142 protein-coding genes, 1 tRNA gene and 1 pseudogene (2 of these 144 only partly in view) are annotated in these 230,686 nt (G+C 68.5%); 82 read left to right on the forward strand and 62 right to left on the reverse strand.

Annotation, left to right across the window (positions count from 1 at the left end; all coding sequences use genetic code 11):
• Window positions 1-1,069, forward strand: the 3' portion of a protein-coding gene (locus JRI60_RS23735) for a Rieske 2Fe-2S domain-containing protein (RefSeq protein WP_204228168.1). The gene continues 542 nt to the left of window position 1, outside the view; only the last 1,069 of its 1,611 coding nucleotides appear in the window; its start codon lies beyond the left edge, outside the window; it ends in the stop codon at window positions 1,067-1,069.
• A 195-nt stretch (window positions 1,070-1,264) separates the two neighbouring features.
• On the opposite strand, the gene JRI60_RS23740 is transcribed toward JRI60_RS23735, so the two are convergent.
• The 4 genes from JRI60_RS23740 to JRI60_RS23755 are packed head-to-tail and all read right to left on the reverse strand — an operon-like array spanning window position 1,265 to window position 5,441.
• The gene (locus JRI60_RS23740) at window positions 1,265-1,966 is read right to left on the reverse strand and encodes a hypothetical protein (protein ID WP_204228169.1); all 702 of its coding nucleotides are present in this window, start codon (window positions 1,964-1,966) and stop codon (window positions 1,265-1,267) included.
• Window positions 1,963-3,063, reverse strand: coding sequence for a hypothetical protein (locus tag JRI60_RS23745; protein ID WP_204228170.1), 1,101 nt, complete (start codon window positions 3,061-3,063; stop codon window positions 1,963-1,965). The genes JRI60_RS23740 and JRI60_RS23745 overlap by 4 nt, the downstream gene beginning before the upstream one ends.
• Before the next feature lie 24 nt (window positions 3,064-3,087).
• Window positions 3,088-4,173, reverse strand: coding sequence for a hypothetical protein (locus JRI60_RS23750; RefSeq protein ID WP_204228171.1), 1,086 nt, complete (start codon window positions 4,171-4,173; stop codon window positions 3,088-3,090).
• Window positions 4,170-5,441 (reverse strand): glycosyltransferase, encoded by a 1,272-nt coding sequence (locus JRI60_RS23755; protein WP_204228172.1) that lies wholly within the window; start codon window positions 5,439-5,441, stop codon window positions 4,170-4,172. Before JRI60_RS23755 ends, JRI60_RS23750 begins: the two co-directional genes overlap by 4 nt.
• A gap of 362 nt (window positions 5,442-5,803) precedes the next feature.
• Here JRI60_RS23755 and JRI60_RS23760 point away from each other — a divergent pair, with 362 nt between their 5' ends.
• Window positions 5,804-8,515 (forward strand): galactose oxidase-like domain-containing protein, encoded by a 2,712-nt coding sequence (locus JRI60_RS23760; RefSeq protein ID WP_204228173.1) that lies wholly within the window; start codon window positions 5,804-5,806, stop codon window positions 8,513-8,515.
• Window positions 8,516-8,593: 78 nt separating this feature from the next.
• On the forward strand, window positions 8,594-9,382 hold the full coding sequence (locus tag JRI60_RS23765) for a 4'-phosphopantetheinyl transferase family protein (protein WP_204228174.1): 789 nt from the start codon (window positions 8,594-8,596) through the stop codon (window positions 9,380-9,382).
• Here JRI60_RS23765 and JRI60_RS23770 read toward each other — a convergent pair.
• A complete protein-coding gene (locus tag JRI60_RS23770; RefSeq protein WP_239470691.1) occupies window positions 9,379-10,122 on the reverse strand; it encodes a thioesterase II family protein in 744 nt (247 codons plus the stop codon). The genes JRI60_RS23765 and JRI60_RS23770 overlap by 4 nt on opposite strands.
• Window positions 10,123-10,417: 295 nt before the next feature.
• Here JRI60_RS23770 and JRI60_RS23775 point away from each other — a divergent pair, with 295 nt between their 5' ends.
• Window positions 10,418-11,953 carry a PAS domain-containing sensor histidine kinase gene (locus JRI60_RS23775; protein ID WP_239470692.1) on the forward strand — a complete coding sequence of 512 codons (1,536 nt, stop codon included), beginning with the start codon at window positions 10,418-10,420 and terminating at the stop codon, window positions 11,951-11,953.
• Here JRI60_RS23775 and JRI60_RS23780 read toward each other — a convergent pair.
• Complete coding sequence (locus JRI60_RS23780) at window positions 11,950-12,156, reverse strand: MbtH family protein (RefSeq protein ID WP_204228176.1); 207 nt, start codon at window positions 12,154-12,156, stop codon at window positions 11,950-11,952. The two genes, JRI60_RS23775 and JRI60_RS23780, sit on opposite strands and share 4 nt — an antisense overlap.
• Before the next feature lie 310 nt (window positions 12,157-12,466).
• Between JRI60_RS23780 and JRI60_RS23785 the strand changes: the two genes are divergently transcribed.
• The 5 genes from JRI60_RS23785 (at window position 12,467) to JRI60_RS23805 (ending at window position 37,398) form a co-directional block, all read left to right on the forward strand.
• The gene (locus JRI60_RS23785) at window positions 12,467-13,423 is read left to right on the forward strand and encodes a fatty acid desaturase family protein (RefSeq protein WP_204228177.1); all 957 of its coding nucleotides are present in this window, start codon (window positions 12,467-12,469) and stop codon (window positions 13,421-13,423) included.
• Between the two features lie 105 nt (window positions 13,424-13,528).
• Window positions 13,529-23,089, forward strand: a complete 9,561-nt coding sequence (locus JRI60_RS23790) for a non-ribosomal peptide synthetase (RefSeq protein ID WP_204228178.1) — start codon at window positions 13,529-13,531, stop codon at window positions 23,087-23,089.
• Between the two features lie 20 nt (window positions 23,090-23,109).
• Window positions 23,110-33,396, forward strand: a complete 10,287-nt coding sequence (locus JRI60_RS23795; protein ID WP_204228179.1) for a non-ribosomal peptide synthetase — start codon at window positions 23,110-23,112, stop codon at window positions 33,394-33,396.
• Window positions 33,397-33,405: 9 nt separating this feature from the next.
• A complete protein-coding gene (locus JRI60_RS23800; protein WP_204228180.1) occupies window positions 33,406-34,818 on the forward strand; it encodes an aspartyl/asparaginyl beta-hydroxylase domain-containing protein in 1,413 nt (470 codons plus the stop codon).
• 21 nt (window positions 34,819-34,839) lie between these two features.
• The gene (locus JRI60_RS23805; protein ID WP_204228181.1) at window positions 34,840-37,398 is read left to right on the forward strand and encodes a DUF5916 domain-containing protein; all 2,559 of its coding nucleotides are present in this window, start codon (window positions 34,840-34,842) and stop codon (window positions 37,396-37,398) included.
• 12 nt (window positions 37,399-37,410) lie between these two features.
• On the opposite strand, the gene JRI60_RS23810 is transcribed toward JRI60_RS23805, so the two are convergent.
• Window positions 37,411-38,769, reverse strand: a complete 1,359-nt coding sequence (locus JRI60_RS23810; protein WP_204228182.1) for an MFS transporter — start codon at window positions 38,767-38,769, stop codon at window positions 37,411-37,413.
• A gap of 131 nt (window positions 38,770-38,900) precedes the next feature.
• Between JRI60_RS23810 and JRI60_RS23815 the strand changes: the two genes are divergently transcribed.
• Window positions 38,901-40,949 carry a fused MFS/spermidine synthase gene (locus JRI60_RS23815; protein ID WP_204228183.1) on the forward strand — a complete coding sequence of 683 codons (2,049 nt, stop codon included), beginning with the start codon at window positions 38,901-38,903 and terminating at the stop codon, window positions 40,947-40,949.
• Between the two features lie 57 nt (window positions 40,950-41,006).
• Complete coding sequence (gene hppD, locus JRI60_RS23820) at window positions 41,007-42,077, forward strand: 4-hydroxyphenylpyruvate dioxygenase (RefSeq protein WP_204228184.1); 1,071 nt, start codon at window positions 41,007-41,009, stop codon at window positions 42,075-42,077.
• A 133-nt stretch (window positions 42,078-42,210) separates the two neighbouring features.
• On the opposite strand, the gene JRI60_RS23825 is transcribed toward hppD, so the two are convergent.
• Window positions 42,211-42,822: a hypothetical protein gene (locus tag JRI60_RS23825; protein WP_204228185.1), complete on the reverse strand. Its 612-nt coding sequence runs from the start codon at window positions 42,820-42,822 to the stop codon at window positions 42,211-42,213.
• An 11-nt stretch (window positions 42,823-42,833) separates the two neighbouring features.
• The gene (locus JRI60_RS23830; protein ID WP_204228186.1) at window positions 42,834-45,512 is read right to left on the reverse strand and encodes an SH3 domain-containing protein; all 2,679 of its coding nucleotides are present in this window, start codon (window positions 45,510-45,512) and stop codon (window positions 42,834-42,836) included.
• A 473-nt stretch (window positions 45,513-45,985) separates the two neighbouring features.
• Here JRI60_RS23830 and JRI60_RS23835 point away from each other — a divergent pair.
• The 8 genes from JRI60_RS23835 (at window position 45,986) to JRI60_RS23870 (ending at window position 88,952) form a co-directional block, all read left to right on the forward strand.
• Window positions 45,986-46,059: transfer RNA gene (locus JRI60_RS23835), tRNA-Arg, on the forward strand.
• 822 nt (window positions 46,060-46,881) lie between these two features.
• Window positions 46,882-58,848, forward strand: a complete 11,967-nt coding sequence (locus tag JRI60_RS23840; RefSeq protein WP_204228187.1) for a type I polyketide synthase — start codon at window positions 46,882-46,884, stop codon at window positions 58,846-58,848.
• Entirely contained in the window at window positions 58,845-62,906 is a 4,062-nt protein-coding gene (locus JRI60_RS23845) for a non-ribosomal peptide synthetase (RefSeq protein WP_204228188.1), read from the forward strand. Before JRI60_RS23840 ends, JRI60_RS23845 begins: the two co-directional genes overlap by 4 nt.
• Window positions 62,903-72,691, forward strand: a complete 9,789-nt coding sequence (locus JRI60_RS23850; RefSeq protein ID WP_204228189.1) for a non-ribosomal peptide synthetase/type I polyketide synthase — start codon at window positions 62,903-62,905, stop codon at window positions 72,689-72,691. Before JRI60_RS23845 ends, JRI60_RS23850 begins: the two co-directional genes overlap by 4 nt.
• A 58-nt stretch (window positions 72,692-72,749) precedes the next feature.
• Window positions 72,750-78,578, forward strand: coding sequence for a type I polyketide synthase (locus JRI60_RS23855; protein WP_204228190.1), 5,829 nt, complete (start codon window positions 72,750-72,752; stop codon window positions 78,576-78,578).
• Between the two features lie 4 nt (window positions 78,579-78,582).
• Window positions 78,583-82,674, forward strand: coding sequence for a type I polyketide synthase (locus JRI60_RS23860; protein ID WP_239470694.1), 4,092 nt, complete (start codon window positions 78,583-78,585; stop codon window positions 82,672-82,674).
• Window positions 82,671-87,923 (forward strand): MupA/Atu3671 family FMN-dependent luciferase-like monooxygenase, encoded by a 5,253-nt coding sequence (locus tag JRI60_RS23865; RefSeq protein WP_204228192.1) that lies wholly within the window; start codon window positions 82,671-82,673, stop codon window positions 87,921-87,923. Before JRI60_RS23860 ends, JRI60_RS23865 begins: the two co-directional genes overlap by 4 nt.
• A gap of 48 nt (window positions 87,924-87,971) precedes the next feature.
• Window positions 87,972-88,952, forward strand: a complete 981-nt coding sequence (locus JRI60_RS23870) for a fumarylacetoacetate hydrolase family protein (protein ID WP_204228193.1) — start codon at window positions 87,972-87,974, stop codon at window positions 88,950-88,952.
• Window positions 88,953-89,081: 129 nt separating this feature from the next.
• Here the strand turns inward: JRI60_RS23870 and JRI60_RS23875 are convergent, their stop codons facing one another.
• Both JRI60_RS23875 and JRI60_RS23880 read right to left on the reverse strand, forming a co-directional pair.
• Window positions 89,082-89,234, reverse strand: coding sequence for a hypothetical protein (locus tag JRI60_RS23875; protein WP_204228194.1), 153 nt, complete (start codon window positions 89,232-89,234; stop codon window positions 89,082-89,084).
• Between the two features lie 203 nt (window positions 89,235-89,437).
• Window positions 89,438-90,031, reverse strand: a complete 594-nt coding sequence (locus JRI60_RS23880; protein WP_204228195.1) for a TetR/AcrR family transcriptional regulator — start codon at window positions 90,029-90,031, stop codon at window positions 89,438-89,440.
• 89 nt (window positions 90,032-90,120) lie between these two features.
• On the opposite strand from JRI60_RS23880, the gene JRI60_RS23885 reads away from it, so the two are divergent.
• The 3 genes from JRI60_RS23885 to JRI60_RS23895 all read left to right on the forward strand — a co-directional run bounded on the left by JRI60_RS23885 (window position 90,121) and on the right by JRI60_RS23895 (window position 95,262).
• Window positions 90,121-91,131, forward strand: a complete 1,011-nt coding sequence (locus JRI60_RS23885; RefSeq protein ID WP_204228196.1) for an NADP-dependent oxidoreductase — start codon at window positions 90,121-90,123, stop codon at window positions 91,129-91,131.
• A gap of 322 nt (window positions 91,132-91,453) precedes the next feature.
• The gene (locus tag JRI60_RS54965; protein ID WP_430384411.1) at window positions 91,454-91,990 is read left to right on the forward strand and encodes a transposase; all 537 of its coding nucleotides are present in this window, start codon (window positions 91,454-91,456) and stop codon (window positions 91,988-91,990) included.
• Window positions 91,991-92,640: 650 nt separating this feature from the next.
• Complete coding sequence (locus JRI60_RS23895) at window positions 92,641-95,262, forward strand: hypothetical protein (RefSeq protein WP_204228198.1); 2,622 nt, start codon at window positions 92,641-92,643, stop codon at window positions 95,260-95,262.
• A 532-nt stretch (window positions 95,263-95,794) separates the two neighbouring features.
• Here the strand turns inward: JRI60_RS23895 and JRI60_RS23900 are convergent.
• On the reverse strand, window positions 95,795-96,997 hold the full coding sequence (locus tag JRI60_RS23900) for a hypothetical protein (protein WP_204228199.1): 1,203 nt from the start codon (window positions 96,995-96,997) through the stop codon (window positions 95,795-95,797).
• Window positions 96,998-97,144: 147 nt separating this feature from the next.
• Here JRI60_RS23900 and JRI60_RS23905 point away from each other — a divergent pair, with 147 nt between their 5' ends.
• Window positions 97,145-97,783, forward strand: coding sequence for a TetR/AcrR family transcriptional regulator (locus JRI60_RS23905; RefSeq protein WP_204228200.1), 639 nt, complete (start codon window positions 97,145-97,147; stop codon window positions 97,781-97,783).
• 79 nt (window positions 97,784-97,862) lie between these two features.
• On the opposite strand, the gene JRI60_RS23910 is transcribed toward JRI60_RS23905, so the two are convergent.
• The 5 genes from JRI60_RS23910 to JRI60_RS23930 form a co-directional block, all read right to left on the reverse strand.
• On the reverse strand, window positions 97,863-99,212 hold the full coding sequence (locus tag JRI60_RS23910; RefSeq protein ID WP_204228201.1) for a carbohydrate binding domain-containing protein: 1,350 nt from the start codon (window positions 99,210-99,212) through the stop codon (window positions 97,863-97,865).
• Window positions 99,188-99,520 (reverse strand): nuclear transport factor 2 family protein, encoded by a 333-nt coding sequence (locus JRI60_RS23915; RefSeq protein ID WP_204228202.1) that lies wholly within the window; start codon window positions 99,518-99,520, stop codon window positions 99,188-99,190. The genes JRI60_RS23910 and JRI60_RS23915 overlap by 25 nt, the downstream gene beginning before the upstream one ends.
• A 113-nt stretch (window positions 99,521-99,633) precedes the next feature.
• The gene (locus tag JRI60_RS23920) at window positions 99,634-101,715 is read right to left on the reverse strand and encodes a PAS domain-containing sensor histidine kinase (RefSeq protein WP_204228203.1); all 2,082 of its coding nucleotides are present in this window, start codon (window positions 101,713-101,715) and stop codon (window positions 99,634-99,636) included.
• Window positions 101,708-102,061, reverse strand: a complete 354-nt coding sequence (locus tag JRI60_RS53525) for a hypothetical protein (protein ID WP_343213421.1) — start codon at window positions 102,059-102,061, stop codon at window positions 101,708-101,710. Before JRI60_RS53525 ends, JRI60_RS23920 begins: the two co-directional genes overlap by 8 nt.
• Before the next feature lie 26 nt (window positions 102,062-102,087).
• Window positions 102,088-103,659, reverse strand: coding sequence for a flavin-containing monooxygenase (locus tag JRI60_RS23930; RefSeq protein ID WP_204228204.1), 1,572 nt, complete (start codon window positions 103,657-103,659; stop codon window positions 102,088-102,090).
• Between the two features lie 82 nt (window positions 103,660-103,741).
• Between JRI60_RS23930 and JRI60_RS23935 the strand changes: the two genes are divergently transcribed.
• The 7 genes from JRI60_RS23935 (at window position 103,742) to manA (ending at window position 113,246) form a co-directional block, all read left to right on the forward strand.
• Window positions 103,742-104,359: a TetR/AcrR family transcriptional regulator gene (locus JRI60_RS23935; RefSeq protein WP_239470695.1), complete on the forward strand. Its 618-nt coding sequence runs from the start codon at window positions 103,742-103,744 to the stop codon at window positions 104,357-104,359.
• Between the two features lie 42 nt (window positions 104,360-104,401).
• The gene (locus JRI60_RS23940; RefSeq protein ID WP_204228205.1) at window positions 104,402-106,834 is read left to right on the forward strand and encodes a ribonuclease H-like domain-containing protein; all 2,433 of its coding nucleotides are present in this window, start codon (window positions 104,402-104,404) and stop codon (window positions 106,832-106,834) included.
• Between the two features lie 83 nt (window positions 106,835-106,917).
• A complete protein-coding gene (locus tag JRI60_RS23945; protein ID WP_204228206.1) occupies window positions 106,918-108,192 on the forward strand; it encodes a CCA tRNA nucleotidyltransferase in 1,275 nt (424 codons plus the stop codon).
• A gap of 164 nt (window positions 108,193-108,356) precedes the next feature.
• On the forward strand, window positions 108,357-109,655 hold the full coding sequence (locus JRI60_RS23950; RefSeq protein ID WP_204228207.1) for a hypothetical protein: 1,299 nt from the start codon (window positions 108,357-108,359) through the stop codon (window positions 109,653-109,655).
• Between the two features lie 237 nt (window positions 109,656-109,892).
• A complete protein-coding gene (mnmA, locus tag JRI60_RS23955) occupies window positions 109,893-110,939 on the forward strand; it encodes a tRNA 2-thiouridine(34) synthase MnmA (protein ID WP_204228208.1) in 1,047 nt (348 codons plus the stop codon).
• A gap of 154 nt (window positions 110,940-111,093) precedes the next feature.
• Window positions 111,094-111,996: an SPOR domain-containing protein gene (locus JRI60_RS23960; protein WP_204228209.1), complete on the forward strand. Its 903-nt coding sequence runs from the start codon at window positions 111,094-111,096 to the stop codon at window positions 111,994-111,996.
• Between the two features lie 50 nt (window positions 111,997-112,046).
• Window positions 112,047-113,246, forward strand: a complete 1,200-nt coding sequence (gene manA, locus JRI60_RS23965; RefSeq protein WP_204228210.1) for a mannose-6-phosphate isomerase, class I — start codon at window positions 112,047-112,049, stop codon at window positions 113,244-113,246.
• Between the two features lie 3 nt (window positions 113,247-113,249).
• Here manA and JRI60_RS23970 read toward each other — a convergent pair whose 3' ends face one another.
• Window positions 113,250-113,864 carry a hypothetical protein gene (locus tag JRI60_RS23970; protein WP_204228211.1) on the reverse strand — a complete coding sequence of 205 codons (615 nt, stop codon included), beginning with the start codon at window positions 113,862-113,864 and terminating at the stop codon, window positions 113,250-113,252.
• Between the two features lie 93 nt (window positions 113,865-113,957).
• Between JRI60_RS23970 and JRI60_RS23975 the strand changes: the two genes are divergently transcribed.
• From JRI60_RS23975 to JRI60_RS24040, 14 genes and pseudogenes are all read left to right on the forward strand, one after another.
• Window positions 113,958-114,143: a ribbon-helix-helix domain-containing protein gene (locus JRI60_RS23975; RefSeq protein WP_204228212.1), complete on the forward strand. Its 186-nt coding sequence runs from the start codon at window positions 113,958-113,960 to the stop codon at window positions 114,141-114,143.
• Window positions 114,144-114,157: 14 nt separating this feature from the next.
• Window positions 114,158-115,117 carry a UDP-glucuronic acid decarboxylase family protein gene (locus JRI60_RS23980; RefSeq protein WP_204229072.1) on the forward strand — a complete coding sequence of 320 codons (960 nt, stop codon included), beginning with the start codon at window positions 114,158-114,160 and terminating at the stop codon, window positions 115,115-115,117.
• 52 nt (window positions 115,118-115,169) lie between these two features.
• Window positions 115,170-116,096, forward strand: coding sequence for an NAD-dependent epimerase/dehydratase family protein (locus tag JRI60_RS23985; RefSeq protein WP_204228213.1), 927 nt, complete (start codon window positions 115,170-115,172; stop codon window positions 116,094-116,096).
• 136 nt (window positions 116,097-116,232) lie between these two features.
• A complete protein-coding gene (lepA, locus tag JRI60_RS23990) occupies window positions 116,233-118,044 on the forward strand; it encodes a translation elongation factor 4 (RefSeq protein WP_204228214.1) in 1,812 nt (603 codons plus the stop codon).
• Between the two features lie 5 nt (window positions 118,045-118,049).
• A complete protein-coding gene (lepB, locus tag JRI60_RS23995) occupies window positions 118,050-119,297 on the forward strand; it encodes a signal peptidase I (RefSeq protein WP_204228215.1) in 1,248 nt (415 codons plus the stop codon).
• 53 nt (window positions 119,298-119,350) lie between these two features.
• Window positions 119,351-119,767, forward strand: a complete 417-nt coding sequence (locus tag JRI60_RS24000) for a hypothetical protein (protein WP_204228216.1) — start codon at window positions 119,351-119,353, stop codon at window positions 119,765-119,767.
• A 10-nt stretch (window positions 119,768-119,777) separates the two neighbouring features.
• The gene (locus JRI60_RS24005) at window positions 119,778-120,671 is read left to right on the forward strand and encodes an aspartate carbamoyltransferase catalytic subunit (protein WP_204228217.1); all 894 of its coding nucleotides are present in this window, start codon (window positions 119,778-119,780) and stop codon (window positions 120,669-120,671) included.
• The gene (locus JRI60_RS24010) at window positions 120,668-121,975 is read left to right on the forward strand and encodes a dihydroorotase (RefSeq protein WP_204228218.1); all 1,308 of its coding nucleotides are present in this window, start codon (window positions 120,668-120,670) and stop codon (window positions 121,973-121,975) included. The genes JRI60_RS24005 and JRI60_RS24010 overlap by 4 nt, the downstream gene beginning before the upstream one ends.
• On the forward strand, window positions 121,975-123,093 hold the full coding sequence (gene carA / locus JRI60_RS24015) for a glutamine-hydrolyzing carbamoyl-phosphate synthase small subunit (RefSeq protein ID WP_204228219.1): 1,119 nt from the start codon (window positions 121,975-121,977) through the stop codon (window positions 123,091-123,093). Before JRI60_RS24010 ends, carA begins: the two co-directional genes overlap by 1 nt.
• Window positions 123,094-123,107: 14 nt before the next feature.
• The gene (locus tag JRI60_RS24020) at window positions 123,108-123,791 is read left to right on the forward strand and encodes a hypothetical protein (protein WP_204228220.1); all 684 of its coding nucleotides are present in this window, start codon (window positions 123,108-123,110) and stop codon (window positions 123,789-123,791) included.
• A gap of 233 nt (window positions 123,792-124,024) precedes the next feature.
• Window positions 124,025-125,311, forward strand: a complete 1,287-nt coding sequence (gene sitA5, locus JRI60_RS24025) for a SitA5 family polymorphic toxin (protein WP_204228221.1) — start codon at window positions 124,025-124,027, stop codon at window positions 125,309-125,311.
• Entirely contained in the window at window positions 125,308-125,670 is a 363-nt protein-coding gene (locus tag JRI60_RS24030; RefSeq protein ID WP_204228222.1) for a hypothetical protein, read from the forward strand. Before sitA5 ends, JRI60_RS24030 begins: the two co-directional genes overlap by 4 nt.
• A 76-nt stretch (window positions 125,671-125,746) precedes the next feature.
• Window positions 125,747-126,108, forward strand: a pseudogene (locus tag JRI60_RS24035) (DDE-type integrase/transposase/recombinase); the annotation flags it as partial.
• An 86-nt stretch (window positions 126,109-126,194) separates the two neighbouring features.
• The gene (locus tag JRI60_RS24040) at window positions 126,195-127,214 is read left to right on the forward strand and encodes a cytochrome P450 family protein (protein ID WP_204228223.1); all 1,020 of its coding nucleotides are present in this window, start codon (window positions 126,195-126,197) and stop codon (window positions 127,212-127,214) included.
• Window positions 127,215-127,642: 428 nt separating this feature from the next.
• Here JRI60_RS24040 and JRI60_RS24045 read toward each other — a convergent pair whose 3' ends face one another.
• From JRI60_RS24045 to JRI60_RS24060, 4 genes are all read right to left on the reverse strand, one after another.
• Window positions 127,643-129,943, reverse strand: coding sequence for a hypothetical protein (locus JRI60_RS24045; RefSeq protein WP_204228224.1), 2,301 nt, complete (start codon window positions 129,941-129,943; stop codon window positions 127,643-127,645).
• A 37-nt stretch (window positions 129,944-129,980) separates the two neighbouring features.
• On the reverse strand, window positions 129,981-131,798 hold the full coding sequence (locus JRI60_RS24050) for an ATP-binding protein (protein ID WP_204228225.1): 1,818 nt from the start codon (window positions 131,796-131,798) through the stop codon (window positions 129,981-129,983).
• 151 nt (window positions 131,799-131,949) lie between these two features.
• The gene (locus JRI60_RS24055) at window positions 131,950-134,322 is read right to left on the reverse strand and encodes a GH92 family glycosyl hydrolase (protein ID WP_204228226.1); all 2,373 of its coding nucleotides are present in this window, start codon (window positions 134,320-134,322) and stop codon (window positions 131,950-131,952) included.
• Window positions 134,323-134,371: 49 nt separating this feature from the next.
• The gene (locus JRI60_RS24060) at window positions 134,372-135,505 is read right to left on the reverse strand and encodes a serine hydrolase domain-containing protein (RefSeq protein ID WP_204228227.1); all 1,134 of its coding nucleotides are present in this window, start codon (window positions 135,503-135,505) and stop codon (window positions 134,372-134,374) included.
• A 109-nt stretch (window positions 135,506-135,614) separates the two neighbouring features.
• Here JRI60_RS24060 and JRI60_RS24065 point away from each other — a divergent pair, with 109 nt between their 5' ends.
• Window positions 135,615-137,447 carry a CocE/NonD family hydrolase gene (locus tag JRI60_RS24065; RefSeq protein WP_204228228.1) on the forward strand — a complete coding sequence of 611 codons (1,833 nt, stop codon included), beginning with the start codon at window positions 135,615-135,617 and terminating at the stop codon, window positions 137,445-137,447.
• Window positions 137,448-137,457: 10 nt separating this feature from the next.
• Here JRI60_RS24065 and JRI60_RS24070 read toward each other — a convergent pair whose 3' ends face one another.
• A complete protein-coding gene (locus JRI60_RS24070; RefSeq protein WP_204228229.1) occupies window positions 137,458-137,838 on the reverse strand; it encodes a hypothetical protein in 381 nt (126 codons plus the stop codon).
• Window positions 137,835-138,722, reverse strand: coding sequence for a TIGR02587 family membrane protein (locus JRI60_RS24075; RefSeq protein ID WP_204228230.1), 888 nt, complete (start codon window positions 138,720-138,722; stop codon window positions 137,835-137,837). The genes JRI60_RS24070 and JRI60_RS24075 overlap by 4 nt, the downstream gene beginning before the upstream one ends.
• 109 nt (window positions 138,723-138,831) lie before the next feature.
• Here JRI60_RS24075 and JRI60_RS24080 point away from each other — a divergent pair, with 109 nt between their 5' ends.
• Entirely contained in the window at window positions 138,832-139,671 is an 840-nt protein-coding gene (locus tag JRI60_RS24080) for a nucleotidyltransferase domain-containing protein (RefSeq protein ID WP_204228231.1), read from the forward strand.
• Between the two features lie 47 nt (window positions 139,672-139,718).
• On the opposite strand, the gene bfr is transcribed toward JRI60_RS24080, so the two are convergent.
• The gene (bfr, locus tag JRI60_RS24085; RefSeq protein WP_204228232.1) at window positions 139,719-140,195 is read right to left on the reverse strand and encodes a bacterioferritin; all 477 of its coding nucleotides are present in this window, start codon (window positions 140,193-140,195) and stop codon (window positions 139,719-139,721) included.
• Window positions 140,192-140,428, reverse strand: a complete 237-nt coding sequence (locus JRI60_RS55155; protein WP_204228233.1) for a (2Fe-2S)-binding protein — start codon at window positions 140,426-140,428, stop codon at window positions 140,192-140,194. Before JRI60_RS55155 ends, bfr begins: the two co-directional genes overlap by 4 nt.
• Before the next feature lie 577 nt (window positions 140,429-141,005).
• Here JRI60_RS55155 and JRI60_RS24095 point away from each other — a divergent pair.
• The 3 genes from JRI60_RS24095 to JRI60_RS24105 all read left to right on the forward strand — a co-directional run bounded on the left by JRI60_RS24095 (window position 141,006) and on the right by JRI60_RS24105 (window position 147,524).
• Entirely contained in the window at window positions 141,006-143,009 is a 2,004-nt protein-coding gene (locus JRI60_RS24095) for a neutral/alkaline ceramidase (RefSeq protein WP_239470696.1), read from the forward strand.
• A gap of 106 nt (window positions 143,010-143,115) precedes the next feature.
• A complete protein-coding gene (locus tag JRI60_RS24100; RefSeq protein ID WP_239470697.1) occupies window positions 143,116-146,628 on the forward strand; it encodes an RICIN domain-containing protein in 3,513 nt (1,170 codons plus the stop codon).
• 26 nt (window positions 146,629-146,654) lie between these two features.
• Window positions 146,655-147,524 carry an alpha/beta fold hydrolase gene (locus JRI60_RS24105; RefSeq protein ID WP_204228234.1) on the forward strand — a complete coding sequence of 290 codons (870 nt, stop codon included), beginning with the start codon at window positions 146,655-146,657 and terminating at the stop codon, window positions 147,522-147,524.
• 24 nt (window positions 147,525-147,548) lie between these two features.
• On the opposite strand, the gene JRI60_RS24110 is transcribed toward JRI60_RS24105, so the two are convergent.
• Both JRI60_RS24110 and JRI60_RS55160 read right to left on the reverse strand, forming a co-directional pair.
• Window positions 147,549-148,547: a hypothetical protein gene (locus JRI60_RS24110; protein ID WP_204228235.1), complete on the reverse strand. Its 999-nt coding sequence runs from the start codon at window positions 148,545-148,547 to the stop codon at window positions 147,549-147,551.
• The gene (locus JRI60_RS55160) at window positions 148,544-148,753 is read right to left on the reverse strand and encodes a P1 family peptidase (RefSeq protein ID WP_204228236.1); all 210 of its coding nucleotides are present in this window, start codon (window positions 148,751-148,753) and stop codon (window positions 148,544-148,546) included. The genes JRI60_RS24110 and JRI60_RS55160 overlap by 4 nt, the downstream gene beginning before the upstream one ends.
• Before the next feature lie 897 nt (window positions 148,754-149,650).
• On the opposite strand from JRI60_RS55160, the gene JRI60_RS24120 reads away from it, so the two are divergent.
• Window positions 149,651-153,358 (forward strand): serine/threonine-protein kinase, encoded by a 3,708-nt coding sequence (locus JRI60_RS24120; RefSeq protein ID WP_204228237.1) that lies wholly within the window; start codon window positions 149,651-149,653, stop codon window positions 153,356-153,358.
• A 70-nt stretch (window positions 153,359-153,428) separates the two neighbouring features.
• Here the strand turns inward: JRI60_RS24120 and JRI60_RS24125 are convergent, their stop codons facing one another.
• The 3 genes from JRI60_RS24125 to JRI60_RS24135 form a co-directional block, all read right to left on the reverse strand.
• Complete coding sequence (locus JRI60_RS24125; RefSeq protein ID WP_204228238.1) at window positions 153,429-153,956, reverse strand: hypothetical protein; 528 nt, start codon at window positions 153,954-153,956, stop codon at window positions 153,429-153,431.
• An 82-nt stretch (window positions 153,957-154,038) separates the two neighbouring features.
• The gene (locus tag JRI60_RS24130) at window positions 154,039-154,626 is read right to left on the reverse strand and encodes a hypothetical protein (RefSeq protein WP_204228239.1); all 588 of its coding nucleotides are present in this window, start codon (window positions 154,624-154,626) and stop codon (window positions 154,039-154,041) included.
• A gap of 11 nt (window positions 154,627-154,637) precedes the next feature.
• A complete protein-coding gene (locus JRI60_RS24135) occupies window positions 154,638-156,029 on the reverse strand; it encodes a papain-like cysteine protease family protein (RefSeq protein WP_204228240.1) in 1,392 nt (463 codons plus the stop codon).
• Window positions 156,030-157,296: 1,267 nt separating this feature from the next.
• On the opposite strand from JRI60_RS24135, the gene JRI60_RS24140 reads away from it, so the two are divergent.
• The gene (locus JRI60_RS24140) at window positions 157,297-158,712 is read left to right on the forward strand and encodes a hypothetical protein (protein ID WP_204228241.1); all 1,416 of its coding nucleotides are present in this window, start codon (window positions 157,297-157,299) and stop codon (window positions 158,710-158,712) included.
• 26 nt (window positions 158,713-158,738) lie between these two features.
• Complete coding sequence (locus JRI60_RS24145; protein WP_204228242.1) at window positions 158,739-159,608, forward strand: alpha/beta fold hydrolase; 870 nt, start codon at window positions 158,739-158,741, stop codon at window positions 159,606-159,608.
• A gap of 31 nt (window positions 159,609-159,639) precedes the next feature.
• On the opposite strand, the gene JRI60_RS24150 is transcribed toward JRI60_RS24145, so the two are convergent.
• Window positions 159,640-161,355 (reverse strand): RICIN domain-containing protein, encoded by a 1,716-nt coding sequence (locus JRI60_RS24150; protein ID WP_204228243.1) that lies wholly within the window; start codon window positions 161,353-161,355, stop codon window positions 159,640-159,642.
• 201 nt (window positions 161,356-161,556) lie between these two features.
• On the opposite strand from JRI60_RS24150, the gene JRI60_RS24155 reads away from it, so the two are divergent.
• Window positions 161,557-163,392: a rhamnogalacturonan lyase gene (locus tag JRI60_RS24155; protein ID WP_204228244.1), complete on the forward strand. Its 1,836-nt coding sequence runs from the start codon at window positions 161,557-161,559 to the stop codon at window positions 163,390-163,392.
• Between the two features lie 69 nt (window positions 163,393-163,461).
• Here JRI60_RS24155 and JRI60_RS24160 read toward each other — a convergent pair whose 3' ends face one another.
• Genes JRI60_RS24160 through JRI60_RS24180 form a run of 5 tightly spaced genes read right to left on the reverse strand, consistent with a single transcriptional unit; the run spans window position 163,462 to window position 169,016 of the window.
• Window positions 163,462-164,178, reverse strand: a complete 717-nt coding sequence (locus JRI60_RS24160; protein ID WP_204228245.1) for an ABC transporter ATP-binding protein — start codon at window positions 164,176-164,178, stop codon at window positions 163,462-163,464.
• A 26-nt stretch (window positions 164,179-164,204) separates the two neighbouring features.
• Entirely contained in the window at window positions 164,205-165,710 is a 1,506-nt protein-coding gene (locus tag JRI60_RS24165) for a hypothetical protein (protein WP_204228246.1), read from the reverse strand.
• Between the two features lie 32 nt (window positions 165,711-165,742).
• Entirely contained in the window at window positions 165,743-166,471 is a 729-nt protein-coding gene (locus tag JRI60_RS24170; protein WP_204228247.1) for an outer membrane lipoprotein-sorting protein, read from the reverse strand.
• A gap of 35 nt (window positions 166,472-166,506) precedes the next feature.
• Entirely contained in the window at window positions 166,507-167,724 is a 1,218-nt protein-coding gene (locus JRI60_RS24175) for an ABC transporter permease (protein ID WP_204228248.1), read from the reverse strand.
• 23 nt (window positions 167,725-167,747) lie between these two features.
• The gene (locus tag JRI60_RS24180; protein ID WP_204228249.1) at window positions 167,748-169,016 is read right to left on the reverse strand and encodes an ABC transporter permease; all 1,269 of its coding nucleotides are present in this window, start codon (window positions 169,014-169,016) and stop codon (window positions 167,748-167,750) included.
• 261 nt (window positions 169,017-169,277) lie between these two features.
• On the opposite strand from JRI60_RS24180, the gene JRI60_RS24185 reads away from it, so the two are divergent.
• Complete coding sequence (locus tag JRI60_RS24185; protein ID WP_204228250.1) at window positions 169,278-170,828, forward strand: dienelactone hydrolase family protein; 1,551 nt, start codon at window positions 169,278-169,280, stop codon at window positions 170,826-170,828.
• A gap of 159 nt (window positions 170,829-170,987) precedes the next feature.
• Here JRI60_RS24185 and JRI60_RS24190 read toward each other — a convergent pair whose 3' ends face one another.
• Entirely contained in the window at window positions 170,988-172,463 is a 1,476-nt protein-coding gene (locus JRI60_RS24190) for an erythromycin esterase family protein (protein ID WP_204228251.1), read from the reverse strand.
• 277 nt (window positions 172,464-172,740) lie between these two features.
• Between JRI60_RS24190 and JRI60_RS24195 the strand changes: the two genes are divergently transcribed.
• Together JRI60_RS24195 and JRI60_RS24200 are read left to right on the forward strand one after the other, a co-directional pair.
• Window positions 172,741-174,093, forward strand: coding sequence for a sensor histidine kinase (locus JRI60_RS24195; protein WP_204228252.1), 1,353 nt, complete (start codon window positions 172,741-172,743; stop codon window positions 174,091-174,093).
• Window positions 174,090-175,448, forward strand: a complete 1,359-nt coding sequence (locus JRI60_RS24200; RefSeq protein ID WP_204228253.1) for a sigma-54-dependent transcriptional regulator — start codon at window positions 174,090-174,092, stop codon at window positions 175,446-175,448. The genes JRI60_RS24195 and JRI60_RS24200 overlap by 4 nt, the downstream gene beginning before the upstream one ends.
• A gap of 29 nt (window positions 175,449-175,477) precedes the next feature.
• On the opposite strand, the gene JRI60_RS24205 is transcribed toward JRI60_RS24200, so the two are convergent.
• A complete protein-coding gene (locus tag JRI60_RS24205) occupies window positions 175,478-176,398 on the reverse strand; it encodes an NADP-dependent oxidoreductase (RefSeq protein ID WP_204228254.1) in 921 nt (306 codons plus the stop codon).
• A gap of 150 nt (window positions 176,399-176,548) precedes the next feature.
• On the opposite strand from JRI60_RS24205, the gene JRI60_RS24210 reads away from it, so the two are divergent.
• Entirely contained in the window at window positions 176,549-177,178 is a 630-nt protein-coding gene (locus tag JRI60_RS24210) for a TetR/AcrR family transcriptional regulator (RefSeq protein ID WP_204228255.1), read from the forward strand.
• A 42-nt stretch (window positions 177,179-177,220) separates the two neighbouring features.
• Here JRI60_RS24210 and JRI60_RS24215 read toward each other — a convergent pair whose 3' ends face one another.
• On the reverse strand, window positions 177,221-178,606 hold the full coding sequence (locus JRI60_RS24215) for a hypothetical protein (protein ID WP_204228256.1): 1,386 nt from the start codon (window positions 178,604-178,606) through the stop codon (window positions 177,221-177,223).
• Between the two features lie 180 nt (window positions 178,607-178,786).
• A complete protein-coding gene (locus JRI60_RS24220; RefSeq protein WP_204228257.1) occupies window positions 178,787-181,669 on the reverse strand; it encodes a YncE family protein in 2,883 nt (960 codons plus the stop codon).
• Between the two features lie 278 nt (window positions 181,670-181,947).
• Here JRI60_RS24220 and JRI60_RS24225 point away from each other — a divergent pair, with 278 nt between their 5' ends.
• Complete coding sequence (locus JRI60_RS24225) at window positions 181,948-184,740, forward strand: LuxR C-terminal-related transcriptional regulator (protein WP_239470698.1); 2,793 nt, start codon at window positions 181,948-181,950, stop codon at window positions 184,738-184,740.
• Between the two features lie 36 nt (window positions 184,741-184,776).
• On the opposite strand, the gene JRI60_RS24230 is transcribed toward JRI60_RS24225, so the two are convergent.
• Window positions 184,777-185,979: a M57 family metalloprotease gene (locus tag JRI60_RS24230; protein ID WP_204228258.1), complete on the reverse strand. Its 1,203-nt coding sequence runs from the start codon at window positions 185,977-185,979 to the stop codon at window positions 184,777-184,779.
• A gap of 108 nt (window positions 185,980-186,087) precedes the next feature.
• Here JRI60_RS24230 and JRI60_RS24235 point away from each other — a divergent pair, with 108 nt between their 5' ends.
• The 3 genes from JRI60_RS24235 to JRI60_RS24245 all read left to right on the forward strand — a co-directional run bounded on the left by JRI60_RS24235 (window position 186,088) and on the right by JRI60_RS24245 (window position 187,290).
• A complete protein-coding gene (locus JRI60_RS24235) occupies window positions 186,088-186,585 on the forward strand; it encodes a DUF1427 family protein (protein ID WP_239470699.1) in 498 nt (165 codons plus the stop codon).
• A complete protein-coding gene (locus JRI60_RS24240; RefSeq protein WP_239470700.1) occupies window positions 186,582-186,740 on the forward strand; it encodes a DUF1427 family protein in 159 nt (52 codons plus the stop codon). The genes JRI60_RS24235 and JRI60_RS24240 overlap by 4 nt, the downstream gene beginning before the upstream one ends.
• 160 nt (window positions 186,741-186,900) lie before the next feature.
• Window positions 186,901-187,290, forward strand: coding sequence for an SPW repeat domain-containing protein (locus tag JRI60_RS24245; RefSeq protein WP_204228259.1), 390 nt, complete (start codon window positions 186,901-186,903; stop codon window positions 187,288-187,290).
• Here JRI60_RS24245 and JRI60_RS24250 read toward each other — a convergent pair.
• Entirely contained in the window at window positions 187,277-187,999 is a 723-nt protein-coding gene (locus JRI60_RS24250) for a phosphoribosyltransferase (protein WP_239470701.1), read from the reverse strand. The two genes, JRI60_RS24245 and JRI60_RS24250, sit on opposite strands and share 14 nt — an antisense overlap.
• 208 nt (window positions 188,000-188,207) lie before the next feature.
• Between JRI60_RS24250 and JRI60_RS24255 the strand changes: the two genes are divergently transcribed.
• Complete coding sequence (locus JRI60_RS24255) at window positions 188,208-189,332, forward strand: hypothetical protein (protein ID WP_204228261.1); 1,125 nt, start codon at window positions 188,208-188,210, stop codon at window positions 189,330-189,332.
• A gap of 65 nt (window positions 189,333-189,397) precedes the next feature.
• On the opposite strand, the gene JRI60_RS24260 is transcribed toward JRI60_RS24255, so the two are convergent.
• On the reverse strand, window positions 189,398-190,204 hold the full coding sequence (locus tag JRI60_RS24260) for a class I SAM-dependent methyltransferase (RefSeq protein WP_204228262.1): 807 nt from the start codon (window positions 190,202-190,204) through the stop codon (window positions 189,398-189,400).
• A gap of 653 nt (window positions 190,205-190,857) precedes the next feature.
• Between JRI60_RS24260 and JRI60_RS24265 the strand changes: the two genes are divergently transcribed.
• The 4 genes from JRI60_RS24265 (at window position 190,858) to JRI60_RS24280 (ending at window position 193,605) form a co-directional block, all read left to right on the forward strand.
• The gene (locus JRI60_RS24265; protein WP_204228263.1) at window positions 190,858-191,367 is read left to right on the forward strand and encodes a TolB family protein; all 510 of its coding nucleotides are present in this window, start codon (window positions 190,858-190,860) and stop codon (window positions 191,365-191,367) included.
• Entirely contained in the window at window positions 191,367-191,651 is a 285-nt protein-coding gene (locus JRI60_RS24270; RefSeq protein ID WP_204228264.1) for a TolB family protein, read from the forward strand. The genes JRI60_RS24265 and JRI60_RS24270 overlap by 1 nt, the downstream gene beginning before the upstream one ends.
• A gap of 76 nt (window positions 191,652-191,727) precedes the next feature.
• A complete protein-coding gene (locus JRI60_RS24275) occupies window positions 191,728-192,351 on the forward strand; it encodes a glutathione S-transferase family protein (protein ID WP_204228265.1) in 624 nt (207 codons plus the stop codon).
• Window positions 192,352-192,624: 273 nt separating this feature from the next.
• Window positions 192,625-193,605 (forward strand): hypothetical protein, encoded by a 981-nt coding sequence (locus tag JRI60_RS24280; RefSeq protein WP_204228266.1) that lies wholly within the window; start codon window positions 192,625-192,627, stop codon window positions 193,603-193,605.
• A 17-nt stretch (window positions 193,606-193,622) separates the two neighbouring features.
• Here JRI60_RS24280 and JRI60_RS24285 read toward each other — a convergent pair whose 3' ends face one another.
• A complete protein-coding gene (locus JRI60_RS24285; RefSeq protein WP_204228267.1) occupies window positions 193,623-195,257 on the reverse strand; it encodes an FAD-dependent oxidoreductase in 1,635 nt (544 codons plus the stop codon).
• Window positions 195,258-195,361: 104 nt separating this feature from the next.
• Here JRI60_RS24285 and JRI60_RS24290 point away from each other — a divergent pair, with 104 nt between their 5' ends.
• Complete coding sequence (locus JRI60_RS24290; RefSeq protein WP_204228268.1) at window positions 195,362-196,006, forward strand: TetR/AcrR family transcriptional regulator C-terminal domain-containing protein; 645 nt, start codon at window positions 195,362-195,364, stop codon at window positions 196,004-196,006.
• Between the two features lie 28 nt (window positions 196,007-196,034).
• On the opposite strand, the gene JRI60_RS24295 is transcribed toward JRI60_RS24290, so the two are convergent.
• The 7 genes from JRI60_RS24295 to JRI60_RS24325 all read right to left on the reverse strand — a co-directional run bounded on the left by JRI60_RS24295 (window position 196,035) and on the right by JRI60_RS24325 (window position 204,506).
• On the reverse strand, window positions 196,035-197,162 hold the full coding sequence (locus JRI60_RS24295; RefSeq protein WP_204228269.1) for a hypothetical protein: 1,128 nt from the start codon (window positions 197,160-197,162) through the stop codon (window positions 196,035-196,037).
• Window positions 197,159-197,968: a hypothetical protein gene (locus tag JRI60_RS24300; protein ID WP_204228270.1), complete on the reverse strand. Its 810-nt coding sequence runs from the start codon at window positions 197,966-197,968 to the stop codon at window positions 197,159-197,161. Before JRI60_RS24300 ends, JRI60_RS24295 begins: the two co-directional genes overlap by 4 nt.
• Before the next feature lie 113 nt (window positions 197,969-198,081).
• The gene (gene pyk / locus JRI60_RS24305; protein ID WP_204228271.1) at window positions 198,082-199,488 is read right to left on the reverse strand and encodes a pyruvate kinase; all 1,407 of its coding nucleotides are present in this window, start codon (window positions 199,486-199,488) and stop codon (window positions 198,082-198,084) included.
• A 202-nt stretch (window positions 199,489-199,690) separates the two neighbouring features.
• Window positions 199,691-200,899: a PD-(D/E)XK nuclease family protein gene (locus JRI60_RS24310; protein ID WP_204228272.1), complete on the reverse strand. Its 1,209-nt coding sequence runs from the start codon at window positions 200,897-200,899 to the stop codon at window positions 199,691-199,693.
• On the reverse strand, window positions 200,896-203,241 hold the full coding sequence (locus JRI60_RS24315) for a UvrD-helicase domain-containing protein (RefSeq protein ID WP_239470838.1): 2,346 nt from the start codon (window positions 203,239-203,241) through the stop codon (window positions 200,896-200,898). The genes JRI60_RS24310 and JRI60_RS24315 overlap by 4 nt, the downstream gene beginning before the upstream one ends.
• Before the next feature lie 59 nt (window positions 203,242-203,300).
• Window positions 203,301-204,035: a bifunctional nuclease family protein gene (locus JRI60_RS24320; RefSeq protein ID WP_204228274.1), complete on the reverse strand. Its 735-nt coding sequence runs from the start codon at window positions 204,033-204,035 to the stop codon at window positions 203,301-203,303.
• A 120-nt stretch (window positions 204,036-204,155) separates the two neighbouring features.
• Window positions 204,156-204,506, reverse strand: coding sequence for a hypothetical protein (locus JRI60_RS24325; protein WP_204228275.1), 351 nt, complete (start codon window positions 204,504-204,506; stop codon window positions 204,156-204,158).
• Between the two features lie 86 nt (window positions 204,507-204,592).
• Here JRI60_RS24325 and JRI60_RS24330 point away from each other — a divergent pair, with 86 nt between their 5' ends.
• A complete protein-coding gene (locus JRI60_RS24330; RefSeq protein WP_204228276.1) occupies window positions 204,593-206,416 on the forward strand; it encodes an AMP-dependent synthetase/ligase in 1,824 nt (607 codons plus the stop codon).
• A 132-nt stretch (window positions 206,417-206,548) separates the two neighbouring features.
• Here JRI60_RS24330 and JRI60_RS24335 read toward each other — a convergent pair whose 3' ends face one another.
• The 8 genes from JRI60_RS24335 to aroF form a co-directional block, all read right to left on the reverse strand.
• A complete protein-coding gene (locus JRI60_RS24335; protein WP_204228277.1) occupies window positions 206,549-207,844 on the reverse strand; it encodes a citrate synthase in 1,296 nt (431 codons plus the stop codon).
• Window positions 207,845-207,933: 89 nt separating this feature from the next.
• Complete coding sequence (locus tag JRI60_RS24340) at window positions 207,934-209,202, reverse strand: 3-phosphoshikimate 1-carboxyvinyltransferase (protein ID WP_204228278.1); 1,269 nt, start codon at window positions 209,200-209,202, stop codon at window positions 207,934-207,936.
• Window positions 209,199-210,269: a 3-dehydroquinate synthase gene (locus tag JRI60_RS24345; RefSeq protein ID WP_204228279.1), complete on the reverse strand. Its 1,071-nt coding sequence runs from the start codon at window positions 210,267-210,269 to the stop codon at window positions 209,199-209,201. The genes JRI60_RS24340 and JRI60_RS24345 overlap by 4 nt, the downstream gene beginning before the upstream one ends.
• Window positions 210,266-211,285 (reverse strand): chorismate synthase, encoded by a 1,020-nt coding sequence (gene aroC / locus JRI60_RS24350; protein WP_204228280.1) that lies wholly within the window; start codon window positions 211,283-211,285, stop codon window positions 210,266-210,268. The genes JRI60_RS24345 and aroC overlap by 4 nt, the downstream gene beginning before the upstream one ends.
• Window positions 211,282-212,601: a shikimate dehydrogenase gene (locus JRI60_RS24355; protein ID WP_204228281.1), complete on the reverse strand. Its 1,320-nt coding sequence runs from the start codon at window positions 212,599-212,601 to the stop codon at window positions 211,282-211,284. Before JRI60_RS24355 ends, aroC begins: the two co-directional genes overlap by 4 nt.
• Window positions 212,598-213,200 (reverse strand): shikimate kinase, encoded by a 603-nt coding sequence (locus JRI60_RS24360; protein WP_204228282.1) that lies wholly within the window; start codon window positions 213,198-213,200, stop codon window positions 212,598-212,600. The genes JRI60_RS24355 and JRI60_RS24360 overlap by 4 nt, the downstream gene beginning before the upstream one ends.
• A complete protein-coding gene (ubiE, locus tag JRI60_RS24365) occupies window positions 213,181-213,870 on the reverse strand; it encodes a bifunctional demethylmenaquinone methyltransferase/2-methoxy-6-polyprenyl-1,4-benzoquinol methylase UbiE (protein WP_204228283.1) in 690 nt (229 codons plus the stop codon). The genes JRI60_RS24360 and ubiE overlap by 20 nt, the downstream gene beginning before the upstream one ends.
• On the reverse strand, window positions 213,867-214,763 hold the full coding sequence (gene aroF / locus JRI60_RS24370) for a 3-deoxy-7-phosphoheptulonate synthase (RefSeq protein ID WP_204228284.1): 897 nt from the start codon (window positions 214,761-214,763) through the stop codon (window positions 213,867-213,869). Before aroF ends, ubiE begins: the two co-directional genes overlap by 4 nt.
• A gap of 130 nt (window positions 214,764-214,893) precedes the next feature.
• Between aroF and JRI60_RS24375 the strand changes: the two genes are divergently transcribed.
• From JRI60_RS24375 to menE, 6 genes are read left to right on the forward strand one after another with little or no spacing between them, the layout of a single operon-like run.
• Window positions 214,894-216,195, forward strand: coding sequence for an isochorismate synthase (locus tag JRI60_RS24375; RefSeq protein WP_204228285.1), 1,302 nt, complete (start codon window positions 214,894-214,896; stop codon window positions 216,193-216,195).
• The gene (gene menD / locus JRI60_RS24380) at window positions 216,188-217,957 is read left to right on the forward strand and encodes a 2-succinyl-5-enolpyruvyl-6-hydroxy-3-cyclohexene-1-carboxylic-acid synthase (RefSeq protein ID WP_204228286.1); all 1,770 of its coding nucleotides are present in this window, start codon (window positions 216,188-216,190) and stop codon (window positions 217,955-217,957) included. Before JRI60_RS24375 ends, menD begins: the two co-directional genes overlap by 8 nt.
• Window positions 217,948-218,808, forward strand: a complete 861-nt coding sequence (menH, locus tag JRI60_RS24385; RefSeq protein WP_204228287.1) for a 2-succinyl-6-hydroxy-2,4-cyclohexadiene-1-carboxylate synthase — start codon at window positions 217,948-217,950, stop codon at window positions 218,806-218,808. The genes menD and menH overlap by 10 nt, the downstream gene beginning before the upstream one ends.
• A gap of 21 nt (window positions 218,809-218,829) precedes the next feature.
• Window positions 218,830-219,741: a 1,4-dihydroxy-2-naphthoate polyprenyltransferase gene (locus JRI60_RS24390; protein ID WP_204228288.1), complete on the forward strand. Its 912-nt coding sequence runs from the start codon at window positions 218,830-218,832 to the stop codon at window positions 219,739-219,741.
• Window positions 219,742-219,745: 4 nt separating this feature from the next.
• Window positions 219,746-220,876: an o-succinylbenzoate synthase gene (gene menC / locus JRI60_RS24395; protein WP_204228289.1), complete on the forward strand. Its 1,131-nt coding sequence runs from the start codon at window positions 219,746-219,748 to the stop codon at window positions 220,874-220,876.
• The gene (menE, locus tag JRI60_RS24400; protein ID WP_204228290.1) at window positions 220,876-222,315 is read left to right on the forward strand and encodes an o-succinylbenzoate--CoA ligase; all 1,440 of its coding nucleotides are present in this window, start codon (window positions 220,876-220,878) and stop codon (window positions 222,313-222,315) included. The genes menC and menE overlap by 1 nt, the downstream gene beginning before the upstream one ends.
• A gap of 3 nt (window positions 222,316-222,318) precedes the next feature.
• Here menE and JRI60_RS24405 read toward each other — a convergent pair whose 3' ends face one another.
• Window positions 222,319-222,675, reverse strand: a complete 357-nt coding sequence (locus JRI60_RS24405; protein ID WP_239470702.1) for an STAS/SEC14 domain-containing protein — start codon at window positions 222,673-222,675, stop codon at window positions 222,319-222,321.
• 281 nt (window positions 222,676-222,956) lie between these two features.
• On the opposite strand from JRI60_RS24405, the gene JRI60_RS24410 reads away from it, so the two are divergent.
• The 3 genes from JRI60_RS24410 to JRI60_RS24420 all read left to right on the forward strand — a co-directional run bounded on the left by JRI60_RS24410 (window position 222,957) and on the right by JRI60_RS24420 (window position 225,115).
• On the forward strand, window positions 222,957-223,991 hold the full coding sequence (locus tag JRI60_RS24410; protein ID WP_239470703.1) for a type IV pilus twitching motility protein PilT: 1,035 nt from the start codon (window positions 222,957-222,959) through the stop codon (window positions 223,989-223,991).
• A 77-nt stretch (window positions 223,992-224,068) separates the two neighbouring features.
• Window positions 224,069-224,416 (forward strand): PilZ domain-containing protein, encoded by a 348-nt coding sequence (locus JRI60_RS24415; protein WP_204228291.1) that lies wholly within the window; start codon window positions 224,069-224,071, stop codon window positions 224,414-224,416.
• 102 nt (window positions 224,417-224,518) lie between these two features.
• On the forward strand, window positions 224,519-225,115 hold the full coding sequence (locus tag JRI60_RS24420; protein ID WP_204228292.1) for a hypothetical protein: 597 nt from the start codon (window positions 224,519-224,521) through the stop codon (window positions 225,113-225,115).
• Window positions 225,116-225,126: 11 nt separating this feature from the next.
• On the opposite strand, the gene JRI60_RS24425 is transcribed toward JRI60_RS24420, so the two are convergent.
• Entirely contained in the window at window positions 225,127-225,882 is a 756-nt protein-coding gene (locus tag JRI60_RS24425; protein ID WP_204228293.1) for a hypothetical protein, read from the reverse strand.
• A 431-nt stretch (window positions 225,883-226,313) separates the two neighbouring features.
• Between JRI60_RS24425 and JRI60_RS24430 the strand changes: the two genes are divergently transcribed.
• The 5 genes from JRI60_RS24430 to sdhA form a co-directional block, all read left to right on the forward strand.
• A complete protein-coding gene (locus tag JRI60_RS24430; protein WP_204228294.1) occupies window positions 226,314-227,033 on the forward strand; it encodes a polysaccharide deacetylase family protein in 720 nt (239 codons plus the stop codon).
• 13 nt (window positions 227,034-227,046) lie between these two features.
• Window positions 227,047-227,706, forward strand: a complete 660-nt coding sequence (locus tag JRI60_RS24435) for a class I SAM-dependent methyltransferase (protein ID WP_204228295.1) — start codon at window positions 227,047-227,049, stop codon at window positions 227,704-227,706.
• A gap of 137 nt (window positions 227,707-227,843) precedes the next feature.
• Window positions 227,844-229,139, forward strand: coding sequence for an NADP-dependent isocitrate dehydrogenase (icd, locus tag JRI60_RS24440; protein WP_204228296.1), 1,296 nt, complete (start codon window positions 227,844-227,846; stop codon window positions 229,137-229,139).
• A gap of 22 nt (window positions 229,140-229,161) precedes the next feature.
• Window positions 229,162-230,103 carry a malate dehydrogenase gene (gene mdh / locus JRI60_RS24445; protein WP_204228297.1) on the forward strand — a complete coding sequence of 314 codons (942 nt, stop codon included), beginning with the start codon at window positions 229,162-229,164 and terminating at the stop codon, window positions 230,101-230,103.
• Between the two features lie 251 nt (window positions 230,104-230,354).
• On the forward strand, window positions 230,355-230,686 hold the 5' portion of the coding sequence (gene sdhA, locus JRI60_RS24450; RefSeq protein ID WP_204228298.1) for a succinate dehydrogenase flavoprotein subunit. Its footprint extends 1,546 nt past the window's final position; 332 of the gene's 1,878 nt are visible here — the first part of the coding sequence; it begins with the start codon at window positions 230,355-230,357; its stop codon lies off the right edge, out of view.

Consider the following 230,686-nt stretch of genomic DNA (forward strand, 5'->3'; position numbering starts at 1 on the left):
CATCTGGCACCCCACCTGCTACGACTACTCGCGCGAGGAGTACATCGAGCACTCGCGGCAGAAGCGCGCCAGCAAGTTCGAGGCGGTGGCTCGCGCCATCGAGATCGTCCAGCCTCGCGCCTACCTGGCCTCGGCCGGTCCCGCCTGCTTCCTGGATCCGTCCCTCTTCCACATCAACCTGGAGCCGGTGAACATCTTCCCGCGCGCCTCGGAGCTCTTCTCCTTCCTCCATCACCGCCTCGCCGGGAAGACTCCTCGTCTCTTCGAGCCCATGCCCGGTGACATGCTCGATGTGGACCTCGCGGATATGGTGTCCCTCGCTTCCGAGCGCGTCACCGACGAGAACGTCTCTCAGTACCTGCGCTCGTATGCCTCCCTCCAGACCCGCGTCTTCCGCGAGCGGCGCCGCAACATGATGTTGGAGGAGGTGGATCGCATCCACCTGCGGCTGCGCGAGGAGTTGCAACACAAGCTGGATGCCTTCTCCCTGGCCGATCGCGTGATGATGCCCCTCTACCTCGGCCTCGTCGAGCTCCCCGGGCAGCTGCTCCGCGTGGATTTTCGCTCCCGCCGCGTCGACGTCGTCAGCGAGGTGCGCGACCTGAGCCGGTACACCCTCATCGCGAGCGCCGCCGACATCGTCCGCGTCCTGGATCGCAAGTTGAATTGGGAGGACTTCCTGCTGTCCTTCCGCTTCCGCGCCTCCCGCCAGCCCGACATCTACGACGCCACCCTGCACAACTTCCTCGCCGCCGAGATCGAGGATCTGCGCGCCTTGTGCGACGGCACGCTGGACACCGAGTCCCTCAAGGAGCGCACCGTCGTCTCCGCCGGCGGGCTCCGCTACTCCGTCAACCGCTACTGCCCCCACCAGGGCGCCGATCTCGAGGAAGGCTGGATCGAAGAGGGGCGCTACCTCGTGTGCCCCCGTCATCGCTGGCGCTTCGATCTGCCCGACGGCGGCGTCTGCTCCGCCAATGGTTGCTCCATCCAGGCCCAACCCGCCTCGTCCTCGGGCAAGGACGACGACACGTCTGGCCCGGTCGTGGAACAGCGGCCCTTCGTGTGAGCTCTCTTCCTTTCCCTTCCTCCCTCTCCCTCCGGGAGAGGGTCGGGGTGAGGGTATCCGTCACCGTGTCCGGAGCCGGGAGTGCACAGACCCGTGTCTGGCTCCGAGTCCCGGTGAGGCCCGCGAACAGGGGGGAACCCTTGTGCTCGAGATACCCTCACCCTTTCCCTCTCCCGGAGGGAGAGGGGAGGGGGGTCACGGATGGGTTCTTAGTTCCACCTGGAAACGCCCGTTGTCGCTTCTCAGGCCCACCGGCCCGTCGAACGTGAGCACTTCCTCGGGCAGTGTCCCTTCCCAGACCGACCTGCCGTCGACTCGCACCGTCAGCGCTCTTCCCTCGAGCTCTGCTCTCAAGGTGTGGTCGTCTCCCGGCTCCAGCTCCGGCACCGGTTCCTTGCTCCGCGGTTTCACCGTCCGGTAGCCACCGTTGCCGCAGTCGTCCGAGCGCTCCTTCCCCGGGTTGTGCTTCACGGACACCACCAGCCCTGCTTTCGGCTCGATGCGCCACATCACGTAGACGACGTTGCAGCCGTCCTTCGCCCGCAGCTTCAACCCCACCTGCCGCCTCAGCTCCCCCGATTGCAATGGCACTTGCTCTCGGGTCGCCCCCAGGTAGGTGAAGCGCAGTTCCGCCACCCGCGCTTCCTCCGGCGCCTTCATCGCCGCCACCAGCGCTCGTGTCTTCGGCTCTCCCTGCGAGGGCGCCACCGCGCGCACCTTCGGTGAATCGATCACCAGGCGCCCGTCCGGCAGTGGCTCCAGCTTCCCCTGGGTCACCTTCATCCGCTGCGGCTCCACCACGGGCAGCGTGTCATCCTTCTTCATGCTCTTCCCCGAAGGCGCGGGGTGCGCGAGCAGTCCCAGCAGCGAGGCCACCAGGACCGGCCGGAGGATCACGGCCGTTCCTCCCCCAGGAACCGGCCCAGCTCCGTCACGTGCGCCTTCAGCCAGGCCTGCTCCGCCCTCAGCCGCGCCAGCTCCAACACCAGGTAGTCACGGTAGCGGCGCACCTTCGCCGTCTCCATCGTCTGGAGCTCCTTCAGCTGCCCCTCCAGGTCCGAGACCAGCACCGAGACCTCTCGCAGCCGCGTCTCCTCCGTCCCGTGGGCCGCCCTCAGCTCGCGCAGCAGCCGGGCCACCTCCTGGCTCACTCCCTCCACGTCCTCCTCGAGCCACCTCCGGCGTCCCTCGCGCGCCCTCGCGTTCGCCGACGGCTGCCACAGGCTCCCCAGGTTGTACGAGACCGTCAACATCCCGAAGAGCGGCACGTCCTGCCTCACGTTGATCAGCTCGTCGTACCCGCCTCGCAGCCGCACCGTCCACGCCGACGCGCGCCGCAGCCCCGCCGACTCCTCCTCCACCCGATCATCCGCCGCCCTCATCTCCCCCAGGTACGTGGACAGGGGACGCTCGGCCGGGCGGGGCAGGGTGGCCAGCCGCTCTCGCTCCCTCGCCGTCTCGTGCGCCAGCGCCCTCAGGCCGTCCATTCGCAACCGCAGCGCGTTGAGCTCCTCCACCGTCGCCCGGCCCTCCTTCACGTCCTCCGCCAGCGACTTCAGGAGCTGCTCGGCCTCGGGGAGCATGGCCTCCAACACCTGGGCTCGCGCGGCCAGCGCCGCCTCCGCTCCCACGTCCGGTCCCCTCTTCACCGCCGCTCGCAGCGCCGAGAGCGCCCGGTAGCGCTCGCACTCCGCCTCCGCCCGGCGGCGGATCCCCAGGCCCCGGTACAGCCCCACGAGGTCATACTCCAGGCCCGCCGTGAGTCTCGGCGTCGGACCGCCCAGCGGCACGCCTCCTCCGCTCGCCTCGCCGGCGTTCACCACGCCCACGTTCGCGAACACGTCCGGTGCCAGCAACACCGCCGACTCCGCGTCGCCCACCCCGCGCACGAAGGCGCAGTAGCCCGGCTCGCGCTCCTCTCCCGCCGGCTCCTGGGCCTCCGCGGCCCCAGCCCCCAGGCCCGCCAGCACGCCCCATGCAACCGCCCACCGCATAGCGTCTCCTTCCTGGCTCCCGCGCTACAGCAGCAGCGGCGGCCGCCCCAGGTGCAGCAATTCCTCGCGCGCCCAGCGCTCGTCCCGCAGCTCCAGCTCCACCATCACGCCTCGCAGCATCGTCTGGCGCACCGGGTGCTTCACCGTCACCTCGCCCTGCAACGGTTGGCCCACCATCCCCACCTCCCGGCACCACAGCAGCTTCAGCGCGCACCGGTAGAGCGGCGTTCCCGCTCCCGCGTTCCCCAGGTTCTCGTAGGGCACGAAGCCCACCGTCAGCCCTCGCTCGATGGCCTCCAGCCACGGCGAGCTCCGGATGGACGCCAGCAGCGCGTCGTAGCGCCCCACCGCCTCGTCCAGCGACTTCAAGCTCTCCTTCAGGTGGTGCCGCTCGCTCTCCGCCCTCGCCACCTCCAGCACCGAGCGCGTGTACTCCCGCTCCAGCAGCAACACCTCCGTGGTCAGGCCCGCGGACCTGCCCGCCATCGAGGCATCGAAGCCGTCCAGCTCCCGCTTCAGCGCCTCCAGCCTCGTCTGCAGCTCCGCCGAGCCCTCCGACAGCGACAGGTTCGTCTGCGCCATCTGCGCCAGCTGGTGGTTCGCCGTGAGCCGCTCCTCCCGCACCAACATCCGCGCGTTGTAGAGCGCCTCCGTGCGCGTGCGCGCCATCCCCGCGTAGGCCCGGTTGGATTCGGCGATCTCCTCGGCCGCCTCCCGGTACTCCCGGCGCAGCACCGCCAGCCTCCGCAGCGACTTCGCCCGCGCCTCCCGCTCTCCGCTCAGCGCCAGCCGGAAGCGCTCCTGGAAGTCCTTCTCCGAGCCCAACAGCCGCTCGGCCTGCTCCAAGCGCGCCTCGAGCTCCCTGCGGTCCGCCAGCAGCTTGTCCCGCGCCGCCGCCTGCTGTGCCAGCTGGGCGTTGAGCTGGAGGATCTGCGGATCCGTCGGTGACACCACCGTGGGCGTCACCCAGGCGTGGCCCACGAAGAAGAAGGCCTGCATCCCCAGGTACGACACCAGCCCCACCAGGATGAGGGCCAGCAACACCGAGCCCAGTGTCTTGTAGGCGTTGACCGCGAGGGTGTTGAGCTTGTTGACGATGCGCTGGTTCATGGCGTCGTGCTCCCTCCCACCGTTCGCGTGGAGGAGATGATGCTGGGGGCCTGCTTGGCGGGCGGCACATCCGCGGGCGGTACGGCGGGCGCCGTGCTCGGCTTGCCCCGCGTCTCCCAGCTCCCCGAGTCCAGCGTGAACAGCGCCAGCGGGGTGAAGAGTGCGTAGGTGATGGGCATCAGCAGTCCCATGGGCAGGAAGGAGATCGCCGGCACGCGCATGTCCGCCGGCAGATCCCTCTTGTCGATCCGATAGATGATCCCCATCGCCCCCATGACGAGCATGTGCAGCAGCAGCACGCCCCAGAACTGCCCGTTGATCAGGTTGTGGATGATGATGACGGGGTAGGAGAGCAGCAGCGCCAGCTGCGACACGTAGTGGACGCACACCACCGGGTGCAGTCTCCAGGCGTGGCTCAGCCCGCAGATCATGTCCACGAGGTTGGAGCGCCGCCAGCGCAGCTGCTGCGAGAAGTAGCCCGCCAACGTGGCCGGCGCCGCCGTCTGGCACCAGGCCGCCGTGGTGTAGACCGTCTCGTAGCCCGCCTTGACGATCTGCCGCGTGAGGAAGCGATCCTCTCCGTACTTGATGGGCACCCCGGCGATGTTGCGCGCCTCGAGGATGGGCTCCAGCTCCAGCAGCACCTGGCGCCGGTACGCCGTCAGACACCCGGACAGGCACAGCACCGAGCGGAAGCTCCGCTCCAGATCCTTGAGCCACTCCTGGGCGAAGTAGAACTTGATCTCGATCATCCGCGTCATCCAGTTCTGATGACGGTTGGCCACGTAGGTGCGGCCTCCCACCGCGGCGATGCGCGGGCTCACGAAGCGCCGCACCAGCTCGCGCACGGCGCTCGGGTGCACCACCACGTCCGAGTCCACCGACACGATGATCTCCGCCGTCGCCTCGCGCACCGCCCGGGCGATGCCCTTGCGCTTGCCCATGTTGTACGGGTTGCGCATCACCTTCACGCTCGGGTGGCCCTCGGCCGCCCTCAGCGCCCAGGCATGGCTGTCGTCGGTGGAGCAGTCGTCCACCACGCAGATGCTCAGCTTGTCCGCGGGATAGTCCTGCTCCAGCAGGCTTCGCACCGCGTGGTAGATGCCCTCGCCCTCGTTGAAGAGGGGAATCACCACCGTGACGGTTGGCTGGTAGCCATCATCCGCGGCGTCCACCCGGCGGCCTCGGAGTCGCCGCAGCAGCGGACCGAGCACGTACCGGTTCGTCATCACCACCAGTACCAACAGGTGAATGGGGAAGAGTTCCATGTCCCACCCGGTGGCTCGACCGAGCCCGTCGCGCCCTCGATACACACACCTCGGACGCTCGCTCCTGGCCCTGCCTCGCCCTGCCGCCCCCCTCGGCCCCGACCCCACCGCGCCCACTCCTCACGGTTCTTCGGGGCGGCGTGAAACTCGACCCGTGCCAATCCCTGGACAATTGCCCCGTGGGGTGGGCGGAGTGCTCTCCACCGACTGCGCACCCACCCCCGATGTCGGGCGGTGGGTCACCTCGATGACTCTGGTGTCCTCCCGTCGTCACACTGGCACGACCCGGGCACTGCTTGTCCGCGCTCGCGTGGACCCTAGGTTCAGCCGCCAGCAACCGCTAGGGGTTGTCAGGGGGTGGGATGATGGTGCGGTCATGCTTCGCGGTCTGGAGAAGACGCCTGCTGCTCGCGGCGGGTCTGCTGCTGGCGCTGGTCCCGTTGGCGGCGGAGGCGGCGGATCCCAAAGTGGCGGGGGAGTGGTCTCCACTGACGACCTTCCCCGTGTCCTTGACCCACTCCCACCTGCTGCCCACCGGCCAGGTGATGTTCTTCGGCGAGTTCGACGAGGGGCTGCTGCCACCTCAATTGTGGGACCCCGCCACGGGAGCGCTCTCCGGCCTGCCGCGGGCGGACTACAACATCTTCTGCTCGGGTCACTCCTTCCTGCCGGACGGGCGGCTGCTGGTGACGGGCGGCCATGAGGAGTCCCACGTGGGCTACCCCTACGTGAGCATCTTCAACCCCTTCACGCTCACGTGGAGCCGCGGCCCGGACATGAATGACCTGCGGTGGTACCCCACCAACACCACGCTCGCCAGCGGAGACGTGGTGGTGCTCTCGGGCGAGACCCATGCGTCCGGCACCTGCAACGAGCTGCCGCAGGTGTGGCAGTCCACCACGGGCACGTTCCGCAACCTCACCAGCGCCGTCCGGGACGTGCCCTACTACCCGCGGGTGTTCCTGGCTCCCAACGGCAAGATCTTCTACGCCGCTCCCCAGCGTACCTCCCGCTGGTTGGATACCGAGGGCACCGGCACCTGGTTCGAGGGCCCTCGCAGCGCGTACAACGGCCGCTCCTACGGCTCGGCGGTGATGATCGACTCCAAGGTGCTCCTCATCGGAGGAGGCTCGCCGCCCACCGCCACCGTGGAGGAGATCGATCTCGCGGTGCCGACACCCACCTGGCGCGCCCGTGCCCCGATGACCTGGCCGAGGCGCCAGCTCAACGCCACCCTGCTGCCGGACGGCAAGGTGCTGGTGACGGGTGGCAGCGGTGGCTCGGACTTCGATGACGAGACCCTGCCCGTCAAGGTGCCGGAGCTCTACGATCCCGAGACCGACACCTGGACGAAGCTCGCCCCCGCGGCGGACTACCGGGGCTATCACTCGACGGCGCTCCTGCTGCCCGACGGTCGCGTGCTGACCGGTGGTGGCCGCAACCTGCGCACGGTGGAGCTCTTCTCGCCGCCCTACCTGAAGCAGGACGGCTCCCGTCCCGCCATCCAGGAGGCTCCGGCCGTCATCACTCCCGGGACGAGCTTCCTCGTGCAGACCCTGGACGCGTCGCGGGTGGCCAAGGTGACGCTGCTCGCCCTCGGCTCGGTGACGCACGCCTTCGATCAGAACCAGCGTCTCCTCAAGCTGGCCTTCTCCCAGACGAGCGGTGGCCTGAGCGTGACCGCCCCCGCGAGCAACCTCTCCGCGCCTCCGGGCTACTACATGCTCTTCATCGTGGACGGGCGGGGCGTGCCCTCGGTGGCGCGCATGGTGCGCGTGGCCCAGGTGACGCCCTCCGCGCGGAAGAAGATCGTCCTCGGCGACACCTGGAAGTACGACGACCGGGGCATCGATCAGGGCACCGCCTGGCTTGCCCGGGACTTCGATGACTCGGCGTGGAAGACCGGCTCGGGTCAGCTCGGCTACGGCGACGAGGACGAGGGCACCGTCCTCACTCACGGCTCTCCCACCTTCTACTTCCGCAAGAAGCTCACCCTGGACAACATCGTCACCGCGGCCAACCTCGAGGTGCTGTACGACGACGCCATCGCCGTGTGGGTCAACGGTGTGCCCGTCTTCTCCCGCAACATGGGCAACGGCACGAACTTCTCCGCCTGGGCCTCCGGCTCGGCGACCAACGCGTACGAGCGCGTCCCGCTCCCGCTCACGTCCAATCCGTTCCGCGTGGGAGAGAACGTGGTGACGGCGATCGTGAAGCAGGTGTCGGCCAACTCGGATGATCTCACCTTCGCGCTCGCGCTGGAGGTGGAGCAGCTCTCGGGCCCGGTGCCGGACATGCTGGTGCTCACCGCGCCCAACGGGGGGGAGGTCTTCCTGCCGGGCGCCTCCAGGTCCATCACCTGGGCCAGTACCGGCAACGTGGCGAGCGTGGACCTGACGCTCTCCACGGACAATGGCGTGAGCTGGACGCCCATCGCCTCCGACGTGCCCAACACCGGCGTGTACGCGTGGACGGTGCCGGAGGTGAGCACCACCCAGGCGCTGGTGCGCGTGGCCCGCGTCGGCGGGACCCCGCTGTCGGACGTGAGCAACGCTCCCTTCACCATCAGCCGGCAGACGACGATCCTTCCCATCCCCTTCCGGTCCGTGTGGAAGTACGACGACAGCGGGGTGGATCCGGGCATGCACTGGAACATGGCGAGCTTCGATGACTCGGCGTGGAAGTCCGGCGCGGGCCAGCTCGGATACGGCGACGGCGACGAGGCCACCGTGCTCACTCGTGGCGCCGTGTCCCAGTCGAGCGTCTACTTCCGCAAGAAGATCTTCGTGAACGGGGCCGTCACCGAGGCCAACCTGCGCGTCCTCTTCGACGATGGGGTGGCGGTGTTCGTCAACGGCTCGCAGGTGTTCGCCCGGAACGTGGGCAAGGGCCTCGCCCATGACAAGTACGCGAGCGCCGGCACGGAGAACGAGCTCGCCGCCGACTCCATCCCCATCGGGGTGTTCGTCCAGGGGGAGAACACCATCACGGTGGTGGTCAAGCAGACGGGCGCGACCTCGCCGGATCTGTCGTTCGACCTGGAGCTGCAGCTCGGCGTCGTCACCGGACAGTGAGCCGGCGGGGGGGCGTACGACTCACCGGACTGGCGTGTCCGCTCACAACGCGTTAGGTGAGGGGGCTGGAGTCCGCCCATGACGCCAAGCCCCCCTTCCACGCCGCCCCTGACACTGCGCCACGACGAGGTCCACCTCTGGGTGGTGGAGCCGGAGCGTGTGACCGATCCCCGGTTGCTCGGGGCCTACGTGGCGCTGCTCGACGAGAGCGAGCGGGCCCGGCGCCTGCGCTTCCGCTTCGAGAAGCACCAGCACCAGTTCCTGGTGTCGCACGCGCTGGTTCGCGTCACCCTGTCCCGCTACGCGCCGGTGCCGCCCCAGGCCTGGCGCTTCGCCAACAACGCGTACGGGCGTCCGGATCTCTCCGGCTCGGTCCTTCCCGGGCTGCGCTTCAACCTCTCGCACACGGACGGCATGGCGGTGTGCGCGGTGGCGCTCGACACGGACGTGGGCGCGGACGTGGAGGACTCCGGGCGCCAGGGCCAGACGGTGGAGCTGGCCGACTCCTTCTTCGCTCCCTCGGAGGTGGCCGCCCTGCGCGCGCTGCCCCCCGAGCGCCAGCGCGAGCGCTTCTTCGAGTACTGGACGCTGAAGGAGTCCTACATCAAGGCGCGTGGCATGGGGCTGAGCCTGCCGTTGGATCAGTTCGCCTTCCACCTGGAGCCCGGACAGCCGCCGCGCATCTCGTTCGATCCGCGGCTGGCGGACGAGCCCGGCTCGTGGCGCTTCGTGCAGCTCCAGCTCTCGGAGCGGCACCCCGCGGCGGTGGCGGTGCGCCGCGCCTGGAGCCTGCCCCTGTCGGTGCGGTGCCAGCGGACCGTGCCGCTGGCGGGCGATGAGCCGCCCTGGGTCGTCACCGCCGGCTAGGGGCCGACCTCCGGGCACCAGCGGACGAGCTCCTCGCGGAGCGCCGCCAGCAGCGGCTCCCGGACCGTGCGCAGGAAGAAGTGCTTGCCGGGGAACCAGCGCAGCCGGAGCTCCTCCGTCGTCAGCTCGCCCCAGGCGTCGAGGCTCTCCTGGGTGACGTGCGGATCCTCCTCGCCCGACCAGGCCGAGATGGGGCAGCGCACCGGCGTGGCGGGCAGCAGGGTGTCCGCCACGGAGAAGTCGGCGCGCAGCGACGGCAGCACCATCTCCAACAGCTCCTTGTGGGCGAAGACCTCGGGGGGCGTGCCCTCGTAGCTGCGCAGCAGCTCGACGAAGTTCGCGTCATCCAGATCGTCCCGGGACGGACGGTCGCGGTGGGGCGCGCCGGCGGCGGCCATCACCAGCCCGAGCGGCAGGGGCGCGCCACGGGCCTGCCAGCGCTGCGTGAGCGCCAGTGCGATGCGCGTGCCCATGCTGTAGCCGAAGAAGACGAAGGGCTTGTCCAGCAGCGGCGCCAGGACCGGCTCCAGCGCGTCCAGCAGCGCGGGGATCCGCCGGAAGGGCTGCTCCAGGATGCGCCGCTCGCGGCCCGGCAGCTGCACGGCGCACACCTCCACGCTCGCCGGGAGCGCCGCTCCCCAGTTGTTGTAGATGGAGGCGCCTCCCCCCGCGTACGGGAAACAGAACACCCGCAGGCGGGTGTGGGGATTGGGCTGGCGAAGTGGGAACCAGGGATTCACGGGCGGGTTGGACGGTCGCATCATCTTTTTCGAGGCTGGATGGTTCCCATATCAGGGAATCCCGTCCGGTGGGGCCTCCGGACGCTTGGCGTGGATTTGCGGAGTGATCTCCGCACCTTCTGGGCCGAGGTAGGACCGGTGTGTGCAACAGCGGACGTGGAGCGCAATCCCGGGCATGCCGAGCGTGTGCTGCCGGACGGATCGATCCGGGGCTGGAAGGGGGGGACGCTCGTCTGTCCGCCCGCTTATGGGTATCGAATTTCTCATCATGAAAGATGAGGGGAGCGCGCCTGGGATGGAAGAGGGTACTCCGGCGCCGCCGGACCTGCCCTACCGCGAGCTGTTCCTGTCCGTCGTCGAGGAGCTGCCGGACGCGGTCTTCACCAAGGATCTGCAGGGGCGCTACACCTTCATCAACAAGGTGGGGGCGAGCTACCTGGGCCTGCCCGTGGAGCGGATCATCGGCCACAAGGACGGCGAGCTGATGACCGCCGAGGAGGCGCAGCGCACCCTGGAGTTCGATCGGCAGACGCTGCTGGCGGGGCGCACGCTCCACGCGGAGATGCACGAGCACATGGCGGGAGCCCATCGCGAGTGGCTCTCCACGAAGGGCGTGCTCCACCGGCCGGACGGGCAGGTGATGGGGCTGTTCGGCATCGCGAGGGATCTGTCGACGCACCGGCGCAACGAGGCGGTCCAGCGCCAGAGCGAGGCGCTCTTCCGGGCGGCGACCAGCAGCAGCTTCGACGCGTTCTTCATCGTCCGGGGCGAGCAGGAGCACCTGCGGCTGCTGCGCATCAACGCCCACGCCGAGTCCCTGCTGGGCTGCGAGGCGCGTCAGGCCGAGGGACGCCTGTTGTCCGACTTTCCGCACGCGGCCTTCATCGCGCCTCGGGCCCTGTGCGAGCAGCTCTGGCGGACCGGTCAGAACCATGACGACGAGGTGGATCAGGTTCGGCCGGGACAGGGCCGCCGCTGGTTCCGCCGCCAGCTGAGCGCGGTGGGCGACTGCCTGGCCATCACCATGCGCGACATCACCGAGCAGCGCGAGAACGAGCTGCGCCTGCGGCTCAACGAGCGCATGGCCTCCATCGGGATGCTCGCCGCGGGGGTGGCGCACGAGATCAACAACCCGCTGGCGTTCGTCTCCAGCAACCTGGGCTTCATCGCCACCGAGCTGCGCCGGCTGGCGCTGCCGGAGGAGGAGCTGCGCGAGCTGCTGGAGGCCCTCACCGAGGCGCGCGAGGGCACCGAGCGCATGCGGCTCATCGTGGAGAGCCTCCGGGCGCTGTCGCGGGGAGATCAGACGACCACGCACCCGTTGGATCTGCACGAGGTGCTGGAGAACTCGGTGCACCTGGCCTGGGGCCGGCTGCGCAGCCGGGGGCGGCTGGTGCGCGACTACGGGGAGCTACCCCAGGTGCTCGGCAACTCCGTGCAGCTGGCGCAGGTCTTCACCAACCTGCTCATCAACGCGGCGCACGCGCTGCCCAGGTCGGGCGGGGAGATCCGGCTGGTGACGCGCATGCAGGGCACCTCCCAGGCGGTGGTGGAGGTGCACGACAACGGCTGCGGCATCCCCGCCGAGAACCTCGAGCGCATCTTCGAGCCCTTCTTCACCACCAAGCCCGTGGGCGAGGGCACGGGCCTGGGGTTGTCCATCAGCCACGACATCCTCCGCGGACTCGGAGGCAGCATGTCCGTGGAGAGCGTGGTGGGGGAGGGGAGCACCTTCCGCGTCTTCCTGCCCGTGGTGGACGAGGCGCACGACGAGGGTGATGAGGACACGCGCCCCGAGGACGGCGCCCACCTCCAGCACTCCGCGGCCTAGGCGCGCGCCATCTTCTGGCGGAGGCTGAGCGGGCGCATGTCCGTCCACACCTCCTTGATGTACGCGAGGCACTCGTCCTTCGAGCCCTGCTTGCCCGCGTCCTTCCAGCCCAGCGCGTTCTCCCGGTCCGCGGGCCAGATCGAATACTGCTCCTCGTGGTTCACCACGACCTTGTAGGCGACGGTGTCCTGCTGCTCGCTCATCTCGTGCTCCTGAATCAGTGCGCCGCCATGGGCGGGCGCCACCTCTTACCAGCCGCCGCCATGCATCGGCCAGGGGCCTTGATGACGCACGGGGCCACTCTCCGGCCGTGCCTCGAACACACCCCGGGCTGCTTGCCAGTTGGGCGTGAAACATGGGAAGAACCAACTGCTTTAAAGGAAAGCAGTTAATTCTTGATTGGCTGTTTCTTCCGGACTTTGAGAGTCCGCGAATTCTGGATCGAGGATGGGTTCCGCATCACGACAGGAGCAGTCAGGGGGGGCTTCGGAGCCCAGGACGTCCAGGCGGTTGGTGGTCGACGACATCCGCACCTTCCGGGCGTTCCTCACCACCGAGGCGCGGCGGGGCACGTTCGAGGCCCTGCACCAGCCGAGCCCGAGGCACGCGGCGCGGGATCTGGTGGAGACGTGGACGCTCATCTTCGCCGCCTGGGCGCTGTGCTTCTACGTCTCGCCGCTGTGGACGCCGCTGGCGCTGATCGTCATCGGCTCGCGGCAGCGCGCGCTGGGCAACCGCCTGCACGATGCGTCCCACGGCAACATGCTGCGCGGCAAGAAGGCCAACCAATGGGTCGCCTCGCTGCTGTGCGCGCTGCCGATCTTCGAGGACTACGAGCTGTACCGGCTCGAGCACCTGCAGCACCACGCCTACCTCGGCACGCCGGGGAGGGATCCGGACTTCCTGGAACTGCCCGCGCAGGGAGAGGAGTCACCGCGGAGCGCCTGGCGGGTGTATCTCTCGTTCGCGCTCAATCCGAGAATGTGGCGGGACTCGGTGCTGACGACGCTGCCCCGCGTGGGCGCGGTGCAGCGGCTGCGTGTGCTCGCCTGGTGGACGGTCATGCTCGGCGTGCTCGCGCTGCTGGCGGGGCCTCGAGGTGCGCTGGTGTTCGCCGCGCTGTGGCTGGCCTCGAAGGCCACCGTCTACCATCTCATCAAAGTATTCGCGGAGATCTCCGATCACGTGGGCCTCGTTCCAGGCACCATCCTCGGCTACACTCGGAACCTCCCGAACAACTGGCTGTCCTTCTTCTTGCACCCGCATCACGACAACTACCACCTGACCCACCACCTCTTCCCTCGCATCCCGCTGGCACACCTGCCCCGGATGCACGGGTTGTTGATGGACGTGGACCTCTACGCACAGGCCCACCAGTGCGAGCGCTACTTCCTCGGAGAGTCCTCGGTGGTGCGCAGCTGGCTCCAACCCAAGCCAGGGCCCATGGCCGCCGTCCCGGTGGTGTCGTGAGCCTCGTGACTCCCATGTGGGTGCCGGAACTCTGAGTGGCGCCGTGCCCGTGTCGACTTCCGACGCGCCCGCGCCCCCCCTCGTCTTCTCTTCGCGGAAACCACCATGTCCGAAGTGACTTCGTCCTCGCGTGAGCCGCGCGCCTCCCTTGCCTCGCCCTCGGGCGAGGAGTCCCTCCATCCGCTCGGCCACGCCCAGCAGCGCATCTGGCTCACCGAGCAGTTCCACCCCGGGACGCCCATCGCCAACCTCGCCGGCCTGCTCACCGTGCGCGGTCCGGTGCGCATGGAGCTGCTCGAGGAGGCGCTGTACCGCTTCGCCCAGGGCACCGAGTCCCTCCACCTGGAGTTCGTCGTGCGCGGAGGGCAGGTGTACCAGCGGCGCTCGTCGCGGCCCGTACCCCGCCCGGAGGTGGTGGACTTCTCCGGCGAGGCCGATCCGAAGGCCGCCGCGGAGCGCTGGTGCTCCGAGCGGACGCGGGTGCCCTTCGCCCACTTCGATGGACCGCTCTTCCGCCTCGCGGCGGTGAAGCTCGGCGGGGGCCAGGGGGGCTACTACGCCTGCCTGCACCACCTGATCGGCGATGGCTTCTCGCTCGGCCTGCTGGTCCGCTCCGTCAACCGCATCTACGAGACGCTCCTGGCGGGGAAGGCGCCGGACGCGGCGGTGGGTGGCTCCTACGTGCGGTACCTGGAGCGCGAGCGGGCATATCTGGGCTCGCCCGAGGCCGAGGAGGAGCGGCGCCGCTGGCACGAGCGGCTCGCGGGCCTGGACGAGCCGGCGCTGCTGCGCGCGGCGGGCTCGCCGCTGGATGGCACCCGCGCGGTGCGGCACACCGTGGTGCTGGACGAGGCCACCACCGAGGCCGTGGGCCAGGTGGCCGCGCGCTCCGGGAGCACGGTGGCGCGCTTCTTCGCCGCGCTCACCGGCCTCTTCGTGTCCAAGGTGACGGGCCGGCGGGACGTGTGCCTGGGGACGTTCGTCCACGGCCGCGGCGTCCGGGAAGACCTGGTGACGTGCGGGATGATGGTCGGCACCGTGCCGCTGCGCTTCCAGGTGGAGGGCGGAGCGCCGTTCGACCAGGTGCTGCGCGGGGTGGGCTCCGCCCAGCATCAGGCGCTCAAGCTGTCACGCTACCCGTTCGATCTGCTCGCGCAGCAGCTCCGGGCCGGCGGGCTCGACGGGTCGCCGCTCTTCGACGTGCTCGTGTCCTTCCAGAATGGCCGCTTCGATGCCCGGTTCGACGGGCACCCGGTGGACATCTCCTGGTTCTCCAACGGCCATGAGACGCACGCGCTCGCGGTGCACGTGAACGACCGCATCGGGCAGGGGCGGCTCACGATCGACATGGACTTCCGCGAGAGCGCCTTCCCGGAGGAGATGCCGGCGGTGCTCGCGGAGAGCTTCCGGCACCTGTTGGACGAGGTGCTCGCCGGAGCGGGCGGGACCGAGGAGCGTCCGGTGTCGCGGCTGTCCGTGGTGAGCCCGCGCCAGTCCGAGCGGCTGGCCTCGTGGAACCCCGGGCCCCGGCCGTTCCCCCGCGAGGACAACGTGGCCGAGCTGCTCGCGCGGCGGGCCGCCGAGGTGCCCTCGCGGGTGGCGGTGCGCGCGGGCGCCGAGCGCCTCACGTATGGCGAGCTGGATGCACGGGCTCGCGCGGTGGCGGAGGCGCTGGTGGCGCGTGGCGCCGGACCGGGCGGCGTGGTGGGGCTGATGACGGCCCGCTCGGCGGACCTGCTGGTGGGACTGCTCGGCATCCTGAAGGCCGGGGCCGCGTACCTGCCGTTCGATTCGCACCAGCCTCGGGAGCGGCTCGCGCTGCTGGCCCGTGACGCGGGCGTGCGCCTCGTGGTGGCCGATGCCCGGCACGCGGAGCTCGCGGGCGGGCTCGGCGCGGACGTGGTGCGCGTGGACGGTGTGGCTCCCTCGGCGGCGGCCCCGGTGGCCTCTCCGGCGCGGCCCGAGGACGTGGCCTATGTCCTCTATACCTCCGGCTCCACGGGCAAGCCCAAGGGCGTCCAGGTGCCGCACCGCGCCCTGGCCAACTTCCTCGCGGCCATGGTCGAGGCTCTGCCCCTGGAGGGCGAGGGCCTCCGCTTCCTCTGCACCACCACCGTCACCTTCGACATCTTTGGCCTGGAGACGTGGCTGCCCCTGTGGCTCGGCCACGAGGTGGTGTTGGCGGACGAGGAGACGCAGCGCTCGCCGGATCGGCTCGGCGCGCTCATCCGCGAGAGCGGTTGCCACCTGGTGCAGCTCACGCCCTCGCGCTTGCAACTGCTGATGGAGGAGCCGGTGGGCCGCGAGGCGCTCGCGGGCGTGCGGCTGGTGCTCGTCGGCGGCGAGCCGATGCCGGCCCACCTGCTCGCGCGCCTGCGGGAAGTGACGCGCGCGCGCATCTTCAACATGTACGGCCCCACCGAGACCACCATCTGGTCCACGGTGAGCGAGCTCACGCACAAGACGCGGGTGGACGTGGGTCGGCCCGTGCTCAACACGCAGGTGCTGGTGCTGGGCCCGGACGGTGAGCTGCTGCCCCCCGGCGTGGCGGGCGAGCTGTGCATCGCCGGCGAGGGCCTCGCGCGTGGCTACCTGGGCCGCCCGGACCTCACCGCCGAGCGCTTCGTCGCCTCGCCCCTGGCGCGCGGCGAGCGGGTGTACCGCACCGGAGACCGTGCGCGCTGGCTGCCCACGGGCGAGTTGGAGCACCACGGCCGCATCGACCTGCAGGTGAAGCTGCGCGGCCACCGGATCGAACCGGGGGAGATCGAGGCGCAGCTCGTCACCTCGGGGCTCGCCTCGGCGGCGGCGGTGGTGGTGCGCAATGAGCCGAGCGTGGGCGCCGTGCTGGCCGCCTTCTACGTGCCCACCCAGGACTCGCGCTCGCCTCGCGAGGTGTTGCTCCAGACGCTGCCGGACTACATGGTGCCGGCGTACTTCGTGAAGCTGTCCGCGCTGCCCTCACTGCCGAGCGGCAAGGTGGACCGCAACGCGCTGGTGCTCGTCACCGGACAGGGCGGCTTCGACCGCGACGTGGTCCCGCCCTCCACGGAGACCGAGCGCTGGCTGCTCGCGCTCTTCGGGCAGGTGCTGGGCGTGGAGCGGCTCGGGGTGACGGATGGCTTCTTCGAGCTGGGCGGGCACTCGCTGCTTGCGGTGCAGCTCGTCCACCGCGTGGCCGAGGCCTTCGGACGGAGGCTGTCGCTCGCGGACGTCTTCCACTCGCCCACCGTGCGCGCCCTCGCCGCGCGCCTGGAGTCCGCCGCGAGTGCCCAGGCCCCGCTGCCCCGGGTGGCCGATGCGTCGCATTACCCGGCCTCGCCCGCGCAGCGTCAGCTCTTCATCGCGCAGGAGCAGGGTGGGGCAGGGGACACGCGCTACCACATGACCGGTGCGCTGGCCCTCTCGGGGCCGCTGGACGTGGCGCGGCTGGAGAGCGCCCTGCGGACGCTGGTGCAGCGGCACGAGGCGTTCCGTACCTCCTTCGCCTTCGTGGAGGGCGAGGTGGTGCAGCGCGTGGCGCCGTCCGTCCCGTTCTCGCTCGAGCGGCCCGCCGCCGGGGGCGAGCTGCCGGAACTGGCCCGCCGCTTCGTCCGCCCGTTCGACCTGGGCTCGGCGCCGCTGTTCCGCGCGGGCCTCGTGGAGCGCGAGGGCGCGCCCGCGCTCCTGCTGGTGGACCTGCACCACATCATCTCCGATGCGAGCTCCGTGGAGCGCGTGCTCGCGGAGCTGGTGGCGCTGTATGAAGGCAAGGAGCTGCCGGCTCCTGGCCCGCGCCCGAGGGACTTCGCGTCCTGGCAGCTCTCGCGCTTGGAGACGCCGGAGCTGGTGGCCCACGGCGAGTACTGGAAGGGCGTCTTCGCCGAGCCTCCTCCTCCCCTGGATCTCCCCGCGGATGGGGCTCGCACGGCCCATGCCTCGCTCGATGCGGGCGTGCACGCGGTGACGCTCGCGCCCGAGCTCACCGAGCGCGTGCGCGACCTGTGCCGCCGTCAGTCCACCACGCTGTTCAACGGGCTGCTCACCGCGTTCAACCTGCTCCTGTCGCGCCACGGTGCGACGCGGGACGTGGTGGTGGGCACGCCGGTGCTCGGTCGCAACCACCCCGAGCTGCGCGAGGCCGTGGGCTTCCTGGTGGACACCGTCGCGCTGCGCAACCCGGTCCGCGAGGAGCTGTCCGTCGAGGCCTTCCTCGGCCAGGTGTCGCGCCACACGGCGGAGGCCCTGGAGCACCAGGAGTTCCCCTTCGCCCGGCTCGTGGAGGTGCTGCACGCGCGGGGGGCGCTGGCCCGTGGCTCGCTCTTCGACGTGCTCTTCAGCCTGGAGGAGGCCGGGCCGGCGGTGCTGGCCTGTGAGTCCGGCCTCCGCCTGGAGCGCCTGGAGCCGCCCCTCCCGACTTCGAAGGTCGAGCTGACGCTCACCGCCCAGGTGCGCGAGGGTGGTGCCCTGCGCCTGGAGTGGAGCTATCGCACGGCGCTCTTCTCGCCCGAGCGCATCGCGCGGATGGCCCAGCGCTACGTCCGCCTGCTGGAGGCCATGGTGGCGCGGCCCGGCGCGGCGCTGCGCGACCTGCCGATGTACAGCCCGGCCGAGCGGACGCAGCTGCTCGACGGCTTCAACGCCCACCGTTACGACTACCCGATCCACCGCACCATCGGTGAGCTGTTCGAGGAGCAGGCCGCGCTCCACCCCGACGCGCTCGCCGCGTGGCACGAGGGTCGCGGGCTGACGTACCGGGAGCTGGACGCGCGGACGAACCAGCTCGCGCGGAGCCTGCGCGCACGGGGCGTGGGCCGCGAGACGGTGGTGGCCGTGCTGGCCCGCCCCTCGGTGGAGATGGTGGTGGGCATCCTCGCCGTGGTGAAGGCGGGCGGCGCGTACCTGCCGATGGACCCGATGCACCCGGCCGAGCGCATCGAGCTGCTGCTCCAGGACGCCGGGGTCCGGCTGCTGCTGGAGGACGAGGTCCACCCGGAGGTGCGCTTCGAGGGCACCCGGCTGTCGCTCACCGCGCCGTCGAGCTTCGACGCGGACGCCTCGCCGCTGGCGCGCGTGAACGCGCCGGAGGACCTGCTCTACGTCATCTACACCTCGGGCACGACGGGCAAGCCCAAGGGCGTGATGGTGGAGCACCGGGCGCTCTGCAACCAGGTGCACTGGCTGCGGCGGATGTTCTCCCCGGCGGGACGGATGCGGCACATGCTGCTCGTGTCGCCCGCGGTGGACGTGTCCGTGCACCAGCTCTTCCTGCCACTGATGCGCGGCGACGCGCTCTTCCTGCCCACCTACGAGACGCTCGTGTCCCCCGAGGGCCTCTATGCCTACGTGGTGGACAACCGCATCGACGTGGTGGACTCGGTGCCCGCGCTCCTCAAGGGGCTGCTGGAGCACGGCGCCGGTCACGCGAAGCTGAAGGTGCCCTACCTGTGCTTCGGCGGAGACGTGCTGAGCGCCAGCGTGGTGGAGCTCGTCGAGCGCCACGCGGAGATCTCCACCCTCATCAACTACTACGGCCCCACCGAGGCCTGCCTCAACACCACCGCGCTCTTCACCCAGGACTGGCGCCAGTACACCAAGGTCCCCATCGGCCCGCCGGTGGACAACTACCGCGTGTACCTCGTCGACGAGCACCTCAACCTCGTGCCCCCCGGCTCGGTGGGAGAGATCTGCGTCGGCGGAGTGGGCCTCGCGCGGGGCTACCTCGGACGGCCGGACCTCTCCGCCGACCGCTTCGTGCCCAACCCGTTCGCCTCCGGCGAGCGGATGTACCGCACGGGTGACCTCGGCCGGTGGCTGCCGGATGGGAAGATCGACTTCCTGGGCCGCGTGGACCACCAGGTGAAGATCCGCGGCTTCCGCGTGGAGACGGCGGAGATCGAGGTCGTCATCAGCCGCATGCCCGGCGTGGCCGACTGCGTCGTCGAGGCGCTCGACGATGGTGACGGCAACAAGCGCCTGGCGGCCTTCCTCGTGCCCAGGGCGGGGGAGAGCGTGGACCTCGCCCAGGTGCGCGAGGCGCTCAAGGCCCGGCTCCCGTCCTACATGGTGCCCTCGGTGCTGGTGCCGCTGGAGGCCATGCCCGTCACCGCGAGCGGCAAGTTGGACCGGAAGGCGCTCGCCGGGCTCGCCGAGACGGGCAGCACGACCGACACGGCCGCCTCCCGCCCGCTCACCGCGTTCGAGCAGCAGGTGGCCGCCCTCTGGTCCGAGGTGCTCGGCTCGCCGGTGGCCCGGCCGTCCGATGACTTCTTCGACCTCGGTGGGCACTCGCTGCTGGCCACGCAGGTCCGCTCGCGCGTGACGCAGACCCTGGGCCTGGACGCGCCCCTGCGGATGCTCTTCGAGAACACCTCGCTGGAGGACTACGCCCGGGCACTCGAGGCCCTTCGGCCCACGGCGCCCGCCGCCCCGGCGGAGCGCATCCCCGTCGTTCCCCGCACCGGAGGCCTGCCGCTCTCCTCGGCGCAGCAGCGGCTGTGGTTCCTGGATCAGCTCGAACCGGGCAGCCCGCTCTACAACATTGCTGGTGCGGTTCAGCTGGAGGGGCGGCTCGACGAGGCGGCGCTCTCGGCGGCCTTCGATGAGCTGGTGTCGCGCCACGAGTCGCTGCGCACCACGTTCTCCCCGAAGGACGGCGGCTGCGAGCAGCTCATCCACCCGGAGGCCCGCTTCGCGCTCGAGGTGGAGGACCTGCGCGAGCAGCCCGAGGCCCGCGCCGAGGCGGAGCTGGCCCGGCGTCTGGCGAAGGCGGCCGAGCAGCCGTTCTCGCTCGCGGAGGGTCCGCTGCTGCGCGTGCGCCTCTTCCGTCTGGAGGCCGAGCGCAACGTGGTGCTGGTGGTGATGCACCACATCATCTCGGACGGCTGGTCCATCAACGTGCTGTTGCGCGAGTTCGCCGCGCTGTACGCGGGCCGCGCGGGTGGGGCGCCGGTGGCGCTCGCGCCGCTGCCCATCCAGTACGCGGATTACGCCGCCTGGCAGCGCCAGGGACAGGGCGCCGCGGGGCTCGAGGCGGACCTGGCCTTCTGGAAGGAGCACATCGGTGACAACCCGCCGCCGCTGCGCCTGCCCACCGATCGGCCCCGCCCGCCCGTGCAGACGCACCGGGGCGCGCTGCTGTCGGGCAAGTGGTCGCCGTCGCTCGCCCGGGGGCTCCAGGAGCTGAGCCGCCGCGGCGGGCGCACCCTCTTCATGACGCTGCTGGCGGCCTTCCAGACGCTGCTGCACCGTCAGACGGGCCAGCGCACCATCATCGTCGGCACGCCCATCGCCAACCGCACCCGCGCGGAGACCGAGGGCGTCATCGGCTGCTTCATCAACACGCTCGCCCTGCGCGCGGACGTGGATCCCTCTCAGTCCTTCGAGTCGCTCGCCGACTCGGTGGGCCGCTCGGTGCTCTCCGCCTTCACGCACCAGGCGCTCCCGTTCGACGTGCTGGTGGAGAAGCTCGGGGTGGAGCGCGACCTGAGCCAGTCGCCGCTCGTGCAGGTGCTCTTCGCGCTGCAGAACGCGCCGGGCGGGCCGGTGGAGCTGCCCGGCCTGCGGATGTCGCCCGTGGAGGTGCCCACCGGCACCGCCCGGTTCGACCTCTCGGTGGCCGTCTCCGAGGAGCCGGACGGGCTCGCCTACACCTTCGAGTACAACACCGACCTCTTCCTCCCGAGCACCCTCCAGCGCATGGTGCGCGCCTTCGAGGTGCTGCTGGAGGGAGTGGTGAGCCGGCCGGACGCCCGCGTGGGCGAGCTGCCGGTGGTGCCGCCCGAGGAGCAGCGCTTCCTCGCCAGCCTCAACGACACGGCGCAGCCGGTGGAGTACCGGCTCGCGCGGGAGATGCTGGAGGCCCAGGCCCGCAGCCGTCCGGACGCGCCGGCCCTGCAACACCGGGGCGTGCAGGTGACGTATGCCGAGTGGGACCGGCGGGCCAACCAGCTCGCCTGGGCGCTGCGCAAGCGCGGCATCGGGCCCGAGAGCGTGGTGGCGCTCAGCCTGGAGCCCTCCATCGACGTGCTGGTGACGTTCTTCGGCATCCTGAAGTCCGGCGCCGCGTACGTGCCGCTCGACCCGAGCTACCCGCAGGATCGGCTCGCCTTCATGCTCCAGGACTCCGGGGCGAAGGTGCTCATCACCCGGGAGAGCCTGCTGGGCCAGTTCCCCCTGCCCGAGGGCGTGGAGCCGTTCGTCTGGGAGCGCGAGACGGAGCGCATGGCCGCCGAGCCCGTGGAGGCGCCGCCCGCCTGGGTGGAGCCCGACACGCTCGCGTACCTCATCTACACCTCGGGCTCCACCGGCACGCCCAAGGCGGTGATGATCTCCAACGGCGCGATGGTGAACTACGCCGCCGCAGCCGCCCGGGGCTACGGCCTGCGCCACACGGACAAGGCGCTGCTGCTCTCGCCCATCAGCTTCGACATGAGCCTGGAGCAGATCCTCCCGTGCCTCTACGTGGGCGGCACGCTCGTCATCCGCGAGGAGGACACGCTCGACTCGGTGGAGAAGTTCGTCGAGCAGGTGCGCGGCTGGGGCATCGGCTTCCTCAGCATGCCCGCGGCGCTCTGGGCCGAGCTCACCGCCGGCCTGGACCAGGGCCGGCTCCAGTTCCCGCCCTCGGTGCGCGTGGTGAACTCCGGTGGAGAGAAGATCCTCCCCTCGCGCGTGCTGGCGTGGCGCCGCGTGGTGGGCCCGTCCGTGCAGATGATGAACTCGTACGGCCCGACGGAGGTCACCGTCATCGGCACCACGTGCAACCTCACCACGCTCGAGCAGGAGATCCTCGAGACGCACGAGGTGCCACTGGGCCGGGCGATCGCCAACGTGCGCGTGCACGTGCTGGACAAGCACCTGCAACCGGTGGCGCGCGGCGTGGCCGGGGAGATCTACATCGGCGGAGCCGGCGTGGGCCGCGGCTACCACAAGCGCCCGGACCTGACCGCCGATCGCTTCATTCCGGATCCGTTCTCCCCGACGCCCGGTGGCCGGATGTACCGCACCGGCGACGTGGCCCGGCTGCTCGAGAACGGCATGGTGGAGTACCTGGGTCGCAGCGACCATCAGGTGAAGATCCGCGGCTTCCGCATCGAGCTGGGGGAGATCGAAACGGCGCTCAGCCAGCACCCGAAGGTGAAGGACGTGGTGGTGGTGGTGCGCGACGAGCCTCCGGCGGGCAAGCGGCTGGTGGCCTACGTCACGCCTCGCGGCGAGGAGCGTCCCGCGGGAGTCGAGCTGCGCGGCTTCCTCAAGGGCCGCATGCCCGACTACATGGTCCCCAACGCCTACGTCTGCCTGGACGCACTGCCCATCGCGCCGGGCGGCAAGGTGGACCGCAAGCGGCTGCCGGCTCCGGATCGCGAGGAGGGCGAGGCCTTCGTGGCGCCCCGGGGCGAGCTGGAGGAGGCCGTCGCCAACATCTACGCGGCGGTGCTGTCGGTGCCCCGCGTGAGCGCGACGGATGACTTCTTCACCCTCGGCGGGCACTCGCTGCTGGCCACCCAGCTCGTGGCGCGCTTGAGGGACTCGCTCTCGGTCGAGGTGCCGCTCAAGACGGTGTTCGAGCACCCCACGGTCGAGGCGCTCGCGAAGGCAGTGGATGCGTTGCGCCAGCAGGGGGCGCGCGGTGGTGAAGATCGAATCGGGCGCGCCTCGCGCCAGGGCCGGAAGGTCAAACGGTGAGCAGCGATACGAACCCCTCGGTGGCGCTGGAGAAGGACGAGGTCTTCGTCTTCCCGGCCTCGTCCTCGCAGCGTCGTCTCTGGTTCCTGGATCGTCTGGAGCCGGGGCTGGCGACGTACAACATGCCCTTCGCGCTCCGGCTGGAGGGCTCGCTCGACATCAAGGCCCTGGGCGCGAGCCTGGATGCGCTCGTCGAGCGGCACGAGGTGCTCCGGACCTCCTTCGAGGAGGAGGAGGGCGGGGAGGTGGTGCAGCTCGTCCACCCGGCCCGTCCGCTCGACGTGCGGCGGGTGTCCCTGGCCTCGCGGCCTCGTGAGGAGCGGGAGCGGGAGCTGCGCGCACTGTGCACCACCGAGGCGGGCGCGCCCTTTTCGTTGGCGCAGCCTGGGCTGATCCGGGCGACGCTCATCGAGCTGGGGCCTTCGGAGCACGTGCTGCTGCTCGTGCTGCACCACATCATCTCGGATGGCTGGTCGATAGGCGTGCTGACCCGCGAGCTGGCCGCGCTCTACCCGGCGCTGGCCGCGGGGCGGGAGTCGCCGCTGGAGGAGCCCGAGCTCCAGTACGTCGACTTCAGCGAGTGGCAGAACGAGTGGCTCGCGGGGGACGCTCCGCGCGCCCAGGCCGACTACTGGCGCGGGAAGCTCGGCGGAGAGCTGCGCCAGGTGGAGCTGCCCACGGATCGGCCGCGCCCGGCGCAGGCCACCTACCGGGGCTCCACGCGTGAGTTCGCCCTGTCCCGCGAGGTGTCCGAGCAGGTGCGGCGCTTCAGCCAGGAGCAGGGCGCCACCTCCTTCATGACGCTGCTGGCGGCGCTCGACGCGCTGCTGCACCGGTACACGGGGGAGACGGACATCATCGTCGGCACGGCGATCGCCGGCCGCAATCGCCGCGAGCTGGAGGGCGTGATCGGCTTCTTCGCCAACACGCTCGCGCTGCGCGTGTCGCTGGAGGGGGACCCGGACTTCCGCGAGCTGGTGCGGCGGGTGAAGACCGTCACCCTGGAGGCGTTCGCGAACCAGGAGCTGCCCTTCGAGCGGCTGGTGGAGGAGCTGAGGCTCCCGCGCGACCTGGGGCGCAACCCGCTCTTCCAGGTGATGCTGGTGCTGGAGAACATGCCCCTGGGCGAGCTGGAGCTCCCCGGGCTGACGCTCCGACCGCTGGAGATCGAGACGCACGCGGCGAAGTTCGATCTCACCCTGTCCCTGCGCGATACGCCCGAGGGGCTGCAGGGCACCGTCGAGTACAACCGCGACCTCTTCGAGCCGGCCACCATCGACCGGCTGGTGACGCACTTCGAGCGGCTGCTGGAAGGCACCGCGAAGCCCTGGGCCCGCGTGTCCGAGCTGCCCCTGCTCGGGCGCGCGGAGGAGACGCTGCTGCTGGAGACGTGGAACCCGCCCGGGGAGCTGCCTCGGGACGGCTCGCTGCTGCACTCGCGCGTGGAGGCCCAGGCCCGGCGGACCCCGGACGCGCCCGCGGTGGCGGACGAGACGCGCGAGCTCACCTATGCCGAGCTGGAGCGCCGCGCCAACCGGCTCGCGCGCCACCTGCGCGAGCTGGGCGTGGGCCCGGAGGTGCGCGTGGGCGTATGCCTGCGGCGCACGGTGGACCTGCCGGTGGCGCTGCTCGCGGTCCTCAAGGCCGGGGGCACCTACGCGCCGTTGGATCCGGACTATCCCCCCGAGCGGCTCGGCTACCTGCTGGAGGACTCGTGCTCGGCGCTGGTCATCAGCGAGCGCTCCGTGCTCCCCGCGCTGCCCGTGTCGCGTCCCCGGACGCTCGTGCTGGAGGAGCTGGGCGACGTGCTGTCAGCCGGGCCGGACGCGCCGCTGCCCGCGAGCTGTGACGCGGAGAACCTCGCGTACCTCATCTACACCTCGGGCTCGACGGGCCGGCCCAAGGGCGTGGCCATCACGCACCGCAGCGCCGCCATCTTCATCTCCTGGGCGCTGAAGGAGTTCCCGCTCGACGAGATGCGGGGCGTGCTCGCGGCCACCTCGGTGTGCTTCGACCTCTCCATCTTCGAGCTCTTCGTGCCGCTGTCCTGCGGTGGCCGGGTGCTCGTCGTCCCCAACGCCCTGCACCTGCCGGCCTTCTCGCGCCGCGACGAGGTGACGCTGGTCAACACCGTCCCCTCGGCCATGGCGGAGCTGGTGCGCGCGCGCGGGCTGCCGCGCTCGGTGCGCGTGGTCAACCTGGCCGGCGAGGCCCTGCCCAAGCGCACCGTCGACGCGCTCTACGCGCTCGGGCACGTGGAGCGGGTGCTCAACCTCTACGGGCCCTCGGAGGACACCACCTATTCGACGTTCGACCACGTGCCCGCCAACGAGGGCCGTGGACCGACGATCGGCCGGCCACTGGAGAACTCCCAGGCGTACGTGCTGGACCGCCACCTGCGGCTCGTGCCCCAGGGCGTGCCCGGAGAGCTGTACCTCGCGGGTGACGGGCTCGCGCGTGGCTACCTGCTGCGGCCGGACCTGACCGCCGAGCGCTTCCTGCCGGATCCCTTCAGCCGCACGCCCGGCGGGCGCATGTACAAGACGGGCGATCTCGTGCGCTACCTGCCGGACGGGCGCCTGGACTACCTGGGCCGCCTGGACCACCAGGTGAAGGTGCGCGGGTTCCGCATCGAGCTGGGTGAGATCGAGGCCCGGTTGCGCGCCCACGAGGATGTGGCCGACACCGTGGTGGTGGCGCGCGAGGACACGCCCGGCGACAAGCGCCTGGTGGGGTACGTGGTGCCCAAGGCGGGGCGGACGATCTCCACGACGTCGCTGAAGTCCGAGCTGTCCAAGCACCTGCCCGAGTACATGGTGCCGCCCCACTGGGTGGTGCTGGAGAAGCTGCCGCTCACGCCCAACCGGAAGGTGGACCGGGCCGCGCTTCCCGCGCCCGAGCGCGCCTCGGCGGGTGGGGAAGGGGAGCGCATCGCGCCCCGCACGGAGACCGAGTCCAAGCTGTGCGAGCTGTGGTCGGAGCTGCTGGAGACGCAGGTGGACGACGTGCGCCAGGGCTTCTTCGAGCTCGGTGGCCACTCGCTGCTCGCCATGCGGATGGTGTCCCGCGTGGAGTCACTCTTCCAGGTGCGCCTGCCGCTGCGGGTCATCTTCGAGGTGCCGAGCCTGGAGGCCCTCGCCGCGCGCCTCGACGCGGAGCGGAAGTCCGGGAGCCAGCCCGCGCTGTCTCCGGTGGTGCCGCAGCCGCGCACCCAACCCCTGCCGCTCTCGTTCGCGCAGCAGCGGTTGTACTTCCTGGATCGGCTGGAGCCGGGCAGCCCCTTCTACACCATCGCGAGTGGCGTCCGGCTCACCGGCCCGCTCGACCGGGAGGCGCTGCGGCACGCACTGGCCGCGCTCGTCGAGCGCCACGAGAGCCTGCGCACCGTCTTCACCCTGGAGCAGGGCGAGCCCGGCCAGCGCATCCTCCCGCCGGCCTTCGAGCTCGAGAGCACGGATGCCACCCTCCTGCCCGCGCACGCCCAGGAGCCTTGGGCGATGGCGCTGGCGGATGACTTCGCCCGCCGCCCCTTCGATCTCTCCCATGAGATTCCGTTCCGCGCGCTGCTCGTGAAGGTGGGCGCGGAAGAACACCTGCTCGTCCTGGCGGTGCATCACATCTCCTCGGACGGCTGGTCGATGAAGCTGATGCTCCGGGACGCGGCTGCCTTCTACGAGGCCCGCCGCTCCGGACGCACGGCCTCGCTCCCCGCGCTGCCGTTCCAGTACGCGGACTTCGCCGTGTGGCAGCGGCGCCTGCTGGAGGGCGACGCGCTCGTGCCGCAGCTCGCGTACTGGGAGAGCAAGCTCGCCGGGCCCCTGCCGCTGTTGGATCTGCCGTCGGATCACCCCCGCCCGATGCAGCGCTCGGATCGGGGCGAGACACTCCACTTCGAGCTGCCGCCCTCCCTGTCCTCGGCGCTGCTCGCGCGGGCCCGTGCGTGGGATGTCACCCTCTTCACGCTGCTGCTCTCGGGCTTCAAGGCCGTCCTCTCCCGCTACGCGCGGCAGTCCGACATCGTCGTGGGCACGCCCATCGCCGGACGCGGCACGGCCGGCACGGATGAGCTGGTCGGCTGCTTCATCAACACGCTCGTGCTGCGGACGGACCTGTCGGACACGCCTCGCTTCGACGAGCTGCTCGCGCGCGTGAAGGCCACGTGCATCGAGGCCTTCAGCCACCCGGACGTTCCCTTCGAGCGGCTGGTGGAGCACCTGGACCCGCCGCGCAGCACCGCGCACACGCCGCTCTTCCAGGCGATGTTCGTCCTCAACGAGCAGCCCTCGGGCAAGGGGCTCTTCGCGGACCTTGGCGTCACCGAGGTTCCCCTCGAGGCCGGCACTTCCACGTTCGATCTCACCTTCACGGTGCTCCAGGAGGACGAGCGGCTCGGGGTCGCCATCGAGTACTCGACCGACCTGTTCGAGGCGCCCTCGATGGAGCGGCTGTTCGACTCCTTCCAGGCGCTCCTGTCGGACGCGCTCGCCCGGCCCGAGGCGCGGGTGGGGGAGCTGGGCCTGCTGTCTCCGTCGGCGCGCACGCGGCTGCTCGACGGCCGTCAGCCGGCGTGGGTCTCCCTCCCCGAGGACGAGACGGTCGTCTCCCGCTTCGAGGCGCAGGCCGCCCGGACACCCGAGCGCGTGGCCCTGGTCGCGACGGACAGGACCCTGACCTACGGGGAGCTGCTCGCCGAGTCCCGGGCGCTATCGGCCCGGTTGCGGGCGCGGGGCGTGGGACGTGGGCACCGCGTGGGCGTGTGCCTGGAGCGCACCAGCCTGCTGCCGGTCGCGCTGCTCGGCGTGCTCGGCACCGGCGCGAGCTACGTTCCGTTGGATCCGCGCTTCCCCCGCGAGCGGCTCGACCTGATGGCCGAGGACGCGAAGCTGAAGCTGACGCTCACCGAGCGCGGCTGCGTGGAGCGCGTCGGCCTGGCTGCCGGTGAGCGGCTGTTGCTGGACGAGCCCGCGGAGATGGGGGAGAGCGTTGCTGGCCCCGGGCCCAGCGGCCTGGACGAGGCCTATGTCCTCTACACCTCGGGCTCCACGGGCCGCCCGAAGGGCGTGAGCGTCCACCACGGCGCGCTGGCGAACTTCCTGCGCTCGATGGCCGAGGCCCCGGGGCTGACGGCCGAGGACGTGCTGGTGGCCATCACCACGCTGTCCTTCGACATCGCGGCGCTGGAGCTCTACCTGCCGCTGCTGGTGGGGGCGCGCGTGGTGCTCGCCACGCGCGAGGAGGCCCAGGACGCCTGGAGGCTGGCGGAGCGCCTGGAGCAGACGGGCGCGACGGTGATGCAGGCCACGCCGACGACGTGGCGCATGTTGCTCGACTCGGGCTGGACGAACCCGCGCCGGCTCATGCAGCTGTGCGGTGGCGAGCCCCTGCCGTCGGATCTCGCGTGGCGGCTGGTGGCCACGGGCGGGGTGTTGTGGAACCTCTACGGCCCTACCGAGACCACGGTCTGGTCCACGGTCGAGCCGATCCTCCCGGGTGGCGGGCGGCCGACGGTGGGCAGGCCCATCCTCAACACGTCCATCCACGTGCTGGACCGGAACCTGGAGCCCGTGCCGGTGGGCGTGACGGGCGAGGTCTACATCGGTGGCGAGGGCGTGGCGCGCGGGTACGTGGGGCGGCCGGAGCTGACGGCCGAGCGCTTCGTGCCGGATCCGTTCAGCGACAGGCCCGGTGCCCGGCTGTACGGCACGGGTGACGTGGGCCGCCTGCGGGACGACGGGCGGCTGGAGCTGCTCGGCCGTGAGGACTCGCAGGTCAAGATTCGCGGGCACCGCATCGAGGTGGGCGAGGTCGAGGCCGCGCTCCGCTCCGAGGCGGTGGTGAGGGACGCGGCGGTGGTGGCGCGAGAGTCCTCCGCGGGCGGGTTGCGGCTGGTGGGGTACGTGGTGGCGCGGCCGGGCGAGAGCCTGGACCCCGAGGCCCTGCGGCGCGCGCTGGAGGCGCGGCTGCCCGGCTACATGGTGCCGTCGGCGTTCGTGGTGCTGTCGGCGCTGCCGATGACGCTCAACAACAAGGTGGACCGCAAGGCGCTCCCGCCGCCGCCCGAGGAGGCGGTTCCGGTGGGCCGAGCGCCGCGCACCGAGCGCGAGGCGCTGGTCGCGTCCATCTTCGCCAAGGCGTTCGGCCGGAGCGCGGTGGGGCTCGACGAGAACTTCTTCGCGCTCGGCGGTGACTCCATCGTCGCGATGCAGATCGTCGCCCGGCTGAGGCGCGAGGGCCTCGCCACCTCTCCGCGCGAGCTCTTCGAGCACCCCACCGTGGGCCAGCTGGCCGAGCGGCTCGTCGCCGTGGAGAAGGCGGCGGCCGAGGCCGCGCTCCCGCTCACGGACGCCGCGCCGCTGTCCTCGATGCAGCAGGGCATGCTGTTCCGCTCGCTGTTCTCGCCCTCGTCGCGCGACTACTTCGAGCAGGTGGGCGCGATGCTGGAGGCGGGCCTGGACGTGGACGCCTTCCGCGCGGCGTGGCAGGCCGTGCTGGAGCGCCACGTGGTGCTGCGCACCGTCCTCTCGCTGGAGGATCCCTCGAACCCGGTGCAGCGCGTGCTGGCCTCGCCGGTGCTGCCGTGGGCCGTGCACGACGGGAGCGCGCTCTCTCCGGCCGCCTTCGAGGCATCGCTCCATGGCTTCCTGGAGGAGGACCTGCGCAAGGGCTTCGCCTTCGAGCGCGAGCTGCTCTTCCGCGTCACGCTGTGGCGTGCGCCCTCGGGGGAGTGGCGGTTCATCCTGTCCTTCCACCACGCCATTCTCGATGGATGGAGCCTGGGCGTGCTCCTGTCGGAGGTCGCCGCGCTCTACGAGGGCTCGCGGAAGGGCCGTGCGCCCGAGCTGCTCGCGCCGCCCGACTTCTGGCGGTTCGTGCGCCACGAGCGCACGCAGGACACCACGCCGCTCGAGCTCTTCTGGAAGGAGACGCTGCGCGGGTTCACCTCGCCCACGGCCCTGCCGAACAGCGAGCACGTGACTCCGGGCCAGGCGGAGCCCGCGTATGCACGGGAGTCCACGCGATTCGAGGCACGCGGGTCCGCGGACCTCCAGGCCTTCTGCGCGCGACACGGCGTGACGCTGGGCACGCTGCTTCAGGCGGCCTGGGGACTGGTGCTCGCTCGGCACGCGGGGGAGGGCGAGGCGGTCTTCGGCTCGCTCGTCTCCGGCCGCTCGGCGCCCGTCGAGGGCGTCACCGAGATGGTGGGCCTGCTCATCAACACGCTCCCGACGCGCGTGACGCTCCAACCCCGGCGTCCGGTGCTGGAGTGGCTGCGCGAGCTTCAGCGGGCCCAGGCGGACGTGCGCGAGCGCGAGCTGTCGCCGCTGGAGCGGGTGCAGCGCTGGAGCGAAGTGGCTCCGGGCCGGCTCCTCTTCGAGAGTGTCCTGGTGGTGGACCCGTGGCCCGTGCGCGGCACGGAGCGGAGCCTCTTCACGTCCGTCGAGGAGCTCGGGCTTCCGCGCACGGGCTTCCCGCTGCACCTGGCGGCCTACCCGGGCGAGCAGTTGGAGCTGCGTCTCACCTACGACGCCGCGCGCTTCGCGGCCCCGACCGTTGCCCGGCTGCTCGGGCACGTACGGACGGTGCTGGAGGCCGTGGTCGCGCGGCCCGAGGCCCCGGTGGGCCGGCTCTCGCTGCTCACTCCGGGGGAGCGCGACACCGTGCTCCAGACGTGGAATGGGACGGGCCACGCGTGGGAGCGCCCGTGCCTGTTGCACGAGCTGTTCGAGGCGCAGGTGGCCCGGACTCCCGAGGCCGTGGCCCTGGTGTTCGAGGGCCGCGAGATGACCTACGCGGCGCTGAACGCGCGGGCCAACCAGCTCGCGCACCGGCTGCGGCGCGAGGGCGTGGGCCCCGAGTCCCTGGTGGGCGTGTTCATGGAGCGCTCGCTGGAGATGGTGCTGGCGCTGTATGGCGCGCTCAAGGCGGGCGGCGCCTACCTGCCGTTGGATCCCAGCTATCCGGTGGAGCGACTCGCCTTCATGGTGGAGGACGCGCAACCGCGGGTCACCCTCACCACGCGCGCGCTGGCGGATCGCGTGCCCGCCGGCTCGGGACTCACGCTGGTGCTCGACGAGGACGGGTGGACGGAGGGCCTTCCGGCCAACGCCGCGAGCACGCCGCCGGTGGTGGGCACCTCGCTCGAGAGCCCGGCGTACTGCATCTACACGTCGGGTTCGACGGGGCGTCCGAAGGGAGCGCTCATCCCGCACCGGGGCATCCACAACCGCATCCTCTGGATGCAGTCCGCCTACGGCATGGGCCCGGAGGATCGGGTCCTCCAGAAGACGCCGTTCAGCTTCGACGTGTCGGTGTGGGAGTTCTTCTGGCCGTTGGCGGTGGGGGCGCGGCTGGTGGTGGCCCGTCCCGGCGGACACCAGGATCCCGCGTACCTCGTGCGGACGATGGAGGAGGCGGGCATCACCACGGCGCACTTCGTGCCCTCCATGCTCCAGTTCTTCCTCGCGGAGCGCGGGCTGGAGCGGCTGGGCTCGCTGTCGCGCGTCTTCTGCAGCGGCGAGGCGCTGCCCGCGAGCCTGCAGCGGCGCTTCTTCGAGCGGCTGCCCGGATCGGGGCTCTACAACCTGTACGGCCCGACGGAGGCCTCGGTCGACGTGTCGCACTGGACGTGCCGGGCGGACGACACGCGCAACACCGTCCCCATCGGTGCACCCGTCTTCAACACGCAGCTGTACGTGTTGGATCCGGAGCTCAACCTGCTGCCCACGGGGGCGCTCGGCGAGCTGTACCTTGGTGGCATCCAACTGGGGCGCTGCTACCTGCGCCGGCCGGACCTGACGGCGGATCGCTTCATGCCGGATCCGTACGGAGGGACACCGGGGGCGCGGATGTACCGCACGGGTGATCTCGCGCGCTGGTTGGAGGACGGCACGGTCGAGTACGTGGGCCGGGTGGACAGCCAGGTGAAGCTGCGTGGCTTCCGCATCGAGCTCGGGGAGATCGAGGCGCAGATCCTCGCGCAGCCGGACGTGGCCGAGGCCGCGGTGGTGGTGCGCCAGGCGCCGGGGGGTGATGCGCAGCTGGCCGCCTACGTGGCGCCCGAGGGCGGCAAGGCCGAGGGCAACTGGGTGGCGACGCTGCGGGCCTCGCTCGCGCGCGTGCTGCCGGAGTACATGGTGCCCTCGCGCTTCGTCGTGCTGGAGCGCCTGCCGCTCACGTCCAGCGGCAAGGTGGATCGGCGGGCCCTGCCTCCGCTGCCGGACCTGGAGACGGGGACTGCCGGCCAGGAGGTGGTGACTCCGCGCAACGCGCGCGAGCGGGCGCTGGTGGAGATCTTCGAGTCGGTGCTCGGCATCGGCGGGGTAGGGGCGACGAGCGACTTCTTCCAGCTCGGCGGCCACTCCATGCTGGCGCTGCGGCTGATCGCCCGCGTCGAGTCCACCTTCGGCGTGCAGCTGCCGCTCTCCACGCTCTTCCAGACGAGCACCGTGGAGGGGCTGGCGGTGGCGGTCGCGGCGTCGGGGGGCGAGCAGAGCGTCCTGGTGCCGCTCGGTGGCCAGGGCGATGCGCCTCCGCTCTTCTTCATCCACCCGGTGGGCGGCAACGTCCTCTCCTACCGCGCGCTCGTCGAGGGCCTCACGAAGGGCCGGCGCGTGTACGCGTTGCAGTCGCATGCCCTGACGGGCGGCGCGGCGGACGCCACGGTGGAGGAGATGGCGGCGCGCTACCTCCGGGAGATCCGCCGGGTACAGCCCTCGGGCCCGTACCACCTGTTCGGCTGGTCCATGGGCGGAGTCATCGCCTTCGAGATGGCACGCCAGCTCCAGGAGGCGGGAGAGCCGCCGGGCACGCTGTGCCTGCTGGACTCGACGCTGGAGGGCTTCGAGAAGCCGCTCACGGACGAGGACGAGGCGGCGCTGCTCGGTGCGTTCGCGGTGGACCTGGGACTCCCGGCTCAGGACGTCCCCAGGGGATTCTCACTCCCCGAGGTGCTCCATGCGGCACGGGCGCGCGGGCTGCTTCCCGCGGAGGCCCCGCTCGCCACGCTCGAGCGCCTCTATACGGTCTTCCGCACCAACCTCGCGGCGCTCCACCGCTACCGGCCAGCCCAGGCGTACGCGGGGGCTCTGCACCTGCTCGCGGCGGCGGAGGGCGGAATCCGCCATGCGACGACGGAGGACTGGGGTTGGGCGGCCTGGGTCCGGGGCGGGGTGCGTGTTATCCGCACCCCTGGCGACCATTACAGCCTCCTCACCGAGCCGAACGTGCATGTGGTACGTGAGCATGTCCGGGCGCTCGTCGATGGTCGGATCGACGGCTCACAGCAGACCCGTAACGAAAGGACGTAGGGCAACCCCATGAACTTCTACGACACGAAACTCTTCCCCTTCGTTCAGGAGCTGGAAGCCAACTTCCCGGCCATCCGCAAGGAAATCGAGACCCAGATCGAGTCCCGGTTCAAGCCCTACGCCTACTCGGACGTGTACAACGCCGGGTGGACCACGCTCGACCTGCTCTACTACGACAACCGCCTGAACGTGCGGAACATGCCGCGCTTCACGGTCTCCGATTGCACGGATCCGATGGCCCTCTTCATGGTGCTGCTCGGCGCGCCGGACTCCTTCGAGTCCCGCCTGCTGCAGTCCCGCCTGGGCATGGAGACCATGAAGGAACTGGCCTCCTATCGCTCGCCGCACGACTGCACGCCGAGCATGATCGACCGGCTGGTCGCGGGCATGAACTCGCTCGTCTATGACGCCGAGCTCTTCGTCGCCAACCAGGATCGCCTCCAGCTCGACGCGCGCTTTCCGCGCTCGCACGAGCGGCTCGAGGGGTTGCTCGCCACTGGCCGGCTGGTGAAACGGGACGGGCGCATCGCGCTCGGGGACGTGGGCGGCGACGAGGGGCGCGAGGCCCTGCGCTGGTTCCACCTCACCGTGCTGGAGGAGGTGCTCTACCCGAGCTTCCTCAAGAAGGGCGGCATGACCGAGTTCAAGGACGTGACGTCCGGCTGCCCGGTCACCACCGGCATCGTGAAGGCCATCCCCGGCCTGCGCAGCGTGTGGTTCTCGTGCCTGGCGCCCGGCTCGCACATCAAGTCGCACACCGGCAATGACGCCACCATGCTGCGCTGCCACCTCGGACTCATCGTCCCCGAGGGCTGCGTCATGCACGTGGGCTCGCAGCTCTTCTCGCCCAACGACTTCAAGAACGCCGATGAGATCCTCGCGCTGGTGAAGCCCTCGAACGACAGCGTTCCGGCGCAGCTGCTGCGCAGCGCGCTGCCGGGCGACGAGCTCGAGAAGCTCCAGAAGTACAGCTCGCTGGAGCAGCCGGAGGATCCGGACGCGGCGTGGAAGAGCCAGTGGGCGGTGGCCAAGGCGCTCAACACACTGGTGAGGCAGCCGGGCTTCTACTCGGCCTGGAGGGACCGTGTGCCGCGCCAGTCGGCCACGCCCGTGCTCGCCGAGACGGTGGCACGCCTGCGGGACATGGGGCTGCTGACGGCGGAGGGGCTGGTGGCGCCGGAGGCGACCAGCACGGAGAAGGGGACGGAGGAGCTGGAGTACCTCAACACCCTCTTCTTCATCGAGGCGGTCTTCCCGAGGTTCCTCGCGAAGGATCCGCGCGTGCGCAAGGAGCCGATCTCCTGGCGTGAGGGCCGCTGCTTCGTCTTCGACGACACGCAGTACCACGAGGTCTGGAACCGGAGTCAGAGCAACCGGGTCATCCTGAACGTGGACATCGAGAAGAGCGTCTACATCCGCTAGGTCGAGGTCATGGGGAAGCGAGTGAAGAAGAGTGCGTGGTGGGCCCGGATGGTGGGGCTCGTGGTGGGCCTTGCTCGTCCGGCCTTGGCGGCCGAGGAGCCGGCGGCGGTCTTCCAGGCCACGCGGGCCGAGGGCTCGCTGGCGGTCGATGGCCGGTTGGACGAGCCGGCCTGGGCCACCGCGCCGGTGTTCTCCTCCTTCACGCAGAGCTTCCCCACGCCCGGGACCGCTCCGAGCGAGAAGACCGAGGTGCGGTTGGTATACGACGACCGCAACCTCTACGTGGGCATCACCGCCCATGACAGCCAGCCCGGGTCCATCCACCGGGGCATCGGCCGGCGCGATGCCATCCCCGCCTCGGACGTGGTGCGGGTGATGGTGGACAGCCTGCGGGACCGGACCACCGGCTACGTCTTCGCGATCAACGCGGGCGGCACGCTGGAGGACGGGCGCATCACCGACGACGTCAACATCTCCACCGACTGGGACGCGGTATGGGAGGGGAGCTCGGCCGTCACGGAGACGGGGTGGACGGCGGAGCTGCGTCTGCCCCTGCGGCTGCTGCGCTTCCCCGAGGTCCCCGAGCAGCTCTGGGGCTTCCACGTGCGCCGGGAGATCGCCCGCACGCACGAGCAGCTGGACTCGGTCGTCATCCCGCGCGAGGCCAACGCCCTGGTGTCTCGCTTCACCGAGCTGCGCGACATGAAGGGCCTGCACCACGGGGGCCAGCTCACGCTCACGCCCTACCTGGCCAGCCGGCTCACCTCCCAGTCGCGGCTCGTGGATCCCTCGGTCGACGTCGGGCTCGACTTCCAGGCCAACCTCACGAGCGATCTGTCGTTGACGGGTACCATCAACCCGGACTTCGGCCAGGTGGAGGCGGATCGGCTGCTGGTGAACCTGGGCACCTCCGAGCTCTTCTTCCCGGAGAAGCGCCCCTTCTTCCTCGAGGGGTTGGATCTCTTCCAGCCGGTGGGCTCGGCGGATGGCCGCTCGGCGCAGTCGCTCTTCTATTCGCGGCGCATCGGCCTGACGACGCCGCTGCTCGGCGCGGTGAAGCTGACGGGCACCGTGCGCGAGGGCGTGCAGATCGGCTTCCTCGACGCGGTGGTGATGGGCTCGGTGGATCCCACGCGCGCGCAGGCCATCGCGGAGGGGAAGGATCCGGACTCGCTGCCGTTGGATCGCCGCTACCAGTTCCACCCGGAGCGCCCGTTCCACTTCGCGCCCAACAGCTCGCTGCCCGCGGAGGTGTCCGCGCCGACGAACTTCCTGGCCGGCGTGGTGCGGACCGAGCTGGCGGAGGGGGCGCGTGTCGGCGCCATGGTCACCTCCGTCAATCCGCTCACCGCGCGCTGCCCCACGGGCGTGCCGGCGGGAGACCCGAGCTGCACGCCCCGGGGTGGGCAGGGCGTGGCGGCGGACTTCTCGTTCCGCAGCAGGAGTGGCGCCTACGCGCTGCTCGGCCAGGTGGATGGCTCCCGCGTATCGGGCGGTCCCTCCGAGGGCGTGCTGCTGCGCGATGGAACGCGGCTGCGTTCGGGGGACATGGGCTTCGGCACCTGGCTGAAGGGCGGCAAGCTGGGCGGTGAGCCGTGGCGCCTGACGCTCTCGTACCAGCACGCCTCCCCGAAGTTGGATCTCACCGCGGCGGGCTACCAGCCCGTGCAGAACGAGCAGGAGGCGAAGGCTCACGTCGAGTACGGCTACAGCAGTGGCTGGGGGCCGTTCGCCGAGCTGTGGACCGGCGTGCTGGCCAGCGGCCGGTGGTCCACGGACGGGCGGGGAATCGGTCTCAACCAGTCGACGGTGCTGACGGCCGATGGCGTGCTGCCGGACCTGTCCTCGTTCTACTTCGAGCTCGGCCTGGAGCGGGGCCGGTTGGATCTCCGGGAGATCGACGGGGCGGGCATCGCCTTCCAGCGGCCGTCCTTCGTCTTCGGCATCTTCCAGTTCGAGACGGATCCGACGAAGCCCCTGTCCTTCAACTTCAGCGGCTACCTGGACAGGACGCGCGACGAGGCGCTGACGCAGGGGCAGGTGGGCTACGACGTGACGGTGGGCCTCACCTGGCGTCCGCTGCCGCGCCTCCAGACGGAGTTCACCACCGGCTACAACGCGACCCAGGACGGTCCGCGCTGGGTGGGGGATGACGGCCAGGGCCGGATCCTCTTCGCGCAGCTGCTGCCGCGCTTCCTGACGCTGACGCTGCGGCAGCTCGTGGTCATCACCCCGCGGCTCACCCTGCAGGCGTACGCGCAGCTCCTCACCGGATACGGCCACTATGGCCCGTTCTACTCCGCCGAGGCTCCGGGCGGAGGCATCCTCCGCTTCAGCGATCTCCAGATGGCGAGCGGGGATGTCGACGATCCGAGCTTCCACACCTCCGCGCTGAACGTGAACCTGGTGGCCCGGTGGGAGTACCGGCTCGGCTCGACGCTCTTCCTCGTCTACTCGCGCGCGCAGGAGGAGCTGCCGCCCCCGCCGGGTGCCGTCATCAGCCGCTCGCTCACGCCCCGGACGCTGCTGAGCGGGCCGAGCTCGGACACGGTGATGCTCAAGGCCAGCTACGCGTGGTGAGGGTGGCGGGCCTCAGCCCGGGCTGGCCACGGAGCCGGCCGGGGCGGGCTCGGAGGAGGAGGGCTCGTCGTCCAGCTCGCGCACCGGCCGGTACAGGTACGCGCCGATCGCGGCGAGGATGGCCAGCAGCCCCATCAACATCATGAAGAACCCGATGCCGCGCCCGGGCCCCACGCCCAGCACGCGGCCCACGCTGGAGGCCAGCGCGCCGCCGGGCATCAGCATCGGCTCGAAGACGCGGTCGGCCAGGGGTCCACCGACCAGGTAGGCGATGGGCGTCGACGCCCAGGCGAGCGCCGTGCGCACCGCGAAGACGCGGCCCTGCACGTCCGCGGGCACCTTGGTCTGCCACAGCGCCTGGCTGCAGGCGCCCATGGGGGGGTTGAAGAACATCAACCCGAAGCCCGCCAGGGTGATGAGCAGCAGCGAGGGGCGGAGCCCCGTCAGCATCACGCACAGGCCGTACAGCACCCCCGCGCCGAGGACGCCGAGGACGCGCCTGCGGGGCCCACCCCAGGCGCTCATCACCAGGCTGCCAATCACCATGCCCAGGGTGCAGCACCCGAGCACCCAGCCGAGCTTCTGCGGCGTGTCCATGCGCAGCACCAGGGGCGTGACGAGCACCTCGGCCAGTCCCATGGTGAGGTTGACGATGGAGAAGAACCCGAGCAGCGCCATCAGCCCCGGCCGCGAGGTGATGTAGTGCCAGCCGAAGGTGAGGTTGGCCACCAGTCCCTGATCGCGGATCCGCTCGCCCTCGGCGCTCCGGGTGGGGGCGGGGATGCGCGCCAGGAGCTCGGCGCTGATGGCGAACACGAAGCTCGCCAGGTCCAGCAGCATGGCCCCCTTGAGCCCCCAGTGGACGAAGAGCATGCCCGCCAGCGGTGGGGACAGGGTCCGCCCCGCGGCCTGGGCGAGCTGCACCAGTCCGCTCGCCCGTCCCAGGTGCTGTGGCGGCAGCAGCATCGTCGTGGCCGCGGTGAAGGCCGACTCCTGGAAGATGCTGGCCGCGGCCGACACGCTCACCCCCAGGTACACGTGCCACACCTCGAGCCGGCCCGTGGAATACAGCAGCAGCATCGTCAGGGTGCTGAGCGCCGCGGCGGTGTCGCTGCCGAACATCACCCAGCGCCGATCCCACCGGTCCACCAGCACGCCCGCCACCGGTGACAGCACCACCACGGGCGCCACCGAGCACAGGGTGATCAGCGCGAACTCCGTCACCGAGCCCGTGCGCTCATAGGTCCACACCCCCAGCGAGAAGGACGTCAACCCCGAGCCCAGCAGGGACACCAGCTGGCCCAGCCACAGCAGTCCAAAGTTCGCCAGGCTGGGGCTGACAGGGGCTGGGGTCTTCGACGTGCTGTCCATGTGGGGGTCGCGCACTCTAGTGTAACATCCCTGGATTCTCAAAAGCCGGGATTCTCGGAAATCGCGAGTCCGGCGGCTTCTTCGGGTTCAGCTTGTTTTGCGGTCCTACGGCATGGTAACCAATACTGGACATGTCCAACCCCGTTGCAACGTTGCCCGCCTCACGAGTGCTGCCCCTGTACCTGCATGGGTTGGCCTTTTTTGGGGGGTTCAACGTGATGTTGTTGGAGATGTGCGCTTTTCGCGTACTCCAGACCACGTTTGGTTCCTCCATCTACGTCACGGGGTTGTTGCTGGCGCTGGTGATGATCGCGCTGTCGGCGGGCTACTACCTGGGCGGCTGGTTCTCGCAGCGCTTCTCGTCGCTGGAGTTCCTGCTGGGGATGTTGCTGTCGGCGGTGGGGTACGTGGTGCTGACGGGCGTGCTGCTGGCGGAGCCGCTGCTGGACTTCTTCTTCGGGCTGCGTGACTCGTTCACGGGAGAGCTCACGGGCCACCTGGTGCCGCCGGCGGCGGCGACGCTGGTGCTCTACGCCGTGCCGATGCTGGCCCTCAGCCAGGTGTCGCCCTATCTGATCCGGCTGCTGGCCGTGCACTCCTCGGAGCTGGGCTCGGTGGGAGCCACGGCGGGCAAGCTGATGGCGGTGTCCAACGTGGGCAGCATCATCGGCACGTCGCTGCCCTCGTTCGTGCTCATCCCGCTCTTCGGGGTGCAGAAGACGCTGGCGGTGTTCATCGTCGCGGAGCTGCTGATCATCGCCCTGGGCTTCCTGGTGGCGCGCCGGCGGATGGCGGTGGTGGCGCTGGCCTCGGTGGCCCTGGTGGGCGCGGTGGCGGTGCCGGCGCTGCGCAAGGCCCCCACGCCCTTCTCCTACAGGGGCGCCCAGGTGGTGTTCGATTCCGAGTCCCTCTACGGGAACGTGAAGATCCTCCGCTCCATCGACGAGGACGGGGACGAGCGGCTCGAGTACATGCCCTCGCGCGGCTACATCCACTCCACGGTGTACCCGGGCAAGCCGCTGAAGGATCAGTTCACCACCGCCTACGTGAACGTGGGGCTGGCGCGGGGAGCCAGGCGCTACCTGGTGCTCGGCACGGCGCTCGGAGGCGTGGTGGCGGCCATCCAGGCGGCCGTGCCGGATGCGCGGATCACCACGGTGGAGATCGACCCGCTGGTGGTGGATCTGGCCAAGCGCTTCGTGCCCTCGCTCCAGCAGCCGGCCGTGACGCACGTGGTGAAGGACGCGCGGCTGTTCCTGCGCGAGGACACGGGTGAGTACGACTACATCGTCGTCGACATCTTCTCCGGCGAGCAGATCCCCGCGCACTGCGTCTCCCAGGAGTTCTTCGCGCTGGCGTACGCGCGGCTGGCGCCCGGCGGGGTGATGCAGATGAACACCAACCTGTGGGACTTCCACGTCACCACGGGACTGGAGCAGCCGGAGCCCTTCGTGCCGGTGCGCCACGTGCACTCGGCGCTGCTGCGCGTGGGCTTCGCCTCGCTCTTCCAGAACGACTTCTTCGAGCACGGCCACCTGTACGCCTTCCGCGAGAAGACGAGCGCGGAGCAGCTCTACCAGCAGCTGGAGCGCATGGCGCTGGACGAGCAGGTCGAGCCCAACCTGCGGGCCTCGGTGGCGATGGCGCGCCTGGCGCTGGTGCCCATTCCGGACGAGCGGCGGGAGCTGAAGCCGTTCTCGGATTCGTGGGTGCCCGAGGCACAGCTGCACCTCAAGGGCAACTTCGAGATGTACCTGTCGGCGCTCTCCCGCGCGCGGCGGCTGCCGGAGTGGAACAAGACGGTGGTCGAGCCGGGAGACACGCAGCTGCGCCTCATCAGCGCGCGCCACTACGCGGAGATTGGCGAGGCGTTCTCCCCGACGATGCACGGCTACTCCTCCTATATGAAGGCGGAGGGGGGCGAGGCGTACTGCCGGGACGTGCTCGCGTGGGTGGCGCGGACCTCACGGGAGAGCCTGTATCCGGAGCTCGCCCGGTACCTGCACACCCGCGTCATCCATGATTGTGAGCAGCGGTTCCAGGCCGGAGAGGCCGAGGCGAAGGGGACCGTGGCCAGCTTCCGTCGCTACGTCGGCGCGGCGGTGCTGGTGGACGAGAATGAGGGGGCGCGCGCCGTCCCCTCCCTGACCGAGATCCTGCGAGAGACCTCCTCCACCTGAGGGGGGGGAGCGCTCCGGCTCGGACAGTTGAGGCAGTCGAGAAGGAAGGCAAGAGAGATGGCCATCATCGACATCGAGCACATCGAGCTGTACGTGGCGGACGCGCACGCGGCCGCGGACTTCTATGTGGCGCGGCTCGGCTTGCGGAAGCTGGCCGTGGCGGGACCGGAGACGGGGCTGGCGGGTCGGCGCTCGGTGCTGCTGGGGCATGGCGGCATGAGGCTGGTGGTGACGTCCGCGCTGGAGCCGACGGGGCCGGTGGCCGAGTACGTGGCGAGGCACGGGGACGGGGTGGCGGACATCGCGCTGAGGGTGGAGGACGCGGCGGCGGTGTTCGAGCGGGTGGTGGGAGCGGGGGGCAAGGCGGTGGCCCGGCCGGTGACCACGCGAGTGGCGGGGCACGAGGTGGTGCGGGCGGTGGTGGAGGTGGTGGGCAACGTGCGGCACTCGCTCATCCAGCGTCCCGAGGGACTCCAGCGGGGCTGGTACGAGGGCTTCGTGGCGCTCGAGGCGGAGCCCACGCCGCTGCCGCACGGGCTGCTGGACTTCGACCACTTCGCGCTGTGCCTGGAGCTGGGGCAGTTGGATCCGCTGGTGCGCTTCTACCAGGAGGTGCTGGGGTTCCGTCTGTCGCACACGGAGTACGTGGAGACGGCGGCGAGCGGGATGAACTCGAAGGTGGTGGAGAGCGCGAACGGGCGGGTGAAGTTCCCGATGCAGGAGCCGATTCCGGGGCGGCCCGGGCAGATTGACGACTTCCTGGCGAAGCATGGCGGGTCGGGGGTGCAGCACGTGGCGCTGCTCTCGGACGACATCGCCGCGGCGCTGCGGGGCCTGAGCGCGCGGGGCATGCGCTTCATGACGACGCCCGGGAGCTACTACGAGATGTTGGGCGAGCGGGTGGGGCGGATCGACGAGGACGTGGAGGTGCTGCGCTCGCTCAACGTGCTGGTGGATCGGGACGAGTGGGGCTACCTGCTGCAGATCTTCGCCAAGTCGGACCACGACCGGCGCACGCTGTTCTTCGAGATCATCCAGCGCAAGGATGCCCGGGGATTCGGGAGCGCGAACGTGCGGGCCCTGTTCCAGGCGGTGGAGCGGGAGCAGATGAGGGCGGCGGCGTCGTAGGGGAGGGGGTCCAGGAGGGGCCTGATGGGGTCCGAAGTGTTCGGAGCCCGTCCGTAGCCCCACCGGCGCATCGTCGTCATTGTTCCGTGGAAGCGGTTACAGATACGTACCGTTCCGTAGAAACTGGTGCGGGTTACAGGGGAATGGCCGTGTTGGCAATTTCCCTGGGCAGGTTGAGGCCGCTCTCGAAGAAGTGGGAATCCGGAAGGGCTTTCTTCAGGTCTTCGAAGGAGGCCTGATCCCCGTACATGAGATCATAGACGCTGACCAGCCGGCCGCCCTGGTTGTATTCGAAGACGTACCGAAGATCATCCGGGTCCTCCCAGTAATACTTCGTTACGCCCAGCACCTTCTTGTTCTTGTCCAGGTTGACTTCCATCAACCCACGACCGCTCTGGCCTTGGAGGATGAGGGTAAAGCCTTCCAGCCCACCGGAAGCGGAATAGGAATGAGCTTCTTCCCATATGAGGTCGCGGACGGCCGTCAGCTTCCGCCGGGTCGTGAAGCCAACCCCCTTGTACATTTTGGAATGAGTGGCCTTGACGTCGTCGTCGCTGCGCTCGCCGGGGTAGTCGACCCGGGAGAGCTTTCCGCGGGAATAAAGCTCGACCCGATCCAACTGGCCAGGGGCACTGAAGAATGCCTTGGCATGATTTGCCAGCCCCCGCGCCGCTTCGGCGGTCACTTCCTGGCCGTCCTCTACCACGAATCCATCATAATACTTCACGCGCTCTTCAGTCTTCATGATCGGATCCCTCACAGATCAAGAGAAGGATAAAGGTCTAGCTTGCTCGAGGACTTCATGACAGAGAGATCCACCTTGACCTTGAATACATCCTCAATGAGGCTCGTAACCTCGTCACTGAAGGTCATCTCTGGAGTGACCCGGTCGAAATAATATTTCGGGACGAAGCCATCTTTTGTTCTCTTTTCGAGATCCTTCAGGATCTTGCGCGCGGCGTGCGGGTTCTGGGCTCTGCCGGCGATTCCATCGGCGCATCGGGTAGCGAACTTCAAGAACGCCTCATCCGAAACGAAGATGGCGACATCGATGTCCTTGGCATCAGGAGTTCTGAGCGAGGAGCCTTGGATCACCATCCGCCCATCCGGAATGCCGTATTTCGTAAGCAGCTGTTTGAGTCTGGACTGGAACTGCTGGAACTTCTTCAAGCTGTCGAAGTGATAGGGATAGCCTCGGGACTGGATGATCTTCACCCAGTTCTCCATCTGCTCTTGGACTTGTTCGGGTGTCAGCGGTAGTTTGGGTGGCTTCTTGCTAGGCTTGGCGATGGACCCCATCTCCAGGAAGTCAATGATTTGCTTGTCGCTCAACCCCAATCTCACGCCAGCGGCGGCGATCTCATCGACGTTCGCCGCCGTATAGACGCTCCGTATCTGCTCGGAGAGTTCCTTGTAGTTCAGCGGCTTCCGGAACTTGGGGGGATCCTTCCTGGGCTCCTCTGGGAGTTTGTCTCGGGAGACCTTTTTCCCGGCATTGGCCTCGTCGACGGCCTCATTGACGCCCTTCCTGAACGCCAACGCCAGTTCGTCCAGTTGCTCCGGACTCAACTTTTCGAGATCTTTGAACTCGACCGCTGTCTTCATTTCCTGCCAGAAGACGTCGAAATGTTTGATGCCTCTCTTGGCGGCGGCGTAGCCCAGCGCGACCATCTGGCGGAGAAGGTCTGGATTCACGCCCGAGTTCAACGTGCTGAGGCTAGCCCGGAGGGTCGTGCGGAACTGCTTTAAAGCAGCCTGGTACTGGGCTTCAGCATTCTCAGCTGCAGTCTTGCTCTTCTCCAGTGCTTTTGCTCGATCGGCGACCTCTTGAGCCGTTGGTGTCTTGGGAGAACTATCGGGCGTAAGCCTCTTTCCAGGGAGTCTTTCAGACGCCTCGGATACTGCCTTCACGAGCTTCTTCTTCGCAACGTCCGGAATGCTCTTCGAGACAGTCGTCACATTTTTCGCAAGTTCGAGAACCTTCGGAAACTTTGCGATGAGTTTGCTGAACTTCCCAGCCTTGCCCGCCCACTTCACGAGGGCAGCGGACCCCGTAATGATCGCCATGACGATCTCGGCGATTGCATAGCCAACCACCCAGCCACGGAAGTGCCATTTCTTGAGGAAGTTCTTGTCGTACCAGCGAGAACGGAAGGCTTCGAGTCCCACCTCGACCAAAGCCTTGAAGTCCATCTTCTCTACAAGATCCCACAGTTTCTTCAGGTCTGAGAGGAACTCGCCGGTGATGAGGCTCTTCAAGATTTTCCAGACCAGTTCCACCAGGTCGACGAGTCCGGTCAGGAGATCCCATATCGATTCGAGTATGCCGTGGATCAGGCCCGCTGAGAATGCCGCATGTCCCAGGATGTAATCCCCGAGGATCTCGGCGGTGAGCTTGGCTGCCTGCCAGACGTCATGGCTGATAGAGCCCGAACCCACCTTGCCCCGCATGCTCTTGGCGAATTCGAGGCTGGGAATCCAGATGAGATATTTCTCACGAGTCTGCGTCTTGTTCCAATCCGCGCTCGCATACGGTTTGTAGATACCGCTGAGTCCTTTTCTGCGGTTGGCTTCGACGAGGACATTGACATAGTACCGCTCGTCCTGCCCCCAATCCTGTCCCCAGGAGATAGTGCTCCCCGTGTGAAGCTGCTTCACGATCCCCAGGAAGCCTTCGTTGGGCTTGACCTTGTAGTACTGCGTCACAATCTCCAGAGCGCCCTCGTTGGGCTTGATCTTGTGGAGGACCGCCTCGGGGTCTGGGGGATTGATGCTCACGTACTTCGAATAAACGTAGCCAAAGCTCCCATCATCGAGCGTTACGAAGTACCAGTCGCCGGGGAGTTCATGGCTAACATAAACCCGTGTGTTGAACGGGAGCTTCTTGTGAATGGCCCCATCAGGCTTGGGTTTTTCGTGAAGATTCACTCCTTCGTCATTACGTACCCGGCCAAAACTCTTGACTGCCTTGCCTGCGTTGTACGGGACCGTCTTCGGCGCCTGGGTGCTGGAAGTCCTGGCGGTGGAGGCTTGGATGCTGGAAGTCTTGGCGGTGGAGGCCTGGGTGCTCGGGGCGGGGGACTGAGCAGTGGGCTGACTCTCCTGCGGAATCTTCAACACCTGACCAATCACGATACGGTTGGGATCGCTGATGCCATTCGCCTGGGTCAGCGCTTCCACCGTAACGTTGTTGCGTTGGGCGATTTTGGATAGGGTCTCGCCTGCGAGGACTCGGTGGGTCAGTAGCTTTGGAGGAGGGCTCGATGGAGACTGGCGCTCCTGCGGAATCTTCAGCACCTGACCAGCCCAGATGCGATTGATATCGCTGATGCCGTTGTTCAGGGAGAGCACTTCCACCGTGACGTTGTAACGCCGGGCGATCCTGTACAGAGTGTCGCCTGCCCTGACCCGATATTCGATGTTGGTGCCGGTCATGACCGTCCACGCCAAAGAGGGAGCGTTCTGCCCGGCCGGCAGTATAAACGCTTCGGACTGGGAAGGTGATGGCCGCCCAGAAGTACGGTTGCAGTGCGTGGTCCTTCGGGTGCCGCCGTGGAAGATGTCAAAGGATTCGTTGCCGACACCTCGCCCCTATGAATCGTCTGACTCCCTGTCCGGGGAGCGGGCACGGGCGTGGGCCTGGCCATCAGCCACGACAACATCCGAGGGCTCGGGGGGAAGCTGTCGGTGCAGAGCAGGGAGGGGCGCACCTTCCGCATCTGCCTGCCCGTGGTAGAGGAGGCTCCTCGCCCCGTACGCGCACAGGAGTGCCTGAGTCACAGCATGGCGTCGAACTCGGGTGTGGTCAGTGGTGAACGGCCCACGGGCCCGTCGTGGCGTCAGATTTTCCGGCTGTTCGCGGTCGTTGCATAAGGCGGGTCGCCTGCTATAAATCCCCCCGCAGTCCTGGTCCCGTAGCTCAGTTGGATAGAGCGGCGGTTTCCTAAACCGCAGGCCGCTGGTTCGATTCCAGCCGGGGCCACTCGCCCCGCCTCCGTGTCCCTCGGAGGCGGGGCTTTTTTTCGTCCGTGGGTGTTCGGGGAGGTGTGGTAGAGGCACCCCATGGACGAGAAGCTGCGACACGCGCTGGGTGGGGTGACTCGGCCCTGAGGCGCTGCCTGCAGGATGGGTGCCAGGGGCCCGGGCGGGTTCTCCTGCGCGTACTCCTGCGGCAGCCGTCCCATGCAGGAGGTCGCTCGGGTTGTCTCACCCGGTACACGCACTGTCTGGGGTTCCGCCGAGTCACCCGTCGTGGCACGAGGACTGGTCTCTCCTCGGCTGTCATGGGTCATTGAACCGTCAAACAAATAAAGAGAAATGAACGCGTCCTCCCGAGCCCCGGGCCGCCAGTCACGACTGGGCGCATGCGTTCTCGTTCACTTTCTCGGAAAATGGCGTCCCGTTTCTCTGCATGTCGAATGCAAGAATGAGCGCTTCTAACTGGTTTGTCAGTTCTGGCCGTGATTGCGTGTAGGACTGTTTCCACACTGGATTCCGGTTGGGAATTACATTACGTAGTGAATCGTACAGCTGAGTGGGGGCGGGCTTGGCGATCCGCGCGAAAGCCATTGCCATCCAATGGATCCCGCCTGTCGGGCCGCGACTCCTGCTCAAGCAGACAGTCTTCTGAGTCATCCGCCAGCGACTGCGCGCGCACTGGCGGTTGTATGGCCATTGCTCCAGCACGCCGAAACACACGCAAAATTTTCGTGTCTCTCAGGGTCAGATGCAGACAAGTCAGACACCAACAGGACAGGGCGTTGTCGAGGGTGCACGCGGTGCCGGTGAGCTGCGCGAATGGCTCATGGGGCAGATTGCCTCGCTCGTCGGCCTCGAGACTCGCGCGGTGGTGCCCACCGAGCCCTTCTTCAATCTGGGCGTCGACTCCGTCATCGCGATGAAGTTGATCGCCGGGCTCTCACAGAGGCTCGGCCGGCCGCTCTCGCCCACGTTGATCTGGGAGCATCCGACCATTGAAGGACTCTCCAGCCATCTCACCCAGACGGATGCGGCGAGGATTGCCACCACCGCGTCGAAGTCCGAGCTCGTCGCGGACGAGTCCGAGCCGATCGCGCTCGTCGGTCTGGCCTGCCGCTTCCCGAAAGCACCCGATGCCGAGGCCTTCTGGCATGTGCTTCAGGCGGGGCTCGATTGCGTGACGGAAGTGCCACGCGATCGTTGGGACGCGAATCTCTATTACGATCCGACTCCTGGGGCCCCGGGAAGGATCGTCACGCGCAACGGTGCCTTCCTCGACTCCGTCGATCGTTTCGATCCGAACTTCTTCGGGATTTCGCCCCGAGAGGCCGGACAGCTCGATCCCCAGCAGCGCTTGATGCTCGAGCTGTCGTGGGAGGCGCTCGAGGACGCGGGGATCGCGCCCCGGACGCTGCGCGGCTCCCGGACGGGCGTGTTCACCGGCCTGGTCTGGCGGGACTACGCCGATCTCCAGACGCTCCAGGGGGCGTCGCCCACGCTCCACACCTGCACCGGACATGCCGGGAGTATCGCCGCCAACCGGATCTCCTACGCGTTGGGCCTCGAGGGGCCCAGCCTGGCGATCGATACGGCGTGCTCCTCGTCGCTCGTCGCCATCCACGAGGCGTGCCGCAGCCTCCGGGCCGGCGAGTCGACCCTGGCACTGGTCGGCGGAATCCAGCTCAACCTCTCCCCCCGTACCTTCATGGCCGTCTCGGCCTTCGGCGCCCTCGCGCCCGACGGGCGGTGCAAGACGTTCGACGCGCGGGCGAATGGCTATGGGAGAGGTGAGGGCGGCGGCGTCGTCGTGCTCAAGCCGCTCTCCCGCGCCCTCGCCGACGGCGACTCCATCTATTGTGTCATCCGCGGCAGCGCGGTGAACAACGACGGCGCCAGCAACGGCCTCACCGCTCCGAATCCCAAGGCCCAGGAGCGGCTCCTTCGCGACGCCTACGCCTCCGCGGGCATCGACCCCGCCCGGGTGCAGTACGTCGAACTGCACGGCACGGGAACGCCCCTCGGAGATCCGATCGAGGCGGGCGCGCTCGGCGCGATCCTCGGTGCGGAGCGGGCGCCCGAGCGGCCACTCCACGTGGGCTCGGTGAAGACCAACATCGGGCACCTCGAGGCCGCCGCGGGTATCGCCAGCGTCATCAAGGTTGCGCTCGCGATCCGGAATCAGAAGCTCCCGCCGAGCCTGCACTTCGAGCAGCCGAACCCGCACATCGCCTTCGACGCGCTTCGCCTGCGCATGCAGACCCGGCTCTCCTCGTGGCCCGTCGAGGAGGAGCCCGCGACGGCCGGCATCAGCTCCTTCGGCTTCGGTGGCACCAACTGCCATGTCGTCGTCGAGGAGTATCGCTCCGGGCCGCGCGGGAGCGCCGCGCCGCCGCTCGATGCGCACGCTGTCCCGGTGCCGGGCCGTCCAAAGATCGCCTTCCTGTTCGCTGGCGCTGGCTCGGCGTGGTGGGGAATGGGGCGGGAGTTGCTGGGCTCCGAGCCCGTCTTCCGCGCTCGCTTCGAGGCCTGTGACGCCGCCTTCCGGCCACTCGGTGGCTGGTCGCTCGTCGACGCCCTGCTCGCACCCCGCGCCCACGCCCGCTTCGACCGGGGCGAGGTGCAGCTGCCGGTCGTCCTCGCGTTCCAGATCTCCCTCGCGGCCTTGTGGCGCCACTGGGGCATCGAGCCGAGCGCGGTCATCGGCTACAGCGTCGGCGAGTGGGCGGCGGCGCAGGTGGCGGGAATCCTCACCCTCGACGAGGTCTTCGCGCTCGCCCACCACTACATCCAGGTGCAGCGGAGCGTCTCCGGCGGCGCCGGAATGGCCGTGGTCGGGTTGCCCGGCGCCGAGGTGGCGGAGCGCATCGCGCCCTACGAGGGGCGGATCGCGATCGCCTCCGAGAACGGACCCCGTTCCACGGGGATCGGTGGCGATTCCGCGGCGCTCCAGGAGTTCACCTCGCGGTTGGCGGCGGCGGGGATCTTCGCTCGCACGGCGGAGATCGATTTCTACGCTCACATCCCGCATGTCGAGCCGCTCAAGCCGCTCTTCCTCCAGAGCTGTCCGGCGCTGCGGCCCATGCCGGGCCACGTGCCGATGGTGTCGACGGTCACGGGTTCCTTCGTCGACGGTCTGTCGCTCGGTCCGGCCTACTGGGCCGACAACTTCCGCGAGCCGGTGCGCTTCTCCTCGGCCGTGAGGACCCTGGTCGAGGGCGGGTACGAGCTCTTCCTCGACGTCAACCCGCACCCCATCCACGCGCCCTCGGTCCAGGAGAACCTCGAGGTCCTTCCGGGGCGGGCCTCGCTCGTCGCCAGCATGCGGCGCGGCGAGCCGTCTCGCGACGCGCTCCAGCGGGCGCTCACCACGCTGGCCGGTGCTGGTGGCGCGGTCCGTTGGGAGCACGTCTTTCCGGGGACGGGGGTGGCACCTTCCGCTGGGAGCCGGGCCGAGCTGTTCGTCCTCTCGGCGAAGACGGAGCAGGCTCTTCGGGAGCAGGCTGGCCGCACCGCCGCCCGGATCCGCCGCGAGCCCGGGCTTTCGCTCACCGACCTCTGTTACACGGCGGGGGCCCGGCGCAACCACCACGAGCACCGGCTCGCGTTGGCCGCGGAGACGGGGCCCTCGCTCGCGGAGGGGCTCGAGGCGTTCGCCCGCGGCGAGGCACTCCAGCGCAACCAGGCCCACGGCAGGGTGCGCCCCGGTGAGGCCCCGCGCATCGGCTTCGTGTTCTCGGGACAGGGGTCCTTCCCGCTCGGGGAGAGCGTCCGGTTGCTCGAGGAGGAGCCACGCTTCCGGGAGTCCTTCGAGCGCTGTGCGCAGGTGTTCCGTGCCCGGACCGGCGTGTCCCTCTTCGACGCTCTCGAGTCCGTGCGAGAGGGCTCCCGCCCGCCGCGGACCGAGGTGGAGCAGCCGCTCCTGTTCGCCTTCCAGGTGTCGCTCGCCGCGCTCTGGGGCACGTGGGGCGTCCGTCCCGACGCCGTGGTGGGCCACAGCGTCGGTGAGATCAGCGCTGCTCACATCGCGGGGATCCTCTCTCTCGAGGATGCCGTCGCCCTGGTCGTGAGCCGCAGCCGCCTCATGGGGCGCGCGGCCGGACTTGGGGGCATGGCCACGATCGAGGCGCCGCTCGAGCAACTGGTGCCCGTCCTCGAGCCCTACGGGGACCAGCTCGCGATCGCCGCGGTCAACGGTCCAAGGGACGTGGTGGTCTCCGGTCCGGTTCAGGCGTTGGAGTCGCTGCGGGACCTCCTCACGGGGCGGGGTGTTCGCGTTCGCCTGTTGAACGTCGACTACGCCTTCCACGGCCCGCAGATGGACCCGTACCTGGAGGAACTCGACGCCTGCCTCCAGCAGCTCGCGCCGAAGCCGCCGGTGATCCCCCTCTATTCGACCGTGAGCGGGAAGCTGGCCTCGGCCTCGGACTTCGATGCGGCTCACTGGCGGGCCAACGTCCGGCAGCGCGTCCTGTTCGTGCCCGCAGTCGAGGCGATGCTCGCCGACGGCTACCGCGCCTTCGTCGAGATCGCTCCGCACCCCGTCCTGTTGCAGCCGCTGAGCCGGATCCTCGACGCGTCGGGGCTCGAGGGCACCGCGGCGATGTTCTCCGCTCGCCGCGACCGGCCGCCGCGGGCCTCGTTGCTCGGGGCCCTGGGCGCGCTCCACACCCTGGGGCGCGAGCTCTCGTGGAAGGGTGTCTTCCCGGACGGCGGCCGCGTGGTGGAGCTGCCGTCCTATCCCTGGCAGCGACAGCGCTACTGGTTCGACGCCACCCCGGGGCCCGCGCCCGTCCGCGCCCACCCCCTGCTGGGCCGTCGTGTGGACGCACCTCCGGGGGAGACCGTCTTCGAGGCCGTTCTCCGCGGCGATCGACTGCAACTGCTCAGCGATCACCGGCTCTACGGCACGGTGGTCGTCGCTGGCGCCAGCATGGTCGGCATGCTGCTCGATGCCGCCGGGCAGCTCTGGGGCGGCGACCGCTGCTCCGTCCAGGACGTGCTGTTCCTGCAGTCCATCGCTCTCGAGGACACGGAGGAGCGCCTCGTTCAGGTGTCCATCGCGGCCAGCGGCGCCTTCCGGCTGTCGAGCCGGACCGGCCAGGGAGACGACGGTGCTCCGCGTTGGACCGTGCACGCGACGGGACGGCTCGAGCGCGGTGGGGCGGGGGAGCCCGTTCCCGAGCGCGAGGTGCTCGCCGAGCTCGAGGCTCGATGTCAGCCGATCGCGTCCATCGAGCGGTTCTACGAGGGCATCGACCGGCAGGGGCTCGAGCTGGGGCGGCAGTTCCGCTGGCTCGAGGCGGTCTGGCAGGGGAAGCGAGAGGCCTTCGGCCGGCTGCGCATGTCGGAGCCGAGCGATGGGGCGGGTGACTACCGGCTCCATCCAGGACTCATCGACTCGTGCTTCCAGGTGCTCGGCGCGGTCTCCGGGTTCGCGTCCATCGAGGGCCTCGCCTTCGTGCCCATTGGGATCGGCCGCTTCACGCTCCTGGGCGAGCAGCGCCAGCCGCGCTTCTGCCACCTGGTGCTCCGCAGCGGCTCGGGCGGGGTCGACGAAGCCTCGACCGTGGACCTGCGCCTGCTCGACGAGTCGGGTCTCGTCGTGGCCGAGGTCTCCGGGCTGGCGATCCGCCGGGCGCCGCGAGAGGCGATCCTGCGCCGCGACGCGGCTGCTCCGTCGCTGCTCCTCCGGGTGGAGTGGCAACCCCGGCCCATCTCCCCGTCACTCCAGGCGGAGTCCTCCACCTGGCTCCTCCTCGCGGATCGCGGGGGTCTCGCCGCCCGGCTCGCCGGACAGATCGAGTCCCTCGGAGGCCACGCGGAGCTGCTCGATCCGGGGGCGAGCGCGCGGGATGTCCTCGTACGTCTCGATGCTCTCGACGCCGCGAAGCGGGCCCGCGCGGGGATCGTCGACCTTCGAGGCGTCGATGCCGGCGCACCGCTCGAGGCACTCGAGGCGGGCGTCGGGCTCGTCCAGCAGTTGGTCACCCGCCGTGACGCGGCGGCGCCCCGCCTCGTCCTGGTGACGCGTGGAGCCCAGGCGACCGGGGCCGATGACGGGCCACTCTCCGTCGATCAGGCTCCACTCTGGGGTCTCGGTCACGTGATTGCCCTGGAGCATCCCGAGCTGCGCTGTCTGCGGATCGACCTGGATCCGTCGGGAGCGCTGGAGGACGCGGCACGGCTCGCGGCCGAGCTCGCGGCGTCGGGAGACGAGGAGCGCGTGGCCTTCCGCGCGGGACGGCGCCTCGTGGCGCGCCTCTCGCGCACGAAGCTGCCCCCGGCGGTGCGGCCCCTTCCGTTGGGGGGCGAGGCGACGTACCTCGTCACCGGTGGGTTGGGTGGCCTCGGGCTCGAGACCGCGCGGTGGATGGTCGAGCGGGGAGCACGCCACCTGGTCCTGATGGGCCGGAGCGAGCCGGGACCTCGCGCGCGGGAGCTGTTGGAGGCGCTGCGGGCCACTGGAGCCACGATCGTCGTCGCGCGGGGTGACGTGGCGGTGCGTGAGGAGCTCGCGAGAGTGCTCGGGGAGATCCGCGCCTCGATGCCGCCCCTGCGCGGTGTCATGCACGCGGCCGGTGTGCTCGACGATGGGCTCCTGGTCCGCCAGGACGGGGAGCGGATGGCCCGCGTCCTCGCGCCGAAGATCCAGGGGGCGTTGAACCTCCATCGCGAGACGCTCGAGGATCGCCTCGACTTCTTCGTCCTCTTCTCGTCGATCAGCGCGGTCTTCGGTACCTCGGGGCAGACCAGCTACGCGGCCGCCAATGCCTTCCTCGACCTCCTGGCCCACCAGCGGCGTGCGCGGGGCCTGACGGCCACGACCATCAACTGGGGCCCCTGGGCCGAGGTGGGCATGGCGGCGCGTCTCGCGCCCGAGGCGGGCAAGGCGTGGTCCGTCTTCGGACTCGGCCTTCTCGCTCCGAGTGCCGGCCTCTCGGCGCTGGAAGGAATCCTCCGCGCCGATCTCACGCAGGTGGTGGTGGCCGGAGCCGCGGAGAACGGGGCGCGGGAGACGCTCGCGCCCTTCTTCGAGGCGCTGGCCGCTCGCCGTTCCGAGGAGCCCCGTCCGGAGCCGTCCGGTGGCGCACTGGCCGGTATGCTCGCCGGTGCTTCGCCCCGCGAGGCCCGGGCCCGCCTGCTCTCGCATCTCCAGTCCCAGGCGATCGCCGTGCTCGGTCTGCCGCCTTCGTCCGTCATCGACCCGCGGCGTCCGCTGCAGGAGCTGGGTCTCGACTCGCTCATGGCGTTGCAGCTCCGCAACAGCCTCTCGACGAGCCTCGGTCGGCCGCTCCCCGCCACGTTGCTCTTCGATCACCCGACACTCGAGTTGCTCCTCGAGCTCCTCGGGCGCGATCTCGTCCCGGCGAAGGAAGAGGTGTCCGTACCGGCACCACGCCAGGTCAGGGCCCGGGCGGCGAGCACGAGTGGTCCGGAGCCGATCGCGGTGGTGGGCATGTCGTGCCGGCTGCCCGGTGGCGTCCGAGACCCGGAGGACTTCTGGAAGCTGCTCGCGGGCGGCGTGAACGCGGTGCGCGAGGTCCCCAAGGAGCGCTGGGATCTCGACACCTGGTACGACCCGGATCCCGAGACGCCGGGGAAGATGTACTCGCGGCACGGTGGCTTCCTCGACGAGGTGGATCTCTTCGACGCCTCGTTCTTCGGCATCTCGGGGGCGGAGGCCCGGTCGATGGATCCGCAGCAGCGGATCCTGCTCGAGCTGAGCTGGGAGGCGCTGGAGAGCGCGGGCATGGCGGTGGATCGGCTGAAGGGCAGCCCCACCGGGGTGTTCCTCGGGATCTGCCTGAGCGACTACGCCCTGCTCGAGCTCAATGCCCAGGATCCGAGCGGCATCAACGCCTACTCGGGCTCCGGCGGCGTGCTGAGCGTGGCGGCGGGGCGCATCGCCTATGCGCTCGGCCTGGAGGGCCCGACCTTCGCCGTCGACACGGCCTGCTCCTCGTCGCTGGTCGCCACGCACCTGGCCTGCCAGAGCCTGCGCGATGGCGAGTGCGACCTGGCGCTCGTCGGGGGCTCGAACCTGCTGCTCTCGCCCCGGATGACGGTCTATTTCTCCAAGCTGAAAGCGCTTTCGCCGGATGGTGCCTGCAAGGCCTTCGACAGCTCCGCCAACGGCTACGTGCGAGGTGAGGGCGCGGGTGTCGTGGTCCTCAAGCGCCTCTCGGATGCGGTCGCCGACGGGGACCCGATCCTCTGCGTGGTGCGCGGGTCGGCCGTCAACCAGGATGGCCGCTCGAATGGTCTCACGGCCCCGAGCCGCCCCGCGCAAGAGCGGGTGATCGAGAGCGCGCTCCGGCAGGCGGGCGTCGCACCCCTCGAGGTCGGCTATGTCGAGGCCCACGGGACGGGGACGTCGCTCGGCGATCCGATCGAGGTGCAGGCGCTCGCCGCCGTCCTCGGCCGGGGACGTCCGCGCTCGACGCCTCTCGGGATTGGCTCGGTCAAGACCAACATCGGGCACCTGGAGGGCGCGGCGGGTGTCGCCAGCCTGATCAAGGCGATCCTCGCCCTGCGGCACCGCGAGCTGCCCCGAAGCCTCCACTTCAAGGAGCCGAGCCCGCACATTCCCTGGGACGAGCTGCCGGTCGAGGTGATCTCCGAGCACCGGCCGTGGACCGTTCCCTCCGGAGGACGCCGGATCGCCGGCGTCAGCTCCTTCGGCTTCAGCGGGACGAACGCGCACATCATCCTCGAGGAGGCTCCCTCGGACGCGCGCCGCTCGGGCTCCCCGAGCACCGTGGAGCGTCCCGAGCTGCTCGTCCTCTCCGCCCGTGCGCCCGAGTCGCTGCGCGAGATGGCCCAGCGCTTCTCGGCCCGGTTGTCGGGTGCGGACGGAAGTGACGACGCGACGCTGCACGACTTGTGTTACTCGGCGAGCTGTCGTCGGAGCCACCATGAGCATCGGCTCGCCGTGGTGGCTCGTTCCCGAAGCGGTGCGGTGGAGGCGATGGATGCCTTCCTCCGCGGAAGGGCCCACCCCGACGCGCAGGTCGGGTACGCGCTTGCTGGCGCGGCGCCGCGGGTCGTCTTCCTGTTCACGGGCCAGGGGGGCCAGTGGCCCGGCACCGGCCGCGCCCTCCTCGCCGAGGAGCCCGTCTTCCGCGACGCCCTGCGGGCCGCGGATGAGGTGCTGAAGGGCCTCTCTGGCTGGTCGGTCATCGAGGAGCTCCAGCGGGAGAGTCCCCGCTTCGACCAGGCCCACATCTCCCAGCCCGCGCACTTCGCCCTCCAGTCGGCACTCGTGGCGCTCTTGCGCTCCTGGGGGATCGAGCCCGATGCGGTCCTCGGTTCCAGCATCGGCGAGGTCGCCGCGGCGCACGCGGCGGGGGTCCTGTCGCTGGAGGAGGCGATGCGCATCACCGTCGAGCGCAGCCGCATCCTCCACGCCATCGCTGGCCGGGGCGCGATGAGCGCCGTCGAGCTCTCCGAGGAGGAGGCCCTCGCGGCGATCGCGAACCATGGCGATCGGCTGTCGGTCGCGGCCATCAACAGCCCGGGCTCCACGCTCCTGTCGGGCGAGGCAGGTGCGATGGACGAGGTCCTCGACGCGCTCGTGGCACGCGGTGTCTCCTGCCGCCGGCTCGGCCTGGACTACGCCTCGCACAGTCCCGCGGTCGAGCCCTACCTCGAGGAGTTCCGGCGGACGCTCGGCGCTCTTCGCCCGAGGCCCGCGGCGCTCCCGATCTTCTCCTCGGTCTCGGGCCGCCGCGCGGAGGCGGGGGACTTCGATGGCGCCTACTGGGCCCGGAATCTCCGTCAGCCGGTGCGCTTCGCGCCCGCGATCTCCACGCTCGCCGGTGAGGGGTATTCGCTCTTCGTGGAGATCGGCCCCAACGCCGTCCTGGCGCGCCCGGTCCAGCAGTGCTTCCAGCACGCGGGGAAGAGCGCGACGGTGCTGTCGACGTTGCGGCGGGGCGAATCCGAGCGCCAGACCCTGCGGGCCCTGCTGGGCGGGCTGTTCGTCGCGGGTGTGTCCGCCGAGTGGAGCCGCCTCTACCCGGAGGGTGGACAGCTGGTGCCCCTGCCGCCCTATCCGTGGCGGAAGGAGCGTTACTGGGTCTCGAACCCCGCGTCGACCCGCCCGGTGCTCGCGGCGCGGAGCGATGTCGCGCTGCATGGGCGCCGGCTGCGTTCTCCGCTGGCCGAGACCCTGTTCGAGGCGGAGTTGTCCGCCGAGCGGATGCCCTTCCTGCGCGAGCACCTGCTCCACGGCGCGCTGGTGGTCGCTGGCGCCGGACATGTCGCCATGGCGCTCTCGGCCGTCCGGGAGCTCCGAGGCACCGCCCCGGTGCGTCTGGCGGACATCGTCTTCCCGCGCCCGCTCGTGTTGAAGGAGGGGAGCGAGTGTCCGGTCTCGGTGGTGGTGGGCCCGGAGCAGGGTGGCCGCGCGCCACTCCGCATCCAGAGCCTGGAGGGTGACTCGGAGTGGGTGCTTCACGCGGAGGGGCGGCTGCTGCCTTCGGAGCCGCGGGTCGCGGCGCCCGCGTCGGCACCTCTCGGGGAGCTGCGCGCCCGCTGTACGCGGGAGCTCGATGCCTCGCGGTTCTACGAGGCCATGGACGCCGACGGTATCTCGCTCGGGCGGCGCTTCCGGTGGGTCGAGCAGTTCTGGCAGGGGGAGGGTGAGGCACTGGGCCGGATGCGTGCCCCCGAGCCCGAGGATCAACACCCGAGCGCACCGCTCCACCCCGGGTTGATCGACTCCATCTTCCATGTCCTTCGCGCGATTCCGGGGATCGGGCGGGACGATGGCGTGCCCTACATCCCCGTGGGGATCGACGCGGTGTGCTTCCTGGAGCAGCCTCGCGGCAAGCTCTGGGCGCATGCGGTGTTGAGGCCCGAGGGCGGTCGTGACGGCGAGACGCTGACCGCCGACTTCCGTCTCATCGAGGAGGACGGCAGGACGATCGCGTGGATCGAGGGACTGCTCGTCAAGCGAGCCCCTCGCGAGGCCTTCGAGCGCGATGGCGTGCGCGGGCTCGGCGAGAAGTTGTTCCAGGTGCGCTGGCGGCCGGTGCCTCCGGTGGCTGCGACGGCACGGGAGCAGGGCTCGTGGTTGATCCTCTCCGATCGCGGAGGGCTCGGCGACGCGCTGGCCACGCGGCTCGGAGGAGAGAACCAGGTCTGCCGCACGATCGCCGCGCCGGAGCCGACGGAGTCCGAGCAGGCCTTCCATCGCCGGGTGGAGGAGGCCCTCGCCTCGGGAACCTGTCGGGGCGTGGTGTACCTCGCGGCGCTCGACGCGGGAGCCGCGCTGCCAGGAATGGAGTCCCAGGCCGCCACGGAGGCGTTGGTCGGAGCGGTCCGGGTCGTTCAGGCCGTCGCGCGGATGGAGCGTGGCACTCCGCCGCGGCTCTGGCTGGTCACCCGGGGAGCGCAGGCGACGGACGAGAGCCCTCGGCCCCTGTCACTCGCCCAGGCGCCACTCTGGGGACTCGGGGCCACGGTCCGTCACGAGCACCCCGAGCTCCGCTGCGCCCTCGTCGATCTGGATCCGGATCCGGCCGCGGATGGGGTGCTCGCCCTGGCGCGGGAGCTGCTCTCCTCGGATGGTGAGGAGCGGGTCGCCTGGCGTGGAGGAGCGCGGCTGGCGCAGAGGCTCTTGTCGCTCGACGCGATCCCGGAGCCCGGTCCCGTGCCGGTCTCGGCCGACGGCACCTACTTGATCACCGGCGGTCTCGGTGGGCTGGGTCTCCGCTGTGCGCGATGGCTCGCGAACGAGGGGGCGCGGCACCTCGCCCTCCTCGGCCGGAGCGCGCCCTCCGAGGAGGCTGGGGCCGAGCTGCGCGCCCTCGAGGCCCAGGGCGTCAGGGTGCGCGTGCTCCAGGTGGACGTGGGAGCTCGGGAAGCGCTCGCGCGTGCCCTCTCGGAGCTTCGCGCGGACATGCCCCCGTTGCGTGGCGTCCTTCATGCGGCGGGCCTGCTCGATGATGCGTTGCTGGTCCGCCAGGAGCGCGAGCGTATCGAGCGCGTCCTCCGGCCGAAGGTGGCGGGTGCCCTGCACCTGGATCAGGAGACGCGCGGCGATCCGCTCGACTTCTTCGTGATGTTCTCGTCGATCGCCGCGCTGATCGGCGGGGAAGGGCAGGCCAACTACAGCGCCGCGAACGCCTTCCTGGACGCGCTGGCCTCCGAGCGGCGGGCACGAGGACTGCCCGCGCAATCGCTCGCCTGGGGCCCCTGGGCCGAGGTGGGCCTGGCGGCGGCCCGATCCGATCGGGGTGAGCGCCTCGCGGCCCTGGGCATCGAGAGCCTCGCGCCCGACGAGGGCGTGGCCATCCTCGGGCGCCTCCTGCGCGGGACGGCCGCGGCGCACGTGGGCATCGCCCGGATCGACTGGAAGCGGTGGCGGCGGACGTCCCCCGCGGTGGATCAGGCCTCCCTGTTGGCCGAGTTCCTTCGCTCGCAGGTGGAGGCCCCCCCGCCGAAGGTACCCGTCGCCGCGCCCGACCTCCAGGAGCTGGCCCGCCTGGCTCCCGAGGAGCGCCGCGGGCAGATCGATGCCTTCCTCCGGCGCGAGGTCGTCACGCTCCTGGGTCTCTCCCAGGATCTGGCCGACGGCCGGCTCCCACTCGTCCGCTTCGGCTTCGACTCCCTCATGAGCATGAAGCTCAAGGCGAGGCTGGAGCTGACACTCGGTCTCTCTGTTTCGGCCGCCAAACTGCTGAGCGGTCTGAGTTTCGATGAGCTCGTGGAGCTCGTCCTCGCGCGGGTCGAAGAACTGCAGCCGGAACCCGCTCCCAACGATCAGATGGAGGAATTCCGATTTTGAACGCCACCGAACTCATCGCTGAGCTGACCCGTATCGGTGTGGAACTCAAGGTCGAGGACGATCACCTCCGGGTTCGCGCCGCGCGCAACGTCCTCACTCCGGAGTTCCAGAAGCTCATCGCTGCCCACAAGGCGGAGTTGATCGAGCTGCTCCGGCGGCGGGATGCGGCTTCTCCCTCCACGCGGCAGTACGAGCCCTTCCCCCTGACCGACATCCAGGAGGCGTACGTGGTCGGGCGGGGCACCGACTTCGGAATCGGAGGAATCTCCTGCCACCTGTACCACGAGATCGACGGCCGCGATCTGGACGTCGGGCGACTGTCGCGGGCGTGGCAGCGCCTCATCGAGCAGCACGCGATGTTGCGCTCGGTGGTGCTCCCGACGGGAGAGCAGCGCGTCCTGGAGAGCGTGCCGGCCTTCTCCATGCCCGTGCTGGATCTGCGCGGGCAGGCCTCCGCCACCGTCGAGCAGAAGCTCGCGGAGATCCGTCAGGAGCTCTCGAACCGGTCCACGCCCCTGGGACAGTGGCCGACCTTCGACCTGCGCGCGACGCTGCTCGATGGCGGACGGACGCGCATCCACTTCGACATCGACGCCATCACGGTCGATGCCTCCGCCGTGCTCGCGCTCCTCGAGGAGTGGCGCCAGCTCTACACCGCTCCAGAGCGGAGCCTCACGCCGGTGCCGGTCTCCTTCCGGGACCATGTGCTCGCGGAGATCGCCGCCCGGAACTCGGATGCCTTCCGGATCTCGGAGGCCTACTGGAACGCGCGCCTCGCGGAGCTGCCGGAGGCGCCGGTGTTGCCGCTCGCCACCTCGCCCGAGCGCCTGGTGCGCCCCTCGTTCCGGCGTCTGAGCGGCCGCCTGGATGCGGCGCGGTGGACCCGCCTGAAGGAGCGGGCCGCCGAGGCGGGGCTCACCCGCTCCGGCCTCGTCTGCACCGCGTTCTCCGAGGTGCTCGCGGCCTGGAGCGAGAACCCGCGCTTCAGCCTCAACATCACGCTCTTCCGGCGCCTGCCCATCCACCCCGACATCGACAGGGTCGTGGGTGACTTCACCACCAACGTGCTGCTCGAGGTCGACGGACGCGGAGAGAGCTTCACCGCCCGCGCCGTGCGTCTTCGCGATCAGCTCGCCCAGGATCTCGAGCACCTCCACGTCAGCGGGGTGCGCGTGATGCGCGAGCGCGCGCGGCGGCGGGAGGGGCTCGGGGTGCTCATGCCGATCGTCTTCACGAGCCTCCTCGGGCATCGCCCCGGCAATGCGGCAGGCGGATCTCCCTTCGATTGGCTGGGCGAGACGGTCCACGCCATCACCCAGACGCCGCAGGTGTGGCTCGATCACCAGGTCCGCGAGGACGACGGCGCGCTCTGTTACTCCTGGGACAGCCCGGAGGGACTCTTCCCCGAGGGACTCCTCGAGGATGCCTTCGCGGCCTACGGGGAGCTGCTCGGCCGGCTCGCCGACGACGGAGCGCTCTGGGCGGAACGCTCCGTGGTGAGACTGCCCGCCGCGCAGCTCGCGCGGCGCGAGAAGTACAACGCCACCGCGGCGCCCATCCCCGAGACGCGCCTCGACCGGCTCTTCCTCACCCAGGCGGAGCGGGGACCCGAGCGCATGGCTGTCGTGGATGCGGGGCGGACGATGAGCTACTCGGAGCTCCTCGGTCGTGCCGGATCGCTGGCGGCGCGGCTCGTCGAGCTCGGTGCGCGGCCCGAAGCGTTGATCGGCGTCGTTCTGGAGAAGGGGTGGAGGCAGGTCGTCGCGGTGACGGCGATCCACCTCGCGGGTGCCGCCTACCTCCCGATCGATCCGGCGCTCCCGGACGAGCGCCGCCGGCTCCTGATCGAGGAGGGCCGGGTCGAGGTGGTCGTGACCGAGTCCGCTCTTGAGGAGCGGCTCACCTGGCCCGAGGGAGTCCGTGTCGCGACCGTCGGCGATGTCATGGGTGAAGCGCCTCGGCGTCTGCCGACGCGCGCCGCGTCGGACCTCGCGTATTGCATCTACACGTCGGGCTCGACCGGCCGCCCCAAGGGGGTGATGATCGAGCACCGCGCCGCGGCGAACACGATCATCGACATCAACCAGCGCTTCGGAGTGGGCCCGGAAGATCGCGTCTTCGGCCTCTCATCGCTCGGCTTCGACCTCTCGGTCTACGACATCTTCGGGAGCCTCGCCTCCGGCGCGGCGGTCGTCCTGCCCCAGTCCGAGGCCGCGAGGGATCCCGCGCGCTGGCTGCAACTGCTCCGCGAGCAGCGCGTGACGATCTGGAACTCGGTCCCGACGTTGATGGAGATGCTCGTGGACCTGGTCGAGGCCCGCGGTGAGCGCCTCCCGGACTCCCTGCGCCTCGTGATGATGAGCGGCGATTGGATCCCCGTCACCCTCCCGGATCGCATCCGGCGCCTGTCGCGCGATGTCCGGGTCATCAGCCTCGGAGGCGCGACGGAGGGATCGATCTGGTCGATCCTGCATCCCATCGGCGAGGTCGAGCCCTCGGCGCGCAGCATTCTCTACGGCCGTCCGATGCTGAACCAGCGCTTCCACGTGCTCGACGAGGCGCTGTCGCCGCGCCCGGAGCATGTGCCCGGCGAGCTCTACATCGGTGGCGTCGGGCTGGCCCGGGGCTACTTCCGTGATGAGGAGACGACCCGCGCGCGCTTCTTCACGCACCCGCGCACCGGCGAGCGCCTCTACCGCACGGGTGACCTGGGCCGCTTCCTTCCCAGCGGGGACATCGAGTTCCTCGGCCGGAAGGATTTCCAGGTCAAGATCGCCGGGCATCGCATCGAGCTCGGGGAGATCGAAGCGGCGCTCCTGCGGAATCCAGCGATTCGCGAGGCGGTGGTCGCGGCTCCCGGCGAGCGCACTTCCAGGAGGCTCGTCGCCTACGTCGTCCCGGCCGAGGGGCAGGCCATGCCCTCGGACGAGGCGCTGCGCTCCTTCCTGGGCACGACGCTGCCCCAGTACATGGTGCCCTCCGTCTTCGTCCGCCTGGAGGCGCTGCCGCAATCGGCGAACGGCAAGGTCGATCGCAAGGCCCTGCCCGAGCCCGCGGTGCAGGCCTCGCGCACCGCGGGTCTCACGGAGGGGAGGGGAGGGGAGGTCCTCGCGAAGGTCACCCGGCTCGTCGCCGAGGTCCTCAAGCGCCCCAGGGTCGAGCCGGAGGATGCGCTGCTCCAGCTGGGGGCCACGTCGGTGGAGTTGATCAAGCTCGCGACGCTGCTGGAGCAGGCGTTCGGAAGCCGGCCACGGATGGCCGAGTTCCTCACGCTCCGGAGCGCCGCGGAGATCGCCGCCTACTACGTCGAGCGCCAGCCGGCGGAAGCCGCACGTGAAGGCGACAAGGCGAGCGGTGAGCAGGGTCTGATCCTCGACCTCGCGCAGCGCGAGGCCTGGAAGCGCGACCGCCACGGCATTCGCCGCTTCGACGAAGGCGCCGAGCAGGTGCCGATGGCCACCTTCCCCGATGACGAGAAGTACCGGCGGCGTCATCTCGAGCGCGCCAGCCACCGGACCTTCTCCTCCGAGCCGCTCGAGGCGCGGGCCCTGGGTCGTCTGCTCTCGTGCCTGCGGCCCCTCGAGCTCGACGGGAAGTTCAAGTACCAGTACGGCTCGGCCGGAGGCTCCTACGGGGTCCAGGCCTACCTTCACATCGCCCCCGGCCGGGTCCGGGGCCTCGAGGCGGGCGCCTACTACCACGATCCCGCGCGCCACACGCTCGTGCGGCTCTCCGGCTCCGGCGCGCTCGATCCGAACCTCCACACGCCGGGCAACCGGCCCATGTTCGAGGGCTCGGCCTTCTCGCTCTTCCTCATCTGCGATCGCCGGGCGATCGAGCCTCTCTACGGGGAGAAATGGCGGGACTTCGCGCTGCTCGAGGCGGGGCTGATGTCGCAACTCCTGGAGATGCGCGCCGCCGAGAACGAGCTCGGACTGTGCCAGGTCGGAGAGCTGCGCTTCGACGACATCCGCGCCGCGTTCCGGTTGGAGGAGGCGCACGCGTACCTCCACTGCCTCGTGGGCGGCTCCATTGCTTGGGAAGAGGGCTCGCTGTGAGCACATCCGAATTCGTCGTCGAGCTCCAACAGAAGGGTATCGAGCTCTGGGTCGAGGGAGACGCGCTGCGGTTCCGTGCTCCGCCCGGACTCCTCACCGACGAGGTGCGCTCGGCTTTGAGGGAGCGCAAGGCGCAGCTCCTGGAGCACCTGCGTGCCTCGAACCGTGTGGCGGAGGTCAAGGCCGCCGCGAGTGAGCTGGCCACGCCGGCCGCGCCAGCGGACGACGCGCGCTTCGCGCCCTTTCCGCTCACCGACATCCAGAACGCCTACTGGGTGGGTCGGCAGGATGCCTTCGACTCGGGCGGCGTCGCGGCGCACAGCTACCTGGAACTCGCCTTCGACACGCTCGAGCTCGAGCGGCTCGAGCACGTCCTCCGGCGCCTCATCGCTCACCACGACATGCTGCGCATGGTGGTGCTCCCGACCGGCGAGCAGGTGGTGCTGGCGTCGGTGCCGCCGTTCTCCATCACCTCCTATGATCTCCGCGGGGCTCGAGCCGAAGAGGTCGAGGCCCACCTGAAGGCGATCCGCGCCGAGCTCTCGCACCAGGTGCTTCCGGCCGATCGCTTCCCCCTGTTCGAGGTGCGCGCGTCCCGGCTCCCCAGCGGGCGGGTCCACCTCCACATCAGCCTCGATCTGCTCGTGGCCGATGCCTTCAGCGTCCAGCTCCTCATCGAGCAGTGCGCCGCGCTCTACCAGAATCCGGAGGCGGAGCTCGCTCCGCTGAAGCACACCTTCCGTGAGTACTTCGTCGCCGCCGCGAGGCGCCGCGACCCGGGCTCGAAGGCGTATCAGCGCTCGCTCGAATACTGGCGGGGCCGCCTCGAGACCCTTCCCGGTCCTCCCGAGCTACCGCTCGCCGCCGACGCGGACGTGAAGGGACCGCGCCGCTTCACGCGCCGGAAGGGAGGGCTGGATCAGGCCTCCTGGCGCGCCTTCCGGGAGCGCGCGGCGGCCGCGGGTGTGACGGCCTCCATGGCGCTGGCCGCGGCCTACGGCGAGGTGCTCCGCGCCTACAGCCGGAGCAACCGGCTGACGCTCAACCTGACCCTCTTCAACCGGTTGCCGCTGATCGAGGACGTGGAGCGGATCATCGGCGACTTCACCTCGGGCATCCTGCTCGAGATGGACGGGACGCGGCCGGAGTCCTTCGCCGCGCGCGCGCGCCGGCTCCAGGGACAGCTCTTCGAGGACCTGGAGCACTCGGCCGTGTCGAGCGTGCAGGTGCTGCGGGAAGCGGCCCGCGTCGATCGCCTGGATACCGGCACGGGCATGCCCTACGTGTTCACGAGCCTGCTCTCGGAGACGGGACGCTCGTTGCACCTGACCGAGGGCGTGCGGATCGTCGAGGTCATCAGCCAGACACCGCAGGTGTGGCTCGACCACCAGGTCTTCGAGCTCAACGGCGAGCTCTATTACAGCTGGGATTCCGTCGACGCCCTCTTCCCCAAGGGGCTGATCGACGCCGTCTTCGAGGCGTATGGGAGGCTCCTGCGCCGGCTCGCCAACGAGCCTTCGGCATGGGACGCGCCCGCCAGGCAGCCGCTTCCGCCCGAGCAGCTCGCGCGCCGGGAGGCCTACAACGCCACCGAGCGGACCGTGCCCTCGGAGCGAATGGAGGCGCTCTTCCTGCGCCAGGCGGCCGTGCGGCCCTCGGAGCCTGCGGTCATCACGAGCAACCGGGTCCTGACGTACGGCGAGCTCGAGCGCCGCTCGGCCCGAATCGCGTCGTGGCTCCTCGCTCATGGGGCCGGGTCGGGACGCCTCGTGGCGATCGTCGCCGAGAAGGGTCCGGAGCAGGTGATCGCCGCGCTCGCCATCCTGCGCGCCGGAGCGGCCTATCTGCCCCTGGATCCGTCCCTCCCGACCGAGCGCCTCCACGGCCTGATCGAGGAGGCTTGGGTGGAGCTGGTGCTCACGCAGTCGCACCTGGACACGTCGCTGCGCTGGCCCGAGGGGCCGAGACGGCTCGCGGTGGATCGCGACGAGCGGCTCGACGTGCCGGAGCGCGCGCTGCCGGAGCTTCAGGGCAATGACCTCGCCTATGTCATCTACACCTCGGGTTCGACCGGCCGCCCCAAGGGCGTGATGATCGACCATCGGGGAGCGGTCAACACCCTCATCGACGTGAACGAGCGGTTCGGCGTGGGACCCCGGGACCGGGTGCTCGCGCTCTCGTCGCTCAGCTTCGATCTGTCGGTCTACGACATCTTTGGAACGCTCGCCGCGGGCGGGGCGATCGTGATCCCGGAGCCCGGAACGCTGCGCGATCCCAGCCATTGGTTGTCGCTGCTGGAGAAGGGGCGGGTGACCCTCTGGAACTCGGTCCCCGCGCTGATGGAGATGCTCATCGAGTTCATCGAGGGGAGTGGTGGGCGTCTGCCCGACACGCTGCGCCTGGTGATGATGAGCGGAGACTGGATCCCCGTCACGCTGCCCGATCGGATCCGCGCCCTGGGCAGGGCCATCGAGGTGGTGAGCCTCGGTGGAGCCACCGAGGCGTCGATCTGGTCGATCCTGTACCGGATCGGCGAGGTCGACCGCTCGTGGCGGAGCATCCCCTACGGCCAGCCGATGGTGAACCAGCGCTTCTACGTGCTGGATGACGCGCTCGAGCCCTGTCCGGACTGGGTCGCGGGGCAGCTGTACATCGGGGGTATCGGTCTCGCGCTGGGCTATCACCGCGACACGGCCCGGACCATCGAGCGCTTCGTCGTCCACCCGCGGACCGGCGAGCGCCTCTACGCGACCGGAGACCTGGGCCGATTCCTGCCCGACGGCAACATCGAGTTCCTCGGCCGGGAAGACTTCCAGGTCAAGGTCCAGGGCTACCGCATCGAGCTCGGAGAGATCGAGGCCGCGCTCGACACGCACCCGGCGGTGCGCAGCGCCGTGGTCAATGCCGTGGGGAAGCCGGGAGGGGCCAGGCGCCTGGTGGCCTATGTCGTCCCCGACCAGTTGCCGACGAACGTCCTCGCGAAGGATCCGTCGCGGGAGAAGCTCGCCGAGGCGCATGAGCCGCAGCCGCTCCAGGGCGTCATCTCGGATCCCGTCGCGCGCCTGGAGTTCAAGCTGAAGGGGCCCGGTCTGCGGGCGGACGCCGGCAACCGGAAGTCCATCGCCCTCCAGAAGCCGGAGCCCGGCGAGGTCCTGCTCCAGAAGTACACGGAGCGGCGGAGTCATCGGACGTTCCTTTCCGGGCCCGTCTCCTTCGAGCGGCTCAGCGAGCTGTTGAGCTGCCTGATGGCGCTGTCCCTTGAGGACTCCCTGCTGCCGAAGTACCGGTACGCCTCGGCGGGCGGACTCTATCCGGTGCAGGCCTACCTGCACGTCAGGCCGGGCCATGTCGAAGGGCTCGCGGGAGGGACCTACTACTACCATCCGAAGCGCCACGAGCTGGTGCTGCTCTCGGCGGATGCGGCCATGGACCGGAGCCAGCATGCGCCCGGCAACCGGTCCGTCTTCGACACCGCCGCGTTCTCCCTCTTCCTGGTCGGGCAGATGAACGGGATCGAGCCCCTCTATGGAGAGCTCGCGCGGGACTTCTGCCTGCTCGAGGCTGGCTACATGTCCCAGCTCCTGATGAGCTCGGCGCCGGGCTGTGAGCTGGGATTGTGTCCGATAGGAGGCCTGGACTTCGAGCCGCTGCGCAAGCAGCTCGCGTTGGACGAGCAGCACGTGCTGCTGCACAGCTTCCTGGGTGGCGGGGTCGGCGCCGCCGCGACCGTGGCGAAGCCGGCGGTGCAGGCCGCCGCCTCGTCGCTTCAGGAGGAGCTGCGGCGCTACCTGGCCACGAAGCTGCCGGACTACATGGTTCCCACCTCCTTCGTCCTGCTGGACGCGCTGCCACTGACGTCCAACGGCAAGGTGGATCGGAGCGCGTTGCGCGCGCCGAGCGAGCCCTCGACGACGCCGGAGCCCACGACGGCCCGCGCACCGGGCTCGGACGTGGAGCGGTCCATCGCCGCCATCCTCGAGGAGGTGCTCCACCTGGACGAGGTGGATGTCCACCGCAACTTCTTCGATCTGGGCGGGACCTCGGTGCACATCGTGCAGGTGCACCGCAAGCTGCGGGAGCGGCTCGGGGTCGAGCTGCCGATCGCGCAGATGTTCCGGTACACCACCGTCAGCACACTGGCGGAGTACGTCAGCGGCAAGCTCGCCGAGGCGGGGACGGTGGCGCTCCGCCAGGAAGCCCCGCCGAAGGCCGTGAGTGCGCCGAGCGCACCGGTCGCGCCGAGCTCGCACCAGGCCCGCGAAGTGGCCTCGCGCGAGTCGCCCGGGAAGCAGGAGCCCATCGCCATCGTCGGCATGTCCGGCCGCTTCCCAGGCGCGCGCAACCTCGGGGAGTTCTGGCGGAACCTGTGTGAGGGCGTCGAGTCGGTCTCCTTCTTCACCGACGAGGAGCTGCAGCGCTCGGTGCTGGAGCCGTCGATGCTGCGCGATCCCAACTATGTCCGGGCGGGCGCCGTCCTCGACGACGTCGAGTCCTTCGATGCCGAGCACTTCGGGCTCATGCCGAAGCAGGCCCGGCTCACCGATCCGCAGCACCGCATCTTCATGGAGTGCGTGTGGGAGGCGATCGAGGACGCGGGCTACGACCCGAGGAGACTCGAGCGGCTGGTGGGGGTCTATGCCGGCTCCATCATCAGCAACTACCTGCTGTTCCACCTCGGTTCCACGGTGGGCCGCGAGGGAGCCGTCCGCGATCTGCAGACGCTGATTGGAAACGACAAGGACTACCTGGCCACCCATGTGTCGTACAGGCTTGGCCTGAAGGGACCCAGCATCAGTGTCCAGACGGCCTGCTCGTCCTCGCTGGTGGCGGTCCACCTGGCCTGTCAGGCGCTGCGGAACCGTGAATGCGACATGGCGTTGGCCGGCGGCGTGGCCGTGCGGTTGCCGCAGAAGTCCGGCTACCTCTATGAGCAGGGCGGCATCCTGTCACCGGATGGCCACTGCCGTGCATTCGACGCGGACGCCCAGGGAACCATCTTTGGCAGCGGCGCGGGGGTGGTGGTCCTCAAGCGTCTCTCCGACGCGCTGGCGGATGGCGATTGCATCCGGGCGGTGATCCGAGGCTCGGCGGTCAACAACGACGGAGCGTTGAAGATTGGTTACACGGCCCCCAGCCAGGATGGCCAGGCGGCGGTGATCTCCTCCGCGTTGGCCGCGGCGGGCGTGAGCCCGTCCAGCCTCGGCTACATCGAGACCCATGGGACTGGCACGCCGCTGGGTGATCAGATCGAGATGGCCGCGCTCCAGCAGGTCTTCCGTGGCAGCACCGATGCGGTCGGCTTCTGTCCGATCGGCTCGGTGAAGACGAACGTCGGGCACCTGGAGGTCGCGGCGGGCATCGCGGGTCTGATCAAGACCGTCCTGAGCCTGCAGCACCGGCGCCTGCCTCCCAGCCTGAACTTCAAGAGCCCCAACCCGCAGATCGACTTCGCGCACAGCCCCTTCTACGTGAACACCCAGCTCTCCGAGTGGGCCGGAGCGACGGCGCCTCGCCGGGCCGGAGTGAGCTCGTTTGGCATTGGCGGCACGAACGCGCACGTGGTGGTGGAGGAGGCGCCGGAGCAGGTGCGGAAGAAGGAGGGGAAGGAGCGGCCGAAGCACGTGCTGGGCCTGTCGGCGAGGAACGAGAAGGCCCTGCGGGAGCTGGCGGGGAAGTACGCACAGCACCTGGAGGGGAAGGAGCAGGAGGGGCTGGGAGACGCCTGCTACACGGCGAACGCGGGGCGTGGACGGTTCACGCACCGGCTGGCGGTGGTGGGCGGGACGGTGGAGGAGTTGCGGAAGGAGCTGGCCGAGTACGCGAGGGGCGGGGGCGTGGAGAGGGGCGCGGTGGGTCAGGCGCCGAAGGCGGGAGCGGCGGAAGTGGTGTTCCTGTTCACGGGACAGGGAGTGCAGCACGAGGGAATGGGAAGGGAGCTGTACGAGACGCAGCCGACATTCCGGGCGGTGCTGGAGAAGTGCGACGAGGTGCTCAGGCCGGTGCTGGGCGAGTCGCTGCTGGAGGTGCTGTACGGAGGAAAGGGGCACCTGCTGGAGAAGAGCGGCGTGACGCAGCCGGCGCTGTTCGCGCTGGAGTACGCGCTGGCGCAGGTGTGGAGGGAGTGGGGGGTGAAGCCGGCGGCGGTGATGGGGCACAGCCTGGGGGAGTACGTGGCGGCGTGCGTGGCGGGGGTGTTCAGCCTGGAGGAGGGGCTGAAGCTGGTGGCGGAGAGGGGAAGGTTGATGGAGGAGCTGCCGGAGGCGGGGAGGATGGTGGCGGTGCTGACGAGGCAGGAGAAGGTGGAGCAGGCGGTGAAGGGGTACGAGGGGAGGGTGGAGATAGCGGCGGTGAACGGGCCGGAGGAGACGGTCATCGCGGGGAAGGCGGAGGCGGTGGAGGAGGTGGTGGAGAAGCTGAAGGGCCAGGGAGTGGAGTGCCGGCAGCTGAAGACGACGCACGCGTTCCACTCGCCGCTGATGGGGCCGATGGAGGAGGCGTTCGAGAGGGCGGCGGGGAAGGTGAGGATGGGGAGGCCGGAGCTGGAGCTGGTGACGAACGTGAGCGGGAGGGCGGCGAGCGGGGGAGAGGTGAGCCAGGCGGGGTACTGGAGGAAGCAGCTGAGGGAGCCGGTGAGGTACTGGGAGGGGCTCGAGGGGCTGTACGAGAAGGGGTACCGGGTATTCGTGGAGGTGGGGCCGAAGCCGACGCTGGTGGGGGTGGGGAAGAGGTACCTGGGGAAGGAGGAGGCGGAGTGGGTGGGGACGCTGAAGCAGGGAGGAAACGACTGGGAGCAGATGCTGGGGAGCCTGGCGAGGCTGTACGTGAGGGGAGTGGAGGTGGACTGGGAGGGCTTCGACAAGCACTACGCCAGGCGGCGCACGCCGCTGCCGACCTATCCCTTCCAGCGTGAGCGCTTCTGGGTCGAGCGCCCTCGTGGCCAGATGCGCGCCGCCGTGTCCGGCGCTGGCGCCCATCGCCTGCTGGGACGGCGCATCTCGTCGCCGGTCCTCAAGGAGACGGTATTCGAGTCCTCGGTGAGCACTGGTGCACTGGCCTTCCTCGAGGATCACCAGGTGCATGGCGCGACGGTGCTGCCCTCCACCGTCTACATGGAGATGGTGCGGGCCGCGGCCGGCGAGCTCTTCGGCGCCGGCCCTCATGCGGTGGAAGACCTGCTCATCCAGGAGGCGCTCGTCCTGCACGGTGACGAGGAGCGGAACCTCCAGCTCGTCCTCACGCCGCGAGGTGGTGATGCGCTCGCCTTCCAGCTCTTCAGCGCGCGGGGTGACGTGGCTGGCGCTCAGCGGGAGGTGCCCTGGAAGCTGCACACGTCGGGTACGGTCCGCAAGGCGCGGCAGGGCGAAGTCGCGCCCGAGTCGCGATCGCTCGACGAGCTGCTGTCCCGGTGCTCCCAGGAGGTGCCGGCGGCGACGCTCTACGAGCACTTCCAGGCCCGGGGCATCACCTACGGGCCGGGCTTCAAGGGTGTCGAGCGCGTCCGCCTCGGCCGTGGAGAAGCACTGGGATGGATCCAGCTCCCGGAGGGCCTGGCCTCGGAGACGGCTGTCGCTCCGATCCATCCGGCGCTGCTCGATGCATGCCTCCAGGTCTGCGGCGCCGTGCGTCTCGAGGACGGCACGCGGTCACAAGAGGACGTGCTCTACCTGCCTGTCGGGCTGAAGCGGATCCAGGTCTGGCGCGCGCCGGGCACGGCTTGCTGGAGCCACGTCTCCATGCAGTCCCAGGAGCCCTCGTCGGAGGGGCTGTTGACCGGGAACGTGCGCCTCCTCGATGCGTCCGGCGCGGTGTGCGCCGAGGTCGAGGGCTTGAGGTTCCAACGGGTGAGCCGCTCGGCGCTGCGGCGGATCCTCGGGACGGGGCGTGACTGGACCTACGAGGTGCGGTGGGAGCAGCGGTCACGCGGCGGCGTCCCGGAGGGCAATGCCCTTCGCGGCACCTGGGTGCTGCTCGCCGATTCCGATGGTATCGCGGCCTCGCTCGCCGAGGCGCTGCGGGCACGCGGGGCGCGTTGCGTGCTGGCCCGTCCCGGATCCGCCTACGAGGCTCGGGCCGGAGGGACGTTCACCCTCGACCCGGCGCGCGTCGAGGACTTCGCGCGCATGCTCCAGGATGCACCGGGACCGGACGGTCTGCCCTGTCGGGGGATCGTGAACCTCTGGGGGCTCGATGAGGGTCGGGACCTTGGCTGCAAGAGCGTTCTCCACCTCGTCCAGGCCCTCGGAAAGAGTGGAGCCGCGGTACCCCCTCGTCTCTGGGTGGTGACGCGCGGCACGCAGCGCACGGGGCATGAGTCGTCTCCCCCGTCCTTGAATCACGCGGCGCTGTGGGGGCTCGGCCGTACCCTCGCGCTCGAGCACCCGGAGCTCTGGGGCGCGCTCCTGGACCTCGATACCGGCTCGCGTTCGAGCGACATCTCCCCGCTGCTCGAGGAGCTCCTCCATGAGCCGGACGGCGAGCAGGTCGCCTACCGGAACGGACGGCGGTATGTCGCCCGCCTCGCGCGTTGCACGGGTCGGGACGCGCGGTCTTCCTCGGCCTCCCGCATGCGGGAGGATGCGAGCTACCTGATCACGGGTGGACTGGGTGCCATCGGCCTTCATGTGGCCCGGTGGATGGTCGAGCGCGGGGCGCGGCACCTCGTGTTGATGGGGCGCAAGGAGGCCAGCGGCGCGGCGGAGGAAGCGCTGCGGTCGCTGCGAGAGGCCGGAGCCCGGATCCAGCTGGTTCAGGGCGATGTCTCCCGAGCCGACGACGTCGCGCGGGTGCTGGCCACCGTCGCGCGGAGCGGGCCTCCGTTGCGCGGCGTGATGCACGTCGCCGGTGTGGTGGAGGACGGCACGCTGCTGCAGCAGGACTGGTCCCGCTTCGAGCGTGTGCTCGCACCCAAGCAGCAGGGCGGTTGGAACCTGCACGAGCAGACGAAGGAGCTGGACTTCTTCGTGCTGTTCTCCTCCTCGGCCTCGCTGCTGGGCGCGGCGGGACAGGGCAACTACGCCGCGGCGAACGCGTTCATGGATGCGCTCGCGCATCACCGGCGGGCGCTCGGGCTCCCGGCGGTGAGCATCAACTGGGGACCCTGGAGTGGCGGCGGAATGGCGGCCTCCCTCGGCGTGCCGGAGCAGCGGCGCTGGTTCGATTGGATCGAACCGGAGCAGGGCTTGGAGACGCTCGGTCGGGCCCTGGAGTCGGGACCGGCGCAGGTGGCGGTGCTGCCCGTCGAGTGGGCGAAGTACGTCCAGCGCTTCGATGGCGCGGGCTCGCCGAAGCTCCTGGAGAAGCTGCTCGACGAGGCGCGAGCGGGGATGCCCAGGGCGAAGGAGCCCACGCTGGTGGAGCGACTGAAGGGACTGTCGCGCAACAGGCAGCAGGAGACGTTGCTCGACTACATCCATCATCAGGTCGCCCAGGTGCTGGGCTTGGACCCGTCCAGGCCGCTCCCGGGCAATCAACGGTTGTTCGAGTCGGGTCTGGACTCGCTCATGGCCGTCGAGCTGAGGAACCGCATCCAGTCCAGCCTCGGCGTGGAGCGCCCCCTGGCGGCGACCCTGGTGTTCGAGCATCCCAGCATCGAATCCCTCGTCGACCACCTGGCCACGGAGGTGCTCTCCCTGGAGCCCCTCGTCTCCGCCCCCGAGCGGTCTCCCGGGAAGGAAGAGCCCGCGGGAGCGGTGCTGGCGGAGCTCGAGCAGCTCCCTCAAGACGAGCTGGGAGCGCTGCTCGACCAGAAGCTCGCGTCGCTCGAGAAGCTGATGGGTGGGGACTAGTGCCCGTCGCCCTGTCCGAATCCTTGCCCCCGAAATCGATGAGAGAGGCACAGAGAAGATGAGCAGCCCCGTGGAACAGCACGATCACAGTGCCCGCCTGGCTCGCGCGCTGGTCGCGCTGGAGAAGATGCAGGCCAGGCTCGAGGCGAGCGAGCGCGAGAAGCGGGAGCCCATCGCCATCATCGGGATGGCGTGCCGCTTCCCGGGTGGCGGGAATGATCCGGCGGCGTTCTGGGAGCTCCTGCGCGAGGGCCGTGATGCCATCAGCGAGGTGCCGCCCGATCGGTGGGACGTCGATGCCTATTACGACCCGGATCCCAACGCGCCGGGGAAGATGTACACGCGCTGGGGTGGCTTCCTGAAGGGGGTCCGGCTCGACGAGTTCGACGCCCGCTTCTACGGCATCGCACCGAGGGAAGTGGCGAGCATGGATCCCCAGCAGCGGTTGATGCTGGAGGTGACGTGGGAGGCGCTCGCCAACGCGGGGCAGGTCCAGGAGCGGATCGCCAACAGCCTCACCGGCGTGTTCGTCGGGGTCATGCTCAACGACTACGCCCAGCTCCAGGCGCAGCAGGCGGACCCCACGTTGATGGACGCCTACATGGCGTTCGGCAACGACTCCAGCTTCATGGCCGGCCGGATCTCCTACATCCTGGGAGCCCAGGGGCCGAGCATGGCGGTCAACACCGCGTGCTCCTCGTCGCTCGTGTCGGTGCACCTGGCCTGCCAGAGCCTGCGCGCCCGTGAGAGCAACATGGCCATCGCGGGCGGCGTGAGCGTGATCCTCGCGCCGGATGGGCACATCGTCTCGTCGCGGATCCGCTCGCAGTCGCCGACCGGGCGGTGCAAGACCTTCGATGCCGCCGCCGATGGCTATGTGCGTGGCGAGGGCTGCGGCGTCGTGGTGCTCAAGCGGCTCTCCGATGCCATCGCCGACGGAGACCCCGTGCTGGCCGTCATCCGCGGGGGCGCGGTCAACCACGATGGTCCCAGCGGAGGACTGACGGTCCCCAGCGGGCCGGCGCAGGAGGCGGTGATTCGCAGGGCGCTCGCCAGCGCCGGCGTGGAACCCTCCCAGGTGGGTTATGTCGAAGCCCACGGGACGGGCACGCCGCTGGGCGACCCCATCGAGGTTCGTGCGCTCCAGCGGGTGTTCGAGCCCGGGCGTTCCCGGAATCAGCCGCTCACCCTCGGCTCCGTCAAGACGAACGTCGGGCACCTCGAGGCGGCGGCCGGTATCGCCGGTCTGATCAAGGTCGTGCTGATGCTCCAGCACCGGGAGATCCCGCCCCACCTCCATCTGACGAAGCCCACGTCGGCCATCCCCTGGGGTGAGCTGCCGCTGACGGTTCCCACCCAGCTCCGGTCCTGGGCCGACGCGCCGGGCAAGCGCGTGGCGGGTATCAGCTCGTTCGGCCTGAGCGGCATCAACGCGCACCTCATCGTGGAAGAGGCGCCGGAGCAGGCTCGAAGGAGCCAGGACGACGCCCCCTCGCGGCCCGCCTACCTGCTGCCGTTGTCGGCACGTGGCGAGCAGGCGCTCCACCAGCTCGCGCGCTCCTATCAGTCCTTCCTGTCCGAGGGCGGGCCCGGCGCCCACCTGCGGCTCGAGGACCTCTGCTACACGGCCAGCGCCCGGCGCGGCCATTACGAGCACCGCCTGACCGTGGTGGGGAGCACCCGCGAGGCGCTCGTGGACCACCTGGGCGCCTTCCTCCGAGGAGAGCCCCGTCCCGCGATCTCGTACCGCGAAGCCGCGCCCCGCAGGCCCAAGGTGGTGTTCGTGTTCTCCGGGCAGGGCTCCCAGTGGCCCGCCATGGGACGGGAGCTGCTGCGCGTCTCGCCGGTGTTCCGCTCCACGCTGGAGGCGTGTGATCGCGCCATGCGGGCCCACGTGGACTGGTCCCTCCTGGAACAGCTCAACGCGGACGAGGCTTCGTCCCGGATGGGGGACATCGACGTCCTCCAGCCCACGCTGTTCGCCCTCGCGGTGGCGCTCGCGGCCCAATGGCGTGCCTGGGGCATCGAGCCGGACGCGGTGGTCGGGCACAGCATGGGCGAGGTGGCCGCCGCCTATGTGGCCGGCGTTCTCAGCCTGGACGATGCCGCGCGGGTGATCTGCCGCCGGAGCGCGCTGCTGCGGCGGATCCGCGGCAAGGGCGCGATGGCGCTCGTGGAGGTCTCCCTCTCCCAGGCCCGGGCCGTGCTGGCCGGCTACGAGGATCGCCTGTCCATCGCGGCGAGCAACAGCCCGACCTCCACGGTGCTGGCCGGCGATCCGGATGCGTTGCAGGAGGTCATGGCCCACCTGCAGCGGCAGAACGTCTTCTGTCGTGGCATCAAGGTGGATGTCGCCTCCCACTCGCCCCAGGTGGACCCCCTGCTCTCCGAGCTGCGCGGTGTGCTCGAGGGGGTTCATCCCAAGGCTGCGAGCCTGCCCGTGTACTCCACGGTCACGGGCGGTGCGACCGACGGGACGGACTGGGATGCCGCCTATTGGCAGCGCAACCTCCGCGAGCCGGTGCTGTTCTCGCCCGTCATCCAGAAGCTCCTGTCGAGCCAGCATCACGTCTTCCTGGAGCTCAGCCCGCACCCCATCCTGTTGCAGTCCATCGAGCGGATCTCCCGCGCCTCCGAGCAGGCGGGCCTCGTGCTGCCCTCGCTGAGGCGCGACGAGGGCGAGGTGGAGGTCCTGTTGCAGTCCCTCGGGGCCCTGCACACCGCGGGGCATCCCATCGACTGGCGGTCGCTCCATCCCGAGCCCGTCCAGTGCACGCCCCTGCCGGCCTATCCCTGGCAGCGCTCACGCTACTGGCTGGAGCCTCGGTCCGCAGCGCCCCGCCCCGCGGCGAGCCCGGTCACTTCCCATGACGAGCGCCGCGAGGAGACGGCGGCGTCCGCCCACTCCACGCACGCTGATGGAACGCCCTCGCGCTTCTACGACGACTCCGTGGAGCGGGAGCGGGTGCTCGCGCCGGATGAGGTCTACCTGACCTTCGGCATCCTGCGGGAGCGCGTGCCGGGCTTCTCCTGGCTCATGAGCGTCTACGGCCTCTCGGAGCGAGCGGAGCACACGGACGTGTTGCTCGAGGGGCAGCGCGGGCTGCGCTCGGTGCTGTTCCGGGGGATCCGCTGGTCCTCTGTGCGCAAGGTGCTCGACTTCGGATGCGGGTACGCCTCGGACCTCATCTCGCTGGCCAGGAAGTTCCCGCACCTGTCCCTGCACGGCTACACCATCTCCGCGGAGCAGGCGGCCATCGACGAGGAGCGGGTGCGGGCGCGGGGTCTCCAGGAGCGCGTCCGGGTCTTCGCGCGAGACAGTGCGAAGGACGCCTTCCCGGATCGCTACGACGTGGCCTTCGGCTTCGAGGTCGCCACCCACGTGGCTGACAAGACCGCGCTGTTCTCGAACCTCTCGCGCAGCGTCCAGAACGGCGGGTTCCTGCTGCTCGCGGACTTCATCGCCAACGGCGCGTCGGCGATCAACGTCCAGGAGACCGCCTCGTACAACATCAACGCGGAGGAGTGGGCGGAGCTGCTGGCGCGTCACCACTTCCGTCTGGTGGAGAGCGTCGACATCAGCCGCGAGGCCTCCCACTTCCTCGATGATCCCGGGTTCGATCGCCACCTGGAGACCGTCACCCAGCGCTTCGGGCTGAACGAGCTGGTGAGGCGGAACTTCGATGCCATGCGCAACTTCGGCAAGGCACTCGAGAAGGGCCTGATGAGCTACGCGCTGCTGGTGGCCCAGAAGGACGAGTACGCGGGTGGGCCCTACCTCGCCCGTGTGAACCGCGCGAAGCTCGGAGCCCTGACGCCGCTCGCGGCGTTCGAGGACGGAGGCGCCTGGGCGGCGCCCTCCGAGGAACTCGAGAACCTCGCGCCGCTCGCGTCGCGCGAGTGGGTGTACGAGGTGTCGTGGCCGGAGAAGGCGCGTGCGCCACGGCGCGATGACGCGCGGAGCGGTGAGGCACCCGGCCGGTGGCTGATCCTCGCGGATCGCACGGGCGTGGGTGACGCGCTGGCCGAGCGGATGAAGGCGCGAGGCGAGCGCTGCACGGTGCTCCACGCGGGCCTTGGCGACGCCAGGCAGCGGGGCGTCAATCCGACGGACCCCGCGGACTGGCAGCGGGTGCTCGACCAGGTGGCGCGAGACGGAGGTGGCCCCTTCCGGGGCGTGGTGCACCTCTGGGGTCTGGACTTCGGCGCGGGCGCGGCTCCGAGCGGGTCGGCGCTGGACGAGTCACTGCGGCTGGGATGCGGAGGCCTGCTCTCGCTGGTTCAGCGGCTCGGCCGCGGGACGGGCTCGAACGCGCGGCTCTGGCTCGTGACGCGGGGCGCCCAGGCCGTTGGCGCGGGCGCGGTCTCCGTTGCGCAAGCGCCCCTTTGGGGAACGGGCCGCGTGCTCGCGCTGGAGCACCCGGAGTTGTGGGGCGGGCTCCTGGATCTCTCCCCGGAGGTGGAATCGGGCGAGGTCGAGGCGCTCTGGGAAGAGCTGAGTGCGCCCGACGGTGAGGACCAGATCGCGTACCGCGGGCGGAAGCGGCACGTGGCCCGGTTGGTGCGCGGCGACGCGCCCGTGAAGGGCGACGTGACCTGGCGGAGCGACGGTGCCTACCTCATCACCGGCGGACTGGGCGGGCTCGGCCTGCAGGTCGCGCGGTGGCTGGTGGCGGGGGGAGTTCGTCACCTGGTCCTGGCCGGCCGCACGGGGCTTCCCGATCCGAGCCAGTGGGACACGATCCCCGGCGACAGCGACTCCGGACGGCAGATCAAGGTGGTCCGGGAGCTCCAGGCCCGGGGCGCCTCGGTGCGGATCGTCCGGTGCGACGTCGGCGAGCCGGCACAGGTTCGCTCGATGATCGAGGAGCTCCGCAACGGCCCGGTACCGCTCGCGGGCATCTTCCATGCGGCGGGCGTTTCGGCGCACCGCTCGGCCATGGAGACCGGCCCGGAGGTCCTCTCCTCGGTGTTCCATCCCAAGGCCATGGGCGCCTGGATGCTGCACGAGCTGACCCGGGACCTGCCGCTCCACTGCTTCGTCTTGTTCTCCTCGGCGTCGTCCGTGTGGGGCTCCCAGGGCATGGCCGCCTACGCGGCGGCGAACCACTTCCTCGACGCCCTCGCACACCATCGCCGGTCGTTGGGGCTCGCCGCGACGTGCATCAACTGGGGGCGCTGGAGCGAAGGGGGCATGGCTGGCTCGGAGGAGGCGCAGCGCTTCTTCTCGCAGGTGGGCCTCGAGGCGATGCCGACCGAAGCGGCGCTGTCGCTCCTGGGGCGCCTCGTCGGCGCGGGAGTCACCCAGAGGACCGTCGCCTCCGTGGACTGGAGCCGCTTCAAGCCCCTTCAGGAGGCGAGGCGGCGGCGGCCCTTCCTCGAGAACATCGCGACGGTGCAGGAGACTCCGAAGGCTCCCACCAGCGACTCCCGCCCGGAGTTGTTGCTGCGCCTGGAGGAGGCGCCCACTGGCAGGCGCCGTGCCCTCCTGCTGGAACTCGTCCGGGCCGAGGCGGCGCGCGTGCTGGGTGCCCAGCCCTCCGCGTTGGAGCCGCAGCAGGGGTTCTTCCAGATGGGCATGAACTCGCTCATGTCCGTCGAGTTGAAGAATCACCTCGAGAAGAGCTTGCGGCACAAGCTCCCGTCGACGCTCGCGTTCGAGTACCCGAGCGTCGCGGCCCTGACCGATTATCTGGCGAAGGAAGTGCCCGCGCTGGCGGCGCTCATTCCATCGCACGCCGAGCCGTCACGGACCGAGGCCGCCGGGTTGGATCCGGCCCTGGATGACGGCGCCATTCTCGAACTGCTGGGAGAGGCAGAGCGGCTGTCCGAAGCCGAGCTGCGTGAGCTTTCCCATTCTTTCGCTGGTGAGGACGCAAATGAGTGATGTCATGGAGAAGCTGGTTCGTGGTCTGTCTCCCGAGAAGCGCGTGAGCCTCGCCAAGATGCTCCTGCGTTCCGCTGGCGAGCCGGTGCCGGAGAAGAAGGCGGTGGAGCCCGTCGCCATCATTGGAATGGGCTGTCGCTTCCCGGGCGGGGTGAAGGACGCGGAGTCGTTCTGGAAGTTGCTGAGCGAGGGCGTGGACGCCGTCCAGGAGGTGCCGCGCAGCCGCTGGAACGTGGACGAGTATTACGATGCGGATCCCGCCGTCCCGGGGAAGATGTACACGCGGAACGGCGCGTTCCTCGAGGGGGCGGATCTCTTCGACCCGTACTTCTTCGGCATTCCTCCGCGCGCGGCGGCGAACCTGGATCCCCAGCACCGCCTGCTGCTCGAGGTGGCCTGGGAGGCGTTGGAGAACGCGGGCCTCTCGCCCAAGAGCCTCGCGGGGAGCAAGACGGGCGTGTTCATCGGCGGTGGCTCGGGTAACTACACCGAGCTCCTGCAGACCAAGGGCGCCGACAGCATCGACGCCAGCTATCTCACCGGCAACCTGCTCACGTTCGCGACCGGCCGCCTGTCGCACTTCCTCGATCTGCAGGGCCCGAGCCTCGCGATCGACACCGCATGTTCCTCCTCGCTCGTGGCGATCCACCTCGCCTGTCAGAGCCTGAGCTCCGGGGAGAGCACGCTGGCGCTCGTCGGCGGCGTGAACCTGATCCTCACGCCCCAGGGGACGATCACGACCTGCAAGGCCCGCATGCTGGCCGTCGACGGCCGCTGCAAGACGTTCGACGCCGAGGCGGATGGTTACGGGCGAGGAGAAGGGTGCGGAGTGGTGGTGCTCAAGCGCCTCTCCGACGCGCTCGCGGACGGGGACAACGTGCTGGCCGTCATCCGCGGCACGGCGACGAACCAGGACGGGCACAGCAGCGATCTGACGGTGCCCAACGGTCTGGCGCAGCAGGCGGTGATCCGTCAGGCCCTGGAGAACGCGGGGCTCGAGCCCGCGCAGGTGGACTACGTGGAGGCGCACGGTACCGGGACCTCGCTGGGCGATCCCATCGAGCTGAGGGCGCTGGGGGCCGTGTTCGCGCGCAAGCGGGAGGACGGGCAGCCCCTCCGGGTCGGCTCGGTGAAGACCAACATCGGTCACACCGAGTACGCAGCGGGCATCGCGGGTCTGATCAAGCTCGTGCTGTCCCTGCAGCACCGTGAGATCCCCGCCCATCTGCACTTCAAGCGGGGCAACCCCTACATCCCCTGGAACGAGCTGCCGGTGGAGATCCCCACGCAGCGCACCGCCTGGACGGCGCGAAACGGGAAGCGCGTTGGCGGCGTGAGCTCGTTCGGCGCCAGTGGCACGAACGCGCACGTGGTGGTGGAGGAGGCGCCGGAGCAGGTGCGGAAGAAGGAGGGGAAGGAGCGGCCGAAGCACGTGCTGGGCCTGTCGGCGAGGAACGAGAAGGCCCTGCGGGAACTGGCGGGGAAGTACGCACAGCACCTGGAGGGGAAGGAGCAGGAGGGGCTGGGAGACGCCTGCTACACGGCGAACGCGGGGCGTGGACAGTTCACGCACCGGCTAGCGGTGGTGGGCGAGACGGTGGAGGGGCTGAGGAAGGAGCTGGCCGAGTACGCGAAGGGCGGGAAGGTGGAGCAGGGCGCGGTGGGCCAGGCGCCGAAGGCGGGAGCGGCGGAAGTGGTGTTCCTGTTCACGGGACAGGGAGTGCAGCACGAGGGAATGGGAAGGGAGCTGTACGAGACGCAGCCGACATTCCGAGCGGTGCTGGAGAAGTGCGACGAGGTACTGAGGCCGGTGCTGGGCGAGTCGCTGCTGGAGGTGCTGTACGGAGGAAAGGGACACCTGCTGGAGAAGAGCGGCGTGACGCAGCCGGCGCTGTTCGCGCTGGAGTACGCGCTGGCGCAGGTGTGGAGGGAGTGGGGAGTGAAGCCGGCGGCGGTGATGGGGCACAGCCTGGGGGAGTACGTGGCGGCGTGCGTGGCGGGGGTGTTCAGCCTGGAGGAGGGGCTGAAGCTGGTGGCGGAGAGGGGGAGGTTGATGGAGGAGCTGCCGGAGGCGGGGAGGATGGTGGCGGTGCTGACGAGGCAGGAGAAGGTGGAGCAGGCGGTGAAGGGGTACGAGGGGAGGGTGGAGATAGCGGCGATGAACGGGCCGGAGGAGACGGTCATCGCGGGGAAGGCGGAGGCGGTGGAGGAGGTGGTGGAGAAGCTGAAGGGGCAGGGAGTGGAGTGCCGGCAGCTGAAGACGACGCACGCGTTCCACTCGCCGCTGATGGGGCCGATGGAAGAGGCGTTCGAGAGGGCGGCGGGGAAGGTGAGGATGGGGAGGCCGGAGCTGGAGCTGGTGACGAACGTGAGCGGGAGGGCGGCGAGCGGGGGAGAGGTGAGCCAGGCGGGGTACTGGAGGAGGCACCTGAGAGAGCCGGTGAAGTACTGGGAGGGGCTCAAGGGGCTGTACGAGAAGGGGTACCGGGTATTCGTGGAGGTGGGGCCGAAGCCGACGCTGGTGGGGGTGGGGAAGAGGTACCTGGGGAAGGAGGAGGCGGAGTGGGTGGGGACGCTGAAGCAGGGAGGAAACGACTGGGAGCAGATGCTGGGGAGCCTGGCGAGGCTGTACGTGAGGGGAGTGGAGGTGGACTGGGAGGGCTTCGACAAGCACTACGCCAGGCGGCGCATGCCGCTGCCGACCTATCCCTTCCAGCGTGAGCGCTTCTGGGTCGACTCCCTCATCCCCAACACCGATGTCCTCGTGACCTTCTACCGGACCATCGTCCAGCTGGCGGAGGTCAACACGTCGGTCGAGTTCCCCTCGCTGCGCTTCGCCACGCTGCGTGAGCCCGTCCCGGGCTTCTCGTGGATCGCGATGTACAGGCCCGAGCCCGAGAAGGAGGCGAGCTACCGGAAGTTCTACGACCTCGCCCTGCAATCGAACCAGGAGATGGCCCGGACCATCTACCGGGGGCTCGACTTCTCGTCCTTCTCGCGCGTGCTCGACATCGGGTGCGGCCATGCCGCCGATCTCATCGATCTCGGCAAGGAGCATCAGCACCTCGAGCTGCACGGGTGCAACATCTCGCCCGACCAGATCGCGGCGGGGCGGCAGCGCATCCGCGCCCTGGGCCTCGACGGCCGGATCTCGCTCCACTACCAGGACAGCTCGAGGGATCCGTTCCCCTCGACCTATGACCTGGTCATCGCCTACCAGGTCATCCACCACATCCGGAACAAGGCGGATCTCTTCGCGAACATCAGCCGGAGCCTGCGCAACGGGGGCTACCTGGTCATGGCCGAGACCATCTCGAACATGAGCAGCCCCATCGAGCACCCCGAGTCCACCACGCTCTTCGTGCCCCAGAGCGAGTGGTCCGAGCTGCTGGCCCGCAATCAGCTCCGGATCGTCGAGTGCGTCGAGGCCAGCCAGGAGATCGCCAACTTCCTCTACGATCCCGACTTCGATCAGAACTTCGCTCGGGTGACGCGAGACCTGGACGAGGTGACCCAGAAGCACCTGCACGGCATCCACATGCTGGGGGAGCTGCTCCGGCGCCGGCTGGCCGCCTACATCCTGTTCACGGTGACGAAGGACGAGTCGCTGGATGTGGACACGCTCCGGCGCATCAACGCCGAGCGGCTGAGCGCGAGCGCACGCGTCTCCTACGGGGACGTCTACGCCTCGGTCCAGAAGGGCCCGTACGCGCTGCCCCCCGCTCCGGAGGCCGCGACGCTCGCGGGCTCCTCCGGGTCCACGAGCGCCTTCTCGAACGTGTTGCTCTCCGCGGAGCCCGGCCAGCGCGGCCAGCTGCTCGACAGCTACCTGCGCGAGCTGGTCGGCAACCTGCTGAAGATGCCGGTCGCCAGACTGGATCCGCAGCAGCCCTTGAACACCCTCGGCATGGATTCGCTGCTGTCGCTCGAGCTCAAGCACAAGATCCACGCCGAGACGGGCGTGAACATGCCCCTCGATGAGGTGCTGCAGGGCGCGAGCATCTCGCACCTGTCGCTCCGGTTGGCGGAGCGGCTCGACGGGAGTGGCACGGGGTCCGCGGCGGAGAGCCAGGACTGGGAGGAAGGCGAGCTGTGAACACCGACGAACTGGTCGCCGAGCTGTCCAGGCAGGGGGCGACGCTCTGGGTCGAGGGCGAACGGCTGAAATACCGGGCTCCCAAGGGCGCGCTGTCGCCGGAGACCCTGAACCTGCTGGCCACGCACAAGGTCGCGCTGCTCCAGCACTTGCGACGGCTCGCCGCGGATGGCGAGTCCGTCCATCCCCTCTCGCATGGGCAGCAGGCGCTCTGGTTCGTCTACCAGGTGGCACCCGACAGCGCCGCGTACAACACGGCGCTGTCCATCCGCATCGTCTCCGAGCTGGACATCCCCGCGCTGCGGCGCGCCTGCCAGGCGCTCGTCGACCGGCACGGAGCGCTGCGCACGACCTTCTCGACCCACCAGGGTCAGCCGATCCAGAAGGTCCGTCAACGGGGCGAGGTCCACTTCGAGCAGGTGGACGTCTCGGACCTCGACCCCGAGGCCCTGCGGACGCGGGTGACGCGGGCCTACGAGGCGCCGTTCGATCTGGAGCGAGGTCCGCTGATGCGCGTGTACCTGTTCTCCCGGGGACCCCGGGAGCACGTGCTGCTGATCGCGATCCACCACATCGTCTATGACGGGTGGTCGCTGCTGGTGCTCGGCGACGAGCTCCTGCGGCACCTCTACGCGGCGGAGAAGGCCGGGACTCCGGCCGCTCTTCCCCCGCCGCGCGCGACGTACGTGGACTACGTCCGCTGGCAGGCCGAGATGCTCTCGGGGCCCACGGGGCAGCGGCTCTGGGAGTTCTGGTCCAAGCAACTGGCGGGGCCCCTGCCGGTGCTGAACCTTCCCTTCGCGCGTCCCCGGCCCGCCGTGCAGAGCTACGCGGGTGCCTCGATCCCGGTCTCGCTGGGCGGGGCATTGACCCGGCGGCTGCGGGCGCTCTCCGAACAGGAGGGCGCCACGCTCTACACCACGCTCCTGGCCGCGTACATGGTGCTCCTGCACCGCTACTCGGGCCAGGATGACATCCTGGTCGGGACGCCGACGCTCGGCCGCACCCAGCCGCAGTTCGCCCAGGTCGTGGGCAACTTCATGAACATGATCGCGCTGCGGGGGAACCTCTCCGAGGATCCCTCGTTCCGCGGTTTTCTCGGGCGGCTCCGGCAGACGGTCGTCGGCTCGCTCGCGCATCAGGATTTCCCCTTCCACCTCCTCGTGGAGAAGCTGAACCCGGAGCGCCACTCCAATCGCTCGCCCATCTTCCAGGTGGCCTTCATGCTCCAGCCGACGCCCCGGGAGGACATCTACCAGGGTGACGAGGAGAACCCGGCGCTGCCCGGCGGGCTCGTGCTGCGGCCCTTCGACATCCCGCAGCAGGAGGGGCAGTTCGATCTGTCCCTGGAGCTGACGGAGACGGACTCCGCCCTGGGCGGCGTACTGAAATACAGCACGGACCTGTTCGATGCGGCCACCGCTCGCCGGATGGTGGGTCACCTGGAGACGTTGCTGGAGGGCCTTGTCGAGTCCCCGGATCTGCGCCTGTCCGACCTGCCGCTCCTGCCGGCCGACGAGCGCCGCCTGGTGCTCGAGACCTGGAACGAGACCTCGACCCCACTGTCCCAGGCGGCGTGCATTCACGAGCTGTTCGAGGCGCGGGTCCAGAAGGCCCCGGACGCCATCGCGGTGGTCTCGGGAGACCAGCGGCTGACCTACCGCGAGCTGAACGCGCGCGCGAATCGTCTGGCGCATCGCCTGCGGGCGCTCGGCGTCGGCCCGGAGGTGCGGGTGGGTCTGTGCGTCTCGCGCGGCCCGGACATGATCGTCGGCATGCTCGGCATCTTGAAGGCGGGTGGCGCCTACGTGCCGATGGATCCGACCTATCCGGCGGACAGGCTCGCCTTCATGCTCGCGGACTCCCAGGCGCCGGTGGTCCTGTCCGAGGAGCGATTGCGCTCGCTCCTGCCGGACACGGCCGCGAAGGTGGTGTGCCTGGATGCCAGGGATGACAGCGCTCCTGGTGAGCTGGACAATCCGAGGAGCGGCGTCCACGCCGAACACGTCGCCTACACCCTCTACACCTCGGGCTCCACGGGGCGGCCCAAGGGGGTCATGGTCTGCCACCGCAACGCCGAGAGGTTCTTCGCGGCGATGGACGACTCCATGGACAGCCGCGAGCGGGGCACCTGGCTCGCGACGACCAGCATGTCGTTCGACATCTCCATTCTGGAGATCCTGTATTCCCTCACCCGGGGCTTCCAGGTGGTGCTCCGCGGCGAGCAGCGGGCGGCGGCCCCCCGGCCGGTGGTTCGCGCCGGTGCGTCCGGCAAGGCGCTCGAGTTCAGCCTGTTCTACTTCGCCAGCGACGAGCGCGAGAACACGCACGGCAAGTACCGGCTGTTGCTCGAGGGGGCGCGGTTCGCGGATGAGCACGGCTTCACGGCGGTCTGGACCCCCGAGCGGCACTTCCATCCCTTTGGCGGCATCTTCCCGAACCCTTCCGTCGTGAGCGCCGCCCTCGCGGCGACCACCCGGAACATCCGGCTCAGGGCGGGCAGCATCGTGCTCCCGCTGCACAGCCCCATCCGGGTCGCGGAGGAGTGGTCCGTCGTGGACAACCTCTCCGGAGGCCGGGTGGATCTCTCCTTCGCGTCGGGGTGGCACCCGAACGACTTCGTGCTCGCGCCCGAGCGCTTCGCCGATGCGCGGCGCCTCATGATCGACCAGGTCACGACCGTCAAGAAGCTCTGGCGGGGAGAGCAGGTCTCCTTCCGGAACGGGCAGGGCCAGGAGGTCGCGGTCCAATCCCTGCCCCGGCCGATCCAGTCCGATGTCGCGGTCTGGCTGACGGCCGCGGGCAACCCCGAGACGTTCCGCGCCGCCGGAGAGCTCGGCGCCAACGTGCTCACCCACCTGCTCGGCCAGAACCTCACGGAGCTGGCGAAGAAGATCCAGATCTACCGTGACGCCTGGAAGGCCAGTGGCCATGGCCCTGGAGGCGGCCACGTCACCCTCATGCTGCACACGTTCATGGGGGAGGACACCGACAGCATCCGCCAGAAGGTGAACGGGCCTCTTCGCCAGTACCTGAAGAGCTCCGTGGGCCTCCTGCGGTCCGTCATCGGGCCGTTGCCGCACGGCGCCGAGCTCGAGTCCCTCAGCGAGGCGGACATCGATCTGCTGCTCTCGCGGGCGATCGATCGGTACTTCGATCAGATGGGTCTGTTCGGGACGGTGGAGGACTGCCTGCCGATGATCGCCAGGCTTCGCGAGCTCGGGGTGGATGAGATCGCGTGCCTGATCGACTTCGGCGTGGACGTCGAGTCCACGCTGACGGGGCTCCGGACGCTGAACGAGCTGCGGGAGCGGTGCACCCGGCGCGAGGAGCCCGAGGACATCCCGTCGCTCATCGCGCGGCACGAGGTCACCCATTTCCAGTGCACCCCGTCGATGCTGCGCATGCTGCTCATGGAGCCGGGCGGCACCGAGTCGCTCCGCGGGCTCAAGAGACTGCTCGTGGGCGGTGAGGCCTTCCCACCCGCACTGGGCCAACAGGTCCGTCCCCTGGTGGGGGGCGAGGTGCTCAACATGTACGGGCCGACCGAGACGACCATCTGGTCGTCCTTCGATCGGCTGGCGCATGGTGAGTCCACCATCTCCATCGGCCGCCCCATCGCGAACACCCGGATGTACCTGCTGGATGGGCGCCTGCGGCCCGTGCCGGTGGGGGTTCCCGGCGAGCTGTTCATCGGAGGGGAGGGTGTGGCTCGGGGCTACCTGGATCGCCCGGAGCTGACGGCGACGCGGTTCATCCCCGATCCGTTCGGACGGGAGCCCGGTGCTCGCCTGTACAGGACAGGAGACCTCGGGCGCTATCTGCCCGATGGCCGCATCGAGTTCCTGGGTCGTCTGGATCAACAGGTCAAGATCCGTGGTGTCCGCATCGAGCCGGGCGAGATCGAAGCGGTGCTGCGCCAGCACCCGGAGATCCGTCAGGCGGTGGTGGTGGCGCGAGCCGATGCCGCGGGAGAGGTGAGCCTCGTGGCCTATGTCGTGGCGGGCCCGGAGGCGAAGGTCGCGCCCTCGGAGCTGCGGCGCTTCCTCCAGGACAAGCTGCCGGCCTCGATGATCCCCTCCCAGTTCGTCCGTCTCGACGCGCTGCCGCTGACCCCGAACAAGAAGCTGGACGTCCGGGCCCTCCCGGCCCCCGACGCGCCTCCGCCGGAGCTCTCGGCCGTCTATGTCGCTCCGCGGGATGCGCTGGAGCTGGAGCTCGCCACCCTCTGGGAAGAGCTGTTCGACCTGCGCCCCATCGGGGTCACCAGCAGCTTCTTCCAACTGGGGGGCCACTCCCTGCTGGGCGTCCGGCTGATGTCCCGGCTGCGCGCGAGGTTTGGCCAGCAGCTCCCGGTCTCGCTCCTGTTCCAGGCCGACACCATCCAGAGGATGGCGGCCCTGCTGCGCCAGGAGGGGGTCGGGCTCGCTCGTGAGTCGCTGGTGAGGATCCAGGAGACGGGCGACAAGCCGCCGCTCTTCTTCGTGCATCCGACGGGCGGAGACGTGCTCTGTTACGCGCCGCTGGCGAGGCAACTCGGCCCCCGGCAGCCCTTCTACGCGCTGCAATCCCTGGCGGACCAGGAAGCCGGGTCGATCGAGGAGATGGCGGCGCGGTACCTGGAGGAAGTGCGCAAGGTCCGTCCGACGGGTCCCTACCGCCTCGGCGGCTGGTCCACGGGCGGAATCGTCGCGCAGGCCATGGCCCGGCGGCTGGAGGAAGCGGGAGAGCAGGTGGAGCTGCTCATGCTCCTGGAGACCTGGTCTCCGGAGATCTACCAGCGCTCCGACGAGCCCTCCGCGCTCATGGCGTGGTTCGCCACGGATGTGCTGGGCGGGGTGGAGGCGGCGAAGCTCGATCCGGCGCGGCTCGAGGCGCTCGATGAAGCGGGGCGGCTCGGTTACCTGGTCGAGCGCGCGAAGGAGGTCGGCGCGCTACCGGGTGTCGAGCTTCCGGAGCTGGAACAGCGGTTCCGGATCTTCGCGAGGAACGCTCGCGCCCTGGCCCGCCACCGGGCGGACTCCTACCGCGGCAGGGTCCTCTTCCTCCAGGCGGAGCAGGTGGCCACGCACCCGACGGAGACGCTTCCCGCGCCGGCGGAGAGCTGGGGCCAGCGCCTGGCGCAGGCGCTGGTGCAGAAGGTGCCGGGCAATCACTACACCTTGTTGCAGGCCCCCCATGTTCGTGAGGTCGCGGACCGGATGACCTGCTATCTGGAGCAACTCGGCGCGCCTTCCGGGCCGCGGTGAGTCAGGGCTCCATTCGTATCAGTCGGGTCGTACCAGGAGGTCTTCGTCGTGGGAATTCATGTCGCGAGGTTCAAGGTCGGAGAGGAGACCCGCTGGGGGCTGGTCCGCGAGGAACAGGTCATCCCCATTCCCGGGCAGTACTCCTCCCTGGCCGAGTTCCTGGGTGAGGGCGCGGCCCGTGCCCGGGCGCTGGCCATGGGAGGGCAGGGGGAGGCCATTCCCCTGGCCCGGGTCGAGCTGCTCGCGCCGGTCACCGCGCCCTGCAACGTGGTCTGCCAGGGCCAGAACTACCGGAGCCACATGTTGGAGGTGGGGCAGGATCCGGACGCCAAGGACTTCAACCAATTCTTCCGGAAGGCGTCCTCGTCGCTGGCCTCGAACCAGAGCAACATCCTCAAGCCCGCGCGGGTCCGGATGTTGGATTACGAGATCGAGCTGGGCCTCATCATCGGCCGGAAGATCTCGGGGCCCGTGCGGGTGGAGCGGGAGCGGCTGCACGAGTTCATCGCGGGGCTCGTGATCTGCAATGACATCTCCGCCCGGGATCTCCAGCTTCTCGAAGGTCAGTGGTACAAGGGCAAGAGCTTCCGGACGTTCTGCCCCGTGGGTCCGTACGTGTACCTGATCGATCAGGAGGACATCGCGAGGCTGATGAATCTCAGGCTCGTGCTGTCCGTGAATGGCGAGGTCCGGCAGGACGCCAGTACGGCGGAGATGGTCTACCCGCCAGAGGAGACGCTCACGGAGCTGTCGGAGCTCATGGATCTGTATCCAGGAGATCTCCTGTTGACCGGGACGCCCAGCGGCGTGGCGGCCGGCCGCAACATGTCGAAGCTGGCCCGGAGCGTGGGGAAGCTGATCAGCGTGTTCCTGTCCGACAAGACGCTCGCGAAGATCATCTTGAAGAAGCAGTCGGGCGACAACAGCGCCTACCTGAAGGACGGCGATGTCATCCGGGCCTCCATCTCCAGCCCGGATGGTGTCATCCACCTGGGGACCCAGGAGAACCGGATCGTTGATGGGCGATGAGGCAACCTGGCCTTCGCCTGCGGCTGCACGGACGAGCGCGACGCCTACGTGCTGCGCTTCCGCATCGACGAGGCGGGGTCAGCGGTGGCGGGTTGAAGCCACGCAGGAGCCACCGAGCGAGGAACCCTGTCAGAAGAACGGGATGAGGTGGAGGTAGTTGACCCGGACCCGGAACGCCCAGCACGCCCGCGCGTGCAGGGTCCATTCCTCGCCAGGGAGCTCCCCCTTGGCCTGGAGGAAGAGCTCCACCGGGCCGTCACTCGCCAGTTGGGTGAGGTCCACTCCTCTTCCAAGACGGATTGGAGCAGGGGCCCGGAGGGAGCAGCTTCGGGTGGCGCTGGTCGGGTACACCAACGCGGGCAAGCCCAAAGCCGCGCAGCCCCTTGGGGTAGACGCCTGCCCAGGCCGCCCTCCCATGAGGTGCGCGGCAGGGGCCTGGCTCTCTTCTCCTCCTCTCCTGCTTGAGGGCCGCGCGCTCGAATTTTTCAGCGGCGGGCCGGAGGGCGGCGTTCCCGCCTGACATCGCTGCTCCCTCGATTCGTCAGGATCGCGCTGGCAATAACACCGAAGAGATGATCCGCGCGTGGCGCGAGCGAGGGTTGGTCGCCGAGCCACGCGAGCGCCCCGATCAGCGCGAACAGGTCGGCGCCATCAATGTCGGTCCGCGCCATGCCTTCGGCTTGAGCGCGGGCGAGCAGCCGCGTGCCTGCCGCGCGCATTTTAACGCACGAAGCATGGAGTGCGGAATCGGGGTCTGCGATGGCGGCCACCATCGCAGCCACAACGCCGCGATAATTACGCGCGACCGCGACGGCTTCGCGTAGCCACGACACGAGAGCGTCGTCGGATGAGCCCGACGTTTCGAGTCCGCCTGCCCTTGCCGTCAGCTCGTCGAAGCTCGCGCGGAGCAAGGCCTCGAGCAACGCCTCTCGCGTCGGGAAGTGACGGTACAGCGTGCCGAGCCCGACGCCAGCTCTGCGGGCGACGTCGCGCAGCGATGCGTCGGCGCCTTGCTCGGTCACGACGTCGCGCGCGACTGCGAGTAGGTGGTCGTAGTTCTTCCTGGCGTCGGCTCTCATATGTTCCAGTTGACAAACGGGGCACTGCTCCGAATATGTGGAGCACCGCTCCGAATCCGATTGATACATCTGCCGTGAGGGACAAAGCAATGTCGACAAACACGATGAAGGCGATCCGGCTGCACGAATTCGGTGGCCCTGAGGTGCTGCACTACGAGGAGGTGCCGCTTCCCGAACTGAAGCCGGGTGAGGTGCTCGTTCGTGTTCACGCGGTCGGCATCAATCCCCCCGATTGGTACTTGCGCGACGGGTACAAGATGCTTCCTCCCGAATGGAGGCCGCCGGTGCCCTTGCCCGTCATTCCGGGGTCGGACGTGTCGGGCGTCGTCGAGGCCGTTGCCGAGGATGTGCAGGGCTTCTCCGTCGGCGATGAGGTTTTCGGCATGATCCGCTTTCCCAGTTTCGGGGAGAGCGCTGCTTATGCCGAGTACGTCGCTGCGCCTGCGTCGGAACTGGCACGCAAGCCGGCCGGCATCGAGCACGTGCACGCCGCGGGGGCGCCGATGGCAGGGCTCACCGCGTGGCAGTTCCTGATCGAGCTGGGGCACAATGAACCGAATCCGTTTCAACCGGAGAGGCATCGACCGGTGCCGCTCAACGGTAAGACGGTGCTCGTCAATGGTGCCGGGGGCGGCGTGGGGCACTTCGCGGTGCAGCTTGCGAAATGGAAGGGTGCGCACGTCATCGCCGTGGCATCGGGCAAGCATGAGTCGTTCCTGCGCGAGTTCGGCGCCGACGAATTCATCGACTACACCAAGAGCCCTCCTGAGGACGTCGCGCATGACGTTGATCTCGTCCTCGATACCCTTGGCGGTCCCACCACCGGTCGTTTCTTGCGCACGCTCAAGCGTGGCGGCGCGTTGTTCCCGGTGTTCTTGGGCTTCTCCGATGCCGAGGAGGCCGCGAAGCTGGGCGTCACGGTCTCGATGACCCAAGTACGCTCGAACGGCCCGCAGCTCGCGGAGCTCGGGCGCTTGCTCGATGCCGGGACGGTTCGCGTCGCCATCGACAGCACGTTTCCGCTTGCCGATGCGCGCAAGGCGCACGAACGGGCCGCCCGTGGGAACATCCAAGGCAAGATCGTGCTCATCGTCGCGTGAGGACGAAAGCGTATAGGCGGGAGAGAGGCCATGGGGTTGGGGCGTATAGGCAGGAGAGAGGCCGTGTTGAGGGGGAGGGCTGGAGCAGACGGGCCGAGGAGGGCCGCTGACGGGGGCCGCCTGAGCAGGAGTAGGCCCATGGCTCGGCCCCTTTGCGTGAGTCCCGCCATGCCCAGGCAACATCCAGGCGCCGCGGAGCTCAGGGGTTCGTGAACCCGATGAGCTGGTGACCCGCGACGACCCGGACGGTGTTGTCCGGCGGCGTCGGGTTCTTCGTGAGCTCAACGCGGGACGCACCGCACCGGCGAAGCCTCTTCCCAAGGTGCGCCATGCTTCTGGCCGTAACGAGCCGGCCTTCGATGCCCGCAGCGCGCTCTACACCTTGCTGGGGGCCGACCTCTCCCAGATTCACGGATTTGGTCCCTACACCGTGCTTCGCCTCATCGCCGAGTGCGGCGATGACATGCGCAAGTGGCCAACGGCCAAGCACTTCACCTCGTGGCTGTGCCTGGCGCCAAGCAACAAGATTTCCGGGGGACGGCTGCTCAGCTCCCGGACGCGTCGCTCCTCCAACCGCGCGGCGACGCTGCTGCGGATAGCCGCCGTCAGCATCGGCCGTACTCAGACAGCCCTGGGGCCTTCTACCGGCGCCTGGCGGTGCGTACCGGGAAGGCCAAGGCTGTCACGGCCACTTCCCAGGCTCAACTCAAAGGGTGGCCCTTCTTCGTCCACATATTCTTCCAAGCCTGATGCGTCGAAGGCGCGTTTCTTCATCCAGGACGGATTGCCTGGGGCCAGGACCGCCCAGAGAGGCCACCGGTTCATTGCGCACCTCCGGCCAAGTCCTCGGGCAGCTTAAACGCGGCGCGCAATTGCTTCGTCTCGTCCAGTATTTGAGCCTCCTCTAACTTGATGATTCTAGCGGGATTATCCTTGTATTTCTTGGACTTCCCGAGGCCACGGTGCCAGGAGCGAAGTCCAACTCATTTCATGGGGTGTCAGCTATGCTGGCGTGAATCACCGATACAAGGGGGTAACCAGTTGCTCATCGAACAGTTGCCTGGCCGTCGTTCTGGTAGACAGAGTCTTATCTCGGGTCGCCATCATGTCCTGTTGTTGCTGCTGAGTGGACTGGTGCTGGCGGGTTGTCAGACGGTCGAGGCAGAGCCAGAGAGTTCGGAGCCTGCCCAGATTGATGTCGCTCTCAGTAATCCCAGCGTTGTCCTACGCGCATATCGTGCCTACAGCCCCCCTACGCGCTGGGAAGACGCGGAACGGACATTCACCGAGCCCACGGAGTTCATCCTCCCAGCGGAGGTTCCCGTCACCTTCGGTAACAGCGGCAATCACAAGGTCGTACTCTCCTTCTTGGGTACCGGTAACGAGGTGGTGGAGTGCCAGTATCGCGGTGGAAGCAAGGAGCCCCACCCGACGACGGCTCTCGAGCTGGCGCGCGCACGTTCCTATCGCTTTGAGCGCTGTTCGAATGCGCTACAGGCGGGAGCGCGGGTGAGCACGACGTGGATCAAGCTGCATGTGCAGCTCGGCGATCAGAAGGATCCTGCGGAGCGCACCGAGGTGGAACTGCGACTGGGAGAGACCTTCCCCGAGCTTGCTCCGCCCATCTCTCCAGAGGAGTCCGTTGCCATCCGAGAGGCCTTCTCCTGGCAACGGACCTCGGCTCTTCCCGAAACGAACGTCGAGGGACATCCGTCGCTCTACTACTTCATCGTGTACTTGGAAGACCGGGAGCAGGCTGAGGCTCTGGATGAGATGCTCATCCATCACAGCCCCCTGCCGTTCTTCACTTCCGAGTTGGCACGGTGGGATGGCCAGCGAGGCTTGTTCAACCATCAAGGGGACGGCACGGGGCTTTTCGTTTTCGCCATCATGCCGGCGGTTACCTACAATCTGCTCAGGCAGGCCGCGCTCGATGGGGATGTCATGTATCGCGTCATCCAACCGCGTGACATCCCGGCGGAGGCCCGCGGCGCTGATGGCTCCATCTCCTACGAGGCATTACGTCTCTCGGGGTTTCGTTACCTCGATCAGGATCCCCGCATGGATGACCTCGGGACACAGGAGAAGCCACTGTTTGGACGAATCATCCGCAAGGTGGTGGCGGCCGTGGTCGCCGTGGTCAAGGGGGTTGTCCGCGCCGTGCAGCAGGGAATCGGCCTCGTTGATCGATGGGTGACGGGCTCGGTGGACCTGGCGGTGGCATTGGATCTCCGCAATACGGACCCCGCCTTTGGTGGAAGGATTGATCGCCTGGGAGGTGCTGGCTCGAGTACACCCATGCAACGGGCGTGGGGCGCCGGGGCAGGGCAACAGGTACGCCTGCCGGGGGTCCGCGTGACAGCGCGCCAGAGGGTATTGGGGGGGACGCTCCCCACCATGTTCACGGCTCATACCGGCGATGATGGGGTCGCGCGGATGAAGATCGCCCGTGGCCGCGATACGTCCATCTGCCTCTCCACGGAGAATGACGCAGCGCAAATCACCCAGTTCGTCATCGAGATGGAGGTATGTGATTTCCGTGCCATTCCGGGCACGCAGCTCAGCACGAACACCACCTACAGGCTCTTCCTCCAGCACCGGCTTTTCAATGTCCTGGCACAGGCGACCGAGGGGCGTGCCTATCTCCGAGAGGTGGTGGGGAGCACACCACGCAAGGCGGAGATCCTGGTGGGGTTCTTTGCCGAGTTCTTCAGGGGATCCGCCGTGGCACCGGCGTTTGGATATCCAAACCTTGCCTATGACGCCACCCTGCTCAGCCTCATTGCGGTCGTCGGCACCAGAGTCCCATTCGCTGCCCCTCTCTTGGTCGCTGCATGGCCCACATATGCGGTGGATATCATCCTCCCAACAAGTGATGGGCCAGGATTTGATCATAACTTCGACTCACGCGGCCTCGTGACACATGAGTACGGTCATTTCGCAATGGCCAGCCTGCTGTATGCACAAGGCGTGCAGCATATTACTGGCGCTTATTTTGGTGCGGTGGTCCAACGAACCCGTGAGGAATTGGGAAATCCCTCCCCGGATGAAGTGCAGGCAGGCTACATCAATGAGGCGTTCGCTGACTTCTTTTCCTCTCAGGTAGCTGGGGGAACGAATTACTATAGACCCAATTTTGAAAGCAGTCCCACGGCTCCTTCAACGAATCATTGTGGCATTGGCGTCATGGAGTACTGCCAAGCCCAAGGCACCACGGACTGCGTTGAGATCAACGAGCTGAACACCGGTGACTTCTTCGCTCGCGTCAACGGACTCGTCACGTTGTTCCATGACGCGTTCGATGGCTGGTCCAGTGGAGCCAATAGGCCCGGTAATGGCCGAGCTTGGGGTCGTGCGGATGGAGGAACGGCTCGCCTAGCATGCGTCGTGCCGCCAGACTCCACGCTCGTATATACCCCAAGCCCTGTCAGAAATGGCGAAGACGAGGAGATCCATCTGGCGGGTGGGCAGATCCGGAACATGTTCCGATACTGGGATGCCCGGTCCAACCGTCTCTCGGAGGATTCGGTGCTGGGTGCCCTGGCGGATACGATGCGGGAGTCGAACTACAACTGGTGCCAGCGATGCGCGCTTTTTGCTCTTCATGAGCCCGGTTACTCTCCCGGCATGTCGCAGGACCAGTTGAATAGTCTCTGTCAACAATCCCGGATCGCGAACTGGATAGGCCCCCCTCCTTCAGGTGGGTGTGGTGGTACCGCCACACACGCCGGCATGACCTGGCGGGTATTGGATCAGAATGGCCCGTACATCCTGGTGGGGTCCGATACACAGACGGATCCCTATAATGGGGATACAAACCCCACGGCATCCCTTCCTCTCCTGTGTCTCAATCAGGACGGGAGGCCAGCCCCTCCGGGAATTCCCTTCGACTTCTTCAATGGTTGGGCTGCCGGAGAAGTCAGGCTCACCCCTCCAATCCCCGGCTCTGTACTGACATCGCCAGCTGCCGCGAATGCCATCTGTGTCCGCGAATTTGGTGCGGGCTTCCGGATGGCGGAGTTCCACGATGGCGGCGGCGGTTGGCATTGGTGGGCCGAGGGGGCGCTGAGTACGACGGGCCGGTTCTGGGTGGCGATCAACGATCAGCCCGCCAATCCGTGGGATCCCTAGAGGGCAACACGTGACGGAGATGGCCCCTGTCTTGGTCCGGACATGGGGCCAGTTCCTCCTTCTCCTTGGGGGAGCCATAGGCGCCGCCAGGGCGTCGCCGTGCCACGGGTGACGTAAGTCCGTTCTCCGTCCAGTGGCCCAGGTCTCGGCGTCTCCCTGCCCTCCTGCCAGGAGAGCCCAGCGTGAGCCTGCCCCTCCCCGGCCACACCTCGCCAGGGCACACGCTATCGCCAGGCTCCCACGAAACCCCGTCAGGCCCGCTCTGGGAGTGCCAAGCGGCGGGTTCGATTCCCGCCGCCTCCAATAGAGGTTGTCCGCCGCCTCGAGTCGACAGTTCGCGGGCGTCTTCAACGGCAAGACGTTCTGGGAGTTCCTACTGATCGCCGCTCACGTCGCGAGGTTCCAGTGATCACCAACCAGCCGGGCCGGAATGGGAACGGGCCATCACCCAGGCACGGCTGGAGTAGGCCCATGGCTCGGCCCCTTTGCGTGAGTCCCGCCATGCCCAGGCAACATCCAGGCGCCGCGGAGCTCAGGGGTTCGTGAACCCGATGAGCTGGTGACCCGCGACGACCCGGACGGTGTTGTCCGGCGGCGTCGGGTTCTTCGTGAGCACGGCGCCATTTCGCATCAGCGCGGTACGGATGCGGGTGATGGGGCTCGCGGCGTGGGCCCGGGCAAGCAGAGCGGACGCTTCGGCGGGGATGTCCACGAAGCCGCTCACACCCGGCTGGATGCACGTGAGGACGACCTGCCGGCGCTTCGCTGGAGGCAGCACGAAGGGCGAGAGACCCGCCGTCGGCCCATCGGTCGTCTGGAGCTGGATGATGGTGAACTCCGCGGTGCCGCAATGTCCTCCCTCGCCCGCACACCCGAGGCGGAAGGCGCGGCCGTCGAGGGGAACATGGTCGAGCAGTCCCAGGGTGGCCGTGTCCGGTGTGAAGGCCCCGCCAATGGCCGCCACGGTCGTCTCCGGGAAGTGGAAGGGCGAGTCGTTGCCGGGCGTGATGCGGACACGGACCTGATCGGTGTCGCGGAGTGGATCTCCAGGGGCCTCGTCCGCGGGAGTCCCTGGCACGGGCCCGGCGCCAGCGAGCACCTGGTAGGTGCCAGCAGAAGGAGCTGGGTTGGTGCCCGGCGCCTTGGCGACGCGCACCTCGGTGGCGCTCGTCACGGAGACGATGGGAAAGCTGCCGCTCGCCCCCGGTGCGCCTCGCAGATGCAGGTAGCGTCCCGAGTCGTCCGGCCCGAACGCAGCGCCGCCGATGGAGATCCGCGCGGTGTTGGGGGGCGCTCCCGTCCCCGCTGCCGCATGCTCCAGCACGACCTCTCCCTGACCCGTCGCGGTCGGACAGACGTACCCCGCGCCGTCCTGGAAGACGCAGCCGGGCCCCAGGTTCGCGCTCGTTCCCTCGATGGCCAGGGTGCCCACATCTCCGGCGGAGCGTGGCGGTGGGTCGGACTCGATGTCGTAGACCCAGACCTTGCAGCCGGTGATCCGCCCCGGCTCGTCGTCATGGTCGGGAGCGCGCGGTGCGGTGCTCATGTCGACGAGCACCGACACCCCGTGCCCGAGGTGGGAAGCGCCCAGGAGCCTGCGGTCCTGGATGGAGATGGTGCCTGTGTGGGTGGTAGCGGCAGTCCCCGCATCCGGGGGGACTTCGCCGGTGTCCTCCCGGGGACAACCCAACAGCGCCAGAAGGACGACGAGCCCTGGGATTCGCGATGCCCACATGGGACCTCCTCAACCGCGTTGTAAGTAATCAGTGATTACATCGGAATGGATAGACCGGAGCCCGGAGGCGCGCAATGAAATAAGCGCTGATTACATCGGAGGCCTCGTGTTGCGGTGCCCGGAGGGGGGGCCTATGCTCGCCGCACCATGTCCGCCGAGCGCCGACGGCCAATCGCCAAGAAACCTTCGTCCGCGTACCACCACGGTCGCCTGCGCGAGGCGCTGATCGCCGCCGCGCTCCGGCTCATTGGTAGCGGCGAGGACGTCAACCTTCGCGAGGCGGCACGGCTCGTGGGCGTGTCCCCGGGCGCCCCCTTCCGGCACTTCCGCGACAAGGCCGCGTTGCTAGCGGCCGTGGCCGAGGAGACGATGCTGCGCTTCCGCCGCGAGGTCACCACCGCGCTCGGCGCGGCGCCTACCGCTCCGGCCGCGCAGATCCACGCGATGGCCGTGGCGTATCTGCGGTTCGCGCTCGGAGAGCCGGCCTACTTCCGGGCGTTCGCGCGTGCAGGTGAGCTGGGGTTCTTCGACAGCGACTTCTACAAGAAGGAGAACCAGGAGACCCTGGACGTGCTCGATGGGATGATCCGCGAAGGGCAGCAACTGGGCGAGGTGACGCCAGGCGACCAGCGAATCGTGCATCTGGCGGCGCGGGCCTTCGTCTACGGTCTGGGACGCATGTACGCGGAGGGTCACTTCGCGCGCATGGGGCTCGGCGGGGAGGATCCGCTCTCGGTGGCGGAGCAGGCGCTCGCTGTTTTCGAGCGAGGCCTCCTGCGCTCGTGAGGCCTGGCGGGGCGACCCCCAAACCCGTCGACCAGGTGGCGCGATGGGCATGTCACCGCGCTCATCCGGGTCTACCAAGTCAAGGCCGCATGGTCTTGTAAGTGGTGTAATAATGCACGGCATATCCCGCGTAACTGGGCGAAGCCGCATAATAAGCGTTCACCTTCGCCAGCTCCGCGTTCATGAATGCTTCGCCTTCCTGATAGAAGGTGACGTATTCCGGATTGCCGGGCACGTCGTAGGTCTCCACGCCGAGCACCACCTTCTTGCCGAGAGTCCTGCCGTAGGCGATTTCGTTGGCGCCGTTCTGGATGATGCCGTCCGCGCCTTCCGCGTAATCGCGATAGTCCATGAGCGTTACATAATCCATGGCGTCCAGGACATGTTTGTACAACTCCTTGGCGGCGCCAGCGTAGGTGATCGTCACCGTCTCGTACCAGAACGGGATGTCGCCCGAGTAGGTCATCGGCGAACCGCCACTGCGCAGCAGCCCGACGGACTTGCGCGCCAGCTCGACATAATCGAAGCCGAGCGACTGCTTGTTCGTTTCCCAGTCTGGCAGCGTATGCGGCTCGTTGTCGTGATGAATGCCGTCGAACCGCTCATTCGCCGCCGAAGCGTCGTTATAGCTCATCACCTGCCGAATGCGTTCGAGCGGGTAGCCATGATTCGCGCTGCGCACCCAGTCGGATTGACCGTCGAGCGCTTCGACGCGGATGCCGTTCGCATGAGCGAGCGCGATCAACGCGCGATAGCGGTCCGGATAGGTGACCAGGGCGTTCCCCGTGTAGAGATAGAGCAGATTGACGCCCTTCGTCAGGCTGAAGTTGATCATCTCGCCGCGCTTCGCGGCGGTGGCTGTATCCGCCAGATCCCATACCCACATCGCCTTCACGCCGTTGGGCAGGTCGTTCAATACGGACGACAAGGAGATATCGTCGGTATAGGCATACCCGCCGGCGTTCGGATTCTTGTAGATATAAATCTGGATCTTCGCGGTGCCAGGAACGGTCGTGAAGGCGAGAGACTTCTTCGTGTAACTTCCTCCGTTGAAGCGGAGTTCGAACTTGCCGTTCGGCAGTTTCGCGCCGTTCGCGTCCATCAGATCGACGCCGATGATCGCGATTTCGTTGCTGTTGCTTACCGCTCCACTTCCGCTCAATACGTAGCTTCCGTTCGGACCAACGCCTTCGACGATCTGGCCAGCGCCGCTTTCGCCGGGTCCCATGCGGGCGGCTTTCGCGCCGCCGCTGACCGGGCTCGTGACGACGCTCACGCCTCCCCAGTTCGACCATCCGCTCAGGTTCTGTTCGAAGCCGGGATTGATGGTGAGATTCGCTCCCGCCGCTCTCGTCTCCGTCGGCGTGAAGCCGACGATCCCGCCGACTAGAAAAACCAAGGTCATCATCGCTTCTGCACGTTTGAACATGATGCGCTCACCTCATGGACTATTACTCCTGGAGCAGCTTCAGCGTGGACCCGGGCCAGGAAGGCGACGGTGCGGCCCACGGGGAAGAGCTTCAGCTCCTGGAGCTCGATCTTCGAGAAGAGACCCACGAGCTTCTGGACGCCCTGGCGGATCGCCTCTTGCCCCACCATGGAGGGGGCGAGCGGGTCGCTCAGGAAGGCGTCCGGGGTGAAGCAGGACACGTAGCCCTCCACATCCCTGCTCGCCAGCGCCCGCTGGGACTTCTCCACCACCGCTGCCGCGCGCTGCGCCACGTTCTCCTCACTCATTCACCCTGCTCCTGGAAAGGAAATGGGAGGAACCCACCATAACCGGTTACCCATGAAAACGTGCTATACACCCGGTGCTGGCCGTGGCGGCTCCGGGTAGTACTAGCGTGGCTTCAGCGGCCCCCGGCTTCCACGGGAAGGCGCAGCGTGAACCGCGCCCCGCTGCCGAGCTCACTCTCCACCTCGAGCGTCCCGCCGTGGCGCTCGGCAATCTGACGGCTGATGTGCAAGCCGAGGCCGAGCCCGGTGATGCTCCGGTTGGCCACGGCCCGCTCGAAGCGCTGGAAGATGCGCTGCAGATCTCGTGGCGCAATCCCAGGGCCCTGGTCGCTGACCGAAAGCTCCACCCGGTCTCCGCGCCGGCCCACGTCGATGCGCACGGGCTTCCCCTCGCCATACTTCAGGGCGTTGGCGAGGAGGTTGTCGAGCACCTGCGCCAGCCGGGCCCGGTCCCCGTGGACCCGCGCATCTTCGGAGACCTCCACCGTGAGGCCGACGCCTGCTGACTGGAAGACCTCGCTCGCCTGATGCACCGTCTCGGTCACCAGCTCCCGGACCGACAGGGGCGCCATGTCCATGGTCAGCATCCCGGTGGCAATCCGTGACACGTCGAGCATGTCGTCGATGAGCCGCTCCACGCGCCGCAGCTGGCGAGTGGCCACCCCGAGGCGGGTGTTCAACGCCTCGGCGGGGAGCCCGGCCGAGACCGGCTTCTGCAACGAGCGGCATGCCAGCTCGAGCTGAAGCTTCAGCGAGGTGAGAGGCGTCTTGAGCTCGTGGGAGCAGATGCTGAGGAACTCGTCGCGGGCGGAGATCGCCTCGGTGGCTCGCTCATAGAGCCGCGAGTTCTCCACTGCCTGCGCGGCCTTCCCGGCGAGCTGCTTCGCGTAGGAGAAGTCCCGCTCCGTGTAGCTGCGCCGGGATGCGGCGAGGAGCAGGGACAGGACTCCGAGCACCCTGCCGCGCGCCATGAGCGGCACGCAGATCATCGAGTGCACCTCCGCCTCGATGATGACCTGGGCGTGCTCGCCGCTGAGGGCCATCTGCCCGATCTTCTCGCGCTCGAGGACCGGGATGAGCAGGGGCGTCGCCTCGAAAAGCGCCCGGGCAGGAGGGCTCTCCGGACGGTCCCTGCTGATGGTGAAGCGAGCGGCCTTCGCCTTGACGGGCTCGTGTCGCGGGTCCGCGATGACGACCTCCGCACGGCGGACCGAGCCGTCGTCCTCGAGCAGGTCGATGAGGCACCAGTCTCCGAGCGTGGGCACCGCGAGCCGTGCCAGCGCGGAGAGCGTCTCGCGAGGGTCCAGCGACGAGGCCAGGACGTCTCCTGCGTTGGAGATGAACCGGCGCATCTCCTCCTCTCGCCGCTGCTCACGGATGTCGCGCACGATGGCGACGTAACCGAAGACCTCTCCGCCGGCCGAGCGCACCACCGAGGACAGAGTGCTCGTGAGGATGAGCTCACCGCTGCGGTGGCGGTAGCTCACCTCGCGAGCCTCCGCTCCGGGCGCGTGCTCCGGCTCCGTCCCCTCGGCTTCGAGGATGGACGCGGGCCGTCCGATGAGTTCATCCGGCGCATAGCCGAAGAGCGCGTTCGCCGCCGGGTTCACGAGCACGATGATGCGCTCGGGTGAGGTCATGATCACCGGCTCCGGGAGGTGCTGGTAGACGGCCTCGAACTCCGCGCTCTTGCGGAGGATGAGCTCCTGCGCCTCTCGCCGATCGGTGACGTCCTCGTGGATGAGGACCAGTTGCCGGACCTCGCCGGCCGCGTCCTTCACGGGATAGAGGTTCCCCTCGACCCACCGCGCCCGGCCTGCGAGCTGGAGCTCGGCCGCGTCGTAGCGGATGGCCGGGATGCGGCTGTTCTCGCCTCGCAGGGCCCGTTGGAAGTACGGGAGGATGCCGTGCTTCTCCAGCTGGGGGTCCGTCAGGACGTTGTAGCCGCGGAGGACGAAGTTCTCGACCACGTCCGGCGGGATGCGCCAGAGCGCGCGCCATGCCGCGTTGACCTGCAGCGTCCGGCCCGAGACGTCGATCAGCTGGATGCTCAGCGGCGCGTTCTCGAAGAGTGTGCGCAGGCGCTCCTGCGTCTCGGCGAGCAGCTGCTCCTGGCTTTTGACCTTCGCTTCGAGCAACTCGTTGAGCTGCTCGAGCTGAAGGACCGTCCGGCCGTGGCCGGTGTCGTCATGCATGAAGGCAGTCTCGTCTGTTGTGACTCCCAACGCATAGCGCACGAGCGGGCCTCAGGCTGGGGCGGCTTGTAGCCGAGGTTGAGCAGCGCCGAGACGAGCCGGTGGGACAGCTGGGACAAGCCGGCACCTGACGGTAGGTAGGCAACGACTCGCACCGAGAGGGAGCCCCCCGGCCGGGTCTTTCTGTTGGAACGCGTACAGTCGCGGCCTTTATTTCAACAATAGCCTGCGCGACGGCCGTGTTGACCAGCACGGCGGCGACCCCCAGTTCCATGGCCTGCGCGACCTGGGAAGGAGAGCCGAGCCCCCCTTCGATGATCACCGGCACCGAGACCGCGTCGAGCACCTGCGCCGCCCTCGCATGCGAAGTGATCAGGCTGCCTCGTACGTCGTCGCCCCGCGCTGGGGTTGCTGGGCCGCCGCCGGCTTCGGCGCGCGTGAGAACTCCATCGTTCCGTCGTCGACCTTGCCGAAGCGCAGCGTGAACAGATCGAGCGCGTAGTTCTGGTAGAGCCGCCACGGTCGCTTCGAGCCCTGCTTCGGCATCTGGTCGAACGCCCGCTGGACGTAGCCCGACGAGAAGTCGAGGAATGGCAGCTCCTCGACCGTGGGATCGTGGCGCGGCGTGCAGGTCGTGTCGCCGTGCTTCGCCATGTGATTGAGCAGCCGGCAGACATAGCCCGAGGTGAGGTCCACCTTCAGCGTCCACGACGCGTTGGTGTAGCCGAACGCGTAGGCGAGGTTCGGCACGTCGCTGAACATCATGCCCTTGTAGCAGAGGGTCTTCGCCAGGTCGCGCCGCTCACCGTCGATGCTGAATTCGATGTCGCTCAGCAGTTGCAGCTTGAGACCCGTGGCGGTCACGACGATGTCCGCCTCGAGCTCCTTGCCCGAGCGGAGCTCGAGCCCCTTCTCGGTGAACGTCCCGATCTGATCGGTGACGACCGAGGCGTGGCCCTGCTTGACCGCATCGAACAGGTCGGCGTCGGGGACGAGACAGACGCGCTGGTCCCACGGGTTGTAGCTCGGCGTGAAGTGGGTCGCGACGTCATAGCCAGGACCGAGATGCTCGCGCACCAGGCCGATGATGTACTCCTTCACCCGCGCGGGCCTCTTCCGCGACAGGATGTAGAAGAGCATGCTGAGGAGCACGTTCTTCCACCGCGTGATTCCATAGGCGAGCTTCGCCGGCAGGACGCGGCGCAATGCGTTGGCAATGGGATCCTCGGCCGGGCGCGAGAGGACATACGTCGGCGAGCGCTGCAGCATGGTGACGTGCGCGGCCTTCTTGGCCATCTCGGGCACGAGGGTGACGGCGGTCGCGCCGCTGCCGATCACGACGACGCGCTTGCCCTGGTAGTCCAGGTCCTCCGGCCAGAACTGCGGGTGGACGATGGTGCCCTGGAAGCGCGCCTCACCGGGGAACTCGGGCCGGTAGCCCTCGGTGTAGTTGTAGTACCCGCTGCACATGAGCAGGAAGTTGCAGGTGAAGCGCACCAGCTCCTTCTCGGGCCCGCGCTCGGCCTCGACCGTCCAGCGCGCTTCCGCGGAGGACCAGGAGGCTCGTTTGACGTGGTGGCGGAAGCGGATGTGCTGGTCGATCCCATACTCGCGCGCCGTCTCCCGCACGTAGCGCAGGATGGACGGCCCGTCGGCGATCGCCTTCGGAGCGGTCCATGGCCGGAACGAGTAGCCCAGCGTGTACATGTCCGAGTCCGAGCGGATGCCCGGATAGCGGAACAGATCCCACGTCCCGCCGATGGCCTCGCGGCCCTCGAGGATCGCGTAGGTCCTCGTCGGGCAGTTCGTCCGCAGGTGGTACGCCGCGCCGATGCCCGACAGGCCCGCGCCGACGATGAGCACGTCGAAGTGCTCCACCGGTGTTTCCGCCCTCACCGCCAAGGCGTCAGACGCCTGTTCGACGGGTCCCTTCCCGTAAACCATGGAACTCTCCCGTGCTCCGGAGTAAGTGACACTACACATTGTCAGTTTGGAACTGACAACGGATGATTTCAATAGGAGTCGCATGACTTCCTCCTCCGTGGCCAACCGACGCTATCGAGGCTCCTCGGCCGAGGAGCGTCGCGCTCATCGGCGTGAGCAGTTCCTCGGAGCGGCCATCCGGGTCTATGGCGAGCAGGGCTATCGCAACGCGACGGTGAAGGCCGTCTGCGAGGCCGCCGGGCTGACCGAGCGCTACTTCTACGAGTCGTTCTCCAACAGCGAGGAGCTGCTCGTCGCCTCGTTCCAGGCCGTGATGCGGGTCCTCCTGGCTGAGCTGGAGAAGGCCAGCGCCGAGGCTTCGGGTGGCCCCGTCGAGCGGGCTCGCGCGATGCTCGGCGCCTATTACGAGGCGCTCCAGCGCAGTCCCCAATCGGCGCGGGTGTTCCTCGTGGAGATCTCCGGTGTGAGCCCCGCGGTCGACCAGGCCCTCGAAGCGTCCCTCCGGGCCTTGGGTGAGCTGCTCGCGCGGACGCTCGATCCGGATGGGAAGTGCCGCGCGGCGGGCGAACCGCTGCTGCGCGCGGGCGTGGTCGGCGGCGTCATCCACATCGCCTTGAGTTGGATCGCGAGCGGCTACTCGCAGCCGATTCCCGAGGTCGTCGACGCCGCCGTGCGCCTCTGTCTCGTTCTCAGAGGGTGAGGGTTTCCCCTCCTCCTCGTCGCCCGTGATATGGCCCACCCGATGGAGGACGAATGGCTCTGGGGATGGGATCCCACGCCGGGGATCGTCTCGGTGTGGGCGGAGCCCGATGGCCGCGCGTTCGTCTGGCGGCGGCTCCCCGGGACCGGCGCGCTCGTGCGGGACGACGTGCGCTTCCGGCCCTGGCTGCTCCTGGCCTCGCTGGATGACCTGACGCACCTGGGCGCCAGGCTTCGACCCGAGTCCGAGGGGCCCGTGCCGCGCGGTGTGAACTACCAGGAGCTCGAGGGGCCCGGTGCGCTTCGTTACGTGGTCCGCGCGGACGATGGGCGCGCGCTGGCAGCGGCCGTGCTCCATGGCGCCGCACGGCGACTCGGCCGCCAGCTCGGGCACGTGCGTGAGCTGGGCGAGAGCGCGGTGCTCTCGCTTCCCCCGGAGGAGCAGTACCTCATCGCCTCGGGGCGTACGTATTTTCGCGATCTCGGGTTCGACGACCTGCGCCGCATGCAGTTCGACCTCGAGACCACCGGGCTCGATCCCGGCCGCGACCGGATCTTCCTCGTGGCGCTCCGCGAGCCCGATGGCCGGACCGATGTCATCGAGGCGCATGGCGATGGCGATGCCGCGGAGGCCGATCTCCTCCGGCGCCTGGTCGCGCGTGTCCGTGCCATCGATCCGGATGTGATCGAGAACCACAACCTGCACGGCTTCGACCTGCCGTTCATCGCCCGCCGTGCACGGGTGCTCAACGTGCCGCTCGCGTTGGGGCGTGCCGGCCTGCCGGGACTTCGGCAGCGTCCCGCCTCGCGAGGGGCCTCGCTCGGAAGTGGCTCGATGGGGCGCACTCCCGACCCCATGCGCCGCATGCGGTACACGCTTCCCGGACGCGAGCTGATCGACACCCTGGACGCCGTGCTGCGGCACGATTTCTCGGCGAGGGATCTGCCGGGCCACGGGCTCAAGGCCGTCGCGCGGCACTTCGGTCTCGCGGGTCCGGAGCGCGAGCACATTCCGGGTGCCCGGGTGTACGAGGTCTACGGCCGGGACCCCGAGCGCGTGCGGCGCTACGCTCGCGATGACGTGACGGAAGCCGCTGGCCTCGCGCGCCTGCTCGGCGGGGCGGCCTTCGCGCTCGCCCGCATGGCACCGCGCCGCTACGAGCGCCTCGCCGACGCGGGTCCCGCTACCGGCGTGCTCGATCCGCTCCTCGTGCGTGCCTACCTCCGGGCCGGGGCCGCGCTGCCCGCTCACGAATCAGGGGACGGCACGCCTCACAGTGGCGCGGCGCTCCACCTGTTCGCCACGGGTGTGGCGCGGCACATCGTGAAAGCCGACGTCGCGAGCCTGTATCCCTCGCTGATGCGCGAGTACCGGATCGGGCCTCGGCGGGATCGGCTGGGGGTGTTGCTCGCCCTGGTGGACCGGCTCGTGGAGCATCGGCTGGCGGCCAAGGCGCGGGCGCGTTCCGCTGCGCCCGGGTCGCCGGAGCGGCACACGAACGAGGCGCTCTCCGCGGCGATGAAGATCGTCGTCAACTCGGCCTACGGGTACCTCGGCGCGGTGGGGCTCACGCGCTTCGCGGACGTGCACGCCGCCAACGAGGTGACGCGGCGCGGGCGGGAGGTGCTGGGGCTGCTCTGCCGCGAGCTGGCTCGGCGCGGTGTCACGCTGCTGGAGGCCGACACGGACGGCGTGTACTTCGCCGTCCCGGACGACTGGCGCGAGGCCGACGAGCGCCGGGTGGTCTCCGAGGTCGCGGCGTTGCTGCCACCCAGGGTCCACCTCGAGTTCGACGGACGTTACGCGGCGATGCTGTCGCACGAGCCGAAGAACTACGTGCTGCAGTCCTACGAGGGAGAGCTCATCCTGCGTGGCGTGGCGTTCCGCTCCAGCCGGGCGGAGCCCTTCGGTGAGGACTTCCTGCGCCGAGCGCTGCGCTGCCTTCTCGCGGGGGACATTCCAGGCGTTCGGGAGACCTATGTCGCGACGGTGACCGCGCTGCGCCGGCGGACCATCCCGACTCTCGACGTGGCGGCGAATGTCCGGTTGAAGAAGACCCCGTCGGAGTACCTCGCTGTGCGCGAGCGCAGGCGCGAGCTGTCCTACGAGGCCGTGCTGGCGAGCGGGCGCAAGCACTGGGCTGCTGGCGAGCACGTCCGCGTCTATCGCGCGGTGAGGGGGAGGGCGGGGCTGCTGCCCGATCCGGACGCCGAGGACGATGGCAGCGCCCGGCACGATTCGCGCGATGACGGCGGGGGCGGCGCCGCGGGCGAGCCGCTGGACTACGACGTCGATTACTACGTCCGGCTGCTGCGCGAGACGTTCGCGGCCCGCCTGGTGCGCGCGCTGGCGCCCGAGGATTTCGCGGCGGTGTTCGCCGATCCCGAACAGCCCTCCCTGTTCGCTCCCTCGCTGGCGAATGCGCGCCCGATCCTCACCGTGTTGGCCGAGCCGTCTTCCGAACTTGGCGAATGAGGCTGTCCGGGCCCCTTTCCCTTGCCCGCGCGGGAGTGGCTGTGACACGCTCGCGCGCCCCTCGCACCGCCGGATTCCCTCGGATGACGACGCCTGCCTCCCTGCTCGACGCCGACGTCCCGCGCCCCGTTCTGGACGTCATCGCCCGCCTCCGTGAGCTGGGCCATGCCGCCTACCTCGTGGGCGGCTGCGTCCGTGACAGCCTCCGGGGTGTGCACCCCAAGGACTTCGACGTCGCCACCAGCGCCCTCCCCGAGGAGGTCCAGCGCGCCTTCCGCAAGGTCATCCCCACCGGCATCCAGCACGGCACCGTCACCGTGCTCGCGGGGAGCACCCACGTCGAGGTCACCACCTTCCGCAGCGAAGGCGACTACCACGATGGTCGCCGCCCCAGCGCCGTCTCCTTCGAGAAGGACATCGTCAAGGATCTCTCTCGCCGCGACTTCACCATGAACGCCATGGCCTGGAATCCCGTCGGCCATGAGCTCGTGGATCCGTTCGGCGGCCAGGAGGACCTGAAGGCCCGGCTGGTGCGGTGCGTGGGCTCGGCCATCGAGCGCTTCTCCGAGGACGGTCTGCGCCCCCTGCGCGCCGTGCGCTTCGCCGCGGTGCTCGACTTCACGCTCGACCCCGACACCCAGGCCGCCATTCCCGCCACGCTCCCCGTGTTCCGCAAGGTGGCCCACGAGCGCGTCCGCGAGGAGTTCGTCAAGCTGCTCCTCTCCAAGCGCGCCTCCTTCGGGCTCGAGCTGCTGGCCGACACCGGGCTCCTGGACGTGTTCCTGCCCGAGCTCGCCCGCGCCGACGCCGAGGCCGCCCGTCTGGCTCGGACCGCCGCTGCCTCCGCCCCCGCGGATGTGGAGATCCGTCTCGCGGCCCTGCTGGCGGATCTCGTCGAGCCCCAGGGCGCCGAGGAGATCGGTGTCCGGCTCAAGTTCCCTACCAAGGTCATCGAGCGCGTGCGTCTGCTCGTGGGGCTCGCTCGGCTCGAGGCGCATGTCGGGGACCCGGATCCCTCGCTCCGCCGACTGCTGGCGAAGGCGGGACTCGCGAACATCGAGGCGCTCACCGCGGTTGCCCGGGCCCGTGTTCAGGCTCGGAGTCCGGAGCGCCTGGCGGAGGTGGAGGTGCTCATCGGCCGTCTGCTGGCCCTGGCCGCATCGAAGCCTCCGCTGACGAGCAAGGACCTGGCGCTCAATGGCGGGGCGATCATGGCCGCGCTGGGGGTGGGTCCCTCGCCCATCGTGGGGGAGGCCACCCGCTTCCTCGTCGAGCAGGTCCTGGATGAGCCTTCGCTCAATGCGCCGGAGAAGTTGAAGGAGCTTCTCGGGAGCTGGATGAAGGCTCGCGGCTCCTGACCTGAGCCCGCCTCGAGGGGATCCGTATCAAAAAGGCGCGAGTCGAATTTGGCGACTTCCAGACCCCGGCGGTGCTTGCCGAGCGGGTCGTGGCACGGCTGAGCGCGCTGGGTGAAAAGCCAGACTCAGTCCTGGAGCCGACGTGTGGGGTTGGGAGTCTCCTCGTGGCCGCGCTCGAGGGATTCCGTCAGCTCGAGGTGGCGGTCGGTGTCGAGCTCAATGTCGATTACGCCGCCCGTGCGCGTGACGCGCTCGCGAGGGTTCCCACGGGGGCCAGGGCGAGCGTTATGGAAGGTGATTTCTTCTCGTTCCCCTGGCGGGAATTGCTGCGTGACCTGCCGGGCTCCATCCTGGTGATCGGGAACCCCCCGTGGGTTACCAACGCGGGGATTTCGCTCGTGGGGGGATCGAATCTGCCAGCGAAGGTCAACTTCCAGGGACGCAGCGGCATCCAGGCGATCACGGGCAAGAGTAATTTCGATATCTCCGAATGGATGCTGATGAAGCTGTTCGAGCTGCTTTCGGAGCGCCGTGGAAGCCTGGCGATGTTGTGCAAGACTTCCGTGGCCAGGAAGGTCTTGTTACACGCGTGGTCGACGAAGCTGGGGGTGTCGAAGGCTTCCGTCTTCCGCCTGGATGCTCAGCGTTTCTTCGGCGTCAGTGTGGATGCGTGTCTGCTTCACTGCCGATTCGATGGGGCCGCTTCCCCTGTCTGTGCTGAATTCGATTCCCTGGATGCGGAGGCTCCATCCTCCTCATTCGGAGTTCGCGGAGAGACCCTCGTCTCCGATACGTCGAAATATGACCGTTGGGTGGAGTTGGAGCGCAGGTCCCGTGGGCCCCTCTGGCGCTCGGGATTGAAGCATGACTGCGCCAGGGTCATGGAACTGCGCGAGTCCGATGGCACGCTCGTCAATGGCTTGGGGGAGGCGGTGAGGATCGAGCGGGATTACTTGTATCCTCTCTTCAAGAGTTCGCACGTCGCTTCCGCGAAGACCGAAGCCCCTCGCACCTGGGTGATCGTTCCTCAACGCAGGGTGGGGGAGGAGACTGACTCCATCGCGCGGATTGCCCCAAGGACCTGGCAGTATCTGTGCGAACACGGCGAGCTGCTGGATGCCCGGTCCAGCAGCATCTACCGGAACAAGCCTCGGTTCTCCGTGTTCGGGGTGGGCGAGTACACCTTCATGCCCTGGAAGGTCGCCATCTCTGGCCTCTACAAGAAGCTGAATTTCCGCGTCGTTCCTCCCATCGGCGACAAGCCTGTCGTTTTCGATGACACCGTTTACTTCGTGGGCTGTGAGTCGGAGGGGCAGGCCATGCTCTTGAAGCGTCTGCTGGACTCGGAGCCCGCACGCGAGTTCTTCGAGTCGCTGATCTTCTGGGACTCCAAGCGGCCCATCACCGCGGAGATCTTGAACAGGCTGGATCTGGGGCTGGTCGAGCGCAGCCTCGTTCCTTGAGGCGTGGAGCGGATGTCCTTCGGGCTGCCTGCCCGCTCGGCTGGGCGCGGACCTGGCGGTGCCACGGTGGTTCGGGCGTGTGGGCCGGGATTCTCTTGGGTTTACGGGTACTTACGACAGTGTCGATATACCCTCACCCCGTCCCTCTCCCAGAGGGAGAGGGGATTTGTCCGAAGTGGAGAATGGGGTCGTCGGTGATGTCGCACCCGGACGGGCCGGCGTGTAGATAGGGACATCATGCGAGTCGTCGTTGCCATGAGCGGTGGAGTTGACTCCTCCGCCGCCGCCGCCCTCCTCAAGGAGCAGGGTCACGAAGTCATCGGTATCACCCTCCGGGTCTGGTCCTACGAGGGCAAGGCCCAGTGCGGCAGCTGCTGCAGCCCCGATGACATCGATGACGCCCGCGCCGTCGCCCAGACGCTCGGCATCCCCTTCTACGTCGCCAACGCCGAGGAGATCTTCAAGGACCGGGTCATCAACCCCTTCGTCCAGTCGTACCTCGGCGGCCGCACTCCCATCCCCTGTGTGGCCTGCAACCGCGACGTGAAGTTCAACTTCCTCCTCAAGCGCGCTCGCGCCCTCGGCGCCCGTCTCGCCACCGGCCACTATGCCCGCGTCGAGCAGCAGGACGGTCGCTATGTCCTCCGCCGCGCCGTCGACTCCGCCAAGGACCAGAGCTACTTCCTCTTCACCCTCGGGCAGCAGGAGCTCGCCGACATCGTCTTCCCCGTCGGCGGCATGACCAAGCCCGAGGTCCGCGCCGTCGCCGAGCGCCATGCGCTCCCCACCAGCCACAAGCCCGAAAGCATGGAGATCTGCTTCGTGCCCGATGGCGACTACGCCGGCTTCGTGGAGAAGGTCGCCGGTCCCCAGCCCGGTGGTGAAATCGTCGACTCCGAGGGTCATGTGCTCGGCACCCATGCCGGTGTGCACCGCTACACCGTGGGCCAGCGCCGCGGGCTCAACCTCGGGGGAGGGGAGGTCCGCTACGTCCAGCGCATCGAGCCCGAGACCCGCCGCGTCGTCGTCGGCCCCGCCGATGAGGCCTCGCGTGACTCCTTCGGTCTCCTCCAGCCCCACTGGGTGGATGGGCCTCCTCCTTCCGACAAGTCCGTGCTGATCCGCATCCGCCACCGCCACCCCGGCGCTCCCGGCCGCGTCGAGGTCTCTCCCCATGGGCTCGTGTCCATCCGGCTCGATGACCCCGCACGCGCCGTGACGCCCGGTCAGGCCGCCGTGGTGTACGACGGCGATCGCGTGCTCGGTGGCGGGTGGATTGTTTGAGCCGTGCCGCAACGATCCCGGCGTGACGCTTCGCACGCCCTGAATTTGACCGACCTGTAGGCGGGGCGTACCTTCCGACGCACCTCGACGCTACAGGCCGCGACACACTCGTGTGGCCGCGCCGGGGTGTCGTACACGCGAGGAACACCACGCCATGCGCGATGCCCACCGGATGAAAGAGAAGTTCGACGTCTCGCTCGACAACCGGCAGATCGTCAGCCTGTTGATCGCGGGGATCATCGTGATGGGAGCCGTGTTCGTGCTCGGCGTCGTGGTGGGCAAGCAGCTCGCCGGCAACGCCCAGGCCGCCGCCGCACCGGATCTCCTGTCCGCGCTCGACGCCAACGCTCAGGCCCTTCAGCAGGCCCGCGAGGCCGAGTCCCCGCTCACCTTCCAGGACGAGCTCACCAAGAGGAGCGGCTCCGAGCCCGCGCCCTCCAACTCCAAGCCCGGCACCGTCACGGTCGCCATCCCTCCGCCGGCTCCCAAGCCCAAGCCCGCCGAGGAGCCGAAGGTGGCCGACGCCAGTCCCGCCGGGGCCGTCGACCCCTCGGACGCCTCCGAGCCCGCCCCCAGCCCCACGGATGACGACTACGCGCCCGCGCCTGGCACCGCCACCGCGAAGCCCGAGGCGCCCAAGGCCGCCGAGCCCAAGCCGGCCACTCCCAAGCCCGCCGAGACCAAGGTGGCCGACAGCAAGCCCGCTCCCTCTCCTGGCAAGGTGGAGCCCGCTCCCGTGCCGACCCGCACCACGGCCCCGGGCAGCGGCTTGAAGGAGGCCATCGCCCGCGCCGCCCAGAAGCCCACCGAGGCCGTCCCGGGCGGTGCCTTCACCCTGCAGATCTCCGCCTTCCAGAACCGTCCGGAGGCCGAGCGTTTCGCCGCGAAGCTGCGTGATCGGGGTTACGCGCCGTACATCGTCTCCGCCGAGGTCCCCAACAAGGGCACCTGGTACCGCGTCCGCATGGGCAGCTTCCCCTCCAAGGATGCCGCGTCCCGCTATCTGGCCGACTTCAAGCGCGAGACCCAGCTCCAGGCGTTCGTGGCCGGCAACTAGACGGTGCGTCGGTGGCGAGGGGGCGTCCGGAGTGCTATGGGCGCCCCTGAATGGATCTCCTCGACAACGTCATCCAGCCGTACGCCTGGGGTTCTCGGACCGCCATCGCCGAGCTGCTCGGGCAGCCCTCTCCCTCCGCCTCCTGTCAGGCCGAGCTGTGGATGGGCGCCCACCCCGGAGCCCCGTCGCGCGTGCGCCGGGGGTCGGACGTGCGGACGCTGCTGGAGGCCATCCGGTCCGCGCCGGAGCGCGAACTCGGTGAGGCCGTGGCCCGCCGGTTCGGGCAGGACCTGCCCTTCCTGCTCAAGGTGCTCGCCGCGGAGACCCCGCTGTCCCTGCAGACCCACCCGAGCCTCGCCCAGGCGCGCGAGGGTTATGCGCGGGAGAACGCGCTCGGCGTGCCGCTGAGCGCCCCGCACCGCAACTACAAGGACGCCAACCACAAGCCCGAGCTCATCTGCGCGCTGACGCCGTTCGATGCACTCTGTGGGTTCCGCCGCGCGGACGAGACGCTCGCGCTGCTCGACATGCTCGGCGTGGGGGCCCTCGAGCCGCTGCTCGCTCCGCTGCGTGCCTCGCCCGACGCGCGGGGGATCGCGCGCATGTTCGAGACGTTGATGACGCTCCCTCGCGAGCAGCGCGGGCCCCTGGTGGACGCGGTGGTCGCGGCCTGCGCGGTGCGCGCGGAGCAGGGGAGCCGTTTCGCCGAGGAGCTGCGCTGGGCCGTCCGGCTCGGCGAACTCTACCCGGGCGATCCCGGCGTCATCGGCGCGCTGCTGCTCAACCTGGTGCGGCTGCGACCGGGCGAGGCCATCTATCTGTCCGCCGGCAACCTCCACGCGTACCTGCGGGGCGTCGGCGTGGAGATCATGGCCAACTCGGACAACGTGCTGCGGGGCGGGTGCACGCCCAAGCACGTGGACGTCCCGGAGTTGCTCCGCGTGCTGGATTTCCGGTGTGGCCCCATCGCCCTCGTCCCCGAGTCCTCCACGGATGGGGTGGAGTTCGTCTATCCCACGCCCACCGAGGAGTTCCGCCTCTCGCGCATCCAGCTCCACCCCGGGGTGTCCTCGCGGCCGGAGCGGCGGGGGCCGGAGATCCTCCTGTGCACCAGCGGCGCCGCCCGGCTGTCGGTGGGCGGCCAGGCGCTCGCGCTGCCCCGGGGCGCGTCAGTGTTCGTGAGCGCGGCGGATGGCGCCTACACGCTCGAGGGCGACGGGGTCGTCTTCCGCGCGACCTCCGGCGTCTGAGCCTCACTCCGTCTGGGAGTTACGGCTCCACTTGTCCACGTTGCCGTCGCCGTCCAGGTCCTCGCCGATGCGATCCACCTGGTCCTTCTCCCAGTACTCCCAGTAGTCCACGCGGCCGTCGCTGTTGGAGTCCCGCTCCTTGCGCGCCAGCTTGCCCCGCTCGTAGTACGCCCACTCGTCCGTCCGGCCATCCCCGTTCAGATCCCGCTCCTTCCGGACGTTGACGCCCTTCTCGTAGTAGGCGACCGAGTCCACCTTCCCGTCGAAGTCCAGGTCCATCGCCTCGCGCTCGCGCTCCCCGCGGGCGTCGTAGTACGTGGTGAGGTCCACCCGGTCGTCCCAGTTGATGTCCAGCTCCTTGCGGACCATCCGCGCGTGGCTCTGCCCCTCCGCCCCGCGCTCCTCCACCGAGTAGACCCACACGTCCGCCTTGCCGTCGGCGTTGGTGTCCCGCTCCGACACCTTCTCGTTGGACGCCGGCTTGGGGCGGATGGGCTCCGGGGCCGGCTGCCCGGCCTCCTTCTTCTCCACCTCTGGCTGCTTCGCTCCCTTGTCGGACGCGCACCCACAGAGGCCCACCAGTGCGAGCCCCACCACCCACTTGCTCATCGAGGACATCACCACTCCTGGCGCCAGTTCGCCGGCCGGTTCACGGGCCCCGAAAACAGCGCTTCAATGGCCATGTAAGTCCATATATTTTCACATATCGCCATGGCCCGAAAGAAGATCAGCACGACCATCTACATCACGCCGGAGCAGAACGATCTGCTCAAGGCGTTGAATCAGAAGACCAAGGTCCCGGTGGCCGAGTACATCCGGCAGGGGATCGATCTCGTGCTGGAGAAGTACAAGGCGCAGCTGCCCGGGCAGGCCTCTTTCGACGAGCTCGAGCCATGACGAATCCGAAGAGCATGAAGGGTCAGCGGGTGGTGGTGCTGGGCGGAGCGGGCTTCCTGGGCTCGCACCTGTGCGAGCGGCTGCTGGACGACGGCGCGGCCGGGGTCGTGTCGGTGGACAACTATCTCACCGGCTCCGAGCGGAACGTGGAGCACCTGCGGGGCCGTCCGGGCTTCGAGGTGGTGAGCCAGGACATCACCGAGGGGCTCTCGGTGGACGGGCCGGTGCACTACGTCTTCAACATGGCCTCGCCGGCCTCGCCCATCGACTACGCGAAGCTGCCGCTGGAGACGATGCGGGTGGGCTCCATCGGCACGGAGAACGGGCTGCGGCTGGCCCAGGCCAAGGGCGCGGTGTTCCTCCAGGCCTCCACGTCGGAGATCTACGGCGATCCGCTGGTGCACCCGCAGCGCGAGGACTACTGGGGCAACGTGAACTCCATCGGTCCGCGCGCCTGCTACGACGAGGCCAAGCGCTACGGTGAGGCGCTCGTCATGGTGTTCGCGCGCTCGTACGGTGTGCAGACGCGCATCGTCCGCATCTTCAACACCTACGGGCCGCGCATGCGCCTCAACGACGGGCGCGTGGTGCCCGCCTTCGTGGGCCAGGCGCTGCGCGGCGAGGACTTCACCGTCTTCGGCGACGGCACCCAGACGCGCTCCTTCTGCTACGTGAGGGATCTCGTCGACGGGCTGGTGCGGCTGGCCCTGTCGGACGTCACCGACCCGGTCAACATCGGCAACCCCCGCGAGATGACGATGCTCGAGTTCGCCGAGGCGGTGCGCGCCGCGGCGGGTGGGGGAGGGCGGATCATCCACAAGCCGCTGCCCAAGGACGACCCCAAGCAGCGCAAGCCGGACATCACCCGGGCTCGTCAGCTGCTCGGGTGGGAGCCGCGAGTACCCCTGGAAGAGGGCTTGCGGGAGACAATTGCCTGGTTCCGATCGGTTGCCGCTCGGGGCTCCACCCCCTAACTTCCCGGCGGTTTTCTCACGGTCGCCACTGTTGAGTGGCAGGAGTGTCGCGGTGAAAGTCCTCGTGACTGGTGGGGCGGGTTTCATCGGCTCGCACGTGTGTGACGCGTTCGTGCGCGCGGGCCATGAGGTCATCGCGCTGGACAACCTGTCGAGCGGGAAGAAGGAGAACCTGGACCCCAGGGTGCGCCTGGAGGTCATGGACATCCGCAGCCCGGAGGCCGCGGGCCTCATCCGGGCCGAGCGCCCGCAGGTGCTCTGCCACCTGGCGGCGCAGATGGACGTGCGCCGCAGCGTGGAGGATCCGCGCTTCGACGCGGACGCCAACATCCTCGGGTTCCTCAACCTGCTGGAGGCCTCGCGCGTCTCGGGTGTTCAGAAGGTGGTGTTCAGCTCGACCGGTGGGGCCATCTACGGCGAGCAGGACGTCTTCCCCGCCCCGGAGAACCACCCGACGCGGCCCGTGTCGCCCTATGGCGTCTCCAAGGCCGCTGGCGAAATCTACCTCGGCTACTACAAGGCCCAGTACGGGATGAAGTACGCCGCCCTGCGTTACGCCAATGTGTACGGCCCGCGGCAGAACCCGCACGGCGAGGCCGGCGTGGTGTCCATCTTCTGCCAGCGCCTGCTGGGCGGGAAGGACTGCACCATCTACGGCGAGGGCAAGCAGACGCGCGACTTCGTCTACGTGGAGGACGTGGCCCGCGCCAACCTGCTGGCGGTGGAGAAGGACGTGGTGGGCCCGGTGAACATCGGCACCGGCGTGGAGACGGACATCAACCGGCTCTACACCCTGCTGGCCCAGGCGGCGGGCGTGGACAAGCCGGCCGTGCTCGCTCCCGGCAGGCCGGGCGAGCAGATGCGCTCCTGTGTGGACAACTCCCTGGCGCGCCGGGTGCTGGGCTGGCAGCCGTCCGTGGAGCTCCCCGAGGGCCTCCGTCGCACCCTGGCCTTCTTCCGCGAGCACACCACCCGCTAGCCGTCCCGCCCACCCCCCGGGTGGGTGACGCATCCCGGCGGCAACCCGCTTGCCCGCCGGGCTCTCGGATGCATGGATTTTGGTGGGCTTCGGTGTTAGTCAAGCCGGCTTCGACGTAGCAAGAGGCCCCCCTACCATGCCGGCCGACAACGCTCACATCCGCAACTTCTCGATCATCGCGCACATCGACCATGGGAAGTCCACCCTGGCCGACCGCCTGCTGGACGCCACCGGTACGGTGACCAAGCGTGAAGCGCAGGACCAGTTCCTCGACAACATGGAGCTGGAGCGCGAACGGGGCATCACCATCAAGGCCCAGTCGGTGCGGATGAACTACACCGCCAACGACGGCCAGAAGTATGTCCTCAACCTCATCGACACCCCGGGACACGTCGACTTCGCCTACGAGGTGAGCCGCTCGCTCGCTGCGTGCGAGGGCGCTCTCCTGGTGGTCGACGCCTCCCAGGGCGTCGAGGCCCAGACGCTCGCCAACGTCTACATGGCGTTGGATCACAACCTGGAGATCATCCCGGTCATCAACAAGATCGACCTGCCGAGCGCCGACGTGGAGCGCACGCGCCAGGAGATCGAGGACGTGATCGGCATCGATGGCTCCAGCGCCGTGCCGGCCTCCGCCAAGGAGGGCATCGGCATCAAGGACATCCTCGAGGCGGTGGTGAAGAACGTCCCGCCCCCCGCGGGTGATCCCCAGGCGCCGCTCCGGGCCCTCATCTTCGACAGCTGGTACGACAACTACCGCGGCGTCGTGACGCTGGTGCGCGTGCTCGAGGGCACGCTCAAGCTCAAGCAGAAGATCAAGCTGTGGAGCAACAACAAGGTCTTCGAGGTCCAGGAGCTGGGCGTCTTCAGTCCGTTCTCCCGCCCCGTGCAGCAGCTCATGGCTGGCGAGGTGGGCGTGCTGGTGGCCAACGTCAAGGAGCTCCAGGACGCCAAGGTGGGTGACACCGTGACGGAGGAGGCTCGCCCCACGGACGCTCCCTTCCCGGGCTTCAAGGAAGTGAAGCCCATGGTGTTCTCCGGCATCTTCCCGGTGGACTCCGAGCAGTACGAGGGCCTGCGCGACGCGCTCGCCAAGCTCAAGCTCAACGACGCGGCCTTCACCTACGAGCCCGAGTCCTCCACGGCGCTCGGCTTCGGCTTCCGCTGCGGCTACCTGGGCCTCCTGCACATGGAGATCGTCCAGGAGCGCCTGGAGCGCGAGTACAACCTCTCGCTCATCACCACGGCGCCCTCGGTGGTGTACCGCATCACCGACTCCCAGGGCACGGTGCTGCACGTGGACAACCCGGCCAAGCTGCCGCCGGTGCAGAAGATCGCCAAGTTCGAGGAGCCCGTCCTCACCTGCCACATCCACGTGCCCAACGACTACCTGGGTGCGGTGCTCAAGCTGTGCCAGGACCGGCGCGGCGTTCAGAAGGACATGAAGTACCTGGGCACCAGCGGCACGCGCGTGCAGGTGACGTACGAGATGCCGCTCGCCGAGGTCGTCTTCGACTTCTTCGACAAGCTCAAGAGCGTCACGCGCGGCTACGCCAGCCTCGACTACGAGCTGGCCGGCTACGTGGAGGCGGACCTCGTGCGTCTGGACATCCTCATCAACGGCGATCCGGTGGACGCGCTCAGCGTCATCGTCCACAAGGAGCGCGCCTACCAGCGCGGCCGCGAGGTGTGCCAGAAGCTCAAGGAGGTCATCCCGAAGCAGATGTACGAGGTGGCCATCCAGGGCGCCATCGGCGCGAAGATCATCTCGCGCGAGACGATCTCCGCCATCCGCAAGAACGTGCTCGCCAAGTGCTACGGCGGTGACATCAGCCGCAAGCGCAAGCTCCTCGAGAAGCAGAAGGAGGGCAAGAAGCGCATGAAGCAGGTGGGCTCGGTGGAAATCCCGCAGGAAGCGTTCCTCGCGGTCCTGAAGACGGAGGAGTAGGGCACATGTCCACCACCGCGACCACGACTCCGCCGGGAGGCCTCGAGGCCAGCATGGCCGCCCGCCGGACGCCGGAGCAGCTCAAGGCCAGCCGCGCCCTGTTGTGGCGCGAGCTGCTCACCAGCCTGTGGGCGCCCCTGGTCATCCTGGGGCTGGCCTTCGTCCCCTACATCATCCTCATCGAGTTCGTCCCGGCCGCCGCCGCGTGGGCCCAGCCGCTCATGCAGTACCTGGCCCTGGCGATGCTCGTGTACTTCCTGGGGCTGATCGGCTGGCGCCTGGTGTCTCCCAAGGAGCGGCAGCTGCGCCACCTGCGGCACGAGGCGCGCGAGCTCATCGGGGAGATCGCCCGCATCCACAAGCGGGTGCCCGGGAAGATCCCCGCCGAGGCGTCCAGCAAGCTGGCCGAGCAGGCCATGCAGGTGGAGGCCGCCTCGCTGGCCGGAGACGTCTCGCGGCTGGAGAAGGAGACGGCGGCGCTCGACGCGCTGGCCACCCAGCAGCTGGGGGCGTACCGCAAGCAGAGCGCCTGGGACTTCTTCTCCGGCTTCGCCAAGGCGCTGGCCATCGCGGTCATCATCCGCGTCTTCATCATCGAGCCGTACCGGATTCCGTCCGGCTCCATGCTGCCCACGCTGGAGATCGGCGATCAGGTCTTCATCAACAAGTTCATCTACGGGGTGCGGCTGCCCTTCACCAACTACGTGCCATTCCAGATCGTCCGCCCGCCGGCACGTGGCGATGTGATCGTCTTCAACAACCCCGTGCGCCCCGAGCTGGACTTCATCAAGCGCGTCATCGGCGTCCCCGGGGACAAGGTGGAGCTGATCGACAACGTCGTCTACATCAACGGCGTGGCCCAGCAGCGCACGCTGGCGAAGGAGGACCTGCTCGTCCACAACAAGGGCGACAACGGTCCCTGGTTCCCCCAGCGCATGTTCCTGTTCCATGAAAACCTGGATGGGAGGGTGCACTCGGTGCTGCAGGACGGGCCCACGCCCCGCACGCACACCGAGGGACCCTACGTCGTCCCCGCGGGCCAGGTCTTCGTGATGGGCGACAACCGGGACAACAGCCTGGACAGCCGCTACGGCCTGGGTGAGCCCGGCCGGGGCGTGGAGTTCGTCCCCTACGGCCACATCAAGGGCAAGGCCATGGTCATCTGGCTGGCGCTCGGGTACGGGGGTTGGTTCAGCAACTTCTTCGAGGGGACCGGGCTGCGCACCGACCGCCTCTTCGAGCCCGTGCGTTGAGCGCGGTCCGGGTGCTTGACGCGCCGCGCGCGCCGCTGCTACGCCCAGGGGTCATGCGTCATCCTTCTGGGAAGGTCAGCCTCGGTGCCCTGTTCGCTCTGGCCGTCGTCGCGGGGGTGATCTACGCGGGCGTGATGTTCGTGCCCTTCTATGTGGACCACCTCGACGTGAAGGAAGCCGTCGCGGTGGCCCACAACCTGTCGGGCAGGAACTACAACGACGCCATGTTGCGCAACGTCATCCGTGAGCGCACGGGCCAGCTGGGCTCGCACTGGGAGCGGGATCAGTTCGATCGCGACGTCCTCATGCCCGGCCTGGGGTTGAATGACGAGCAGATCCTCATCGAGCGCAGCGACGTCACCCAGAATGTCCGCATCGAGGTGAGCTATGAACGGACGGTCCGGCTCAAGCCGACCAACGCCGTCCGCACGCTGCATTTCAGCGCGGTGAAGGAAGGCATCCCGGAGTAATAGGGAGCGTATGAGACACCTGCTGGGAATCGAGGGCCTGCGGCGCGCCGACATCGAGGCGCTGCTGGATCGGGCCGAGGCGCACCTTCAGGGTGGGCCGGATGCCTCGCACGTCCTGCGGGGCAGGGTGGTGGCCAACCTCTTCTTCGAGGACTCCACGCGCACCCGCACCTCCTTCGAGATGGCGGCGCACGCGCTCGGGGCCCGGGTGCTCAACTGGACGGCCGCCGGCTCCTCCGTGTCCAAGGGCGAGACGCTGCTGGACACCGTGCGCAACATCGAGGCCACCGGCCCGGTGGTGCTCGTCATCCGGCACCGCTCCTCGGGAGCGCCGCACCTGGTGGCCAAGCACGTGCGCTGCGCCGTCGTCAACGCCGGGGATGGTACCCACGAGCACCCCTCGCAGGCCCTGCTGGACGCCTTCACCCTGCGCCGCCGCTGGGGCCGCCTGGATGGCCGCACGGTGGTCATCGTCGGCGACATCCTCCACAGCCGCGTGGCCCGCTCCAACCTGCACTGCCTCACCGCGCTGGGCGCCAGGGTGGTGCTGTGCGGCCCGCCCACGCTGCTGCCGCCCGGGCTGGAGTCGCTCGGCGCCGAGGTGTCCACGAGCCTCGACGCGGTGCTGCCCCGCGCGGACGCCGTCATGTGCCTGCGCGTGCAGACGGAGCGGCAGACCGAGAACTTCTTCCCCTCGGCGCGCGAGTTCTCCCGCCTGTTCGGGCTCAACGCCGCCCGCGCCGAGCGGCTCAAGCCGGAGGCGCTCGTCCTGCACCCCGGCCCCATGAATCGCGGGGTGGAGATCGCCCCGGCCGTGGCCGATGGTCCCCGCAGCGTCATCCTGGAGCAGGTGGCGCATGGGGTGGCCGTCCGCCGCGCCATCCTCGAGGAGGTGTGCCGGTGAGCTCGACGATCCTCTTCCGCCGCGGACGGGTGATCGATCCCCGCAACGGCGTGGACGGTGTGCGTGACGTGCTGGTGCGTGACGGCCGTGTCACGGACGTCTCCGAGGCCCCCCTGTCGGTGAACGAGCCGGACGTCCAGGTGGTGGAAGCCGCTGGCAAGCTGGTGCTGCCGGGCTTCATCGACCTGCACGTGCACCTGCGCGAGCCGGGCGAGGAGGGCAAGGAGACAGTCCTCACCGGCTGCATGGCGGCGGTGGCGGGCGGCTTCACCGGGGTGGTGGCCATGCCCAACACCAAGCCCGTCAACGACAGCGTGCTCGTCACCGAGTACGTGAAGGCCAAGGCCCGCGAGGCGCGGCTGTGCCACGTGTACCTGGCGGGCGCCATCACCAAGGGCCTCCAGGGCGAGGAGATGGCGGAGATGGGAGCGCTCGTCTCGGCCGGCTGCGTCTGCATCACCGACGACGGCCGCCCGGTGATGAATGCCGGCCTCATGCGCCGCGCCCTCCAGTACGCCCAGCTCTTCGACCTGCCCGTCATGGTGCACGAGGAGGACCTGACCCTCTCCGGCAAGGGCGTGATGAACGAGGGCCGCACCTCCACACGGCTGGGACTCGTTGGCATCCCACCCTCCGCCGAGGTGGCCATGGTGGCGCGCGACCTGGTGCTCCTGGAGGAGACGAAGGGGCGGCTGCACGTCGCCCACGTGTCCTGCGAGGGCAGCGTGCGCCTCATCCGCGAGGCGAAGCGCCAGGGCCTGCGCGTGACGGCCGAGGCCGCCCCCCATCATTTCACGCTGGATGACGAGGCCGTGGGGGCCTATGACACGCACGCCCGAATGAACCCGCCCCTGCGTACCCGCCGCGACGTGGAAGCCCTGCGCGAGGCCCTGGCCGATGGCACCATCGATGCCATCGCCACGGACCACGCGCCCCACGGCGTGCTGGAGAAGCAGGTCGAGTTCGACAAGGCGTGGAACGGGGTGGTGGGGCTGGAGACGGCCCTGGGCCTCACCCTGGCGCTGGTGCGCGAGGGCGTGCTGAGCCTTCAGCGGGCGGTCGCCCTGCTGACGGACGGGCCTGCGAAGGCATTCGGGCTGCCAGGCGGTCATCTGGCGGCTGGAGCCCCGGCGGACATCGTAGTCGTGGAGCCGAACGCGGAGTGGACGGTGGACTCGGCGAGGTTCTTCTCGCGCAGTCGGAACACCCCCTTCCACGGTCGGCGATTGACGGGTCGGGTCGCCCAGACTTGGGTCTCCGGGCGGCTCGTCTTCGAGGACGGTCACATCAAGGAGCACAGGTGATGAAGCGGGCAGTGCTCGCGCTGGCGGATGGCACCACCTTCGAGGGTCGCGCTCTCGGGGCGGCCGGTGAAACGGTCGGAGAGGTGGTCTTCAACACGTCGATGATGGGCTACCAGGAGATCCTCACGGATCCCTCCTACGTCGGCCAGATCGTCACCATGTCGTATCCCGAGATGGGGAACGTCGGGGCCAACCCCGGTGACGAGGAAGCGCCGAAGCCCCACGCCGTGGGCATGGTGGTGCGCAACGCCACGGCCCAGCAGTCCAACTGGCGCGCCCAGGAGTCGCTCGACGCGTACCTGAAGCGCCATGGGATTACGGGCATCGAGGGCATCGACACCCGCCGCCTGGTGCGCCACGTGCGCACCCACGGCGCGCAGATGGGGGTCATCTCCAGCGAGGGCCACACTCCGGCCTCGCTGGTGGAGCGCGCCCGCGCCGCCCGGGGCATGGAGGGGCAGGATCTCGCCACCGGCGTGTCCACGAAGGAGTCCTACCTCTTCACCACGCCCACGCCCAACCTGCTCGGCGAGGCCCCGCGCCCCGCGCCCGAGCTGCGCTTCGACGTGGTGGCCTACGACTACGGCCTCAAGCGCTCCATGCTCCACTTCCTGGTGGACGTGGGCTGCCGCGTGAAGGTGGTCCCCGCCGGGACGACGGCCGAAGAGGTGCTGGCCAACAAGCCCCACGGCGTGTTCCTCGCCAACGGCCCGGGAGACCCCGCGGCGGTGAAGGGCGCGGACAAGGTGGTGGCCTCGCTGCTGGGCAAGGTGCCGGTGTTCGGCATCTGCCTGGGACACCAGATCCTCGCACTGGCGCTGGGCGGCCGGACGTACAAGATGAAGTTCGGCCACCGGGGCGCCAACCAGCCGGTCAAGGACCTGACCACCGGCAAGGTGGAGATCACCTCGCAGAACCACGGCTTCGCGGTGGATGATGCGAGCGTGAAGGGCAAGGCCGTGGTGAGCCACATCAACCTCAATGACGGCACCGTGGAGGGCCTGGTCGTCCCCGACGCCCGCGCCTTCAGTGTGCAGTACCACCCGGAAGCCTCGCCCGGGCCGCATGACGCCCGGTACCTCTTCGCGCGTTTCGCGAAGCTGATGGCCGGAGAGTAGGATCTCGTAGCCCCATGGAATCCCCTCTTTCGCCGTTGTCGTACCAGCCCTACCTGGATCAGCTGATCGCCTTCGGGAGCCAGGAGTCGCGCAAGCCGGACCTGCTCGACGCCAAGGCGGAGTACCTGCGTCTCACGGGCGAGGTCTTCGAGGACGACCAGATCTTCGAGCTGCGGATGGCGTCCTTCCTGGACTACTACCTGTTCGACCGCGTCTCGCCGATCTCCAAGCTGACGCCAGCGGCGGAGCTGTACCAGCTGCGGCAGCAGGGGGCCTCGCCCGAGGAGGCCAACGCCTTCCGCTGCTTCACGGAGACCGTCCACGGCCTCTTCGAGGTGCGCAAGCTGGGCAAGGGCATGGTGCGCCTGCGCGAGCTCTTCTCCGGCAAGGACTTCGACGTCACCGAGCGCCGCACCGTGGCGGGCCTGGAGACGGGGGACGTGCTGGAGGCCCGGCTCATTCCCTTCGCCGGGCACCTGCTGTTCTCCTCCGCCTTCTGCTTCCACCCGCGCGTGGCCGTGAAGTCCATCAAGGCCGAGGTGAAGCGGCGCAAGAAGAAGGAGCCGGATCGTCCTCCCGTGGAGCTCGTCTGGGAGTGCGCCCGGCGCGCCGTGAAGGTCGAGCGTTACAAGCAGATCGCCATCGAGCGCATCTACGACTTCTCGCAGACGACGCCCTGGTTGGCGTCCGCGAGCTAGGCAGGGCAGGGAGGGAGGCGATTCACCGCCCCCTCCCATCCGCCAGCCGTCTCCCCTCAGCGGTGAGTATCGACTTCCTGTTGCTGATAAGTGCGTCACGCCGGACGGCTACTTCCACCTCGAGGGCAAGCTGCTGCTCGTCGTCTACGCCGAGTACTCGGTGAGGGCGAGCTCTACCCAGCCTCCCCAGAGCAACTGGCGGCTCTACTCCTCCTCCATCTGGAAAGAGTCTCATGCCAACCCGTCTGGGCGTCGCGGTCCTGCTCATCGCCCTGCTCAATGCGTGCGCCACCCCTGGTGTCATACGCCTCGACACGGGGCAGGGCGCGCCCCTGGAGTACAAGCCCTCCTCCTCGAACAAGTCCGTGAAGGTGGCCGCGGAAGCGTTCGAGGAGGCGCTGACGCAACTGGTGCTGAATGAGACCCTGACGCTCCAGTCTCCTCGGCGAAGCCAGCTGGTGCGTGCATCCTACCCCAGCAACGACGCGGAGAATCGATGGCAGCGTCTCATGGGCAAGAGCTTCGGCGGCATCTGCCAGCCGGGCCAGCGCAGAGGAGACTGCCTGTCGCTACTCGACGACATGATGGCTCTGAGCGAGTGGGACAAGCTGGGCGTGGCCCTGGGCCTGTCGCTGGAGCCTCTCAATGAGAGCATCGCCAGGGCGGTGGAGAAGACCCTGGCCCCTCAGCTCTTCTACACCGTCATTGCCACGGGCCTCATCACCTGGGCTGTACTGGCGGCGAATCCCGAGCCCGTGTTCACCAAGGCAGCGGCCATCGTCTCAGCGGTCCTGCTGATCTACCTGGGAGTGGAGACCTTCCTGGAGGTGGTGGACGCGAGCCGGGAGCTGAAATGGGCCACCGACCGGGCCACGACGTGGGCGGAGTTGGAGCAGGCTGGCCAGCGCTTCGCCAACCGGGTGGGGCCGGAGGTTGCGCGCGTCTTCGTCCTCGCGGTCACCGTGGGGGTGAGTCATGGAATGACCGGGGGGGCTGCGTTTTTGGCCTCGCGGCTGTCGATGCTGCCCAACTTCACGGAGGCAGCGGTGGCGGGGGCCTCGCGGGTAGGCATCCACCTGGCGAGCGTGGGACAAGTGAGTGAGGTGGCCGTTATAGGAAACACGGTCATCATCTCCCTGCCAGCCATGGCGGTCGCCGTCGTGTCCCAGGGCCTGGGAGGAACCGCAGCAGGAGTCGGTCCTGTCGGTTTCAGGTCTTGGGGCTCGTTCAACGGCCTCAAGAGTGCCTTGGGTTCGGCGGGCAAGGGGAAGCAGTGGCACCACATCGTCGAACAGACGAAGGGCAACACGCAGCAGTTCGGTCCCCATGCCCTTCATAACACCGAGAACGTGATCGCCATTGATGAAGAGATTCATCGGCAGATCAGCTCGTACTACTCGTCTAGAGATCCTCTCTTCTCAGGTGGACAAACCGTGCGGCAGTGGCTGAGTGGCCAATCCTTCCAGGCCCAACGCGAGTTCGGTTTGAAGATCCTCCGGGACTACGGAGCCATTCCATGAACGTGCGCAACATTCAAAAGGCGAGCATCGAGGAGATCGTCCAAGAGTACGAGCAGGCGGCGCTTGCTTACGGACAGGCGCTGACCGCTGCGGATCATCGCGCTGCCAATCGCGCCCATGACAGGATTGCAAGTGCCTACCGTGAGATCCGGAGTCGAGCGGCGGCCTCCCAGCTCCTCCCTCTGTTGAGGAGGGAGGACGAGAACGTCCGTGCTTGTGTGGCGGCACACGCGCTTGAGTTCGCTCCAGAGCAGGGGGAACCTGTTCTGCTGGAGCTTGCTGCCTGCCCAGGACGTATCCGGACACGAGCGGAGTACACGCTCAAGATGTGGCGCGAGGGCACGCTCGAGTTCCCATGAGCAGGGACAAGTCCTTGCCCGGGCGCAAGCGCACTCTGCCTTTTCTTCGCTCCACGGACACGACCTCCCGTGAGCCGACTTATCAGGTGTGTTCACAAAATCGGGGCAGGCTCACTACCTGGCCGTCGTCATGGACCTCTTCTCGCGCAAGGTGGTGGGCTGGTCCATGAGCGAGCACATCGACCGGCACCTGGTGCTCAACGCGCTGGACATGGCGCTCAAGGGACGTCAGCCACCGCGAGGACTGCTGCACCACTCGGACCGGGGCAGCCAGTACGCCAGCACCGACTACCAGCAGGCGCTGGCCGCTCGGGGCATCCAGTCCTCTTCGAGTACATCGAGGTCTTCTACAACCGCCAGCGGCGGCACTCTTCACTGGGCTACGTCAGTCCAGTGGATTTTGAGCTTGCGGCCTTACCGCAGAAGTTGGCATCTTAACCCTACTGTCCACGTAACCGGGGCAAGCTCAGTTCGCCAATGACCGCCGGAACGTCCCCGGTGGCTCCTCCCTGGACCGGTGGTGGATGCCGACCATCCTGAGGCTGCTCGTTTCCAGCATGGTGCTCAAGGATCCGCCGGATCACCGCCGCCTGCGCAACCTCGTCCAGAAGGCGTTCACCCCCGTCATGGTCGAGAACCTGAACGGGCGGGTGGCGCAGATCACCGAAGACCTGCTGGACGCCGCCGCCCGGAAGCCGGTCGTGGACCTCATGGAGGACTTCGCGCTGCCCCTGCCGCTGACGGTCATCGCGGAGATGCTCGGCGTCCCCCAGTCCGACCGCATCAGCTTCCGCGGGCTGATCGCCAAGGTCCTGGACTCCTCGGCGGTGACCCCCATTTCGTTCATTCGCAACTACCCCAACATGCTCCGGCTGAACAGGTTCCTCCGGAAGCTGGTGAAACTGCGCCGCGAGCAGCCGGGGGATGATCTGGTGACGGCGCTGGTGCAGGCCGAGGAAGGCGGGGACCGGCTCAGTGAGGACGAGCTCATCTCCATGGTCTTCCTCCTGCTCTTCGCCGGGCACGAGACGACGGTGAACCTCATCGGGAACGGCGTGCTGGAGCTGGTGCGGCACCCCGGCCAGCTCCAGAAGTTGCGCGAGCAGCCCGACCTCATCGACAGCGCCATCGAGGAGATGCTGCGCTTCACCAACCCGGTGGGGGTCGTGGCGCCGCGCTTCGCCAGGGAGGATGTGGAGATCGCGGGCGTCCCCATTCCCAAGGGCAGCACGATCACCCTGCTGATCGCCTCGGCGAACCTGGACGAGACGGCGTTCCCCGACGCGGACAAGCTGGACATCACCCGCAGCCCGAATCGGCACGTGTCCTTCGGGTACGGAATCCATTACTGCCTGGGCGCTCCGCTTGCCCGGCTGGAGGCCCGGGTCGCCATCCCCGCGCTGCTGCGGCGCTTCCCGCGCCTCGACCTGGCGGTGCCGGCGGAGAAGCTGCGCTGGCGTCCCAACATCGGCTTGCGCGGCTTGGAGGCGCTGCCCCTCTCCGTGTCCCTGGACGGCTCGGCGGCTGGACGGTCCGCCGCGTAGAACCGGCGCAGTGTCTGACGAGAGGGGACGCGCACGGTGCTCCAGGCGCGCGTCCGGCTCAATCCCTCTCCCGCCTGGGGTGGCTGTCTGCGCAGCCACCCCAGACGGTGCACGGCTCAGCTCACTGAATGACGGTGAGGATCTGCGTCTCGCACGTGGTGGAGTTGATGAAGGAGTTGGCCGCGTCGATCGTACAGACGGCGCCGCCGTAGGTGCTCCCCCAAGCAGGTGCGGAGGAGAGGAGCGTGACGCGCCCCCAGGTAGGAGCAGAGGAGGCGAACCTGCCGCCAGAGGCATCCGGCGAGAACCCTCGAGAGCGTCGAGGGCGGTTTTCATAGGACTTCCGGCCGTTTGCGCCGCCCCCGCCCCATCCCGAGCATGGCGGCTCCTCCTGGCGATGTCCCGTCAGCCTTTCCTCTGCGTCCTCGTCACAGCGAAATCTCCCACTCCTCCGCCACCGTGCGCTGCGCCTCCGCCTGCTGTTGCCTCCCCATCTTCTCCAGCAGCGTGGGCCACAGCAGTGGATACGGCAGCCCCTCCGTACACCGGTGCAGGCTCGCCTCCACCTCACCCAGGTCCACGCCCGGCGGTACGGCCAGCAACGCGAAGAACCCGGGAACCTCCTCCCCCTCCGGGGTCATCAGCCGGTACGTGTCCGCGGTGCGCACCGACAGGCGCGCTCCATACGCCGCCATCGCCTCGTGCATCCGCTCGATGACCTCGTCGCCCGGGCCCGCGCCGTCCAGCGCGAAGACGCTGTATCCGCCCGGCCGGAGCACCTCCACGACGGGGTACAGCCACGAGTGCTCCTCTTCCTCTCCCTCCGCGGGGCCCTCGTTGAGCGGCGTGGCGTCGAATGCCACGATGTCCCCCATGTGCTGGGGGGCATCGGGCATGGCGATGGAGTGCACCCGTGCGGTGACGGGGCCGGTGCGCCGCGCCCACACCTCCGTGAAGGTGCCGTCCGGCTCGGTGTAGCGCAGCTGGCACGCCTCCCACTCCTCCTCCACCGGGCCGGAGTCCCCGGGCAGTTTGAACTCGAGCCGTGCGGCGGACGCGCGCACCACGTCCCAACGCCCGAGCAGGGTGGCCACGAGCATCCGGTCCCAGTCGTGCGGCCCCGGCTCCGGCCAGCGGGCCACGGCGGCGTCCAGCCGCGCCAGGGCCTGCTCCCGCTCACCCGTGTCGCGCTCCAGGGCCGCGAGAGTCAGGGTGGTACCGCGCAGCTCCGGGTCGAGCTCCAGCATCTCGCGCATCGCGGCCTTGGCCGCGGCCTTCTCGCCCGTCTCGAGCGCGGCCCGGGCCCGCAGCCGGTACGCCTCCACGCGCAGGGGCGTGTCACCGGACGCGGCCAGCACCGAGTCGATGAGGGCGTGCAGCTCCGTGAAGCGCCGCCGCTCGAGCAGGTTCATGCCGAGCTCCCGCACGACATCGGGGGTGGGGTGCGCGTCCGCGTCCAGCAGCGAGCGCAGCGCCACCTCCGCTTCCTCGCCGCGGCCCAGCTGCTCCAGTGCCTTCGCCTGGGCGTGCACGAGCGTCGCCCGTTCCCCGGGCCAGCGCGTCCGTGCCGCGTCGAGCAGCTGGAGCACGTCCTCGGGGGCCTCCGCCGCCTTCTCGAGCAGCGCCGCGGCCGACTCGGGCAGCTCGGGCGGACGCGCGGGGGTGAGGGCCTCCGCGCGCGCCCGCAGACGGCGCAGCGTTTCGTCCGCGCCCAGGGGCTTGCGCAGCCGGGGCAGGAGCGCCTCGAGCTTCGCGCACGCGTGCAGGGCGGAGCGCTGCTGGCCCCGCTCCAGTGCGGCCTCGGCACGCCGCACCTCCAGGCGGAACGCCTGGCGGATGGCCCCCGTGCTCGCGAGCCGCTCGGCGAACTCCAGCAGTGTGCGCTCCAGGTTGGCGTCGTTTCGGACGGCCCCGGCCTTCATCAGCTGCACGAGGGCGTCCGCCCAGTCGCCATAGTGGCTGGGCGTGGCGCGCACCGCGGACAGGGAGGGCAGGGCCTCGAGGGCCTCGGAGGTGCGCCCCAGACGCGCGAGCACCCGCGCCCGCAGGATGCGCCCCTCCATCCGGGTGGAGTCCGACGTCGATTCCGCCTCGGCCTCCTCCGCCACCGCGAGCGCCTCTGGCAACCGGCCCAGCGCGAGGAGCACGTTGGCGCGCTCGCTCAGGAGGTACTTGCGCTTGTGGGCCTGTCCGGCGGCCACCAGGGCGGCGTCCTGCTTCTCCAGCCACGCCAGCGCCTCCTCGGGGCGCTCCTCGTCCATCAGGCCCAGGAAGTACTCGGTGGACAGGCACGTGAAGCACGGCCAGGTGGGGTCGATGCGCGCGAGCGTCTCGAGGACGACCGCCTTGCGCTCGGCCGCCCAGCCCGGGCCGTCCGCGCGCCCATAGCAGCCGGCCACGTCCTGGGTGACGCAGACGCTCTGGGGGCACTCGCGCGTGTCCTCGCGGTGGGCGAGCTCCAGGAGCGAGATCGACTCGGAGAGCCACTCCCCCGGCTCGGAGCGGTGGAAGATGCGGCTCTGCAGGTTCCAGTGCCGGAAGAAGACCTCCAGCCACGGGCTCTTCGTCTGGCGGGCGAGCGCGAGCGCCTCGGGGATGAGGGCGTCCACCTGCACGTGGGCGTCATTCGTGACGAGGGTGGGCAGCCGATCGATGAGCTCGGCGAGGCGCTCGTTCCCCGTGCGGCGTGCTTCGGCTTCGGCTTCGTTCACCCACTTCCAGATGTCCATGACGGGCGTGTTTCCTCGAAAAAGGTCGGGGGATGGATCAGACGGAGGGAGGGAGCAGCGCGCACAGGGCCGCGGAAATGCCTTCCAGGGCGGAGGCCACGCCGGGTGCGCCGGCGCGCTCGTCGCGGTGGGAGAGGAGCGTGCACAGGCCGGAGAGGAGCCGCCCGGCGGAGCGTGCCCGGTCCTCGGGGGCCGCGAGCAGCGCCTGCAGCGTGGGGGCGTCCATATTGAGGTAGAGGCGAGCCTGGGCGCGGGAGGTGATGGTGGCGGTGAAGCCGCGCGCCAGCGACAGCACCGCGGCCCCGATGCGCTTGTCCGCCGCATCCGCCTCGAGCCGGGCCTTCAGCTCGGCCTCCCGGTCCGGCACCAGCACCAGGGGCAGGGCGGAAGGGGAGAAGCGGCTCGGCACCAGCTCCACGCCTTCCTGCGCGAAGAGGGCGCGCAGCCGCTCCTCCTGCGCGGGCTCCAGTTGGACGCGGGGGAAGAGGGCCGCGTTGCCCTCGCGCGTGCCCAGTTGCAGCACGGGCAGCCCCTGGCGCTCGGCCCACCTCCGGGTGAAGGGCAGCGCGGCGTAGCGGCCCGAGTCCACCACCGGGACGCCGAGCGCGCGGCAGAGCACCTCCTCGGGCCCTCCGCTCTCTCCCGTGGAGGCATGCAGCCGCCCCCCGCTGCGACGATGCACCGCGGGCAGGGTGAGGTCGCCCTCGGTGGTGGGCACCTTGAGCGCGTCCGCGAGCAGGGTGAAGAGCCGCTCGTCACACAGGGCCGCCCCGAGCAGGGCCTCGTTGTGCCGCTGCAGCAGCCGCCGCCAGGTGGGCTCGTCCTCGCGGGCCAGCCGGGACAGCCCGTCGATGAGGCACTCGCGCACCTGCTCCGCCGTCACGTCGAAGGCCGCGTCGCGCTGGACGTCCTCACGGCTCGCCGTGGGGGTGAGCGTGTCCGCTTCGAGCACGCCGCCCACGAAGCCGGCCCACTCCGGGAGCAGCTCGCGTGCGTCGCGGCTCACCAGCATGCCGCGCACGAAGACGGACAGGTTGCGGTTGTCGGAGGTGCCGTACGTGGCGCCGTCATGCAGCCACAGCAGGCCGCGCGCACCGCCCCCGTTGCCAGGGGTGACGGGCAGCGTGCACAGCGGCTCGAAACGTCGCTCGAAGCGCGCGGCGAAGGCGCGCTCGAGCGAACGTCGGCGCAGGGGCGAGTGCGCTTCCGCCTCGCGCCAGGGTGGCGGGGGGCGGTTGATGGCGGGCCGCTCCGGGCTGCTCACGTGGATGGCCAGGGGCAGCAGGCAGCAGTAGCGCTGCAGCAGGGCCTCCAACGTGGGAGCGTCACACAGGGGCCGGAAGCGCTCGGAGAGCTGGAGCACCACGCGCGTGCCCACGTTCTGCGCGGCGTGCGGGGTCACTGTGTAGCGCTCGCCACCGGCGCTGGAGAAGTGCCACCCCTCCTGCGGCGTCTGGAAGGAGGTGGTGTAGAGGTCCACCCGCGTGCTGACCACGTAGGCGGAGAGGAATCCGATGCCGAACTGGCCGATGAGCCCCGCGTCCGCGCCCGCGGCCCGGAGGCGCCCGGTGTAACCCGCGCCCACGGTGGCCAGGTAGCGGTCGATCTCCTCGCGGGTGAGCCCCGCCCCGTTGTCCACGATGGACAGCGTGCCAGCGGCCGCGTCCGGCACCACGAGGATGCGGGCCTCCGGGGCGGATGCGTCCTCCAGCCGCCGGCGCGTGCAGCTGTCGTGCGCGTTCTGCACGAGCTCGCGGACCACCACCTCGGGGGTGGAGTACATGTTGTTGGCCAGCACCCGCATCAACCCACCCAGGTCCACCTGGGTGCGCACCAACTCGGCAACAGGACTCACGCGCTCTCCGACAAGGAACAGGACCCGCAGACTATGCGAGCCCGGTGGGGGAGGGGAACGCGGCGGAATGCGACCCGGCACGCGCTCCGCCCCGATGGACGCGGCGGGTCGGCCTTCCTGACCGATGCACCCGAGCCTGTGCCTTCTCCCCTCAGTGTGAGTAGGGCGACAGGGAGTAGGGCCGGCTGTCCGGCCGGGTTGCCCACTTCTTGTTCGGCTTGGACTGCATCACGAAGCGCAGCTCACCACCAGCCAGGAGCTCCTCGTGGCGCACGTAGCTGCGCTCCAGGGGCTTGCCGTTGAGTGTCACCTTGCCGATGTAGGGGTTGCCGTCCCCGAGGTTCTCCGTCACCACCGTGAAGCGCTTGCCGTTGGGCAGGGTCATCGCGGCGCGCTCCACGAAGGGCCGGCCGATCACGTACTCATTGCTGCCCGGCGTCACCGGATAGAAGCCAAGCGCGGTGAACACCAGCCAGGCCGACATCTGGCCGCAGTCGTCGTTGCCGGCCAGCCCGTCCGTCGTCGCCTTGTACTGGCTGTCAATGATCTGCTTCAGCCGCTCCTGCGTGCGCCAGGGCTGCCCCGTGTGGTTGTACAGGTAGGCGACGTGGTGGCTCGGCTCGTTGCCGTGCGCGTAGTAGCCGATCAGCCCGGAGATGTCCTCGACGTGCGCGAAGGCCTCGGGTGACACCCGGGTGTCGAACACCGCGTCCAGCTTCGCCGTCAGCTTCGCGTCCCCACCGAGCAGCTTGATCAACCCGGCCGTGTCCTGCGGCACGTACCAGGAGTACTGCCAGGCGTTCCCCTCGGTGTAGTCGCTGCCGTAGCCGACCGCCGCTGGATCGAACGGCTCGCGGTAGCCGCCGTCGCTCTTGCGCGCGCGCACGAAGCCCGTCTTCGTGTCGAACACGTTGCGGTAGTTCCTCGCGCGCTGCTCGAAGCTCTTGGCCACGTCCTCGCGCCCCAGCTCGCGCGCCATTCGCGCGATCGTCCAGTCATCGAAGGCGTACTCGAGCGTCTTGGAGGCCGCCTCCGGCTCCTTGTCGATCGGCACGTAGCCGAGCTTCATGTAGTGCTCGAGCCCCCCGTAGGGCCCGTAGGTCGCGCTGGCCACCATGGCGTCGAACGCCTGGTCCACCGGATAGCCGCGGATGCCCTTCATGAAGGCATCGGCGATCACCGGCACCGCGTGGTAGCCGATCATGCACCACGTCTCCTGGCCATGGAATTGCCAGACGGGCAGGACGCCGTGGGGGCTCGTCCGCTGCGAGGCGAGCAGCGAGTGGATGAGGTCGTTGTTGCGCTGCTCCGGTTGGATGAGTGTCAGCAGGGGGTGCTCGGCGCGGTAGGTGTCCCAGAGCGAGAACGTCGAGTAGAACTCGAACCCCTGGGCCTGATGGACCTGGTTGTCGGGGCCCCGGTAGCGGCCGTCCGCGTCGGTGAACAGGCTGGGCGCGATCAGCGAGTGGTAGATCGCCGTGTAGAGCATCTTCCGCATCGGCGCGGGCGCGTCGATGTCCACCACCGAGAGCGCCTTGCTCCATGCCTCGCGCGCCGCGGTCCGGGTGGCCTCGAAGTCCCAGCCCGGCAGGTCGCTGTCCAGGTTGCGGATGGCGTTGTCCTCGCTGACCGGGGAGATCGCCACCTTCACCAGCAGCTCGCGCTCCTTCAGCGCGCCGAAGTCGAACACGCCGACCAGCTCCCGGCCCTCGAGCAGCGCGCGCTCGGCGGTCCCCCGGCCTGGAGGCGCGAAGCCCTTGTAGTCGATCTTCTCCTCGCGGTTGTGTAGCGCGTGTCCGGCCAGTGGCCGCGAGAAGCGCATGGCGAAGTACAGCTGCCGGCCCGGCGCCCAGCCCCGGAGCTCGCGGAAGCCGGTGATCGTGCCGTCCTTGTGCACGCGCAACCGGGACCACAGCACCTTGCCCGGGTAGTTGTAGATGCTCGAGCGCAGATCGACCAGCACGTGCGCGGGTGCGTTCTCCGGGAACCGGTAGCGGTGCAGGCCGACGCGCCGGCTCGTCGTCAGCTCGGCGCGGATGTCCTCATCCGCGAGGGTGACCGCGTAGTAGCCGGGCTCGGCCTTTTCGGTGTCGTGGCTGAAACGCGAGCGGTAGCCACTGCGCGGCTTGTCCACCTCACCCGGCTCCAGCCGGACCTCTCCCGACAGGGGCATCACCAGGATGTCACCGAGATCCGAGTGCCCGGTCCCGGAGAAATGCGTGTGGGAGAAGCCCAGGATGCTGCCGTCGTCGTAGCGGTAGCCGGCCGCCCACTTGTAGCTCTCGCGGAAGTGGCGGATCTGCGTATCGGGACTCAGCTGGATCATTCCGAACGGGACGGTGGCTCCCGGGAACGTGTGGCCGTCGCCACCCGTGCCGATGAATGGATCCACCGAGCCGTAGGCCTTGTCTTCCAGTGCGCCGGCCCCGGCGGGCGACGTAGCCAACACGCCGCAGGCCGCGATGAGTGCGAGTACGCCGCGACGACGTGCGCCGGGCGTACGCTGATGATGACCCCTGTGCATGGTTTCCCTTCTCCGATGCGAGAATCCACGGGGGTCTTACACGGTTGCCTCACGGCGAGGCGAGTATCTCCAGCAGCCGTCCCAGGGTGCCCACGGCGTTGGCGTCCTCTTTGTTGATCAGGACGGCGACGGCCGCCTTGCGCTCGGGAAGGTAGCCGGCGAGGGCCGAGAAGCCGGGGATGTTGCCGTCATGGCAGTGCAGCTCGCCCGCCGGAGTCGGCAGTTTCGCGAGCGCCAGTCCGTAGGCGGGGTACTCCGGCGACTGGAGTGACACCCACTGGCGCATCTCCTCGCGCTGTTGGGGTGGGAGGAGCGAGCCCCCGAGGAGCGCCTGGTAGAAGGCGCTGACCTCGTCGGCGGTCGACGCCAGGGCACCCGCGCTCCCCGCCGCGCTCGGGTGGAGCACGTCGGTGTAGTCCATCCAGGTGGTGCTCTCGGGCGACGGGCGGATATAGCCGCGCACGGTGAGGGCGGGCAGCGGCTCGAGGCCATCGAGTCCCGTGTTCTTCAAGCCCAGGGGCTCGAAGATGCGCGTGTGCAGCTGCTGGGTGAGCGGCGTCCCGGTCACCTTCTCGATGATGAGCCCGGCGAGGATGTAGTTGGTGTTGGAGTAGCTCCACTTCGTTCCCGGCTCGAACTCGGGGGAAGCGGAGGCGCCCAGGGCGATGAGCTCCTCTGGAGTCCAGACCTTGCCCGGATTGCTCTCGAGCTGGGCGGCGAAGTCTGGAAGGGTGGTGTAGTTGGCCGCGCCGCTCGTGTGGTTCAGCAACCGGCGCACGGTGATCTCGTTCGCGCGGGGGAAGTCGGGGAACCAGGTCGACAGCGGGGCGTCCAGCGACAGCTTGCCCTCCGCCTGGAGCTGTAGCATCACCGTGGCGACATACGTCTTGGTGATGCTGCCGGCGCGCAGCCGGTCCTCGGCCTTCATGTCGGTGGCGGGCTCCATCGAGGATTTGCCCGTCGCTCCATGCCAGGTGCAGTCCTGGAGGCGGAGCGAGGCCGTGACTCCGGGGAGGTCCTCCTCCTGGAGGGAGGTCTCGAGCGCCTTCTGCAATCGAGGCGCGAGCCGCTCACAGGTGGAGACGGGGGTCTCCCCGCCAGGGGGTGGTTCCGTTTCACAGCCCGTGAGCCACAACGCCAGTGCCGTACCCAGGGAGATTCGTCCGAAACGAGAGATGTGCATTCGTGCCTTCCAAGAGGGGTCCGCGTTCGCGGCCCGTGCGGTTCGCGCACTCAAACACCCGTGCCTCGCGCATCTGTCACCCGGATTCGATTGTGGGTACCCTCGGCGCATGCGGAGTGTTCGAGCGTTCTGGGTCCGGTGGTTCGTCGTCCTCCTGGGGTGCTGCACCGCGGGCTGTGGCCTGGTGCGCAACGCCATCCAGGAAGATCGGCGGTCATCCAATGATCTTCCGGCCTTCACCCACGAGCCGGGAGCCTGGCGAAAGGAAACCGTGCGCATGCGGGATGGTGTGGAGCTGTCCACGCGCATCCTCCTGCCGAAGGGGGTGGAGCGCGCACCGGTGGTGCTCATCCGCAACCCCTACGACCTGGGGCCTTTCATCGATCTGACTTGCGATCTGTTCGTCCGCTACGGCCTGGGCTGCGTGATGCAGGACGTGCGGGGTCGGATGGCCAGTGGCGGCGAGTGGTGGCCCCTGATGAACGAGGTCTCCGATGGCCAGGACACCCTGCGCTGGCTGGTGGGGCAGCCCTTCGTCGACGGCAACGTCGCGCTCTACGGCATGTCGTACCTCGGAGGCACGGCGCTCGCCGCGGCGACGGGGGAGCTGCCGGTCGAGGTGAAGACGGTGGTCGTCTCCATCTTCGGCACGGACCTGCGGGAGGTGGTCTCCGAGCGGGGGCTCCTCCCTCATGAGCTGCTGACGGCCTGGGCGGCCTTCATGCCGGGTCGTCAGGGGACCCGTGACTCGGGGAAGGCCTACCGGATGATGCTCGAGCACCGGCCGCATCTCGAGGCCGATGTCGCGGCCATCGGCGCGCCGCTTCCGTTCTATCGGGAGTGGCTGAACGCATTGGAGCCCGGGGGCGGCCTGTGGCGGCGACCGGAGACCGAGGCCCTGCGGCGGATGCCCGAACGGCTCCCGGTTCCGATGCTCCTCGTCGGTGGCTTCGATGATCCCTTCCTGCCGGCGACGCTTCGCACCTGGGAGTCACTCGCCTCGCGCGAGCGGAGCGTGATGGTGCTGGGGCCGTGGAACCACCTGGGCTCGCAGAGCGGGGCCGTGAAGACCCCCGGCATCAAGGACGACATGAATCAGTGGGGGTTCACCATCCCGTGGCTGCGCCATGCCCTCCAGGGTGTGCCCCTGCCGTACGAGGCGGGCCGCGTGGTCGTCGCGGGGCACGGGGACAGCGGCGCCCGGGTCCTGCCCGCGTGGCCTCCCGCGACGCGGGATCAGGTGCTCTTCCTGGACACGACTCCGGCCGGAGGGGCGCCTGGGGAGTGTGCCTCGGCATCGCTGAGCGGCCAGTCACCGGACGCCCCCGCGTCGCTGACCTACCGCTACGACCCCGCCGAGCCATGGAAGAGCGAGGGAGGGGCCCGAGGACTGGCCTTCGCCATGTTGGGCCGCCAGGGAATCACGCCGGGCCCGGTGGTGCAGACGTGGCCGTGCGCGCGGCAGGACGTGCTGCGCTTCGTTGGGCCCACGTCGGAGTCCGACGTGCGCATCGCTGGCCGCGCGCGGCTGCGTCTTCGCGTGCGCTCGAGCGCGGAGGACACCGCCTTCGTCGCCAAGCTCGTCGACGTGGATGAGAAGGGGCGCGCGGTGCATGTCACCGATGGCGCGGCGACCCTGCGTCTGCCCCTGGCGGACACGCCAGCTCCTCTGCCGTACATACCGGGCAGCGAACGCGAGGTGGAGATCGACTTCTATCCGACCTCCTGGGTGTTGCCGAAGGGCCATCGGCTCGGGCTCTGGGTGTCCTCGTCGAACTACCCCATGCTGTCGGCGCACCTGAACACCGCGCGCCCCTGGTACGAGGAGACGACACCCGTGGTGGCCGCGCAGACGGTGGAGCTCGGAGGAGGGGAGGGCGCGTCGAGGCTCCTCCTGCCGGTGGAGCTTCAGGCCGAAGCACCCACCGCTTTGGTGCATTGAGCTCAGCCGCTCAGGGTCTGGCGTAACCGAGCGGTCGTGCTTCCAATCCGGAGGGGGAGGGCTCGTGGAGGAAGGTCACCCAGCCCTCCCGCCGGGAGTGGCGGGGCACGTAGGAGAGGAACAGCTCGGAGCGCTCCCGGACCTCGCCTCCCTGGCGCAGGTCCACTCCCACCCGGACCTCCTCCGCGGTCTCCTCTCCCCGGTTCTCCACCGTGATGGGCACCCGCCAGTGTCCACTCCCCTGAAGGGGCTTGCCCACGGTGACCACCAGGTCCGGAGGCGCCTCGCCCATCGTCCACGCGTCGACCACCACGTAGCCCAGCACCGCCGCCACGAGCACGCAGCTGACCGCGAAGACGCTCCGCTCCAGCCAGTTCCAATTCGCCTTCATGATTGGATGAGCAGCCTTCCCGCGGAGGCGCCGAGCGTCCCCGCGAATCCCAAGACCACCACCTGCGCCACGCAGGTGGACAATCCATTGCCGTCGAAGCGACCGAAGAACCACAACACCAGCGCCCCGGAGGCGAGCGCCAACGCATAGGTGATGACCGTGCCCATCAGCACGTCCCCCAGCCGGCGATGCCGGGTGAAGCGGTGCGCCCCCGTGAAGTCGAGCTGGTACAGGATGAGTCCTCCGAGCAGCAGTGAGAGCATCGCCGTCCCCAACAGCCGAAAGGGTGTCAGCTCCACGGCGATCATCACGATCTCCTCGGTGGGCGCCACGTTGGCCGCGAAGAGCACCGCTCCACAGAAGCCGATGACGAGCTGTCCGGGCACGTGGTCGGCCTCGTCGCGCTCCTTCGCCTCGTTCCCTTCCTTGCCGCTCTCGCCCCCGCCTCCGAACTGCGCGCTGCCCACGGATATCCCGATGGCCACGGAGCCCGCCTCCACCGTCACCATTCCCACCACTTCCGGCCATGAGCTGTTCGCGGTGATGCGGCCAATCAGGAAGAGCACCCCCGTGGACACAAGCAGTCCCAGCCCCAGCTCCTCCACCGAGTCCGTGAACACCTCGCTCCAATCCACATCCCGCCGGAAGCCACCGTAGCGGTTGTAGCCGAGCAGCAGCACGAAGGTCCCCAGCAGGTAGAGCAGCAGGTGGGCGGGTCGGGTGATGAATCCCGCCCACCAGACCTCCATCGTGTAGAGCAGCGGAATGCTGAAGAGCAGCCCTCCCGCGATGCCCCGGCCGTACTCGCGCAGGGACTCCATCACCGGACGGTGGCGCCTCTCGGGTGAAGCGGTTCTCTCCGGCTCGTGCCGCGCGTCATCCATGGCGCCGCCAATGTATGCGGTCCCTCGCCAGTGAACAGTCCCCTGCATGCACTCCCGTGTCTCTCCGTCCAATGTTCCGGCTGTCTCCGCTCGATGCCATGATGAGCGGATGGAGAATCTCGTGCTTGACCGTGTAGTCGAGGCGCTCCGGTCCGTCCCAGGCGTGGTCGCGCTCGTGCTCGGCGGCTCACGCGGGCGGGGCACGGCTGGCCCCGCTTCCGACTACGACATCGGCCTGTACTACGAGCCCGACGCGCCGCTTGATGTGGCGGCACTCCAGTCGGCCATCGCCCCGCTCGTCGATGATCCATCGTCGACGGTGACCCGGATCGGCGAGTGGGGGCCGTGGATCAACGGCGGCGGTTGGCTCACCATCGCAGGGACGGAGGTCGATCTCCTCTACCGCGATCTCGGACGCGTTCGCGAGGTCATCGCCGAGGCGCGGCAGGGCCGCTTCTCGATGAACTACCAGACAGGCCACCCTCACGGCTTCTGCTCGGTCATCTGGATGGGCGAGGTCGCGACCTGTCAGCCGCTCCTCGATCCGTTCGGCCGCATCGCGGAGCTGAAGGGCGAAACCTGGCCATACCCGGAGGCTCTAAGGGATGCGCTGATTGTCCGCTTCGGTTGGGAGGTGGGCTTCGCCATCGAGAATGCCCAGATCGCGGCCAGGCGCGCCGAGCAGACGCACATCGCGGGCTGTGCCTACCGGGCGTTGTGCTGCATGGCGCAGGTGTTGTTTGCCTTGAACGGCCGTTACCTCATCAACGAGAAGGGCGCCGTCGCAGAAGCCGCGACCTACCCGATCACCATCGAGGGCCTGGCCAGGGCGCAGGCCGAGATCTGGCGCGACATCGGAAACGCGGACCACGAGAGCGCGCTGCGCCGGCTGCGCGGCTTGTCCGACGGTCTGCGCGCGATCATGGAGCGAGTGGGGACGAAGGGGTAAGCCCACTCTTCCAGAAGTCGAAGGGAGAGGGTGGAGAACCGGCCCGATCAGCTTTCCTTCTTGATCTGCTGGGCGAGGTAGTTCGTCTCGCCTACCTGCTTCATCAGCTCGAACTGGGCTTCGAGCCAGTCGATGTGCTCCTCGGTGTCCTCGAGGATCGTCTCCAGCAGCTCGCGGCTGCCGTTGTCCCCCAACGAGCGGCACGTCTCGATGCCCTCGTTGAGTCGCTTCTGCGAGCCGAGCTCCAGGTCCAGATCCAGACGGAGCATCTCCGGGATGCTCTCGCCCACGTTCACCTTGCCCAGGCGCTGCAGGTTGGGCAGGCCATCGAGGAACAGGATGCGTTGGACGAGCCGGTCGGCGTGCTTCATCTCGCCGATCGACTCTTCGTAGATCTTCTTTCCGAGCCGCTCATACCCCCAGTTGCTCGCGATGCGCGCGTGCAGGAAGTACTCGTTGATCGCCGTCAACTCGGTGGTCAGGATGTCGTTGAGGAGGTCGAGGACCTGGGGGTGGCCTTTCATAGAACCGCGGACACTAACGGGAGGGTGATGCCCGTACAATCCTCCCGAGCAGCGGATCTGGCACAGGCCTCCTGCCGGTTCTCCGTGAGGAGCTGAGCCAGCTGGCTCTTGCACCCCCCACATCCGGTTCCAGCTCCACACGCGCGTCCCAGGTCATCCACAGTCCGCACCCCCTCGGAAATCCGGGCTCGAATGGTCCGATCCGACACGACACGGCACAGGCACACGATCATACGGGGCTCGAGTCACGACTGGCCGCAGCAAGCGGCGCTCATTCAAATGAGAATGATAATAAGTTTCAAAACCCCCCTGGTCAAGCCGCGTCCGGGGAGGGCTCTGTCCAGGAGCGCACACCCGGCCCTTCGCGGGTGCCGGCCGGCTTGGAGGGCAGGCGGCCTTCCGTGAAGGAGAGGGTGGGTGCAGGTGGGACTGGCGAGGACTGCCCCGTGGCTACCCGAGCAGCGATGACGAGCCACTCGGAGACATTCGAAGGGGTGGCTTCCACCCTCCACGCCGCGTCTCGTCCCGGCTCGATGTTCAAGTACGGACTGTTCAGTATCGGGCATGATATTGAATTGTATGTATTAGCAAAGCACATGGCTGGTGCATTGTTTGCTGGTTTTGTTTGTTTTCCCAGGAATGGATGGGAGGATGTTCATGCGCACAATCACAGCCAGAATCCATCGGATTCTTTCCTTGCTGCTCTGGGGATGCCTCGTCTGTGCCCCCGGGTGCTCGGACAGCACCCGGGACAACGGGGGCAACGGCTCGTCGTCGGAAGGGACGGGCTATCACCGGAACGATCAGGGCATGACCGCCCAAGCCGGTGGCAACGTCTTTCTCATCGGAAGCGGTATCTATGACATCACCGGCCCGGCCGGAGAGCTCACGATGATGGGGTTTGCCGTATCGGAACAGAAAACCGCCGGCATCCACATGAGGCTGCGGTCACGGGCTTTCGTCATCGGCGACGGTACCAGGCGGGTCGTCTTTGTCAGCGCCGACCTGGGCCAACTCTTCCAGATGGTAAAGCTGAAAGTGAGCGAGAAGATCGCGGCCAATGCCGAGCTCGCGCAATATTACAACACGAAAAACATCCTCCTGTCGGCGACGCATACCCACAGCGGCCCCGGGGGCTATTCGGGGTATTTTCTGTATGACGCGACCATCAACGGGTTCGTGAGACAGAATTTCGACGCCATCGTGGACGGCATCTACCAGTCCATCCTGCGCGCCCATGCCAACGTGAAGCCCGGCAAGATCCTCGTCAACGAAGGGACGCTCGAGGGCGTCGGCGGGAACCGCGCGGTGGAAGCCTACAACAACAACCCCGCGGCGGAGCGGGCCCGGTATGACAGCATCACGGACAAGACCATGACGCTTCTGAAGCTCGTCGGCCTCGATGGCGAGGAGATCGGCATGGTGAACTGGTACGCGGTGCACCCGGACAGCATCGGCCCCGGAAACAGGTTGATCAGCGGCGACAACAAGGGCTGGGCGTCGTACCTCTTCGAGAAGGAAAAGGGGACGGATTACCTGGCGAACAAGACATTCGTGGCCGCGTTCGCCCAGGCCAACGCCGGCGATGTGACGCCGAATATCGGGTTCGGTCATGCGCCTCCCGATTTGACGTTCGAGAAGAACAAGAGCCTGGAGAACGCCGTCCTCAAACAATACAACAAGGCGAAAGAGCTTTACGACGGCGCGACGAGGGAGCTGACCGGCTCGGTGGATTTCCGCCACGAGTGGGTGGATATGAGGACGCTCTACGTCGCTTCCGCGGGAACCACGACCTGCGCGGCCGGTATGGGGGCCTCCTTCTCGGCCGGCAGCCCGTATGACAATCCGAGCCCCTCGCCGCTCTTCCCGAACGGGACCACGGTTGACAGCGTGCAGTGGAGCGAGGGCGCCGGCAAGGCGGCGCTCTTCCAACTCCTGGGCGGCGTCTTCGCCTTCGCGTGGCCGGCGACCACCGACGCGGCGTACAAGCAGTGCCATGCGGAAAAACCGGTGCTGATACCGACTGGCGTGGCGGGCCTCAACATCAACGGTCCGACCATGACCCCGCAGATCATGCCCCTCCAGGTATTGAAGATAGGGAATCTGGCCATCGTCGCCGTACCCGCCGAGGTGACCACCATGGCGGGCCGCCGCCTGAAGGACACGGTGAAGACGGAGCTTGCGAGCGTCGGCGTCGACACGGTGGTCATCGCCGGGCTCTCCAACTCGTACGCGTCATACCTGGCCACCCGGGAGGAGTACGCCAAGCAGTGGTATGAGGGGGCCTGCACGCAGTTCGGTCCGAACGAGCTGGCCGCCTTTCAGCAGGAATATACCAGGCTGAGCAAGGCCATCGTCAGCGGCGCCGACGTCGCGGCCGGCCCCACACCCGAGGACGTGACGGGCCAGACGGTCGATATGACCGCGAAGGTGGTGCTGGACGACAAGCCGCTCGACAAGGACTTCGGGAGCGTGATCACTCAGCCGGCCGCGAGCTATGCGAGGGGAAGCCTGGTGACCGTGCAGTACTGGGGCGGGCATCCGAACAACAATCTCCAGACGCAGGGATCGTTCCTGGCGGTCGAAAAGCTGGTGAACGGCGCATGGGTCGCGATCGCGTGGGACTGGGACCCGGAAACGACATACAGGTGGGAACGGAGCGGAATCTCCTATTCCAAGATAACGATTACCTGGGACACGAGAAACGCCGCGGCCGGGACATACCGCATACGCCACAAGGGCCACTGGAAATCTGGATGGACCGGGCAGATAAGCCCCTATGAAGGGGTTTCGGAGCCATTCACGGTGCTGTAAGCGCCCGCACGATGTCTTCGGTGACTATTCACTCCCTCTTTCGGGTGATTTCCAACAAGGCCAGACGTTCTACTTTGATTGGGTGATCGGGACATCAGATGGTTCCTTGAAAGACCACTTCCACCTCCTGCGCGGAGTGGTCGTGCTGACGGTCGTGGGCTTGCTGGCGGCATGTGGAGACCGTGGCGACCCGGGAGTGGCGAAGGCGAACCCCGAAGCCGCGATGTCCGGAAGCGGCCCCCGCCCGGCCGCCATGCGCACGGCCGATGCCGCTCCCGCGCTGCCCGCCGGCCGCTACGTGCTCGTGAGTGCTCTGAGCGGCAAGTGTGTGGAGGCAGTCCCCGGCACCACTGACGGAGGGAGGATCCAGCAAGCCACCTGCGTCAACGGCCCGAATCAGACCTTCGAGGTGATCCGAGAAGCCGACGGAGGCTACAAGTTCGTCAACGTGGGCACCGGTCGCGTGCTCGACCTGAACGGCGGCTCCACCGCGGACGGTGCCGTCATCCAACAGTGGAGCGATAACGGCTCCAGTGCCCAGCGCTTCCTGCTGCGACGCGAACAGGGCAATCTCCACAGCCTGGTCAACGTGGGCAGCCGCAAATGCGTGGCCATCGAAGGCGGCTCCAGCACCGAGGGGGCCGGTCTGCGGCAGGCCAGTTGCGACAGTCAGGCGCCGCAGCACTTCCTGCTCCATCCCCGAAGCGGCGACAGCCGGGGCCCGCTGGCCGTGGGCCAGTACAGCCTGCGTTCGGTGAGCTCCAACCTGTGCCTGGAGGTCGCCGGCGCCAGCACGGCCGATGGAACCCAGGTCCAGCAAGCCAACTGCGACAACGTGGCGCATCAGCACTTCGAGGTTCTGCCCTCGGCGGATGGCACCTACCAGTTGCGTGGCGTCCACAGTGACAAGCCGCTGGACGTGCGCGGGAACACCCCGGTCAATGGCGAGCCGCTTCAGCAGTGGAGCGACACCGGTGGGCCCAACCAACGCTTCAGGGTGACCCCCGTGGGAGAGGCCTACCAGCTCGAGGCTTCGCACAGCGGCAAGTGCATGGACGTGAAGGGCATGAGCCAGGAGGTGGGCGGGCAGATCATCCAGTGGGATTGCAACGGCCAGTCCAACCAGCAGTGGCGGCTGGAGGCCGCGACGCAATCGGCGCCCACCGGCTCCGCCAATCTGCTCGAGCTCCCACTCGAGGTGCTGAGCGATGGCTCCCCTTCGATCCCGGCGATCTCCGAGGCCAGCCTTCACGTTGACTCCAGCAAGCTCGGCGCCGTGAGCCAGCTGTGGTGGGTGTGCCACCGCTGCGCCTTCTTTGGCGCCCCCGAGTTCGAAGCGACGAGCCAGCCGCCCACCCGGATCAAGGCCAGTGTGCGCGTGCTCGGAGGCGTCAGCCCGGACCAGGCCGACGGCATCCCCTGGATCGACATCACGGACGCCACCGTGAAGCTGGCCGATGTGGAACGTGTCCAGGGCGGTCTGACCCGAGGCGGGTTCTACACCACGCGCATGAGCCTCGAGCTCGATGCCACCACCCGGGCGAGGCTCGTGGCCGCGCCTGGGGCAAACCTCATCCAGTTCCGTTTCAACGGGACCGATGGCGAGTCCAATGGCTACCGCGTCCTCGACCTCCAGCTGCGAGACGCCCAGGGCACCAGCCTGGCCAGCAACCCCGTGCGGTTCGCCGACATCCAGGTCGAGAAGGTGGCCGGCCAGACCTGGAGTGCCGATGTCACGGCGGGCGAGGCGCTCTGGTATGGCCAGGGCAAGCTCCTCAAGAGCAGTATCGTCAGACGCGGCATCAAGGCCGCCTGCTCCTCCTGCCACGCGAGCGATGGGCGGGATCTGCAGTACTTCAACTACTCCAACAACGCCATCGTGCAGCGCTCGCGCTTCCACGGCCTGAGCGATGCACAAGGCAGACAGATCGTCGCCTACCTTCGCTACAGTCAGCGGAACGTGCCCCACGTGCCCCAGGCCTCGCCGTGGAACCCACCGTACCAACCCGGCCCGGGGCTGGACGGCAGACCCATCATCGAATGGGCCGCCGGAGCGGGCCTGGGCGCCGTGCTCGAGACCCCCACCCAGGCCGTCCAGGCCCTCTTTGGAAAGCCGCTGGGCTCCCAGCCACTCAACCTGAGTCAGGCGGACGTCGATGCCGTGATGAACGCCAACGCCACCCTGAACGCACGGGAAGTCGCGATGCCGTTGCAGTATCCCGACTGGAACGCCTGGCTGCCCACGATCCATCCGCTCGACGTATGGCCCACGGGGGCCAGCAGCGCCGGTTCCTTCGAGAACGGAGCCCAGTGGTCGCAAAGCAGCCGCACCCATCCCAAGGCCAGTGCGGACCAGATCGAGGCGTGGCTCGAGGCCCACAAGAATCCCAACGGGCAGTATGGGGACTGGAGCCATCTGACCCCGAGCGAGCGCAACGAGGCGCAGGGTTACTTCAGCGCCTTTGGCTGGGAGGCCTACCGCTTCCTGGGCGGGGGCCGCGGCAATCACATCGCCAGCTCCGGCGAGTACGGTGCACAGGTCGGTGCCCGTCTCCTGGCCGCGCGCGCCGCCAGCTCCACGACGGACAGTGATCCGGCGTCCTTCACCACCAATGCCTTCATCGAGCGCGCCGTCATGAGCATGCTCCACTGGAACGTCATCAAACAGTGGGAGTGGGCCCACACCCATGGGCTCGAAGGCAATCAGCAGTGGTTCATTGGCGACTTCAACGCCGCCACCCGGACCTGGAGAGGCCGGGGTGAAGTGCGAGGCTGGCCCTTCAACACGGTGAGCGTGTTCTTCCTGGCTCCGCACATGCTCTACCAGGCAGACGAGACCTCCACGGGCAAGGTCACCCGGGAGTGGTACCTGGCCTGGGAGCGCTCCAACATCGTGGGCTCGTACTACCGGACCAACGCGTGGTACCAGATGCAGGTCTCCATCAACCCGGGCGCCCAGGGCGATTGGGTGAACTTCTCGGTGGACTGGCCCTATCTGACCGGCTTCGACGAGCTCCTGTCGGCGAGCGTGGGCACCTCGACACCCGCGCACGCGAACGCGGCCTTCCTGAGTGACATCCGGCTGCTGCAGGCCCGCATCAAGTCGGCCCAGTACGTCAACAACGACATCCCGCTCTACGTGCCGACCCAGACCGGCAGCCTCATAGACAACCGCGGACGCTTCGGCCGGGCGCAGACCCTGAAGCACCTGACTCCCACCAACTTCATGGATCAGGCGACGACCCAGGGCACCAGCAAGACGCCCTTCAGCAAGCTCGAACAACTCCAACCGGGCCTGTACCTGAAGGTGCTCAACGGGGCGATCAACCAGTTCAATGTCCTGTACACCGACACCGAGCCCGCGAACTGGCGGCGTTGCGATCCGGCCAACACGGAGCTGGGAGAGAGCGAGCCGTATGCCGGGTTCGCGTTCTGTGTGGACCAGACCCGCAAGCCCCTGGCGCAGCCACAACCGGGCAGCTTCGTGATGAACGCGGTGAACGGAAGGGTCACGGCCGAGCAGTCGCAGCAGTATGGCGTTTGGAAGGCCACGCAGCTGGGTGCCGATGCGCAGCGCATCCAGAAGTGGCGCGAGTGGACCTCGCGTCTCTGGCCTTGAACCAAGAGCGGCCCAAGGAGAACACGATGAGCACCTTCACCACTGCCGACGGATGCAACCTGGACTACCACATCGCTGGCTCGAGCCAGCGCACCCTGGTGCTGCTGCACGGCTGGTCGCAGTCGCGTGCGATGTTCGACCGGGTGATTCCCTTGCTGGCCAGGCACTACCGTGTCCTCAGCTACGACCAGCGTGGCCACGGGGAATCCGGCCACCCCACGCACGGCGCCCGCATCGCCCGGCTCGCGCGCGACCTCGATGAGCTCCTGACGCACCTCGGTATCGAGCAGGCGGACCTCGCGGGCCACTCCATGGGGGCGTCGGTGCTGTGGAGCTACCTCGACCTGTTCGGCTCCGCGAAGGTGGCTTCGCTCATCATCATCGACCAGCCCAGCGCCTGCACCGTCCTGCCCTGGTTGAACAAGACCGAGGCGGCTCAAGTGGGTGCCATCCTGGACTTCCCCGGTGCCGAGGCCTTCTGCAAGGGGATTGTCGGTCCCGACGCGGCGGCCGTGCGGCGCAACTTCCTCGTCTCCATGCTCACCAGGCAGATCTCCGACGAGGATCTGGCGTGGCTCTACCAGGAGAACCTCAAGCTCGACGGCGACTTTGGCTCGCGGCTGCTGCTGGATCACATCATGCAGGACTGGCGTGACGTGCTGCCACGCATCGACGTGCCGACGCTGGTGATCGCCGGAGAGGTCAGCCACGTCAACCCGGCATCGCAGAAGTGGAGCGCCGAGCAGATCCCCGGTGCCCGGCTGCGCACCTTCACCGCCGAGGAGGGGGGCTCGCACTTCCCGTTCTTCGAGCGGCCGGAGCCCTTCGCCGCCGCCCTGTGCTCCTTCCTCGACGCCTGGTCGGCGCCGCGGGCCCGGGCAGCCTCCGTCTCCTGACCCCCAACGGCGCCCCGGTGGTTGCTACGCGCTGAAGCGGACGACCTCGATGCCCTTGTCCGTCCCCACGGCGAAGCGGCGCCCGACGGGGTCCAGCGCGAGCGGCGGGAGGGGGTCGAGGTGGTGGATGATGCTGCTGGACTGCTGACCCGTGGCGAGCCCGGGCCAGCTCTCCAGGACCCGGCCGGTCGTGAGCTCGATGAGCTTGGGGTGCTCGTAGAAGCCCACCGCGTGGTCCTCCATCACCATCAGGGTCCCCACGGGCTGCTCCAGGGGCGCCAGGGACAGGAAGCGGCGCTCGGTGAGCGAGTAGACCCCGAGGCGCACGGCGCTCTCCGGCTGTCCGTCTCCGACGGGGGTCTCGTTCCCGTCCAGGCCGGAGCAGTTGAGGACGAGCGTATCCCGCGCTCCGAAGGCCGCCGAGTGGACCTCGAGGAATGAATCCCCCCGCACGAGATCCTGGAACTGGTCCAACGACTCGGGCCGCTCGAGCGCCTGGGCCACGTCGAAGACATACGCCGCGTCCACCGGATGCCAGATCCACCCGGCGCTGAGCAGGTAGCGCCCATCACGGCTGAATTGGAGCCGGGAGTGGAAGAAGTCAGGCGATTCGCTCTCCCGGCGGGTGAGCCGTTGCCCGGTCTCGGCGTCCTCGAGCTCCAGGCGGCAATACTCCTCGGGACAGTGGGCCAGGAGCGTGCGGCCACTCGGCAGGGTCTGGAGCGCGATGGGGTATTCGTAGACATCCGCGTGGTAGTAGCTGCGGTTGAGCTCGCGCACCTGCCGTCCATCGCGCAGCAGGACCGCCTTGGTGCCGAGCTTCTCGTAGAAGACGGCGTACCGGCCATCCTGGGACATCACGGCGGCGTCGAAGCGGTAGCCATGGCGGATGTACGGATCGACGATCCTCCCATCCAGTGCATGGCGGATACCGCCGGAGACCCAATCGACGAGCTCCTCACCACTCCAGCAGAGGGATTCGGGAGGGGAGGGGGTCGGAAGGAAGAGACGTTCAGCTTTCATGGACCCCGGGACGCAGGGGCCCCGGGGAACCTGACAGGCTTTCCTGGGCCGCGCGTCCATGTCCTCCTCCTGGAATAGGATGGGGCCATGTCCAGCGGAAGCGGCTCGATTGTGAGGCCCTGCCCGGTCACCGCGGTGGTGGTGAACAGGGAGTTGTAGATGGCCTCCTCGGTGGCCTCGATGACAGCCTGAAAGAGCGGCGTCATGTCTTCTGCGGGAGGTGCTTTGGGCAGGCGCGGGTGGGAGTACCGGCGGAGGCAGCCGGAGGGGACGGTGCTGTACGAGGCGGTGAGGGACAACCTCGCCACGCTGCTGGCGGACGTGTTGCTCTTCGTGAGGTGTGGAGGCAGGCGGAGTTTATTGGCGTACGTGAAGGAAGGGCGTGGAGTGCGAGCGATACTGGAGCACCTGGGCTTGCTCACGGCAGGTGTGAACCTGGCCCGGGTGCAAGAGTCAACCCAGGCCGCGTGGTGTTGAGGCTTACGCCACCATAGAGCCAACAGGCCCAGTTCCTACCGCGCCCCCCATGGGAGGTCGGCCTGGGCAGGCGTGTTCCTCAAAGGGCTGCGCGGCCTCTCCACCGACCGGGCTCACTGCTCGAGCGGCCCCTGCCAGCGGCCCTCCTCGGCCCCTCCGCTCCAGCCCTCACCCTCAACACGGCCCTCTACAGGGGCCCTGGTGAGGGCGGCGCGGGAGCGGAGAGGGATGGGAGGGCCCCTGACGGGTACCAGGAGGGCTGTGCGCCGGGCCGGAGGAGAGGCGGTGCAGCCTGCTTTGGGCACACGCCGGCCCAGTCCACTCGCGGCGTCTGCTCCTTCCTGGCTGCTGCCTCAGGTGGCCTGGAGCGAATCCACACGACAGGCGGAACTGGCGAAGACTGCCCATGGACTCGAAAGACCAGGGCTTTTGGTCGGTGGCCATCTGAATGCTGGGGGGAACGAGGCAGGAGGTCCCAGATGGAGACGGGCTGGAGACCCAGAAGGACTCCAGTCCGTCACTCAACGATTCCGATTGCTGAGAGGGTCGGGGAGAAGAGTAGGGGTTGGTGGGCTTCCACGCCCGTAGCCGGTCGGCCGCTTCATTTCGCTATGATCCCGACCAACATGGCCCTGACCGACACATTCGAGGCGGAGCTCCGCATGGCCCTCGCCGAGGGACTCCTGTCGCAAGGAGAGGTGGACGCGCTCCGCGAGGAGGCCCGCCGGCTGGAGCGAAGCCCGCTGGAACTGCTCCGCGAGAAGGGCCGGCTCTCGGAAGAGACCCTCGTGCGCTTGATGGCCCAGGCGCGAGAGGCCAAGGCGCCCGGCGCCAGATACGCGGAGGAGACCGTCACAATCGAGAAACCTCAGGCCAGGCCAGCGCCGGAGCCCGCGGTAGCGGAACTCGGCCACCAGGAGACGACCGCCACCTCGGATGGGCTCACGGCCAGGCGAGAGCCTGTTCCGGACGCGCCGGCCTTCCCGGTCCCCAACTGGGATCGCTACCAGCCCGTGAGGTTCCTCGGACAGGGCGGCATGGGACGGGTGTTCCTCGCCTATGACCCGCGCCTGCGCCGCAACGTGGCCCTCAAGTTCGTGCGCAACGAGGACTCCGAGCACACCCGTCGCTTCATCTCCGAAGCCCGCTCCCAGGCCCGGGTGAACCACGAGCGGGTGTGCAAGGTGTACGAGGTCGGCGAGGTCCAGGGCCGCGTCTTCATCGCCATGCAGTACATCGACGGGCAGCCGCTGAGCGCGCTCGCACGCGAGCTGTCCGTCGAGCAGAAGGCCATGTTGCTCCGGGAGTCCGCCCTGGCGGTGCACGAGGCACATCGGGTGGGCCTCATCCACCGGGACCTCAAGCCCTCCAACATCATGGTGGAGCGGGGCGAGGATGGGGTCCTCAAGCCGTATGTGATGGACTTCGGCCTGGCGCGCGACTGGACCGAGCAGGGCACCGCCGACGGCACGGTGCTGGGGACGCCGCACTACATGGCGCCCGAGCAGGCCCGCGGCGAGATCGCCACGATGGACCGCCGGGCAGACGTCTACAGCCTGGGGGCCACGCTCTACGCACTGCTCACCGGAGCGCCCCCCATCCCCGGCAACAATGGCCTGGAGGTGGTGAACCGGATCGCCACCGAGGAGCCACGCCCGCCCCGCGCGCTCAACCCGGACCTGCCCGCGGACCTGGAAGCCATCACCCTCAAGTGCCTGGAGAAGGACCGCTCGGCCCGGTACGACTCGGCGCGCGCGCTGGCCGAGGACCTCGAACGGTTCCTCTCGGGCGAACCCGTCCAGGCCCGCGCCGCCGGACTGGGCTACCGGCTCCGCAAGAAGCTGCGCAAGCACCGCGCGATGGTGACGGTGGCCTCGGTGGCGCTCTCCCTGGTGGTGCTCGCGCTCGGGTGGGCGGGGCTGCAGCGCCGCGAGGTCAACCAGCGCGAGCGCCTGGCCCGCCGCTTCACCGAGCTGGTGGAGCATGTCGAGGCCATGGCGCGCTACTCCGGCCTGTCGCCGCTGCACGACATACGTGCCGACCGGCAGGACATCCGGGCGAAGATGACGGAGCTGGAGGCGGAGATCCAACGGGCTGGCCCGCTGGCCATGGGGCCCGGGCAGTACGCGCTCGGCCGCGGGATGCTCGCGCTCGGGGACGAGGTGAAGGCCCGTGAGCACCTCGAAGCGGCCTGGGCCCACGGCTTCCGCGAGCCCCGCGCGGCCTACGCGCTCGCGCTGGTGATGGGACGCATCTACCAGGCGCAGCTCCTGGAAGTGGAGCGCCTGCGCAACCCCGAGCAGCGCGAGGCCCGCCGGCGAGACATCGAGCGTCGCTACCGCGATCCCGCCATCGGATTCCTGCGGCAGAGCCAGGGCGCCGGGGTGCCCTCCTCGCGATACGTGGACGCGCTGCTCGCCTTCTACGAGGACCGCCTGGAAGAGGCCCTCGGCCACCTCGACGCGATCGGCGGCGGAACGCCGTGGTTCTACGAGTTCCCCCAGTTGCGCGGCGACATCCTAGTGGCCCGGGCCTCTCGGCGGTGGAACACCGGCCAGCGTGAGGCCGCGCTGGCCGACTTCGAGGCGGGCCGAAAGGCCTACGCCACGGCCGCCGCCATCGGCGAGAGCGTCCCGTCGGTGTCCCAGTCGCAGGGCGAGCTCGAATACGCCGAGCTGGTGATGGAGCTCTACAGCCAGGGAAACCTCAAGGCCCCCCTCACCCGTGGTCTCGCGGCGGTGGCGCGCGCGCTCACCGCTGACCCGGACCACTACGAATCCAAGGTGCTGGAGGCACGATTCCATCGCCGGGTGGCGGAGGACCTCATCGGCCGCGGCGAAGCGGCGGAGGAGCCTCTTCAGAAGGCGATCGCGGCCGCCCAGGCCGCCAGCTCCGTCGCGCCCGCGCGGCCCCAGGCCCGGCTCGAGCTGGGCAATACCTGGTCGCAATGGGCGCAGTACCGCACACGGCTCGGCCAGGATCCCCGCGAGCAGTTCGGCAAGGCGCTCGACAGCTTCGCGAGCCTCCCCCCCGAGGACCGGGACGCCACGTTCCACATGCACCTCGGACTGGTCCACAAGGGATGGGCCGATTACGAGGAGCTGGTCGGTCTGGACACGCAGGCGCACATGGGGAAGGCCATCGAGGCCTATCTCGCGGCGCTCCAGCTCGATGAGCGGATGACGAACGCGTGGATCAACCTGGGGATCGCATACCTGAAGCGGAGCGCCACCCCGCGAAGTAACGACCCGGATGGGGACTTGGAGAAGGCCCGGACCGCGCTCGACAAGGCGCGGGCGCTCAACCCCAAGCATGTGGTGGCCTACTTCTACGCGGCACAGCTGCAGGAGCAGCTCGCCGCGCGGCTGTCGCTCCATGGGAAGGACCCCCTGCCAGCCTTCGACATGGCAATCGACCTCTACCAGCAAGGCATCGCCTTGAACCCGGGCCTCCCCTACTTCCACAACGGCGCGGGGGCGGCGTTCTTCAGAAAGGGGGCCGAGGTCTGGAGCCGCGGCGGCGATCCCTTTCCCCTGTTCGACCAGGCCCAGGCCGCTTTCGAGCGCGCCGTTGCGCTGGGCCCCTCGGACGCGAGCGTCCACAACAACCTCGGTACCCTCCAGGTGGCACGAGCGCAGTACCAGCTCGCGCTCGGGAGGGAGCCGGCCGCCAGCGTGCGTGTGGCCGCGGAGTCCTATCGCAAGGCCCTCGGGCTCGTCCCGGACGAACCGCTCTACCGGGCCAATCTGGGCAAGGCCCTGGGCCTGCAAGCCGCCATCGAGCTGGAGCGCGGGAGAGAGCCGGGAGCGGCGATCCCGAAGGCGATGGAAGCGATCCAGGGCGCCCTGAAGCAGAACGCCCAGCTGGGCCGGGCCTGGCTCTACGTGGGGGAGATGCTGGAAATCCGAGCCCGCTGGCGGGCGCTGCAGCGAACGGCCCGCAGGGAGGACTTCGACGAGGCGGCAGCGGCCTTCCAGAAGGCCATCGACCTCGAGCCGGAGTACCAGGAGTACCAACTCGCCTTCGCCCGGTTCTGCCGGTGGTGGGCACTGTGGCAGGCCAGGGAGAAGGTGGGGATGCCCAACCCGGCCCTGACGCGGGGATTCTCGCTGGTGGAGGGACTACTGGCCTCCCGCCCCGAGTGGCCGGAGGTCCGGGCCCTCCGGGCAGGGCTGCTCCTGATTCAGGCGGAGACCGAGAGCCGTGCTTCGGAGCAGGTGCAGCTGCGGGACCGGGCGCGAGAAGACTTCCGCCAGGCGCTCACGGTCAATCCCAACCTCGAGCACGCATGGAAGGACTCCATTGAGCTCGCCAGGTCCGCGGTCCGCCCGTGACTCCAGGAGCTGTCACTCTCGACCGGCTGAGCGCTCGGCTCCCGGAGCCCGGGAGGCCTGACCGAGCTGGTTACGGCACCCCCATCTGAGCGGCAGTGAAATCAGCACTGAAATAGCCCACAATCAACGACTCTTGGCTGACATAAACCTGGGGGCTGATCCCAATACCATGCGTTACGTAGCCCACCGAGTACTGCTCGCTCCATGACTGACCATCGGAGGAGGTGGCATACCAGATGCCATCATTCATATAGCCGGTCCAGAACAAACACAGCACATTGTTGAAGACAACGACAGCGGGCTGGGTGTTAGGCATAATCATCGCATTGTTCACCGTATAGAGAGGGGTTGATGAACCGCTTACGGTATAGTTGATTGGAAACGCGGTACCAGCTGCGCCATTGATGAAAGTATAAGTATCACCCATGAATTGAGTGCTGGTGCCCGCCGCACCCGCACCCGCAGCCAAGGCCATCTGATTAGTCAGGGCAAAGCTCGGACCGAAGGGGCCGTTGACCTTGATGGCATCCCCACCACCCGGCGGGGGCTTGGGGGGGACAGGGACGGTGTTGTTCTGGTTCTGAGTGGCGTTATTCATTGTTCATCTCCATCGTCGTTGGGTGCGGTGCCCGCCGTGCCGCACGTTGGGACAACTCGGTGATTCGCGGGCGAAGTGAGAGTTAGCGAGACCTCGGACGGACATCGAACTTCGAGGTCTCGATGGCGGGCTGCTTCAGCTGCGCCACCAACTCGGAAGCCGTGTACGCGTGGCCGGCCTGAAGAGCCGGGTGGCTGGGCGCCAGCGGAATGAGCAGGTCTGAGTCCCCGGACTGGCTCCGAAGCCACAGCGCGACAACGCGCAACGCGGGGATCCGCAGGAGATTCAGCTCGTAGGCGCCCGCGGAGACGCGCGGATGCCCCTGGGCTTCGTCGAGCCGTGCGCGGGTCTCCTCCACGTGCGGCCCCTGGTGGATGCTGGAGAACTGGTGGCGCTGGGCGCTCGGGTCACAGGAGACCTCGATGGCCACCGGGGACGCCGCCTTCGAGACGATGTACCTCCAGCCGACCAGCAGGGCGTCCCCGAGTCCCTTCCCCTCGGCGAGGCTGTCCAGCCCGAGCTGGTAGACACGGTGTGGCAGGGAGGCGTCGGCGACATCGAGCGAGGCCAGGCTGTGCAACAGCGCATCACGGCTTCCGGCCAGAGCGCGGGTCCTGACCTCGAGCGCTTTCAGCGATTCGGCAGGAGCGTCGGAGTGTTTCAATCCCATGATTCAAGTCCTCACGCCTTCGTGATGTACGAGTAGATCCACATGTTCCCGGGGTTCCCGTGGAAGCCCTTCACGAGCGTGTCGTAAGGGACGTAGGTGCTGCTCAGGTCCCACGGGTTCTGCACCAGTACGAGGTCACCGGCGTCGTAGCCGGTCACCAACATGAAATGGGTGCCCCCTCCCGCCCACTGAACCTGCACACCGAGGGGAGCCCCCCGCGCCACCTGCTCACAGGTGTCCTCGTAGGACAGCGGCCCTTGCTGATAGCGCTCGAAGTGGCCGGTCTGTGTCAGCGCCTCCGCCAGGTACCAGGCGACGTTGTATTGGGCCGGGAGCGTTGACGCGTTGTCCGGCTTCACCCCGAGCACCACTCCCACAAGGGACTCCTGCGTCCAGGGCTGGGAGGGTTGATAGAAGCGCGCCGTGGTCGTCGCGACGGCGGCCCAGCACCAGTTGCTCCGCTGCTGTGGCTGCATCGTCACGGGCAGCGACGTGCCGAAGGCCACCTGCGTCCAGTTGCACCAGCCGCGTCCGGATGCCTCGTCCGTGCTCTCGGAGCTCCAGATGACACCGGCCTCGTCGATGAGCGCGAGCTCGAGGCGGTCGTGGAAGCCCGTCACGTCCAGGTTGAGGGCGGGCAGCGCCCCCGGGAAGGTCGCGAGCGGCTCCCAATCCGTCCCGGCTTTCAAGCGCGAGGTCAGCAGCCTGCCCGCTTGGTTGAGCGCGAAGAGTCGTACGCCTCCGCCGGGGAGCGGAGCCGCCGCGAGCCGCTGCGCCTGCTGGGGCGGCACCGCGGGAAGACCGGGCTCCGACGGCGGGTAGGGGATGGCACTCCAGCTGCTCCAGTCCGCGGCGGAAGACGGCGCCGCGCGGCAGGTCTGGATTCCATTGTTTTGGAGGACGAAGAGCTGCACCCCGCCCTCCGCGAGCGGGGCCACCGCGACCTGTTGGACCGGCTGGGACGCCGGAATCTTCGTCCAGGCCTCCCAGCTCCCGAGCTGCCCAGCGCACGTCAGCAACTGGCCCGTGGCTCCCACCGTGAAGAGCCGCAAGCCGCCCTGGGTGAGCGGGGCCACGTCGGCCTGGACGACGGAGCCGCTGCCTTCGACGCTGCTCCAGTCACTCCAGGGAGACTGCGCGTCGGCCGTCTCCATCCAGCAGGTGAGCAGTGCTCCGTTCTCCGACTGGACGGCGAACAGCTGGAGACGCCCATCGCTCAGAGTGCCCGCGGCGAGCTGGCTCAGCACAGGCGTCTGCTTCGACCAGGGCGTCCAGTGACTCCACGCCGGGCTGGCGCCGGAGCGCACCTTCCGACAGGTCAGTAGCAGGCCCTCGATGGTGAGGGCGAAGGCCTGAGACCTCCCGTTCGGCAGCCCTGTGGTAGTGATTTGCGTGAAGTTCATCATCGATTTCCTCGATTGCTATCTGTGGTGGGTAGAGCAATGGCCATGCAGACGTCTCGCGGCGAACAGGTGCATCGACACGTCGAAAGGGGGGCAATCAGGGCTTCTGCAGCACCAGCCCGAGTTCCCGGAGGCAGACCCCGGGCGCGGGAGCCTGCTTAGAGGGTGTTGAACTGGGGCGGGCAGGCACAACATGTAGTACCTACCCAGCAAGCAACCAAGTACAACATAATGGACTTGGAATTACTATTCCCAGCAGACTCCGAGGGCAGTTCAACACCCTCCCGTAGGGACAGCAGGGTTACGAGGATGGTTTGTGCATGTTCTCCTCCATGAGTCCGTCGGCGCGAGCGGGCTATCTGATCTGCATTTGTTCACCAATTCTTGGCATCTGGCGCCTTGGTGAGAGCTAATTTGCCCGCCCAGTCACCTTTTTGGCTGTGATGCGCATTACTCTCCAACTATGAAATGCCTCATTGCGCTCACGCTTTCTCAAACAGGGGGTGGAGCAGGGGGCGGAGGCGGGAGGGAGCCTGTCCTTGGGTATGAAGGAGCGCACACTGCGCTTGGACTGGGCGGGACCAGAGCGCGTGGCGTTGAGCCATCACGGTGCGGTTCCCAGTCGCCCACGCCCCTGCTGCCTCCCGCTGCCGGACGGCGTTTTCGTTCCGCTCAACCAGCAGTGGCGGCTGGAGGCCGTGACTCAATCGGCGCCCACCGGCTCCGCCAATCTGCTTGAGCTCCCACTCGAGGTGCTGAGCGATGGCTCCCCTTCGATCCCGGCGATCTCCGAGGCCAGCCTTCACGTTGACTCCAGCAAGCTCGGCGCCGTGAGCCAGCTGTGGTGGGTGTGCCACCGCTGCGCCTTCTTTGGCGCCCCCGAGTTCGAAGCGACGAGCCAGCCGCCCACCCGGATCAAGGCCAGTGTGCGCGTGCTCGGAGGCGTCAGCCCGGACCAGGCCGACGGCATCCCCTGGATCGACATCACGGACGCCACCGTGAAGCTGGCCGATGTGGAACGTGTCCAGGGCGGTCTGACCCGAGGCGGGTTCTACACCACGCGCATGAGCCTCGAGCTCGATGCCACCACCCGGGCGAGGCTCGTGGCCGCGCCTGGGGCAAACCTCATCCAGTTCCGTTTCAACGGGACCGATGGTGAGTCCAATGGCTACCGCGTCCTCGACCTCCAACTGCGAGACGCCCAGGATACCAGCCTGGCCAGCAACCCCGTGCGGTTCGCCGACATCCAGGTCGAGAGGAAGTCGCGATGCCGTTGCAGTATCCCGACTGGAACGCCTGGCTGCCCACGATCCATCCGCTCGACGTATGGCCCACGGGGGCCAGCAGCGCCGGTTCCTTCGAGAACGGAGCCCAGTGGTCGCAAAGCAGCCGCACCCATCCCAAGGCCAGTGCGGACCAGATCGAGGCGTGGCTCGAGGCCCACAAGAATCCCAACGGGCAGTATGGGGACTGGAGCCATCTGACCCCGAGCGAGCGCAACGAGGCGCAGGGTTACTTCAGCGCCTTTGGCTGGGAGGCCTACCGCTTCCTGGGCGGGGGCCGCGGCAATCACATCGCCAGCTCCGGCGAGTACGGTGCACAGGTCGGTGCCCGTCTCCTGGCCGCGCGCGCCGCCAGCTCCACGACGGACAGTGATCCGGCGTCCTTCACCACCAATGCCTTCATCGAGCGCGCCGTCATGAGCATGCTCCACTGGAACGTCATCAAACAGTGGGAGTGGGCCCACACCCATGGGCTCGAAGGCAATCAGCAGTGGTTCATTGGCGACTTCAACGCCGCCACCCGGACCTGGAGAGGCCGGGGTGAAGTGCGAGGCTGGCCCTTCAACACGGTGAGCGTGTTCTTCCTGGCTCCGCACATGCTCTACCAGGCAGACGAGACCTCCACGGGCAAGGTCACCCGGGAGTGGTACCTGGCCTGGGAGCGCTCCAACATCGTGGGCTCGTACTACCGGACCAACGCGTGGTACCAGATGCAGGTCTCCATCAACCCGGGCGCCCAGGGCGATTGGGTGAACTTCTCGGTGGACTGGCCCTATCTGACCGGCTTCGACGAGCTCCTGTCGGCGAGCGTGGGCACCTCGACACCCGCGCACGCGAACGCGGCCTTCCTGAGTGACATCCGGCTGCTGCAGGCCCGCATCAAGTCGGCCCAGTACGTCAACAACGACATTCCGCTCTACGTGCCGACCCAGACCGGCAGCCTCATAGACAACCGCGGACGCTTCGGCCGGGCGCAGACCCTGAAGCACCTGACTCCCACCAATTTCATGGACCAGGCGACGACCCAGGGCACCAGCAAGACGCCCTTCAGCAAGCTCGATCAACTCCAACCGGGCCTGTACCTGAAGGTGCTCAACGGGGCGATGAACCAGTTCAATGTCCTGTACACCGACACCGAGCCCGCGAACTGGCGGCGTTGCGACCCGGCCAACACGGAGTTGGGAGAGAGCGAGCCGTATGCCGGGTTCGCGTTCTGTGTGGACCAGACCCGCAATCCCCTGGCTCAGCCAGCACCGGGCAACTTCGTGATGAACGCGGTGAACGGAAGGGTCACGGCCGAGCAGTCGCAGCAGTATGGAATCTGGAAAGCCACGCAGCTGGGTGCCGATGCGCAGCGCATCCAGAAGTGGCGCGAGTGGACCTCGCGTCTCTGGCCTTGAACCAAGAGCGGCCCAAGGAGAACACGATGAGCACCTTCACCACTGCCGACGGATGCAACCTGGACTACCACATCGCTGGCTCGAGCCAGCGCACCCTGGTGCTGTTGCACGGCTGGTCGCAGTCGCGCGCGATGTTCGACCGGGTGATTCCCTTGCTGGCCAGGCACTACCGTGTCATCAGCTACGACCAGCGTGGCCACGGGGAATCCGGCCACCCCACGCACGGCGCTCGCATCGCCCGGCTCGCGCGCGACCTCGATGAGCTCCTGACGCACCTCGGTATCGAGCGGGCGGACCTCGCGGGCCACTCCATGGGGGCGTCGGTGCTGTGGAGCTACCTCGACCTGTTCGGCTCCGCGAAGGTGAACTCGCTCATCATCATCGACCAGCCCAGCGCCTGCACGATCCTGCCCTGGTTGAACAAGACCGAGGCGACTGAAGTGGGTGCCATCCTGGACTTCCCCGGTGCCGAGGCCTTCTGCAAGGGTGTTGTCGGTCCCGACGCGGCGGCCGTGCGGCACAACTTCCTCGTCTCCATGCTCACCAGGCAGATCTCCGACGAGGACCTGGCGTGGCTCTACCAGGAGAACCTCAAGCTCGACGGCGGCTTTGGCTCACGGCTGCTGCTGGATCACATCATGCAGGACTGGCGTGACGTGTTGCCACGCATCGACGTGCCGACTCTGGTGATCGCCGGCGAGGTCAGCCACGTCAACCCGGCATCGCAGAAGTGGAGCGCCGAGCAAATCCCCGGTGCCCAGCTGCGCACCTTCACCGCCGAGGAGGGGGGCTCGCACTTCCCGTTCTTCGAGCGGCCGGAGCCCTTCGCGGCCGCCCTGCGCTCCTTCCTCGACGCCTGGTCGGCGCCGCGTGCCCGGGCAGCAGCCGCCTCGTGAATAGGATGGGGCCATGAGCGCCCTGGGAGGGTCACTTGTTTGGATCGGCCTGTGGACCCACCTTGTGGCTGGGGACGGAGGAGTAGCCGCTCGGAACCACGGACCCAAGCGCACCGCGCAGTGTTGACGACGCATTGATCGCGGAGATCACCGACGAGTTCAGCTGGAAGTCCCCCGTCGAGTTGGTGGCGTAGTTGGCCGCGCAATTGCGGCCCAAGGCGGACTTGCAACTGCCATTCGCCGTCGACAGGTTTGAATCGAGCGGGGCGAAGACCTTGTTCGTACTGGATTGGAAGATGGGAAAGAAGTACGAGGCCGTCGAGAAATAGTTGCCTTCGATGAGCGAAACCACGTCATCGCTCGCACCAATTCCCATGTAGTAGTTGCCATCGTAGTAGTTGTTGACGATGTGCACCGTTCCGCCGCTCGCGGCCGACGACTGCTTGCCCAGCTCCGGCGACCTGCCGGAAGTGTTGTAGATCTTGTTCCCGGCCAACGTGATGGTTTGATTCTCCCCGACCAGGAGCATCACCCAGTAGTGCTTGCCGTTGCAGTAGTGGCCATAGTCCGTCGTTCCGTCGAAGAAGTTGTTGGAGATGGTGACGTTCTGCGCCGTTCCCCAACCCGTCACGATCATCTGACGCCCGATTCGCGCGAAATAATCGTGGTCGATCCAGACCCTGCTGGCATTGTCCAGGGTGATCGCATCGCCAGCCCAGATGATTCCCTCGTTGATGTCCGTGATCGAGAGATTGCGGATGATGACGTTGGAGGTTCCTCCCTTGACGATCAAGCCCTTGCCCTTGATACCAGCGTTCGCGCCGATCCCGATGAGGGTCTTGTTGGAACCCACCAGGAGGGGCGTCTGTCCGGCCGCATCGTAGGTGATGTTGTAGGTAGACCTGCCCGAGCAATAGCTCGAGAAGTTGAGGATCCTTTCGTACTTGCCGTTCACCGAACAGTTGTTGTGCGAGTACGTGCACCCGAGGCTCGTCTTCGTGCCTTCAGTGCCGCGGAAGTCGATGACGGTACTGAGCTGCACGATTCGCCGGGTCGTATCCTGGCAGACTCCGTTCACCTCCGAGCCGCAGAGCGCCGCTTTCAGCTGTGCCGGCGTGCTCACCGTGACCACGGTCCCGCCCTGGCCGCCGGTGACAGACGCACCGAAGCCGACCGGCGCCGAGGAGCTTCCGGAGCCTGCGCTCTGCTTCCACAGTTGGTTTGGGGTCCCATTCCAGTAATGCTGGATGATCGCGGTTCCGTCAGCGGTCTGAGAATCCTTCACGTCCATCGCGAGCCCGCTCAGTTTCGAGACGATGCTCACTGAGCCTCCGCTCTGATCGGTGAGGGTCCATTTCTGATTGTCGTTGCCGCTGCAGTTGTACTGCTGCAGCTGAGTTCCCGCGGAGGTCGAGAACCCGGTCACGTCAACGCACTTTCCACTGCCGACATTCTTGAAGCTGAAGTAGCCGGAGGATTCCTGAGTCACGGTCCACTGCTGGAACGTGGAACCGGAGCAGGTTTGAAGCTCGAGAAGAGCGCTGTCTGCCGTGCTCGAGCCTTTGACTCCCACACACTTGCCACTCGCAGCGCTGACGAGCGGGGCGGTGCTCCCGGAAGCCAGGCTGGGTGATTGGAGGGAAGCTGACGTGACCTCCTCTTCCTCCGAGTTCTCAGGGGCAGCACAACCGGCGCCCACCAGGAGCGCAAGAGCGGAAAGTCTTCCAACGAGGCTCTGGATTTCCATGTTAGCGCTCACAATCCGTGGTTTTCTGGTGTTTGTCAAGCCACTCTGGCCTCGTTTTCTGCCCCCCTCTCTTGACGTAATCCTCGGACTTGCATAGAAGTCGTGCATTACAAGTTTAACGGCTTTGCGTATGGTTTTTTCACAAACACTGGAAGCCCCGGTCAAAGGGCCTCTGGACGGATTCGAGATCGAGGAGGCACCATGCGTAGCAAACTGTTCGGCGGCCTGGCCGTCATGCTGCTGGTTTCCGGGGCCCAGGCGGCCAACGGCAAATACGTCGAGAAACTCGGCCGCGGCGTGGTCGCCGTCCCGGCGGCCAGAGGCATGCTGGTGAGCTGGCGTCTGCTCGGCACCGATCCCTCGGGCATCGGCTTCAACGTCTACCGCGATACCACCAGGCTCAACAGCAGTGTGCTCACCGGCGGCACCAACTACACCGACACGGTGGGCACCACCAGCTCGACCTACACCGTCAAGCCGGTTCTCAACGGTGTCGAGCAGTCCGGCAGCAGCGCCACGGTGCTGGCCAACCCCTACCTCAAGATCGCTCTCCACAAGCCCGCCGGCGGCACCACGCCCGACGGTGTGGCCTACACCTACGAAGCCAATGACGGCTCGGTGGCCGATCTCGACGGCGATGGCGAATACGAGCTCGTGCTCAAGTGGCAGCCGACCAATGCCAAGGACAACTCCCAGTCTGGCTACACCGGCAACACCTACATCGATGCCTACAAGCTCAACGGCAAACGCCTGTGGCGCATCCATCCGGGCAAGAACATCCGCGCTGGCGCACACTACACCTCGATGGTCGTGTATGACCTCGACGGAGACGGCAAGGCCGAAGTGATGATCAAGACCGCCGACGGCACCGTCGACGGCAAGGGCACGGTGATCGGCTCCAGCTCGGCCGACTACCGCAACAGCTCCGGCTACATCCTCTCCGGCCCGGAATACCTGACCGTCTTCAACGGTGCCACCGGTGCCGCCATGGCCACCACCGACTACCTGCCCGCGCGTGGCACCGTGTCAAAATGGGGCGACAGCTACGGCAACCGCGTGGACCGCTTCCTCGCCGGCGTGGCCTATCTCGACGGCACCCGGCCCTCCGCCGTGTTCTCTCGCGGCTACTACACCCGCGCGGTGATCGTGGCCTGGGACTGGCGTGACGGCAAGCTGACCCAGCGCTGGCTCCACGACAGCCCGACCTCTGGTTCGGGCGCCTACGGCGAAGGCGCGCACTGGTTCAGCGTTGCCGATGTGAACAACGACGGCAAGGACGACATCATCTACGGCGCCGCCACGCTCAACAGCGACGGGAGCCTGCTCTACCGCACCGGCCTCGGCCACGGCGATGCGCTGCATGTCGGCGCACTCAACCCGAACCGCAACGGCAAGCAGGTCTTCATGGTGCACGAGGATCCGGCCAGGTACGGCAGCGGTCGCGGCATGGAAATGCATGATGCCGCCACCGGTACCATCCTGTGGGGCTACGGTTCGGGTGCAGACGTCGGCCGCGGCATGTGCGCGGATATCGACCCGGCCGATCCGGGAGAGGAGTGCTGGAGCAGCGCCGGTTGGGTGTTGATGAGCGCTTCTGGCGTGCAGATCTCCTCGACCAGGCGCCCGAGCAGCGTGAACATGGCCGTGTGGTGGGATGGCGACCTCTCGCGCGAACTGCTCGACGGCGTGAACATCGACAAATGGGTGCCCAGCTCCCTGAGCCTGACCCGCCTGCTCACCGCTTCGGCTTATGACGCCGCGTCCAACAACAGCACCAAGGCCAACCCGGTGATCGCCGCCGACATCCTCGGTGACTGGCGCGAAGAGGTCGTGCTGCGCAACAGCGATAGTACCGCCCTGCTGCTCTTCACCACCCCGGTGGAAACCAGCTACCGCATCCCGACGCTGATGCACGATCCGCAGTACCGTGCGCAGGTTGCCGGTCAGAACATGGGTTACAACCAGCCTGCCCACCCGAGCTTCTTCCTCGGCAACGGCATGGGCAGCGTGACCCTGCCAGCGATCCGCACGCCCTGATTGATCCGCGTTGCGAGGCCGGGAGTGCGTCAACGGGCACGGGGCGTGTCTCCGCTTCGCTCCGCACGGTCAGGCCATCTCCAGCGCCCGTGTCTCGTGCCGTGCCTCGGCGGTGCCGTCCACCAGCACCCCATCGGCAATCCGCACCACCCGGCGGGCGCGGCGCATCACCCGTGGGTCATGCGTGGAGAAGAGGAAGGTGACGCGGCGGGTGCGGTTGAGCTCCTCCATCAGGTCCAGAATCTGCTCGCTGGTGGCGGAGTCCAGGTTCGCGGTGGGCTCGTCGGCGAGCACCAGCTGCGGCTGGGTGACGAGTGCCCGTGCGATGGCCACGCGCTGCCGCTGGCCGCCGGACAGCTCGTCCGGGCGGTGGTGCAGGAACCGCGACAACCCCACGTCCGCGGCCACGCGCTCGGCGCGCTCGCGCAGCGTCCGCCTCGACTCGCCACCGATGAGGCAGGGGAACTCGATGTTCTCCAGCACGTTCAGCACGGGGATGAGGTTGAAGGCCTGGAAGATGAAGCCGATCTTCCGGTTGCGCAGCCCGGCCAGGTCGTTGAAGTCGCGGTCCCCCACCTCCTCGCCCTCCAGCAGATAGGAGCCGGAGGAGGCACGGTCGAGCAGTCCGATGATGTTGAGCAGCGTCGTCTTGCCGGAGCCGGAGGGACCCATCACCACGGTGAACTCGCCGCTCTGCACCTCGAGGTCCACGCCGCGCAGCGCGGTGACGGTGGTCTTTCCCAGGTTGTATGCCTTGTGGATGTTCTTCAGTTGAATGAGGGCCATGGTTGGTTCCTTGGGGGGAATGCGGGTCAGAAGAAGAGGCGCGCGCTCAGCAGGGCGCGCCAGTCGGCGGCGGAGAGGCTTCCTTCGGTGATGCGCTCGCCGGCCACCTCGGCGGCAAGGGACTTCACGCCGGGCAGGGGGATGAAGACAGAGCCGGAGAGGGTGAGCCACTCGCGCGCGCTCCAGGACACCTGCGGGATGAGCTGGCCGGAGAGGTCTCCGAGGTTCACCACCGCCGAGGCGCCGAGGACGAAGTCGTCCGCCACCTGGGGCTTGCTGTACTGCAGGAAGAGGTAGTGGCGGCGCAGCGGCTCGAAGGTGAACTTCTGCGGCGAGCCGGGGTCCGTGGCGGCGCCGGTGGGGCCGAGGCGGGCGGTGAGCGCCTCGGCCTGCTCGGGCGTGAGCCGCGCCAGCAGCCGCCGTCCCTGGCCCAGCAGCCCCACGTAGTCGGCGAACTCGCGGGCGCTGTAGCCCTCTCCGTTGAAGTAGTACTCGGCCGACAGCGTGGCGTTGTCCTCGAAGAGATAGCGGGCTCCCACCAGCACCTTGGCGCGCATGCCGCGGTCGTCCACGTGCGTGAGGGACAGGGGCGGGGTGCCGGACAGCGTGCACCCGAGGAGGGCCTCGGGGCTCGGTGTGCAGGCAGGGGCCGCGTACATCCGGGAGGAGCCCGCCTGCACCAGCGCCTCCAGGTGCACCTCGGTGGCATCGAAGACGCGCGAGAGGGAAAGTCCCACCCGGCTCTTCTCCCGGAAGGCATCGTTGTAGAGGTGGGTGAAGTGGTAGGTGAGTGTGACGTCCGTGTCCGCCACCAGGGCGTAGAGGCGCGCGGCCGCGGCCCAGTGGGCCTCCTCGTCGCGGTCGTCCAGCGCCGGGTTCCGAACCGCCTCGGCGGTGGGGTAGTCCGGGTAGACGAGCAGCGAGGTGGGCAGGCCCGCGTACTGGCGCAGCACCTTCGCCGCGCCCACCAGGGACACGCTGAAGTGCTCGAAGGGCAGCTCCACCCGCGCGAGCCACGCGCCCGCGCGCTGCCCGGCCGGGTCGGTGGGGTCCTTGGGCGGGTTGAGCAGGTCCGTGGGGTTGAAGGCCATGCCGCTGCCCCACACCACGCGCTTCTTGCCCAGGGTGAGGTTCAGGTGGGGCGTGGCCTCCCAGGCGGCGAACAGCTCGCTCACCACGGCGGAGGGCCGGTAGAGCGGCACGTCCTGCTCGGCCAGCGCCACCTCCTCGCCCTGCGTGTCCACGCCTCGGAAGAGGCCCGCCCACTGCCAGAAGAGGGACAGGTCCGCGCCGGCCGACAGCCGCGGGCCGTAGCGCAGCTTCACCTGCATGTTGCCCTCGCTGAGGTGGGTCAGCGCGGGCACTCCGGTGGCGGGCACCAGGCCCCCGGGGGACACGTGCGACCCGGTGAAGCGCGTGTCCAGATAGCCCGTGGTGGTGGCTTCGAGCTTCGCCTCCGGCGCCTCCACCGGGGCGGCCTCCGCCTCCTGGGGAACGGCGGCCAGCAGCAGCAAGGTGAGCAGGGGGTTCATGGTGGGACTCCGGGAGAGCGAGAGGGGAGGGGTCAGCGGCCGAGATCGTCGAGGACGAAGCGGCCGGCGGCGGGCCGCACGCGCGCGTCGAAGGAGTCGACGGTCAGCTCGCTGAAGCGCTTGATGGCGATCATGTTCTTCATCACCACGCGCGAGGGGCGCCTGAATCCGTCGAAGCTCTTCACCTCGAGGAACTCGGCGGCGCGCAGCATCTTGCCGCTCGCGGTGTAGAACTCGCCCTTGAGGGGCAGGGTGTCCTTCTTCGCCACCCACAGCTTGATGCGGTCGTAGCCGGCGTCCTCCGTCTTCGCCTCGAGCTCGAGCAGGTACGCCTCCGGCATGGACGGGTCCTCCACCACCTGGGCGGAGTAGTCGCGGGCGTAGTGGGTGCGCAGGACGTCGGCGTTGTTGAAGTCACCGCCCTGGAAGGAGTCGCGGTTGGCCATGCGCACCGAGCGCTTGAGGTTGGGCATGTACAGCCAGGCGTTGTCGCCCTGGCTCAGAATCTCCTGCCCACGCGCGGCGGCCGGCTCCTGGAACCAGATGCGGGCCTTGTTGTCGCCGGCCTTGAGCATCCGCATCTTGTAGGCGCGGGTGGAGCCGTCATCGCGGTGGGCCACCATCGTCATGGTGGCCTCGAAGTTGAGGGGCGCCATGATGGCGTCGTACTTCTGGAGGAGCTCCTCGGCGCTCGGGGTGGCCGCGCTGGCGGCCAGGGGCAGCAGGACGAGCAGGGACAGCAGTTTCCAATGGGTCTTCATGGTTTTGTTCCTCGGGAAATCCGGGTGGGGAAACGTCACGCTCCGCGCAGAGCCTCCACGGGGCGCAGGCGCGCGGCGCGCAGGGCGGGCGAGACGGCGGCGAGGCTGGCGCCCACGGTGGTGGCCACCACCGCGATGGCCACCTGGTAGCCGGCCACCTCGGGGAGCAGCGTGAAGGCCTGCGTCTTGTCGATGGGGATGGTGAGTCCGCCCCTCGCCACCGCGAGGGCCACCAGTCCGTAGGCCCCCCCCACGCCGAGCGCGGCGCCGAGCAGCGCCTGCACCACGGCCTCCAGGACGAAGAGGAGGGCAATCCTCCCGCGCCGCACGCCCACCGCCATCATGGTTCCAATCTCGCGGGTGCGCTCCAGCACGCTCATCAGCAGCGTGTTGGCCACGCCGAAGATGGCGATGATGAGGAAGAGCGTGCCGATGAACAGCAGGATGGTGCCCTGGATGCGGAGGGTCTCGCCCACGGCGGGTTGCAGCTCGCGCCAGGTGCGCACCTCGTAGTCCGCACCGAGCGCCGCGCGCAGACCGGCGGCCACCTGGTCCACGTCCGCGCCCTCCTCCACGGCCACCACGTACTCGGTGGCGCGGCCCCGCATGCGCAGCAGCTCCTGCGCGAAGGGGAGGGGCACGTAGAGGACGCGCTTGCTCAGGGCGAGCACGCTGCCCGACAGCGTGCCGGCCACGTCCACGTCCAGGACGTTCTCCTTTCCCCCCTTCGTGGTGGCCTGCAGGGTGAGGGTGGCGCCCGGCCTGGCACCGAGGGCCGTGGCCAGCTCGCCGCTCATCAGGGCGCCGCGGGGTGTGTCGGCGGAGAGGCGGGTGCCGCGCACCTGCTGGGTGGCCCGAGGCAGTACCTGCTTCTCGCGCTCCGGGTCGATGCCCTGGGCCATGAAGATGGTGGCGGAGCTGCCGTTGCTCACCAGGCCGGAGAAGACGAGCCGCGGGGTGACGGCGGCCACGCCGGGAACGCGGCGCATGGCGTCCTCCAGGGCGCCCCCCTCCTCGAGGTCCAGCTTGAGCGGCTGGCGGTCGCGCTGCTCGAAGTAGCCCTTGTGGTGCACCTGCAGGGCGCCCACGGAGGACTTCACCGTTTCATCGATGAGGTAGCGCTGCGTGCCGTGGATGAAGGCGCCGATCAGCAGCGTCATCAGGATGCCGAAGGTAACGGCGCCGGTGGTGAGGGCGCTTCGGGCCTTGCTGCGGGCCACGTTGCGCACGGCGAGCATCAGGAGCGGAGTCATGGGGGTCTCCAGGGTGGGGTGGGTCAGCGGCCGGCGAGCGCCTCGACGGGGCGCAGGCGGCTGGCGCGCCAGGCGGGGTAGAGGGAGAAGACGGCCGCGCCGGCGGTGGCGAGCAGGACGATGCGCACCAGGTAGCCCACGTCCACGTAGGGGCGGATGTCGAAGGGGACGCTGATGGTGGGAGCGGTGAAGATGATGCCGCGGTGGTTCAGCCACGCGCTGAGGCCGGCGCCGAGCAACGCGCCCAGCGTGGCCCCCGTCGCGCCCAGGACCACCGCCTCCGCGAGGAAGAGGCCCATCACCTTCCCGCGCCGGAGGCCCACCGCCATCATGGTGCCGATCTCGCGCGTGCGCTCGATCGCGCTCATCAACAGGGTGTTGGCCACACCGAGCAGCATCAGGACCAGGAAGACGGCGGCGATGAGGCCCATGGAGGCGTCATCGCGCGCCTTGCCCTCCTTCACCTGGACGAGGATGTCGTCCCAGGTGTGGACCTCGTAGTCGGGGCCGAGCGCCTCGCGCAGGCGGGCGGCCACCTGGGGCGCCTCCTCCAGCCGGTGCACCGCCACGGCGAGCTCGGTGGCGCGCCCCTCCATGCGCAGCAGACGCTGGGCGAGCGCCAGCGGAACCACGGCCGTCTTCGGCTCGTCGGGCATGACCGAGCGGGTGGCGCCGGTGACGTGCACCAGCTCGCCGTTGAGGGTGCCGTCGCGATCCGGGGCGAGGAACACCGCCTCGCCGCCCTGTTGTGTGCCGAGCGCGTTGGCGACCGTCTCGGCGAGCAGGATGCCGTCGGGGGAGTCGAAGCGAGAGCCCGGCGCGAAGGTGCTCGCGCGGTTGGGGCACACCGCGCTCTCGGCGGTGGGATCCATGGCGGTGGCGGCGAGGAAGAGGCTCTCGTCGTTGGCGCCGAGGGAGCCGGCGAACTGGATGCGCGGGGACACCGCCTTGACGCCCTCGACGGCGCGCACCTGTGCGAGGAAGGCCTCGTCGATGGCGAAGTCCATGGTCAGCGGGGTGGAGAGGACGTTGTCCAGGTAGCCCGCCCGGTGCACCTGCAAGGCTCCGGTGGCGCTGGAGGTGATGTTCGTCACCATGGCCCGCTGCAGCCCGTTCATCATGGCGCGGGTGAGCACGGCTGCCCCGACGCCCACCATGAGGGCCGCGAGGGTGATGAGGGTACGGCGGCGGTTACGGGCAACGTTGCGAAGGGCAATGCGGAAGAGGGGCCACATCGAGTGCTCCAGGACGGCTGGCCAGCGCACCGTCGCTGGCGACCTGGGCGACCCCATGAGCACCTCCCATGCCAATGCCCCTCTCCCTCCTGAAAGAGACGGGGTGAGGGGGCTGGCTGTCCGGACCTTCGTCACTCCCAGGGGGACGGGGTGCCGGGTTTCCGAACAGCGCTCCCGTACGAGCGAGCGGGCCCATCTGGGCGAGGGGGCACGGAGGGCGGGCATCCGGCTTGCCCGGAGGTAGGCTGAAGGGGTCCGCATCGGGGCAGGCTCAGACCCGTTGTGCGCAGCCCAGGTTTCTTATACTGCCCTGCCAACATGTCCCGACTCCTCGCAGCGCTGATCATCCTGTTGGCGAGCGCCACCAGCGCCGCCGCCGATTTTGCGTTTTCGAACGTGCAGGGCCCGCACGGCGTCGGCCTGACGGTCCGCCAGATGTACGACTACTCGCGCGTGTACAAGCTGCGCGTGGACCCGATCACGGGTGCGGCCACCCAGGGTGAGCGTGCGCGTCCGATGCAGGTGCTGGGCTGGTACCCCACGCGGCGCCAGGGCAAACCCGTCACCTACCGCCAGTACATGGAGACGATCGCGACCGAGGAGAACTTCACGGCCGACGCGCAGGCGGTGCGCAACGCAACCGACATCTGGCTCGCGAGCCAGGGCGCCGACCCGTCGCATGGCGCAATCGCGAAGCCGATGTGGGCGGTGCGCGATGCCCCGGCACTGCCAGGCAAATATCCGGTCGTGATCTACGCGCCGAGCTTCAGCGCCAGCGCCGCCGAGAACGTGGACCTGTGCGAATATCTCGCGAGCCAGGGCTACGTCGTGCTGTCCAGCGCCTCGCTGGGAGCGCGCACGCGCTCGATGACGATCGACCTGGAGGGCCTGGAAGCGCAGGCGGCCGATATCGCATTCCTGATCGCGACCGCCCAGGCCATGCCGCAGGCGGACATGAACCGCATTGCCGTCGTCGGCTTCAGCTGGGGCGGACTTGCGAACGTACTGGCGGCAGCCAGGGACGACCGCATCGGCGCACTGGTCAGCCTGGACGGCTCGCTGCGCGGCTTCCCCGAATTCGTCAACGGCGGCAAGGACGCCGCGAAATACGTAACGCCAGCGCGTCTGGCGGTGCCGCTGCTGTACGTCGCGCGGCGCCCCGACACGCTCGAAAGCATCAACCAGCGCCAGATCGACACCCGCTTCAACCTGATGAACCAGATGAAGTATTCGGATGTGTACATCGTGACGATGCATCCGATGACACACCCGGACTTCTCCTCGATTCACCTGCGCTTCGCGCCGGAGCGCGAGTTCGAGGAGTATTCGCGCGATGAGGTGGCGCTCGCGCACAGCTGGACGGCGCGCTACGTCCATCAGTTCCTCGATGCCTATCTGAAGAACGATACGGCCGCGCGCACCTTCATGAACAATTCCGCCGCCGCGAACAAGGTACCACGCCACATGCTGACGCTCGACGTGCGCCGCGGCGACGACACGCCACCCACACTGGAAACGTTCGTGCGCACGCTGGGCAAGGAAGGCTTCGCGCGGGCCATTCCCACCTACGACGCGCTGCATGCGAAGTCCGAAACCTTCCGGCTCGAGGACTCGCAGATCAACACATGGGGCTACCAGTTGCTGCGCGGCGGCCGAGGCAAGGATGCAGTGGAGATCTTCAAGCTCGGCATCCACATCTATCCGGACAACGCGAACCTGTTCGACAGCCTGGCCGAAGCGCAGGAAAAGACGGGGGACCGTGACCAGGCGATCCGCAACTACCGGCGCTCACTGGAACTGAACCCGAAAAACGGCAACGCGGTCGAACACCTGAAAGCGCTGGGGAATACCGCGGGCGCCCAGCCCTGAGAGTGGCACCAGGTATGGGCAGAGATTGCCATACGTCATCGCGTGGTAGAGGTGCTCAGTCCCGGGCGTCCACAGCGGCTTCTGTGCTACCTCTCCAAGCCCTGCACGTGGATCGCAGGCCCCTGGACCGGATTGGCTGTCGTCGCTCGACGGTGGTGGTCAGCCCGGCAACTTTGCCGCACCGCGCGTGTAGGTGGCGGAGCGCAGGAATGCGATCATGTCGAAGTCCGCGACGCTTTCCGGGGTCAGCGGCTCATAGGGGACAAGGGGATGCTTGCTGCGGGTCCGTATCGGAGGCACCGCGCCCTTATAGAGTCCTTTGCCGCGATGGGCCGGAATGAAGCAATCCGACTGCCGCGCCATCAACCGCGCCTCGATGCTGCCGGCCTCGGGCGCGCCGATGAGGTTGGCCTCGGACGTCCCCAGGGCTCCCCCGATCACGGCGAAACGCGCGCCGAACAGCTGGTCGAGATGCGCACCCGTCGGCCAGAATTCATACCAGGGCAGCTTCGTCCTGGTCCGCCGAAGATGGGCGCTGTGCAGGTAGACCAACACCTTTCCACGCGTCTTTTCGCGCTCGGAGATGTGGACGAGATACTCAGCGGCCATCGCGTCGCGCATGCCGACAAGGTTGTCGAGCGACTCTCGCCGCGCCAGTGCCGCGTGAATGGCGAGAAGATGCTGGGCGACGGTGACGTGCTGCAGCGCCTCTCCAAAGGATTCGCGATCGCTTTTGGCCACAAGCTCCGGGCGGCGCACGCTGAGTTCGGAGGCGAGCTCTTCCGTCGCCACCCGAAGCGCCGAAGCCCTGGGCGAAAGGCCGAACTTCCCCGCATCGTTGGCGCCGGCCGGCGCGTCTCTGCCCACAATCTGCTGCGCGGTGTCGCCGCCCAAAATCCGCGTCAGGATCTCCTTGTGGACGACGGCGGCCGAGTCTTCCCAGTCCGCGTCCGCGCCCAGCAGCGGCTCCATGATGGTCTTGTGCCTGGCGGCGGTCACCGGGTCGACCGATCTCAGATAGGCGAGCGCGAATTCGAGCGCCTGCCGCGGACTTTCCGTCGCCTCGCCTTCCGACGGAACGGTCCCATAGAGGCTGAGCTTCACCGCATTCGCCGGATCGGAATTGTAGCGCTTCATCCACTCCACGAGTTCGCGATTGGCGGCATATTTCCCGGAGCCGTAGCTGAAACCCTTGTCTTCGATGGCCTCGTAAGTCGCCGATCCGCGGCCTGCGACATAGTCGTCGACGAGCCGCGCGCGCATGTAGTTGGTCTCGAGCGTGATGGCGCTGAAGCCATGGGCTTCGACGAGCCGCTGGAACAGGCGATTGCGGAGGAGCAGGAATTCTTCGCCACCGTGCAGAGCCTCGCCAAAACCGAGAAGCGAAACCTGATCGCCGAGACGGGACATCATCCGGTCGACGGCGGCGCCGAAACTTTTGTCCAACGAAAACGGGAGCGCCTCGCGGGCGATCCATTCGTCTAGCGACGCGAACCTGACCGATCCAGCGGACGACCCGGACCGGGCGAAAGCGGCGCCAGGGGCCAGGGCTGCGAGGCCGAGGGCGGTCGTGGCCGCCAGGAATGATCGACGACCGAAATCTTGAATTTGTTCTTCCGGATTCTGCGTGCTCATGGAGTGCTCCAAGGCTGGCCAGCGCACCATCGCCGGCGACCTGGGCGACCCCATGAGCACCTCCCATGCCAATGCCCCTCTCCCTCCTGAAAGGAGGCGGGGTGAGGGGGGCTGGCTGTCCGGACCTCCGTCACTCCCAGGGGGCGGGGTGCCGGGTTTCCGGACAGTGCCCCCCGTGGGGGCTGGCGGGCCCGTCTGGGCGAGGGATCACGAAGGGCGTGCATCCGGCTTGCAGCTCGGACGTAGGATGAAGGAGTCCGCCCCCCGAGGAGACGCCGTGAAACCCTCCCCCGCCTCCCCGCCACCGAGCGGCCTCGAGCAGGTGCAGCGCGAGGCCTTCGCCCGCCAATTCATGCGCATGGCGCGCATCCGCATCTACATGACGCCGCCGTCCCTCCTCCTCCTCTTCTATTTCCTCGTGCAAGAGCCGGCGGTCTGGCGCAAGTGGCTGCTCGGGGGGATGCTGGGACTCTGGTTGGTGATCGACGGCATCGAGATTCACCACTACCTGCGCCGCACGCCGCGCCAGAAACTCAAGTTCACCTCCTTCATCGGCGTCGGCCTCCCGTTTCATTGGGGCATGCTCCTGGTGACGGGCGGGCTCGAGGGACCGCTCACGCCGGCGCTGCTCCTCGTGAGCTTCTTCACCACCCTCTTCACCACCACTCGAGGTGCGTGGGTTCTCGCGCTCTTGTATGTGGCGACGCTGTGGGGGCTGGCCGCGGTCTCCATCACCGGGGTGGTGCCGGACCTGCTGCCGCAGCTCTACGGGGGCGGTGCACGGGCCGGGCACAATAACGCCCTGCTGCTGTCCCACGTGACGGTGCTGAGCGTGCTGGTGGCGTATTCCGCCGGCGGTGGCTCCATCCTGCGGGGCATCTTCCAGGGCATGGTGAAGGACGCGCTGGCCGCGCGCGACGAGACGCTGCGCATCCACACCGAGGCCATCGACACGCTCACCCGGCTCAGCGGGGAGATTGCCCACGAGCTGAAGAATCCGCTGGCCAGCGTGAAGGGCCTGGCCACCATGGTGGCGCGGGACGTGGAGGGCAAGCCAGCCGAGCGTCTGGCGGTGCTGCGGCGCGAGGTGGACCGGATGCAGGAGATTCTGGAGGGCTTCCTCAACTTCTCCCGGCCCCTGCTCCCGCTCAACGAGCAGCGCACCTCGCTGGAGGCGTTGTGCCGGCAGGTGGTGGAGCTGCACGAGGGCATGGCGGGCGAGCGGGGCGTGGGTCTGCGCCTCTTCGCCGAGCGGCCGGTGGCCGTCTGGTGCGATCCGCGCAAGGTGACGCAGGTGCTCATCAACCTGGTGCAGAACGCACTGGAGGCCGCCCCTCGCGGGAGCACGGTGGAGCTGGTGGTGCTGTCCGTGCCCGAGGGCGGCGGACGGGTGGAGGTGCGCGACCAGGGGCCGGGGATCGCGCCCGAGGTGCGCGGGCGTGTCTTCGAGCCGGGCGTCACCACGAAACTCCAGGGCAACGGGCTGGGGCTGGCCCTGGCGCGAGCGCTGGCGCGGCAGCACGGCGGCGAACTGGAGCTCCACCCGCGCGAGGGCGGCGGCTGCGTGGCCGAACTGGTGCTGCCCGCGAAGCTGCCGCCTCAGCAGTCGAGGACGGAGGCCATGGCATGAAGGCGCGAGTGCTGGTGGCGGACGACGACGCGGGCGTGCGCTACACGCTGCGTGGGCTGCTCGAGGATGACGGGTTCGAGGTGGAGGAGGTGGGGGACGGCGAGGCCGCGCTGCAGCGGCTGGCCGCCGAGCCCCCGGTGGACCTGGTCATCAGCGACCTGCGGATGCCGAAGGTGGACGGAATGGAGTTGCTGCGTCGGGGGCGCGCGCTCTCGCCCGTCCCGCGCGTCATCCTCATCACCGCGCACGGCAGCGAGCGGCACGCGGTGGAGGCCATGAAGCTCGGCGCGCTGGACTACTTCCGCAAGCCCTTCGAGGTGGATGACGTGCTGGCGGTGGTGCGCCGGGCGCTGGGCACCCTTCGGCTGGAGGCGGAGAACGAGCGGCTGGCGAGTGAGGTGAACCTGCTGCGCTCGCTCGTCTTCGTCTCGCCGGCGATGAGCCGGCTGGCGCTGCTGGTGAAGCGGGTGGGGCCGCGCGACGTGACGGTCCTCATCACCGGCGAGAGCGGCACGGGCAAGGAGCGCATCGCCGAGGCGCTGGTTCGCGCCTCCGCCCGGGCGGACCGGCCCTTCGTGCGCTTCAACTGCGCGGCCCTCACCCCCGAGCTCGCCGAGGCGGAGCTGTTCGGCCATACCCGGGGGGCCTTCACCGGAGCGGTGCGCGCGCGGCAGGGCCTGTTCCGCGAGGCGGACGGCGGCACGCTGCTGCTCGACGAAGTGGGCGAGTTGGACCCAGCCGCCCAGGCCAAGCTGCTGCGCGTGCTACAGGAGGGCGAGGTGCGGCCGGTGGGGGAGGACCGGGCCTGGCCGGTGGACGTCCGCATCCTGGCGGCCACCCACCGAGACCTCGCGCAGCGGGTGAAGGAGGGACGCTTCCGGGAGGATCTCTTCTACCGGCTGAAGGTGGTGAACCTGCACGTGCCGCCGCTGCGGGAGCGGCCGGAGGACCTCGCCGCGCTGGCGAAGCACTTCCTCACGCGTTTCGCCGAGCGCTTCCACGTGCCGGCGGTGCAGGTGACGCCGGAGCTGATGGCGCGGCTGACGGCGTGGAAGTGGCCGGGCAACGTGCGCGAGCTGGAGAATGCGCTGGAGAGCGCGGTGGCCATGAGCCCGGATGGGATGCTGGACCTGTCGCTGCTGCCGGGAGGGCCGGGGCAGGAGCACCGCGAGGGAGCGCCGCGAGCGGGCCTCAAGGAGAAGGTGGAGGCGTACGAGCGGGCCCTCATCGTCGCCGCGCTGGAGGAGGCCCACGGCAACCGCAGCGAGGCGGCGCGGCTGCTGGACATCGGCCGCGCCACCCTGCACGACAAGCTGAGGAAGTACGGCCTGGCGCGCGAGGAGGAGGCGGAGTAGGGCGGCGCCGGTGGGGGCGGCCCGGATCCTCAGAACATGTGGACGAACACCAGCTTTCCGCGTACGTGCCCTCCCTCCATCTCCCGGTGGGCCTCGGGGGCCTCCGCCAGTGTGTAGGTCCGCTGGACGGGGACCCGCAGCTTCCCCTCGGTGTGGAGCGTCACGAGCTCGGCGAGTCTCGCGGCGGAGCGCTCGGAGCTGATCCGGCGGATGCCGAGCGTGTCCGCGAGCGGATGGAACGCGATCGTCCCGAGCCGTTGCCTGTCCTTCACGAGCGCGAGCGATGCGTGGAGTGCTTCCTCGGAGCCGACGGCCACCAGGGCCGCGTCCACGCCCCGGGGCGCGACGGCGCGCACCCGCTCGACGAGCCCGTCGCCGTACACCACCGGGATGGCTCCCAGCCCACGCAGGTAGTCGTGGTTCCTCTCCCTGGCGGTGCCGATGACGGTCGCCCCCCGCGCCCTGGCGAGCTGCACGGCGAGCGACCCGACGCCACCCGCCGCGGCGTGGATGAGCACCGTGTCGCCCTCCCCAACGCCGAGCTGCGCGAGCGCGGTCGAGGCCGTCTGCCCAGAGGCCGGGAGCGCCCCGGCCTCCGCCCACGGCATGCCCGCGGGTTTGCCGACGAGCTGCTCGACGCCCACCACCACGTGCTCGGCGTACGACTCGAGCACCGCCCAGCCGAGGACCTCGCTGCCGACGGTGAATCCCGTGACACCCTCCCCGACGGCATCGACGATGCCGGCGAAGTCGTTGCCGAGGCGCTGGGGGAACTTCGCGGGCATCCGCTGGCGCATCGCGCCGCTCCGGAAGAGGCAGTCGAAGGGTTGGATTCCGGCGGCCTTGACCCGTACCCGGACCTTCCCGGCACCGGGCAGGGGAGGGGCTGTATCGATGAGGTGGAGGACCTCCGGGGGACCGTATTCGGTGAAGACCAATGCCTTGCTCATGGGGGGCTCCTGACATCCCCGGGAGCCCGCGGGCCCTCGAGGAGACACAAAAATATCTAGTCGCTAGAAATTTTCTGTCAATGAAAGTTCAGGGGCGAGCGCGTTGCGGGGTGGGGCCCGCGGAAGTAGGTTCCGAATCCGAGGACGAGGATGTCGAGCGAACCAGGGCTGAGAGAGAGGAAGAAGCGAGAGACGCGCCGGCTGCTCGCCGAGGTGGCTACCCGGCTGTTCGCGGAGCGTGGCTTCGACGAGGTGACGGTCGCGGACATCGCGGCGGCGGCGAACGTGTCGGACAAGACGGTGTTCAATTACTTCGCGACGAAGGAGGACCTGGTTCTCAACGGCCGAGAGGAGATAGAGGCCGAGCTCATCCAGGCCGTGCGCGAGAGGGAGCTCCGGGAGCCGGTGCTCGCGGTGGTTCGCCGGCACACGCTGGCGGTCGCGGAGCGGATGAATGCGCTTCCGGCCGAGCGGCGCGCCGCCTTCCGCAAGGTCGTGCAGAGCACGCCGAGCGTGCATGCCCGCATCCGCCAGATGTCGCTCCAGTCCGAGGAGCAGCTCGCGCGGATTCTCGCGGAACAGACGGGCGCCTCGGCCATCGACCCGACCCCACGCGTGGTCGCGAGCATCATCGGCGTGCTGACACGGCTGGGCTATGGCGTGACGGGGTGGCCCGAGGGAAAGCGCAGGAGCCACGCCGAAACCCTCGCGAGCATCGCCACGGCCTTCGACCTCTGCGCGCAGGGGCTGGCGGAGTATGGCGCGCGAGGGCAACCCTGAGAGGAGAGAGGACCCCTCTCAGTAGCAGTCCAGGCCCCCCATCTACTGGATGGGCTCGAGGACGATGACGCGAGCGTCGAGAGTCGCGTCGAGCACCGACACGGTACCGCTGGGGCTGATCCGTCCGATGATCCTGGCGCCGTCGCTCATACGGAGCGCGTTGAACGTCAGCTCTCCATCGGGAGCCGCGGCCATCTCCGAGACGTCGTACTCGCCCGGGGGCAGCAGATTCGAGACCGCATCCGTCGTGGCGTCGACCTTGATCAACAGAGGGGTGCCGTTCTTGTCGTTTCCTGACAGGTAGTAGGAATCACCGGTCTCGGCCACACGCTTCACCATCGCGAGCGGGAGTCCTTCCACCCGGCGCGGCGTCCCGGAAGGGTTGTAGACCTCTTGGACATTGGCGTCCCAGGTGCTCACGAGCAGGAGCCGGTTCGAGGTGCGGATCTGATAGCTCGACGTGGGAGAGAAGGCGTAGGTCGAGATGTCGGTCGTTCCATAGTCACCCACGGAGACGTTGTTGTTCGCATCGATGCCGAGGCGCTGGATGTGCTTCGCATCGAACGACCAGTAGGCGAACCGGCCTTCGAGGTCGACCCAGTAGGACGTCATCCCCGCGGGCAGGTTGAAGAAACCGCCGGACAACTTCTTGAGCCGGCTGACCTTGACCCGAGCATCGCCCTGCGAATAGCCCGCGTAGAGGACGTTGCCGGCCGGATCGACCGCGAAGCCGAACACCTCCTCGTCGACGGGGGTATGGACCGTTCTCTTGATGGCGAGAGGATCCTGCACATCGAGGCGGATGAGCTGGACGACCGGGGAGCTGGCCCTGCCCTGGTCGTTGTCCCTGGCCAGGTAGTACAGATTGCCCGCGGTGTCCGACGTGACGGTTGGACTGTTGATGAAGTTCTGCTGCTGGGGCAGGGGATAGCCCGCGAGCTCCAGCGAGAAGGCGGTGCCATCACCCTTCGCGACGAGGTAACAGGCCTGTAGGTTGTAGATGTCACTTCCGAAGCAGACGATGACGTAGTCGCGGCTGGCATTGTAGACAGCCACCGGAGTCTGGATGTCCGTCACCTCGAGACCCGCCTCGTCCCGGTAGGTGACTTCCTGGATCGCCCCGCTCTCCGTGATCTTGAACAGCTTGCGGGCCTGTACGGCGTCGCCATTGGAGAGCTGGTGGGCCGTCGACGTCTCCGCGACGAACAACGCCCGCGCGTTCACGACATTGATGGCCGACAGCCGAGAGACGTTGCCTCTTCCCGGCGTTGGCGGTTTCACATCCTCCGTGGCGGTGTCTCCCCCGCAGCCCCAGCAGAGCAGCGCGGCGAGCCCTACGGCGAGCACGGACAGGCCATGTCCCGACCGCCTGATGAACATGGACGGTTCGGACTGGAGGATCGGCGACTTCTTCAGCGACTTCTTCACGGTTTTTCCCCTCGGACGCGCGGCGCGCTGTTGGTGCAACAGCGTGGCGTCAGGCACGAGAGACTGGATGATGCGGTGGCGTCCATGCAAGTACCGACGTCCTCGGATCTCCAGAAACCCCGCCTCCGGTAGGTCCGGGGGCGGGGCATGACGGGCAGGGGAGCCTGCCTCACTCGCCGGCTACTGGCCGTCGAGCTTGCCGTCCAGGTTGCGGTCGAGCGCGATGCGCACGCCAGAGCCCGGCGGAACCGCGGTGAAGGTCACCTCCTGGCCCGCCTTGGTCGCCAGCGCGCGGAGGGTCGTGGTGGTGATGTTCGCGGTGCCGTCGTCGGGCTTCCACGTCCCCGCGCCGCGGTCGTAGAGGTAGCCCTTCGCCTTGCCGGCCACGACCGTCTTCGCCACCAGGTCGGCCTCGTAGGTGGAGCCGCCCAGGGCCTTCGACACGAACGGCGCCCGGGCGCGCGCGACGAGCAGGTCGATGCGCGAGCCGACGGCGGCGGCGTTCGTCGACGTGAGTGTCACCTGCTGGCCCACGATGGGCGCCAGGTCGGAGTCCACCGCCAGCATGAAGGCCTCCACGTTGCGGCGGTCGGTGTCTCCCGGGAAGCCCACCAGAGGCCCACCGACGCTGGTGTTGGAGAACACGATGGCGCTGAAGAAGCGGAACAGGGTGTCCACCGCGCCGTCATGCGTGAAGCCGAAGCCGCGGATCTGGTCTCCCAGCTGTCCCGTCTCCGGGTGCTGGAAGAAGCTGCTGTCCGGGAAGCCGAACATGCCGACCTTCGTGTACATGTTCCGCACGTGGGGAATCTTCATGATCTGGCTGATTCCCTCGAAGCTCGAGCGGCCGTCGGTGCCGTAGAAGCCCTGCGAGGCGTCGATGGTGTGGCAGCCGTTGCAGTTGAAGCCGGTGTCCGTGCCGATCGCCAGGCCGTCCACGCGACGGCTGCCGAAGTAGAAGTCGCGGCCGGCCTGCTGGGCGGTGGTGAGCGAGTTGTCCAGCTTGCGGATGGGGTTGGGCGGCAGCTGCACCTGGAGCTGGAAGGCCGTGAACTTGTTCATCTCCTCCTCGGTCGGCATCGAGACGCGGCCGAGCAGCCCCTCGTACGCCACGATGAAGTTCTTGAACGACACGTCCTCCGCGTTCGAATTGACGCCGAAGAAGCCGTTCGAGCGGTCGCCTCGCCAGTGCATGGCGCCCGAGTTCGCCATGCCGCGCAGGGTCTGCGTCGTCATGGGCCCCTTCATCGGGTGGAAGGCGTGCTGGTCGCCGGTGCCGTTGATGGGCGAGCTCGGGTGACCGGTGAGCACCTGGAACGCGCCGATCGCCAGATCGGTCGCGAGGCGCTTGTCGATGGGGTTGGTGGACACCTCGTCGTCCGGGTTGCCCAGATCCCAGGCGAGCTCGTCCTTGTCTCCGAAGATGTGGCAACTGGCGCAGGACGCCTCGCCGTTGGCGGAGGAGAAGTTCGCGTCGTACAGGAAGGGACGGCCCTCCACGACGGTGGCGGGCTCCGGATTGTAGAGGGCGGCCGAGGTCACCTGCTTCCGGGTGGCGAGGTCGATGACCTTCACCGCGTTGTCGAAGCGGGTCATCACGTAGAGACGGTTGCGCGCCTCGTCCAGCACCAGGCCGCTGGGGCCGCCGCCGCTCACCGGGATGTAGTTGGCGCTCGCGGTCTTCGGGTTGAAGGTGTCGGCCTCCAGCGCCGCGGTGTCGAAGACACCGACCTTGTTCGAGCTGAACGCGGCCACGTACAGCTTCGTGCCGTCACCCGAGATCACCATCTCCGTCGGGGTGGAGAGGCTGTGATTCTTGGCCGTGGGATCGAACCCGGTGGAGTTGGCCAGCTTCGAGTAGTCGATGTGCTTGTTGAGGTGGCGGGGGTAGACGGAGCCTCCGGAGATGACGGTGATGCGCATCTTCGCGATGTTGCCCTGCACCGTGCTGCCTCCGAAGACGCCGGGGCCCTCGAAGCGCGTGAGGTTGTTGGCTTCGCTGTTGGACGCGTACACCACGCCCGTCTTCGGGTTGGTGGCCAGGTTGAAGATGCTCGTGCCCACGCCCGTGTAGAAGGCCTTCTGCTGCAGGCTGTCCGCGTCGATGGCGAAGACATCCTTGTCGGGCAGGTTCAGGCGCACGCCGTTGTTCCAGTTGCGGCCGAGCGTGTCCTCCCACTGGCCTTTGCTGCCGTTCCACTTGACGATCATGCCGGTCTCGGGCGCCTTCGCGCCCGCGACGTTCGTCTTCGGACCGGGCTGGCCGCCCGGAAGGAGGTTGTTGCCCCACGGCCACGTGTCGGGGAAGACGAGGCACATGCCCGAGCTCTCGAACCCGTCGCACACGCTGTCCATGTTGACGGTCGTCGTCTGGTTGCCGGACTGGGCAATGGCCGCATAGACCGTCTTCTTGTCCGGGCTGACGGCGAGGCCACGTGGCGTATCGCCGAAGAGCGTCACGATGCGCACGGGCGTGCCGCCCAGCGTCGTTCCCAGGGAGGCCGGGTTGAAGACCCAGACATCCGCGCGGCCCACGCCAGGCGTGGTGAGCTGCGGATCTCCCGCGCCGGGGACGGAGGCGATGGACGGGTCGGTGCGGTGCTGGCCGCGGTGCGCCGTGGTGATGAACGCATAGCCCTGGGTGCCAGCGAACACGACGTCGCGCGGCTCATCGCCGACGAGCAGGGTGCGCACCACGCGCGGAGTCCCTTCCAGGCTCACCACGCTGATGCTGTCCGAGAGGTGATTGACCACCCACACCTCGGTGTTGCTACGCGCGGCGACGGAGACCGGCTCGAGGCCGACCGGCACCTCGGCGACGAGCGAGAGGCCGGAGGCGGAGACCGAGAAGACCTCCAGGCGATTGTCGGGCGTGTTGACGGCGAAGAGCCGCGTCCCGTCTGGCGAGAGGGCCATCGGACGCACGTGCGCGCTATCGAACTCGATGAACGATGGCGTCTGGGCGGTGGCATTGACCGAAACCAACATCGACACGGCGGCGCACAACGAAGCGGCTCGAGCGCGCCATCTGCTCGGGCTCGCGCCCACTGGCTGGGTACCCATGGTTGGACCTCCTCGGCGGGGGTAAGCGTTGCAGTCCAGACCGCAACGGACGGGGAGTACCAAGTGACGCCGTGACATCGCCCCCACCTAAGGGAGGGGAAACACCCCAACCTGCTCGCGAAAGATCACGTTGACGCAGTGCGTCCTGGGCAGGACGGCCCTTCTCGCAATGCACCGCATCATGAGGGCTGTAAAACTCCATTTCAGCGGAAGAAGGGGAAAAGGCAAGTAATCCGTGCTCTAATTGATTCTGCAATCAGCCGTAGGGGGATGTGCCAGTGCCGAGCCTTCGAACCGCAACGAGGAGTCGTGCGTCATCGCCCTTCCTGACGGACGTCGCGGAGCATGCGGCACCGTTCGGCGAACATCTCTCGCACCTGCTGCCGACGAAGCTCTCTCCGCCGCAGACGACCTCCGTGCTGGTGGCGCGTGACGCGCCGCTGCGGAAGATGGACCGCGGCGCCGGCGGAAAGCTGGTGCTGGTGACCGCGCCGCTCGGCTGGGGCAAGACGACGCTGCTGACGCAGTGGTACCACGAAGCGCGCGCGCGGCGGCTGTTCGCGTGGCTGTCGCTGGACGAGCTGGACAACGCGCCCGAGCGGTTCTTCTCGTATCTGGTGGGGGCGATTCGCCGGGCCGCTCCGGACTTCGACGCGTACATCGCGAGCCAGCTCGACGCGCAGGTGGAGCTTCCGCTCGACCACGCCATGTCCGTTGTGCTGCGGAGCCTGTGGAACCTGGGACGCGAGCTGGTGGTGGTGCTCGACGACTTCCACGTGCTGCGCGAGCGCGCGCTGGTGCGGGCCTTCTCGTACCTGCTCGAGCACTCGCCGCCGCACGTCCACTGGGTCGTCGCGTCGCGCAGCCTGCCCGAGCTGGACCTGGCGAAGCTGAAGCTCACCGAGCAACTGGTGACGCTCGACAGCCGCGACCTGAGCCTGGATGGAGAGGCCATCCGCGAGCTGGGACAGCGCCTGTGTGACGCCGAGCTCGCGCCCGATGACGTCGAGTACCTGCTCTCCCGCACCGAGGGATGGGTCGCCGGCGTGAAGCTGGCGCTGCTGTCGGTGGGCGAGCACACGAACGTGGGTGACGCGCTGCGCAAGGCCATCGGCTCCAACCTGGACGTGGCGCGGTACCTCGCGGACGCGGTGCTGCGCGAGCAGAGCCGGGAGGTGCACGAGTTCCTGGTGCTGAGCTCGGTGGTGGACCAGCTCAACGGGGACCTCTGCAACGCGCTCCTGGGCATCACCCAGGGTCCGGCGTTGCTGGCGGACCTCGAGCGGGCGCAGCTCTTCATCCAGCCGCTCGACTCGCAGCGTCAGTGGTACCGCTACCACGCCCTGTTCCTCGACTTCCTGAGGACCCAGCTCGCGTGCGACTTCGGCGACCGCATCCCCTGGCTGCATCGGGCGGCGAGCGCGTGGTTCGCCGAGCACCAGCGGCCGGACGAGGCGTTGAAGCACGCGTTCGCCTCCAGCGACCGGAGCTGGTGCCTCGAGCTCACGGCGCGCTGCGCGGAGGCGTGGATGCGCGAGGGGGAGATCGCCTCCGTGCTGCACTGGACGGAGAAGCTGACGGCGGAGGAGATCATCCGCTCGCCAGCGATCTGCGTGGCGCACATCGCGTGCCTCATCCTCTCCCGGCGTTACGCGCGGGCCTCATCGGCGCTGCGGGATGCCCAGCACCGCCTCGCGACCGCGCACTCCGGCCCGGATCGCGAGCGGCTGTCGAAGCAGCTCGAGCGCCTCACGCTGTTGCACGCCATCCTGTCCGGCTCGGCCCAGGGCTCCGGCATCGAGCTGGACGCGTGGTCGGGCGATGAGGACTCGGACGTCTTCATGGCGGGCGCGCTGCTGGCGGCGAAGGCCTACCAGGCGCTCCGGATGAACAGGTTCGATGCGATGCGCCGGCTCGCACAGAGCGCGCGAGAGACCCTGCAGGGGCTCAACAGCCCCTTCATCAACGGCTACACGGACGTCATCATCGCGCTGGCGGACCGGGCGCAGGGCAACATGAAGGACGCGGCGGAGCGGTGTGAAGCGGCGTTCGCGCAGGCGAACCGTGGCCGGCGCAACCCGGTGTGGGTGAACGCGGCGACGGCACTGGCCAACGCCCGCTACGAGCAGAACCGGCTCGACGAGGCCGAGGCGCTCTGCCTCGAGGTGCTGCCGTTGCTGCCGCAGGCGCCCGCGTTCGAGACCTTCGCGATGGCCTACCTCGTGCTGGTCCGAATCAAGTCCATCCGCGGGAAGTACACGGAGGCCTGGCAGCTGCTGGACTACCTCCACAGCGTCCTCGAGTGCGGTCACCAGACGCGCTTCCTCGCCCATGTGTGCGGCGAGAAGATCCGGCTCGCCCTGGTGGAGCAGGCGCCGGAGCGCATGAGGGAGGTGGCGCGGGAGTTCGGCCTGGGCGAGCGCATGCGGCGCGGAGAGTGGAGCGAGCGGCGCTTCTACGACGAGACCTGGGAGCGGCTGGGGCTCGCGCAGGCGTGGGTGCTGATGGCGCGCGGGAGGTACTGCAAGGCGCACGCGCTGCTGGAGACATTGCGAGCCAGCGCCCATGACGTGGGCTACGTGTCCCGGGAGAGCGCGCTGCTGGCGGCGATCGCGGTGTGTCACTGGCGTGCCGGAGACCCCTCGGCGGCGTTCGCCGCGCTCAACCGCGGCATGGCGCTGGTGCAGCGGTTCGGCTTCAACCGGGGCGTGTTCGACGAGACGCCGGGGCTGCAGGAGATCATCGTCGCGGCCGCCACCCAGCGGAAGCTGAGCCACGTGCTACCCTCTCGCTACACCGAGCGGTTCCAGGACGTGCTGTCGGCGGGGAAGAGTGGGCCGCGGGAGTTCGCGGACCCGCCCAGCGTGCCGCTCGAGCCGCTCACGGAGCGAGAGCTCCAGATGCTCAAGCTGCTGGCGCAGGGGCTGAGCAACCAGGAGATCAGCGAGCGCTCCAACGTGGCGCTCTCCACGACGAAGTGGCACCTGCGCAACGTGTTCGCCAAGCTGGAGGTGACCACCCGCACCGCGGCCATCGTGAAGGCCCAGGAGCGACTCCACCGGAACCTGTGAGGTGCCGGTGGAGGCTCCGGTGGCCCGCCAGTTCCTTCAGTGTCCTCCCGTGTTCGAGTTCCAGAGCGGGGTGATGCCGTCCTTCGCATAGACGACGAGGTTGCCATCGTTCTGGATGGCCAGATAGGCGCCCTGATTCCCGTAGGTGTTGCTCGACCAGAGGGAGCTGCCGACAACCGGGGTGGTCGTCGTATAGAGGACGAAGTTGCCATCGGTCTGCATCCAGGCCGATTTCCCCTGCGAGCCCCCGGTCACCGTCGACCACAAGGGACCGTGGCCGTTCCAGTAATAGACCAGGTTCCCATCGGTCTGCATGGCAAGCAAGAACCGGCCATCGCTCGACGAGATGCTCTGCCCGGCGGCGAGACCCTGCCCCGGCAGGAGAGCGACGGGATAGTACGACCTGACGCCGACGGCATCCGTCGGGGTCAGCTTGAGATCGCCGTAGAGGTTCGTGCCATTGCACTGCGGATAGTGCATCACCGAGGCCGAATCATAGGCAGTCAGCGCCCGCCAGTAGGAGTCCGACTCAGTGCACGCGCCGGCCGCCTCGGGCCGGACGTGCTCGTGGCGGAAGCCGAGCACGTGTCCAAGCTCGTGCCGCATGACGCCGGCCAGCGTCCAGGGGCTGATGTTTCCAAAGGAGCTGGAGTCGATCAGGATCTCACTGGCGTTACGTGGATCACCCGGAAAGAAAGCGCGGGCCAGGTAGGTCTGGCCGGTCACCATACGCACGTTGAAGACAACGTTGGTGGTGTTGGTGCAGTTGGAGTCCAGCGACGAGGAGTGGACGAACTTGATGTTCGCGCCGGTCGCCTTCCAGTCGGCGGCAGCGGTGTTCATCGCGCTCACCACGCTGGAGTAGTAACCGCCGAAACTGGACGAGCTGATGCAATAGGTGAGGTTGAGTGCCGCGGGAATGCTCCACCTGTAGGCCCACCCGGGGAGGTAGAGGGCGGCGAGGGGCTGCCGGGTGTTGCCCAGGCCCTCCTGCTCGGTCGCGGAGATCATCTGGTCATAGAACTCGCGCAGGCGGGCCTCGTTCAGGACGGGCTCGTCACCGTTGATGATGAATATTCCCGTGTCAGGCTCCTGATAGGCTTGCGCGCGGAATTCTTCCCAGGTCGGCGGCTGCCGTTGCTGCTGCGATTGTTGCTGAGCTTCACCCCCGCACGCCGCGAGGCTGAACATCGATACGAAAGCAGCATGAAAAGCCAGATTGCGAATATGGATTCGCATGGGTCTTCCTTTCTGCATGTGAACAGCGTGAGCACTTCGAGTGGGATGAGATGTCGTCGCACAGAAGATGATGGAAAACAAGTATTTCCAGAGTAAGTCGAAATATCCATGAATCGCGTGGCTCCGCCCGCGTCCGTTCGTGGCGGAGGAATCAGGCGGCAGTGGACGTTTCATCCGGTACGCGATGCGGCCGGACATGACACGGTGAGCGCACCGGGCAAGAACTCCTCCCTCTTTCGGGTGAGCCGTTTCATGCGCTTTCGGGTGTTTTCCATCAAGTCCAGGCGCTCTAGTCTGTTTGACTACGCCTTATGGGATTCGCGCCCTGCGTCGCGACACGCCGTCAATCTTTCACTTCGTCGCGCTGGAGAACGTCTCTTGAACTGGAAATTATGTATTGGCCTGCTGCTCGGTCTCGCCATCGGCTTTGGTTGCCGCTGGCTGGGCATTCCGGTCCCCGCACCGCCCATGCTGGTTGGCGCTTCACTCGTTGTCGCCATGACGAGCGGCTACCTGCTGGCCGACAATTTCATCGCGACGCACCCCGCGCATCATCGCCACAACTGCGGCGGGCCCAGCGGTGATACCAAGGAGACGCGCACATGATGCAGCTCATGGTCGGTCCTGCCCTGGCGTTGGCCATCGGTGCCGGCTGCCGCCTGCTCGACATTCCCTTGCCCGCCCCGCCGAAACTGCAAGGCTCGCTGCTGGTGCTGGCAATGACCGTCGGCTATCTGCTCGGCGATCATCTCCTGGGCTAAGGAGGAGGGAGGGTCCCGGCAGCCCAGCCGTCTCCGGGGCCCTCATCCGCCGAGGGCCCATCGAGACGCCCTCGCGCCCGTCCCCCTCGGCTTGCGAGCGCCGCGTACCCCCCACCACCTTCGCAGGAGGGGCGTCGTCCCGGAGTCGAAGGAGGCAACCATGTGGGCTCGCGCGTCGAACATCGTCCTGGGCATCTGGCTCGTCTTCGCTCCCCTCGTCCTCGGGTATGATGTGCCGGCGGCCCGGTCCAACGACATCATCGTGGGCCTCTTCCTGGCCACGTTCGCCCTCGTCGGTGCCACCATTGGCAAGATGCGCTTCCTCTGGGTGCTCGCCATCTGGCTCATCGTGGCGCCCTTCGCCCTCGGGTACGGGAACGAGCTCGCCCCTGTCCTCAATGACGTCCTCGTGGGCATCGCCGTGCTCGGCCTGTCACTCGTGCCCCTGCACCGGCGCGAGCGGGTGACCGCGCTCCAGCGGGAACCCGCGCACACCGAGGAGAACTGGGGACGGCTGGGCGTGTCGCGGCGGACTCCTACGGAGGCGTAGCAAGCTCCAGGTGGCGGCTAGTGGTTGGGGTAGCGTCGTCCCGGGGGCCGGACGACTGGGCCAGCTCTCTGGCACGCCAGAGCAACTCGCGCACCTCCTCGTCGCTGGTCTGCGAGAAGTCGCGGTACCACAGACCCACCGCACGGAAGGGCTTGGGTGTCTCCAGGCACACCACCTCGTCCGCCTCGTGCTCGAACGCCTGGCAGGCCTCGGCGGAGGCCACTGGCACCGCCACCACGATGCGCGCCGGGCCGCTCTGCTTCAGCGCCCTCACCGCCGCCCGCATGGTGGAGCCGGTGGCCAGCCCGTCGTCCACCAGGAGGAGGGTCTGGCCGCGCAGCAGCGACGGCTCCTGTTCCCCGCGGTAGGCCTGCTCCCGGCGCTCCAACTCGCGCTGCTCCTCGCGCGCCACCCGCTGGATGTCCTCCCTCGACACGCCGAGCTGGTCCACCACCTCCCGGTTGATGACTCCCACTCCGCCGCTGGCGATGGCCCCCATCGCCAGCTCCTCGTGGCCTGGCACCCCCAGCTTGCGCACCAGGAAGACATCGAGGAGGACGCCCAGCTCCTTGGCGACCTCATAGCCCACCGGCACTCCTCCGCGTGGCAGGGCTAGCACCCGCACGTCCGGGCGGTTGGCGTACTTGCGCAGCTCGCGGGCCAGCTCGCGGCCCGCGGCGTACCTGTCCTCGAATCGATGGATGGCCACTGACATCCTCCCCTGAAAAGGCCACAGGCGTTCTCCTCTAAAGGTAGGCCGCTGGCTACATCAGGGCACCGCCCGAAGGGGGTGACGGGCGTGTGACCGCGAGCGCGGTGGGCGCGAAGACCCCCGGAATCCATCTTGGAAAAACCGGAAATTGAATGATACCCTGTGCCACGCCGTTCCGCTACCCGCCGCCGCCGTGAGGGGATTCATGGCCTACAACAACGTCCAGTTCATCGGATTCTCCATCAACACGTTGCCCGCGCCGGATGCGGATCCAAACAATCCCTTCCATTCGAAGTATCTGGGCAATGTGAACAGCAAGATCGACCTGTCGAAGCGCTGTCAGGTCATGATGGATGCGGTGCGGACGGCCGCGAAGAGCGCGTCCATCGCGGGCGGAAACACCCTCAAGATCTTCGTTGCACCGGAGTTCTTCTTCCGCGGAGAGCAGGGGGCCTATCCCCTCGAGGAAGTGTCGGCGATCCTGCCCAGGCTTCGGCAGTGGACCCACTCAGCGGCCTACAAGGACTGGCTCTTCGTCTTCGGAACGGCACTGGGCTATCTGACGGATGGCCCGACCAAGGAGATTTTCAACATCGCACTGATCCAGCGTGGCGGGACCCAATCGGACGACAAGGACAACGCCAGGCTGGTCATGAAAGAGTATATCTCGCGCGTCGATTTCATCCGCCCCAACGTGAGAACGGGCGCCCCATGTCCAAGCTGCGGCACCTTCGTCCACACGAGTGACTTCACGAATTGGGATGTCAACCGGGCCGACCACCGACTGGCACTGGCGGACAAGCCGAATCAACGCATGACCATTCTCAGGCCGACACGGGGCTCGAGGGATCATCTCGCCAAGGGCACGAACGCTCCCGGGCGCGGAAGGGAAGGCAGTGCTTCCGGTCTGGGCGGTGGAGGCCATTTCACCATGGCGGGCATCCGCTTCGGCCTGGAAGTCTGCTTGGATCACTTCAAGGCGCGGCTCAGGGATTCGCCGCCCGCGAGGGGTGAGGACTACCCGCAGATCCACTTGATTCCATCCGCGGGGATTCAGATCGCACAGGCGTCGGTTGCCTGCGGAAGCCAGGGCATCATCTTCAACGTGGACGGAGGCGGGCACGTGCACCTCGCGCAGAACGCGGGGACCTACGATGCCCCCCACGTCAACAACTGGGCCTGGTACTTTCCGCCAAACACCGTGGGCTGGGCCGACGTGGGGCTGGTCAAGGCCAGGAAGGACGGGGCTGAGTACTTCGTCGGCGGTGGGGGCCTGGTCTTCATCTCCCATGGGGTAGCCATTCCAGCGGCTGTCCCCGCGCCTCCCTGAGGGCCAGCGCCAGTTACTGGGGCGGCTCCTGACGCTCGAGAACGGGCGCTTTCGCGAGCCGGCCTTCACGGCGCCTTCAGCTTGAGCGCGGCCACGCCGTTGGCGGGAGGGGCATCATCCTCGATGACCAGGAAGTCCACCTGGTCCGGGTGCCGCTCGAGGAAGTCGCGGCACCCCCTGTTGACCTCACCGGTGTGGGGGAAGCCCTGGAAGGCCGCTCCGGCATCGTCCAGGAGGATCAACGCTCCGGGGGCCAGCACCTGGAACCAATACTCGGACAGCCACATCTGCGTCTGTTCGAAGGTGTGGGGGTCGGTGTCCACGAACAGCACGTCCACCTTCTTGTTCTTGTCCCAGACGCGGTAGCCGTCCTCGCCCGTGTACTGATGGAACTCCCAGAACGGGTGGTACTTGACGTCCACGCGGCCTCGGAACATGGCGGGATCGTAGCTGTAGACCCGTCCTCCCGTGAGGCTCGCCGCCCGGACGAGGGCGTTGGTCGAGTTGCACATGCGCGTGCCCAGCTCCACGATGGTTTTCGCCCCCACGGCCACGCAGTAGTCGAAGAGGATCTCCGGGGACTCGAGCGACGTGACGATCTCATCGCGCACGGCCTTGATCCTCGGATCCTCGAGGTTCCTGGCCACGCGCGCGTCGAGCGCCTCCAGGCCCTGCGAGCCCTTCCAGATGGTCCTCCGACGCTGGGAGGCGGGCTTGTTCGACAGACCGAAGAGGAAGCGGATGAGGTGGCTGCCGGCGCGGGTCGACAGGTAGTCGCGCACCTCGATTCCGCCGACGCGGGTGCCGACGGGGATCTTCTCCGCGATGTAGATCATCAGCCGCTGCTTCGCCGTCAATTCAGGTTGGGTCATTGCTGGAGCCTTGGAAGGTGAGGCGAGGATGTCTCGGACTTTCGACGATAGAGATTGAAGTAGTTACCATGATGGGGCGGAGCGATTGAAGGGGCACGGGCCTTTGGCTGCCCTCTGGACCTTTGAAACAGAGTTGCAACTCCGTCTTCGCCCGGTGAGGTATGCGACCCCATGGCGCGGTGATGCTGAATATTTGCAGCTGTACAGGCGGGCCTTCATGGCCGGCTTCGTCGAGGACCGGGTGTGCGGCCGGGTCGTTCCGAAGCAGCTTTCACGGATGATGGCTCCACCCCCGAGGTGACCGCTGCGTGCGCCAGCGATGCGACGGCGGCGGAAAACAAGTCCCTTACGTTGAGCCCACCTGCTCGAATGACGCCCACCTCTGGAGGTCGTGCCCCAGAGGTTTGAACACTGGCGTGAAGACAGTCATGTACGAGAGCCGGCCGGTTGGAGCCGGCAAGACGTGAACCAGGAGAGAGTGTGATGCGTCGTCGTGAGTTTCTTTTCGCCCTCCCGGTAGCGGCCCTGTTGGGCCGTCAGGCATTGGCCGCCGCGCTGGAACCGATTCGGAAGAAGGGCGTCATGCTCACACGCCCTGGCGCGGCCATGACGAAGTCCGTGGTTGGGAACACACCCGGGAGCTCAGCATCTACGTGATCCGCGCCGACGGCGCGGGCTTCCGTCGCGTCGCATCGAAGCCGGGGTATTGTCTGGGCTCACCGAAATGGTCATCCGACGGTCGCCGGATCGTCTTCTACGAAATCACCACGGAAGGCACGTGGGGCGCGCATCGCCCCGAATGGATCGGCCGGGTTGAGTCGCAGATCGTCTCGATTGACGTTGCCACGGGCGAACGGGTCGAACACACGACGGGCCCCGGCCTCAAACTGTTCCCTCAGTTCCTGAGCACGCAAGAGATTGGCTGTCTCATCAAGGGCGGCCCGGAGGAGGGGCTCGCCTACACGTCTGGCAGACCCGCCGTCAAACGTGCGTTGCGGTCGCCCAACTGGTCGCCGGACGGCAAGAGGGTCATCTACGAGAAGGTGGGGTTCCAAGCGCGCCCGCAGAACAAATCGCTCTACAGCTGGGACAAGGACTGGGAATACCGCCACACCGACGTGTTCCCTGGTTCCAGGAGCGCCTTCACGGCAAGGCGACGCTGATGCGCGTGCGCCGGGACGGCACGAGCTGGGAGCCGCTCACCGACGGCACGGTGCATTCGGGTTTTCCGAGCTACTCGGCCGACGGCAAGCAGATCGTGTTCCGCGTCTGGGGCGAGGAGCAGAAGGGCCTGCGTATCCTCAATCTGGAGGACCGCGGCATCCGGGTGCTGACCAACGAGTACGACAACCTGCCTGGCTGGTCGCGCGAGGCTGAGCATGGGGCTCCCATGGCGCCGCGAACACCGCCGCCTACGAGCGCGCGTTCGCCAGGCTCAAGCTGCTAGAGAGCTATGTTGGACAGGCGCTCGGCCATATCGACCGCTATCTGCTCACGCCAACCGTACTCCAGGAAGAACTGCCATGCTGAAGATTCTGGGTCGCGTCTCGTCCATCAACGTGCGCAAGGTGCTTTGGTGCTGCGAAGAGCTGGGCCTGGGCTATGAACGGGAGGATTGGGGCGCCGGCTTTCGCTCCACTCAAGAGCCGGAGTTCCTGACCCTCAACCCCAATGCCCAGGTTCCAGTGCTGGTGGACGACGGTTTCGTGCTCTGGGAATCCAACAGCATCCTTCGCTACCTGGCCAATGCTCACGGCGGTGAGTGGCTCTATCCGGCGGACCCTCAACGCCGTGCACGCATCGACCAATGGATGGACTGGCAAGCGACGGACTTCAACGGGGCTTGGAGCTACGTTTTTCCCGCGCTCATGCGCAACACGCCGCCCAATCCCGACCCGCAGCGCCTGGCTGCGGGTATCGACGCCTGGGGCCGCTGCATTGCCACCCTGGACCGCCGCCTGGAAGAGACCGGCGCCTATGTGGCGGGCCAGGACTTCTCCCTGGCGGACATACCCATGGCTCTTTCGGTGCACCGCTGGCGCGAGACGCCGGTGCCTCATGGGCCGACGCCAGTGCTGGATGGGTACTTCGAGCGGTTGGCGGTCAGGGCTGGGTTTCGCCTTTATTGCTCCAGCAATACGCCCTGAGCGACCGGGCTCGAAGCCAGGGGGGTCGTTCGTGTCGTCCCACCCGCTCACCGCGAAGGGGTCAGTGTTGCTGGCAGCGACAGCAGGGAAGACCCTCACCCTGGCCCTCTCCCAGAGGGAGAGGGGACATCCACGGACCGGCGGACTCTGTCCAAAGACTCCGTGGATACTCCACTCGCAGGGGAATGACGTCGAGGCCCATGTCAGGTTTCCCGGGGTTCCCACGTCCCGGGCAGCAGGCCGGACCGGCCCCCTCTTTCAGACGAGAACTTCATGACGCTTCGCACCGAACGCATCTTCCTTCCCACCTCCTGCGCGCCCCAATCTCTCTGCTGGAGCGGAGATGCGCTCTTCGATTGGGTCTCCGGCGGTCTCCGCCATCATCTGGACGGAAGCTCCTTCGATCCCTGTGTCCGCTATAGCTACCGCTTCGATGGCGCGGTGATGTCCCAGGACGGCCAGTACGCCGTCATCTACGAGCGGCTTGGCACCAAGGGGCTGCTGCTGCGGCAGGGCAAGGTGGTGCGCGAGCTCAACCGCAGCTTCTACCACGCCGAGGACTACGAGTACCCCGTGGCCCTGTGCACGCTCCCGAGTGGCCGCACGCTCCTGGCGCACTGCCCCGACGAGTACTGCCGCCTGGAGCTCGAGGACGCGGAGAGCGGACAGCGGCTCACCCGGCGCGAGGGCGATTCTCCCGACGTCTTCCACTCCCGGCTCCAGTTCAGCCGCGATGGCCGTTACCTGCTCAGCGCGGGGTGGGTCTGGCATCCCGTGGATGTGATGTATGTCTTCGACGTGGCCCGCGCGCTCGAACGGCCCGCGTCCCTGGACGAAATGCGCGACCTCGAGCTGGGGCCAGGTGACGTGTTCATGGAGTTCTACTCGGCGGCCTTCGGCGAGCGTGACACGCTCGTCTTCCATTGCTCGGGCGACGAGGAGGAGGCGCGGGCGCCCCTCATGTCGTACTCGCTCACCGAGAAGCGCGTCCTGTCCAAGGCTCCGCTGGAGCGGCCCGCGGGGACCATGATGGTGATGGACGGGTACGTGGTGAGCTTCTTCGAGCACCCCCAGCTCATCGAGCTCGCGACGGGCCGCGTCGTGGAGAGCTGGCCCGAGCTCGGCACGGGCACGCAGTCCAGCAGCATCTGCCGTGGGGTTCCGCACCCGCCTCCACTCGCGGTGGATCCCGTGGGGCGCCGCTTCGCCGTGGGGACGGAGAAAGGCATCGAGGTCGTCCGCTTCGTTCCGTAGCCGGCGGGCCCCGCCTGTCACCGGCGCGTGGCGCACGACACCCGCTCGAGGGCACCGCCGAGCGAACGGATTGGATCCGCCGCGGCCGGCAACACCGGTGCGGTCTCGCCCGCGGACCCGAATCCGCCGAGGTAGTCGTCCACGGAGTCCGCCGACGGCGCCCGGGTGACGAGGCCGATGTAGCCGTCCGGGCGCACCAGCACGAGCGCGTCGCCGTCGAGGTCGTAACCCTTACGCGCGTGCCCGTGCGTGTCGACGAGGGACCTCGAGCCGGTGGGCGCTCCCGGTTCGACCACGGTGTGTACGTGCACGCTCGGGCCGTAGCGGGCGGTGATTCGCGACACCGTGTCCGCGTGGGCCGCGCCGAAGGCGAGCAGCGTGAAGTGGGGGCCTCTGAACGTGTCGAACAGGCGGACGGGGTGGCCCGCGGCGTCGTGGCAGGGCGCGTCGGGGGCCCGGTCTCCGGCCCGCACGCGTCCGGGTGCGTCGCGCTCGTCGCGGGCGAGCGGGCCGCCCCGGTAGTTGAGCCCGAGCTGCTGCGTCTCGGGACCCCGCCGGTGCGCGTCCGGGTCTCCCTGGGCGCTCCGCTTGTGCAGCCTCGTGCTGATGCCGAGGACGTCCGCGGCGACCGGCAGCCGTTCCTCTTCGTAGCTGTCCAGCAGGGCAGGGGAGGCTCCCGCAAGCACCTGGCCGAGCTTCCAGCCCAGGTTGTAGGCGTCCTGGATGCCGGTGTTCAGGCCCTGTCCGCCAGCGGGGGAGTGCACGTGCGCCGCATCGCCGGCCAGGAACACCCGGCCCACCCGGTACCGGTCCACCATGCGGATGTTGGTCCGGTACAGCGACATCCAGCTCGGGTCGTGGAGCCGGACATCGGTGCGGCCGGAGCCCTCGTTGAAGATCTTCTGGAAGGACTCCAGTGAGAGCTCGGGCACGTCGTCCGAGCTGAAGGGGGCCGTGAACTGGAAGACGTTCGTGCCGGGCAGCGGGCACAGCCCGACCTTGAGCGTACGCTTCTCGGGGTCCGCCCAGGTGTGCCAGGAGTCGCGGTCCAGCCCTTCGACCTGGAAGTCACCGATCAGCATCCGGTCGGTCTCGTACGTCTCGCCCTCGAAGCCGACCCCGAGGTGCTTGCGCACGAAGCTGCGCCCGCCGTCCGCGCCCACCAGGTAGCTGGTACGAATCCGTTCCGTTCCGCCCGGGCGCAGCAGGGTGGCCGTCACTCCCTCCTCGTCCTGCTCGAAGCCGATCAACTCGGTGGCCAGCTCCACGTGGCCGCCCAGGGCGGTGAGCCGCGCGCGCAGGAGCTCCTCCGTTCGCCACTGCGGGAGCATCCAGATGTTGGCGTACGGCACGTCCGGCGTCGGCTCGCGCGGCTCGTCCATGCGGCCTTCCCACACCACCGTCCTACCGGCGTAGGTGCGAAGGGACGGATACGGCGCACCCGCGGCCAACACCGCGTCGATCACCCCCAGGTCATCGAGCACCTCCAGGCTCCGGGGTTGCAGACCCTTGCCCCGCGAGCCGGTGAAGTACTCCGGCGCCTTCTCGACGATCCGGCAGGCCACGCCTCTCCGGGCCAGGTCGCAGGCCAGGGTGAGCCCGGTAGGCCCGGCTCCCACGATGAGGACCGCCACGTCCACGTGCTGGTTCATCTGTCTCCTCCGTCCCTTAACGGCGTTAAATTTAACGTTGTTAAGGTGCCCTGAACGGCGTTAAGGAGTCAAGCTCCACGCGCACTTTGAGGTATCGAGGGGTCATGCGACTGGACCGGGAGCTCGTGGTGCGCACGGCACTGCGGCTGCTCAACGAGGTAGGGCTGGAGGGGCTCACGCTGCGGCGGATCGCGAGCGAGCTGAAGGTGCAGGCGCCCGCGCTCTACTGGCACTTCAAGAACAAGCAGGAGCTGCTCGACGAGATGGCCACCACGATGCTCCGGGATCTGATCGGAGCGATGGGGTCACCCGAGGCGGGCCAATCCTGGGTGGAGTGGATGACCGGGATGGCTCGAGGTCTGCGCCGGATGATGCTCGGCTATCGGGATGGCGCGAAGGTGTTCAGCGGCACGCGTCTCACCGACAGTTCATTGTACGCCTCGTTGGACTTCACGCTCCGGAAGCTCGTCGACGCCGGATTCCCGCTCCGCGACGCGGTGAGCGGTTACGCCACGGTCTACAGCTACACGATCGGCTTCACCATCGAGGAGCAGGCCGTGCATCCCGCGCCCGGCGAGCGTGATGCGCTGTACGACCAGGCCCGGCGCGCCGAGCGGATCGACGGCCAGCAGCACCCGCTCGCACTGGCCGCGGGCGAGGAGCTGTTCACGGGGTTCGACGACCGCTTCGAGCGCGGCTTGCGGCTGATTCTCGCCGGGCTCGAGCAGTCACTCCCGCGGAAGCGGTGAGCGCCGATTCAGATGCGGTGCACTCCCCTCATTCTACTTGACATACCTGGCAGGGAGGGTTGCTGCAGACGCACTGGGTGCCATTGCAATATTGATTGCCGCAGCACAGATAGCTGCCTACGCACGAGCCGGAACCATCGCACTGATCGTAACCAGTGCAGCCGCTGCCATCGTTACAAAATGTTCCGGAAGGCTGGGACGGGTACTCGCAGTTTCCCGTGGTCAGGTTGCAGGTACCGGTGGACTGTTGACACTGGTCCGGGGTGTTGCAGACCTTGGGAGTTCCCCCACATCCACCGGAGCCGTTGCACCTGTCGTCGACGGTGCAGGGATTGCCGTCGTTGCAGGTCGTCGTCGATGGTAGGAAGGCGTACTCGCACGCGCCTGTCAATCCGCTGCAGGTTCCTGTGCTCGCATAGCACTGGCCCGGCGGTGTGTTGCACGTTCTGGGCGAGCCAGCAGCGCACTTCCCGCTGCCATCACACTTGTCATTGATCGTGCAGGCATTGCCGTCGTCGCAGTTCGCTGTCGTTGGCAGAGGCGTGTACTGGCACGTGCCGCTGGAGCAGGTGCCAGTGGCCGCGAAGCACTGGCCGGGCGAGCTGTTGCAGGCGGAGACGTTGCAGCAGACGCCATCCACACAGAAGCCGGAGCCGCACATCCGGTTCTCGGTGCAGGCTTTTCCGAGTTCCATCTTGGGAATGCATTCGGTGCCGTTCTCGTAGTGACTATCCAGACAGCCTCCGCACTGTCCGTTCACGCAGGTGCGCCCCTTGGCCGTGCACTCCTCGCAGGCGTTATCGCATGAGAGTCCCTCGTCCGGGGTGCCGTCGCAGTCGTCGTCCTTGCCGTTGCACACCTCGTCCACGGAGGACACGGCCCCTTCACAGGCTCCATAGGTCCCCTCCGTGCCGCAGGGGCGCGTGCCGGGCTGGCACTCACCCGTGTCCGGGCCACAGGGCGCCGACGTGCCGGGCCGACATGCCGTGCCCTGCTCGGGCTGGCAGTGGCCCTCTACGCAGACATAACCCGTCAGGCACGGGTTGTTGGTGTCACAGCGCCGTGCCTCCTCCTGGTTGAAGTCGTCGATTGTCGGCACCAGACAGCCCGTGAGCAGCAATCCCAGCAGGGCCGCCGTCCTCAGGAGCATCCTCATCGCGCCGCCTCCGTTTGGGGCACTTCTTCTCCGCCGGACAGCAACCAGGTGACGACTGCGCCCGTGGCCAACAGCCCGGCCGCGCCGAAGAGGACGTTGGCCACACGCGCGCTGCCCAGGGCCTCGTCACGGCGGGCGGCCAGCGGCTGCTGGTAGCTCGCGTCTCGTGCCTCCTGAATCTGCCCGCGCGAACGCAGCCCGAAGAAGCCGCCCACTCCGCCAGCGATTACGCCAGCTCCCAGCAGCGCCAGGCTGGGCGTGGGCACGGACACGCTCCCCATCCGCACGGAGGAGGGCAGCCACGGCCGTTGCTCTCTGTCCGGCACGAGTTCCACCGAGGGCGTCTCAGGACGGTCCGTCGAGCTGGTTGCCTGCTCCTGGGGATCGGTTTCCGGGAGCTTCAGTTCCTTGCGCACTTCTTTTCGAATGTCTTCGAGATCCTTCTCCACTTTCGGAGAGGCGCGCACCGGTAGCCGAGCTCCCGGGTCCAGCAACAGCGCTGTCTTGAAGGACATGCGCGCCTCCACGCGCCGGCCCATGTCCGCGAGGATGAGTCCCTCGAAGAGCCCGATGCGCACGTCCTCGGCGAGACTTCGCGGAAAGCGCCGGGCCTGGGCGAGCTGCTCCAGGGCCCTTTCGTACTCGAGTGCTTCGTACAGCCGCTCGGCGGCGGTGATGTAGCGTGCCGCTTCGTTCTGCGCAGGAGGCTGTTGGGCTTTTTTCCCGGGCTGGGTGCGTTTTGTCTGGGCCTGGGCCGGGTACAGCGGCGTCAGCACCATGCAGACTCCGAGCGTAGCAGCGGACATGCGACGGCGGGCATCGGTCCTCATCGGAGCCCTACTATAGCCCTCCGCCGCAATTCCTCGATTGATCTACTCCGTGGTCTGTTGGCGCCCATCCATTCCCGGGCGTTGGCCCCTCAAATCCGGTGCACGGACATCATGTTGGTGCGTCCCGGCTCGTTGAGCGGCACGCCGGCGACGATGACCACGGGCGTGCCCGGCTGGCAGAGGGCCTCCTCCTTGCACAGCCGGCGCACCTGCCGGAGCATCGCGTCCGTCGACTGGCAGCGCCCCACCTGCAGCGGCTTCACGCCCCAGTACAGCGCCATGCGGTTCACCGTGTCCGGGTTCGGCGTCAGCGCGATGATCCGCGCCTTCGGCCGGAACTCGGAGATGAGCCGCGCCGTCAGGCCCCGCTCCGTGTACGCCACGATGGTGCCGATGTTCATCTGCTCGGCCGCCGCCGCCGCCGCCGCCGCCACGCCCGTGGAGATGTCGTCTCCCGAGTTCGGGAAGGGGGCGGGGCGGAACTCGCTGCGTATCGCCCCCGACTCCGTCTCCTCGACGATGCGCGCCATCGTCGCCACCGCCTCAAGCGGGTACTTCCCCGCCGCCGTCTCCCCCGAGAGCATCACCGCGTCCGCTCCGTCCAGGATGGCGTTGGCCACGTCCGACACCTCGGCGCGCGTGGGCCGGGCGTTGTTCACCATGCTCTCCAGCATCTCCGTGGCGACGATGACCAGGCCTCCCATGCTGTTCACCGTGCGCACCATGTGCTTCTGGATGGCCGGCAGCTTCTCCAGCGGCATCTCCACGCCCAGGTCTCCTCGCGCGACCATGATGCCGTCCGACTCGCGCGCGATCGCCTCCAGGTTCGACACCGCCTGCGGCTTCTCGATCTTCGCGATGAGCGGCGTGCCGCGCTTGGACACCAGCTGGCGCGCCCTCCGGATGTCCTCCGCCGTGCGCACGAAGGAGAGCGCCACGTAGTCCACCCCCACCTCCTGGCCGAAGGCCAGGTCCTCCTCGTCCTTCTCCGTGACGGTGGGCACCGACACGTGCGCTCCCGGCAGGTTGAGGCCCTTGTGGTCCTTCAACACGCCTCCCAGCTCCACCAGGCAGGTGACGTCCTTGCCCTGCACCTTCTTCACCTTCAGCCGCACCCGCCCGTCATCCAGCAGGATGGGGTGGTCCGGTTCCACGTCCTTGGGCAGGGAGCGGATGGGGGTGGGGATGACGTTCCCGTGGCCCAGCACGTCGCGCGTGGTGACGATCACCGTCTGGCCCGTCTTCACCTCCAGGCACCCGTTCTCGAACTTGCCCAGGCGGATCTTCGGTCCCTGGATGTCCTGGAGGATCGCCACGGGCACCCCCAGCTTGCGCGAGGCCCGGCGGATGAGGTTCACCCTCCGGCGGTGCTGCTCGTGCGTCCCGTGCGAGAAGTTGAGCCGTGCCACGTTCATGCCGGCACGGATGAGTCCCTCGATGACCTCGGAGGAGTCCGAGGACGGCCCCAGCGTGCAGATGATCTTCGCCTTGCGCATGGAAACCCATCCTAGGCGCACCCCGTCGCCTTGACAGCTTCCGTGCCTCGGGAATACTGCCTCCCCACGCGCGGGCGAGTGAGCGACGGCGTCGGCGCGGCGGTCCTTTTTTGTCTTTTCATGGGGTTCACGCCCCTACGTTGCGAGAAAGCCCGGCTCCCTGGGAGGGGGGGCCGGGCTTTCGCCTGTCCGGGGTTCCCGCTCAGGGTCCCGAGAACGGTCTCGGGATGGTCCCGACCGCGCTCGCCCCATGGGTCTCCAGGGCGATGGGGCAGTAGGTGCGGTGGTCACACGCGATGCAGGTCTTCAGGTCCGGCGCGCGGCGGGGCCTGCCATCCGGCGTGGGAAGCCGCCGCCAGGTGTCGACCCAGGCCTTCGACAGAGGTACTCCCCGCACCTCCAGGGCCACCGCCTTCTCGATGAGGGAGACGGGCAGGTCGAACAGTCCCGCCCCCATCTCCGCCCGCGCCGAGTCCAGTGGGATGACGTACAGCGAGCGGTGCATGCGCAGCTGCTCGCTGAGGCGTGGCACCGGGCGGTCCCAGCGGTGGTTGCGCAGTGCCTCGAGATCCTCGGCGGTGGCGCCTTCGACGGGCTCCCCCAGCCGGGCCCGCTCCGCCAGCCGCGCGAGCACCTCGCGCGAGGGATGGACCTCGGTGAGGAACAGCAGGATGCCGGCGCGCACGGGGCGGGCGCCCTCCTGTCTCGAGCGCAGCCACGCATAGGTCTCCAGCTGCCACTGGTAGACGCGCATCATCTCGTCGGAGGGCTCCGGGCGGTCCGTGCCCTTGTAGTCGACGATGATCTCGAAATCGCCGTCCCGCGGCGGCAGCACCTCCTGGAGCCTGCGCACGAGGACGTTGTCGGTCAGGGCCCGCATGTTCGTGGCCGCCAGCACGTCGATGATGCCGCTGATCTCGAAGAAGTCCGCGCGCCGGGGATGTCCCGTCTCCGGCATGTCCCGCAGGCCGTGCAGGGCGATCTCGGGCCGGTCGATGAGCGGAAAGAGGTGGGGCCCCCAGAGGTTGATGGCCTCGTGGGCGCGCAGGTTGGCGCTTCGGGCCTGGGCCTGGTCCGGCTCGGGGTTGAACTGGTTGGTCGGGGCGATCACGTTCTGGGGCCGCAGCCGGGTGCGATCCACCGTCACCTGCAGCGCGTGGGAGAGCGTGTAGTCCCAGGGAAAGGCGCGGTAGCGCGGGTCCGACGAGGGCTCTCTCCAGGACAGGTACGCATCCTCCATGACGCCGTGGATGAAGCCGCCGAACCACAGCTGCACGGGGGTGGAGGGCGGCAGGCGCCCCCGGTTCTGCAGGCGGTACTGCAGGCCGCAGCGGTGGAACGCGAGCAGATCCCCGGTGAGGCTGTACTTGGGGATCTCCTTGTAGTCCTCGCGGGGCGTGAGCTTCATCATTGCAGCGTCACCGTGAAGGAGGTGCGGGGTCCCAGGCTCTGCTCCTCGTCGCGCCGCGTCCAGGCCGCGACGTTCGAGGTGCCCTTGGCGATCCCTCCCCGATGGGCCACCAGCAGCAGCATCTGCCTGGCCCGGCTCGCCGCGACGAAGTACTTGCGCACCAGGTCGTCGAAGCGCGCATCGCGCTCGGTGCGCCACTCGTCCACGTACCGCGCGAAGGGCCCGAGCTCCCGCGCGAGCAGGTTGGGCTTGTCGGGGTCCCTGTCCGGGTAGCGCAGCGCCGGGTGGGCATGGCCGTCCTTGATCCACGAGCCGATGTCGACGATGACCATGGGGTACTCCAATCCCTTGGCCTGGTGGATCGTCAGCACCGAGAGCCGGTTGGGCGGCAGGGTCTCCAGCAGCTCCTCGTCCAGCTCGAGGTCTCCGGCCGCCAGGGGCACGAGGAAGTTCCAGAGGAACTCGCGGACGCTGCCCGTGACGGGCCCGTTCGTGTCATAGGCGATCTTCGAGCCCCATCTGCCCAGCGACTCGCCCTGCGACAGGCAGCGCTGGATGACCTCCAGGTACGCGAGCCCCTCCAGGTCATCCTGGAAGAAGGGCAGCCAGGTGACGAGGCGGTAGATGACCTCGGACACGAGCAGCGTCCTCGGGCCCTCGGCGCGGGACGAGCGCGCGTCCCGCAGCGACTCGATGTACTGGTGCAGGTGGAGCCCCGGCCGCACATGGGCGGGAGGTGAGGGCGTGAAGGCCCGTGCGTCCTGGCGCCATTGCTCGAAGGTGTCGCGGATGTCTCGGGGGAGCCGCTCGGTCGCGCAGTGCGCCCCCGAGGGATCGAAGGCCTCGAGGAGCAATCCCAGGAGCACGCGCAGCCCGGTCACGTCCGTGAAGTCCCGTCCGCGCGGGTTGAAGAGGGGAGGACCTCCCAGCCGATCGAGCTCGTTGCGCAGGTACCCGATGAAGGTGGGCTCGTTGTCGTTGCCGCGCTCCTGCGCGCTGGCGGCGATGATGGCGATGTCGCTGGCCGAGCCGCGCGCGTGATCGATGGAGACCTCCTCCGCTCCGGGAGTCGGACTCCAGCCCTCGCGCGACAGGACGGAGCGGATGACCCGCGCCACCTCCCGCGCGAGAGGCTCCGCGGTCTTCCCGTCCTTCACCAGCAGGTAGACGGGAACGCCGCTGTCGAGCCGGCCCGGTGGAGGCACCAGCGGCGGCTTGGGGGTGCGGCCTTCCATGTAGCCGGGGTCGTTGGTCACGAACTCCTGGCAGTACTGGATGATCTCCGGCGTGCTGCGCCGGTTCACTACGAGCGGGTGCCGTTGGGGCCTCTGGCCGAAGTGGTGCTCGAAGCGCTCGACGAAGTCGCGGAAGAGGCCGACGGTCGCGCCCCGGAAGCGGTAGAGGGCCTGGTCGTCATCCCCCACCACCACGAGGGCGCCTCCGTTGAGGCGCGCATACGCGGCGAGCCCGAAGTAGATGCGCTCCTGCAGGTGATCCGTGTCCTGGTATTCGTCCACCAGGATGAGCCGCAGCGTCCTGGCGAACTCCTTCAGGGCGCCTTTCTCCAGGCGCTCGAGGAAGAGGGAGGACAGCCGCGTGTAGTCCGCGATGCGCAGGGACTCCATCGCGCGCTCGAAGTCCTCGAGGGCCTCGAAGGCGACCCTCGCTCCGGGGTGCAGGTCGGGCTGCTCCAGGTACCTGCGCGTGTCCACCCCCGAGGTGATGCAGAAGAAGCGCAGTTCATAAAGGAGCCGGGCCTTCTCCGCGGAGCCCAGTCCCACGGGCCAGCGCCGCCCGCGCAGCCGTCTCAGGTAGTCGGTGAGCGGGTCGTCGTTGTGCCGCCCACGCGCGAAGAGGCCCTCCTTGAGCAACAGACCGCGGGCGACGAAGGGCTCGATGGGGATCGGCGGAGGATCCCTCGGCGTCTTGTACTCGCGCAGCACGCCCTGCACGAGGCTGTCCAGCGTCCCCGTGCGCACCAGGTTGAGATCGATCAGACGCAGCCGCTCGAAGGCGTTCTCCGGGAGATGATCTCGCAGGGCCCTCACCAGCTGCTGCCCGCGCGAGAGGATGCGCGACTGCAGCTCCCTGGCGGCTTTCTTGGTGAAGGTCGTCGCGACGATGGTCTCGGGCGGAACCGCCTCCACGTACACCGCATGGAGGCATTTCAACGTGAGCGCCGTCGTCTTGCCCGTCCCCGCCCCGGCGGTGATCTGCATCGGAGTGCCGGAGCCGGGCTGGACGATGGGCCTCAGCTCCGAGGGATCGATCCCCATGACTCCGGAGACCATCTGCCAGAAGAGATCGGCTGGGATCCGCGCGGGCCCGCTCTCAGAGGTCATCACGAGCACACCACCTTAGCCGTGGGGCTCGGGACCGTCAATCCAGGCCAGGGGGCCGGTTACAGGCTGATCTCGTCCGTCTTCTCGGGCGCCAGCTTCGGCGCGAGACCCGGAGGCGGCATGCCGTGGTGCGGATCCAGGGGCATGGGCACCACCTGATCGCCCTCATCGCCGCTGCCGCCCACGCCCGGACCGCCCTCACGCAGCGAGTCGATCTCGTCGCGGGTGATGCCAGCCTCGTCCAGCACCTTGCGCGTCACCATGATGCGCGCCTGTCCATCCAGCGCCATGGCGATGGAGTCCGAGGGCCGCGCGTCCAGGGCCATCCTGCGCTTGCCCTGCGTGAGGAAGACGCGGCCCGTGTAGATGTCGTCGCGCAGATCGTCGATGCGCACCTCGACGACCTTGCCGCCCAGCTCCGTCACCACCGAGCCCAGCAGATCCTGCGCGAGCGGTTGGGGCGGCCGCAGGTGCGCGAGCCGGAAGGCGATGGCCACGGCCGCCGACTCATCCACGAAGATGGGGAGCACCATCTCCCCATCCGACGTGGAGAGCACCACGGCATGTGTCTGCGCCTCGACGAGGGGAATCACGTCGCGCACCTGAAGCTCGATCAGCTCCTTGCAGGCGGCGGGGTTTCCACCCTTCTTCGGGACACAGACGCCCTCGTCTTCCGCGGCCACGGCCTTGGGCGAGGAGTGTGCACCGGAGGCCGGGAGGAAGATGCCTCCCAGGGCAAGCAGCGCGGCGGACAACGGACCAAGGAGGAACGTGGCGGCGATGGACGTTTTCACCCTGCAAACGTGTGCATGTGCGCTGGGGCCGGGAGGGCTCCGCGACGTGCCCGCCTGCTCCCCAGCCTCACGCCATCCGCTCCCCGCTCCGGTCCTCCAGCGGGGGTAGACAAGCGAGCGTCAGCGCTCGTCCTCGTCCTCGTCGTAGTCCTCTTCGTCCTCGACGTCCTCGTCCTCGTCGAAGTCGAGCTCCTCGTCGTCGGACTCCTCGTCCTCGTCGGTCTCCTCGTCCTCGTCGAGCTCGTCCTCGAGATCCTCCGTCTCCAGGGCCAGGGAGACCGCGAACTTCTTGCCCAGCACGGCCACCTGGGTCCTCATCTCGGTGAGCGCCGAGACGAAGTCCTCCTGGACATTGGTGGGTGCCTTGTGACCGCAGTGCGGGCAGACGAGTTTCTCCGTCCCGTCAATGAGATCCTGAGCGTCCAGCTCGAAGGTGCCCTCGCACTTCTGGCAAGTCAGATCGATCGTCATGTGCGTCGCGCGGAATACATAGGGCTCCCGTTGGCTGTCAACGCCCGTGGCGAAGGGGAACCCGGTTTCAGTAGCTTGATGCCCCCATGGACACTCCCAGGACCCTGGTTCATGCGCTGCATGATCACGCCACCCGGAGGCAGTACCGTCCGGCCCTGTGGACACGCAGGGGCCGGACGTACATTCCCACCTCGTGGCACGAGTATGCCCTTCGGGTGAAGCGCTTCGCCCTGGGGTTGCACGCCCTGGGGTTCCGCGGTGGAAGCACGTTGCCCATCCTCTCCTTCAACCGCGAGGAGTGGCTCGTGGCGGACCTGGCCGCCATGGCCCTGGGGGGCCTGCCGGTGGGCGTCTACACCACCAGCAGCGCCGAGCAGGTCCAGTACATCGTCGACCACTGTGAGGCCGAGCACCTCGTGGTGGAGAACGACAAGCACCTGGCCACCGCCCTGGCCGTGCGCGAGCGCGTCCCCCGGCTGCGTCACATCCTCGTCCTGGAGTCCCATGCGGCCTCGCTGCCCGAGGGCGTGCTGCGCTACTCGGACGTGCAGGCGCTCGGCACCGGCGCCGACGAGGCCCCCTACTGGGGGGCCGTCAACGCCCTCCAGCCCGAGGGGCTCGCCACCCTCATCTACACCTCTGGTACCACCGGCAACCCCAAGGCCGTCATGCTCAGCCACCGCAACCTCGTGTGGACGGCCGAGCACCTGATGCGCGCCACCGGCATGCGGGAGGAAGGGGAGGTGCTGCTGTCGTACCTGCCCCTGGCGCACATCGCCGAGCAGATGCTCAGCCTCCACGGGCCGCTGTCCCTGGGCGCCGAGGTGTACTTCGCCCAGTCCATGGAGTCCGTGCCGAACGACCTGCGCGAGGCCCGGCCCACGCTCTTCTTCGGCGTGCCGCGCGTCTGGGAGAAGTTCAAGGGCCGCATCGAGGAGGTCCTCCGCGAGCAGCCCCCCGCCCGCCAGAAGGTGGTGGGGTGGGCCCGCCAGGTGGCCGCCGAGCGCAACGCCCTCGCCCTGCGTCACGAGCGCGTCCCCCTGTACCTGGAGGGCCAGTACCAGCTCGCCCGGCGCACCGTCTTCCAGTCCCTCCTGGGGAAGCTCGGGTTGGATCGCACCCGCTTCTTCTCCACCGGCGCCGCCCCCATCGGCCGTGACGTGCTCGAGTTCTTCACCTCGCTCGACATCGTCCTGCGCGAGGTCTACGGCCAGTCCGAGGTCTGTGGCCCCACCACCCTCAACACCCACGAGGCCACCCGCCTGGGCTCGCTCGGCCGGCCCCTGATGGGCATCGAGGTCCGCATCGCCGGGGACGGGGAGATCCTCGTGCGCGGCGGCGGCGTCTGCATGGGCTACTTCAAGGACCCCGCCGCCTCCGCCGAGCTCCTTCATGACGGCTGGTTGCACTCGGGCGACGTGGGCCAGCTCGACTCCGAGGGGTTCCTCCACATCACCGGCCGCAAGAAGGAGATCCTCGTCACCTCCGGCGGCAAGAAGACCGCTCCCGCTCACATCGAGATGCTGCTCAAGGCCGTGTCTCCCGTGGGCCACGCGCTCGTCGTCGGCGAGCGCCGCAAGTTCCTCGTGGCTCTGCTCACCCTGGAGCCCGAACGCGCCCGGGCGCTCGCCCGACAGCACGGGTGGCCCGAGGACCTCTCTGTCCTCGCCGAGGATGCGCGCTTGCGCCAGCACCTCCAGGCGGCCATCGAGCACGAGGTGAACCCGCGCCTCGCCCGCTTCGAGGGCATCAAGCGCTTCGCCGTGCTCGCCCAGGACTTCTCCATCGAGGGCGGTGAGCTCACCCCCAGCATGAAGATGCGCCGCCAGGTCATCGAGGCCCGGTACAAGGCCCTCATTGAATCCCTGTACGCCGAGGCGGTGTCCCCGGGCGAGGTCCAGGCGGGGTAGGGCACGGGCTGGGCCCTGGGCCCGCCCTGAAACGGCGAGAGGGCCGCGGGTTCCAGGTCCGTAGACCCTCACCCCGGCCCTCTCCCAGAGGGAGAGGGTGCTCGGAATCCCCGGCACCCTCTCGGCCTCGCTCTACTTGCGATCCGTCATCTGCACGTAGTCGCGACGCTTCGAGCCCGTGTACACCTGACGCGGACGCGCGATCTTCTGCTCCGGATCCTTCACCATCTCCTGCCACTGCGCGCACCAACCCACCGTACGCGGAATCGCGAAGAGCACCGGGAACATCTCCACCGGGAAGCCCATCGCCTCGTAGATGAGCCCCGAGTAGAAGTCCACGTTCGGGTACAGCTTGCGCTTCACGAAGTAGTCGTCCTGCAGGGCGATCCGCTCCAGCTCCACCGCGATCTCCAGCAACGGGTTCTTGCCCGTCACGTCGAAGACCTCGTCCGCCACCCGCTTGATGACCTTCGCGCGCGGATCGTACGACTTGTACACGCGGTGTCCGAAGCCCATCAGCTTCTTCTCGCCCTCGCCGCTCTTCACCGCCTTGATGAAGTCCGGCACCTTCGAGATGTGACCGATCTCACGCAGCATGCGCAGCACCGCCTCGTTGGCGCCGCCGTGCAGCGGGCCGTACAGCGCCGCGATGCCCGCCGCCACCGCCGAGTACGGATCCACCTCGGACGAGCCCACCGTGCGCACCGACGTCGTCGAACAGTTCTGCTCGTGGTCCGCGTGCAGGATGAACAGCACGTCCAGCGCCTTCTCCAGCGTCGGGTGCACCTTGTACGACGCCGTGCCGATCTTCCGGATCATCGCCAGGAAGTTGCCCACATAGGACAGATCGTTGTCCGGGTAGACGTACGGCAGGCCCATGCTGTGGCGGTACGAGAAGGCCGCGATCGTCGGCATCTTCGCGATGAGCCGGGTGATCTGGATGCTGCGGCTGCGCTCGTCCTTGATGTTGCGCGCGTCCGGGTAGAAGCCCGAGAGCGCCGCCACCGTCGAGGCCAGCATGGACATCGGGTGCGCGTCGTAGCGGAACCCGTCCATGAAGGACTTGATGTTCTCGTGCACGTACGTGTGGTGCGTCACGAGGTAGCTGAACTCCTCCTGCTGCTTCTGCGTGGGCAGCTCGCCATTGAGCAGCAGGTACGCCACCTCGAGGTACGAGGAGCGCTCCGCGAGCTGCTCGATGGGATATCCCCGGTACTCGAGGATGCCCTTGTCACCATCGATGAAGGTGATGGCGCTCTTGCAGTTGGCCGTGTTCAGGAACGCTGGGTCGTAACCCATCAGACCAAAGTCGTCCTCGGAGACCTTGATCTGCCGGAGGTTGTTCGTCCGAATGCAGCCATTCTCGATCGGGACCTCGTACGTCTTCCCGGTCCGGTTGTCCGTGATCGTCAGCGTGTCCTTTGGCATGGGCGGGACTTTTCACAGGCGGCAGAGCGCTTTCAACAAAAAAGAACTGCACCCGGGGAGGCCGCGTTTCCCCCTGGGCAACGCCCGTTTCAAGACGTGAGGCGGACCCCAGCGCGCTCCAACTGCCGCCAGAAGCCCGGGAAGCTCTTCTCCACGCACTCCGGCCCGGTGAGGGTGAGAGGCACACCGGACACAACAGAGAGAGTAGCCGCCACCATTGCCAGGCGGTGATCTTCCTTGCTGTCCATCGAGAAGTGCGACGGATGGGAGGTAGGAGGGTGGATTGTCAACGTCTCCCCCTCCAGCTGGGTTTTGCCGCCGAAAGCGTCCACCAGCGTGCGGATTCCCTCCAGCCGGTCGCTCTCCTTAAGGCGCAAGACGCCTACATCCGTGAGCGTGGAGGGGCGTGGCAGCACACATGCGAGCGCGGCCAGCGTAGGCAGCAGGTCCGGGCACTCCTTGCCCGAGGCCACCAGCCCGTCCTTCGCCTTGCCCGTCATGCGCAGGGTGTTGTCGGGGCCGGCCACCGTGGTCAGGCCCGCGCGCTCCACCAGCCGCACCAGCGCCTGGTCCGGGTGGGCGCTGGAGAGATCCGCGCGCTCCACGCTGCCCCCGGTGTGCCAGGCGATGAGCAGCAGGTAGCCCAGGGACGACCAGTCCCCGGGCATCGCCGGGGTGCGCTCGGGTGCCCGGTAGTCCGTCACTTCCAGCCGTCCCTCGGACTCCTGGACGGTGAAGCCGAAGCGGCGCAGCCAGGAGACGGTGAGTTCCAGGTAGCCCGCGCTCGTCAGCGGGCCGATGATCTCCACCCGCCATGGGCGGCGCTCGCGCAGGTAGAGGGCCGCGCACCCCAGCAGGAGGCTGGAGGCGTACTGGCTGCTCTGCGCGCCCGGCACGCGGAACACGGGCTCTCCCGTCTTGGTGGGGGCATGGATCTCCACCGGCCAGGGGTTGCCCTCGGTGAGCACCAGCCCGGAGGGGCCGAGCGCCTCGCGCAGGGAGTCGAAGAGGGCGCCATGCGGACGCTCGCCGAGCCGGGGCGTGCCGGTCAGGCGCACGTGCGCTCCCGGAGTCACCGCCGCCTGGGTGACGAGGATGCGGAAGGGGGCTCCGCCATCCGCGCAGTTCACGTCGCGCACCGGGCCCGGAGGCAGGCGCAGCGTCTCGATGCCCCGGCGAATCACGCGCACGTCCGCGGGCAGGAACTGCTCGGGCTCCTCCTGGAGGACGGGCAGGGGCCAGGCGCCCGTGAGGTGCGCCAGCACCATCGCCCGCTGCGCGTCCGACTTGGAGATGGGCGGCGTGAGGACCGCCGGCACCAGGTGGCTCGGATCGACCTGCAGCTTCGTCTTGCTCATGGGCGTTCCCCTCGGGTCCAGGTCGGCCACAGCGCTTGCCACTGGTCCGCGGACACGTCGCGTACCACCGCGGTGCCCAGGTCGGTGAGCAGCACCATCCGCAGCTCGCCGGCGCTCCCGGCCTTCTTGTCCGCGGCCAGCAGGGCCACCACGTCCTTGATCTTCGCGCGCGCGAACAGCTCCGCCGTCCGCTCCCGGCCGAGCACCCCGGGTCCCTGGTGCAGGGCGTCCTCCACCCGCCAGGCCACGTCATCGGGGGTGATGCCCAGGGCGCGGCCCACGTCGAGCGCGCACAACATGCCGAGCCCCACCGCGTCCCCGTGCGACAGCTCGAAGCGCGAGACGCTCTCCAGCACGTGACCGAAGGTGTGCCCGAAGTTGAGCACCCGCCGCAGGCCCTCGTGCTCGTAGGGATCCTTCGCGCAGACGGACTCCTTGAGGCGGCGCGCGTCCTTCACCATCCGCTCCAGCGAGGGCGCCCGGCGCGCGTAGGCGCGGAAGAGCTCGGCGTCGAGGCTGGCCACCATCTTCCAGGCCTCGAGCGCGCCCTCGCGCAGCTGCGTCTCCGAGAGGCTGGCGTACAGCTCGGGGCAGAGCCACGCCTCCTCGGCGTAGTGGAAGACGCCCACCGGGTTCTTCACCACCTGGCCGCGCACGGTCATGTCCACCGCGCCCTTGCCACCCAGGCTGCTGTCCACCGCCGCCAGCAGCGTGGTGGGCACCTGCACGAGCCGCACGCCCCGCTTGAGCAGGTGCGCCGCCACCGTGCACACGTCACCGACGGTGCCTCCTCCGACGGCGAGCAGCGTGCCCGAGCGCGGCATCGACAGGCCCGCGGCGAGCACCTGCTCCAGGGACTCGAAGGTCTTGGCGACCTCGCCACCGGTGAGCTGAACCACGGCGCGCGGTTTACGGGCCTTGAGGGCCGGTATCAGGGTGGGGTGCAGGCGCGCGACGCGGCGATCCACGACGGCGAGGCTGCCCTCGGGGAGGCTCGCGGACAGACGTTTGAAGGAGCCCCACCGGTCGGTGGCGGGACGGTAGGCGCCAGGAGGAAGTTGGATCATGCGGAGTGGGGTCGGGCGTTCAGCTGCAGGACGAGATCGGCCAGGACGACGGAGACCATGGCCTCGAGCACCGGCACGGCGCGGGGCATGATGCACGGGTCATGTCGCCCGCCCTTGGCATGGTCCGCGAGCGTGGCGGGAGGCTTGAAGAAGACGCGCAGGGCCACGGGCTCGCCATTGGCCAGGCCGCCCTGGATGCCGCCGTAGGTGTCCTTCTGGGAGTGGAAGACGCTGCCGGGCTGCTCGATGCGCGCGAGCAGATCCGGCGGGCCCCAGACCACGCCGGTGACGGCGCCCACGCTGCCCAGCGCGTGCGCCAGCAGCGCCTTGATCTTTCCGAAGATGGGCTCGCCGAGACCCACGGGCAGGCCCTCCACGCGGACGTCGATGCTGCCGCCCAGGCTGTCACCGGCCTCCTTGGCGGTGAGGATGCGCCTGGACATCTCCTCGCGAGCCGCCGGATCCGGGCAGCGGGTGGGGTGGGCATCCACCATGGCGCGGGTGAGGCCGGGCTCGGGAACGGCGGAGACGAGGTTGCCCACCTGGGACACCCAGGCGACGGTGCGGATGGAGGGGAAGGCCTGGGCGAGGTAGGCCTCGGCGACGGCGCCACCGATGACGCGGCAGAGCGTCTCGCGGCCGCTGGTGCGCCCGCCACCCCGGTGGTCGCGGTGCTTGAAGCGCTCGCGCCAGACGGCGTCCGCGTGACCGGGACGATCCTCGCTCTTGAGCTTGTCGTAGTCCCCGGAGCGCTGGTTGGTGTTGCGGACGATGGCCGCCAGGGGCGTGCCGAGCGTCTTGCCCTCGAAGACACCGGAGAGGATCTCGACCTGATCGGGCTCGGCGCGAGCGGTGGTGATGGAGGACTGACCGGGACGGCGGCGATCGAGCGCGGCCTGGATGAGCTCGCGTTCCAGGGGGACGCCCGCGGGACAACCATCGATGACGGTGCCGAGCGCGGGGCCGTGGCTCTCGCCGAAGGTGGTGATGCGGAACAGGGTGCCGAGGGTGTTCATGTAGCAGTCTCCCAGAGGGCTCGCTGCCGACGGGCCTGGGCGATGAACCAGGCGGCGCCGAGGAGCAGCGGGCTTCCCCCGCGGCGGGTGATTTCGGTGGCGATACGGCGCGCGGGTGCACCGTAGGCGATCACGGCGACGCGAGCACCCTCGAAACGAAGGGAATCGGGCGGGGTGACGCGATCGGGCCAGGTCCAGATGCCCGGGCCGGTGAGGGGCCCGGAGATTTCGGCGCGTCTTAGAAACCGCAACTGACAGCCGACCTCGGAGGCCACGACGCGGATGGCGGCACTGGCACCGCCGTCTCCGAGGACGAAGGCCTCCCGGGCTCCGAGCCGTTCGAGGACGGTGCGAGCGCCCTCGGTGTCGGTGTTGAAGGACTCCCAGCGGTCACGGCGGCGCACGAGGGTGTTGATGGCGTCGAGAGACGAGCCGGTGTGCCGGGCGAGACGGATCTTGAAGGGGCTGGTGACGGCGAAGCCGCGGTAATGCGGAAGGAGGGCATCCACGAGGGCCTCGACGGGACCGTCCTCGGGGATGTCGATGCGGTCGAAGGGCTGGAGGTGGATGCGAGGAGATCGCGAATGAGCGATCGAGGTCCCCAGAATACCGAGTCGCCCCACCGTGGATGTCCCCTCTCCCTCTGGGAGAGGGCTAGGGTGAGGGTATGGAGGAGCCCGGGTCGAGCCCGTGGACGAGAGGGCCCGAGCCTCCCGGAAGGCATCCGCGAGCAAGCGCTGTCCCGGAGCGGCCTTCCAATCGCCGCCGACGGCGACGTAATCGAGCACATTCCGCCGGGCGAGCACGGCGCGCACGGGAAGCGCGACGGGCCCCATCGCGAGCACGGTGACGCGCTCGGCCCCGAAACGGGCTCCCAATCGTGCCTGGGTCTCCAACAATGCATCGACTCGGGCCCGGGACACCTCCCCGAGGGGCTCGACATGTTTCACCAGCGACCCATCGGGGAGCGCCACATCCCACAGGCGCAGTGCCTCCTCGGTGGACAGGGGCCGCTCGGCATGATGCGAGGCCAGCAGCTTCCCGGGAGGAGCGGCCAGCTCGCCGGCATGAACGACATCCCGATCCACCCACCGGGCGGCGGCGACCCACGCCGGAGGCAGGGGCGTGCCGCGTTCGGAGACGAGCAGCTCCATCACTCCGGCGAGCGCCGCCGCGTCCACGGCCTCGGCGGGGTGCAGATCCGTGCGCACCTCCAGCACCTCCGCTCCACGGCCGCGGGCCTCGGTGGCGAAGCGGAGGGCGTCGGGACCGCGGAGGGTGGGGGGGAGGGTAACGACGCGGCGGGCCGTCCTCATGACTGACTCCCGGGGGAGACGAAGGCGCGGAGGAACTCGACGAGGCTCACGGTGGGGACCCGGGCGTGGAGCACCGAGCGCTGGTGGTAGACGGAGCTGAGCTCCTCCTCCAGGGACATGCCGGGGCGCAGCCGGGGGCGGGAGGTATCGGCGAGGAGGCGCTCGCGGTAGGTCTCGAAGGAGACGGGCACGAGCAGGGTGTAACAGGGAGCGAGGGCCTCCGCGTGGTTGGAGAGGAACCCGCCACCCACGGCGACCAGGCTACCGGGGGGCAGCTCCAGGAAGAGGGTGCGCTCGGCGGCGCGGAACGCGGTGGGATCCTCGGCGACCCAGTCGCGCAGCGAGCGGCCCGAGCGGCGCTCGAGCTCGACATCGAGATCCAACCCCGACCGACCCAGCAGGGCACTCACCAGGGGCAGCAGCCGCGTCTTGCCGGCGGCGCGGTGACCGCCGATGGCGACGGTCTGCCCCGTGGAGGGAGGCCGGCTGGGGCCGGGACGGGCGAGCTCTTCCCGCAGGGCGGGCGCGAGCCGCGGATCCACGGCCTCGAGGATCCTCTCGACGAGAGACTGCTTCAGCTCAGCGGACGGTCCCGACATAGACGTAGGATGTCCCAAACGTCATCGGGTGGGCCACTCTCTCCTGATAGGCACCGGTCTGATCCATCAGGGCGAGGAACCTGTCGCCGGCCGGGAAGGCGGCCGAGGTGCGGGGGAGGTACTCGTAGGCGGCCCGGTTGCCGGTGAGAAGGCCACCGATGGCGGGCATGATCACCTTGCTGTACATACGGAAGAGGGCGCCGAAGAAGCCGGTGGGCTGGCCGAACTCGAGCACCACCACGCGGCCGCCGGGGCGCACCACGCGGGCCATCTCCTTGAGGCACTTCACCGGGTCATCCACGTTGCGGATGCCGAAGGCGATGGAGGCCACGTCGAAGGTGTCGTCCGCGAAGGGCAGGTCCATGGCATCGGCCACCTGGAACTCGACCTGGAGCCCCTCACGGGCGGCCTTGGCGGGAGCGCTGTCCAGCATCTCCTTGCAGAAGTCGGTGCCCATCACGCGGCCCGAGGCGCCCACCTTGCGCTTGAAGGCCAGCGCCAGGTCTCCGGTGCCGGTGGCGCAGTCGAGGACGGCGCTGCCCTCCTTCGCGCCGCTGAGACGCACGGCCGTGCGCCGCCACAGGCGGTGGATGCCGAACGACAGGACCTCGTTCGTCACGTCATAGCGCGTGGCGATGGAGGAGAACATCTGACGGACTTCGGTGCTCATCGAGCCCCCGCGACATGGGCCGGGACTTCCGGCCTCCAAAGGTGACGGTCCACGGCGTGTAGCACACCCGGCAGCCGCCGCATCAATTGTTGGAAGCGCTCCGGTGTGAGGGCCTGCTGCCCGTCGCACAGGGCCTGTTCGGGCCTCGGATGCACTTCGATGATCAACCCGTCGGCGCCCGCCGCCGCAGCAGCCAGGGCCATGGGCTGGATGAGCTCCGGCTCGCCCGTGGCGTGCGAGGGGTCCACGATGACCGGCAGGTGCGTGCGCTGCTTCGCCAGCGCCACCGCGGCCAGGTCCAACGTGTTGCGCATGGCCGTTTCAAAGGTGCGGATGCCGCGCTCGCAGAGGATGACCTGCTCGTTGCCGCCGTCCAGCAGGTACTCGGCGGCCATCATCCACTCCTGGAACGTCGCCGCCAGGCCCCGCTTGAGCAGCACCGGCTTGCGCACCTTCCCCAGCGCGCGCAGCAGCGGGAAGTTCTGCATGTTGCGCGCGCCCACCTGGAGGATGTCCACGTGCTCCGCCATGAGCGGAATCTGCGCGGACTCCATCACCTCGCTGACGATGGGCAGCCCCACCTTGCGCGCGGCCTCGGCCAGCACGCGCAGGCCCGGCTCTCCCATTCCCTGGAACGCGTAGGGGCTGGTGCGAGGCTTGAATACCCCACCGCGCAGCACATGGGCGCCGGAGGCGGCCACCGCGGTGGCGGTCTGCTCCGTCTGCTCCAGGCCCTCCACGGCGCACGGACCAGCCATCACCACGAAACCGGGGCCGCCGATCTCCACCCGTCCCACTCGCACGCACGTGCCCTCGGGCTTCGACGCCCGGGCCACACGGGGAGTGCTCTCCCGGGGCTTTGCTCCGCCCTCATCACCTGGCTTGCCGCTCACGGGCGCCTCCGTCCCATGTGGAGTTCACGTTGTTTTGAACCCCGTGATGCTTGTATAGCCAAACCGCCGTACAGAACAACAAGAGGTTGCTGCCTCGGCTGGTGGCAGGGCCTCCTTATGAGGACCGCTGATGACAACGCTCGGACCCGTTGAGGGAGGCCGCTGGGTGGCGGGGGTGAGGCCCCTGGCCGCGGTGGATCCGCTCGCGGGGGCGGAGGTGTTGGGCGAGCCTTCCGTGTACTGGGAGCGTCCGCTCGCGCGGGAGGCGGTGGCGGGGTGGGGCGAGGCGTCGGCGGTGGAGGCCGGGAGCGCCACGCAGGCCCAGGCGGTGTTGAAGGCGATCTCCGCGCCGGACGCGGTGCGGTGGCTGGGCGAGGTGCCATCCGCGCTACCGGGTCCCTGGTTCGGGGGCATGCGCTTCTCGGCGGTGGGCGGGGACGAGGGCTGGGTGCCGTTCGGCTTCGGCCGGTGGACGTTGCCGGAGGTGGTGGTGTGGCGCGAGGGCACGGGCCTGCTCGCGGCGGCCTTCGCACACGAGGGGCCCGGGGCCGAGGACGTGGTGCGCTCGCGGCTGGCGCGGGTGGGTGCGGCCTTCCCGGCCGGGTACCGGCACGCCCTGGGAGGGCCCCAGACGTTGAAGCTGACTGCGTCCCGGCCGGACTTCGAGGGACGCGTGGTGCGTGCGGTGGAGACGATCAACGCCGGGGGCCTCCAGAAGGTGGTGATGGCGCGGGCGGTGGAGGTGGAGGGGGAGCGCGCCTTCGATCGGGTGGACGTGCTGGCCCGGCTGCGCGAGCAGAACCCGCGCTGCGCCACCTTCCTCTTCCGGGCGCCGGACGGGACGGCCTTCCTGGGCGCCACGCCGGAGACGCTGTGCCGGGTGGAGGGGCGCCGGTTGGAGACGGAGGCGCTCGCCGGCTCCGCCTCGCCCGCGCAGGCCGGGTCGCTGGAGGCGAGCGACAAGGATCGGCGCGAGCACGAGGCGGTGGTGCGCTACATCCTCAAGGCGCTCAAGCCGCTGGCCGAGTGCGTCGACGCGGACGCGGAGCCGGCGCTGCTGCCGTTGAAGAACGTGGTGCACCTGCGCACGGGCATCCGCGCCGAGCTGCGCGAGGGGGTGGGGGTGGCCGAGTTGGTGGCGGCGCTGCACCCCACACCGGCGGTGGGTGGAGCGCCGCGGGAGCACGCACTGGAGTTCCTGATCGAGCACGAGGCGCTGGATCGGGGCTGGTACGCGGGACCGGTTGGCTGGGTAGGACTCGGGCGGGCGCACCAGATGGTGGCGCTGCGCTCGGCACGGGTGAAGGATTCGAGAGCGCGACTCTTCGTGGGTGCTGGTATCGTGGCGGGCTCTAGCGCCGAATCGGAATGGCGTGAGACGGAGATGAAGAGCCTGGCCATGCTCAGGGCCCTCGGAGGAGGACATGTCTGACGCCAACTTGAACCAGCTCTGGGCGCGGGCGGTGTTGGAGGAGCTGGTTCGCGGAGGCGTGCGGCACGCGGTGGTCTGCCCGGGCTCGCGCTCTTCTCCTCTGGCGCTCGCGTGCGTGAGGACGGAGGGGCTGCGCACCTGGTCCGTCATCGACGAGCGCAGCGCGGGCTTCTTCGCCCTGGGAATGGCCAAGCAGTCGCGCGCGCCGGTGGTGCTGGTGGCCACGAGCGGGACGGCGGGGGCGCATTTCTACCCGGCGGTCATCGAGGCGGCCATGTCGCAGGTGCCGCTGGTGGTGCTGACGGCGGACCGGCCGTTGGAGCTGCAGGGGTGGGGAGCGCCGCAGACGGTGCCCCAGGCGAGGTTCTTCGGGGAGTTCGCGCGGTTGTTCGCGGACGTGGGGCTGCCGGAGGCGAGCGACGCGGCGCTGGTGCACCTGCGCGCCACGGTGGCGCGGGCCGTGAGTCAGGCCTCGCGGGCCCCGAGGGGCACGGTGCACCTCAACGTGCAGTTCCGCGAGCCGCTCGCGCCCACGGCGGAGGGCTTCGACGGGGAGCGCCTGTCCGCGCTGGCCCGGGAGGGGCGGAAGGGGGCGCCGCTCACGCGCATCGTCCCGCCGACGCGTCAGCCGGACCCCAAGGTGTTGGAGCAGGTGCGAGCCCGGGTGGCCGACGTCGAGCGCGGCGTCATCGTCTGCGGCCCCCGGGACGAGAACGACGGTTTCGCGGAGGCGATCGCCTCGCTGGCCGAGGCCACGGGCTACCCGGTGCTGGCCGAGGCCACCTCACAGGCGCGTTATGGCGGCGGCCCGGCCACGGTGTCGCTCTATGACGCGATGTTGCGGCACGAGCCCTTCGCCAAGGCGCACCGGCCGGAGCTGGTGCTGCGCTTCGGCGGGGGCCTCACGCCCAAGGGGCCGCAGGCGTGGATCGACGGCTCGGGCGCGGAGGTGATCCTCTTCAGTGACGAGGGCGGGCTCTTCGATCCAGCCCACCGGGCCTCGCGTGTGGTGGAGGGCTCGTCGGTGGCGGCCTGCGAGGCGCTGGGCCAGGGACTGTCGCGGGGCCTGGGCCCGTGGGCGCGCAGCTTCCTGTGGGCCGAGCAGTGGACGCGGGCGGCGCTGGAGTCGGCCTTCTCGGAGGATCAGTCGCTCACGGAGATGCGCATCGCGCACGACGTGGTGGCGGCGCTGCCGGACGGGGCGAACCTCTTCGTGTCCAGCAGCATGCCCATCCGCGACGTGGACGCCTTCGCGCCGTCGATGGGCCGGCGGCTCCGGGTGCTGGCCAACCGGGGCGCCAATGGCATCGATGGAATCATCTCGAGCGCGCTCGGGGTGGCGGCGGTCTCGGTGCGTCCCACGGTGCTGCTCACGGGTGACCTGGCCTTCCTGCACGACGTGGGCGGGCTGCTCACGGCGCGCCGGAGCGGGGTGCCCCTGACGGTGGTGGTGGTGAACAACGATGGGGGCGGCATCTTCTCCTTCCTCCCCATCGCGCAGGCCGAGATGGCCCAGAAACACTACGAGCCGCTGTGGGGCACGCCGCATGGCGTGGACCTGTCGCACGCCGCCACGCTCTACCAGGCGCGCTTCAAGCGCCCGGACTCGCCCGCGTCCCTGAGGGCGGCGGTGACCGAGGGGCTCAAGGGTGGCCTGCACCTCATCGAGGTGAAGGTGGCGGAGCGGACGAAGAACGTGGATCTGCACCGGCAGCTCTTCGCGAGGATGGCTGTCTCACTGGGAGAAGGCCCATGGCTCTGAAGCTGGCATACGAGACCTGGGGAGAGGGGAAACACCCGCTCCTCCTCCTGCACGGATTCACGGGGAACCGATCCTCGTTCGATCACCTGCGGCCGTTGCTGAGCGAGCAGGTGCGGGCCATCGCGGTGGATCTGCCGGGCCATGGGGAGACGCCCCTGCCCTCGAGGACCGGGCGCGACGGCTTCCTGGAGACGGTGGAGGCGCTGCTCGGGGTGCTGGACGAGCTGAAGGTGCCGATGGCGAACCTGCTGGGCTACTCGCAGGGAGCGCGGTTCGCGCTGGCGGCGGCGCTGACGAAGCCGGAGCGCTTCGGGCGGCTGATCATGGAGAGCGGCTCGCCCGGGTTGCACCGTCGCCAGGAGCGGACGGAGCGGCGGGCGAAGGATGCCAACCTGGCGACCTTCATCCGCCAGAAGGGCGTGGAGGCCTTCGTGGCGCACTGGGAATCGCAGCCGATCTTCGCGGGGCTGCGCAACCTGCCGGCCGAGCAGCAGGAGGTGCTGAGGGCCCGGCGGCGCTCGTGCACGGTGGAGGGGTTGGTGGGGGCGCTGGAGTGCCTGGGGCTGGGGGTGCAGCCGGACTACTGGCCGGAGCTGCAGCGCCAGCGGCTGCCGACACTGCTGCTGACGGGAGCGCTGGACGAGAAGTTCACGCAGATCGCGCGGCGGATGGCGGCGGAGCTGCCGGTGGTGTGGAGGCGCACGTTCGAGGGGAGCAGCCATGCTCCGCACATGGAGGTGCCGGAGGAGTACGCCAGTGAAGTGGTGTCCTTCCTGAAGACTCCCTGGTACGAAGCGCCGCAGTTCGAGAACGCCGCGCCGGACAAGAGCGCGGCTGGGGGCAACGGCTAGCTCCCGGGAACGAGTCATCCCATGAATGCGATTGCACCCGCGGTGGAGGCGCCTCGCCCCACCTTGAAGACGTGGTTGATGGCGGCGCGGCCGAAGACGCTGACGGCGGCGCTGGTGCCGGTGATGGTGGGGACGGCGCTGGCGTACGGGCTGGGCGTGAGCCGCTGGCTGCCGGCGTTGGCGGCGCTGGTGGGCGCGATGCTCATCCAGATCGGCACCAACCTGACGAACGACTATTACGACTTCAAGAAGGGAGCGGACACGGAGGAGCGGCTGGGGCCGAAGCGGGTGACGCAGAGCGGGCTGATCGCGCCGGGGACGGTGCTGGCGAGCGCGCTGCTGTGCTTCGGGCTGGCGGTGGTGACGGGCATCTACCTGGTGGTGGTGGGAGGCTGGCCGATCGTGGCGATCGGGCTGGCGTCGGTGCTGGCGGGGTACGCGTACACGGGAGGACCGTTCCCACTGGCGTACAACGGGTTGGGAGACGTGTTCGTCTTCGTGTTCTTCGGGCTGGTGGCGGTGCCGGGGACGTTCTACGTGCAGGCGCTGGCGGTGAGCCCGGCGGCGTGGTGGGCGGCGATTCCGGTGGGGGCGATCGGCACGGCGCTGCTGGTGGTGAACAACCTGCGGGACGAGACGACGGACACGAAGGCGGGCAAGCGGACGCTGGTGGTGCGGCTGGGCTCGACGGCGGGCAAGACCGAGTACGTGGTGCTGCTGATCGCGGCCTACGCGACGCCGCTGGCGATGTGGGGCCTGGGATTGGCGAGCCCGTGGGTGCTGCTGGCGCTGTTGAGCGCGCCGGTGGCGGTGGCGCCGTTGAAGCTGGTGCTGGGGGCGAAGGGGGCGGCGCTGAACCCGGCGCTGGGAGGGACGGCGAGAGTGCAACTGGTATTCGGGGTGCTGTTCTCGGTGGGGCTGCTGCTGAGGTGAGCCGATGCGCATCACGGAGGCATCCATCCAGCCGTTGAGGCTGGAGATGGTGCACCCGCTGAAGACGGCGAGTGGCACGTACGAAGCGCGAGAAGGCTTCGTGGTGCGGCTGACGGACGAGGAGGGTCGGGTCGGGCAGGGCGAGGCGATGCCGTTGAAGGAGTTCGGCACGGAATCGGCGAGCGAGTGCGAGCAAGCCCTCGAGGAGTACCTGTCGAACCTGAGCACCCAGAAAACCACCCCTCTCCCTTCGGGAGAGGGACGGGGTGAGGGTACCGAGTCCACCGGGTTGAACCCGTGTCTGCCCCCTCTCCCTCTGGGAGAGGGCTGGGGTGAGGGTCTACGCGCGACGCCCGCGGCCAGACACGCGATCGAGCAATCACTCCTGGATCTCCAAGCCCAGCGCCAGGGAATCCCGCTGAGCGAACTGCTGAGCCCCAAAGCGCGAGAGGAAGTCCAGGTCAACGCGCTGCTGGGAGCCCAGCTACCGGAACTGCTCGCGGAGGAAGCGAGACGAGCGGTAGCGGAGGGCTACACGACGCTGAAGATCAAGGTAGCGGGGCGCCCGGTGAGGGAAGACGAGGCGAGACTCTCCGCGGTGCGGGAAGCGGTTGGCCCGGCGATCCGCCTGCGAATAGACGCGAACGGTGGCTGGAAGGAATCGGAGGCGATTCTAGCGCTGGAGGCCCTGAGTGGTTACGGGCTCGAACTGTGCGAGCAGCCGGTGGCGGCGGAAGACGCCGAGGCGCTGTTCCGGCTGAGCAATCACGCTCGATTCCCACTGGCGGCGGACGAGTCGCTGGCATTCCCGGAGCTCCGCCAGGTGCTCCTGGATCGCCCGGGCACGGTGGGAATCCTGGTGCTCAAGCCGATGGTGCTGGGGGGCCTGTTACCGACCCTGGCGCTGGCGCGAGAGGCGGCGAGAAGAGGCATGGACGCGTACGTGACGAGCTCACTGGACGGAGTCATCGCCCGAGCGGGAGCGGCGCACCTGGCGGCGGCGCTGCCGTCGGGGAGGTACGCATCGGGGCTGGGGGTGGGACACCTCTTCAGGAACGAGCCAGACAACCACCCATTCCGCCCGGAGCGGGGTCGCATCGCGATTCCGCGGAGGCCGGGCCTGGGAGTGAGCTGATGCAGTGGACGTGCCCGATCCGAGTGGGTGCCGAGAGGCATCCGGAGTCGCAGGCGCTCACCTTCGGGGGCCGGAGGTGGACGTATCGAGAGCTGGACGAGGGGGTGGGCCGGTGGGTGGCCGCGCTCCAGTCACGAGGGGTGAAGGCGGGGGATCGGGTGGGGCTGCTCGCGACAAGCCACGCGGCGGTGGTGCACCTCTTCTTCGCGCTCGGGAGACTGGGTGGGGTGCTGGCGCCGCTCAACGCGAGGCTCACGCGGGCGGAACTGCAGCCGCTGGTCGAGGACGTGGCGCCTCGTTTCACACTGGCGCTCGGAGCGCTCGCGGAGCGGCTCCCGGGAGCGGTGCCGCTGGAGTCGTTCGCGGACGCGGCACGGGCCTCACCGGACAGCACGCCGCTGGAGCCGAATACGCCGCGGGTCATCCTCTTCACGTCGGGGACGACGGGCCGGCCGAAGGGGGCGGTGCTGACGGAGGGGAACTTCCGGGCGTCGGCGAGGGGCTCGGAGGGGAACCTGGGGGCGCACCCGGGGCCGCGCTGGCTGGGGACGCTGCCGCTCTTCCACGTGGGGGGCCTGGCGATGCTCACGCGCACGGCGTACGACGGAGGCTGCCTGGTCCTGCGGGAGCGCTTCGAGGCGGAGGACACGAATCGGGCGATCGACGAGGAGGGCGTCACCCACGCGAGCTTCGTGGCGACGACACTGGAGCGCGTGTTGGAGGCGCGGAAGGACCGACGCGTGCCCTCCACGTTCCGGCTGGCGCTGATTGGCGGAGGGCCCGTACCGGCGCCGCTGCTGGCGCGGGCGAGGGCGGCGGGCATCCTGGCGCTGCAGACCTACGGGCTCACGGAGGCCTGCTCACAAGTCACGACGGAGCATCCGGAGGAATCGGACGGGCGTACGGCGGGCCGGCCGCTGCCGGGGATGGAGGTGCGCATCGTGAGCCCCGAGGGGGAGGCACTGGGCCCGGGGAGGGAAGGGGACATCGAGGTCCGCGGTCCGACGGTGATGGCGGGCTACCTGAACCGGCCGGAGGCCACGCGCGAGACAGTGCGAGACGGGTGGCTGCGGACGAAGGACATGGGGATGCTGGACGAGCGGGGACGCCTCACGGTGCTGTCGAGGCGGACGGACCTGATCGTCCGGGGTGGGGAGAACATCTACCCGGCCGAGCTGGAGGCGGTGCTGGCCTCGCACCCTGCGGTCCAGGAGGCGGCGGTGGTGGGCGTCCCGGACGCGCGCTGGGGCGAGGTGCCAGTGGCCTTCGTGGCGATGCGGGGTGGGGCCTCGCTGCCGGAGGACCTGGGGGCGTGGTGCCGCGAGTCCCTGGCGGGCTTCAAGGTACCGGCCCGCTTCCTGTCCATCGAGGCGCTGCCTCGCAACGCCATGGGCAAGTTGGAGCGGACGGTGCTGCGCCAGCGGGCCCTGTCGACCTGAGGGTCAGGCCACGTCGAGCGCGTCCTCGCTCTCGAGCCATTGCCGTGCGGCCTGCTCGTCATCGAAGCGGCGGAGGATGCGGTCCATGCCGCTGGCGCGCGCGACGCGGTTGAGCTGGAGGGTGGCGAGCTCGCTGCCGACGAGCTCGGCGATCCGCTTCATGCCCGCCTGCATGGCGGCCTGCTGACCCTGGCGGAGGATCTCCGTGGCCTCGGGCGAGGTGGCGCGGAAGTGGCGCAGGTCGGCCAGGGACTTCACGACCCGGCCCTGGGCCGCGAGGTCGCGGATGGCCGCCACGGACTGCTCGACGAACTGCCGCATCTCGTCCGGGCGGATGCTCCCTTCCAGGGTGACTTCCACGATTGCCCGGGACTTGTCGACCTTGACCTGGAACAGGGTGAATCTCTCCTCGACGCAGCCTGGATGACGGGGGCGGCTCCTACCCCGATTCACTAGCGTGTGCCAGCGGCGGCCAGTGTGACGGAACGGTGAAACCCGGGGAAGGGCTGGAGGGGGAGGGCAGGCGGGGCTCCCTGGCAGGTTCTTGGCCCGGGTGGGGGGCTTTCGCCTAGAATCCGCCACCGGCGAGAGAGGTCATCCCCCTGGATCAGGCAACGCTCAACAAGCTGCTCACGGTCGGCGTGCAGAATGGCGCCTCGGACATCCACTTCCGGCCCGGCGATCCCCCCATCTATCGGGTCAACGGGGTGCTGCGGCCACTGAAGATGGAGAAGCTCCACCCGGACCACACCAAGCAGGTGGCGCTCCACATCATCCAGGATCCGCTGACGAAGACCCAGGTGGACAGCCTGCAGGAGTACGACACCTCCTACGGCCTGCCGGGGGTGGCGCGCTTCCGGGTGAACATCTACCGGCAGCGGGGCACGCTGGCCTGCATCCTGCGCATCATCCCGGACGAGATCCCCACCATCGACGGGCTGGGGCTGCCGCAGGTGCTCAAGACGATCGCCGGCAATGATCGCGGGCTGGTGCTGGTGACGGGGGCCACGGGCTCGGGCAAGAGCTCGACGCTCGCGGCGATGATCGACCACATCAACCGCACCGAGAACCTGCACATCCTCACCATCGAGGACCCGGTCGAGTTCATCTACAAGAACATGAAGTCCTCCATCTCCCAGCGGGAGATCGGCCCGGACACGGAGAACTTCGCCATCGCGCTGCGTGCCGCGCTGCGTCAGGACCCGGACGTCATCCTGGTGGGTGAGATGCGCGACACGGAGACGATCGACATCGCGCTCAAGGCGTCGGAGACGGGCCACCTGGTGCTGTCCACGGTGCACACGACGGACGCGTCGCGGACCATCAACCGCCTGGTGTCGGTGTTCCCGGCCGAGGAGCAGTCGATGGTGCGCATGCGCCTGGCCGACAGCCTGCGGGCCACCGTCTCACAGCGGCTGCTGCCCAAGGCGGACGGCAAGGGGCGCACGGTGGCGCTGGAGATCATGGTCCAGACCAAGTCGGTGGAGCAGTACATCCGCGAGGACCGGACGAGCGAACTCAAGGATGTCATCGAGAAGGGCCGGGACATGTTCGGCATGCAGTCGTTCGACCAGCACCTGAGCCAGCTCTACCGCCAGGGCATCATCTCCCTGGAGACGGCGCAGAGCGCGGCGACCAACCCCGCGGACTTCCAGCGGGCACTCGAGTTCGAGTGAGCGCGCTTCCCCTGGCTGGAGCCACGCGGTGGGGATGCGCTAGGATGTCGGGATTGCCCCTCGTCCCAGGAGAATGCATGTCCTCCGAGCAGGAGCGGCGCCAGTTCCGGCGCTACCCCTTGCGGCTGCGCGCCATCCTCCGTTCCGGCTCCGAGGAGGTGGAAGCGGACGTCATCAATGCCTCCGTGGGCGGCTGCCTGTTGAGAACCCACCTGAAGGTGCAGGCCGGCGACGTCATCGAGGTGAGCATCCCGGACCTGCAGGTCCCCCCGACGTCCATGGTGGTGGTACGCAGTACCCCCACGGATGAGGCGGGCCACCTGGTGGCTACCTGCTTCGAGTCCCCGGTGGCGGACGAGGCCACCCTGGCCGGGCATTCGAGCGAGAAACCGACTCCTTCCTCCAAGCCCACGCGACCCAACTAGGCGCGAGACATGGCATCCGCGAGCGTGGCCGCGGGTTTGGTGTCTTCGCCGCGATGTGCTGGAATTCCTCCCCCTCTCCCCTCTGTAGGACCCTTCTCGACCATGTGGAACCAAGACAATCTCAAGAACATTGACGTGTTGGGAGCCAACCTCGAGTGCATCAAGGATGGCTTCGCGGCTTTCACCCTGCTGGCGAGCCGGATCCTCCTGGATGAGCGCCTGGGGGTCGAAGGCAAGGACGGGATGGTCACCTTCGAGAAGAACCGCTGGTACTCGCTCAACCAGTTCCTGCGGGCCTTCGAGCGCATCGGCAAGGAGTTTGGCGTCTACACGCTGAAGCAGGCGGGGATGTCCATTCCCAAGAACGCCGTGTTCCCCCCCACTGTGGTGGATATCGACTCGGGCATCCGGTCGATCGACGTCGCGTACCACATGAATCACGGCACCAGGGGCGTGGCCCTGTTCTCGCCGGATACCGGAGAGATGCGCGAGGGCATCGGCCACTATGGCTACGAGCGCATACCGAACAAGAAGCTCATCGTGAGCCGGTGCGACGGGCCGTATCCGTGCGCCTTCGACGAAGGCATCCTGACCGCGATGGCGCAGCGCTTCGAGACCTCCGCCACGGTGGTGCACTCGCCCAACGGATGCCGTTCTCGCGGGGCCGAGAGCTGCGCGTACAACATCACCTGGCGGTAGCGCTCCGGGCGCTAGGCGGTGAGGGCCTTCTGCGTCTTCACCGTCACGGCGACCTGGACCTTGTTGGTGGTCCGCGCCTTCGAGCTGTTCTGGGCGTAGGCCATCCACTCCTCGAACATGTCGGTGAAGAGCGAGAAGACCGCGTCCACCAGCATGAGCGCCTTCTTCTCGTCCTCCGCCGAAAGTTCGATCTCCTCGAGCTTCGCCTCGACGTCCTCGGTGCCCATGGCGTGGCCGCTCTCCAGATCCTTGTGGAGCTTGCCGAAGTAGGCGAGCTCCTGGCCCGTCGCCTTCTCGTACTCCATCGCCAGATCGCTGAACCGGGTGAACGCCACATCCCCCGTGGCCTCGATGGCCTCCACGATCGCCATGCGCACGCGCGGGTTGGTGTCCTCGATGAGCCCCATCAATCCGTAGATCGTCTGGCGGGTCTTCTTGCGGTCCTCCCCCCAGAGCAACCGCAGAGCGCCATTGAGATCCATGCTGGAGTTCAGCTCCAGCGTCCGAAGGTCCTTGAGGTACATGCCCCAGTGGTGATCGTCCTCGCGGCTGTGGACGTTGATCATCTGCTGCACGGGATCGTCCGAGCCGTCATCGCGCAGGGCGAACTTGTTCACGTCCGAGAAGCCCATCACGAATGGCGCCATGCAGGGCACGAAGCTGAACCGCTTGCGGGCGTCGATGTCGCGGTTCTGGATGAAGGTCATCAACTCCGTTGCCGCCAGGGCCCGCTTGTTCTGCTCGATCCGCTTCATGACTTGCTTCATGGCACCATCTCCTTCCGGGTCGTTTTCGACACCGTCACATGGGGGGATGTGAAGTCCGCGAGGGACATCGACGCGGGGGCGGGTTCGTGCGGACACCCTGTTTCGCGTCGACATGAGTAGTTCTAGCGGATTTTTCCGCGTGGGTCAAAAAGAAGAAGAGCAAAACTAGTCATTTTTGTGCGGAGACCCCGGAAAATTGGTGAGAATTGTGTTCTGTTTCTGCACCTTTCATGACCTTTCGGGGCTTGTGTCCGGGGGTGGTGTCAGTTGTGACTCATCTGGTCGAGTTGACCCAGGGGGATGAGCCCGCGAAACGAGGGTGGAGAGCCACGGAGCGTCTTGGGGCCCACGCACAATGCGTCCATTTCGCCACGAAAAAGGCGTCGGAAGGCGGCTTCTGGACGGACCGGCCCCTGCAATGAGGGTCTGGGATGAGCAGGAAGCGTTGGGTGCGTTGGGCGGTCGGGACGCCGCTCGTGGTGCTGGGGCTGCTGGTGGGGCTGTGGCAGCTCTCGAGGTCGTGGACGTTCCAGCTCTTCGGCGAGCTGCACGCCCGGGTGGAGACCTCCGAGAAGGTGGTGGCGCTGACGTTCGATGACGGGCCGAGGCCGGGTCAGACGGAGGCCATCCTGGAGCTCCTGAAGCGGCACGGGGTGAGGGCCAGCTTCTTCATGGTGGGCCGCAACATCGAGCGCCACCGGGAGCTGGCGGCGAGGGTGCTGGCCGAGGGGCACCAGCTGGGCAACCACTCGTATTCGCACCACCGGCTGATCTTCAAATCGCCGTCCTACGTGCGGGAGGAGCTCGACAGGACGGACGCGCTGCTGCGGGGGCTGGGGGTGGAGGGGGAGCTCCTCTTCCGGGCGCCGAACGGCAAGAAGCTGGTGGTGCTGCCGTGGCTGCTGTCCCGGAGCGGGCGCAAGCACATCACCTTCGACGTGGTGCCGAGGGACGACGCGGAGCAGGACGTGGAGCTGCTGACGTCGCGGGTGATGGAGTCGGTGCGGCCGGGCTCCATCATCCTGTTCCACGACGGAGGGCAGGAGAAGCCGGGCACGGTGAAGGCCGTGGACATCGTCTTGGGGAGGCTGCGGGAGCAGGGGTACCGCTTCGTGACGGTGTCCGAGCTGCTGGCGCTCGGGGGTAGGTAGACTGCCGTCCGTCATGGACGAAGCGGAAGAGCAGGGCGTGCGGCGGGTGTACGGGGAGATCGCCGGAATCTACGAGGCGTTCTTCCCCTCGCTGCACCGGTACGAGGGGAGGGTGGAGCGGTTCCTCGCCGAAGCGGTGGCGCCTGGCCGCCGGGTATTGGATGTGGGATGTGGCCCGGGGCAGCTCACGCGGGGGCTGGACCCGGCCGTCGCGGTCGTGGGGGTGGATCTCTCCCCCGAGATGATCGACCGGGCGCGGAGTGGCCGGCCCTCGGGCGAGTACCGGGTGCACAGCTACCGCGAGCCCCTTCCCGAGGAGCTCGGCCGCTTCGACGTGGCGCTGGCGGTGGGGTGCCTCGACTTCTGCGATGACCTGGGCCGGACGCTGCGCCACGTGTCCGGGGCCCTGGAACCGGGGGGGCGGCTGCTCTTCACGGTGCTGGAGCGCCGCCCGGGGCTGGAGGGGCACGAGGAGGCCCGGCGGCGGGTCCAGACGGCGGACACGGAGGTGACGCTGTACTTCTGGTCCTTCGAGGAGACGGCCCGGGCGCTCCTGGACGCGGGGCTGCTCCCGCGGGGCTACGCCCACGCTCCGGGGTGGGTGCAGCTCACCGAGCAGCGGACGATGCACTTCGGCTGGTGGGATGTGGAGCGTTGCCCGGCGGGGCGCTGACCCCGGGGATTGGCTCCGATAAGTCAGGAAGCTCGGAGGGCTGCCGAACATCCTTGACGCGGGGGGCCAGTGTTGCAAAGCATCCGCCGCCCACAAGGTCTCACTCTTTTTCAAGTTTCCAGTCAGGAGCTTCGTCCATGGCCCCTCCGAGCGGCGAGAAGATCACCCTGAAGAACGGCAAGCTGTTCGTGCCCGACAACCCCATCGTCCCGTACATCGAGGGTGACGGCACCGGCCGCGACATCTGGCGCGCCTCGCAGGCCGTCTTCGATGCGGCGGTGGAGAAGGCGTACAAGGGCAAGAAGAAGATCGCCTGGTTCGAGGTGCTCGCCGGCGAGAAGGCCTTCAAGACGGTCAACAACTGGCTGCCCGACGAGACGGTCACCGCGTTCCGCGAGTACCTGGTGGGCATCAAGGGCCCGCTGACCACGCCCGTGGGCGGTGGCATCCGGTCGCTCAACGTGGCGCTGCGCCAGCTGCTGGACCTGTACGTGTGCCTGCGTCCCGTCCGCTACTTCAAGGGCGTGCCCAGCCCGGTGAAGACCCCCGAGAAGGTCGACATGACCATCTTCCGGGAGAACACCGAGGACATCTACGCCGGTATCGAGTTCGAGGCGGGCAGCGCCCAGGCGGCGAAGGTGCTCGAGTACCTCAAGAAGGAGTTCCCCAAGGACTTCGGCAAGATCCGCTTCCCGGAGAACGTGGGCATCGGCGTCAAGCCCGTGTCGAAGGAGGGCACCGAGCGGCTCGTGCGTGCCGCGATCGAGTACGCCATCGCGCACAAGCGCAAGAGCGTGACGATCGTCCACAAGGGCAACATCATGAAGTTCACCGAGGGCGCCTTCCGCAAGTGGGGCTACGAGCTGGCCGCCCGCGAGTTCGGTGACAAGGTCTACACCTGGGATCAGTGGGAGGCCACCAAGGCCGCCAAGAACGAGGACGCCGCCAACGCCGAGCAGAAGGCCGCCGTGTCCGCCGGGAAGATCATCATCAAGGACTCCATCGCGGACATCACCCTGCAGCAGGTGCTGACGCGTCCGGACGAGTTCGACGTCATCGCCACGCTCAACCTCAACGGTGACTACCTCTCCGACGCGCTGGCCGCGCAGGTGGGCGGCATCGGCATCGCGCCGGGCGGCAACATCAACTACGTCACCGGCCACGCCGTCTTCGAGGCCACCCACGGCACCGCGCCCAAGTACGCGGACCTGGACAAGGTGAACCCGGGCTCGGTCATCCTCTCCGGCGAGATGATGCTGCGCCACATGGGCTGGCACGAGGCCGCCGAGCTCATCATCTCGGGCATGGACAAGGCCATCGCCAACAAGACGGTCACCTACGACTTCGCCCGCCTGATGCGCCAGGAGGGCCAGGGCAGCGTGACCGAGGTGAAGTGCTCCGAGTTCGGCCAGGCCATCATCAAGAACATGTAGTCGTCACGGGGAGACAATCCACATGGCTCACACCAAGAAGAAGATTGGACTCATCGGCGGCGGTCAGATCGGCGGAAACCTGGCCCTGCTCGCGGTGCAGAAGTCGCTCGGCGACGTCGTCCTCTACGACATCCCCGTGGCCGAGGGCATGGTCAAGGGCAAGGCGCTGGACATCAACCAGCTCGCCGCCGTGGACGGCTACGACTGCCGCGTCACCGGCTCCACCGACTGGAAGGACGTGGCTGGCTCGGACGTGGTCATCATCACGGCCGGCGTGCCCCGCAAGCCGGGCATGAGCCGCGAGGACCTGCTCGAGGTCAACCTGAAGATCATGCGGGACGTGGCTGCCAACATCAAGCAGCACTGCCCCAACGCCTTCGTCATCAACGTGGCCAACCCCCTGGACGCCATGGTGTTCGCGCTCCAGAAGATCTCTGGCCTGCCCAAGAACATGGTCGTCGGCATGGCGGGCGTGCTCGACACCAGCCGCTTCAAGTGTTTCATCGCCGAGGCGCTCGGCTGTTCCATCCGCGACGTCGAGGCCCTGGTGCTCGGCGGCCACGGTGACGACATGGTGCCCCTGGTTCGCCACAGCACCGTGGGCGGCGTGCCCCTCACCCAGCTGATCGCCAAGGAGAAGCTGGACGCCATCATCGACCGCACCCGCAAGGGCGGCGCCGAGCTGGTGAACCTCTACAAGACGGGCAGCGCCTACTTCGCTCCCGCCTCCAGCTCCATCGCCATGGCGGAGAGCTACCTGCTCGACCGCAAGCGCGTGCTGCCGGCCGCCGCCCTGCTCGAGGGGCAGTACGGCATCAACGGCTACTTCTTCGGCGTTCCCACGCAGATCGGCGCGGGCGGCGTGGAGAAGATCATCGAGGTGCAGCTCAACGACGCCGAGAAGGCCGAGCTCAACAAGTCCTTCGAGTCGGTGAAGAAGACCGTCGGCGAAGTGAAGCTGTAGTCCCTCCCGCCGCGAGCCGGCCCGGTCCCTGGTGGCGCGAGCCACCGCGGGGGCCGGGCTGAGCGGGGCTGATGCCGGAGATGGAGTGGGCTTATCCCTCCGCTCCGGTAATCTTTGCGGCTCGCTGAATTCACCAGTTAACTAGCCAGAGGCATCGCACCGGAGGTCTGAGCGGCGCGCTCGTGGAGTCGGACCGCGGCGCCGTCCAAGCCCGAGGGTCTCCGGCCCTCCGGTCACCAAGGAGACGCAGCATGGCAGCAGCAGCGCGGTTCACGGTGGTGGGCGGCGGACTCGCCGGGCTGATGACCACCATCAAGCTTGCCGAGGCGGGCCACCAGGTCGACATCCTGTCGCTCGTGCCGGTGAAGCGTTCCCACTCGGTCTGCGCCCAGGGCGGTATCAACGGCGCGGTGAATACGAAGGGTGAGGGCGACTCCCCGGAGATCCACGTCAAGGACACGCTGCGCGGCGGCGACTTCCTGGCCGAGCAGATCTCCGTTCGCGGCATGTGCTACGCGGCCCCGGGCATCATCTACCTGCTCGACCGCATGGGGGTGACCTTCAACCGCACGCCCGAGGGTCT

This window comes from Archangium violaceum (genome assembly GCF_016887565.1).
Lineage (GTDB): Bacteria > Myxococcota > Myxococcia > Myxococcales > Myxococcaceae > Archangium > Archangium violaceum_B.

Bases quoted from the DNA above. Each gene is read 5' to 3' on its own strand.
- JRI60_RS23745 (WP_204228170.1), bottom strand. From the start codon at position 3,063: ATGCGGTGGGCGGTTGCATGGGGCGTGCTGGCGGGCCTGGGGGCTGGG.
- JRI60_RS23750 (WP_204228171.1), bottom strand. From the start codon at position 4,173: ATGAACCAGCGCATCGTCAACAAGCTCAACACCCTCGCGGTCAACGCC.
- JRI60_RS23755 (WP_204228172.1), bottom strand. From the start codon at position 5,441: ATGGAACTCTTCCCCATTCACCTGTTGGTACTGGTGGTGATGACGAAC.
- JRI60_RS23760 (WP_204228173.1), top strand. From the start codon at position 5,804: ATGATGGTGCGGTCATGCTTCGCGGTCTGGAGAAGACGCCTGCTGCTC.
- JRI60_RS23765 (WP_204228174.1), top strand. From the start codon at position 8,594: ATGACGCCAAGCCCCCCTTCCACGCCGCCCCTGACACTGCGCCACGAC.
- JRI60_RS23775 (WP_239470692.1), top strand. From the start codon at position 10,418: ATGGAAGAGGGTACTCCGGCGCCGCCGGACCTGCCCTACCGCGAGCTG.
- JRI60_RS23780 (WP_204228176.1), bottom strand. From the start codon at position 12,156: ATGAGCGAGCAGCAGGACACCGTCGCCTACAAGGTCGTGGTGAACCAC.
- JRI60_RS23790 (WP_204228178.1), top strand. From the start codon at position 13,529: ATGTCCGAAGTGACTTCGTCCTCGCGTGAGCCGCGCGCCTCCCTTGCC.
- JRI60_RS23800 (WP_204228180.1), top strand. From the start codon at position 33,406: ATGAACTTCTACGACACGAAACTCTTCCCCTTCGTTCAGGAGCTGGAA.
- JRI60_RS23810 (WP_204228182.1), bottom strand. From the start codon at position 38,769: ATGGACAGCACGTCGAAGACCCCAGCCCCTGTCAGCCCCAGCCTGGCG.
- JRI60_RS23815 (WP_204228183.1), top strand. From the start codon at position 38,901: ATGTCCAACCCCGTTGCAACGTTGCCCGCCTCACGAGTGCTGCCCCTG.
- hppD (WP_204228184.1), top strand. From the start codon at position 41,007: ATGGCCATCATCGACATCGAGCACATCGAGCTGTACGTGGCGGACGCG.
- JRI60_RS23825 (WP_204228185.1), bottom strand. From the start codon at position 42,822: ATGAAGACTGAAGAGCGCGTGAAGTATTATGATGGATTCGTGGTAGAG.
- JRI60_RS23830 (WP_204228186.1), bottom strand. From the start codon at position 45,512: ATGACCGGCACCAACATCGAATATCGGGTCAGGGCAGGCGACACTCTG.
- JRI60_RS23840 (WP_204228187.1), top strand. From the start codon at position 46,882: ATGGGGCAGATTGCCTCGCTCGTCGGCCTCGAGACTCGCGCGGTGGTG.
- JRI60_RS23855 (WP_204228190.1), top strand. From the start codon at position 72,750: ATGAGCAGCCCCGTGGAACAGCACGATCACAGTGCCCGCCTGGCTCGC.
- JRI60_RS23860 (WP_239470694.1), top strand. From the start codon at position 78,583: ATGGAGAAGCTGGTTCGTGGTCTGTCTCCCGAGAAGCGCGTGAGCCTC.
- JRI60_RS23880 (WP_204228195.1), bottom strand. From the start codon at position 90,031: ATGAGAGCCGACGCCAGGAAGAACTACGACCACCTACTCGCAGTCGCG.
- JRI60_RS23885 (WP_204228196.1), top strand. From the start codon at position 90,121: ATGTCGACAAACACGATGAAGGCGATCCGGCTGCACGAATTCGGTGGC.
- JRI60_RS23900 (WP_204228199.1), bottom strand. From the start codon at position 96,997: ATGTGGGCATCGCGAATCCCAGGGCTCGTCGTCCTTCTGGCGCTGTTG.
- JRI60_RS23905 (WP_204228200.1), top strand. From the start codon at position 97,145: ATGTCCGCCGAGCGCCGACGGCCAATCGCCAAGAAACCTTCGTCCGCG.
- JRI60_RS23910 (WP_204228201.1), bottom strand. From the start codon at position 99,212: ATGTTCAAACGTGCAGAAGCGATGATGACCTTGGTTTTTCTAGTCGGC.
- JRI60_RS23915 (WP_204228202.1), bottom strand. From the start codon at position 99,520: ATGAGTGAGGAGAACGTGGCGCAGCGCGCGGCAGCGGTGGTGGAGAAG.
- JRI60_RS23920 (WP_204228203.1), bottom strand. From the start codon at position 101,715: ATGCATGACGACACCGGCCACGGCCGGACGGTCCTTCAGCTCGAGCAG.
- JRI60_RS23930 (WP_204228204.1), bottom strand. From the start codon at position 103,659: ATGGTTTACGGGAAGGGACCCGTCGAACAGGCGTCTGACGCCTTGGCG.
- JRI60_RS23935 (WP_239470695.1), top strand. From the start codon at position 103,742: ATGACTTCCTCCTCCGTGGCCAACCGACGCTATCGAGGCTCCTCGGCC.
- JRI60_RS23940 (WP_204228205.1), top strand. From the start codon at position 104,402: ATGGAGGACGAATGGCTCTGGGGATGGGATCCCACGCCGGGGATCGTC.
- JRI60_RS23945 (WP_204228206.1), top strand. From the start codon at position 106,918: ATGACGACGCCTGCCTCCCTGCTCGACGCCGACGTCCCGCGCCCCGTT.
- mnmA (WP_204228208.1), top strand. From the start codon at position 109,893: ATGCGAGTCGTCGTTGCCATGAGCGGTGGAGTTGACTCCTCCGCCGCC.
- JRI60_RS23960 (WP_204228209.1), top strand. From the start codon at position 111,094: ATGCGCGATGCCCACCGGATGAAAGAGAAGTTCGACGTCTCGCTCGAC.
- manA (WP_204228210.1), top strand. From the start codon at position 112,047: ATGGATCTCCTCGACAACGTCATCCAGCCGTACGCCTGGGGTTCTCGG.
- JRI60_RS23970 (WP_204228211.1), bottom strand. From the start codon at position 113,864: ATGTCCTCGATGAGCAAGTGGGTGGTGGGGCTCGCACTGGTGGGCCTC.
- JRI60_RS23975 (WP_204228212.1), top strand. From the start codon at position 113,958: ATGGCCCGAAAGAAGATCAGCACGACCATCTACATCACGCCGGAGCAG.
- JRI60_RS23980 (WP_204229072.1), top strand. From the start codon at position 114,158: ATGAAGGGTCAGCGGGTGGTGGTGCTGGGCGGAGCGGGCTTCCTGGGC.
- lepA (WP_204228214.1), top strand. From the start codon at position 116,233: ATGCCGGCCGACAACGCTCACATCCGCAACTTCTCGATCATCGCGCAC.
- lepB (WP_204228215.1), top strand. From the start codon at position 118,050: ATGTCCACCACCGCGACCACGACTCCGCCGGGAGGCCTCGAGGCCAGC.
- JRI60_RS24000 (WP_204228216.1), top strand. From the start codon at position 119,351: ATGCGTCATCCTTCTGGGAAGGTCAGCCTCGGTGCCCTGTTCGCTCTG.
- JRI60_RS24005 (WP_204228217.1), top strand. From the start codon at position 119,778: ATGAGACACCTGCTGGGAATCGAGGGCCTGCGGCGCGCCGACATCGAG.
- carA (WP_204228219.1), top strand. From the start codon at position 121,975: ATGAAGCGGGCAGTGCTCGCGCTGGCGGATGGCACCACCTTCGAGGGT.
- JRI60_RS24020 (WP_204228220.1), top strand. From the start codon at position 123,108: ATGGAATCCCCTCTTTCGCCGTTGTCGTACCAGCCCTACCTGGATCAG.
- sitA5 (WP_204228221.1), top strand. From the start codon at position 124,025: ATGCCAACCCGTCTGGGCGTCGCGGTCCTGCTCATCGCCCTGCTCAAT.
- JRI60_RS24030 (WP_204228222.1), top strand. From the start codon at position 125,308: ATGAACGTGCGCAACATTCAAAAGGCGAGCATCGAGGAGATCGTCCAA.
- JRI60_RS24040 (WP_204228223.1), top strand. From the start codon at position 126,195: ATGCCGACCATCCTGAGGCTGCTCGTTTCCAGCATGGTGCTCAAGGAT.
- JRI60_RS24045 (WP_204228224.1), bottom strand. From the start codon at position 129,943: ATGGACATCTGGAAGTGGGTGAACGAAGCCGAAGCCGAAGCACGCCGC.
- JRI60_RS24055 (WP_204228226.1), bottom strand. From the start codon at position 134,322: ATGCACAGGGGTCATCATCAGCGTACGCCCGGCGCACGTCGTCGCGGC.
- JRI60_RS24060 (WP_204228227.1), bottom strand. From the start codon at position 135,505: ATGCACATCTCTCGTTTCGGACGAATCTCCCTGGGTACGGCACTGGCG.
- JRI60_RS24065 (WP_204228228.1), top strand. From the start codon at position 135,615: ATGCGGAGTGTTCGAGCGTTCTGGGTCCGGTGGTTCGTCGTCCTCCTG.
- JRI60_RS24070 (WP_204228229.1), bottom strand. From the start codon at position 137,838: ATGAAGGCGAATTGGAACTGGCTGGAGCGGAGCGTCTTCGCGGTCAGC.
- JRI60_RS24075 (WP_204228230.1), bottom strand. From the start codon at position 138,722: ATGGATGACGCGCGGCACGAGCCGGAGAGAACCGCTTCACCCGAGAGG.
- JRI60_RS24080 (WP_204228231.1), top strand. From the start codon at position 138,832: ATGGAGAATCTCGTGCTTGACCGTGTAGTCGAGGCGCTCCGGTCCGTC.
- bfr (WP_204228232.1), bottom strand. From the start codon at position 140,195: ATGAAAGGCCACCCCCAGGTCCTCGACCTCCTCAACGACATCCTGACC.
- JRI60_RS55155 (WP_204228233.1), bottom strand. From the start codon at position 140,428: ATGATCGTGTGCCTGTGCCGTGTCGTGTCGGATCGGACCATTCGAGCC.
- JRI60_RS24095 (WP_239470696.1), top strand. From the start codon at position 141,006: ATGACCGCCCAAGCCGGTGGCAACGTCTTTCTCATCGGAAGCGGTATC.
- JRI60_RS24105 (WP_204228234.1), top strand. From the start codon at position 146,655: ATGAGCACCTTCACCACTGCCGACGGATGCAACCTGGACTACCACATC.
- JRI60_RS24110 (WP_204228235.1), bottom strand. From the start codon at position 148,547: ATGAAAGCTGAACGTCTCTTCCTTCCGACCCCCTCCCCTCCCGAATCC.
- JRI60_RS55160 (WP_204228236.1), bottom strand. From the start codon at position 148,753: ATGACGCCGCTCTTTCAGGCTGTCATCGAGGCCACCGAGGAGGCCATC.
- JRI60_RS24120 (WP_204228237.1), top strand. From the start codon at position 149,651: ATGGCCCTGACCGACACATTCGAGGCGGAGCTCCGCATGGCCCTCGCC.
- JRI60_RS24125 (WP_204228238.1), bottom strand. From the start codon at position 153,956: ATGAATAACGCCACTCAGAACCAGAACAACACCGTCCCTGTCCCCCCC.
- JRI60_RS24130 (WP_204228239.1), bottom strand. From the start codon at position 154,626: ATGGGATTGAAACACTCCGACGCTCCTGCCGAATCGCTGAAAGCGCTC.
- JRI60_RS24135 (WP_204228240.1), bottom strand. From the start codon at position 156,029: ATGAACTTCACGCAAATCACTACCACAGGGCTGCCGAACGGGAGGTCT.
- JRI60_RS24140 (WP_204228241.1), top strand. From the start codon at position 157,297: ATGCCGTTGCAGTATCCCGACTGGAACGCCTGGCTGCCCACGATCCAT.
- JRI60_RS24145 (WP_204228242.1), top strand. From the start codon at position 158,739: ATGAGCACCTTCACCACTGCCGACGGATGCAACCTGGACTACCACATC.
- JRI60_RS24150 (WP_204228243.1), bottom strand. From the start codon at position 161,355: ATGGAAATCCAGAGCCTCGTTGGAAGACTTTCCGCTCTTGCGCTCCTG.
- JRI60_RS24155 (WP_204228244.1), top strand. From the start codon at position 161,557: ATGCGTAGCAAACTGTTCGGCGGCCTGGCCGTCATGCTGCTGGTTTCC.
- JRI60_RS24160 (WP_204228245.1), bottom strand. From the start codon at position 164,178: ATGGCCCTCATTCAACTGAAGAACATCCACAAGGCATACAACCTGGGA.
- JRI60_RS24165 (WP_204228246.1), bottom strand. From the start codon at position 165,710: ATGAACCCCCTGCTCACCTTGCTGCTGCTGGCCGCCGTTCCCCAGGAG.
- JRI60_RS24170 (WP_204228247.1), bottom strand. From the start codon at position 166,471: ATGAAGACCCATTGGAAACTGCTGTCCCTGCTCGTCCTGCTGCCCCTG.
- JRI60_RS24175 (WP_204228248.1), bottom strand. From the start codon at position 167,724: ATGACTCCGCTCCTGATGCTCGCCGTGCGCAACGTGGCCCGCAGCAAG.
- JRI60_RS24180 (WP_204228249.1), bottom strand. From the start codon at position 169,016: ATGGGGTCGCCCAGGTCGCCAGCGACGGTGCGCTGGCCAGCCGTCCTG.
- JRI60_RS24185 (WP_204228250.1), top strand. From the start codon at position 169,278: ATGTCCCGACTCCTCGCAGCGCTGATCATCCTGTTGGCGAGCGCCACC.
- JRI60_RS24190 (WP_204228251.1), bottom strand. From the start codon at position 172,463: ATGAGCACGCAGAATCCGGAAGAACAAATTCAAGATTTCGGTCGTCGA.
- JRI60_RS24200 (WP_204228253.1), top strand. From the start codon at position 174,090: ATGAAGGCGCGAGTGCTGGTGGCGGACGACGACGCGGGCGTGCGCTAC.
- JRI60_RS24205 (WP_204228254.1), bottom strand. From the start codon at position 176,398: ATGAGCAAGGCATTGGTCTTCACCGAATACGGTCCCCCGGAGGTCCTC.
- JRI60_RS24210 (WP_204228255.1), top strand. From the start codon at position 176,549: ATGTCGAGCGAACCAGGGCTGAGAGAGAGGAAGAAGCGAGAGACGCGC.
- JRI60_RS24220 (WP_204228257.1), bottom strand. From the start codon at position 181,669: ATGGGTACCCAGCCAGTGGGCGCGAGCCCGAGCAGATGGCGCGCTCGA.
- JRI60_RS24230 (WP_204228258.1), bottom strand. From the start codon at position 185,979: ATGCGAATCCATATTCGCAATCTGGCTTTTCATGCTGCTTTCGTATCG.
- JRI60_RS24235 (WP_239470699.1), top strand. From the start codon at position 186,088: ATGAATCGCGTGGCTCCGCCCGCGTCCGTTCGTGGCGGAGGAATCAGG.
- JRI60_RS24240 (WP_239470700.1), top strand. From the start codon at position 186,582: ATGATGCAGCTCATGGTCGGTCCTGCCCTGGCGTTGGCCATCGGTGCC.
- JRI60_RS24245 (WP_204228259.1), top strand. From the start codon at position 186,901: ATGTGGGCTCGCGCGTCGAACATCGTCCTGGGCATCTGGCTCGTCTTC.
- JRI60_RS24255 (WP_204228261.1), top strand. From the start codon at position 188,208: ATGGCCTACAACAACGTCCAGTTCATCGGATTCTCCATCAACACGTTG.
- JRI60_RS24260 (WP_204228262.1), bottom strand. From the start codon at position 190,204: ATGACCCAACCTGAATTGACGGCGAAGCAGCGGCTGATGATCTACATC.
- JRI60_RS24270 (WP_204228264.1), top strand. From the start codon at position 191,367: ATGCGCGTGCGCCGGGACGGCACGAGCTGGGAGCCGCTCACCGACGGC.
- JRI60_RS24275 (WP_204228265.1), top strand. From the start codon at position 191,728: ATGCTGAAGATTCTGGGTCGCGTCTCGTCCATCAACGTGCGCAAGGTG.
- JRI60_RS24280 (WP_204228266.1), top strand. From the start codon at position 192,625: ATGACGCTTCGCACCGAACGCATCTTCCTTCCCACCTCCTGCGCGCCC.
- JRI60_RS24285 (WP_204228267.1), bottom strand. From the start codon at position 195,257: ATGAACCAGCACGTGGACGTGGCGGTCCTCATCGTGGGAGCCGGGCCT.
- JRI60_RS24290 (WP_204228268.1), top strand. From the start codon at position 195,362: ATGCGACTGGACCGGGAGCTCGTGGTGCGCACGGCACTGCGGCTGCTC.
- JRI60_RS24295 (WP_204228269.1), bottom strand. From the start codon at position 197,162: ATGAGGATGCTCCTGAGGACGGCGGCCCTGCTGGGATTGCTGCTCACG.
- JRI60_RS24300 (WP_204228270.1), bottom strand. From the start codon at position 197,968: ATGTCCGCTGCTACGCTCGGAGTCTGCATGGTGCTGACGCCGCTGTAC.
- pyk (WP_204228271.1), bottom strand. From the start codon at position 199,488: ATGCGCAAGGCGAAGATCATCTGCACGCTGGGGCCGTCCTCGGACTCC.
- JRI60_RS24310 (WP_204228272.1), bottom strand. From the start codon at position 200,899: ATGATGAAGCTCACGCCCCGCGAGGACTACAAGGAGATCCCCAAGTAC.
- JRI60_RS24315 (WP_239470838.1), bottom strand. From the start codon at position 203,241: ATGACCTCTGAGAGCGGGCCCGCGCGGATCCCAGCCGATCTCTTCTGG.
- JRI60_RS24325 (WP_204228275.1), bottom strand. From the start codon at position 204,506: ATGACGATCGATCTGACTTGCCAGAAGTGCGAGGGCACCTTCGAGCTG.
- JRI60_RS24330 (WP_204228276.1), top strand. From the start codon at position 204,593: ATGGACACTCCCAGGACCCTGGTTCATGCGCTGCATGATCACGCCACC.
- JRI60_RS24335 (WP_204228277.1), bottom strand. From the start codon at position 207,844: ATGCCAAAGGACACGCTGACGATCACGGACAACCGGACCGGGAAGACG.
- JRI60_RS24340 (WP_204228278.1), bottom strand. From the start codon at position 209,202: ATGAGCAAGACGAAGCTGCAGGTCGATCCGAGCCACCTGGTGCCGGCG.
- JRI60_RS24345 (WP_204228279.1), bottom strand. From the start codon at position 210,269: ATGATCCAACTTCCTCCTGGCGCCTACCGTCCCGCCACCGACCGGTGG.
- aroC (WP_204228280.1), bottom strand. From the start codon at position 211,285: ATGAACACCCTCGGCACCCTGTTCCGCATCACCACCTTCGGCGAGAGC.
- JRI60_RS24355 (WP_204228281.1), bottom strand. From the start codon at position 212,601: ATGAGGACGGCCCGCCGCGTCGTTACCCTCCCCCCCACCCTCCGCGGT.
- JRI60_RS24360 (WP_204228282.1), bottom strand. From the start codon at position 213,200: ATGTCGGGACCGTCCGCTGAGCTGAAGCAGTCTCTCGTCGAGAGGATC.
- ubiE (WP_204228283.1), bottom strand. From the start codon at position 213,870: ATGAGCACCGAAGTCCGTCAGATGTTCTCCTCCATCGCCACGCGCTAT.
- JRI60_RS24375 (WP_204228285.1), top strand. From the start codon at position 214,894: ATGACAACGCTCGGACCCGTTGAGGGAGGCCGCTGGGTGGCGGGGGTG.
- menD (WP_204228286.1), top strand. From the start codon at position 216,188: ATGTCTGACGCCAACTTGAACCAGCTCTGGGCGCGGGCGGTGTTGGAG.
- menH (WP_204228287.1), top strand. From the start codon at position 217,948: ATGGCTCTGAAGCTGGCATACGAGACCTGGGGAGAGGGGAAACACCCG.
- JRI60_RS24390 (WP_204228288.1), top strand. From the start codon at position 218,830: ATGAATGCGATTGCACCCGCGGTGGAGGCGCCTCGCCCCACCTTGAAG.
- menC (WP_204228289.1), top strand. From the start codon at position 219,746: ATGCGCATCACGGAGGCATCCATCCAGCCGTTGAGGCTGGAGATGGTG.
- menE (WP_204228290.1), top strand. From the start codon at position 220,876: ATGCAGTGGACGTGCCCGATCCGAGTGGGTGCCGAGAGGCATCCGGAG.
- JRI60_RS24415 (WP_204228291.1), top strand. From the start codon at position 224,069: ATGTCCTCCGAGCAGGAGCGGCGCCAGTTCCGGCGCTACCCCTTGCGG.
- JRI60_RS24420 (WP_204228292.1), top strand. From the start codon at position 224,519: ATGTGGAACCAAGACAATCTCAAGAACATTGACGTGTTGGGAGCCAAC.
- JRI60_RS24425 (WP_204228293.1), bottom strand. From the start codon at position 225,882: ATGAAGCAAGTCATGAAGCGGATCGAGCAGAACAAGCGGGCCCTGGCG.
- JRI60_RS24430 (WP_204228294.1), top strand. From the start codon at position 226,314: ATGAGCAGGAAGCGTTGGGTGCGTTGGGCGGTCGGGACGCCGCTCGTG.
- JRI60_RS24435 (WP_204228295.1), top strand. From the start codon at position 227,047: ATGGACGAAGCGGAAGAGCAGGGCGTGCGGCGGGTGTACGGGGAGATC.
- icd (WP_204228296.1), top strand. From the start codon at position 227,844: ATGGCCCCTCCGAGCGGCGAGAAGATCACCCTGAAGAACGGCAAGCTG.
- mdh (WP_204228297.1), top strand. From the start codon at position 229,162: ATGGCTCACACCAAGAAGAAGATTGGACTCATCGGCGGCGGTCAGATC.